This is a genomic window from Streptomyces sp. NPDC001194, assembly GCF_042896985.1.
Classification (GTDB): Bacteria; Actinomycetota; Actinomycetes; order Streptomycetales; family Streptomycetaceae; genus Streptomyces.
In genome coordinates, this window is record NZ_JBIAXU010000003.1 from 1 (window position 1) to 222369 (window position 222369).

Annotated in this window: 221 protein-coding genes, 2 tRNA genes and 6 pseudogenes (1 of these 229 only partly in view); 123 read left to right on the forward strand and 106 right to left on the reverse strand. The window is 72.1% G+C overall.

Annotation, left to right across the window (positions count from 1 at the left end):
* Window positions 1-673 precede the first annotated feature (673 nt).
* A complete protein-coding gene (gene trpS / locus ACFY1T_RS07895) occupies window positions 674-1672 on the forward strand; it encodes a tryptophan--tRNA ligase (protein ID WP_390787446.1) in 999 nt (332 codons plus the stop codon).
* Window positions 1673-1730: 58 nt separating this feature from the next.
* Here the strand turns inward: trpS and proC are convergent, their stop codons facing one another.
* The 5 genes from proC to ACFY1T_RS07920 form a co-directional block, all read right to left on the reverse strand.
* Window positions 1731-2540, reverse strand: a complete 810-nt coding sequence (gene proC / locus ACFY1T_RS07900; protein WP_390787447.1) for a pyrroline-5-carboxylate reductase — start codon at window positions 2538-2540, stop codon at window positions 1731-1733.
* A gap of 276 nt (window positions 2541-2816) precedes the next feature.
* Window positions 2817-3554 (reverse strand): ABC transporter permease, encoded by a 738-nt coding sequence (locus ACFY1T_RS07905; protein ID WP_390787448.1) that lies wholly within the window; start codon window positions 3552-3554, stop codon window positions 2817-2819.
* On the reverse strand, window positions 3551-4369 hold the full coding sequence (locus ACFY1T_RS07910; protein ID WP_390787449.1) for an ABC transporter ATP-binding protein: 819 nt from the start codon (window positions 4367-4369) through the stop codon (window positions 3551-3553). Before ACFY1T_RS07910 ends, ACFY1T_RS07905 begins: the two co-directional genes overlap by 4 nt.
* 56 nt (window positions 4370-4425) lie before the next feature.
* Window positions 4426-4971 carry a hypothetical protein gene (locus ACFY1T_RS07915; protein WP_030867828.1) on the reverse strand — a complete coding sequence of 182 codons (546 nt, stop codon included), beginning with the start codon at window positions 4969-4971 and terminating at the stop codon, window positions 4426-4428.
* Window positions 4972-5071: 100 nt separating this feature from the next.
* Window positions 5072-5374 (reverse strand): SH3 domain-containing protein, encoded by a 303-nt coding sequence (locus ACFY1T_RS07920; protein ID WP_030867830.1) that lies wholly within the window; start codon window positions 5372-5374, stop codon window positions 5072-5074.
* 108 nt (window positions 5375-5482) lie between these two features.
* Here ACFY1T_RS07920 and ACFY1T_RS07925 point away from each other — a divergent pair, with 108 nt between their 5' ends.
* The gene (locus ACFY1T_RS07925) at window positions 5483-7660 is read left to right on the forward strand and encodes a serine/threonine-protein kinase (protein ID WP_390787450.1); all 2178 of its coding nucleotides are present in this window, start codon (window positions 5483-5485) and stop codon (window positions 7658-7660) included.
* Between the two features lie 178 nt (window positions 7661-7838).
* On the opposite strand, the gene ilvD is transcribed toward ACFY1T_RS07925, so the two are convergent.
* From ilvD to ACFY1T_RS07945, 4 genes are all read right to left on the reverse strand, one after another.
* Complete coding sequence (ilvD, locus tag ACFY1T_RS07930) at window positions 7839-9692, reverse strand: dihydroxy-acid dehydratase (RefSeq protein WP_030867837.1); 1854 nt, start codon at window positions 9690-9692, stop codon at window positions 7839-7841.
* Window positions 9693-9828: 136 nt separating this feature from the next.
* Window positions 9829-10446 carry a TetR family transcriptional regulator gene (locus tag ACFY1T_RS07935; protein ID WP_390787451.1) on the reverse strand — a complete coding sequence of 206 codons (618 nt, stop codon included), beginning with the start codon at window positions 10444-10446 and terminating at the stop codon, window positions 9829-9831.
* Window positions 10443-11279 (reverse strand): sugar phosphate isomerase/epimerase family protein, encoded by an 837-nt coding sequence (locus ACFY1T_RS07940; RefSeq protein WP_390787452.1) that lies wholly within the window; start codon window positions 11277-11279, stop codon window positions 10443-10445. The genes ACFY1T_RS07935 and ACFY1T_RS07940 overlap by 4 nt, the downstream gene beginning before the upstream one ends.
* An 88-nt stretch (window positions 11280-11367) precedes the next feature.
* Window positions 11368-12297, reverse strand: coding sequence for a Ppx/GppA phosphatase family protein (locus ACFY1T_RS07945; RefSeq protein WP_030867846.1), 930 nt, complete (start codon window positions 12295-12297; stop codon window positions 11368-11370).
* 63 nt (window positions 12298-12360) lie between these two features.
* Between ACFY1T_RS07945 and ACFY1T_RS07950 the strand changes: the two genes are divergently transcribed.
* Window positions 12361-13212, forward strand: coding sequence for a hypothetical protein (locus ACFY1T_RS07950; protein WP_390787453.1), 852 nt, complete (start codon window positions 12361-12363; stop codon window positions 13210-13212).
* A gap of 77 nt (window positions 13213-13289) precedes the next feature.
* Here ACFY1T_RS07950 and ACFY1T_RS07955 read toward each other — a convergent pair whose 3' ends face one another.
* Window positions 13290-15116: a hypothetical protein gene (locus ACFY1T_RS07955; RefSeq protein WP_390787454.1), complete on the reverse strand. Its 1827-nt coding sequence runs from the start codon at window positions 15114-15116 to the stop codon at window positions 13290-13292.
* A 148-nt stretch (window positions 15117-15264) separates the two neighbouring features.
* On the opposite strand from ACFY1T_RS07955, the gene radA reads away from it, so the two are divergent.
* Both radA and disA read left to right on the forward strand, forming a co-directional pair.
* On the forward strand, window positions 15265-16668 hold the full coding sequence (gene radA, locus ACFY1T_RS07960; RefSeq protein ID WP_390787455.1) for a DNA repair protein RadA: 1404 nt from the start codon (window positions 15265-15267) through the stop codon (window positions 16666-16668).
* A 153-nt stretch (window positions 16669-16821) separates the two neighbouring features.
* Window positions 16822-17946 (forward strand): DNA integrity scanning diadenylate cyclase DisA, encoded by a 1125-nt coding sequence (gene disA, locus ACFY1T_RS07965; RefSeq protein WP_030158457.1) that lies wholly within the window; start codon window positions 16822-16824, stop codon window positions 17944-17946.
* A gap of 60 nt (window positions 17947-18006) precedes the next feature.
* Here the strand turns inward: disA and ACFY1T_RS07970 are convergent, their stop codons facing one another.
* Window positions 18007-18786, reverse strand: a complete 780-nt coding sequence (locus ACFY1T_RS07970; protein ID WP_390787891.1) for a hypothetical protein — start codon at window positions 18784-18786, stop codon at window positions 18007-18009.
* A 169-nt stretch (window positions 18787-18955) separates the two neighbouring features.
* Here ACFY1T_RS07970 and ACFY1T_RS07975 point away from each other — a divergent pair, with 169 nt between their 5' ends.
* The 7 genes from ACFY1T_RS07975 (at window position 18956) to ACFY1T_RS08005 (ending at window position 25336) form a co-directional block, all read left to right on the forward strand.
* Window positions 18956-19570: a phosphatase PAP2 family protein gene (locus tag ACFY1T_RS07975; RefSeq protein WP_390787456.1), complete on the forward strand. Its 615-nt coding sequence runs from the start codon at window positions 18956-18958 to the stop codon at window positions 19568-19570.
* Between the two features lie 21 nt (window positions 19571-19591).
* A complete protein-coding gene (locus ACFY1T_RS07980) occupies window positions 19592-20557 on the forward strand; it encodes an A/G-specific adenine glycosylase (protein WP_390787457.1) in 966 nt (321 codons plus the stop codon).
* 180 nt (window positions 20558-20737) lie between these two features.
* Window positions 20738-21310 carry a SigE family RNA polymerase sigma factor gene (locus ACFY1T_RS07985; protein WP_229337378.1) on the forward strand — a complete coding sequence of 191 codons (573 nt, stop codon included), beginning with the start codon at window positions 20738-20740 and terminating at the stop codon, window positions 21308-21310.
* A 38-nt stretch (window positions 21311-21348) separates the two neighbouring features.
* Window positions 21349-21987, forward strand: coding sequence for a hypothetical protein (locus ACFY1T_RS07990; protein ID WP_390787458.1), 639 nt, complete (start codon window positions 21349-21351; stop codon window positions 21985-21987).
* Between the two features lie 21 nt (window positions 21988-22008).
* Window positions 22009-22722: a two-component system response regulator CseB gene (gene cseB / locus ACFY1T_RS07995; RefSeq protein WP_390787459.1), complete on the forward strand. Its 714-nt coding sequence runs from the start codon at window positions 22009-22011 to the stop codon at window positions 22720-22722.
* Window positions 22719-24035, forward strand: a complete 1317-nt coding sequence (cseC, locus tag ACFY1T_RS08000; protein ID WP_390787460.1) for a two-component system sensor histidine kinase CseC — start codon at window positions 22719-22721, stop codon at window positions 24033-24035. The genes cseB and cseC overlap by 4 nt, the downstream gene beginning before the upstream one ends.
* 122 nt (window positions 24036-24157) lie before the next feature.
* Window positions 24158-25336: a LamG-like jellyroll fold domain-containing protein gene (locus tag ACFY1T_RS08005; protein ID WP_390787461.1), complete on the forward strand. Its 1179-nt coding sequence runs from the start codon at window positions 24158-24160 to the stop codon at window positions 25334-25336.
* Window positions 25337-25424: 88 nt separating this feature from the next.
* Here the strand turns inward: ACFY1T_RS08005 and ACFY1T_RS08010 are convergent, their stop codons facing one another.
* Window positions 25425-26054: a M23 family metallopeptidase gene (locus ACFY1T_RS08010; RefSeq protein ID WP_030867891.1), complete on the reverse strand. Its 630-nt coding sequence runs from the start codon at window positions 26052-26054 to the stop codon at window positions 25425-25427.
* A 369-nt stretch (window positions 26055-26423) separates the two neighbouring features.
* The gene (locus ACFY1T_RS08015; RefSeq protein WP_030867894.1) at window positions 26424-28949 is read right to left on the reverse strand and encodes an ATP-dependent Clp protease ATP-binding subunit; all 2526 of its coding nucleotides are present in this window, start codon (window positions 28947-28949) and stop codon (window positions 26424-26426) included.
* 450 nt (window positions 28950-29399) lie between these two features.
* Between ACFY1T_RS08015 and ACFY1T_RS08020 the strand changes: the two genes are divergently transcribed.
* Window positions 29400-30044 (forward strand): SCO3374 family protein, encoded by a 645-nt coding sequence (locus tag ACFY1T_RS08020; protein ID WP_390787462.1) that lies wholly within the window; start codon window positions 29400-29402, stop codon window positions 30042-30044.
* Here the strand turns inward: ACFY1T_RS08020 and ACFY1T_RS08025 are convergent.
* The 7 genes from ACFY1T_RS08025 to ACFY1T_RS08055 all read right to left on the reverse strand — a co-directional run bounded on the left by ACFY1T_RS08025 (window position 30023) and on the right by ACFY1T_RS08055 (window position 34046).
* On the reverse strand, window positions 30023-30361 hold the full coding sequence (locus tag ACFY1T_RS08025; protein WP_030867899.1) for an Lsr2 family protein: 339 nt from the start codon (window positions 30359-30361) through the stop codon (window positions 30023-30025). The two genes, ACFY1T_RS08020 and ACFY1T_RS08025, sit on opposite strands and share 22 nt — an antisense overlap.
* Before the next feature lie 165 nt (window positions 30362-30526).
* A complete protein-coding gene (locus tag ACFY1T_RS08030; RefSeq protein WP_030867901.1) occupies window positions 30527-31057 on the reverse strand; it encodes an amino-acid N-acetyltransferase in 531 nt (176 codons plus the stop codon).
* 9 nt (window positions 31058-31066) lie between these two features.
* A complete protein-coding gene (locus tag ACFY1T_RS08035; protein WP_390787463.1) occupies window positions 31067-31546 on the reverse strand; it encodes a BlaI/MecI/CopY family transcriptional regulator in 480 nt (159 codons plus the stop codon).
* Window positions 31547-31681: 135 nt separating this feature from the next.
* Complete coding sequence (locus ACFY1T_RS08040) at window positions 31682-31855, reverse strand: hypothetical protein (protein ID WP_384704566.1); 174 nt, start codon at window positions 31853-31855, stop codon at window positions 31682-31684.
* 13 nt (window positions 31856-31868) lie between these two features.
* Window positions 31869-32537, reverse strand: a complete 669-nt coding sequence (locus ACFY1T_RS08045; protein WP_390787464.1) for a hypothetical protein — start codon at window positions 32535-32537, stop codon at window positions 31869-31871.
* A gap of 65 nt (window positions 32538-32602) precedes the next feature.
* Window positions 32603-32788 carry a DUF397 domain-containing protein gene (locus ACFY1T_RS08050; RefSeq protein WP_030867911.1) on the reverse strand — a complete coding sequence of 62 codons (186 nt, stop codon included), beginning with the start codon at window positions 32786-32788 and terminating at the stop codon, window positions 32603-32605.
* A 142-nt stretch (window positions 32789-32930) separates the two neighbouring features.
* Window positions 32931-34046 carry a threonine aldolase family protein gene (locus ACFY1T_RS08055; RefSeq protein WP_390787465.1) on the reverse strand — a complete coding sequence of 372 codons (1116 nt, stop codon included), beginning with the start codon at window positions 34044-34046 and terminating at the stop codon, window positions 32931-32933.
* Between the two features lie 98 nt (window positions 34047-34144).
* Between ACFY1T_RS08055 and ACFY1T_RS08060 the strand changes: the two genes are divergently transcribed.
* The 6 genes from ACFY1T_RS08060 to ACFY1T_RS08085 all read left to right on the forward strand — a co-directional run bounded on the left by ACFY1T_RS08060 (window position 34145) and on the right by ACFY1T_RS08085 (window position 40528).
* The gene (locus ACFY1T_RS08060) at window positions 34145-35050 is read left to right on the forward strand and encodes a DUF2520 domain-containing protein (protein ID WP_351774803.1); all 906 of its coding nucleotides are present in this window, start codon (window positions 34145-34147) and stop codon (window positions 35048-35050) included.
* Window positions 35047-36048: a pantoate--beta-alanine ligase gene (gene panC, locus ACFY1T_RS08065; protein ID WP_390787466.1), complete on the forward strand. Its 1002-nt coding sequence runs from the start codon at window positions 35047-35049 to the stop codon at window positions 36046-36048. The genes ACFY1T_RS08060 and panC overlap by 4 nt, the downstream gene beginning before the upstream one ends.
* On the forward strand, window positions 36045-37778 hold the full coding sequence (locus ACFY1T_RS08070; RefSeq protein WP_390787467.1) for an L-aspartate oxidase: 1734 nt from the start codon (window positions 36045-36047) through the stop codon (window positions 37776-37778). The genes panC and ACFY1T_RS08070 overlap by 4 nt, the downstream gene beginning before the upstream one ends.
* Entirely contained in the window at window positions 37775-38773 is a 999-nt protein-coding gene (nadC, locus tag ACFY1T_RS08075) for a carboxylating nicotinate-nucleotide diphosphorylase (protein WP_390787468.1), read from the forward strand. Before ACFY1T_RS08070 ends, nadC begins: the two co-directional genes overlap by 4 nt.
* Entirely contained in the window at window positions 38773-39582 is an 810-nt protein-coding gene (locus tag ACFY1T_RS08080) for a type III pantothenate kinase (protein WP_229337411.1), read from the forward strand. The genes nadC and ACFY1T_RS08080 overlap by 1 nt, the downstream gene beginning before the upstream one ends.
* A 208-nt stretch (window positions 39583-39790) precedes the next feature.
* The gene (locus ACFY1T_RS08085) at window positions 39791-40528 is read left to right on the forward strand and encodes a GntR family transcriptional regulator (protein WP_030867930.1); all 738 of its coding nucleotides are present in this window, start codon (window positions 39791-39793) and stop codon (window positions 40526-40528) included.
* Window positions 40529-40561: 33 nt separating this feature from the next.
* Here ACFY1T_RS08085 and ACFY1T_RS08090 read toward each other — a convergent pair whose 3' ends face one another.
* Window positions 40562-40771, reverse strand: a complete 210-nt coding sequence (locus tag ACFY1T_RS08090) for a hypothetical protein (protein ID WP_390787469.1) — start codon at window positions 40769-40771, stop codon at window positions 40562-40564.
* Window positions 40772-40879: 108 nt separating this feature from the next.
* Between ACFY1T_RS08090 and ACFY1T_RS08095 the strand changes: the two genes are divergently transcribed.
* Window positions 40880-42001: a DUF5937 family protein gene (locus ACFY1T_RS08095; protein ID WP_030867934.1), complete on the forward strand. Its 1122-nt coding sequence runs from the start codon at window positions 40880-40882 to the stop codon at window positions 41999-42001.
* Window positions 42002-42159: 158 nt separating this feature from the next.
* A complete protein-coding gene (locus ACFY1T_RS08100) occupies window positions 42160-43713 on the forward strand; it encodes a M28 family metallopeptidase (protein WP_390787470.1) in 1554 nt (517 codons plus the stop codon).
* A gap of 57 nt (window positions 43714-43770) precedes the next feature.
* Here ACFY1T_RS08100 and ACFY1T_RS08105 read toward each other — a convergent pair whose 3' ends face one another.
* Window positions 43771-44694, reverse strand: a complete 924-nt coding sequence (locus tag ACFY1T_RS08105; RefSeq protein WP_390787471.1) for an SAM-dependent methyltransferase — start codon at window positions 44692-44694, stop codon at window positions 43771-43773.
* Window positions 44695-44873: 179 nt separating this feature from the next.
* Between ACFY1T_RS08105 and ACFY1T_RS08110 the strand changes: the two genes are divergently transcribed.
* On the forward strand, window positions 44874-46076 hold the full coding sequence (locus tag ACFY1T_RS08110; RefSeq protein WP_390787472.1) for a sensor histidine kinase: 1203 nt from the start codon (window positions 44874-44876) through the stop codon (window positions 46074-46076).
* Between the two features lie 17 nt (window positions 46077-46093).
* Window positions 46094-46762: a response regulator transcription factor gene (locus ACFY1T_RS08115; protein ID WP_030867945.1), complete on the forward strand. Its 669-nt coding sequence runs from the start codon at window positions 46094-46096 to the stop codon at window positions 46760-46762.
* Window positions 46763-46787: 25 nt separating this feature from the next.
* On the opposite strand, the gene ACFY1T_RS08120 is transcribed toward ACFY1T_RS08115, so the two are convergent.
* Window positions 46788-48110 carry a PH domain-containing protein gene (locus ACFY1T_RS08120; RefSeq protein WP_390787473.1) on the reverse strand — a complete coding sequence of 441 codons (1323 nt, stop codon included), beginning with the start codon at window positions 48108-48110 and terminating at the stop codon, window positions 46788-46790.
* On the reverse strand, window positions 48107-48598 hold the full coding sequence (locus ACFY1T_RS08125) for a PH domain-containing protein (protein ID WP_390787474.1): 492 nt from the start codon (window positions 48596-48598) through the stop codon (window positions 48107-48109). The genes ACFY1T_RS08120 and ACFY1T_RS08125 overlap by 4 nt, the downstream gene beginning before the upstream one ends.
* A 54-nt stretch (window positions 48599-48652) precedes the next feature.
* On the opposite strand from ACFY1T_RS08125, the gene ACFY1T_RS08130 reads away from it, so the two are divergent.
* From ACFY1T_RS08130 to ACFY1T_RS08140, 3 genes are read left to right on the forward strand one after another with little or no spacing between them, the layout of a single operon-like run.
* Window positions 48653-49795: an NADH-quinone oxidoreductase subunit D gene (locus ACFY1T_RS08130; RefSeq protein WP_030867950.1), complete on the forward strand. Its 1143-nt coding sequence runs from the start codon at window positions 48653-48655 to the stop codon at window positions 49793-49795.
* A 54-nt stretch (window positions 49796-49849) separates the two neighbouring features.
* Window positions 49850-50698, forward strand: a complete 849-nt coding sequence (locus ACFY1T_RS08135; RefSeq protein ID WP_390787475.1) for an arylamine N-acetyltransferase — start codon at window positions 49850-49852, stop codon at window positions 50696-50698.
* A 28-nt stretch (window positions 50699-50726) separates the two neighbouring features.
* Window positions 50727-50942 carry a hypothetical protein gene (locus ACFY1T_RS08140; RefSeq protein ID WP_030867954.1) on the forward strand — a complete coding sequence of 72 codons (216 nt, stop codon included), beginning with the start codon at window positions 50727-50729 and terminating at the stop codon, window positions 50940-50942.
* 64 nt (window positions 50943-51006) lie between these two features.
* Here the strand turns inward: ACFY1T_RS08140 and ACFY1T_RS08145 are convergent, their stop codons facing one another.
* From ACFY1T_RS08145 to ACFY1T_RS08160, 4 genes and pseudogenes are all read right to left on the reverse strand, one after another.
* Complete coding sequence (locus tag ACFY1T_RS08145; protein WP_390787476.1) at window positions 51007-52089, reverse strand: hypothetical protein; 1083 nt, start codon at window positions 52087-52089, stop codon at window positions 51007-51009.
* A gap of 101 nt (window positions 52090-52190) precedes the next feature.
* Window positions 52191-53183 (reverse strand): ABC transporter substrate-binding protein, encoded by a 993-nt coding sequence (locus ACFY1T_RS08150; RefSeq protein WP_390787892.1) that lies wholly within the window; start codon window positions 53181-53183, stop codon window positions 52191-52193.
* Window positions 53184-53246: 63 nt separating this feature from the next.
* Window positions 53247-53916 (reverse strand): annotated as a pseudogene (locus ACFY1T_RS08155) (ABC transporter permease); the annotation flags it as partial.
* Window positions 53917-53920: 4 nt separating this feature from the next.
* On the reverse strand, window positions 53921-54661 hold the full coding sequence (locus tag ACFY1T_RS08160; protein ID WP_390787477.1) for an ABC transporter permease: 741 nt from the start codon (window positions 54659-54661) through the stop codon (window positions 53921-53923).
* A gap of 153 nt (window positions 54662-54814) precedes the next feature.
* On the opposite strand from ACFY1T_RS08160, the gene ACFY1T_RS08165 reads away from it, so the two are divergent.
* Window positions 54815-55789 (forward strand): ABC transporter ATP-binding protein, encoded by a 975-nt coding sequence (locus tag ACFY1T_RS08165; protein WP_030867966.1) that lies wholly within the window; start codon window positions 54815-54817, stop codon window positions 55787-55789.
* Window positions 55790-55843: 54 nt separating this feature from the next.
* On the opposite strand, the gene ACFY1T_RS08170 is transcribed toward ACFY1T_RS08165, so the two are convergent.
* Window positions 55844-56953, reverse strand: coding sequence for an esterase family protein (locus ACFY1T_RS08170; RefSeq protein ID WP_030867968.1), 1110 nt, complete (start codon window positions 56951-56953; stop codon window positions 55844-55846).
* Window positions 56954-57105: 152 nt separating this feature from the next.
* Between ACFY1T_RS08170 and ACFY1T_RS08175 the strand changes: the two genes are divergently transcribed.
* From ACFY1T_RS08175 to ACFY1T_RS08200, 6 genes are all read left to right on the forward strand, one after another.
* Window positions 57106-58965, forward strand: a complete 1860-nt coding sequence (locus tag ACFY1T_RS08175) for a phosphatidylglycerol lysyltransferase domain-containing protein (protein ID WP_390787478.1) — start codon at window positions 57106-57108, stop codon at window positions 58963-58965.
* 176 nt (window positions 58966-59141) lie between these two features.
* Window positions 59142-60014, forward strand: a complete 873-nt coding sequence (gene folP, locus ACFY1T_RS08180; RefSeq protein ID WP_390787479.1) for a dihydropteroate synthase — start codon at window positions 59142-59144, stop codon at window positions 60012-60014.
* A gap of 22 nt (window positions 60015-60036) precedes the next feature.
* Entirely contained in the window at window positions 60037-60480 is a 444-nt protein-coding gene (locus ACFY1T_RS08185) for a nuclear transport factor 2 family protein (protein ID WP_030867975.1), read from the forward strand.
* Window positions 60481-60610: 130 nt separating this feature from the next.
* On the forward strand, window positions 60611-60970 hold the full coding sequence (gene folB / locus ACFY1T_RS08190; protein WP_030158540.1) for a dihydroneopterin aldolase: 360 nt from the start codon (window positions 60611-60613) through the stop codon (window positions 60968-60970).
* Window positions 60967-61575, forward strand: a complete 609-nt coding sequence (gene folK, locus ACFY1T_RS08195; RefSeq protein WP_390787480.1) for a 2-amino-4-hydroxy-6-hydroxymethyldihydropteridine diphosphokinase — start codon at window positions 60967-60969, stop codon at window positions 61573-61575. The genes folB and folK overlap by 4 nt, the downstream gene beginning before the upstream one ends.
* Window positions 61576-61643: 68 nt before the next feature.
* Window positions 61644-62132, forward strand: a complete 489-nt coding sequence (locus tag ACFY1T_RS08200; RefSeq protein WP_229337453.1) for a DUF3180 domain-containing protein — start codon at window positions 61644-61646, stop codon at window positions 62130-62132.
* 79 nt (window positions 62133-62211) lie between these two features.
* Here the strand turns inward: ACFY1T_RS08200 and folE are convergent, their stop codons facing one another.
* The 6 genes from folE to dacB form a co-directional block, all read right to left on the reverse strand.
* Window positions 62212-62820, reverse strand: a complete 609-nt coding sequence (folE, locus tag ACFY1T_RS08205) for a GTP cyclohydrolase I FolE (RefSeq protein ID WP_390787481.1) — start codon at window positions 62818-62820, stop codon at window positions 62212-62214.
* Window positions 62821-62932: 112 nt separating this feature from the next.
* On the reverse strand, window positions 62933-64954 hold the full coding sequence (gene ftsH / locus ACFY1T_RS08210; protein ID WP_030867985.1) for an ATP-dependent zinc metalloprotease FtsH: 2022 nt from the start codon (window positions 64952-64954) through the stop codon (window positions 62933-62935).
* Window positions 64955-65161: 207 nt separating this feature from the next.
* The gene (gene hpt / locus ACFY1T_RS08215) at window positions 65162-65722 is read right to left on the reverse strand and encodes a hypoxanthine phosphoribosyltransferase (RefSeq protein ID WP_030158549.1); all 561 of its coding nucleotides are present in this window, start codon (window positions 65720-65722) and stop codon (window positions 65162-65164) included.
* Window positions 65723-65787: 65 nt separating this feature from the next.
* Window positions 65788-66831 (reverse strand): tRNA lysidine(34) synthetase TilS, encoded by a 1044-nt coding sequence (tilS, locus tag ACFY1T_RS08220; protein ID WP_390787482.1) that lies wholly within the window; start codon window positions 66829-66831, stop codon window positions 65788-65790.
* A gap of 291 nt (window positions 66832-67122) precedes the next feature.
* A complete protein-coding gene (locus ACFY1T_RS08225; RefSeq protein WP_390787483.1) occupies window positions 67123-68250 on the reverse strand; it encodes a zinc-dependent metalloprotease in 1128 nt (375 codons plus the stop codon).
* 58 nt (window positions 68251-68308) lie between these two features.
* Window positions 68309-69787: a D-alanyl-D-alanine carboxypeptidase/D-alanyl-D-alanine-endopeptidase gene (dacB, locus tag ACFY1T_RS08230; RefSeq protein ID WP_390787484.1), complete on the reverse strand. Its 1479-nt coding sequence runs from the start codon at window positions 69785-69787 to the stop codon at window positions 68309-68311.
* Window positions 69788-69921: 134 nt separating this feature from the next.
* Between dacB and ACFY1T_RS08235 the strand changes: the two genes are divergently transcribed.
* Both ACFY1T_RS08235 and ACFY1T_RS08240 read left to right on the forward strand, forming a co-directional pair.
* On the forward strand, window positions 69922-70416 hold the full coding sequence (locus ACFY1T_RS08235; protein ID WP_007264878.1) for an inorganic diphosphatase: 495 nt from the start codon (window positions 69922-69924) through the stop codon (window positions 70414-70416).
* 137 nt (window positions 70417-70553) lie between these two features.
* The gene (locus ACFY1T_RS08240) at window positions 70554-72209 is read left to right on the forward strand and encodes a threonine/serine exporter ThrE family protein (RefSeq protein WP_390787485.1); all 1656 of its coding nucleotides are present in this window, start codon (window positions 70554-70556) and stop codon (window positions 72207-72209) included.
* A gap of 140 nt (window positions 72210-72349) precedes the next feature.
* Here the strand turns inward: ACFY1T_RS08240 and ACFY1T_RS08245 are convergent.
* The 6 genes and pseudogenes from ACFY1T_RS08245 to ACFY1T_RS08270 form a co-directional block, all read right to left on the reverse strand.
* Window positions 72350-73015 (reverse strand): annotated as a pseudogene (locus ACFY1T_RS08245) (DedA family protein); the annotation flags it as partial.
* 157 nt (window positions 73016-73172) lie between these two features.
* On the reverse strand, window positions 73173-73931 hold the full coding sequence (locus ACFY1T_RS08250) for a MerR family transcriptional regulator (protein WP_390787486.1): 759 nt from the start codon (window positions 73929-73931) through the stop codon (window positions 73173-73175).
* Window positions 73932-74025: 94 nt separating this feature from the next.
* Window positions 74026-74538, reverse strand: a complete 513-nt coding sequence (locus ACFY1T_RS08255) for a DinB family protein (RefSeq protein WP_390787487.1) — start codon at window positions 74536-74538, stop codon at window positions 74026-74028.
* A 95-nt stretch (window positions 74539-74633) separates the two neighbouring features.
* Window positions 74634-76715, reverse strand: a complete 2082-nt coding sequence (gene mrdA / locus ACFY1T_RS08260; protein ID WP_390787488.1) for a penicillin-binding protein 2 — start codon at window positions 76713-76715, stop codon at window positions 74634-74636.
* Between the two features lie 119 nt (window positions 76716-76834).
* On the reverse strand, window positions 76835-78292 hold the full coding sequence (locus tag ACFY1T_RS08265) for an aldehyde dehydrogenase family protein (protein ID WP_390787489.1): 1458 nt from the start codon (window positions 78290-78292) through the stop codon (window positions 76835-76837).
* A gap of 89 nt (window positions 78293-78381) precedes the next feature.
* Complete coding sequence (locus ACFY1T_RS08270) at window positions 78382-79260, reverse strand: helix-turn-helix transcriptional regulator (protein ID WP_051805887.1); 879 nt, start codon at window positions 79258-79260, stop codon at window positions 78382-78384.
* A gap of 367 nt (window positions 79261-79627) precedes the next feature.
* On the opposite strand from ACFY1T_RS08270, the gene ACFY1T_RS08275 reads away from it, so the two are divergent.
* Window positions 79628-80170, forward strand: a complete 543-nt coding sequence (locus tag ACFY1T_RS08275; protein ID WP_390787490.1) for an ATP-binding protein — start codon at window positions 79628-79630, stop codon at window positions 80168-80170.
* Window positions 80171-80358: 188 nt separating this feature from the next.
* On the opposite strand, the gene ACFY1T_RS08280 is transcribed toward ACFY1T_RS08275, so the two are convergent.
* Window positions 80359-80595, reverse strand: coding sequence for a DUF397 domain-containing protein (locus ACFY1T_RS08280; protein WP_030868010.1), 237 nt, complete (start codon window positions 80593-80595; stop codon window positions 80359-80361).
* Window positions 80596-80885: 290 nt separating this feature from the next.
* On the opposite strand from ACFY1T_RS08280, the gene tatA reads away from it, so the two are divergent.
* Window positions 80886-81059, forward strand: a complete 174-nt coding sequence (tatA, locus tag ACFY1T_RS08285; RefSeq protein ID WP_390787491.1) for a Sec-independent protein translocase subunit TatA — start codon at window positions 80886-80888, stop codon at window positions 81057-81059.
* Window positions 81060-81068: 9 nt separating this feature from the next.
* Here the strand turns inward: tatA and ACFY1T_RS08290 are convergent, their stop codons facing one another.
* Window positions 81069-82241 carry a DUF2786 domain-containing protein gene (locus ACFY1T_RS08290; protein WP_390787492.1) on the reverse strand — a complete coding sequence of 391 codons (1173 nt, stop codon included), beginning with the start codon at window positions 82239-82241 and terminating at the stop codon, window positions 81069-81071.
* An 86-nt stretch (window positions 82242-82327) separates the two neighbouring features.
* On the opposite strand from ACFY1T_RS08290, the gene ACFY1T_RS08295 reads away from it, so the two are divergent.
* Window positions 82328-84064, forward strand: coding sequence for a bifunctional 3'-5' exonuclease/DNA polymerase (locus tag ACFY1T_RS08295; RefSeq protein WP_390787493.1), 1737 nt, complete (start codon window positions 82328-82330; stop codon window positions 84062-84064).
* 7 nt (window positions 84065-84071) lie between these two features.
* On the opposite strand, the gene ACFY1T_RS08300 is transcribed toward ACFY1T_RS08295, so the two are convergent.
* From ACFY1T_RS08300 to bldG, 13 genes are all read right to left on the reverse strand, one after another.
* Entirely contained in the window at window positions 84072-84548 is a 477-nt protein-coding gene (locus ACFY1T_RS08300; protein ID WP_390787494.1) for a GNAT family N-acetyltransferase, read from the reverse strand.
* Between the two features lie 4 nt (window positions 84549-84552).
* Window positions 84553-85767 (reverse strand): serine hydrolase domain-containing protein, encoded by a 1215-nt coding sequence (locus tag ACFY1T_RS08305; protein ID WP_390787495.1) that lies wholly within the window; start codon window positions 85765-85767, stop codon window positions 84553-84555.
* A gap of 361 nt (window positions 85768-86128) precedes the next feature.
* Window positions 86129-86202: transfer RNA gene (locus ACFY1T_RS08310), tRNA-Thr, on the reverse strand.
* 136 nt (window positions 86203-86338) lie between these two features.
* Window positions 86339-87904: an alpha/beta hydrolase gene (locus ACFY1T_RS08315; RefSeq protein WP_390787496.1), complete on the reverse strand. Its 1566-nt coding sequence runs from the start codon at window positions 87902-87904 to the stop codon at window positions 86339-86341.
* Window positions 87905-88073: 169 nt separating this feature from the next.
* Window positions 88074-89285 carry a DNA polymerase III subunit delta' gene (locus tag ACFY1T_RS08320; RefSeq protein ID WP_390787497.1) on the reverse strand — a complete coding sequence of 404 codons (1212 nt, stop codon included), beginning with the start codon at window positions 89283-89285 and terminating at the stop codon, window positions 88074-88076.
* 102 nt (window positions 89286-89387) lie between these two features.
* Entirely contained in the window at window positions 89388-92648 is a 3261-nt protein-coding gene (gene tmk, locus ACFY1T_RS08325; RefSeq protein WP_390787498.1) for a dTMP kinase, read from the reverse strand.
* 124 nt (window positions 92649-92772) lie between these two features.
* Window positions 92773-95595 (reverse strand): type I DNA topoisomerase, encoded by a 2823-nt coding sequence (gene topA / locus ACFY1T_RS08330; RefSeq protein WP_390787499.1) that lies wholly within the window; start codon window positions 95593-95595, stop codon window positions 92773-92775.
* Window positions 95596-95910: 315 nt separating this feature from the next.
* The gene (locus tag ACFY1T_RS08335) at window positions 95911-96108 is read right to left on the reverse strand and encodes a hypothetical protein (RefSeq protein WP_030866112.1); all 198 of its coding nucleotides are present in this window, start codon (window positions 96106-96108) and stop codon (window positions 95911-95913) included.
* Window positions 96109-96422: 314 nt separating this feature from the next.
* Window positions 96423-97928, reverse strand: coding sequence for a methyltransferase (locus ACFY1T_RS08340; RefSeq protein WP_390787500.1), 1506 nt, complete (start codon window positions 97926-97928; stop codon window positions 96423-96425).
* Window positions 97929-98139: 211 nt separating this feature from the next.
* Window positions 98140-98706, reverse strand: a complete 567-nt coding sequence (locus ACFY1T_RS08345) for a small secreted protein (RefSeq protein WP_390787501.1) — start codon at window positions 98704-98706, stop codon at window positions 98140-98142.
* A gap of 172 nt (window positions 98707-98878) precedes the next feature.
* Window positions 98879-101287 carry a sodium-translocating pyrophosphatase gene (locus tag ACFY1T_RS08350; RefSeq protein ID WP_390787502.1) on the reverse strand — a complete coding sequence of 803 codons (2409 nt, stop codon included), beginning with the start codon at window positions 101285-101287 and terminating at the stop codon, window positions 98879-98881.
* Window positions 101288-101612: 325 nt separating this feature from the next.
* Complete coding sequence (locus ACFY1T_RS08355; RefSeq protein ID WP_030866121.1) at window positions 101613-102053, reverse strand: ATP-binding protein; 441 nt, start codon at window positions 102051-102053, stop codon at window positions 101613-101615.
* A gap of 120 nt (window positions 102054-102173) precedes the next feature.
* Window positions 102174-102515 carry an anti-sigma factor antagonist BldG gene (bldG, locus tag ACFY1T_RS08360; protein WP_030152678.1) on the reverse strand — a complete coding sequence of 114 codons (342 nt, stop codon included), beginning with the start codon at window positions 102513-102515 and terminating at the stop codon, window positions 102174-102176.
* A gap of 81 nt (window positions 102516-102596) precedes the next feature.
* Here bldG and ACFY1T_RS08365 point away from each other — a divergent pair, with 81 nt between their 5' ends.
* Entirely contained in the window at window positions 102597-105050 is a 2454-nt protein-coding gene (locus ACFY1T_RS08365; RefSeq protein WP_390787503.1) for a DEAD/DEAH box helicase, read from the forward strand.
* Window positions 105051-105197: 147 nt separating this feature from the next.
* Here ACFY1T_RS08365 and ACFY1T_RS08370 read toward each other — a convergent pair.
* The 6 genes and pseudogenes from ACFY1T_RS08370 to ACFY1T_RS08395 all read right to left on the reverse strand — a co-directional run.
* Window positions 105198-105410 (reverse strand): annotated as a pseudogene (locus ACFY1T_RS08370) (Rv3654c family TadE-like protein); the annotation flags it as partial.
* Between the two features lie 44 nt (window positions 105411-105454).
* Window positions 105455-105784, reverse strand: a complete 330-nt coding sequence (locus tag ACFY1T_RS08375; protein ID WP_390787504.1) for a TadE family type IV pilus minor pilin — start codon at window positions 105782-105784, stop codon at window positions 105455-105457.
* A 34-nt stretch (window positions 105785-105818) separates the two neighbouring features.
* Complete coding sequence (locus tag ACFY1T_RS08380) at window positions 105819-106016, reverse strand: DUF4244 domain-containing protein (RefSeq protein ID WP_390787505.1); 198 nt, start codon at window positions 106014-106016, stop codon at window positions 105819-105821.
* A 118-nt stretch (window positions 106017-106134) separates the two neighbouring features.
* Window positions 106135-106911, reverse strand: coding sequence for a type II secretion system F family protein (locus tag ACFY1T_RS08385; protein WP_390787506.1), 777 nt, complete (start codon window positions 106909-106911; stop codon window positions 106135-106137).
* Window positions 106911-107786, reverse strand: a complete 876-nt coding sequence (locus tag ACFY1T_RS08390; protein ID WP_390787507.1) for a type II secretion system F family protein — start codon at window positions 107784-107786, stop codon at window positions 106911-106913. The genes ACFY1T_RS08385 and ACFY1T_RS08390 overlap by 1 nt, the downstream gene beginning before the upstream one ends.
* Before the next feature lie 5 nt (window positions 107787-107791).
* Window positions 107792-108361 (reverse strand): annotated as a pseudogene (locus ACFY1T_RS08395) (ATPase, T2SS/T4P/T4SS family); the annotation flags it as partial.
* Between the two features lie 45 nt (window positions 108362-108406).
* Here ACFY1T_RS08395 and ACFY1T_RS08400 point away from each other — a divergent pair.
* Both ACFY1T_RS08400 and ACFY1T_RS08405 read left to right on the forward strand, forming a co-directional pair.
* Window positions 108407-108613, forward strand: coding sequence for a hypothetical protein (locus ACFY1T_RS08400; protein WP_390787508.1), 207 nt, complete (start codon window positions 108407-108409; stop codon window positions 108611-108613).
* Window positions 108613-110118, forward strand: a complete 1506-nt coding sequence (locus tag ACFY1T_RS08405; protein ID WP_390787509.1) for a recombinase family protein — start codon at window positions 108613-108615, stop codon at window positions 110116-110118. The genes ACFY1T_RS08400 and ACFY1T_RS08405 overlap by 1 nt, the downstream gene beginning before the upstream one ends.
* 222 nt (window positions 110119-110340) lie before the next feature.
* Here ACFY1T_RS08405 and ACFY1T_RS08410 read toward each other — a convergent pair whose 3' ends face one another.
* Window positions 110341-111051 carry a helix-turn-helix domain-containing protein gene (locus ACFY1T_RS08410; RefSeq protein ID WP_390787510.1) on the reverse strand — a complete coding sequence of 237 codons (711 nt, stop codon included), beginning with the start codon at window positions 111049-111051 and terminating at the stop codon, window positions 110341-110343.
* A 119-nt stretch (window positions 111052-111170) separates the two neighbouring features.
* On the opposite strand from ACFY1T_RS08410, the pseudogene ACFY1T_RS08415 reads away from it, so the two are divergent.
* The 22 genes and pseudogenes from ACFY1T_RS08415 to ACFY1T_RS08520 all read left to right on the forward strand — a co-directional run.
* Window positions 111171-111362: pseudogene (locus ACFY1T_RS08415) on the forward strand (helix-turn-helix domain-containing protein); the annotation flags it as partial.
* Window positions 111363-111481: 119 nt separating this feature from the next.
* Window positions 111482-112132, forward strand: a complete 651-nt coding sequence (locus ACFY1T_RS08420) for a hypothetical protein (protein ID WP_390787511.1) — start codon at window positions 111482-111484, stop codon at window positions 112130-112132.
* Complete coding sequence (locus ACFY1T_RS08425) at window positions 112129-112350, forward strand: hypothetical protein (protein ID WP_390787512.1); 222 nt, start codon at window positions 112129-112131, stop codon at window positions 112348-112350. Before ACFY1T_RS08420 ends, ACFY1T_RS08425 begins: the two co-directional genes overlap by 4 nt.
* 8 nt (window positions 112351-112358) lie before the next feature.
* A complete protein-coding gene (locus ACFY1T_RS08430) occupies window positions 112359-112535 on the forward strand; it encodes a hypothetical protein (RefSeq protein WP_390787513.1) in 177 nt (58 codons plus the stop codon).
* The gene (locus tag ACFY1T_RS08435) at window positions 112532-112798 is read left to right on the forward strand and encodes a hypothetical protein (RefSeq protein WP_390787514.1); all 267 of its coding nucleotides are present in this window, start codon (window positions 112532-112534) and stop codon (window positions 112796-112798) included. Before ACFY1T_RS08430 ends, ACFY1T_RS08435 begins: the two co-directional genes overlap by 4 nt.
* A 73-nt stretch (window positions 112799-112871) precedes the next feature.
* Complete coding sequence (locus ACFY1T_RS08440; RefSeq protein ID WP_390787515.1) at window positions 112872-113792, forward strand: bifunctional DNA primase/polymerase; 921 nt, start codon at window positions 112872-112874, stop codon at window positions 113790-113792.
* Window positions 113789-114958 (forward strand): DNA primase, encoded by a 1170-nt coding sequence (locus tag ACFY1T_RS08445; RefSeq protein ID WP_390787516.1) that lies wholly within the window; start codon window positions 113789-113791, stop codon window positions 114956-114958. The genes ACFY1T_RS08440 and ACFY1T_RS08445 overlap by 4 nt, the downstream gene beginning before the upstream one ends.
* 159 nt (window positions 114959-115117) lie before the next feature.
* On the forward strand, window positions 115118-115354 hold the full coding sequence (locus ACFY1T_RS08450) for a hypothetical protein (protein ID WP_390787517.1): 237 nt from the start codon (window positions 115118-115120) through the stop codon (window positions 115352-115354).
* Entirely contained in the window at window positions 115351-115533 is a 183-nt protein-coding gene (locus ACFY1T_RS08455; protein WP_390787518.1) for a hypothetical protein, read from the forward strand. Before ACFY1T_RS08450 ends, ACFY1T_RS08455 begins: the two co-directional genes overlap by 4 nt.
* Complete coding sequence (locus ACFY1T_RS08460; protein WP_390787519.1) at window positions 115530-115868, forward strand: hypothetical protein; 339 nt, start codon at window positions 115530-115532, stop codon at window positions 115866-115868. Before ACFY1T_RS08455 ends, ACFY1T_RS08460 begins: the two co-directional genes overlap by 4 nt.
* A 75-nt stretch (window positions 115869-115943) precedes the next feature.
* Window positions 115944-116252, forward strand: a complete 309-nt coding sequence (locus tag ACFY1T_RS08465; RefSeq protein ID WP_390787520.1) for a hypothetical protein — start codon at window positions 115944-115946, stop codon at window positions 116250-116252.
* 80 nt (window positions 116253-116332) lie between these two features.
* Window positions 116333-116830 carry a single-stranded DNA-binding protein gene (locus ACFY1T_RS08470; RefSeq protein ID WP_390787521.1) on the forward strand — a complete coding sequence of 166 codons (498 nt, stop codon included), beginning with the start codon at window positions 116333-116335 and terminating at the stop codon, window positions 116828-116830.
* 351 nt (window positions 116831-117181) lie between these two features.
* Window positions 117182-117406, forward strand: coding sequence for a hypothetical protein (locus ACFY1T_RS08475; protein ID WP_390787522.1), 225 nt, complete (start codon window positions 117182-117184; stop codon window positions 117404-117406).
* Entirely contained in the window at window positions 117403-117600 is a 198-nt protein-coding gene (locus tag ACFY1T_RS08480) for a hypothetical protein (RefSeq protein WP_390787523.1), read from the forward strand. Before ACFY1T_RS08475 ends, ACFY1T_RS08480 begins: the two co-directional genes overlap by 4 nt.
* On the forward strand, window positions 117597-118259 hold the full coding sequence (locus tag ACFY1T_RS08485) for a hypothetical protein (protein ID WP_390787524.1): 663 nt from the start codon (window positions 117597-117599) through the stop codon (window positions 118257-118259). The genes ACFY1T_RS08480 and ACFY1T_RS08485 overlap by 4 nt, the downstream gene beginning before the upstream one ends.
* Window positions 118241-118411: a hypothetical protein gene (locus tag ACFY1T_RS08490; protein ID WP_390787525.1), complete on the forward strand. Its 171-nt coding sequence runs from the start codon at window positions 118241-118243 to the stop codon at window positions 118409-118411. The genes ACFY1T_RS08485 and ACFY1T_RS08490 overlap by 19 nt, the downstream gene beginning before the upstream one ends.
* A 47-nt stretch (window positions 118412-118458) precedes the next feature.
* Window positions 118459-118692: a hypothetical protein gene (locus ACFY1T_RS08495; RefSeq protein WP_390787526.1), complete on the forward strand. Its 234-nt coding sequence runs from the start codon at window positions 118459-118461 to the stop codon at window positions 118690-118692.
* Window positions 118693-118955: 263 nt separating this feature from the next.
* The gene (locus ACFY1T_RS08500; protein ID WP_390787527.1) at window positions 118956-119234 is read left to right on the forward strand and encodes a hypothetical protein; all 279 of its coding nucleotides are present in this window, start codon (window positions 118956-118958) and stop codon (window positions 119232-119234) included.
* A gap of 20 nt (window positions 119235-119254) precedes the next feature.
* The gene (locus ACFY1T_RS08505; RefSeq protein WP_390787528.1) at window positions 119255-119593 is read left to right on the forward strand and encodes a DUF6907 domain-containing protein; all 339 of its coding nucleotides are present in this window, start codon (window positions 119255-119257) and stop codon (window positions 119591-119593) included.
* Window positions 119590-120594, forward strand: a complete 1005-nt coding sequence (locus ACFY1T_RS08510; protein WP_390787529.1) for a hypothetical protein — start codon at window positions 119590-119592, stop codon at window positions 120592-120594. The genes ACFY1T_RS08505 and ACFY1T_RS08510 overlap by 4 nt, the downstream gene beginning before the upstream one ends.
* Entirely contained in the window at window positions 120591-120755 is a 165-nt protein-coding gene (locus tag ACFY1T_RS08515; protein WP_390787530.1) for a hypothetical protein, read from the forward strand. Before ACFY1T_RS08510 ends, ACFY1T_RS08515 begins: the two co-directional genes overlap by 4 nt.
* Before the next feature lie 11 nt (window positions 120756-120766).
* The gene (locus ACFY1T_RS08520) at window positions 120767-121066 is read left to right on the forward strand and encodes a hypothetical protein (RefSeq protein WP_390787531.1); all 300 of its coding nucleotides are present in this window, start codon (window positions 120767-120769) and stop codon (window positions 121064-121066) included.
* A 49-nt stretch (window positions 121067-121115) separates the two neighbouring features.
* Here ACFY1T_RS08520 and ACFY1T_RS08525 read toward each other — a convergent pair whose 3' ends face one another.
* Entirely contained in the window at window positions 121116-121565 is a 450-nt protein-coding gene (locus ACFY1T_RS08525) for a hypothetical protein (RefSeq protein WP_390787532.1), read from the reverse strand.
* A gap of 517 nt (window positions 121566-122082) precedes the next feature.
* On the opposite strand from ACFY1T_RS08525, the gene ACFY1T_RS08530 reads away from it, so the two are divergent.
* The 31 genes from ACFY1T_RS08530 to ACFY1T_RS08680 all read left to right on the forward strand — a co-directional run bounded on the left by ACFY1T_RS08530 (window position 122083) and on the right by ACFY1T_RS08680 (window position 144311).
* Window positions 122083-122262, forward strand: a complete 180-nt coding sequence (locus tag ACFY1T_RS08530; protein ID WP_390787533.1) for a hypothetical protein — start codon at window positions 122083-122085, stop codon at window positions 122260-122262.
* A 184-nt stretch (window positions 122263-122446) separates the two neighbouring features.
* Entirely contained in the window at window positions 122447-122836 is a 390-nt protein-coding gene (locus ACFY1T_RS08535; RefSeq protein WP_390787534.1) for a hypothetical protein, read from the forward strand.
* 9 nt (window positions 122837-122845) lie between these two features.
* Window positions 122846-123871, forward strand: a complete 1026-nt coding sequence (locus tag ACFY1T_RS08540) for a hypothetical protein (protein WP_390787535.1) — start codon at window positions 122846-122848, stop codon at window positions 123869-123871.
* On the forward strand, window positions 123865-124164 hold the full coding sequence (locus tag ACFY1T_RS08545) for a hypothetical protein (protein WP_390787536.1): 300 nt from the start codon (window positions 123865-123867) through the stop codon (window positions 124162-124164). The genes ACFY1T_RS08540 and ACFY1T_RS08545 overlap by 7 nt, the downstream gene beginning before the upstream one ends.
* Window positions 124165-124249: 85 nt before the next feature.
* Window positions 124250-124831 carry a hypothetical protein gene (locus tag ACFY1T_RS08550; RefSeq protein ID WP_390787537.1) on the forward strand — a complete coding sequence of 194 codons (582 nt, stop codon included), beginning with the start codon at window positions 124250-124252 and terminating at the stop codon, window positions 124829-124831.
* Window positions 124740-125129, forward strand: a complete 390-nt coding sequence (locus ACFY1T_RS08555; protein ID WP_390787538.1) for an HNH endonuclease — start codon at window positions 124740-124742, stop codon at window positions 125127-125129. Before ACFY1T_RS08550 ends, ACFY1T_RS08555 begins: the two co-directional genes overlap by 92 nt.
* A gap of 1 nt (window position 125130) precedes the next feature.
* Entirely contained in the window at window positions 125131-125286 is a 156-nt protein-coding gene (locus ACFY1T_RS08560) for a hypothetical protein (protein ID WP_390787539.1), read from the forward strand.
* A gap of 13 nt (window positions 125287-125299) precedes the next feature.
* Complete coding sequence (locus ACFY1T_RS08565; RefSeq protein WP_390787540.1) at window positions 125300-125740, forward strand: hypothetical protein; 441 nt, start codon at window positions 125300-125302, stop codon at window positions 125738-125740.
* Window positions 125741-126021: 281 nt separating this feature from the next.
* Window positions 126022-126282, forward strand: a complete 261-nt coding sequence (locus tag ACFY1T_RS08570) for a hypothetical protein (RefSeq protein WP_390787541.1) — start codon at window positions 126022-126024, stop codon at window positions 126280-126282.
* Window positions 126233-127741 (forward strand): terminase, encoded by a 1509-nt coding sequence (locus ACFY1T_RS08575; protein WP_390787542.1) that lies wholly within the window; start codon window positions 126233-126235, stop codon window positions 127739-127741. The genes ACFY1T_RS08570 and ACFY1T_RS08575 overlap by 50 nt, the downstream gene beginning before the upstream one ends.
* Complete coding sequence (locus tag ACFY1T_RS08580; RefSeq protein ID WP_390787543.1) at window positions 127723-127920, forward strand: hypothetical protein; 198 nt, start codon at window positions 127723-127725, stop codon at window positions 127918-127920. The genes ACFY1T_RS08575 and ACFY1T_RS08580 overlap by 19 nt, the downstream gene beginning before the upstream one ends.
* Window positions 127917-129269 (forward strand): phage portal protein, encoded by a 1353-nt coding sequence (locus tag ACFY1T_RS08585; RefSeq protein WP_390787544.1) that lies wholly within the window; start codon window positions 127917-127919, stop codon window positions 129267-129269. Before ACFY1T_RS08580 ends, ACFY1T_RS08585 begins: the two co-directional genes overlap by 4 nt.
* Entirely contained in the window at window positions 129269-130270 is a 1002-nt protein-coding gene (locus tag ACFY1T_RS08590) for an HK97 family phage prohead protease (protein WP_390787545.1), read from the forward strand. The genes ACFY1T_RS08585 and ACFY1T_RS08590 overlap by 1 nt, the downstream gene beginning before the upstream one ends.
* A 3-nt stretch (window positions 130271-130273) precedes the next feature.
* Window positions 130274-131749: a phage major capsid protein gene (locus ACFY1T_RS08595; protein ID WP_390787546.1), complete on the forward strand. Its 1476-nt coding sequence runs from the start codon at window positions 130274-130276 to the stop codon at window positions 131747-131749.
* Between the two features lie 54 nt (window positions 131750-131803).
* A complete protein-coding gene (locus tag ACFY1T_RS08600) occupies window positions 131804-132214 on the forward strand; it encodes a hypothetical protein (RefSeq protein ID WP_390787547.1) in 411 nt (136 codons plus the stop codon).
* 48 nt (window positions 132215-132262) lie between these two features.
* A complete protein-coding gene (locus tag ACFY1T_RS08605) occupies window positions 132263-132619 on the forward strand; it encodes a hypothetical protein (protein ID WP_390787548.1) in 357 nt (118 codons plus the stop codon).
* Between the two features lie 9 nt (window positions 132620-132628).
* A complete protein-coding gene (locus ACFY1T_RS08610) occupies window positions 132629-133468 on the forward strand; it encodes a hypothetical protein (protein WP_390787549.1) in 840 nt (279 codons plus the stop codon).
* Window positions 133469-133933, forward strand: coding sequence for a hypothetical protein (locus ACFY1T_RS08615; protein ID WP_390787550.1), 465 nt, complete (start codon window positions 133469-133471; stop codon window positions 133931-133933). It abuts the gene before it with no gap.
* An 11-nt stretch (window positions 133934-133944) separates the two neighbouring features.
* Window positions 133945-134148, forward strand: coding sequence for a hypothetical protein (locus ACFY1T_RS08620; protein ID WP_390787551.1), 204 nt, complete (start codon window positions 133945-133947; stop codon window positions 134146-134148).
* Window positions 134148-135134: a phage tail tube protein gene (locus ACFY1T_RS08625; protein WP_390787552.1), complete on the forward strand. Its 987-nt coding sequence runs from the start codon at window positions 134148-134150 to the stop codon at window positions 135132-135134. The genes ACFY1T_RS08620 and ACFY1T_RS08625 overlap by 1 nt, the downstream gene beginning before the upstream one ends.
* Before the next feature lie 2 nt (window positions 135135-135136).
* Window positions 135137-135640: a hypothetical protein gene (locus tag ACFY1T_RS08630; RefSeq protein WP_390787553.1), complete on the forward strand. Its 504-nt coding sequence runs from the start codon at window positions 135137-135139 to the stop codon at window positions 135638-135640.
* A 12-nt stretch (window positions 135641-135652) separates the two neighbouring features.
* Window positions 135653-136078 carry a hypothetical protein gene (locus tag ACFY1T_RS08635; protein ID WP_390787554.1) on the forward strand — a complete coding sequence of 142 codons (426 nt, stop codon included), beginning with the start codon at window positions 135653-135655 and terminating at the stop codon, window positions 136076-136078.
* Window positions 136079-136207: 129 nt separating this feature from the next.
* A complete protein-coding gene (locus ACFY1T_RS08640) occupies window positions 136208-138631 on the forward strand; it encodes a hypothetical protein (RefSeq protein WP_390787555.1) in 2424 nt (807 codons plus the stop codon).
* The gene (locus ACFY1T_RS08645; protein WP_390787556.1) at window positions 138628-140937 is read left to right on the forward strand and encodes a carbohydrate binding domain-containing protein; all 2310 of its coding nucleotides are present in this window, start codon (window positions 138628-138630) and stop codon (window positions 140935-140937) included. Before ACFY1T_RS08640 ends, ACFY1T_RS08645 begins: the two co-directional genes overlap by 4 nt.
* A 10-nt stretch (window positions 140938-140947) precedes the next feature.
* Complete coding sequence (locus ACFY1T_RS08650) at window positions 140948-141445, forward strand: hypothetical protein (protein WP_390787557.1); 498 nt, start codon at window positions 140948-140950, stop codon at window positions 141443-141445.
* Window positions 141446-141448: 3 nt separating this feature from the next.
* The gene (locus tag ACFY1T_RS08655) at window positions 141449-141964 is read left to right on the forward strand and encodes a hypothetical protein (protein WP_390787558.1); all 516 of its coding nucleotides are present in this window, start codon (window positions 141449-141451) and stop codon (window positions 141962-141964) included.
* Window positions 141961-142191 (forward strand): hypothetical protein, encoded by a 231-nt coding sequence (locus ACFY1T_RS08660; protein ID WP_390787559.1) that lies wholly within the window; start codon window positions 141961-141963, stop codon window positions 142189-142191. Before ACFY1T_RS08655 ends, ACFY1T_RS08660 begins: the two co-directional genes overlap by 4 nt.
* Before the next feature lie 57 nt (window positions 142192-142248).
* Complete coding sequence (locus tag ACFY1T_RS08665; RefSeq protein WP_390787560.1) at window positions 142249-143226, forward strand: hypothetical protein; 978 nt, start codon at window positions 142249-142251, stop codon at window positions 143224-143226.
* Window positions 143226-143489 carry a hypothetical protein gene (locus tag ACFY1T_RS08670; RefSeq protein WP_390787561.1) on the forward strand — a complete coding sequence of 88 codons (264 nt, stop codon included), beginning with the start codon at window positions 143226-143228 and terminating at the stop codon, window positions 143487-143489. Before ACFY1T_RS08665 ends, ACFY1T_RS08670 begins: the two co-directional genes overlap by 1 nt.
* Window positions 143489-143977 (forward strand): hypothetical protein, encoded by a 489-nt coding sequence (locus ACFY1T_RS08675; protein ID WP_390787562.1) that lies wholly within the window; start codon window positions 143489-143491, stop codon window positions 143975-143977. Before ACFY1T_RS08670 ends, ACFY1T_RS08675 begins: the two co-directional genes overlap by 1 nt.
* Complete coding sequence (locus ACFY1T_RS08680; RefSeq protein ID WP_390787563.1) at window positions 143967-144311, forward strand: hypothetical protein; 345 nt, start codon at window positions 143967-143969, stop codon at window positions 144309-144311. The genes ACFY1T_RS08675 and ACFY1T_RS08680 overlap by 11 nt, the downstream gene beginning before the upstream one ends.
* 103 nt (window positions 144312-144414) lie before the next feature.
* Here the strand turns inward: ACFY1T_RS08680 and ACFY1T_RS08685 are convergent, their stop codons facing one another.
* On the reverse strand, window positions 144415-145758 hold the full coding sequence (locus ACFY1T_RS08685; protein ID WP_390787564.1) for a hypothetical protein: 1344 nt from the start codon (window positions 145756-145758) through the stop codon (window positions 144415-144417).
* Window positions 145759-145904: 146 nt separating this feature from the next.
* Between ACFY1T_RS08685 and ACFY1T_RS08690 the strand changes: the two genes are divergently transcribed.
* Both ACFY1T_RS08690 and ACFY1T_RS08695 read left to right on the forward strand, forming a co-directional pair.
* Window positions 145905-146132, forward strand: a complete 228-nt coding sequence (locus ACFY1T_RS08690) for a hypothetical protein (RefSeq protein WP_390787565.1) — start codon at window positions 145905-145907, stop codon at window positions 146130-146132.
* Window positions 146133-146367: 235 nt separating this feature from the next.
* Window positions 146368-146958, forward strand: a complete 591-nt coding sequence (locus ACFY1T_RS08695; RefSeq protein WP_390787566.1) for a glycine-rich domain-containing protein — start codon at window positions 146368-146370, stop codon at window positions 146956-146958.
* Between the two features lie 338 nt (window positions 146959-147296).
* Here the strand turns inward: ACFY1T_RS08695 and ACFY1T_RS08700 are convergent.
* Window positions 147297-147875 (reverse strand): annotated as a pseudogene (locus ACFY1T_RS08700) (ATPase, T2SS/T4P/T4SS family); the annotation flags it as partial.
* On the reverse strand, window positions 147872-149059 hold the full coding sequence (gene ssd / locus ACFY1T_RS08705) for a septum site-determining protein Ssd (protein ID WP_390787893.1): 1188 nt from the start codon (window positions 149057-149059) through the stop codon (window positions 147872-147874). The pseudogene ACFY1T_RS08700 and the gene ssd, both read right to left, overlap by 4 nt.
* A 528-nt stretch (window positions 149060-149587) precedes the next feature.
* Here ssd and ACFY1T_RS08710 point away from each other — a divergent pair.
* Window positions 149588-150424, forward strand: a complete 837-nt coding sequence (locus tag ACFY1T_RS08710) for an HAD-IB family hydrolase (protein ID WP_359174957.1) — start codon at window positions 149588-149590, stop codon at window positions 150422-150424.
* Between the two features lie 522 nt (window positions 150425-150946).
* On the opposite strand, the gene ACFY1T_RS08715 is transcribed toward ACFY1T_RS08710, so the two are convergent.
* Window positions 150947-151768, reverse strand: a complete 822-nt coding sequence (locus ACFY1T_RS08715; protein WP_390787567.1) for an oxidoreductase — start codon at window positions 151766-151768, stop codon at window positions 150947-150949.
* 109 nt (window positions 151769-151877) lie between these two features.
* On the opposite strand from ACFY1T_RS08715, the gene ACFY1T_RS08720 reads away from it, so the two are divergent.
* On the forward strand, window positions 151878-152897 hold the full coding sequence (locus tag ACFY1T_RS08720; RefSeq protein ID WP_390787568.1) for an ATP-binding protein: 1020 nt from the start codon (window positions 151878-151880) through the stop codon (window positions 152895-152897).
* Here ACFY1T_RS08720 and ACFY1T_RS08725 read toward each other — a convergent pair.
* Window positions 152851-154158: a hypothetical protein gene (locus ACFY1T_RS08725; RefSeq protein WP_390787569.1), complete on the reverse strand. Its 1308-nt coding sequence runs from the start codon at window positions 154156-154158 to the stop codon at window positions 152851-152853. The two genes, ACFY1T_RS08720 and ACFY1T_RS08725, sit on opposite strands and share 47 nt — an antisense overlap.
* A gap of 232 nt (window positions 154159-154390) precedes the next feature.
* On the opposite strand from ACFY1T_RS08725, the gene ACFY1T_RS08730 reads away from it, so the two are divergent.
* From ACFY1T_RS08730 to ACFY1T_RS08750, 5 genes are all read left to right on the forward strand, one after another.
* Window positions 154391-156898 (forward strand): SulP family inorganic anion transporter, encoded by a 2508-nt coding sequence (locus tag ACFY1T_RS08730; protein ID WP_390787570.1) that lies wholly within the window; start codon window positions 154391-154393, stop codon window positions 156896-156898.
* Between the two features lie 214 nt (window positions 156899-157112).
* Window positions 157113-159110, forward strand: a complete 1998-nt coding sequence (gene acs / locus ACFY1T_RS08735) for an acetate--CoA ligase (protein WP_390787571.1) — start codon at window positions 157113-157115, stop codon at window positions 159108-159110.
* 228 nt (window positions 159111-159338) lie between these two features.
* On the forward strand, window positions 159339-160772 hold the full coding sequence (nhaA, locus tag ACFY1T_RS08740) for a Na+/H+ antiporter NhaA (protein ID WP_390787572.1): 1434 nt from the start codon (window positions 159339-159341) through the stop codon (window positions 160770-160772).
* 86 nt (window positions 160773-160858) lie between these two features.
* Window positions 160859-161317 (forward strand): phage holin family protein, encoded by a 459-nt coding sequence (locus ACFY1T_RS08745; protein WP_390787573.1) that lies wholly within the window; start codon window positions 160859-160861, stop codon window positions 161315-161317.
* Window positions 161314-162273 carry an alpha/beta fold hydrolase gene (locus tag ACFY1T_RS08750; RefSeq protein WP_390787574.1) on the forward strand — a complete coding sequence of 320 codons (960 nt, stop codon included), beginning with the start codon at window positions 161314-161316 and terminating at the stop codon, window positions 162271-162273. Before ACFY1T_RS08745 ends, ACFY1T_RS08750 begins: the two co-directional genes overlap by 4 nt.
* A gap of 411 nt (window positions 162274-162684) precedes the next feature.
* On the opposite strand, the gene ACFY1T_RS08755 is transcribed toward ACFY1T_RS08750, so the two are convergent.
* From ACFY1T_RS08755 to nth, 3 genes are all read right to left on the reverse strand, one after another.
* Window positions 162685-163887, reverse strand: a complete 1203-nt coding sequence (locus tag ACFY1T_RS08755; protein ID WP_030866164.1) for a MarP family serine protease — start codon at window positions 163885-163887, stop codon at window positions 162685-162687.
* A 13-nt stretch (window positions 163888-163900) separates the two neighbouring features.
* Entirely contained in the window at window positions 163901-164659 is a 759-nt protein-coding gene (locus ACFY1T_RS08760) for an NUDIX hydrolase (protein WP_390787575.1), read from the reverse strand.
* Between the two features lie 146 nt (window positions 164660-164805).
* Window positions 164806-165693: an endonuclease III gene (gene nth, locus ACFY1T_RS08765; protein ID WP_390787576.1), complete on the reverse strand. Its 888-nt coding sequence runs from the start codon at window positions 165691-165693 to the stop codon at window positions 164806-164808.
* 256 nt (window positions 165694-165949) lie between these two features.
* Between nth and ACFY1T_RS08770 the strand changes: the two genes are divergently transcribed.
* Window positions 165950-166624, forward strand: a complete 675-nt coding sequence (locus ACFY1T_RS08770) for a Crp/Fnr family transcriptional regulator (protein ID WP_003981529.1) — start codon at window positions 165950-165952, stop codon at window positions 166622-166624.
* A 123-nt stretch (window positions 166625-166747) separates the two neighbouring features.
* Here the strand turns inward: ACFY1T_RS08770 and ACFY1T_RS08775 are convergent, their stop codons facing one another.
* The 5 genes from ACFY1T_RS08775 to ACFY1T_RS08795 form a co-directional block, all read right to left on the reverse strand.
* Window positions 166748-167038, reverse strand: coding sequence for a hypothetical protein (locus tag ACFY1T_RS08775; RefSeq protein ID WP_030866169.1), 291 nt, complete (start codon window positions 167036-167038; stop codon window positions 166748-166750).
* On the reverse strand, window positions 167035-167880 hold the full coding sequence (locus tag ACFY1T_RS08780) for an MBL fold metallo-hydrolase (RefSeq protein ID WP_390787577.1): 846 nt from the start codon (window positions 167878-167880) through the stop codon (window positions 167035-167037). Before ACFY1T_RS08780 ends, ACFY1T_RS08775 begins: the two co-directional genes overlap by 4 nt.
* On the reverse strand, window positions 167877-168776 hold the full coding sequence (locus ACFY1T_RS08785) for an NUDIX hydrolase (RefSeq protein ID WP_390787578.1): 900 nt from the start codon (window positions 168774-168776) through the stop codon (window positions 167877-167879). The genes ACFY1T_RS08780 and ACFY1T_RS08785 overlap by 4 nt, the downstream gene beginning before the upstream one ends.
* Before the next feature lie 280 nt (window positions 168777-169056).
* Entirely contained in the window at window positions 169057-169527 is a 471-nt protein-coding gene (locus ACFY1T_RS08790) for a RidA family protein (protein WP_030866174.1), read from the reverse strand.
* Complete coding sequence (locus ACFY1T_RS08795) at window positions 169524-169685, reverse strand: DUF4177 domain-containing protein (protein ID WP_007264966.1); 162 nt, start codon at window positions 169683-169685, stop codon at window positions 169524-169526. The genes ACFY1T_RS08790 and ACFY1T_RS08795 overlap by 4 nt, the downstream gene beginning before the upstream one ends.
* Before the next feature lie 72 nt (window positions 169686-169757).
* Between ACFY1T_RS08795 and ACFY1T_RS08800 the strand changes: the two genes are divergently transcribed.
* Window positions 169758-170738: an ArsA family ATPase gene (locus ACFY1T_RS08800; RefSeq protein WP_390787579.1), complete on the forward strand. Its 981-nt coding sequence runs from the start codon at window positions 169758-169760 to the stop codon at window positions 170736-170738.
* The gene (locus ACFY1T_RS08805; RefSeq protein WP_390787580.1) at window positions 170735-172075 is read left to right on the forward strand and encodes an ArsA family ATPase; all 1341 of its coding nucleotides are present in this window, start codon (window positions 170735-170737) and stop codon (window positions 172073-172075) included. Before ACFY1T_RS08800 ends, ACFY1T_RS08805 begins: the two co-directional genes overlap by 4 nt.
* A gap of 45 nt (window positions 172076-172120) precedes the next feature.
* On the opposite strand, the gene ACFY1T_RS08810 is transcribed toward ACFY1T_RS08805, so the two are convergent.
* Window positions 172121-172489, reverse strand: a complete 369-nt coding sequence (locus tag ACFY1T_RS08810) for a WhiB family transcriptional regulator (protein WP_030866184.1) — start codon at window positions 172487-172489, stop codon at window positions 172121-172123.
* 397 nt (window positions 172490-172886) lie between these two features.
* Here ACFY1T_RS08810 and ACFY1T_RS08815 point away from each other — a divergent pair, with 397 nt between their 5' ends.
* Complete coding sequence (locus tag ACFY1T_RS08815; RefSeq protein ID WP_390787581.1) at window positions 172887-175190, forward strand: transglycosylase domain-containing protein; 2304 nt, start codon at window positions 172887-172889, stop codon at window positions 175188-175190.
* Window positions 175191-175256: 66 nt separating this feature from the next.
* Here ACFY1T_RS08815 and ACFY1T_RS08820 read toward each other — a convergent pair whose 3' ends face one another.
* Window positions 175257-175718, reverse strand: a complete 462-nt coding sequence (locus ACFY1T_RS08820; RefSeq protein WP_053690981.1) for a GatB/YqeY domain-containing protein — start codon at window positions 175716-175718, stop codon at window positions 175257-175259.
* A 68-nt stretch (window positions 175719-175786) separates the two neighbouring features.
* On the opposite strand from ACFY1T_RS08820, the gene ACFY1T_RS08825 reads away from it, so the two are divergent.
* From ACFY1T_RS08825 to ACFY1T_RS08880, 12 genes are all read left to right on the forward strand, one after another.
* Entirely contained in the window at window positions 175787-176725 is a 939-nt protein-coding gene (locus ACFY1T_RS08825; RefSeq protein ID WP_053690980.1) for a metallophosphoesterase, read from the forward strand.
* Between the two features lie 103 nt (window positions 176726-176828).
* Window positions 176829-176902 (forward strand) — tRNA-Pro (locus tag ACFY1T_RS08830).
* Window positions 176903-177190: 288 nt separating this feature from the next.
* Window positions 177191-177787 carry a DUF4352 domain-containing protein gene (locus ACFY1T_RS08835; RefSeq protein WP_390787582.1) on the forward strand — a complete coding sequence of 199 codons (597 nt, stop codon included), beginning with the start codon at window positions 177191-177193 and terminating at the stop codon, window positions 177785-177787.
* A 382-nt stretch (window positions 177788-178169) separates the two neighbouring features.
* A complete protein-coding gene (gene asnB / locus ACFY1T_RS08840; RefSeq protein WP_390787583.1) occupies window positions 178170-180359 on the forward strand; it encodes an asparagine synthase (glutamine-hydrolyzing) in 2190 nt (729 codons plus the stop codon).
* Between the two features lie 19 nt (window positions 180360-180378).
* A complete protein-coding gene (locus ACFY1T_RS08845) occupies window positions 180379-181080 on the forward strand; it encodes a class I SAM-dependent methyltransferase (protein WP_390787584.1) in 702 nt (233 codons plus the stop codon).
* Window positions 181080-181934 (forward strand): isocitrate lyase/phosphoenolpyruvate mutase family protein, encoded by an 855-nt coding sequence (locus ACFY1T_RS08850; protein ID WP_390787585.1) that lies wholly within the window; start codon window positions 181080-181082, stop codon window positions 181932-181934. The genes ACFY1T_RS08845 and ACFY1T_RS08850 overlap by 1 nt, the downstream gene beginning before the upstream one ends.
* Window positions 181931-183043, forward strand: a complete 1113-nt coding sequence (gene aepY, locus ACFY1T_RS08855) for a phosphonopyruvate decarboxylase (protein WP_390787586.1) — start codon at window positions 181931-181933, stop codon at window positions 183041-183043. Before ACFY1T_RS08850 ends, aepY begins: the two co-directional genes overlap by 4 nt.
* Window positions 183040-183804 (forward strand): metallophosphoesterase, encoded by a 765-nt coding sequence (locus ACFY1T_RS08860; protein WP_390787587.1) that lies wholly within the window; start codon window positions 183040-183042, stop codon window positions 183802-183804. The genes aepY and ACFY1T_RS08860 overlap by 4 nt, the downstream gene beginning before the upstream one ends.
* Window positions 183805-183881: 77 nt before the next feature.
* Window positions 183882-185231 carry a biotin carboxylase N-terminal domain-containing protein gene (locus ACFY1T_RS08865; RefSeq protein ID WP_390787588.1) on the forward strand — a complete coding sequence of 450 codons (1350 nt, stop codon included), beginning with the start codon at window positions 183882-183884 and terminating at the stop codon, window positions 185229-185231.
* A gap of 6 nt (window positions 185232-185237) precedes the next feature.
* Window positions 185238-186161: a TauD/TfdA family dioxygenase gene (locus tag ACFY1T_RS08870; RefSeq protein ID WP_390787589.1), complete on the forward strand. Its 924-nt coding sequence runs from the start codon at window positions 185238-185240 to the stop codon at window positions 186159-186161.
* Window positions 186158-187207 (forward strand): methyltransferase domain-containing protein, encoded by a 1050-nt coding sequence (locus ACFY1T_RS08875; protein ID WP_390787590.1) that lies wholly within the window; start codon window positions 186158-186160, stop codon window positions 187205-187207. The genes ACFY1T_RS08870 and ACFY1T_RS08875 overlap by 4 nt, the downstream gene beginning before the upstream one ends.
* Window positions 187208-187259: 52 nt before the next feature.
* Entirely contained in the window at window positions 187260-188504 is a 1245-nt protein-coding gene (locus ACFY1T_RS08880; RefSeq protein WP_390787591.1) for a GNAT family N-acetyltransferase, read from the forward strand.
* A gap of 42 nt (window positions 188505-188546) precedes the next feature.
* On the opposite strand, the gene ACFY1T_RS08885 is transcribed toward ACFY1T_RS08880, so the two are convergent.
* The 16 genes from ACFY1T_RS08885 to ACFY1T_RS08960 form a co-directional block, all read right to left on the reverse strand.
* The gene (locus ACFY1T_RS08885) at window positions 188547-189776 is read right to left on the reverse strand and encodes an MFS transporter (protein WP_390787592.1); all 1230 of its coding nucleotides are present in this window, start codon (window positions 189774-189776) and stop codon (window positions 188547-188549) included.
* Entirely contained in the window at window positions 189776-190480 is a 705-nt protein-coding gene (locus ACFY1T_RS08890) for a thymidylate kinase (RefSeq protein ID WP_390787593.1), read from the reverse strand. The genes ACFY1T_RS08885 and ACFY1T_RS08890 overlap by 1 nt, the downstream gene beginning before the upstream one ends.
* Window positions 190481-190541: 61 nt before the next feature.
* On the reverse strand, window positions 190542-191978 hold the full coding sequence (locus ACFY1T_RS08895) for a lyase family protein (RefSeq protein ID WP_390787594.1): 1437 nt from the start codon (window positions 191976-191978) through the stop codon (window positions 190542-190544).
* Window positions 191978-193882 carry an FAD/NAD(P)-binding protein gene (locus ACFY1T_RS08900; protein WP_390787595.1) on the reverse strand — a complete coding sequence of 635 codons (1905 nt, stop codon included), beginning with the start codon at window positions 193880-193882 and terminating at the stop codon, window positions 191978-191980. Before ACFY1T_RS08900 ends, ACFY1T_RS08895 begins: the two co-directional genes overlap by 1 nt.
* A gap of 25 nt (window positions 193883-193907) precedes the next feature.
* The gene (locus ACFY1T_RS08905; RefSeq protein ID WP_390787596.1) at window positions 193908-195479 is read right to left on the reverse strand and encodes a glutamine synthetase family protein; all 1572 of its coding nucleotides are present in this window, start codon (window positions 195477-195479) and stop codon (window positions 193908-193910) included.
* Complete coding sequence (locus ACFY1T_RS08910; protein WP_390787597.1) at window positions 195476-196966, reverse strand: amidase; 1491 nt, start codon at window positions 196964-196966, stop codon at window positions 195476-195478. Before ACFY1T_RS08910 ends, ACFY1T_RS08905 begins: the two co-directional genes overlap by 4 nt.
* On the reverse strand, window positions 196956-198692 hold the full coding sequence (locus ACFY1T_RS08915) for a hypothetical protein (protein ID WP_390787598.1): 1737 nt from the start codon (window positions 198690-198692) through the stop codon (window positions 196956-196958). Before ACFY1T_RS08915 ends, ACFY1T_RS08910 begins: the two co-directional genes overlap by 11 nt.
* Window positions 198693-198770: 78 nt before the next feature.
* Window positions 198771-199175: a GNAT family N-acetyltransferase gene (locus ACFY1T_RS08920; RefSeq protein WP_030152790.1), complete on the reverse strand. Its 405-nt coding sequence runs from the start codon at window positions 199173-199175 to the stop codon at window positions 198771-198773.
* The gene (purB, locus tag ACFY1T_RS08925) at window positions 199162-200469 is read right to left on the reverse strand and encodes an adenylosuccinate lyase (RefSeq protein WP_390787599.1); all 1308 of its coding nucleotides are present in this window, start codon (window positions 200467-200469) and stop codon (window positions 199162-199164) included. Before purB ends, ACFY1T_RS08920 begins: the two co-directional genes overlap by 14 nt.
* A gap of 80 nt (window positions 200470-200549) precedes the next feature.
* Entirely contained in the window at window positions 200550-202553 is a 2004-nt protein-coding gene (locus tag ACFY1T_RS08930; protein WP_390787600.1) for a BTAD domain-containing putative transcriptional regulator, read from the reverse strand.
* A gap of 64 nt (window positions 202554-202617) precedes the next feature.
* A complete protein-coding gene (locus tag ACFY1T_RS08935; protein ID WP_390787601.1) occupies window positions 202618-202926 on the reverse strand; it encodes a PqqD family protein in 309 nt (102 codons plus the stop codon).
* Window positions 202926-203708 carry a hypothetical protein gene (locus ACFY1T_RS08940; RefSeq protein WP_390787602.1) on the reverse strand — a complete coding sequence of 261 codons (783 nt, stop codon included), beginning with the start codon at window positions 203706-203708 and terminating at the stop codon, window positions 202926-202928. The genes ACFY1T_RS08935 and ACFY1T_RS08940 overlap by 1 nt, the downstream gene beginning before the upstream one ends.
* Before the next feature lie 581 nt (window positions 203709-204289).
* Window positions 204290-204847 carry a DUF5956 family protein gene (locus tag ACFY1T_RS08945; RefSeq protein WP_390787603.1) on the reverse strand — a complete coding sequence of 186 codons (558 nt, stop codon included), beginning with the start codon at window positions 204845-204847 and terminating at the stop codon, window positions 204290-204292.
* A gap of 112 nt (window positions 204848-204959) precedes the next feature.
* Window positions 204960-206255 (reverse strand): cytosine deaminase, encoded by a 1296-nt coding sequence (gene codA, locus ACFY1T_RS08950; protein WP_390787604.1) that lies wholly within the window; start codon window positions 206253-206255, stop codon window positions 204960-204962.
* A gap of 75 nt (window positions 206256-206330) precedes the next feature.
* Complete coding sequence (locus ACFY1T_RS08955; protein ID WP_158734350.1) at window positions 206331-206498, reverse strand: hypothetical protein; 168 nt, start codon at window positions 206496-206498, stop codon at window positions 206331-206333.
* A 93-nt stretch (window positions 206499-206591) separates the two neighbouring features.
* Window positions 206592-206759 (reverse strand): hypothetical protein, encoded by a 168-nt coding sequence (locus ACFY1T_RS08960; RefSeq protein ID WP_158734351.1) that lies wholly within the window; start codon window positions 206757-206759, stop codon window positions 206592-206594.
* A 106-nt stretch (window positions 206760-206865) separates the two neighbouring features.
* Between ACFY1T_RS08960 and ACFY1T_RS08965 the strand changes: the two genes are divergently transcribed.
* Together ACFY1T_RS08965 and ACFY1T_RS08970 are read left to right on the forward strand one after the other, a co-directional pair.
* Window positions 206866-208659, forward strand: a complete 1794-nt coding sequence (locus ACFY1T_RS08965) for a prolyl oligopeptidase family serine peptidase (RefSeq protein WP_390787605.1) — start codon at window positions 206866-206868, stop codon at window positions 208657-208659.
* Window positions 208660-208714: 55 nt separating this feature from the next.
* Complete coding sequence (locus ACFY1T_RS08970; protein WP_390787606.1) at window positions 208715-209593, forward strand: SURF1 family protein; 879 nt, start codon at window positions 208715-208717, stop codon at window positions 209591-209593.
* On the opposite strand, the gene ACFY1T_RS08975 is transcribed toward ACFY1T_RS08970, so the two are convergent.
* From ACFY1T_RS08975 to ACFY1T_RS08990, 4 genes are all read right to left on the reverse strand, one after another.
* Window positions 209565-210650, reverse strand: coding sequence for a hypothetical protein (locus ACFY1T_RS08975; protein WP_390787607.1), 1086 nt, complete (start codon window positions 210648-210650; stop codon window positions 209565-209567). The genes ACFY1T_RS08970 and ACFY1T_RS08975 overlap by 29 nt on opposite strands.
* Complete coding sequence (locus tag ACFY1T_RS08980; protein WP_390787608.1) at window positions 210647-211423, reverse strand: SigE family RNA polymerase sigma factor; 777 nt, start codon at window positions 211421-211423, stop codon at window positions 210647-210649. The genes ACFY1T_RS08975 and ACFY1T_RS08980 overlap by 4 nt, the downstream gene beginning before the upstream one ends.
* 169 nt (window positions 211424-211592) lie before the next feature.
* A complete protein-coding gene (locus tag ACFY1T_RS08985) occupies window positions 211593-212669 on the reverse strand; it encodes an aspartate-semialdehyde dehydrogenase (RefSeq protein WP_390787609.1) in 1077 nt (358 codons plus the stop codon).
* Entirely contained in the window at window positions 212666-213940 is a 1275-nt protein-coding gene (locus tag ACFY1T_RS08990; protein ID WP_385467825.1) for an aspartate kinase, read from the reverse strand. The genes ACFY1T_RS08985 and ACFY1T_RS08990 overlap by 4 nt, the downstream gene beginning before the upstream one ends.
* A gap of 233 nt (window positions 213941-214173) precedes the next feature.
* On the opposite strand from ACFY1T_RS08990, the gene ACFY1T_RS08995 reads away from it, so the two are divergent.
* The gene (locus tag ACFY1T_RS08995; protein ID WP_390787610.1) at window positions 214174-215094 is read left to right on the forward strand and encodes a hypothetical protein; all 921 of its coding nucleotides are present in this window, start codon (window positions 214174-214176) and stop codon (window positions 215092-215094) included.
* A gap of 62 nt (window positions 215095-215156) precedes the next feature.
* On the opposite strand, the gene ACFY1T_RS09000 is transcribed toward ACFY1T_RS08995, so the two are convergent.
* The 3 genes from ACFY1T_RS09000 to ACFY1T_RS09010 are packed head-to-tail and all read right to left on the reverse strand — an operon-like array spanning window position 215157 to window position 216796.
* Entirely contained in the window at window positions 215157-215819 is a 663-nt protein-coding gene (locus ACFY1T_RS09000) for a DUF5063 domain-containing protein (RefSeq protein ID WP_390787611.1), read from the reverse strand.
* A complete protein-coding gene (gene recR, locus ACFY1T_RS09005) occupies window positions 215812-216411 on the reverse strand; it encodes a recombination mediator RecR (RefSeq protein ID WP_030152816.1) in 600 nt (199 codons plus the stop codon). The genes ACFY1T_RS09000 and recR overlap by 8 nt, the downstream gene beginning before the upstream one ends.
* Before the next feature lie 40 nt (window positions 216412-216451).
* The gene (locus ACFY1T_RS09010) at window positions 216452-216796 is read right to left on the reverse strand and encodes a YbaB/EbfC family nucleoid-associated protein (RefSeq protein WP_078621772.1); all 345 of its coding nucleotides are present in this window, start codon (window positions 216794-216796) and stop codon (window positions 216452-216454) included.
* Window positions 216797-217062: 266 nt separating this feature from the next.
* Here ACFY1T_RS09010 and ACFY1T_RS09015 point away from each other — a divergent pair, with 266 nt between their 5' ends.
* A complete protein-coding gene (locus tag ACFY1T_RS09015) occupies window positions 217063-217818 on the forward strand; it encodes an SLATT domain-containing protein (protein ID WP_351774983.1) in 756 nt (251 codons plus the stop codon).
* Window positions 217819-217869: 51 nt separating this feature from the next.
* Here ACFY1T_RS09015 and ACFY1T_RS09020 read toward each other — a convergent pair whose 3' ends face one another.
* The 4 genes from ACFY1T_RS09020 to ACFY1T_RS09035 all read right to left on the reverse strand — a co-directional run.
* Entirely contained in the window at window positions 217870-218520 is a 651-nt protein-coding gene (locus ACFY1T_RS09020) for a hypothetical protein (protein WP_030866298.1), read from the reverse strand.
* Between the two features lie 281 nt (window positions 218521-218801).
* Window positions 218802-219206: a DUF3703 domain-containing protein gene (locus tag ACFY1T_RS09025; RefSeq protein ID WP_390787612.1), complete on the reverse strand. Its 405-nt coding sequence runs from the start codon at window positions 219204-219206 to the stop codon at window positions 218802-218804.
* 47 nt (window positions 219207-219253) lie between these two features.
* Complete coding sequence (locus ACFY1T_RS09030) at window positions 219254-219970, reverse strand: helix-turn-helix domain-containing protein (RefSeq protein WP_390787613.1); 717 nt, start codon at window positions 219968-219970, stop codon at window positions 219254-219256.
* Between the two features lie 73 nt (window positions 219971-220043).
* Window positions 220044-222369 carry the 3' portion of a glycosyltransferase gene (locus ACFY1T_RS09035; protein ID WP_390787614.1) on the reverse strand. The gene runs 224 nt beyond the window's last position, so only the last 2326 of its 2550 coding nucleotides appear in the window; its start codon lies beyond the right edge, outside the window — the gene reads right to left on this strand; its stop codon occupies window positions 220044-220046.

Here is a 222369-nt window from a genome sequence, read left to right on the forward strand (position 1 = left end):
GAGTTCTCAAGGAACGGACGCTTCCTTTGTACTCACCCTCTCGGGCTTTCCTCCGGGCTTTCGTTCTTCGTTCTTGCGTTTCCGACTCTATCAGAGTCAGTTCCGCTTGCTTTCCGGGTTCTTCGCTTTCGCGTTTTCCCTTTCCGGCGATTCCGACTCTATCAGATCCTTTCGGGCCTGACTCCCAGTCAGCGGGTTTCGCTGCTCGGGCTGTTGGGCCCTTGCGGCGAGTGAGACAGTAGCGGATTCCTTGCCCCCGAACCTAATCGGCGGCCGCGTCCTCGGACACGGATTCCTCATTCGCAAATACGCATGAAAACGAGACGACACAGTGCGTCGTTCGTTCGAATGTGTAGTGCGGGATGGCTGTCCGGGGACCGACCGGGGTCGGCGCTCACGTCGGACAACTCGAAGAACCTTACGGACCTCGTCCAGGTGTGTCAACCCCGGGACAGGGGCCACCCGAAGGGCTAGCCTTGCCCCCATGACTACGCATGCGCTCACGTCCAGCCTTCGCTGGTGGGCCGCCTGACGGCGGCCGACCTTCCACGCGAGCACGCATGCGCTCACGGCCGCCGCTTACGGCGGCCGTTTTCTGTTTCTCCCCTCCCGGGAGTGGCTCGGTCGCCCGACGCGGCGGTCCCCACACCAGCCACGAACAGGGAGACAGGACATGACGAGGATCTTCAGCGGGATCAAGCCGACCGGGCACCTGACGCTGGGGAACTACCTGGGGGCCCTCCGGCAGTGGGTCGCCGCCGACCAGCATCCGGACGAAGCGCTGTTCTGCGTCGTGGACCTCCACGCACTGACCGTCGAGCACGATCCGGCACGGGTCCGCCGGCTCAGCAGGCAGGTGGCGACCCTGTTCCTCGCCTCCGGGCTGGACCCGGAGAAATGCACCCTGTTCATGCAGAGCCACGTCGACGAGCACACCCGGCTCTCGTACGTGCTGGAGTGCACCGCCACCGACGGCGAGATGCGCCGGATGATCCAGTACAAGGAGAAGTCCGCGCGGGCGCAGGCGTCCGGGGAGGGCGTACGGCTGTCGTTGCTGACGTACCCCGTGCTGATGGCCGCCGACATCCTGGCCTACGGGACCGAGGAGGTCCCGGTCGGTGAGGACCAGCGGCAGCACGTGGAGCTGGCCCGGGATCTGGCGGTGCGGTTCAACCAGCGGTACGGGCAGACGTTCACGGTGCCGAAGGCGACGCTGCCGGAGGTGGCCGCGCGGGTCATGGACCTGCAGGAGCCGACGTCGAAGATGGGGAAGTCCGGCGGGGCGGGCCCCGGGGTCGTGTTCATGCTGGACGAGCCCGGAGTGATCCGTAAGAAGGTCATGCGGGCCGTGACCGACAGCGGGGACGGCGGGGTCGTCTACGACCGGGAGGCACGGCCGGGCGTCGCGAACCTGCTGGACGTGCTGGCCGCCTGCACCGGCGGGGATCCGGCCGCCCTCGCGGAGGAGTACAGCGGGTACGGGGCGCTCAAGCGGGACGTCGCCGACGCGGTGGTGGAGCTGCTGCGGCCGGTGCAGGAGCGCCATGCCGAGCTCGCGGCCGACCCGGCGGCGGTGGAGAAGGTGCTCCGCGAGGGGGCCGGGCGGGCTCGGTCCCTGGCGCGGCCGATCGTGGACCGGGCGTACCGGGCCATCGGGCTGCTGGAGCCCTGACCGGGGAGAGGTACGGGCTCCCGCTCGCCGCGGGGCCCGTACCTTTGGGCCGGCCGTCTCAGCTGTTGCCGGAGGCGAGTTCGCGGCTGCGGTCGCGGGCCGCTTCGAGGGCCGCGATCAGGGCGGCGCGCACGCCGTGCCGTTCGAGCTCGACGATCGCGTTGATGGTGGTGCCGGCCGGGGAGGTGACGGCCTCGCGGAGCTTGACCGGGTGCTCGCCGCTGTCGCGGAGCATCACGGCGGCTCCGATGGCGGCCTGCACGATGAGGTCGTGCGCCTGGGCGCGGGGCAGCCCGAGGAGGATGCCGGCGTCGGTCATCGCCTCGACGAGGAAGTAGAAGTAGGCGGGGCCGGAGCCGGAGAGGGCGGTGGCGGCGTCCTGCTGCGACTCGGGGACGCGCAGGGTCTTGCCGACGCCGCCGAAGATCTCCTCGGTGTGCGCGAGGTGTTCGGCGGTGGCGTGGCTGCCGGCCGAGATGACGGACATGGCCTCGTCGACGAGGGCGGGGGTGTTCGTCATGACGCGGACCACGGGGGTGCCGGAGGCGAGCCGTTCCTCGAAGAAGGAGGTGGGGATGCCGGCGGCGCCGCTGATGACCAGGCGGTCGGCCGGGATGTGCGGGGCGAGCTCTTCGAGGAGCTTGCCCATGTCCTGCGGCTTGACGGTGAGGATGAGGGTGTCGGCGCGCTTGGCGGCCTCGGCGTTGCCGACGGCCTCGACCCCGTAGCGCGAGCGGAGCTCTTCGGCCCGTTCGGGACGGCGGGCGGTGACGAGGAGTTTGGAGGCGGGCCAGCCGCCGCGGATCATTCCGCTGAGCAGCGCCTCGCCGATCTTGCCGGTACCGAGGACCGCGACTGTCTGGGTCATGCCCGATTCACCTCGCCGAACTTTTCCGCACGCGTTTCACGCGTGATGCGTTTGCCTCCTCATCCTTTCACTCGTGGGACGGACGGCGAGGTGCTGTCCGCAGTGCGGTCAGGGGTGCCGGTGTAGAGGTGCCGGTGCAGTGGTGCCGGTGCAGTGGTGCCGGTGCAGTGGTGCCGGCGCAGGGCTGCCGGCGCAGGGCTGCCGGCGCAGGGCTGCCCGCGCAGGGCTGCCGGCGCAGGGCTGCCGGCGCAGGGCTGCCCGCGCAGGGCTGCCCGCTCAGGGAGTGCGGCGGCGGAGGGTGGCCGCGCCGAGGGCGAGGACGAGCAGGGCGCAGGCGGCGACGATCACGGCGTCGCGGACGAAGTCGGCCGTCATGTCCGTGTGGGTGAGGACCTGGGTCATGCCGTCGACGGCGTACGACATGGGCAGGACGTCCGAGAGTCCTTCGAGGACGGGCTGCATCGTGTCGCGCGCCGCGAACAGGCCGCACAGCAGGAGCTGCGGGAAGATCACGGCCGGCATGAACTGGACGGCCTGGAACTCGGACGCGGCGAAGGCGGACACGAACAGCCCGAGGGCGGTGCCGAGGAGCGCGTCCAGCAGGGCCACGAGCAGGAGCAGCCACGGCGAGCCGACGACGTCGAGGCCGAGGAGCCAGAGGGCGAGGCCGGTGGCGAGGAGGGACTGTACGACGGCGACGGCGCCGAAGGCGAGGGCGTAGCCGCCGATGAGGTCGCCCTTGCCCAGCGGCATGGCGAGGAGGCGTTCGAGGGTGCCGGAGGTGCGCTCGCGCAGGGTGGCGATCGAGGTCACCAGGAACATCGTGATGAGCGGGAAGATCCCGAGGAGGGACGCGCCGATGCTGTCGAACGTGCGCGGGTTCCCGTCGAAGACGAAGCGCAGCAGCGTCAGCATGAGTACGGGGACCAGGAGCATCAGCGCGATGGAGCGCGGGTCGTGGCGCAGCTGGCGCAGGACGCGGGCGGCGGTGGCGGCGGTGCGGGCGGTGCTCATCGGGCGACCTCGGGCTTCGCTTCGGCGTCGGCCTCGTCGACGAGGCGCAGGAAGCCCTCCTCGACGGTGGCGGAGTGCGTACGGGTGCGCAGTGCGTCGGGGGTGTCCTGGGCGAGGATGCGGCCCTCGCGCATGAGGAGCAGTTCGTGGCAGCGCTCGGCCTCGTCCATGACGTGGGAGGAGACGAGGATCGTGGCGCCGCGGGTGGCGGCGATGTCGTGGAAGAGGTTCCACAGGTCCCGGCGCAGGACGGGGTCGAGGCCGACGGTGGGCTCGTCGAGTACGAGGAGCTCGGGGGTGCCGAGGAGCGCGACGGCGAGGGAGACGCGGCTGCGCTGGCCGCCGGAGAGGTTCCCGGCGAGGGCACCGGCGCGGCTGGTGAGGTCCACGTCGGCGATGGCGCGGGTGACGGCGGCGCGGCGGCGGTCGGCGGCCGCGCGGCCGGGGGTGAGGACGGCGGCGAAGTAGTCGAGGTTCTGGCGGACGGTGAGGTCGTTGTAGACCGAGGGGGCCTGGGTGACATAGCCGATGCGGGAGCGGAGTTCGGGGTGGCCGGCGGGGCGGCCGAGGACTTCGAGGGTGCCGGTGACGTGGGCCTGGGTGCCGACGACGGAGCGCATGAGGGTGGACTTGCCGCAGCCGGAGGGTCCGAGGAGGCCGGTGATGCGGCCGCGGGGGACGTCGAAGGCGATGGAGTCGATGACGGTGCGGGGGGTGCGGCCGGTGCCGCGGCGGACGGTGAGCCCGCGGGCGTGCACGGCGGGCACGGCGGGCGAGGCGGGCTCGGTGAGACCCGTCTGCTGGTTATTCATCATGTGATGAATAATGCTCCTGGCGGTGCCGGGGCGTCAACAGGGCCGCTCGGGCCGGTCTACTTCTTGCGCTTGGGGCGGCGCGCGGCCGGATTGCCCGTACGGGTGCTGCGGCGGCGGGCGAACTCGGCGGTGGCGCGCTCGTACTCGGCGCGGCGCAGCTTCTCACCGGGGGCTTCGAAGAAGCAGCGCAGGAAGTACGCGATGAGGGAGCCGATGAAACCGATCGTCTTCAGGCCCTTGAGCGCGGCCTCGTCGGAGGACGGGGCGGGGCGGCGGCTGAAGGAGTCCCAGGTCTTCACGAAGGCGATGGAGCTGGCGATCGCGAAGAGGACGACGACGGAGATGCTGAGGAAGGGGCCGACGTTGCCGATCTCCAGGCCCTCGTAGGAGAGGCGGAGCAGAACGGCCGCCGCGATGGCGGTGATGAGCGAGCCGGCGCCGACGGCGACGCGGCGCAGGGCGTAGCCGCCGTCGTGGTTCACCCAGGTGGTCTCGAAGAACCGGATCGGCTCGGGCTCCGGACCGGCGGCGGCCGCAGGCGCCGCGGGGGCCTGCGCGGCCGGGTCGGCGGGGGTCTGGTCTCGCTGGTCGTCGTCGCTCACACCGGCGATTATCCCTCTCCGCGGCGACCCGGCCGGGGGTGTCTCACGTGGCAGACGGGCGGCCCGCCACGACGGCAGGCGGCCCCGCCTCGGCGGCCGGTCAGCCGCAGCTGTTGGCCACGTAACCGTCGCTGCCGGTCTTCACGTACGCGTCCGAGACGAAGCGGCCGTTGCCGATGCAGTCCCAGATGTCCGTCGTGCCGTACGGGCCCGAGACGGTCGTGCCGTCGCACTGGCAGCGGATCGTGACGCTCGCGCCGTAGGGCAGGGTGTCGATGACCGAGTAGTTCGTCCCCGGACCGCTGCGGACGTTCACCCGGTAGCCCGGAGCAACCGGAAACGTCTGGAATCCCGAGCCTGCGGCGAGGCTCTGGACTTGGCTGGAATCGTTCTCCACGGACATGTGAAATCTCCCCCCACGGGTGTTGCCGTGCGCAACTCGCGCAGGGTAGCAGGACCCTTGGAGATTCGTACGGCCCATCGACTAGGCTCCGGCGGGGGTGGTTGAGCGGTGCATTCGCTGCGCGCGGACTACGTGGGTTTTCCGGAGTACGCCGGCCAGTACCGGCTGGAATCGGTGCTCGGTTCCGGCGGGATGGGCGTCGTCCATCTGGCCACCTCCGGTTCGGGGCTGAAACTCGCCGTCAAGATCGTGCACGCCGAGCATGCGGTGGATCCGGAGTTCCGGGCCCGCTTCCGGCAGGAGGTCGCCGCCGCGCGGCGGGTGAGCGGGGCGTTCACCGCGCCCGTCGTGGACGCCGATCCGGATGCCGAACGGCCGTGGATGGCCACCTTGTTCATCGACGCCCCGACGCTGGCCGAGCGCGTACGGGAGCGGGTGCTGGACCCCGCCGAGCTGGCCCGGCTCGCCGCGGGGCTGGCGGAGGCGCTGCGGGACATCCACCGGGCGGGGGTCGTCCACCGGGATCTGAAGCCCAGCAACGTACTGATGGCCCCGGACGGGGTCCGGGTCATCGACTTCGGCATCTCACGGCCGGCGGACAGCGATCTGCGGACCGAGACGGGGAAGCTGATCGGGACTCCGCCGTACATGGCGCCGGAGCAGTTCCAGCGGCCGCGGGAGGTGGGGTCGGCCGCGGACGTGTTCGCGCTGGGAGCCGTACTCGTCCACGCGGCGACCGGGCACGGACCGTTCGACTCCGACAGCCACTACCTGGTGGCGTACCAGGTCGTGCATGCCGAACCCGATCTGAGCGGGCTGCCGGAGCAGCTCGTGCCGCTCGTGGCCCGGTGCCTGGCGAAGGAGCCGGCCGACCGGCCCACCGCGGCGGAGCTGATCGCGGAGATGCGGGCGGTGGCGTACCCGACCTCCGAGGACACGCAGGTGTTCGTGCCGCAGCCGCGGCAGCCGGTCGGGGCGGGGCCGGCCGCCGAGGCGGGCCCGGTCCCCGCGGCGGGACCGGCCGCCGAAGCCACGCACCGGCGGGAGCGGATCCCGGTCGGGGCCGGGCGCCCCGGCCGGCGGCGGCGCCGGGCGCGGACGGCGGGGGCCGCGGCGGTCGGGCTGCTGCTGGCGGGCGGGGCCGTGGGCGGCTACCTGCACTTCGGGGCGGGGGCCGGACCCCCGGAGCGGACCGGCGCGAAGGCGGATCCGGCGGCGGCCGCGGCTCCGGGGAAGCCGTTCGCACCGTGGGCGGTCGCGCTGGGCGAGGCGGGCGGGGGCGGCCGGACCGGCTCGTGCTCCTGGGGTGAGCCCGCGGCGCTGTACTGCGCGGGGCCGGGAGTGGCGGCGGCCCGGCTCGACCCGGCGGACGGGTCGGTGGTGTGGTCGCTGAAGGCGGCCGCCCCGCGGACGCGGACGGCGGCGGACGGCGCGCCGCTGCACGCGGGCGGGCTGGTGCTCGTGGCCGCGCCGGGCAGCGGGACGCTGCAGGCGCTGGACCCGGGTACGGGCGCCGAGCGCTGGCAGCGGAAACTGCCGGACGGTGCGCGGGCGGTGGCGGCGGGCGGGCAGGTGCTGCTCGTGCCGCCGAACGGGAGCGTGACGGCGCTCGACGCGGCGAGCGGCGCCGTGCGGTGGACGAAGCAGCTCGGCGGAGTGGGCTCCGTGTGGTGGGGCAGTGGCGGCCCGGAGGTGTACGTGTCGACTCCGGACGGCGGCGGCGGGAGCTCGCAGCTGGCGGAGGTGGATCCCGCGAGCGGTGCGGTGCGCTGGCAGCTGCGGACGGCGGGGCGGCTGCGTCCGGTCGGCGCCGCGCGGGGCGGGCTGTACCTGCTGGACGCGGACGCGGAAGGCAAGACGGGCGCGGTGGTCCGGGTGGACACGGCGACGCAGGCGGTGCGGCGGGTCCGGCTGTCGGTGCCCTTGTTCGACGCGGAGGCGGCGGTGGGCGCGGACGGCGTCGTCTACGCCGCCGGGGTCTCGGGCGCGCTGGTCGCGGTGGGCGCGGAGCGGGAGCAGTGGCGGCTGGAGACCGGCCTGGCCGTGGCGTCCCGCCCGGTGGCGGCCGACGGCCGGATCCACCTGACGGCGCCGGACGGGAGGCTGCTGGCGGTCGACGCCGCGACCGGCCGGCTGGTCGGGCAGACCCGCCCCCGCCCGGGCGACGGCCGCGCCGGGTTCACGGCCACCCTGCCGCCCCCGGTCCCCGCCGCCGGCCGCGTCTACGCCACGGCCCCGGACGGATCGGTCTTCGCGGTCGGCGCCGCCGACCCGGCCCGATGGTGACGCCGCCCGGCCGCCGCCTCGCCACCGGCGGGGCCGGGCGGGTTCGGGCGGACCCCGCGGGACGGAAACGCGGCGAACCCCGCCGGAGTGTTCCGGCGGGGTTCGCGGTGGCTCTCGTACGGTGCCGGCCGGACGGGCAGGACCGGCGGGGCCGGGGGTCCGGCCCGGGCGGCAGGGGTCAGACGCCCAGCTTCGACACGTCGCGGACCGCGCCCTTGTCGGCGCTCGTCGCCATCGCCGCGTACGCGCGCAGCGCCGCCGAGACCTTGCGCTCGCGGTTCTTCGGGGCGTAGACCCCGCCGAGGGCCGCGTGGCGCGCGGCCAGCGTGGCCTCGTCCACCAGCAGCTCGATCGAGCGGTTCGGGATGTCGATCCGGATGCGGTCGCCGTCCTCGACGACGGCGATGTCGCCGCCCGACGCCGCCTCCGGGGAGGCGTGGCCGATGGACAGGCCCGAGGTGCCGCCCGAGAAGCGGCCGTCCGTGACGAGCGCGCAGACCTTGCCGAGCCCGCGCCCCTTCAGGAACGACGTCGGGTAGAGCATCTCCTGCATGCCGGGGCCGCCGCGCGGGCCCTCGTACCGGATGACGACGACGTCGCCCGCCTTGATCTCCTTGCGGAGGATCTTGTCGACCGCCTCGTCCTGCGATTCGCAGACGACCGCCGGGCCCTCGAAGGTCCAGATCGACTCGTCGACGCCCGCGGTCTTCACGACGCAGCCGTCCACCGCGATGTTGCCGCGCAGGACCGCCAGCCCGCCGTCCTTGGAGTACGCGTGCTGCACCGAGCGGATGCAGCCGCCCTCCGCGTCCAGGTCGAGGGTGTCCCAGCGCTCGGACTGCGAGAAGGCGGTGGCGGAGCGCACGCAGCCCGGGGCCGCGTGCCACAGCTCCATGGCCGTCTCGCTCGCCGTGCCGCTGCGCGCGTCCCACTTCGCCAGCCAGTCCTCCAGGTTCTCGGAGTGGACCGTCGTGACGTCCTTGTTCAGGAGCCCGCCGCGGTGCAGCTCGCCGAGGATGGCGGGGATGCCGCCGGCCCGGTGGATGTCCTCCATGTAGTAGGTGCCGCCGGGCGCCACGTTCGGCGCGACCTTGGCCAGGCACGGGACCCGCCTCGACACCTCGTCGATGTCGGTGAGGTCGTACTCCAGGCCCGCCTCCTGCGCGGCGGCGAGCAGGTGCAGGATCGTGTTCGTCGATCCGCCCATGGCGATGTCGAGGGCCATGGCGTTCTCGAAGGCCTGGCGGGTGGCGATGGAGCGCGGCAGGACCGAGTGGTCGTCCTGCTCGTAGTACCGCTTGGTGATCTCGACGACCGTCCGGCCGGCGTCCTCGTACAGGGCGCGGCGGGCGGTGTGCGTGGCGAGGACAGAGCCGTTGCCGGGGAGCGCGAGCCCGATGGCCTCGGCGAGGCAGTTCATCGAGTTGGCGGTGAACATGCCGCTGCACGACCCGCAGGTCGGACAGGCGTTCTCCTCGATCCGCAGCACGTCCTCGTCGGAGACGTTCTCGTTGGAGGCGTCGACCATGGCGTCGATGAGGTCGAGCTTGCGGACGGTGCCGTCGACGAGGACGGCCTGCCCGGCCTCCATCGGGCCGCCGGAGACGAACACGACGGGGATGTTGAGGCGCATGGCGGCCATCAGCATGCCGGGCGTGATCTTGTCGCAGTTGGAGATGCAGATGAGCGCGTCGGCGCAGTGCGCCTCGACCATGTACTCCACGCTGTCCGCGATCAGGTCGCGGGAGGGCAGGGAGTACAGCATGCCGCCGTGGCCCATGGCGATGCCGTCGTCGACCGCGATGGTGTTGAACTCGCGCGGGATCGCGCCGGCGGCGCGGATGGCGTCGGAGACGATCCGGCCGACGGGGGCCAGGTGCGTGTGGCCGGGGACGAACTCCGTGAAGGAGTTGGCGACCGCGATGATCGGCTTCCCGATGTCCGCGCTCGCTACGCCCGACGCACGCATAAGGGCGCGTGCGCCCGCCATGTTGCGGCCGTGGGTGACGGTGCGGGACCTCAGCTCGGGCATCGGGTTCACTCCCCATGGGTGCGGTGGCGTTCGCACGACCGCCGCGACTGTGCATGACTGTGGATATGGCTCGGTTACGAGGCTACGCTCCCGGCCCGCGATGCGGACAGGTTGTCCGCATGGCGGGACGACAGGCTCATTCCTCGGTCAGGTATCGCTGAAGCGTGGGCGCGACCAGGGTGACGATGTCCTCCGGGTCCGCGGAGGCCAGGGGCTCCACCTGGACCACGTACCGCAGGAGCGCGATGCCGATCATGTGGGAGGCGGCGAGCTCGGCGCGGAAGGTGGGGTCGGGGACGTCGAGGTCGGCCGCGACCCGCTCCAGGACCCGGCGCAGGACCAGCCGGCGCAGCACCGCGGCCGCGGCCTCGTGGGTGAGGGCGGAGCGGATGACGGCGAGGAGCGGGGCCCGGCTGGCCGGGTTCTCCCAGATGCCCAGGAAATAGCGGGCCAGGCGCTCCCCGATGCCCTCGGGGCCCTCCCCCACGATCGCGGGGACGACGAGGGCCGGCTCCATCGTGACCTCGATGGCGGCGGCGAAGAGGTCGTCCTTGCTGCCGAAGTAGTGGTGGACCAGGGCCGGGTCCACGCCGGCGACCTTCGCGACGCCGCGTACGGACGTCTTGTCGTACCCGCGCTCGGCGAACACCTCGCGGGCGGCGAGCCGGATGCGCTCCTGGGTGCCGGGGCCTTCCTCGGCCTCGTCGTGGCGGGGCCGGCCGGGTCCGCGGCGCGGCTTGGCGGCTTCGGTCATGGGCGGGGGGTCCTGATCGGGGCGCCGGCGGGACGGGTCGCGAGGTGCAGGCGGGTGAAGGCCAGGGCCTCGGCGAGGTCGGCCTCGCGCTCGGCGGAGGACATCGCGCGGCGGGTGTTGACCTCGATGACGACGTGCCCGTCGAAGGAGGCCCGGGCGAGCCGCTCCAGCAGCTCGGCGCAGGGCTGGGTGCCGCGGCCGGGGACGAGGTGCTCGTCCTTCGCGGAGCCGTTCCCGTCGGCGAGGTGCACGTGCGCCAGCCGGTCCCCCATGCGGTCGATCATGGCGGTGGCGTCCGTACGGGCGGTGGCGGTGTGCGAGAGATCGACGGTGAAATGCCGGTAGTCGTCCTTGGTCACGTCCCACTCGGGGGCGTAGGCGAGCATCTCGCGGTCCCGGTACCGCCAGGGGTACATGTTCTCGACGGCGAACCGGACGTCGGTCTCGTCGGCCATCCGCCAGATTCCGGTGACGAAGTCCTTCGCGTACTGCCGCTGCCAGCGGAACGGCGGGTGCACGACGACGGTGGAGGCCCCCAGCCGCTCGGCGGCGGCCTGCGCCCGCTGGAGCTTGGTCCAGGGATCGGTGGACCACACGCGCTGCGTGATCAGCAGACAGGGGGCGTGCACGGCCAGGATCGGCACCTGATGGTGGTCGGACAGCCGCCGCAGGGCGTCGACGTCCTGGCTGACCGGATCCGTCCAGACCATCACCTCGACGCCGTCGTAGCCGAGGCGCGCGGCGATCTCGAAGGCGGTCGCCGTCGACTCCGGATAGACGGAGGCGGTGGAAAGGGCGACTTTCGCAGTCGGGATCCGAACGGGTTCTGCCACGGGGACAGGGTACGGGTCACGGCCGGGAAGGGCCGTGACGCCGACCACGCCGCCCGCCGACACCCGGAACCCGGTCGCCGCAACGCCCTCAGGACGGCAGGTGGTCCAGGCGGCGGAGGATCACGCCCTCGCGCAGGGCCCAGGGGCAGATTTCCAGTTCGTCCACGCCGAAGAGGTCCATCGCGCCCTCCGCGACCAGCGCTCCCGCCAGGAGCTGGGACGCGCGGCCCTCGGAGACGCCCGGGAGGGCGGAGCGCTGGGCCGTGGTCATCGCCGCCAGCCTCGGGACCCACTCCTCCAGGGACTTGCGGGTCAGGTCCCGCTGGACGTACAGGCCGTCCGCCGAGCGGGCCGCGCCCGCGATGCGGGCCAGCTGGCGGAACGTCTTCGACGTCGCCACCACGTGGTCCGGCGCCCCGAAGCGGCTGAACTCCCCGACCGTACGGGCGATCTGGGCCCGCGCGTGCCGGCGCAGGGCCCGTACGTCCGCCGGGTCCGGCGGGTCGCCCTGCAGCCAGCCCGTGGTGAGGCGGCCCGCGCCCAGCGGCAGCGAGACGGCCGCGTCGGGATCCTCGTCGATGCCGTACGCGATCTCCAGCGAGCCGCCGCCGATGTCGAGGACCAGCAGCTTGCCCGCGGACCAGCCGAACCAGCGCCGGGCGGCCAGGAACGTCAGCCGCGCCTCGTCCTCACCGCTCAGGATGGGCAGGTCGACTCCGGTCTCGGCCAGCACCCTGGCCAGGACCTCGTCCGCGTTCGTGGCTTCCCGCACGGCGCTGGTCGCGAAGGGGAGGACGTCCTCGCAGCCCTTGTCCTCGGCGGCCTGCGCCGCCTCGCCGATCACCGAGACGAGGCGTTCGACGCCCTCCGGGGTGACCGCTCCGCGCTCGTCGAGCAGCTCCGCCAGCCGCAATTCCACCTTGTGCGAGTGCGCCGGCTGCGGGCGCGCGCCGGGGTGCGCGTCCACCACCAGCAGATGGATCGTGTTCGAACCCACGTCAAGGACACCGAGTCTCATACGAGGAAACGCTACTGTGCGGCTGGAGTATGGGTGGAGTAAGGGGCCCTTAGGCTTGGGTTTGTGCCAAATACGAAGAAGGCCAACAAGTCCGCCAAGGCGAAGAAGGCCAAGGCCTCCACCAAGGCTTCCGCCACGGCCTCCACCGCCGCTCGTGACGACGAGAAGGGGCTCGACTTTCCCCGGGCCTGGGTGGAGTTCCCCGATCCCGCCGATGCCGAGCAGGTCTTCCGCTGCGACCTGACCTGGCTGACCTCCCGCTGGACGTGCATCTTCGGCAGCGGCTGCCAGGGCATCCAGGCCGGCCGGGCCGACGACGGCTGCTGCACCCTCGGCGCGCACTTCTCGGACGAGGACGACGAGAAGCGGGTCGCCGAGCACGTGGCGCGGCTGACCCCCGAGCTGTGGCAGTTCCACGACGTCGGCAGCGAGACCGGGTGGACGCAGCTCGACGACGACGGGGAGAAGCAGACCCGCCGCTGGGACGGTGCGTGCATCTTCCTCAACCGGCCCGGCTTCCCCGCCGGGGCGGGCTGCTCGCTGCACATCCTGGCGCTGCGGAGCGGCCAGGAGCCGCTGGAGACCAAGCCCGACGTGTGCTGGCAGCTGCCGATCCGCCGGACCTACGAGTGGATCGACCGGCCCGACGACACCCGCGTGCTCCAGGTGTCGATCGGCGAGTACGACCGGCGCGGCTGGGGTCCGGGCGGCCACGACCTGCACTGGTGGTGCACGTCGGCGACGTCCGCGCACGGCGCCGGCGATCCGGTGTACGTGTCGTACCGCGCCGAGCTGACCGAGCTGATGGGCAAGGAGGGGTACGAGGCGCTCGTGCGGCTGTGCGAGGCGCGGCTGTCCTCGCTGCTGCCGATGGCGCCGCACCCCGCGGACCCCGCCGCGCCCGCCTCCCCGTAAGGCCGCAATCCCCTCACCCCGTCACCCGTCCCTCACCCGTCACCCGTCCCTCACCCGTCACCCGTCACCCGTGAGCCTCAGGACGGCCCCGGCCCGCTCGGATCCGCCGACGGGCCAACCGTTCCTCCTGGCGCGCCGGGCGTCGCGGTGGGAGTCGGCGTCGGTGTGGGCGTGGGCGTCGGCGCCGGGGTCTCCGTCGGCTTCGGCGTGGGCGTCGGCGTCGGGCTCGGCGTCGGGTCCGCGGGCTCCGGCGGGGGCGTGGGCGCCGGGCGGCCGCGGCCCTGGATGGAGATCACCGCGCCGCCCGGCTCCACCCCGATCCGGGCGGACCAGGCGCCCACGGGCTGGGCCGCGGTGTCGACGGTGATCCACACGGTGAACGAGGCCCCTGGATCCAGCGTGCCCGCGGACCGGCTCGCCTTCAGCCACGGCGCGTCGGACCACAGCTGCCAGTCCACCGGCGCCCCGCCCGAAGCGGTGAGCGTGAGCATGGTGGTGCCCCCGTGCGAGGAGGCGGCGACGGAGAGCCGCCCGGGGTTCCCCGGCCGGCCGTCGGGTGCGGTGGACTCCCCGGTGCTGATCACCTCGACGGAGACGTCCGAGCCGTCCGGGCCGGCGCCGCCCTGGGCGAAGCCGGGCTCGCCGGTGGTGTGCGCGGTGTTGCCGGCGTTGTCGTACGCCCGCAGCGGGCGGCCGTCCCGGCCCGGGACCGGGAGCTCGGACTCGCTCGCGGAGATCCGGGTGCCGTCCGATCCGACGGGCTCGCCGGTCTCCGGGGCGCCGCGGTACGCCGCCCACAGCGCCAGGACGGGTGCCGCGACGACGGTGGCCACGACGGTGGTGGTCACGGCCCGGGCCCGCAGCCGGTCGCGGCGGGCCGCGCGGTCCCGGGGGTCCATCGGGAAGCCGGTGCGGTCGAAGCGCGGGCCGGGGCGGCGCCCGCGGCGGCCGCCGGAGCGGACCATGGCCGCGCGGACGGCGGTGCGCGGGGCGGGGACCAGCGGGAGGGCTGCGTCGATGCCGCCGGTGCCGGGCCAGGGGGCCGCGGCGTCGACGCGCTCGGCGACGCGGCGGCAGCGCGGGCAGTCGTCGACGTGGCGGACCAGCTCGGCGCGCAGGGTGGTGGACAGCAGCACCTGTCCGTCGCCGTCGCCGGTGAGCTGCGACACGGAGGGGCAGCCGCCGGTCTCGACGACGGCGAGGGCGGCGCGGGTCCGCTCGACCTCGCAGGCGGCGCCGGCCAGCAGCTCCCGGGCGAGGGCGGGGGGCGTGCCGAGCACGGCGGCGAGCTCGGGGAGGCCGAGGCGGTGGCGGACGGCGAGTTCGAGGGCCTCGCGCTGCGCGGGCGTGGTCCCGGCGGCCTCGGGCCAGGCGAGCCGGGCCAGTTCCGTGCGCCGGTACGCGCTCACGTCGAGGGTGCCGGAACGGTACGCCTCCTGCGCGTGCTCGGCATCCTTGCGCTCCGGCGTGCGCCGGGCGGAATGCGCTCCCAGCCGGGTCCGCCGGTGTTCGGCCAGCCGCCGCAGGCAGGCCCAGCGGGCGAGGGCGTACAGCCAGGCCCGCCGGTCGCCCTCGTCGGGACAGCGGCCGGGGTGGCGCTCGGCGACGGCGAGGACGTCGGCGAGGACGTCGGTGGCGGCGTCGTGGTCGCACAGGACCGACAGGCAGTAGGTGAACAGGCCGTCCAGATACGGCTCGTGGCGGAACGGGGGCGGCGCGGTCGGCTGTTCCCGTTCCGGGCTTCCGGAACGTACGGCACCTGCGGGACCTGCGAAGCCTTCGGCACCCGCGGGGTCTGCTCCGAGGCCCTCGGGACGTTCAGGGGGGCCCGCGGGGGGAGTGCGCCCGTGCGCCCGGTGTGCGCCGGTGCGCTGGGCGGGGCTTTCCTGATTGCTGCTGTTCACCCTGGCGAAGGTAGGCCGCGCGCCCGCGACGGCCGTGAAGCCTTCAGCTGTTTTAGCCCTTACGGGTGAACAGATCGAACGCGTGCTGACCGCGGCCCTGACGCCGGGGCCGCGGCCCGCTGTCACAGGCTCCGGATACCGTGGCCGCATGGCTGCCCGTACATCTCGTTCATCCGCCAAGGACCGGCCGTCCTACCGCTGCTCCGAGTGCGGGTACACGACCGCGAAATGGCTCGGGCGGTGCCCCGAGTGCCAGGCGTGGGGCACCGTCGAGGAGATGGGCGGCGCGCCCGCCGTACGGACCACCGCCGCCGGCCGGGTCTCCGCGCCCGCGCTCCCGATCGCGCAGGTCGACGGCCGGACGGCGACCGCCCGCAGCACCGGCGTGGACGAGCTGGACCGGGTCCTCGGCGGCGGGCTCGTACCCGGCGCCGTCGTCCTGCTGGCCGGCGAGCCGGGCGTCGGCAAGTCGACGCTGCTGCTCGACGTCGCGGCGAAGGCGGCGAGCGAAGCGCACCGCACCCTCTACGTCACGGGAGAGGAGTCGGCGAGCCAGGTCCGGCTGCGGGCCGACCGGATCAACGCGCTCAACGACCACCTCTTCCTCGCCGCCGAGACCGATCTGTCCGCCGTACTGGGCCACCTCGACGCCGTACAGCCCTCGCTGCTGATCCTGGACTCCGTACAGACCGTCGCCTCGCCCGAGATCGACGGCGCGCCCGGCGGCATGGCACAGGTCCGCGAGGTGGCCGGGGCCCTGATCCGCGCCTCCAAGGAGCGCGGCATGGCCACCCTGCTGGTCGGGCACGTCACCAAGGACGGGGCGATCGCCGGCCCCCGCCTCCTGGAGCACCTCGTCGACGTGGTCCTCAGCTTCGAGGGCGACCGGCACGCGCGGCTGCGCCTCGTGCGCGGGGTGAAGAACCGGTACGGCGCCACCGACGAGGTCGGCTGCTTCGAACTGCACGACGAGGGGATCACCGGGCTCGCCGACCCGAGCGGGCTGTTCCTGACCCGGCGCGCGGAGGCCGTCCCCGGGACCTGCCTGACGGTGACCCTGGAGGGCAAGCGCCCGCTGGTCGCCGAGGTGCAGGCGCTGACCGTGGACTCGCAGATCCCCTCGCCCCGGCGGACCACCTCGGGCCTGGAGACCTCGCGCGTCTCGATGATGCTGGCCGTGCTGGAACAGCGCGGCCGGATCACCGCGCTCGGCAAGCGCGACATCTACTCCGCGACCGTGGGCGGGGTGAAGCTGACCGAGCCGGCCGCCGACCTGGCGATCGCGCTCGCGCTGGCCTCGGCGGCGAGCGACGTCCCGCTGCCGAAGAACCTCGTGGCGATCGGCGAGGTCGGGCTCGCGGGCGAGGTGCGGCGGGTCACGGGCGTGCAGCGGCGGCTCGCGGAGGCGCACCGGCTCGGCTTCACGCACGCGCTGGTGCCGGGCGATCCGGGGAAGGTCCCGGCCGGGATGAAGGTGATCGAGGTCGCGGACATGGGCGACGCCCTGCGGGTGCTGCCGCGTGGGCGTTCGCGGGCGGCGGCCAAGGAGTAGCCGCTGGTGGCGGGGGGTATGAGGGGGCCCGTACGGGATCCCGCGGGGGCGCACCTGGCCAAGCCACGGCGGGCGCGCAGCGCACGCCGGTAGACTTTGTGCTGGTCCGCCCGGCCGTACGCAGGCGGCGCAACCCGCGACCGGAGGAGTGCAGTGGCAGCCAAGGACGGGGCAGCAGCACCCGGGAAGTCCGGCGCGAGCTCCAAGCACGACGCGCTGATGCGCGCCTCGCTGAGTGCGGTCGCCCCCGGTCAGCCCCTGCGCGACGGCTTGGAGCGGATCGTCCGGGGCAACACCGGAGGCCTGATCGTCCTCGGCATGGACAAGGCCGTCGAGGCGATGTGCACGGGCGGTTTCGTCCTGGACGTGGAGTTCACCGCGACCCGGCTGCGCGAGCTGTGCAAGCTCGACGGGGCCCTGATCCTGGACAAGGACCTCACCAAGATCCTGCGGGCCGGCGTCCAGCTGGTGCCGGACGCGTCGATCCCGACGGAGGAGACGGGCACCCGTCACCGCACCGCGGACCGCGTCTCGAAGCAGTGCGGGTTCCCCGTCGTCTCGGTGTCGCAGTCGATGCGGCTGATCGCGCTGTACGTGGACGGGGAGCGGCGCGTCCTGGAGGAGTCCGGGGCGATCCTGTCGCGGGCGAACCAGGCACTGGCCACGCTGGAGCGGTACAAGCTCCGCCTGGACGAGGTCGCCGGCACGCTGTCCGCGCTGGAGATCGAGGACCTGGTCACGGTGCGCGACGTGACGGCGGTCGCGCAGCGGCTGGAAATGGTGCGCCGCATCGCCACGGAAATCGCTGAATACGTGGTCGAGCTGGGCACGGACGGGCGACTGCTGTCACTCCAGCTGGACGAGCTGACGGTCGGGATCGAGCAGGAGCGGGAGCTGGTGATCCGGGACTACGTTCCGGAACCGACGGCGAAGCGCTCCCGCACGGTCGAGGAGGCGCTGCCGGCGCTGGACGCGCTGACGCATCCGGAGCTGCTGGAGCTGGCCATCGTGGCGCGGGCGCTGGGGTACACGGGCTCGCCCGAGACCCTGGACTCCGCGGTGTCCCCGCGCGGGTACCGGCTGCTGGCGAAGGTCCCGCGGCTGCCGGGGGCCATCATCGAGCGGCTGGTCGAGCACTTCGGCGGCCTGCAGAAGCTGCTGGCCGCGAGCGTCGACGACCTCCAGGCCGTGGACGGCGTCGGCGAAGCCCGTGCGCGCAGCGTCCGCGAGGGCCTCTCCCGCCTCGCGGAGTCCTCGATCCTCGAGCGCTACGTCTGACCCTCCCGCCGGTCGGTGGCGATCGCCACCGACCGTCCGACGCCGGGGCCCCGGCCGGGATCAGTCCTGCTTCAGGACGAACGAGGTCCGGGCGACGGGCATGCCCGGGGACTTGACCTCCACCACGTACGTGTCGGGAGCCGCGGCGCCCGCCGGAGGCGTCTGGCACTGGTCGGGGGCGCTGAACTTCCTGTCCCATTCCAGCGACTGCTTCGTCTCGCCCTGCGACGGTACGCGGAAGAACGCGTTGCCCGCGCCGGACGGGCAGTCCGCCGAGGACCAGACCGCCTTGCTGGTGCTGGCCTGAAGGATGGTCAGGACCGCCTGCTTCGGGCCGAGATCGACCTTGCAGGTCGTACCCGACACATTGCGCGCGACCAGTTCGAGGCGGGGCTTCTCGCTCGTCTCGTACTCGTTCTTCACGCTCTTGACCTCCCACTGCAGCCCGCCCGGGGCGCAGGTGGGGAGGGGGGAGTCCGCCGGGACCTGGGCCGGGCTCCCGGCCGTACCGCCGCTGCCGCCGGCACCGGAGACACCGCCCGAAGCGGAACCCGCCCCCGAAGTGCCGCCCGGCTCGCCGTTCTTGCCCGCGCCGCCGCCCGACTCCGCACGCCCGCCGGGTGCCTGACTGATCGCCGGGCCCGTCCCGGCCGGCCCCGGGGTGATCGACGTGACGGGCTTCGGCCCCTTGTCGCCGCCCTTGCCGTTCGTACTCGACCTGCCGCCACCGGAACTGACGGTCCATACGGCGAGCAGCGCGAGGAGCGCGACGACGGACGCCAGCACGGCCCTCCGTCGCCAGTAGATGGAGGAGGGGAGCGGCCCGACCGGATTGCGCATAGATCCCACGGACGGAACTTTACGAGAGTCCGCGGCCCGATCCGCGCCCCACATGCCGCGCAACCGGCTTGTTTTGCCGATGATCATCCTGCGGGCCGGTCCCCGACCGTCGAGAACCGGCCAAGAGTCCGACGCCGGACTTGATCGGCTTTGGGTACGGTCGGTGAGCATGGACTCCTCCGGCCTCTACCGCGACATCACCGGTTCCGCCCGTTCCGCACCCGGCTGGGTGCAGTCGGCGTTCGAGGTCTGGACGGAGTACGGGCTGCTGCTCTTCGGCCTGCTCTTCATAGCCGTGTGGTGGCGTGCGCGCACCCAGGCGGGCCCGAGGGCCGTCGACCTCGCCGTCGCCGCCCCGCTCGCCACCGCCCTCGCCTACGCCGCCTCCGAGCTCGTGAAGTCCTCCGTGGACGAGGAACGGCCCTGCCGGGCGGTCGCCGGGGCCGCCGCCTCCCTCGTCGCCTGCCCGGCCCCCGGCGACTGGTCGTTCCCCAGCAACCACTCCGCCATCGCCGGCGCCGCCGCCGTCGCGCTGGCCCTCGCCGTACGCCGCCTCGCCCTGCTCGCCGTCCCGCTCGCGGTGCTGATGGCCTTCTCCCGGGTCTTCGTCGGCGTCCACTACCCCCACGACGTCCTGGCCGGCCTGCTGCTCGGCGGGGCGCTCGCCGCGCTCGCCGTCCCCGTCCTGACCGGTCCGATCAGTACGATCACCACCGCCATGCGGGCGAGCGGAGGCCGCGCCGCTGTCTGGTTCACCGGCCCGGGCCCCGCACGGCGGCCCTGAACGTGCCAGGATGCCGTTGCCATGACTTCATCCACCAGCCCTTCCCCCGAGACCTCCCCCGTCGCGTCCCACGCGCTGCACTCCCCGGTCATCGCCTGGTTCGAGGAGCACGCCCGCGACCTGCCCTGGCGCCGCCCCGAGGCCGGCCCCTGGGGGGTCATGGTCAGCGAGTTCATGCTCCAGCAGACCCCGGTCAACCGGGTCCTGCCCGTGTACGAGCAGTGGCTCGCCCGCTGGCCCCGCCCGGCCGACCTGGCCGCCGAGGCCCCCGGCGAGGCCGTACGGGCCTGGGGGCGGCTCGGCTACCCGCGGCGGGCCCTGCGCCTGCACGGCGCGGCCGTCGCGATAACGGAGCGGCACGCCGGCGACGTACCGCGGGAGCACGCGCAGCTGCTCGCCCTGCCCGGGATCGGCGAGTACACGGCGGCGGCCGTCGCCTCCTTCGCGTACGGGCAGCGGCACGCCGTGCTCGACACCAACGTGCGGCGGGTCTTCGCCCGCACCACGACCGGGGTCGAGTACCCGCCGAACGCCACCACCGCGGCCGAGCGGCGCCTGGCCCGGGCCCTGCTGCCCGAGGACGAGGACACGGCGGCCCGCTGGGCGGCGGCATCGATGGAGCTCGGCGCCCTGGTGTGCACCGCCAAGTCCCCGGACTGCGCCCGCTGCCCGGTGGCCGGACTGTGCGCGTGGCGCCTCGCCGGGAAGCCGGCCCACGACGGCCCGCCGCGGCGCGGGCAGACGTACGCGGGGACCGACCGGCAGGTGCGCGGCAAGCTCCTCGCGGTGCTGCGGGACGCGGTCGGGGCCGTTCCGCAGGCCGTCCTCGACACGGTCTGGGACGAACCGGTGCAGCGGGCCCGGGCACTGGACGGACTGGTCTCCGACGGGCTGGTCGAGCCGCTCGCGGCGGGGCTGTACCGGCTGCCGCAGGGCACCCCCTCGGGCACCCCCACGAGCCCCTCCGCGAGCACCCCCGCAAGCTGAGCCAGAGATTCCGTTTATCTCGGCTAAACCCCAGCTCACGGCACTGTTACACAACCTATGGGTGTCCGTGCGCCCACCGAAGGCTGGCTCGCACAGGCCCGTGACAACCCCTCCGTACCTTCGGATCCGTAAGGCGAAGCGCAACGGACGAGCGGTTGCACGGGACGGAGGCGGTCTGAGATGGCGCACGGCGAGGTACTCGGATTCGAAGAGTACGTACGCACTCGGCAGGACGCGCTCCTGCGCAGTGCCCGTCGCCTGGTTCCGGACCCCACGGACGCGCAGGACCTCCTGCAGACCGCCCTGGTGCGCACGTACGGGCGCTGGGACGGCATCGCCGACAAGTCCCTGGCCGACGCCTACATGCGCCGCGTCATGATCAACACCCGTACCGAGTGGTGGCGCGCCCGCAAGCTGGAGGAAGTCCCCACCGAGCAGCTCCCGGACGCCTCGGTCGAGGACGGCACCGACCAGCGCGCCGACCGCGCCCTGCTGATGGACATCCTCAAGGTGCTCGCGCCCAAGCAGCGCAGCGTGGTGGTGCTGCGACACTGGGAGCAGATGAGCACCGAGGAGACCGCCGCCGCGCTCGGCATGTCTGCGGGTACTGTGAAGAGCACCCTGCACCGCGCACTGGCCCGTCTCCGACAGGAACTGGAGAGCCGGGATCTGGACATGCGCGCGCTGGAGCGCGGTGACCACCGCGGTGACCACACCATCCGGTACGAGGGGCGTGAGCGGTGCGCGGCCTGAACGGCCAATCCCTGAGGGGCACGAGTTCGCTGGTACTGATGTCGGCGGGGACGGTCGTCCTCGCCGGCACTGTGCTGTTCGCGGCCGGATGCAGCGCGGGCGGGACAGGCCTGCGCGACGGCGGGCCCGCCCACACCGACCCCGTGGCCAAGACCGGCTCGCCGGCGGCCACGCCGCCCGACCACGTCCCGGCCACGACCGGCGCCTCGGGCAAGCCCTCGAAGAAGGTCGACCCGGTCGCGCTGCTGAAGGCGGACCCGAAGGTCAGCGCCGACGTCAAGCGGGACCTCAAGCCCTGCACGGGCAAGGACTACCCGATCGACGTGAGCTACGGGAAGGTCACCGGGAACTCGGTCGTCGACATCGTGGTGAACGTGCTGTCCTGCGCCGACGCGCTGGGGCGGGGCTCGTACGTGTACCGGTCGGCGGGCGGGTCGTACGAGAATGTGTTCTCGGACGAGCAGCCGCCCGTCTACGCGGAGATCGACCGGGGCGACCTGGTGGTCACCAAGCCGGTGTACGGCAAGAGCGACGCGCTCGCGTACCCGTCCGGCGAGGACGTGATCACGTACCGCTGGGACGGGGAGAAGTTCACCGAGCAGGACCGGGTGCACACCGACTACAGCAACGTCGACGGCGGGGCCCAGCCCGCCCCCGCGGTCACCCAGAAGAACTAGCAGCGAGGCGAGGCTCCCCGCATGGCCGAGACCCATGTCCTGTTCGTGGAGGACGACGACGTCATCCGCGAGGCCACGACCCTGGCGCTGGAACGCGACGGGTTCGTGGTCACCGCCATGCCCGACGGCCTGTCCGGCCTGGAGTCCTTCCGGGCCAACCGCCCGGACATCGCCCTGCTCGACGTCATGGTGCCCGGCATGGACGGCGTGAGCCTGTGCCGCCGGATCCGCGACGAGTCCACCGTCCCGGTGATCATGCTGTCGGCGCGGGCCGACTCCATCGACGTGGTCCTGGGCCTGGAGGCGGGCGCCGACGACTACGTCACCAAGCCGTTCGACGGCTCGGTCCTCGTCGCCCGCATCCGCGCGGTGCTGCGCCGCTTCGGCCACGCCGGCGGCCCGCAGAACGGCCGGCCCGGAGTGCACGAGGAGGACGGCTCCGAGGAGCGCGGGGTCCTGCTCTTCGGCGACCTGGAGGTCGACACCGAGGGCATGGAGGTCCGCAAGGCCGGCGCCCCCGTGGCGCTGACGCCGACCGAGATGCGGCTGCTGCTGGAATTCTCCTCCGCGCCCGGCACCGTTCTCTCGCGCGACCGCCTGCTGGAGCGGGTGTGGGACTACGACTGGGGCGGCGACACCCGCGTCGTGGACGTCCACGTCCAGCGGCTGCGCACCAAGATCGGGCAGGACCGCATCGAAACGGTCCGGGGATTCGGATACAAGCTGAAGGCATGAGGCGCTTCACCCTCCGTACGGGGATCCGCTGGAAGATCACGCTCGCCATCGCCGCCGTCGGCGCGCTCGTCGCCGTGGCACTGAGCCTGGTCGTGCACAGTGCTGCCCGCGTGTCGATGCTCGAGAGCGCCCGCGAGGCCCAGCTCGCCAACGTCAACGTCATCGCCCGCTTCGTCGAGGCCGGGCGCAAGCCGGCCCTGGGGGCGAAGATCAACGACCCCGAGCTGCCCGTCGCGCTGCGCGAGAAGGCACGGTCGGGGCGGCGCGGGACGTACGTCCAGGAATCGCGCAGGGGTGTGCCCGAGGTGTGGGCCGCGGTGCCGCTCGGGAACGGGCAGGTGCTGTCGCTCCACAACGAGTTCAAGGAGAGCGCCAACATGGTGCGCGACCTGGACCGGGCCCTGGTCGTCGGGTCGATCTCCGTCGTGGTCGCGGGCGCCGCGCTCGGCGTGCTCATCGGCGGCCAGATCTCGCGCCGGCTGCGCAAGGCCGCGACCGCGGCGCAGCGGGTGGCGCACGGGGATCCCGACGTACGGGTGCGGGACGCCGTCGGGGGCGTCGTACGGGACGAGACCGACGACCTCGCGCGGGCCGTCGACGCCATGGCGGACGCCCTCCAGCAGCGGCTGGAGGCCGAGCGGCGGGTGACCGCGGACATCGCGCACGAGCTGCGCACCCCGGTGACGGGCCTGCTCACGGCGGCGGAACTGCTGCCTCCGGGGCGGCCGACGGAGCTGGTGCGGGACCGGGCGCAGGCGATGCGGGCGCTGGTCGAGGACGTACTGGAGGTGGCCCGGCTGGACAGCGCGTCCGAGCGGGCGGAGCTGCAGGACGTGGCGCTGGGCGAGTTCGTGAGCCGGCGGGTGACCGCGCTGATGCCGGAGGCGTCGGTACGGGTGGTGGCGGACGAGATCGTCAGCACCGACCCGCGGCGGCTGGAGCGGATCCTGGGCAACCTGCTGGCGAACGCCGCGCGGTACGGGCAGGCGCCGGTCCAGGTCGACATCGAGGGCCGGGTCGTACGGGTCCGGGACCACGGGCCGGGCTTCCCGGAGGCGCTGCTGCGCGAGGGGCCGAGCCGGTTCCGCACCGGGTCGACGGACCGGGCGGGCGTCGGGCACGGGCTCGGCCTGACCATCGCGGAGGGGCAGGCGCGGGTGCTGGGCGCCCGGCTGACCTTCCGCAACGTGGCGGCCCCGGGCGGGGTGGACCGCGAGGGCGCGGCGGCGGGGGCGGTGGCGGTGCTGTGGCTGCCGGAGCACGCGCCGACGGCGACGGGGAGCTTCCCGACCATCAAGCTGTCGGAGGCGTAGGGATGTTGGAGCGGTCCGGGGCGCGGCGGCCCGGCTGAGCCGGTCGCGGAGCGGAGTCGGGCCACGACCGGACCCGGACCGGGCCGTACGGATGTGCGGGCCGGTGTTTTAGCATCCCTGGCATGACCGACGGTACGAATCCCCCCAGCAACCCGCAGCCCCACCCCGCCCCCGGGGACGGAGGCTACGGGTTCCCGCCGGTCCCGCCGGCCCCCGCGGCCGGCTACGGCTACCCGCCCGGTGCTCCGGCACCGGGAGGCGGCGGTGGTGGTTTCGGCCCTGCCCCGCAGCAGTGGGCCCAGGGACTCCCTGACATGAGCGCGCCGACGCCCCCCGGCGCTCCGGGCGGTCCCGGGTTCCCCGGAGCCCCCGGGCCGTTCGCGCCGCAGTCGGACCAGCCGGACTGGGAGGCCATGGCGGACCGCTCGGCGGCCGAGAAGCGCAAGAAGCGGCTGTGGATGATCGGCGGCGCGGTGACCGTACTGGCGCTGCTCGCCGGCGGCGGAACGTTCCTGCTCATGGGCGGCGACGACAAGGGCAAGAACGAGGCGGTGGACGACAAGGAGTCCCCGACCGCATCGGCCTCGCCCTCCCCCAGCGGGTCGAAGAGCAAGGCGCCGGTCGACAACACCCCGACCGTCAAGGACGACCCGACGCAGATCCGGGACCGCAGCGGAAAGGCCCCGCTGAAGATGGGCCCCGACACCGGGGTCTTCCCGATCGACAAGCGCTTCGAGGTCCGCACGAAGGGCAACGAGAACTCGTACGCCGAGTCCGAGAAGCGCGTGGTGGACACGGCCAAGAGCTTCACCGTCTCGGCCCGCGTCTGGAACAGGTCGCCGAAGGGGCGCCAGATCGCCCTCAGCCAGGGCAACGAGAAGTCCTTCTCGTTCGAGCTGGGCCTGGACCAGGTGAACGGCAAGCCCGCATGGGTCTTCCGCGTCCAGACCGGCGACCAGGGGGCCGAGGCCACCGCCGTGACCGTCACCGGCGAGAGCCCGAAGATGGAGAAGACCTTCTCCACCCTGACCGGAACCTACGACGCGGAACGCAAGCAGATCGCGCTCTACGTCAACGGCAAGAAGACCGGCGAGGCCCCCGTCCCCGGGATCTTCCAGGCGCAGGGGCCGCTGGAGCTGGCCCGCTCCCGGCACGAGGACAAGTGGACCGCGCCGTGGAACGGGGCGATGGAGAGCGTGCAGACCTACGCCTCGGTGCTGTCGCCCGCCCAGATCGACACCCTCAAGGCCGGCCGGGTCGACGCGAAGACGAAGCCGACGGGCTCCTGGCTCCTGTACTGACCCCGGTCGGCGGGACCGGGGTCGGCGTGGCCCCGGTCAACGGGACACGGCACCCGGGTCAGCGGAACCCCTGAAGGGACCGGAGGGGTCAGACGGTGACGCCGGCGGTGCGCAGGAAGGCGACCGGGTTCACGGCCGAGCCGTAGTTCGGGGTGGTCCGGATCTCGAAGTGGAGGTGCGGGCCGCTGGAGTTGCCGGTGTTGCCGGACAGCGCGATCTGCGAGCCCTTGGCGACCTTCTGGCCGATCCGGACCTTGATCTTCGAGAGGTGCGCGTACTGCGAGTACGTGTTGTTCGCGTGCTTGATCACGATGGCGTTGCCGTACGCCGGGCCGTCGCCGCCGCCGTTCGGGCCGGCCTTCACGACGGTGCCGGCGGAGGCGGCCTTGACCGGGGTGCCGACGGGGCAGGCGAAGTCCTGGCCCGAGTGCTTGTGGGACCACATGGTGCCGCCCTTGCCGAAGGTGGCGGAGAGCGTGTAGGTCGACACCGGCTTCTGCCAGGCGACGACGGCCTTGGCGGCCGTGTTGGCGGCGGCCGCGGAGGCCTGGGACTTCGCCTGGGCCGCGACCAGCGCGGCGGTACCGGTCAGGGCGGTCTCGGGAGCCGTGTCGGCGAAGGCGGCGGTCGTCCCCGCCCCGAGAGCCAGGGCCGCACCGAGAGCGGTGGCGCCGATGGCGATACGGGTACGACGGGTGCTGTTGCGCTTCGCGGACATAAGGAGACCTCCGGGCCGGGGACAAGGGAGTGCTTCGGGCAAGAAGCCACCCGGCACGCTGGAGAGCGGATGCCGGGCTTGCCCACCCTTGGTAACCCGTGCCCCGCGGTATCCCCAAACCTCCTGATTACTACCGGGGCTCGTAGGGCCGGAGGGTGTGACGCAGCCGGTTGACCGCGCCCCTACTGGCCCGAGGCCCTGCCCGGACAGGGGCAAAACGGACATCCGATCTACGAGACGTCCTAGTAGGTCCGTTTTGCCCTGTGCGGCTTGTCACCGGCGCGGGACCTCCGCCGCCCCCGGCACGCCAAAGGGGCGGCCCCGGAACCTTTCGGTTCCGGGGCCGCCCCTCGGTACGGCCGACGCGCGTTACGCGCCCTTCGACAGGTCCGGGCCGGAGCCCGTGGCCTCGATCGGGGGGAGGTCCGGCAGGGCCGACTTCTCCTCGCCGCGGAAGGTGAACTTGGCCTCTTCGCCGTCACCCTCCTTGCCGACGACCACGATGTGACCGGGACGCAGCTCGCCGAAGAGGATCTTCTCCGACAGGACGTCCTCGATCTCGCGCTGGATGGTCCGGCGCAGCGGCCGGGCACCCAGGATCGGGTCGTAGCCGCGCTTGGCGAGCAGGAGCTTCGCGTCACCGCTCAGCTCGATGCCCATGTCGCGGTCCTTCAGGCGCTCGTCGACCTTGGCGATCATCAGGTCGACGATCTGGATGATGTCTTCCTCGGTGAGCTGGTGGAAGACGACCGTGTCGTCGACACGGTTCAGGAACTCGGGCCGGAAGTGCTGCTTGAGCTCTTCGTTGACCTTCGCCTTCATCCGCTCGTAGCCGGTCTTGGTGTCGCCGACAGCGGCGAAACCGAGGTTGAAGCCCTTCGAGATGTCCCGCGTACCCAGGTTGGTCGTCATGATGATGACCGTGTTCTTGAAGTCCACGACCCGGCCCTGGGAGTCGGTCAGGCGACCGTCCTCCAGGATCTGGAGAAGGGAATTGAAGATATCCGGGTGGGCCTTCTCGACCTCGTCGAAGAGGACGACGGAGAACGGCTTGCGGCGCACCTTCTCGGTGAGCTGCCCGCCCTCTTCGTAGCCCACGTAGCCGGGGGGCGAACCGAAGAGGCGCGAAACCGTGTGCTTCTCGCTGAACTCCGACATGTCGAGGGAGATCAGCGCGTCCTCGTCGCCGAAGAGGAATTCGGCGAGCGTCTTGGAGAGCTCGGTCTTACCGACACCGGACGGGCCGGCGAAGATGAACGAGCCACCCGGGCGCTTCGGGTCCTTCAGACCCGCACGGGTACGGCGGATCGCCTGGGAGAGCGCCTTGATGGCGTCCTTCTGGCCGATGACCCGACGGTGGAGCTCGTCTTCCATCCGGAGCAGTCGCGAGGACTCCTCCTCGGTGAGCTTGAAGACGGGAATGCCGGTCGCGGTCGCGAGGACCTCGGCGATGAGCTCGCCGTCGACCTCGGCGACGACGTCCATGTCGCCGGCCTTCCATTCCTTCTCGCGCTTGGCCTTCGCCGCCAGCAGCTGCTTCTCCTTGTCGCGGAGAGAAGCCGCCTTCTCGAAGTCCTGGGAGTCGATGGCCGACTCCTTGTCGCGGCGCACGCCCGCGATCTTCTCGTCGAACTCGCGGAGGTCCGGCGGCGCGGTCATCCGGCGGATGCGCATCCGGGAGCCGGCCTCGTCGATCAGGTCGATCGCCTTGTCCGGCAGGAAGCGGTCCGAGATGTACCGGTCGGCCAGCGTCGCCGCCTGGACGAGGGCCTCGTCCGTGATGGAGACGCGGTGGTGGGCCTCGTAGCGGTCGCGCAGCCCCTTGAGGATCTCGATCGTGTGGGGGAGGGAAGGCTCCGCCACCTGGATCGGCTGGAAGCGGCGCTCGAGGGCCGCGTCCTTCTCGAGGTGCTTGCGGTACTCGTCCAGCGTCGTGGCACCGATGGTCTGGAGCTCACCACGGGCCAGCATGGGCTTGAGGATGCTGGCGGCGTCGATCGCGCCCTCGGCGGCACCCGCACCCACGAGGGTGTGGAGCTCGTCGATGAACAGGATGATGTCGCCGCGGGTGCGGATCTCCTTGAGCACCTTCTTCAGGCGCTCCTCGAAGTCACCGCGGTAGCGGGAGCCCGCGACCAGGGCGCCGAGGTCCAGGGTGTAGAGGTGCTTGTCCTTGAGGGTCTCGGGCACCTCGCCCTTGACGATCGCCTGGGCCAGGCCCTCGACGACGGCGGTCTTGCCGACGCCGGGCTCGCCGATGAGGACCGGGTTGTTCTTGGTACGGCGGGACAGGACCTGCATGACCCGCTCGATCTCCTTCTCGCGCCCGATGACCGGGTCGAGCTTGGATTCGCGGGCGGCCTGCGTGAGATTGCGGCCGAACTGGTCCAGGACGAGGGAGGTCGAGGGGGTGCCCTCGGCCGGGCCGCCGGCCGTGGCCGACTCCTTGCCTCCGCCGGAGTAGCCGGAGAGCAGCTGGATGACCTGCTGCCGGACTCGGTTGAGATCGGCGCCCAGCTTCACCAGGACCTGGGCGGCGACGCCCTCGCCCTCGCGAATGAGGCCGAGCAGGATGTGCTCGGTGCCGATGTAGTTGTGGCCGAGCTGGAGGGCCTCTCGGAGCGAAAGCTCCAGGACCTTCTTCGCCCGCGGGGTGAAGGGGATGTGGCCGGACGGGGCCTGCTGCCCCTGACCGATGATCTCCTCAACCTGCTGGCGAACAGCCTCGAGCGAAATCCCGAGGCTCTCCAGGGCCTTAGCGGCGACACCCTCACCCTCGTGGATCAAGCCCAGGAGGATGTGCTCGGTGCCGATGTAGTTGTGGTTGAGCATCCGGGCTTCTTCCTGAGCCAGGACGACAACCCGCCGCGCGCGGTCGGTGAACCTCTCGAACATCGTTTATCGCTCCTCAGAGCGGTCGGGCAGTTCGGGGTCGGTCCCCGCCCTGTCCTTCCGCATGCTAGTCCCGCGGGGCGGGACAGCTCATTCCAACTGCCGACATCCGTCCGCGATCACCCCCACGTCAGTGGGGAAAACCGGCTTCAACAGCCGACAACTGCTCCAACCCGATGGTGCGAGACGATGTTCCCGCAGGCCAGGCAGATACCCGTCACACGTGTACGCCGATGGCGAACGGAAGCCGCCCAAATCAGCGTGTCGCCCCGATCCACTAGGAATGTCTTACCCGTAAGGACTGACACTCCATGCCGGTGGCGCCGGTTCCCTCCGCTACGGGCGAACACGATTGCGTCCCGAATGTGGGACGCCACCTCGGCGGATGTTTACGTTCCGCATTGAGGCCGCCGCGCAGCGTAACTCGAGCGTCCCTCCGGAGTTGCTCCGTTCATGGCCGCCACCGTTCCACCGCCGCGCGTCGCGCCCGAGGCTTCACCCGCGTACCCGCCCCGGGACGCGTACGCGTCCTGGTACGAGGAGGTGCTCGGCTGGCCCGTAGCCGCCGGACCGCCCGCCCGGCTGGTCACCGGGGTGCTGTTCGACGTGCTGGAGCTGCCGGCCGATGCCGGGGAGCGGCTGCTGCGCGGGCCGGTCGCCACGGGTCCGGTGGCGCTCTCGGGGCTCAGGATGCGCTTCCTGGTGGCCGCGGGGAGCGCGGACGAGCTGGAGGGGCTGCTCGACTGGCTGGAGTGGGGCGGGGTCGACCTGGACCTCGGCGTGCTGGGCGCCGGCGGCCGGATCTCGGCCCCGGTCCCGCCCGGACACCCCCAGGGAAGTCCCCGGGGGGCCGCCGTGTGGCTGCGACCCCCCGAGCAGGGGTGTGAGGCACTGCTGCCCTCCCTGCCCGGTCCGGGGCAGGGCGCCGGTCCCCGGCACGGTGGTGCCGGTCCCGATCTCGTACGCCTGGTCGCCGCGGCGGCGACGGAATGCCACCGGGCGCGCCTGTGGCGGCGTACGCCCCCGCGGGCCCCGTCCCCCGGCCCGCGGGCGCTGAGGGAACGAGAGGCCGAGGGTCAGCCCTTGGCGTTCTCGTAGGCCTCGCGGATCTCCTGCGGAACGCGCCCGCGGTCGTTGACGCTCATCCCCTGGGCCTTGGCCCACGCGCGGATCTCGGCGGTGTCCGGGTTGCCGGACGTCGCGGCCGTACGCGTCTTGGCGCGACCGCCCGAAGCGCGGCCACCGGTGCGGCGGGCGCCCTTGACGTAGTCGGCGAGCGCGGAGCGCAGCTTCTCCGCGTTGGCGGTGGTGAGGTCGATCTCGTAGGTCTTGCCATCCAGAGCGAACGTCACGGTCTCGTCCGCCTCGCCACCGTCGAGGTCGTCGACAAGAAGGACCTGAACCTTCTGTGCCACCGGGATTTCCTTTCATCGAAAAGCAGTACGCGGAAAGGAAACCGCTTTTCCCTGGAAAACACAAACCCCCGACGAGAGGTTCGAGACCGCAACGCGGCGGGAAACGTGCGCGATTCGGACATAGGCCACAGGTGCGCGGAGCACGGGAAAAGCCGCCGTGATCGTTCAGAGGTGCAGAAGCATCCGACTGTTGCCCAAGGTGTTCGGCTTCACTCGTTCGAGACCGAGGAACTCGGCGACGCCCTCGTCATAGGAACGCAGGAGCTCCATGTAGACATCCGTCTCGACCGGGGTCTCGCCGATCTCGACGAAGCCGTGCTTCGCGAAGAAGTCCACTTCGAAGGTCAGGCAGAAAACCTTGGCGACACCGAGGGCCCGCGCGGTGTCCAACAACTGCCGCAGCAGCTGATGGCCGACTCCGGCGCCCTTCAACTCCCGGTCCACCGCGAGAGTGCGAACTTCGGCCAGGTCTTCCCACATGACGTGGAGAGCGCCGCAGCCGACCACCTGGCCGTCCCGGTCGCGTTCCGCTACCCAGAACTCCTGGATGTCCTCGTAAAGAACCACCGGGGCTTTGTCGAGGAGGATCCGCTGCTGCACGTACTGGTCGAGGAGGCGTCGCAGCGCGGGAACATCGCCGGTGCGGGCACGGCGGATCGTCACTGTTTTTGCGTGTTCAGCGGAAAACTCACCCATGCCCGGACGCTATCGCCCGGGCTCGGTCCCGCGCCCGGCGGAGTCCCCTTCGGCGGGCGGGGGTTCCGAGGGCGTCCCGGCGGGGGGCGGGGCCGCGGACCCGGCGGGCGGCTCGGCGGCCGACCCGTCGTCGTACCCCACGATGCGGAAGGCGTCGCGCAGTGCGTCGCGCTGTTCCGCGGACATCATGCCGAAGAAGGCCACGAGGGCGGCCGCGGGGTTGTCGCTCGTCGACCAGGCTTCGTTCATCAGTGCGGCCGAGTAGGCGGCGCGGGTGGAGACCGCGGTATATCGATAGGCGCGGCCTTCAGCTTCCCGGCGGACCCAGCCCTTCTGATGGAGATTGTCCATAACGGTCATGACCGTGGTGTACGCGATGGACCGTTCCTGCTGGAGGTCTTCCAGAACTTCACGAACAGTGACCGGGCGGTTCCACTGCCACACCCGCGTCATGACCGCGTCTTCGAGTTCTCCCAAGGGGCGAGGCACAACAGCACGATAGTGCGGAATGTGCGGAATTGCCCGGCTATTCGGAAGGCAACGCGCCGCGAGAATGCGGTGGCACCGCGTTACGGCGGTGCCGCGCGGGAGAGGCGCTCGGGAAGTGGGGGAAGGCCGGAAGGGCTACTGGCCGGGCTGCGTCTGCTTGGCGGCCTCGGCGCGGGCGATCACGGCGTCGACGGCCGCGTCTTCCTTGGCCTTGTTGGCGCCGCCCTGGCTCTTCACGATCGTCACGACGAGCGCGATGAAGAATCCGGCCATCACTACGGGGGGCACGAGCGCGGAAACGTAGTCCATGCCCCCAGCGTAGCTACCCGGCCGCGAGCCCGGCCGCCGGGGGCGGGGTGGGCTTGCGGCGTGGCGGGAACACCTCACCGGGGGTCGGGATGGGCCGCTCGGACGGGCGCTCGGACGGGCGCTCGGGGCGCGGCGGCTCCTTGGGCGCCGGCGCGGGCCGGGCGGGCTCCTCCTTGCCGTCCTTGCCGTCCTTGCCGTCCTTGGCCGCCCTGGCCTCCCTGGTGTCCTTGCCCCCGGACAGCGCCAGCAGGCGGGTGCGCGGCTGCGGGGTCGTGGACAGCCGCCGGCGTACGGAGCGCTCCGCGATGCCCTGGCAGCGCTCCAGCAGCGCCGCCGCGACCGCGTTGGCCCGCAGTGCGCGCAGGGCGGCCAGATCGTCGGGCGCGGGCTCGTACCCCGCGGCCAGGGCGTCCTGGAGCAGCTCCAGGTAGCCGGAGAGACTGCCGGGCAGGGCGCCGCGGTAGCGGGCCAGGTCGGCGAGGAGGAACTCTCTGAGCCGCCCCGCCTCCTGGACCGCGTCGTCCACCGACTGCGCCAGGCGCAGGCAGTCCTGGACCTCGGGGGTCGTCAGGGGGGCGGGGGCCGTGGAGGACTGGAGGGCGTGGGCGAGCGTTCGCCTGAGCACGTGCAGCTCGGCGGCGCTGAACGCCATGCCGCCGCGGGATCCGTAGGGCGTGGGCATGGGCCGAAGATACGCGCTAATCGGACAAAATCCCCTGAGCGGCATGATTCCGGGCGCGCCGACGGCTACCCGTCCGCCTTGACGGCGTCAAGGAAGTCGGCCCAGGCGGACTGGGTCGTGGCGAGAACCAGGTGCGCCGGGTCGGCCCGGTCGGCGACGCGCACGAGGTGGCCGGGGGCCGCGGAGACGTACACGCAGTTGTCTCCTTCGCCGCAGTACGTGGACTTCTGCCAGTCGGGGTGAGCGGTCATGGTGTCTCCTCCGGGGGACGGCTCCGTTGCTTTCCCGTGCAGCGAAGGTAACCGGGAGGTGGCGCCGGACCGATGACTTCGGCGGAAATCGGTGCGCCGTCGTTGCAGCGACGGGACCATTCGCACATCTGCGGCGGCCCCTTCAGAGACGGTCCGCGAAGGCCCGGGCCGCCTCCCGGACCTCCTCGCGGGTCCAGCTCAGCCCCGGCGCGGTCACCGTCACTTCCGTCACCGACACGCCCGGGACCGGCGCCGCCGACCAGCGGCGGAAGAGCAGCGTGCCCGTTTCCTCCGCCAGCCGGACCCCCGCCTCCGTCAGCCGGTCCGCCCCGTACGGCAGCCAGACCTGGAACTGGTGCGTGTGCGGGGTCTCCGGGTTGATCCGGAACCAGGGGACCGGTCCGCCGGCCAGTGCCTCCGCCAGGGCCCCGGCCACCACGCGGGCCTGGGCCACGTACGAGGGCAGGCGCGGGAGCTCCCCGTCCAGGCCGGCCAGTGCGGAGAGGGCCTGCGGGAACTGCCGGAACACCTGGCCCCCGTACCGGTGGCGCCACACCCGCGCCTCCGCGACCAGGGAGGAGGAGCCCGCCAGGGCCGCCCCGCCGAGGCCGCCGAGCGACTTGTAGAACGAGACGTACACCGAGTCCGCGAGCCCCGCGATCTCCTCCAGCGGCCGCCCGAAGTGCACGGTCGACTCCCACAGCCGGGCCCCGTCGAAGTGGACCACCGCGTCCCGTTCGCGGGCCGCGCCGACCAGCGCCTCCAGCTCCTCCCAGGACGGCAGCAGGAACCCTGCGTCACGCAGCGGGAGCTCCAGCATCAGCGTGCCGAAGGGCTCCGCCAGGTCCGCGACCTCCTCCGCCGTCGGCTGGCGCGGGTCCGTCGTCGGGTGCACCGTCCGCAGGCCCGAGACCAGCGACAGCGCCCCGCCCTCCCACAGTTCCGGATGGCTCATCGGGTGCAGCGCGACCACCGGGTTCCCGGTCCGCCCCGCCCAGCAGCGCAGCGCGATCTGCTGGGCCATCGTCCCCGACGGGAAGAACGCCGCGTCCTGCGTGCCGAGCAGCTCCGCCACCCGCCGCTCCAGCCGGGCCACCACCCCGTCCCCGTACACGTCGGCCGGCTCGTCGGGATCCGGCGCGGCCAGCCCCGCCAGCAGCTCCCCGACCGTCGCCTCGCGAGCGCCCGGCGAGAGCGTCCGGTCCGCCGTACGCCCCGCCACCAGCAGCCGCTCCGTCAGATCATCGTCGTCCGTCATGCCCCCGATCATCGCCGACCGGCCAACACGCCCAGGGGCTAGCATGGCGACGTATCGTCCGGTACCCCCCGCGGACTGGAACGGAAGGCCTTCCCCGCGTGAACTCATCCCAGCAACCGCGCCCCGCCCGGCTCACCGTCGGTGTCGTCGGCGCAGGCCGGGTCGGCCCCGCGCTGGCCCGTGCGCTCCAGCAGGCCGGACACCGGCCGGTCGCCGTCTCCGGCGTCTCCGACGCCTCCCGCCGGCGCGCCGCGCGGATGCTGCCCGACGTGCCGCTCGTACCGCCCGCCCAGGTGCTGGAGCTGGCCGACCTGGTGCTTCTGACCGTGCCCGACGACGCGCTGCCGGCCCTCGTCGAGGGGCTCGCGGAGACCGGCGCGATCCGGCCCGGCCAGCTCCTCGTCCACACCTCCGGGCGGTACGGGACCGCCGTGCTGGATCCGGCCCGGCGCGCGGGCGCGCTCCCGCTGGCCCTGCACCCCGCGATGACCTTCACCGGCACCGAGGTCGACGTCCAGCGGCTCGCAGGCTGCTCGTTCGGCGTCACGGCCCCCGAGGAGCTGCGGCTGGCGGCCGAGGCCCTGGTCATCGAAATGGGCGGGGAACCCGAGTGGATCGCGGAGGAGAACCGTCCGCTCTACCACGCGGCCCTCGCCCTGGGCGCGAACCACCTGGTCACCCTGGTCGCCCAGGCCATGGAACTGCTGCACAAGGCCGGGGTCGAGCACCCCGACCGGATGCTCGGCCCGCTGCTCGGCGCGGCCCTCGACAACGCCCTGCGCTCGGGCGACGCCGCACTGACCGGACCCGTGGCCCGCGGCGACGCCGGTACGGTCGCCGCACACGTCGCCGAGCTGCGCAAGCACGCCCCGGCGTCGGTCTCCGGCTACCTGGCGATGGCCCGTACGACCGCCGACCGGGCCCTCGCGCACGGCCTCCTCAAGCCCGAACTCGCCGAGGACCTCCTCGGCGTGCTCGCCGATCCCGAGGGTGGGGACCAGTGACCGGCCTGCTGCTGATCGACACCGCCGAGGAGCTGCACAAGCTCCCGCGCACCGACGGCGGCCCCCGCGCCGTCGTCATGACCATGGGCGCCCTCCACGAGGGCCACGCCACCTTGATCCGTACGGCCCGCGAGCGGGCCGGGGACGCGGGCCAGGTCGTGGTCACCGTCTTCGTCAACCCCCTGCAGTTCGGGGCCAACGAGGACCTGGACCGCTACCCCCGCACCCTCGACGCCGACCTGGAGATCGCCCGCGCGGCCGGCGCCGACGCCGTGTTCGCCCCGGCCGTCGACGAGGTCTACCCCGGCGGCGACCCCCAGGTGCGGATCACCGCCGGCCCGATGGGCGAGCGCCTCGAAGGGGCCACCCGGCCCGGCCACTTCGACGGCATGCTCACCGTCGTCGCCAAGCTGCTCCACCTCACCCGCCCCGACCTGGCCCTCTTCGGCCAGAAGGACGCGCAGCAACTGGCCCTGATCCGGCGGATGGTGACCGACCTGAACTTCCCGGTCGAGGTGGTCGGCGTGACGACCGTGCGCGAGGAGGACGGGCTCGCGCTGTCCTCCCGCAACCGGTACCTCTCCGCCCAGGAGCGCCGCACCGCCCTGGCCCTGTCCCGCGCCCTGTTCGCCGGCCAGGACCGGCTCGCCGCCCAGGCCGCGCTGCGCGCCCGCGCCGAGGCCTCCCCCGCCAGCGACGAGCGGGCCACCGCCCTGGCCCGGCTCGGCGAGATCCGGTCCGCCGCCGACGCGCACGCCGTGTCCGCCGCGGGCACCGGGCTGCCGGACGCCGTACGGGCCGCCGCCCGGCACGTCCTGGAGGAGGCGGGCCGGCACGATCCGCCGCTGCAGCTGGACTACCTGGCGCTGGTGGACCCGCAGGACTTCACCGACGTCCGCCCCGACTTCACCGGGCAGGCGGTCCTGGCCGTCGCCGCCAAGGTGGGGACGACCCGGCTGATCGACAACATCCCATTGGAGTTCGGAGCACACACGTGAGCACCCCAGGCACCGGCACCGCAGGCACCGGCATACGGCTGCACGCCAACGCCCCCGGCTGGGCCGTCGACGCCGACGTCGTGGTCGTCGGCTCCGGCGTCGCCGGCCTGACCGCGGCACTGCGGTGCGCCGCCGCCGGCCGCCGTACGGTCGTGGTCACCAAGGCCCGGCTCGACGACGGCTCCACCCGCTGGGCGCAGGGCGGCATCGCCGCGGCCCTCGGCGACGGCGACACCCCCGAACAGCACCTGGACGACACGCTGGTGGCGGGCGCCGGGCTGTGCGACGAGGCCGCCGTACGGCTCCTGGTGACCGAGGGGCCGGACGCCGTGCGCCGGCTCATGGCCACCGGAGCGGTCTTCGACACCTCCGCCGAGACCGGCGAGATAGAGCTGACCCGCGAGGGCGGCCACCACCGCCGCCGGATCGCGCACGCGGGCGGCGACGCCACCGGCGCGGAGATCTCCCGCGCGCTGGTCGAAGCCGTCCAGCGCGCGGGCATCCGCACGGTCGAGAACGCGCTCGTACTGGACCTCCTGCAGGACGCCGAGGGCCGCACGGCCGGGGTCACCCTGCACGTCATGGGCGAGGGCCAGCACGACGGGGTCGGCGCCGTCCACGCGCCGGCCGTGATCCTGGCGACCGGCGGCATGGGCCAGGTCTTCTCGGCCACCACGAACCCGTCGGTGTCCACCGGCGACGGGGTCGCGCTCGCGCTGCGGGCCGGGGCCGAGGTCTCCGACCTGGAGTTCGTCCAGTTCCACCCGACCGTGCTCTTCCTCGGCCCGGACGCCGAGGGACAGCAGCCGCTGGTCTCGGAGGCCGTCCGCGGCGAGGGCGCGTACCTCGTCGACGCCGACGGGGTGCGCTTCATGCAGGGGCAGCACGAGCTCGCCGAACTGGCCCCGCGCGACATCGTGGCCAAGGGCATCATGCGCCGCATGCAGGAGCAGGGCGCGCAGCACATGTACCTCGACGCCCGGCACTTCGGCGCGCAGATGTGGGAGCAGCGCTTCCCGACCATCCTGGCCGCCTGCCGCTCCCACGGCATCGACCCGGTCACCGAGCCCATCCCGGTCGCGCCCGCCGCGCACTACGCCTCCGGCGGCGTACGGACCGACCTGCACGGCCGCACCACCGTCCCCGGCCTGTACGCGTGTGGCGAGGTCGCCTGCACCGGCGTGCACGGCGCGAACCGGCTCGCCTCCAACTCCCTCCTGGAGGGGCTGGTCTTCGCCGAGCGGATCGCCGACGACATCGCGGGCGGCGCGCCCGCCGGCAGCGGCCCCGGCATCCCGGTCCCCGCGACCGGACCGCTCCAGCCCGCCGAGGCCCGGTACGAGGTCCAGCGCATCATGACCGACGGCGCGGGCGTGCTCCGCTCCGCCGCCTCCCTGCGCACGGCGGCCGCCGCCCTGGAGGACCTCTACGCGACGGCCCTCACGGCGCTGGAGACGGACGGCAAGACCGCCGTGCCCGGTGTCGAGACCTGGGAGGCCACGAACCTGCTGTGCGTGGCCCGCGTCCTGGTCGCCGCCGCCCTGCGCCGCGAGGAGACCCGCGGCTGCCACTGGCGCGAGGACCACCCCGACCGGGACGACGCCGCGTGGCGCCGCCACCTCGTCGTCCGGCTGTCCGCCACCGAGAGGCGGGCCCTGGTCGTCACCCCCACCGACTCCGCGGGCTTTCCGTCCGTACAGCACCCCCTGAGCCAGGAGCAGTCATCGTGAGCACCCCCGAACAGCACGAGCACGACCACGAGCACGCGGAGCTGCCGCTCCTCGACCAGTCCGCGGGCGGCTGCGGCGACGACTGCGCGTGCGGCGACGGCGAGGAGAGCGGCCTGGACCCGGCGCTCGCCCAGCTGCTCGCCGATGCGGGCCTGGACCCCATCGAGGTCGAGGACATCGCCCACATGGCGATCTCCGAGGACCTGGACGGCGGCGAGGACGTGACCACCGTCGCCACCGTGCCCGAGGACGCCGTCGCCACCGCCGACTTCACGGCGCGCGAGGCGGGCACGGTCGCCGGCCTGCGGGTCGCCGAGGCCGTCCTGTCGGTCGTCTTCACCGACACCTTCCAGGTCGAGCGCCACGTCGAGGACGGCGCGCGCGTGCAGGCCGGCCAGGTGCTGCTGTCGGTCACGGCCCGCACCCGGGACCTGCTGACCGCCGAGCGCAGCGCGCTGAACCTGCTCTGCCTGATGTCCGGCATCGCGACGGCGACCCGCACGTGGGCCGACGAGCTGGAGGGCACCAAGGCGAAGGTCCGCGACACCCGCAAGACCACGCCGGGCCTGCGCTCCCTGGAGAAGTACGCGGTGCGCTGCGGCGGCGGCGTCAACCACCGCATGTCGCTCTCGGACGCCGCGCTGATCAAGGACAACCACGTGATCGCGGCGGGCGGCGTCGCGGAGGCGTTCAAGGCCGTCCGCGAGCAGTTCCCCGACCTGCCGATCGAGGTCGAGGTCGACACCCTCCAGCAGGTCCGCGAGGCCCTGGACGCGGGCGCGGACCTGATCCTGCTCGACAACTTCACGCCGATCGAGACCGAGGAGGCCGTCGCGCTGGTCCAGGGCCGCGCGGTGCTGGAGTCCTCGGGCCGGCTGACCATGGCCAACGCCCGTACGTACGCGGAGACGGGCGTCGACTACCTCGCGGTCGGCGGGCTCACGCACTCCTCCCCGATCCTGGACATCGGCCTGGACCTGCGCGAGGAGCGGTAATGCTGCTGACCATCGACGTCGGCAACACCCACACCGTGCTCGGCCTGTTCGACGGCGACGAGATCGTCGAGCACTGGCGCATCTCCACCGACCCCCGCCGGACGGCCGACGAGATGGCCGTCCTGATGCAGGGCCTGATGGGCATGCACCCGATGCTCGGCAGCGAGCTCGGCGACGGCATCCACGGCATCGCGATCTGCTCGACCGTCCCGTCGGTGCTGCACGAGCTGCGCGAGGTGACCCGCCGCTACTACGGCGACGTCCCCGCGGTGCTGGTGGAGCCCGGGATCAAGACGGGCGTGCCGATCCTGATGGACAACCCCAAGGAGGTCGGCGCGGACCGCATCATCAACGCGGTCGCCGCCGTCGAGCTCTACGGCGGCCCGGCGATCGTGGTCGACTTCGGTACGGCGACCACCTTCGACGCCGTGTCCGCGAAGGGCGAGTACGTGGGCGGGGTGATCTCCCCGGGCATCGAGATCTCGATGGAGGCCCTCGGCGTACGGGGCGCCCAGCTCCGCAAGATCGAGCTGGCGCGGCCGCGCAACGTCATCGGCAAGTCCACGGTCGAGGCGATGCAGTCGGGCGTGGTCTACGGCTTCGCCGGTCAGGTCGACGGGGTCGTCACGCGCATGGCCAAGGAGCTGGCCGGACCGCACGGCGACCCGAGCGACGTCCGGGTGATCGCCACCGGCGGCCTGGCGCCGATGGTCCTCGGCGAGTCCTCGGTCATCGACGACCACGAGCCGTGGCTGACGCTGATCGGGCTGCGCCTGGTCTACGAGCGCAACGCGCCGAACTTCGACTGAGGCCGCGCGCCCGACGTACGCCTGCCGCCGGCCCCGGCCCGCCCGGCCCGCCCCCGCCCGGCCGCCCCCGCCCGGCCGCCCGCGGCCGGCGTGCGGGCGGCCGGGCGGCGGTGTGGCGCTCGTCTCACTCCGCGCCGTTCCGAAGACCCGGGTTCGACCTGATGAATTAGCTTGAGCCCAACTCGTCGACAGGTACAGGACGGCTCAAATGGCCCGTGATACGGCGTACTTGAAGGTGGCCGACGCGCTGCGGGCGCGGATCCGGGCCGGGGAGTGGCCCGTCGGCGCCAAGCTGCCGTCGCGGTCCCGGTTCGCCCGGGAGTACGAGGTCGGGCAGAGCGTCACGCAGCGCGCGCTGGAGCTGCTGATCATCGAGGGGCTCCTGGAGGGCCGGGCGGGATCGGGCACCTACCTGAGCGCTCCGCGCGAGCGGCTGCGGATGGTCCGCTCCCGGCGGCGCCGCCGGGCCGGGCTCGGCGGTGGCGGCCTGACCTGGGAATCGCGTTCCACGGCCCGTACTCCGGCGCCGGAGCGGATCGCGGAGCGGCTCGCCGTCGCGCCGGGCGACCCGTGCGTGCACACCACGTACGAGTTCCTGGCCGAGGGCCGGCCGGTGGAGATCTGCGAGTCCTGGGAGCCGATGGCGGTCACGGACGGCACTCCGGTCGTCCTGCCGGAGGCGGGTCCGTTCAAGGGGGCCGGGGTCATCGAGCGGATGCGCTCGATCGGCGTGCTGGTCGCCTCGGCGACCGAGGTCCCCCGCCCGGCGCGCGCGAACCAGACGCAGGCCGGTCTGCTCGGGATCGGCGTCGGCGAGCTGATCACCGAGATCGAGCGGACGTACTACGCGGTGGACGGCCGGGCCGTGGAGACCGCGGACATCGTGGTCGCGGACCGGCGCTCGGAGATCGCGTACGAGATCGACTTCCACCCCGGGGACCGCTGACCGCTCCGCGTCACCGGCGCTTGCCGGGCCGCACTACCGGGCCCCGTGCGCGTGCGTCAGCCGGCGCAGGGCGGCCCACCAGGGGTGCCGGGCCTCCCCGCCGTCGATGACGGCCCGGAACTGGGCGTACGTACGGGCCGAGCGCAGGACGGCGACGTCGTCGCGGCCCGGCGGCGGGGGCATCGGCACACCCTGCTGCGATGCCCGCCAGGTGTCTATGAGGTACTGCTCGATCGCTGTCATTCCTCCACCCTGGACCCGCTCGGTCCACCTCGCACGACGATTGACGCTCCCCGTCAATCGAACCGTGTCCGTCCAGGTCACGGGCTCGGGACAGGTCAGAATGGCCCGATGAGCGTCACCATCGACATCGCCGGTCTCCCCGCGGAGCGCATCCGTTTCGCGCCCTCTCCGCTCTCCGAGCTCTGCATGACGCTGCACGCCCTCTCCCAGCCGGCCCACCACCCGGGCCTGGCCTCCTGGACCACGGCCACCGCGGCCGCGCTGGAGCCCTGCCTCGCGGACCGGCTGCTGGAGGGCGACTTCATGTGGCGCAGCTCCTTCTCCGACATCTTCATGGCCTTCGCGGGGATCCCCGGCGGCAGCGGCCTGCCCGCCGCGACCCTGGCCGAGGAGCTCGACGTACTCGACCGGATGGACGACGAGCGGTTCGTGATGGCCGCCCTGGAGCACTGCTGGCTGGCGCTCTACAACGAGGGCGGTGGGCCCTCCCCGCTGAAGAACCCGCAGGCCAGGACCAAGGCGCTGGAGACGGCCGCCGCGCGCGGCCCGCGCCAGCTGGAGTTCTCGCTGCGGCTGCTGGACGACACGGCCGCCGTACGGGTGTGGCTGCGGCGGCTCCTGGAGGACTGCGAGGAGGCGTTCTTCGCGGAGACCTGGCGGCGGCTGGAGCCGCAGCAGAGCGCGGACGCCCGGCACAAGACGGAGGTCCTGCGGCGCAAGGGGCTGGCGGCGACGCTGCACGAGGTATCGCCGGCGCTGAGCGTCGACGCGGCCGCCACCACCATCACCGTCGACAAGATGGTCCACGGCTCGGCCACGGCGACGGACCCGGAGATAGGCCCCGGCCTGGTCTTCATCCCGACGAACTTCGGCTGGCCTCACCTGCTGGTGCTCCACGCGCCCGGCTGGATGCCGGTGGTCCACTATCCGATCCGCTCCCCCGAACTGCCCGAGCCGGGTTCGGTCGAGCTGCTCCAGCGCCGGATGGAGGCACTGGCGCACCCGATGCGGATGATGCTGTGCCGGAGCCTGGCCCGGGCGCCGTACACGACGAGCGAGCTGGCGACCGTGCACGGGATCACGGCGCCCGAGGTCTCGCGGCACCTGTCGGCGCTGAAGAAGGCGGGTCTGCTGCACACCTGGCGCCAAGGGCGCTACGTCCAGCACCAGTTGGATCTGAAGGTCGTGGCCCGGATCGGCTCGGAGTTCATCGAGGGCATCCTGCGCTGAAGCCGGCGGCGGGCTTTCACCGATATGCGGAGGACGTCACCCGGAATCAGCGAAACCTCTGGCGAGATCGGCCGGACGGTCTATACCGTGCGTCCACCGCGCACCACCGACGCCCGATCATCCGTCTGTCTGCCCGTACTTGTCGTGGAAGGACCTTCATGCCCTCACGCCGTATAGCCGCAGCAACCGCCGCCCTGGCCGCCGCGGCCCTCGTCTCCCCGCTGATGCTCGCCGGGCCGGCCGGCGCCGCCGGAAGCCCGCAGAGCGATGCCGCGCGGGGTGACGCGCTGGCCCGGAAACTGGTCAAGGACTCGACCGGCAAGGGCGCCAACAACCACCTGAAGGTCTTCCAGGCCATCGCCGACTACAACAAGGGCACCCGCGTGGCCGGTTCCAAGGGCCACGTGCAGTCCGCCCAGTACGTCGAGGCCGTGATGCGGGCGGCCGGCTACAAGGTCTCGAAGAACGAGTTCGACTTCGTGTACGTCGAGACGATCGCCGAGACGCTGAAGGTCAACGGCGCGGGCGGGCGGGACGTCCCGATCAAGCTGATGACGTACACGGCGAGCGGCCCGGAGGCCGGCGTGACCGCGCGGATCGCCGTCGCACCGGTGGACGCGGACGGTTCGAACGGCTGCGAGCCCGGCGACTTCGCCGCGGGCGCCTTCACCGGGAAGATCGCGCTGATCAAGCGCGGCGGCTGCACCTTCGCGGTCAAGCAGGCCAACGCGGCGGCGGCCGGGGCGGTCGGCGCGGTCATCTACAACAACACCGCGGGCGCCCTCAACGGCACCCTGGGCGACGCGAACGCGGGCAAGGTCCCCACCGGCGGGCTCTCCCAGGCCGAGGGCGAGCGGCTGGCCGCCGAGGCGACGGCCGGGCCGGTCGAGGTGACCCTCGACATCCGCGAGTTCCGGGAGAACCGCAAGACCTACAACGTGATCGCGGAGACGCGGGGCGGCGACGAGAACAACACCGTCTTCCTCGGCGCGCACCTCGACTCGGTCGCGGCGGGTCCGGGCATCAACGACAACGGGTCGGGCTCCGCCGGCATCCTCCAGGTCGCCCAGCGCCTCGCGAGCAGCCAGACCAAGATCAAGAACAAGGTCAAGTTCGCGTGGTGGTCGGCGGAGGAGTTCGGCCTGCTGGGCTCCGAGGCGTACGTCGGCGGTCTGACGGACGCGCAGAAGAAGCAGATCCGGCTCTACCTGAACTTCGACATGATCGCCTCGCCGAACGCGGCGTACTTCGTCTACGACGGCGACGACTCGGACAAGGTCGGCTCGGGCCCGGGGCCGGAGGGCTCGGCGCAGCTGGAGAAGGGCATCACCGACTTCCTCGACGCGCAGAAGATCCCGCACGAGGGGTCCGACTTCACGGGCCGCTCGGACTACGGCCCGTTCATCGAGGCGGGCATCCCGTCCGGCGGTACGGACACGGGCGCCGAGGGCATCAAGACGGCGGCGCAGGCGGCGAAGTTCGGGGGCGAGGCCGGGGTCGCGTACGACGTGAACTACCACGGCAAGGGCGACGACATCACGAACATCGACCAGAAGGCGCTGGACATCAACGTGGACGTGATCGCGAACGCGGTCGGCCACTACGCCTTCGACCTGGCTCCGCTGTCGAAGCCGGTCCCCCCGGCCCCGACCACGGGCGGCAGCACCGGCGGGGGCCTGCGCCCGGGCCACGACCACGAGCTCGCGCAGTAGCGGCATCCGCCGCGGGCATCCGCCGCGCGGGGCCTTCCCCCCGCGCGGCGGAACCGGTCAGCCGGGCCAGGGAGCCACGCCGACCGGCTGGACCAGCCAGGCGAAGTCTCCGAGACCGCCGCGGGCGGTGAGTTCCGCCGCCTCGCCGGCGCGGGCCAGGGCGCGCACGTACGCCGCGGGGTCCGTCGACGCCAGGGCCAGCGGGGGGCGGGCCCCCGAGACCCCGAGGAGGGCCAGCGCCTCGCGCTGCGACACCAAGGCCGCACCCGCGCCCGCGCAGGCGTCCAGCGCGACGTGAGCCGTGACGTCACAGCTCCCGTCCGGCACGGGCGCCACCTCCCGGCCGGCCCGGAAGCCCGTCAGGGTGCCGTACGGGGGCCGCGCGTCCCGGGTGTGGGCGTAGTCCACCGCCACCGCGAGGCCGCGCGACACCGAGCGCACGGCGCCGGCCCAGGCCTCGTCCCGCCCCCGCCCGATCTCCGCGCGGCCGGGGCCCGGCCACCACCGCTCCAGCCACGCCCGGTCCGCCCCCGTCACCGCCGGCCCGCGGGTCTCCGCACCCTCGCGGTCGACCAGTACGTAGTGCCCGTCCTGCGCCACGTCCAGCGGCACGTTGTCCAGCCACTCGTTCGCGAACAGCAGCCCCGCCGTCTCCCGCGGCACCTCCGCGGCCCACCGGATCCGCCCGTCCAGGCCCGCCGGCCGCTCCGCCCGCTCCACGGCCACCGCGCGCACCCGCCCGGCGACCTCCGCGGGCAGCGCGCCCAGCACCCCGGTCAGCAGCTCCCCCCGCCCGGCCCCGACGTCGACCAGGTCCAGCTCCGGCGGATGCCCGAGCTGCGCGTCCACCCATCGCAGCAGCCGGGCCACGGCCCCCGCGTACAGCGGCGAGGCGTGCACGGACGTGCGGAAGTGCCCGGCCGGCCCCGGCCCGCCCGGCCGTACGTAGAAACCGTCCGGCCCGTACAGCGCGGCCTCCATCGCTTCCTTCCACCCGACCGGAAGATCATCCGGAACCGGATCGGGATCTGCGACTTCTCCCTCAGTCCTCATCCCCGAAAGGTTAAGCTCGGCCTCCACCTTGGGGAGTACGCCCCCGTCACACGGATCGCACCTGTGGTTGACTCCAGCACCTATCTCCTTTGCCTACTCTGGGTTACGTGCAGCGCCTCTACGACTTCCTCCGCAGACACCCGACGGGCGTCGACAGCTTCTGGGCTGTCCTCCTGGTCGGGTTCGGGCTGCTGCAAGTCGCCGAAGACAGTTTCAACAGCACCGCCGCCCGCCTGATCGCCGTCCCGTCCGTGCTCGCGATGGGCGTGGTGGTGGCCTTCCGGCGCAAGTGGACGGAGCAGATGTTCTGGCTCGCCGTCGGCACCGGCGTCTACAAGCTGGTCACCCACACCGAGTTGATCAACTCCGACCTCGCGATGCTGATCATCCTGTACACGGTGGCCGCCTCGGCCGAGATCCCCCGCTGGCTGTCCCGTACGGCCCTCGGCATCGGGCTGGCCGCCGCACCGGCGTACGTGCTGGCCTTCCGCGCGGACCGGCTCGACACCTCCGAGAACGTCCTGACCGCGATCTTCGCGATCGTCCCGTTCGCCCTCGCCTGGGTGCTCGGCGACTCCCTGCGCACCCGCCGGGCCTACTACGCCCAGCTCGTCGAGCGGAACCAGCGCCTGGAGAAGGAGCGCGAGGCCCAGGCCAAGGTGGCCGTCGCCGCCGAGCGCGCCCGGATCGCCCGCGAGCTGCACGACGTCGTCGCGCACAACGTCTCGGTGATGGTCGTCCAGGCCGACGGCGCCGCGTACGTGATGGACGTGGCCCCGGAGCAGGCCAAGGAGGCCCTCCAGACCATCTCCGGCACCGGCCGCCAGGCCCTCGCGGAAATGCGCCGGCTGCTCGGCGTGCTGCGCACCGGGGAGCCGCAGGAGTCCGAGGACTACGTGCCCCAGCCCGACGTGGAGCAGATCGAGGTCCTGGTCGAGCAGGTACGGGCGGCCGGGCTCACGGTGGACTTCCAGGTCGAGGGCGCGCCCCGCCGGCTGCCCACGGGCGTCGAGCTCACCGCGTACCGCATCGTGCAGGAGGCGCTGACGAACACCCGCAAGCACGGCGGCCCCGACGCCAAGGCCAGCGTCCGGCTGGTCTACTTCGACGACGGGCTGGGCCTGCTGGTCGAGGACGACGGCCGGGGCGCGGCCCACGAGCTGTACGAGGACGGCGGCGCCGACGGCGCCGGGCACGGGCTGATCGGCATGCGCGAGCGGATCGGCATGGTCGGAGGCACCCTGGACGCGGGCCCGCGTCCCGGCGGCGGCTTCCGGATCAGCGCACTGCTCCCGCTCAAGAAGAAATGACGAGGTCGAGGTAACTGATGTCCATCCGAGTGATGCTGGTCGACGACCAGGTACTGCTGCGCACGGGCTTCCGCATGGTGCTCGCGGCCCAGCCGGACATGGAGGTCGTCGCCGAGGCCGGCGACGGCCTGGAGGCGCTGGAGGTGCTGCGCTCCACGAAGGTGGACGTGGTGCTGATGGACGTCCGCATGCCGAAGCTCGACGGGGTCGAGGCCACGCGCCGGATCTGCGAGCGGGACGAGCACCCCGATGTGATCATCCTGACCACCTTCGACCTCGACGAGTACGCCTTCTCGGGGCTGAAGGCCGGCGCGAGCGGGTTCATGCTCAAGGACGTGCCGCCGGCCGAGCTGCTGGCCGCGATCCGCTCGGTGCACAGCGGCGACGCGGTGGTGGCCCCGTCCACGACCCGGCGCCTGCTGGACCGCTTCGCACCGATGCTCCCGACGAACACGCAGGAGCCGCAGAACAAGGAGATCGAGCGGCTGACGGAGCGCGAGCGCGAGGTCATGCTGCTCGTGGCCCAGGGCCTGTCGAACGGCGAGATCGCCGCCCGGCTGGTCCTCTCCGAGGCCACGGTCAAGACGCACGTGGGCCGCATCCTGACCAAGCTGAGCCTGCGCGACCGCGTCCAGGTGGTCGTCCTCGCGTACGAGACGGGACTGGTCCGCGCCGGCGGCGCGTAGCACCCGCCGGGCGGGTCGGGTCAGGTCAGGTCATCCAGCGGTCCGGGCGGGCGTCAGCGCGGGAAGTGCGGGAGCGGGCGGCCTGGGCGTCCAGCAGCCCGGCCGCCCCGGCCGCCGGGCGCAGCCGCGCCGTGACCGTTCCGTTGGCGCCGGTGTCCACATGGACGTCGGCGAGGCCCTGCACCCGCTCCCACGGGCCCTGGGTGAGCCGGACGCTCTGCACCTTGGCGTGCGGGACGATCTCCGTACGGCGGCACAGCAGCCCCTTGCGGACGGCGAACACGTCCGCGGAGACGGCCAGCGCATAGCCCCTCCACCACACCGGCACCACCCACCGCGACCCGGCCTTCGGGGACCGGCCGAAGGCGAGGCCGGCCAGGTCCACGCCGGGCAGCACCCGGGCGACGACCGCCTGGGCGGCCTCCCGCGAGGCCACCGGCACCAGGACGTCGTTCTTCGAGCCGGCCACCGCCAGCTCCACCCGTACCCAGCCGCGGCGCCGCCACAGCAGCGGCTCCACGATCCGTACGGTCTGCACCCGCCCCGGCGGCACCGTCTCGTGCGCCCGGTCCAGCAGCCCGTGGTCGAGGCGCAGCCCGTCGGGGGACTCGGCGACCCGCCAGTCGAACTCGTTCAGGAAGCGGCCGACCGTGCCCGACCAGAGCCCGCCCAGCATGGGCAGCATCGTCGCGATCGTCGCCCAGTGGTTCCCGCTGAACCACCACACGGCGACGGGCACGCCCAGGCCGGCGGCCAGCGCCCCCCACGCCGAGAGCGTGAGCAGCAGCGACACCACCAGGTCCCGGGGGCCGACGCGCAGCAGCTCCTGCTGCGGGGCCTCGCCGAGCACGACCGCCTCCGCGGGCGCGAAACCGGCCGCCCGGGCCAGCAGCTCGGCGCGCAGCGCCACGGCCTCGCGCTCGTCGAGGAAGGCGAGCTCGTCCTTGTCCTCGGTGCCGATCACGTCGAGCCGCAGCTTGGCGACGCCGGCGACCCGCGCCAGCAGCGGCCGGGTCACGTCGATCGCCTGGATGCGGTCGAGGCGGATGTGCGCGGTGCGCCGGAAGAGCAGACCGCTGCGGATGCGCAGCTCGGTGTCGGTCACCGCGTAATGGGTGAACCACCAGCTCAGGAACCCGTACACGCCGAACACCACGACCAGGGCGAGCAGTGCGAGGGCGCGCAGGGTCACGGAGAGCCCGCTCGACCACCGCCGGAGCTGGTCGGCCTGCTGGACGACGACGCCGACGGTCGCGGCGATCGGCACCCACGCCCGGCGCAGCGGCGTGAGCAGGTGCAGCCGGCGCTCGACGGCGGATTCGGCCGCGGCGGCCGATTCGGCGCTCACAGGCCCGCCGACCTTGCCTCGCCGAGCTCCGTCAGCCGGTCCCGCAGCCGCTGGGCCTCGGCCGGGACCAGTCCCGGAATCTTGGCGTCCGTGGCCGCGGCCGCCGTGTGCAGCTGTACGGAGGCCAGCCCGAAGCGCCGCTCCAGCGGCCCCGAGGTCACCTCGACCAGCTGCATGCGCCCGTACGGGACCACCGTCTGCGCCCGCCACAGCACGCCCCGGCTGATCAGCAGGTCGTCGGCGCGCTCCGCGTACCGCCAGGACCGCCAGTTGCGGCCGAGCACCACCCACCCCCAGACCAGGGCGACCAGCCAGACCGCCCCCGCGGCGGCCCACGCGGGACCGGCCGTCAGCCCGAGCAGCAGCGCGGTCCCGACGGCCAGCGGCACCGCCCAGATCACCAGCAGCAGCCGCCGCAGCCTGAGCAGCCCGCCCGGCAGCCCCACCCATCCGGGCCGGCTCGTCTCACCCGAAGTCCCCGTTTCCATGGGTTCAGACTAGGGGGGCGGCACGTCGGCCCCTGCGGCTGCGAGAATGCCGCCATGACGGAGACCACGGTCGGCATCGGCGGAGCGGCGGAGAGCACCGACATGGTGCTCAACATCGGACCGCAGCACCCTTCCACGCACGGCGTGCTGCGGCTGCGCCTCGTCCTGGACGGCGAGCGGATCGTCAGCGCCGAGCCGGTCGTCGGCTACATGCACCGCGGCGCCGAGAAGCTCTTCGAGGCGCGCGACTACCGGCAGATCGTGATGCTCGCGAACCGGCACGACTGGCTGTCCGCGTTCTCCAACGAGCTCGGCGTGGTCATGGCCGTCGAGCGGATGCTCGGCATGGAGGTCCCCGAGCGGGCCGTGTGGATGCGGACCCTGCTCGCCGAGCTGAACCGGGTGCTGAACCACCTGATGTTCCTCGGCTCGTACCCGCTCGAACTGGGCGGCATCACCCCGATCTTCCACGCGTTCCGCGAGCGCGAGGAGCTTCAGGCCGTCATGGAGGAGATCTCCGGCGGCCGCATGCACTACATGTTCAACCGGGTCGGCGGCCTCAAGGAGGACCTGCCGGCGGGCTGGCTCGGCCGGGCGCGCGCCGCGATCGCCGACGTCCGCACCCGCATGGACGTCTACGACAAGCTCGTCCACGGCAACGAGATCTTCCGCGGCCGCACGCGCGGGGTGGGCGTGCTGTCCGCCGAGGCGGTGCACGCGTACGGGGTCTCCGGCCCGATCGCCCGCGCCTCCGGCGTCGACTTCGACCTGCGCCGCGACGAGCCGTACCTGGCGTACGGGGAGCTCCAGGACGTCCTGAAGGTGATCACCCGCACCGAGGGCGACTGCCTGGCCCGCTTCGAATGCCTGCTGGACCAGACGCACAACGCGCTCGACCTGGCCGTGGCCTGCCTGGACCGGATGGCAGAGCTGCCGCCCGGGCCGATCAACCAGCGCCTCCCGAAGGTGCTGAAGGCGCCCGAGGGGGCCACGTACGCCTGGACCGAGAACCCCCTCGGCATCAACGGCTACTACCTGGTCTCCAAGGGCGAGAAGACCCCGTACCGGCTGAAGCTGCGCTCCGCCTCCTACAACAACATCCAGGCGCTGGCGGTGCTGCTCCCGGGACAGCTCGTCGCGGACATGGTGGCGATCCTGGGCTCGCTGTTCTTCGTCGTGGGAGACATCGACAAGTGATAAGACGCGGGAACTCCCGCGACTGCGCGGGCGTTTCCTGCTTAGGGTGCGGCCATGACCCCTGGCCTGTTCGACGGCTACCTGCGGCGGCTCGGCTTCGCGCGGCCGCCCCGGCCCACCGCCGAGGCGCTGTTCGCCCTCCAGCGCGCCCACGTCGAGCGCATCCCGTACGAGAACCTCGACATCCAGCTCGGCCGGCCGCCCGGCATCGACCCCGAGCTGTCCGCACGCCGCATCGCGGCCGGGCGCGGCGGGTACTGCTTCCACCTCAACGGCGCCTTCGCACTGCTCCTGGAACACCTCGGCTTCGCGGTGACCCGGCACCTGGCGGGCGTCCTCGTCGCGGCGGAGCGTGAGCGCCGCGACGTCAACGGCGACCACCTCGCGCTGACGGTCCGGGTCGGCGGCGAGGAGTACTTCGTCGACGCCGGGCTCGGCGACGGCCCCCACGAGCCGCTGCCGCTGCGCGCCGGAACGCACCGGCAGGGGAGGTTCACGTACGAGCTGGGCCCGCTGGGCGGGGACCTGCCGGGCTGGAGGTACGTCTACGAGGCGGGACCCTGCCCGGTGGTCAACATCCTCTCGGCGCCGGCGGCGATCCCGGCCGACTTCGAGGCCACGCACGTCCGGCTGTCGACGGCCCCCGACTCCGGTTTCGTACGGACCCTCGCGCTGCTGCGGCGCGACGCCCACGGCACCGACGCGCTGCGCGGCCGGGTGCTGAGCCGGACCGAACCGGCGAAGGGGACGACCGAGCGGGTCCTGGACACGCCGGGCGAGTTCTGGGCGGTGGTGGGCGGCCTCTTCGAGCGCAAGCTCGACGACCTGACCCCGGCGGACCGGACGGCGCTGTGGGGCCGGGTCTGCGCGGCCCACGAGACATGGCTGGCCGCCCGGCGCTGATGTCGGTACGGGGGTGCAGACTTGGGGCATGTCCCACTCCCCCCGACGGGCCTGCCCCGCCTGCGGACGCGACTGCGCCGTGACCGCCGGCCGGATCGCCCGCCACGACCCGCCCGCAGGCCGCGGCCGGGCGGACCTGATCTCCTGCCCCGGCTCCCGGGCCCGCGTGGTGCTCGGCGCCTCGGCCCCGACCCTGGACGGCTTCGCCCTCGCGCCGCTGCCGGGCCAGCTCCCGCTGTTCTGAGGCTGGGACCCGGGGGGTGTCTTGTCGGTCGGGCCGAGAGCCCGGCCCGACCGGCCGGACGTCCCTAGGAAATCGCGGTGCGCAGGCGGACCACGTCGATCGGCTCCGTCTCGTCGTGGGCCGTCAGGTCGATGACCTGGCCCACCGCGCGCTGTTCGGGGGTGGGCTGCTTGAAGCCCTGGTCCTTGACCGGCTGCTCGGAGGCGGTACGTTCCGCCTGGGCCGACTCCGCCTGGTGCACCGCGAGGGCCTCCGCGCCGACCACGTCGGCCAGGTCCTCGTTCTGGACCGATTCGATGACCGCCCGGGCCTGGGCCGCGGTCTTGGTGCCGAAGAAGTCGAAGCCGCCCTCGACCCGCGACGCCGAGCGGCGCGCGGCCGAGTAGGGGGCGACCGCGGCCGAGGGCCGGCGTGCGGGGACGGAGCCGGGGCGGGCGTGCCCGGCCTCCAGCGCCATCGGCTCGGCGGCCTTGGCCTGCAGCACCTTCGGCGGGGCCGGCTGCGCCTGCGCCGTGCCCTCGGCCGCGCTCTCGGCCTTGCCCTCGTTCTTCGCCGCCGCCTCCGCCTTGCGGACGAGGGCCGCCATGGCGGCATTGGCCCGGGCGTAGCCGACGCTGGTGGGCGCACCGCTCGACGTGCGCTCCTCGGTCACCGGCGGGAGCTCCTTCGGCGCCGAGGACTCCGGGGCGGCCGAGGCCTCGATGGCGAGCAGCCGGCGGCCCTCCAGGGCGCTGGCCCGCTCGGTCTCGGCGGTGGCGTAGCGCCGCAGCAGCGCCGCGTGCTCGCCGCGCAGCCCCGCGAGTTCGACCCGCTTGGCCCGCAGCTTCGCGTCCAGCTTGGCGCGCAGCGCCCTGGCCTCTTCGAGGTCGGACTCGAGCTCGGCTATCCGCTCCTCGGTCTTCCACTCGTCCTTGACCCGCTCGCGGGCGAGTTCGGCCACGCGGCGCCCGGCCGCACGGTCCCAGGCACGCATGAGGACCGCGCCGGACACACCCGCCGCCCCCGCGAGGGCCACGAGCAGGCGCAGGGGCAGGGGATCCGCGAGCAGCCAGGCCACGGCCGCACTGGCGACGGAGACTCCGGCCACGGTCGTCGGCGTGAGCAGCCGGTGCAGGGGTTCGGGATTGCGGTGGCGTCCACGGGGCATGGCCTGAAATTTACAGGGCGTGGGGGGCGCGTGGGGTAACTGCCCGGCAATCTGTGGCCGGGCAGTTACCCGTCATTTCTCCACCAAACCCGTAACTACTCCTACTTCGTGAGGCCCTTCGCCTTCAGATAGGCCTTCGCGGCATCCGCCGGCTTCTCGCGCTGAGCGTCCACCTGCTTGTTCAACTCGACGAGGTCGGCGGTCGTGAGGACCTTGGTCAGCTTGTCGAGCGCGGCCGCGATCTCCGGGGATCCCGCGTCCTTGGCGTTGACCACCGGCAGGACGTTGTCGGCGTTCTGGAGCTTCTTGTCGTCCTCCAGCAGGACGAGGCCGAAGGTGTCGAGCGTGGCGTCCGTGGTCGTGGTGAGCGCCAGCTGGTCCACGCCGTCCTTGACCGCCTGCTTGGCCTGCGGGGTGCCGACGCCCTTCGGGTCGATACCGGAAACGTCGATTCCGTACACCTTCTTCAACCCCGGTGCGCAGAAGGGCCGTACGGCGCATTCGTCGCCCGCCGCGATCTTCACCTTCAGCCCCGACTTGCCAAGATCGGAAAGCGTCTTCAGGTTGTTCTTCTGGGCGAATTCCTTCGACACCGCGAAAGCGTTCTGGTCCACCGCCGGGCCGGCCGGCAGCGCCTTGAGTCCGAGCGGGGCCGCGAGCTTCTCCAGCCCCGCGACCGTCGCCGCCACGTCGCTCGACGCGACCGGCTTCTCCTCCGGCGCCTTCGGGCCGTTCACCTTGGCGTTGAGGAACTCCGCGAGGGTGGCCGCGTACTCCGGGACGACGTCGATCTCGCCCTTCTCCAGCGAGGGCTCGTACAGCTCGCGGTTGCTCACCGTGGTGATCGACGGGCTGTAGCCCGCGTCCTTGAGCACCTGCGCGTACAGCTCCGCCAGCACGTTGGACTCCGTGAACCCGGCCGCGCCGATCACGACCTTGCCCTTCGCGGAACCGGAGCCGGAGTCCGAGGGGGCGGAGGCGCCCGACCCGGTGTCCTTGCTCTTCTCCAGGCTGTCGCCGCCGCATGCGGTGAGGGAGGCGGTCAGGGCCGCCGCCCCCAGTACGGCGCCGAGGACGCGCGTGGACTTGCTCATCTTGTGCTCCTCCAGGGGAGTGGGAACGACCAACGAACGGGGGAGGGCCCGGGGACGGGCGGACGCGTCAGCGCGCCGCCGGACGGGGGAAGAGCCGGTCCGCGGCCACCAGGGCGCCCTCGACCAGCAGGGCCAGCGCCGCCACCAGCAGCGCCCCCGCGAAGACCTGCGGAGTGTTGTACGTGTTGAAGCCGGCGGTGATGATCCGGCCGAGGCCGCCCTGCCCGACCATGGCCGCGATCGTGGCCGTGGCGATCACCTGGACGGCGCCCGAGCGCAGCCCGGTCATCACCAGCTCGCGCGCGAGCGGCAGTTCCACCCGCCAGAACAGCTGGCCGCCGGACATTCCCATGCCCCGGGCGGCCTCCACCACCGAGCGGTCCACCTCGCGCATGCCGACGTACGCGTTGGTCAGCAGGGGCGGCAGGGCGAAGAGCACGAGCGCGACGATGGTGGGCAGATAGCCCGCGCTGCGCAGCGGCGAGACCATGAACAGGGCCAGCACCGCGAAGACGGGGACGGCCCGTCCGACGTTGGAGATGTTGACGGCGAGCGCGCCGCCCTTGCCGATGTGGCCGAGCCACAGCCCGATCGGGAGGGCCACGGCGCAGGCGACGGCGAGGGAGATCCCGCTGACGTAGACGTGCTCCCCGAGCCGGTGCCACACCCCGTTCTCCCCGGACCAGTTGGCTCCGTTCGCCAGCCAGTCCCAGGCTCCTGCGAGCACGCCCATCTCCTCAGGCCCCCTTCGCGGTCGTCGGGGCCGGCGCCGCGGGCTCCGGCTTCCTCCGCCGGGCCGCCCGCGGCGCGCGCGTCGCCCGGGTCCACGGCGTGAGCAGCCGCTGTACGCCGAGCAGCAGCAGGTCCGCCACCAGGGCGAGCAGGACGCACAGGACGGAGGCCGTGAGCACCTGGGCCTTGAAGGAGCTGTTGACCGCGGGGGCGATCAGGTTGCCGAGGCCGCCCTTGCCGACGATGGAGCCGACGGTGGTCAGGGCCACCGTGGACACCGTGGCGATCCTCACCCCGGCGAGCAGCGCGGGCAGCGCCAGCGGCAGTTCGACCTGCCACAGCAGCCGGCCCGGCCCGTACCCCATCCCGCGCGCGGCCTCCCTTACCTCCTCGGGAACGGCTTCCAGGCCTGCCATCGCGTTGCGGACCAGGATGGTCAGCGAGTAGAGGACCAGCCCGGTCACCACGAGTGAGGCCGACAGCCCGAACAGCGGCAGCAGCAGGGAGAACATGGCGAGCGAGGGAACCGTGTAGAGCAGGGTGGTCAGGCCCAGCACGGGCGCGGCCCAGCGCCGGCCGCGGCGGGCCAGCAGGGCCAGCGGGAGGGACACGACGAGGCCGACAAGCACCGAAACGCCCGTGATCCAGACGTGTTGGACGGTGGCGTCGGTCAGCTCCTGGGAGCGGGACGTGACGTAGTCCCAGCAGATCCAGTCGTTCGCCACCAGGCAGTTCTGCCCGGCCATGCCCTCACCCCCTGCCGCCGTCACGTACACCCGTCCGAACGGGCACGGTCAAGAGCGACCATAACCCCCGGGGCGGACAATGGCCGGAAACCTTCGCACCGGGGTCATACTCCCGTCACAAACAACCCGCGGCGTGTGGGGGAGGATGGGCAGGTGATCCGATTCGAGCATGTGACCAAGCGCTACCCCGACGGGACCACGGCCGTCGAGGACCTGTCCTTCGAGGTGGCGGAGGGTGAGCTGGTCACGCTCGTGGGCCCGTCAGGCTGCGGCAAGACGACCACGATGAAGATGGTCAACCGGCTCATCGAGCCGACCTCGGGCCGGATCCTGCTCGGCGGCGAGGACATCGCGAGCGCCGATCCCGTGGAACTGCGCCGGCACATCGGGTACGTCATCCAGCAGGTCGGGCTGTTCCCGCACAAGACGGTGCTGGAGAACACCGCGACCGTCCCGCAGCTGATCGGCACCCCCAAGGCCAAGGCCCGCGCCCGCGCGGCCGAGCTCCTCGAACTGGTGGGGCTGGACCCGGCCGTGTACGGGGGCCGGTACCCGGAGCAGCTCTCCGGCGGGCAGCGCCAGCGCGTCGGCGTGGCGCGGGCGCTGGCGGCCGATCCGCCGGTGCTGCTGATGGACGAACCGTTCGGGGCGGTGGACCCGGTCGTCCGCGAGCGGCTCCAGAACGAGTTCCTGGAGCTCCAGCGGACCGTGCGCAAGACGATCCTGCTGGTCACGCACGACCTGGAGGAGGCGATCCGGCTCGGCGACCGCATCGCCGTCTACGGCACGGGCACCATCGAGCAGTTCGCGCGCCCGGCAGCGGTGCTGGCCGCGCCTGCCACCGAGTACGTGGCCTCCTTCGTCGGCGCGGACCGCGGGCTGAAGCGGCTCGCGGTCACCCCGGTGGAGCGGGCCGATCTGACGGAGGCGGGGGCGGGGGCGGACGGGAAAGCCCCCACCGCCGAAGTGGCGCTGGGGGCGAGTCTGCGCGAGGCGCTCGCGCTGCTGCTGCAGGAGGACTCCGGCCGGATCGGGGTCACGGACCCGGACTCCGGCGAGCTGGCCGGCGTACTGACCCCGGAGGGGGTCCACCGGGCGCTGCGCCGGGCCCGGCTGCAAGAGGCGTAGGGGCTCCGGGCCGCCCGGGCCCGGGCGGCCCGGCCTCGGGTCTCGGGCCGGGCGTCAGGCCTGGATGCGGTTGCTCATCCACACCAGCATCGGCGGGATCTCGCGGCGCCAGGTGTTGAAGTTGTGGCCGCCGCTGTCGAGGATGATCGAGGAGACCCGGTCCGGGCCCTTGACCAGCTTGATGAACTTCTTGGTGTCGTCGAGGTTGGGCTCGCCCGTCTCGCTGCTCGTGACCAGGAAGGACGTACCGCTCGGCTTCTTGTGCTCGATGCTGTGCAGGACGTCGGCGCGCTTCTTCAGCTTGTCGTCGCCCTGGAACAGGTTGCCGGTCGTCGCGTCGTTCGCCGCGTCGTAGTACGCGGACAGACCCGCGGCGGCGCCGAAGGTCTGCGGGTAGTGCGCGGCGATCTTCAGGGCGCAGTAGCCGCCCGTCGAGTTCCCGATGAAGCCCATGTTCTGCGGCTTGTCGCCGACCCGGAACGTGTTCTGGATGGCCTGCGGCAGGTCCTCGGCGAAGAAGGTCTCCGTCTGCGGCCCGCCCGGTATGTCCACGCACTCGGTGTCGCGCGGCGGCGCGATGGTCGGGCGCAGCATCACCAGGATCATCGGCTTCATCTTGCCCGCCTTGGCCTGCTTGAAGGCCGTCATCGGGTAGTTCAGCCCTTTGATCAGGTTCTCGGCGGTACCCGGGTACCCCGTCAGCACGATGGAGGCCGGAAAGTTCTGCTCCTTGTGCGCCGGCTGGAAGTACTCCGGCGGCAGCCACACGTACCCGGGGCTCGTTATTTTCGACTTCTGCCCGGTTATGGCAACCTTCAGGATCTGTCCGCCGACCTGGGGCTGGGCCCCGCCCGGCACGTCGAGCTTCTGCTTGTCGACGACCTTGATGTCCTTGCTGCTCATGGAGTGGTCCACGACCTTGCCGACAGACGTCTGCTGGCCGAACAGGTCCGCCCACGAGCCGTAGAAGGAGAAGGACTTGTTCGCCGCCAGGCCCACGGCCGAGAACAGCGCCAGCTGGGTCGCGAGCAGGAGGCCGACCCGGCCGAGCAGCGCACGCCAGGTGCGGCCCGAGAGCCGGGGCCAGAACCACACCGTGGCTGCGAACAGCAGCACACCGGCGATGATGGCCAGCGCCAGAACCGTATTACTGGTGAGACCCATGAGCAGTCAGTCGACTTTCTGATGGCAGGACTAGTTTTTCTCGGCGGAAGAGTGAACCCGCTCGACCCCGATGTCGTCCTAGTGGACGCACCACACTCCGGAGGCTGTAGCGGCCTTCGGCCACATGATCTCTCGCGGAGCAACGGGAAGCGATGTCTAGCAGGATAGATGGCGATAAGTCGGGACAGGTTCCGAAGCAGGTCCGCCGAATCTTCCGCGGCCCACGACCGGAGTCGGTGCCCGGGCTGGTAGGTACGGCCGTCATGATCGTCGGCCTTCTGGACATCGCGGCGGGAGTGTTCCCGCGGTTCCGGCACAGCCGGATCCACGCGGTCACCGAGGTCCTGCCCGGTTCTCTGGGCCCCTTCGCAGCCGCCCTCGCCATCAGCGCGGGCGTCCTGCTCCTCCTGCTCGCCCACGGCCTCAAGCGCCGCAAGCGCCGGGCCTGGCGGGCCGCCGTCGTCCTGCTCCCGGCCGGGGCCGCGGCGCAGTTCATGTACCGGCACTCCGTCATCAGCGTCGTCCTCGCGGCGGTGCTCCTGGCTCTCATCGTGCGCCACCAGGGTGAATTCAAGGCGCTGCCGGACCCGCGCAGCCGCTGGAAGGCGCTCGCCAACTTCGTGCTGATGAGCGCCGGCTCCATCGGCCTGGGCCTGGTCATCGTCAACTCCCACCCCGGCCGCGTCGTCGGCCATCCGGGTATCTACGAGCAGATCAGCCACGTCGTGTACGGGCTCTTCGGCATGGAGGGACCGGTCGACTACTCCGGCCGCGTCTCCTGGACCGTGGGCTACTCCCTCGGCGCCCTCGGCATGCTGACCGCGCTCACCACCATCTACCTGGCCTTCCGCCCCGAGCACCCGGCCGCCCGGCTCACCGCCGACGACGAGACCAAGCTGCGCGAGCTGCTCGCCAAGCACGGCGGCCGCGACTCGCTGGGCCACTTCGCGCTCCGCCGCGACAAGGCCGTCGTCTTCTCCCCCAGCGGCAAGGCCGCCGTCACCTACCGCGTCGTCTCCGGCGTGATGCTCGCCTCCGGCGACCCCATCGGCGACGTCGAGGCCTGGCCCGGCGCCATCGAGCGGTTCATGGAGGAGGCCAAGGCCCACTCCTGGACCCCGGCCGTCGTGGGCTGCAGCGAGACCGGCGGCGAGGTCTGGACCCGCGAGACCGGGCTGGACGCCCTCGAGCTCGGCGACGAGGCGATCGTCGACGTCAAAGACTTCTCGCTCACCGGCCGCCCCATGCGCAACGTCCGCCAGATGGTGAAGCGCATCGAGCGCAACGGCTACACCACCAAGGTCCGCCGCGTCAGCGAGCTGACCGAGGAGGAGCTGGAGCAGGTCCGCGGCGCGGCCGTCGCCTGGCGCGGCACCGACACCGAGCGCGGCTTCTCCATGGCCCTGGGCCGCGTCGGCGACGAGGGCGACGGCGACTGCTTCATCGCCACCGCCCACCGGGTCGAGGAGGGCGACACCAGCCCGTTCGGCGACCTCAAGGCCATCCAGCACTTCGTGCCGTGGGGCAAGGACGGCATGTCGCTGGAGATGATGCGCCGCGACCGCGCCGCCGACCCGGGCATGAACGAGCTGCTGATCGTCGCCTCCCTGCAGCAGGCCCCCGAGCTGGGCATCGAGAAGGTCTCCCTGAACTTCGCGATGTTCCGCGCGGCCCTGGCCCGCGGCGAGAAGATCGGCGCCGGCCCGGTCCTGCGCATGTGGCGCAGCCTGCTGGTCTTCCTGTCCCGCTGGTTCCAGATCGAGTCGCTGTACAAGTTCAACGAGAAGTTCCGCCCCCGCTGGGAGCCGCGCTTCATGGTCTACCGCAACAGCCGCGACCTGCCCCGCATCGGCTTCGCCGTGATGCAGGCCGAGGGCTTCGTCACGCTGGCCCTGCCCCGGCTGTTCGCCAGCCGCCGCCGTCCCAAGCCGGTCCGCACCTGCGCCCACACGCACCTGACCGCCCCGGTGCCGGCCCAGGCCAAGGCCGAGCGCGAGGTCCAGGTCGCGTAGAGCCCGCCCGGGGGCCCGCCCCCAGGCAAGAAGCCCGGTCCGCCGCATCCCCGGCGGACCGGGCTTCGGCGTATGCGCCCGGCGCGGCGGCGGGCGGCCGGGGCGCCCGGCCCGGCGGCGGGCGGCCAAGGCGGCCGCATACGGCCCGGCCAGGGCGGCGGCCCTACCCTGGAGCCATGAACATCAAGCGCGGGGCCACCGGCAGGGGCCGGGTCGCAGGCCTGCCGGAATGGGACCGCTGCGGGGTCATGGGCGTCGTCAACGTCACCCCCGACTCCTTCTCCGACGGCGGGCGCTGGTTCGACACCACCGCCGCCGTCAAGCGCGGCCTCGACCTCGTCGCCCAGGGCGCCGATCTCGTCGACGTCGGCGGGGAGTCCACCCGCCCCGGCGCCTCCCGCGTCGACGAGGAGGAGGAGCTGCGCCGCGTGGTCCCCGTGGTGCGCGGCCTGGCCTCCGAGGGGATCGCCGTCTCCGTGGACACCATGCGCGCCTCCGTCGCCGCCCAGGCCGTCGCGGCCGGCGCGATGCTGGTCAACGACGTGAGCGGCGGCCTCGCCGACCCCGGCATGATCCCGGCCGTCGCCGCCGCCGAGGTGCCGTTCGTGGTGATGCACTGGCGCGGCTTCAGCGACGGCATGAACAAGCTCGCCGTCTACGAGGACGTCGTCGCCGAGGTCACCGCCGAGCTCCGGGTCCGCATCGACGCCGTCGTGGCCGGCGGGATCGCCCCCGAGCGGCTCCTCGTCGACCCCGGCCTCGGCTTCGCGAAGATGGCCGAGCACGACCTGGCCCTGGTCGCCCACCTCCCCGAACTGCGCGCCCTCGGCTTCCCGCTGCTGGTCGCCGCCTCGCGCAAACGATTCCTCGGCCGGATCCTGGCCGGCGCGGCCGACGCCGCCCCGCCGCCCGCCCGCGAGCGCGACGCGGCCACCGCGGCCGTCTCCGCCATCGCGGCCCACCAGGGGGCCTGGGCCGTACGGGTCCACGAGGTACGGGCGACCGCCGACGCGGTTCGGGTGGCCCGTGCCGTGGAAGGAGCGCTGTGACCATCGAACGAGAAGGAGCACGGTGAGCAGAACCGACATCGAAGCGGTCGACGAGGTCAACACGGCCTTCTACGAGGCCATGGAGCGGGGGGACTTCGACGCACTGTCGGCGCTCTGGCTCGAGGACGAGATCTCCTGCGTGCATCCGGGCTGGCCGGTGCTCTCCGGCCGCGGCGAGGTGCTGCGCTCGTACGCGCTGATCATGTCCCACACCGACTACATCCAGTTCTTCCTCACCGACACGAAGGTCGCCGTCATAGGTGACACAGCGCTGGTGACCTGTACGGAGAACATCCTCAGCGGCGGGCCCGCCGAGGACGGCGGAGAGCTCGGCCCGCTCGTCGGCCAGCTGGTCGTCGCCACGAATGTGTTCCGACGCACATCGCAGGGTTGGCGGCTCTGGTCCCACCACGGTTCTCCGGTGCTGACGGACTCCGAGGAGGACGAGGAGGAAGACTCCGCCTGACCCCAACGGCGGGGGCCGAAGTCTTTCGCAGGTAAATTCGAAGACGGACGACGCCGACCGCACTCGGCGTAGGCCCATGGATCCGGGGAGTCCCGGACCGGAAGCACCTACGAAAGCAGGAGTGATTCGCGTGGATCGTGTCGCGCTGCGCGGCCTCAAGGCTCGCGGGCACCACGGCGTCTTCCCCCGGGAACGCGAGGAAGGCCAGACCTTCATCGTCGACCTCGTGCTGCACATCGACACCCGCCCCGCGGCGGCCGACGACGACCTGGCGAAGACCGTGCACTACGGGGTGGTCGCCGAAGAGGTCGTCGATGTGGTCCAGGGAGAGCCCGTCGACCTGATCGAGACCCTCGCCGAGCGGATCGCCCAGCAGTGCCTCAAGCACGAAGCGGTGGCACAGGTGGAGGTCGTCGTCCACAAACCGGACGCCCCCATCACCGTCCCCTTCGACGACGTGACCATCACGATCACCCGGAGCCGCGTGTGAACAACGGACTGAACGCCCCGAGCGACCCCACCGTCCAGCCGGTGCCCGCATCCGTCGTGGAGACGGTGGACGCCGCCGACACCACCCTCTCCAACCCCAAGTGGGCCGTCATCGCGCTCGGCGCGAACCTCGGCAACCGCCTGGAGACCCTCCAGGGCGCCATCGACGCCCTCGGGGACACCCCCGGCCTGCGGGTCAAGGCGGTCTCCCCCGTCTACGAGACCGAGCCGTGGGGCGTCGAGCCCGGCTCGCAGCCCTCGTACCTCAACGCGGTCGTCGCGCTGAAGACGACCCTGCCGCCGTCCTCCCTGCTGGAGCGCGGACACGCCATCGAAGAGGCCTTCGACCGCGTCCGCGAGGAGCGCTGGGGTCCGCGCACGATCGACGTCGACATCGTGTCGTACGCCGACGTGGTCTCGGACGACCCGGTCCTCACCCTCCCGCACCCGCGGGCCCACCAGCGGGCCTTCGTCCTGGCCCCGTGGAACGACGTCGACCCCGAGGCGCAGATCCCGGGCCGCGGCCCCGTCGCCGCGCTGCTGGCCGGAATCGGCCTGGCGGGCGTCACGCCGCGCCCGGACCTGGAACTCCGCCTGCCCGAGTAGTCGTTAACCTGTGGCTGGAGCCGAGGAACGCCGATGAGTCGGCGGCGCGGAAAGCGGGGAACGGGTACGTGAAGCAACTGAGGCCGGCGGTCCTGGCGGGGATCTTCGCCGTCGCCGGGGTGCTGTCCTGGGCGGGCGCCCGGCTGTGGAACGCGTACGGGACCCTGCCCGGCGTCCCGCTCGCCGCACCCATCGTGCTGGGAGCCATCGCGGTCGTCCTGCTGGCCACGGCCCTCTCGCTTCGCGCCCGCCTCAAGGCGCAGCGCGAGCGGCGGCCGGGCGCCAAGGGCGTGGAGCCGCTGATGGCGGCCCGCGCGGTCGTCTTCGGACAGGCCAGCGCGCTCGTGGCGGCCCTCGTGGCGGGCATGTACGGCGGCGTGGGCGTCTTCCTGCTGATGGACTCCCTCGACGTCCCCGCCCGCCGCGACCAGACCTGGTACGCCGGCTTCGCGGTCCTGGCGGGCGCGGCCGTCATCGCCGCCGCCCTCTTCCTGGAGCACGTCCTCAAGCTCCCCGAGGACGACGACACGGCCCCCCAGGCCCCCTCTCGCGCCTGACGGGCCCCACCCGGCCGCTGCGGGGCCGGTGGGGCGCCGCGCGCTCGCCCCGCGCCCTGGGGCGCCCCGGCCCCTGCGCTCAGCGCGCCATGATCAGGCTCATGGCCTCGTTGCGGGTCGCGGGGTCGCGGAGCTGGCCGCGGACCGCCGAGGTGATCGTCTTGGCGCCGGGCTTGCGGACCCCGCGCATGGTCATGCACATGTGCTCGCACTCGACGACGACGATGACCCCGCGCGGCTCCAGGATCTCCATCAGCGAGTCCGCTATCTGCGTGGTCAGCCGCTCCTGTACCTGAGGACGGCGGGCGAACACGTCCACGAGGCGGGCCAGCTTCGACAGCCCGGTGATCTTGCCGTCGACGGACGGGATGTAGCCGACGTGCGCCACGCCGTGGAAGGGCACCAGATGGTGCTCACAGTTGCTCATGACCTCGATGTCCTTCACCAGGACCATCTCGTCGTGCCCCAGGTCGAAGGTGGTCGTCAGGACCTCTTCGGGCTTCTGGTAGAGGCCGGCGAATATCTCCTTGTACGCACGGGCCACGCGGGCCGGGGTCTCGAGGAGGCCTTCGCGGTCCGGGTCCTCGCCGACCGCGATCAGGAGTTCGCGGACCGCAGCCTGGGCGCGCTTCTCGTCGAACTCGCCGATCGTGCCCTCGTCACCGGTCAGGGTCACTGGGTCGGTCATTTCTTCCTCGTTCCTGTGTGCACTGGCGCCTCACGGGCACGCAAAAGTGCCGCGCCCCCCAGGCTAGAACCTGGGGGGCGCGGCATCCATTCCGGGACGGTCCGGCCGAGGGCTACTCGGCGCGGTCCTCCGGCGCGGGGTCCTTCTCCACGGACACGGCCGGCGTGGCCGCCGAGGTGCCGTTCGCCGAGTTCGTCAGCTGGAGCTCCTTGGGAGAGAGCACCGGCGGACGGGTCGACGGGGTGCGGTGCGAGGATCCGGTCCACGCCGGGCGGGCCGGGCGCTTCACGATCGTCGAGAAGACCTCGGCGATCTCCTCCTTGCCCAGCGTCTCCTTCTCGAGGAGCGCGAGGACCAGGTTGTCGAGGACGTCGCGGTTCTCGACCAGGATCTCCCAGGCCTCGTTGTGCGCCGTCTCGATGAGCTTCTTGACCTCTTCGTCGACGAGCGCCGCGACCTCTTCCGAGTAGTCCCGCGGGTGCGACATCTCGCGGCCCAGGAACGGCTCGGTGTTGTCCCCGCCGAACTTGATCGCGCCGAGGCGCTCGGTCATGCCGTACTGGGTCACCATCGCGCGGGCCGTCGCCGTGGCCTTCTCGATGTCGTTCGCCGCGCCGGTCGTCGGGTCGTGGAAGACCAGCTCCTCGGCCGCGCGCCCGCCCAGCATGTACGCCAGCTGGTCGAGCATCTCGTTGCGCGTGGTCGAGTACTTGTCCTCGTCGGGCAGGACCATGGTGTAACCCAGGGCCCGGCCGCGGGACAGGATCGTGATCTTGTGGACCGGGTCGGAGTTCGGGGAGGCCGCCGCGACCAGGGCGTGGCCGCCCTCGTGGTACGCGGTGATCTTCTTTTCCCGGTCCGACATGATCCGGGTCCGCTTCTGCGGGCCCGCCACGACGCGGTCGATCGCCTCGTCCAGCATGTGGTTGTCGATCAGCTTGCGGTCCGAGCGGGCGGTGAGGAGCGCCGCCTCGTTCAGGACGTTGGACAGATCGGCACCGGTGAAGCCGGGGGTGCGGCGGGCGACGGCCGAGAGGTCGACGTCCGGAGCGACCGGCTTGCCCTTCTGGTGGACCTTGAGGATCTCCAGACGGCCCTGCATGTCCGGACGGTCGACCGCGATCTGCCGGTCGAAACGGCCCGGGCGCAGCAGCGCCGGGTCGAGGATGTCCGGACGGTTCGTGGCGGCGATCAGGATGACGCCGCCCTTCACGTCGAAGCCGTCCATCTCGACGAGCAGCTGGTTCAGGGTCTGCTCGCGCTCGTCGTGGCCGCCGCCGAGACCCGCACCGCGGTGCCGGCCGACGGCGTCGATCTCGTCGACGAAGACGATCGCCGGGGCGTTGGCCTTGGCCTGTTCGAACAGGTCGCGGACACGCGAAGCGCCGACACCGACGAACATCTCGACGAAGTCGGAACCGGAGATCGAGTAGAACGGGACGCCGGCCTCACCCGCGACGGCGCGGGCCAGCAGGGTCTTGCCGGTACCGGGCGGGCCGTACAGCAGCACGCCCTTGGGGATCTTGGCACCGACGGCCTGGAACTTGGCCGGCTCCTGCAGGAACTCCTTGATCTCGTGGAGTTCCTCGACGGCCTCGTCCGAGCCCGCGACGTCGGCGAACGTCGTCTTCGGGGTGTCCTTGGTGATGAGCTTGGCCTTGGACTTCCCGAAGTTCATCACCCGGGAGCCGCCGCCCTGCATCTGATTCATCAGGAACAGGAAGACGACGACGATGAGGACGAAGGGCAGCAGGGAGAGCAGCACGCTGAGGAACGGGCTGGTCTTGTCCGGAGAGACGGTGTATCCGTCCGGGATCTGACCGGCTTCGAACTTGGTCTGGAGGTTCTGGGCGAGCTGGACGCCCTGGTCTCCGATGTAGTTGGCCTGGAACTTGGTGCCGTCGTTGTCGCCGAGCTTCTGGTCCTTCTTCAGCTCGATCTTGATCATCTGGCTGTCACCGGTGGTGAGCTTGGCGCTCTCCACCTGGCCACTGTTGATCGCCTTGATGACCTCGCTGGTCTCCACCGACTTGTAGCCGCCGCCGGAGCCGACGACGTTCATCAACACGACCACGGCGAGGACGGCCAGCACGATCCACATGACCGGCCCACGGAAGTATCGCTTCACGTCCATCCATACGGGGCGCCAGGCGCCCCGTCCCTCCTGCCCGTAGGTAAATGCTGCTGTGAGTAAAGACTGTTCTTCGGAATGTACCCCTGTATTGTCACCCGCGGCCTCGTGGGACGGCTGACAGAACTGCTTTCCCCTGCTCCAACGGCAGGAATCGTTCCAGGGTTCCCCTGAGCGGGCCCCGACCGGGGCCCGCTCCCGTCGGGGGCGTCAGCCGCCGTAGACGTGCGGGGCGAGGGTGCCGACGAACGGCAGGTTGCGGTACTTCTCCGCGTAGTCGAGGCCGTAGCCGACGACGAACTCGTTCGGGATGTCGAAGCCGACCCACTTCACGTCGATCGCGACCTTCGCGGCGTCGGGCTTGCGCAGCAGCGTGACGACCTCGAGCGAGGCCGGCTGGCGGGAGCCCAGGTTCGACAGCAGCCAGGACAGGGTCAGGCCCGAGTCGATGATGTCCTCGACGATCAGGACGTGCTTGTCCTTGATGTCGGTGTCCAGGTCCTTGAGGATCCGGACCACACCGGAGGACTGGGTCCCGGCGCCGTACGAGGACACCGCCATCCAGTCCATGGTGAGCGGGGTGGACAAGGCACGCGCCAGGTCCGCCATCACCATCACCGCGCCCTTGAGGACGCCGACGATGAGCAGGTCCTTGCCCGCGTACTCCGCGTCGATCTTCGCGGCCAGCTCGGCCAGCTTCGCGTCGATCTCTTCCTTGGTGATGAGCACCGACTGGAGGTCGCTGCCCATGTCCTTCTCGTCCACCCGCATCACTTTCGTTTGCGGCCGCGGCTCCGGGGGTGCCCCCGGAGGACTCAGCCGTGTTTCAGCACCAATCAGCCCTGCCGGATGACAAGTCTGCCACCCTGCCGCTGGGCCTCGACCCGGCCGGGCAGGTTGATGGCACCCTGGCCCCGCCATCCGGTGATGAGCCGGTCCACTTCCTCGATGTGACGGGCGAAGAGGGAACCCGCCGGGGAACCGGCCGCGACCACGGCCCTGCGCAGCACACGGCGGCGGACGGCCGGGGGCAGGGCGTACAGCTTGGCGCACTCCAGCCGGCCGTCCTCGTCCCGTACGCCGTTCTCGGCCTCGGCGGCCCAGGAGTCGAGAGCGTCGGCGTCGTCGCGGGACAGCTGGGCGGTGCGGGCCAGCGCCTCGACCACTCCCTTGCCCAGCGCCTTCTCGAGGGCGGGCAGTCCCTCGTGGCGGAGCCGGGAGCGGGTGTAGGCGGGGTCGATGTTGTGCGGGTCGTCCCAGACCGGCAGGGACTGGACCATGCAGGCCTTGCGGGCGGTCTGCCGGTCGATCTGGAGGAAGGGGCGGCGGTAGCGGTGGCTGCGGCCCGGTCCGCCCGACACCTCGGCCATGCCGGACAGCGAGCGGATCCCGGAGCCGCGGGCGAGGCCCAGCAGGACGGTTTCGGCTTGATCGTCCCGAGTGTGGCCGAGCAGTACGGCGGCGGCGCCCAGGCGGTCGGCGGCCTCGTCCAGGGCGGCGTAGCGGGCGTCCCGGGCGGCGGCCTCGGGTCCGCCGTCGCGGCCGACGCGCACGGCGACGGACTCCACCGGGTCGAGGCGGAGCGCGGTCATGCGGGTGACGACCTCGGCGGCGCGCAGGTCGGAGCCGGCCTGGAGGCCGTGGTCGACGGTGATGCCGCCGGCCCGGATGCCCAGCTTGGGCGCCTCGAAGGCCAGGGCGGAGGCGAGGGCCATCGAGTCGGCGCCGCCGGAGCAGGCGACGAGCACGAGTGGCGGGGTGCCGCCGGCCACGGCGGGCCCGTGGTGGTCGGCGGGACGGTCGGTGAGGTCGGTGAGGACGTCGTGGAGTACGCGGCGGACCGCCAGGCGTATCGCCGCGACCGCAGGATGGGGACCCATGTCCGGTGCCCTTCGGTGGAGTTCGGATGCCTCGAAGGCTGGGGGTGTGGTGCTGGAACGGCTGCTGTTCGGTGCTGTTCGACGCTGCCCGGTGCCCCGGCTCCCGTGAGGAGCCCCCCGCGGGGAGCCCCCGCGGGATGAGGGTTGTCACTCAGAGTGCGTCGATGGTGACAGAGCCGAGCCGTTCCCTGAGCATCGCACGCCCTTCCACGCCCCACGGTCCCTCGGACGGGTGACGCTTCTTCCCCCAGTGGGACATGTTTACGCCCCCTGAGTCACTCCCCTTCGCTCCTATTCGCCCTTGCGGTGCACCCGCGCGACCCAGTCCGCGGGCTTGGCGATCTCCGCCTTCGTCGGCAGTGTGTTCGGGGAGGTCCAGACCCGGTTGAAGCCGTCCATGCCGACCTGTCCGACGACGGCCCGTACGAACCGCTCGCCGTCGCGGTACTGGCGCAGCTTGGCGTCGAGCCCCAGCAGCTTGCGCAGCGCGGCGTCGAGGCGTCCCGCCCCACTGGCCCTGCGCTGCTGGAACTTCTCCCGGATCTCGGCGACCGAGGGCACCACGGAGGGGCCGACGCCGTCCATGACGTAGTCGGCGTGGCCCTCCAGCAGGGACATGACGGCGGTCAGGCGGCCGAGCACCTCGCGCTGCTCGGGGGTCTGGACGAGCTCGACCAGGGAGCGGCCCTCGTCGCCCTGCTCGGAGTCGGGGCGGGCGCCGGCGAAGGACTGGGCGGCCTCGCGCAGCCGCTCCAGGACGGTCGCCGGGTCGACCTCGGTGGCGCCCAGGAACGTCTGGATCTCGCCCTCCAGGTGGTCGCGCAGCCAGGGGACGGCCGAGAACTGCGTACGGTGCGTCTCCTCGTGCAGGCAGACCCACAGCCGGAAGTCGTGCGGGCGCACGTCCAGCTCGCGCTCGACGTGGACGATGTTCGGGGCGACGAGCAGCAGCCGGCCGCCGCCCGCGGCCGAGCCCGGCAGGTCGCGCCCGGCCGGGGCGAAGGTCTCGTACTGTCCGAGCACGCGGGAGGCCAGGAAGCTGAGCAGCATGCCCAGCTCGACGCCGGTGACCTTGCCGCCGACCGCGCCGAGGACGGCGCCGGCCGGGGCGCCGGCGCGGCGGTCCTGCATCTTGCCGAGCAGCGGGGCGAGGAGCTCGCGGAAGCCGGCCACGTTGGCCCGGACCCAGCCGGCCCGGTCGACGACGAGGACGGGGGTGTCGGGGACGACGGCCCCTTCGGGGATCATCCGGGTGAACTCGCGGACGTGTCGTTCGGAGGTCTTCGCGTGCCCGCGCAGCTCCGCCACCACGGCGCGGGCCTCGTCGCGGCTGACCTCGGGACCGGGCCGGACCAGCCGGGTCGCGGTCGCCACCGCGAGATTCCAGTCGACCATCTCGGCACCACCGATGCTCGTCATGCGTCAACGGTACGTGGACCGGCGCCGCGGCGGATCCCCCCGGAGGCGCCGGGAGGTGCTACGAAGCGCGGGCCACGGCCGCGGCGAGCTTGTCGAGGCCCTTCTCCGCGGCCCCGGAGTCGGGTGTGTTCGCGGTCAGGAACGCGAAGGCGAGCAGTCGCCCGGAGGAGTCGACGACGGTCCCGGCGAGGGAGTTCACGCCGGTCAGGGTGCCCGTCTTGGCCCGGACCAGGCCGGCCGCCGGTGAGGTGCCGGTGTTGCGGCTGCGCAGGGTGCCGGTGAAGCCGGCGACGGGCAGTCCGGTGAGCACGGGCCGCAGCTCCGGCCGTTGGGGGTCGGCGGCCTTGGCGAGGAGTGCGGCGAGCAGCCCGGTGCTGATCTTGTCGGCGCGGTTGAGGCCGCTGCCGTCGGCGAAGCGGGAGCCGGACGTGTCGACGCCGAGGGCGGTGAGCCGGCCGGTGACGGCCTTCTCGGCGCCCTCGAAGCTGGCGGGCTGCCCGGAGGCGAGGGCGGTCTGGCGGGCGAGGACCTCGGCGATGTCGTTGTCGCTGTTGGTCAGCATCCGCTCGACGAGCCCGGCGAGCGGGGTGGAGAGGGTGGTGGCGAGCGGCTGGACCCCGGCGGGCGCCGTGGCCCTGGCCGGGTCGGCGGTGACCTTGATGCCGCGGTCCTTCAGCAGGGCCGCGAAGGAGCGGGCCGTCTCCTTGGCGGGGTCCGCCACCCGGTCGACCGGGCCGGAGGTGGAGTCGTCGGTGCGGCCCTCGTCGGCCGCCAGCGCGGTGACCGGCGCGATGTTGGGGTTCTCGCCGATCGGGTGGCGGAGGGGGCCGGTGAAGAGGGTGTCGTCGTAGCCGAGGCGCACGGAGTCGGTGCCGGCGGCCTTGAGGGCCTGGGCGGTGTCGGCGGCGAGGGCGACGAGGCTGCCACCGGACCCGGCGGGGCTCTTCTTCCTGGCGGTGAGGGAGGGGTCGCCGCCGCCGACCAGGACGATCTCCCCGGGACCCGCCCCGGGGGCCACGGTGGTCCGGATCCGGTGCTCGGGGCCGAGCGCGGCGAGGGCCGCCGCCGCGGTGGCGATCTTGGTGGTGGAGGCGGGGGTCATGGCCTCGCGCGGTCCGGACTCGAAGAGCACCTGCCCGGTGGCGGTGTCCACCACCGAGGCCGTACGGACGCTCCCGAGCGCGGGGTCGGCCAGCAGCGGCCGCAGCACCTCGGCGAACCGCCCCGTATCGGCGGCCGCGACCCCGCTGCCGGCCGTGCGCACGGCCCCCGGGCCGATCCCCGGGAGCACCCCGGGGGCGCTGGGCGCGGCCTGCGGGAGCGGCCCGCCGGCGCGGCCGCCGCCGTGATCTGCGCCACCCGTAAGGCCCCGGGAGGCGGCCCTGTCCCGCTCGGCCTTACGCTGGCCGGAGTCCCAAGGACCGGCGGCGGCCACCGCGGCCACCGACAGGGCGAGGCCGGAGACGGCCGACACCGCGATGAGCTGCCACGTCTTGACCAATGGCACCTCGGACCAGCCCCTTTCGCGATCACACATATGCGTGAGGGACACTTAACCACTGCGTCTTGCCGCGAGCATGGCACCCCACCCTGCAGGGCCGGGGACGACCCGCGAGCAGATGAATCAATGCAGTCCCGAAGCAAATGAAGCTGATCATGGAGGAGCAGGACGTGGAGTTCGACGTCACCATCGAGATCCCCAAGGGTTCGCGGAACAAGTACGAGGTGGACCACGAGACCGGCCGGATCCGTCTGGACCGTCGCCTCTTCACCTCCACCAGCTACCCGGCGGACTACGGCTTCGTCGAGAACACCCTCGGTGAGGACGGCGACCCGCTGGACGCCCTCGTCATCCTGGACGAGCCCACCTTCCCGGGCTGCCTGATCAAGTGCCGCGCGATCGGCATGTTCAACATGACCGACGAGGCGGGCGGCGACGCCAAGCTGCTCTGCGTGCCGGCCTCGGACCCGCGCGTGGAGCACCTGCGCGACATCCACCACGTGTCGGAGTTCGACCGCCTCGAGATCCAGCACTTCTTCGAGGTCTACAAGGACCTGGAGCCGGGCAAGTCGGTCGAGGGCGCGAACTGGGTCGGCCGCGCCGAGGCCGAGGCCGAGATCGAGGCCTCCTTCAAGCGCCTCGAGGCGCAGGGCGGCCACCACTGAGTCCGCTCAGCCCCTGAATGACAAGAACGGGCGGTACCCCTTCACCGAGGGGGTACCGCCCGTTCGTCGTCTGGTTTCGCCGAGGACGAAGCGGTTCCGCATACTGATACCCGGGCTGGTCGGGGACTGGAGGACGTGTGGCGGAGGGCGAGGGATCCGGGGGCACGGAGGACCGGAAGCCGAAATCCGACGAGGCGCGCAGCGCCTTCGCTCCCCCCGCCGGAATCGAGCCCGAGCCGGTCGACGACGACCAGCCGACCTCCGAGTTCGCCGTGCCGGAAGGGGTTCCCGAGCCGGCCGCCGGGCCCGGCCCCGAGGGCTCCGCCTTCGCGCCGCCGGCCACGTACAGTGCCCAGCACTCCCCTCCCGCCTACACCCCCGGCGCGGGGTTCCCCGTCTCCCTGATGAAGGAATCCCCCTGGCAGGACCGCATGCGCACCATGCTGCGCATGCCGGTCGACGTCCGGCCCGTCCCGGAGGCCGTGCAGAAGCACACCGAGTCCGGACCCGCCGTGGGCCGCGTGCTCGACCTCACCCTGCGCATCGGCGAGCTGCTGCTCGCGGGCGGCGAGGGCGCCGAGGACGTGGAGGCCGCGATGTTCGCGGTGGCCCGCTCCTACGGGCTGGACCGCTGCGAGCCGACGGTCACCTTCACGCTCCTGTCGATCACCCACCAGCCCTCGCTCGTCGACGACCCGGTCTCGGCGAGCCGGACCGTGCGCCGCCGCGGCACCGACTACACCCGGCTGGCCGCGGTCTACCAGCTGGTGGACGACATCAGCGCGCACGAGTTCGAGCTCTCGCTGGAGGAGGCCTACCGGCGCCTCGCCGAGATCCGCCGCAACCGGCACCCGTACCCCTCCTGGGTCCTGACGGCCGCCGCCGGGCTGCTCGCCGGGGCCGCCTCCACCCTGGTCGGCGGCGGGGTGCTCGTGTTCTTCGCCGCCGCGATCGGTGCGATGCTCGGCGACCGGCTGGCCTGGCTGTGCGCCGGGCGCGGGCTGCCGGAGTTCTACCAGTTCGTCGTGGCCGCGATGCCGCCGGCCGCGATAGGCGTGGCCCTGAAACTGGGCGAGATCGACGTGCGCGCCTCCGCGGTGATCACCGGCGGGCTGTTCGCGCTGCTGCCCGGGCGGGCCCTGGTCGCGGCGGTGCAGGACGGCCTGACCGGTTTCTACATCACCGCCTCCGCCCGGCTGCTGGAGGTCATGTACCTCTTCATCGGCATCATCATGGGCGTGCTGGTCGTGCTGTACCTCGGGCTCCAGCTGGGCTCCTCGCCGAAGCCGGAGGAGGTCCTCCAGATCACCCAGCGACCGCTGATCCAGATCGCGGCATCGATGGTGCTGGTGTTCACGTTCGCGATCCTGCTCCAGCAGGAACGTTCCACCGTGTGGATCGTGACGCTGAACGGCGGGGTCGCCTGGGTGACCTTCGGGGCCCTACACTACGCGGGCGAGATCCCGCCCGTGCCCTCCACCGCCATCGCCGCCGGACTGGTCGGCCTCTTCGGCCAGCTCTTCTCCCGCTACCGGTTCGCCTCGGCCCTGCCGTACACGACGGCGGCCATCGGCCCGCTGCTGCCCGGCTCGGCGACGTACTACGGGCTGCTGCTGATCGCCGAGAACCGGCTGAACGAGGGCCTCGGCTCGCTGGTCAACGCCGCCGCCATCGCGCTGGCCATCGCGATCGGGGTCAACCTGGGGTCGGAGACCTCGCGGCTGTTCATGCGGATCCCGGGGGCCGCGAGCGCGGCCAAGCGGCGCGCGGCCAAGCGGACCCGCGGCTTCTAGGACGGTCCCGGAGCGGCCCCGGCGGCCCCCGCGGCCCCCGCACATGCGAAAGCCCCGGCCGACCTCTCGGGTCGCCGGGGCCTTCGGACGGGCCTGTACGGGGCTCAGCGCTTGGCGTGGCGGCCACCGCGCCGGCCCGGGGCCTGCGGGTCCTCCTCGGCCGCGGGCAGCCCGCCGGAGGCGGCCGCCGCCTTCTTCTCCTTGCGGGCCTTCACCACCTCGAAGATCACCGGGATGACGGAGATCAGGACGATGACGATGAAGATCGGCTCGACGTTCTTCTTGATGATCTCGAACTGGCCGAGCTGGTAGCCCAGGATCGTGACGCCCGCGCCCCACAGGATGCCGCCGATGATGTTGAACGTCAGGAAGGTGCGGTACTTCATCGCCGTCGCGCCCGCGACCATCGGCGCGAAGGTGCGGATGATCGGCACGAACCGCGCGAGCACGATGGCCTTGGGGCCGTGCTTCTCCATGAAGTCGTGTGCCGAGTCGAGGTTCTCGCGCTTGAAGAGCTTGGAGTTCGGCCGGTTGAAGATCTTCGGGCCGAAGACCTTGCCGATCATGTATCCGACCTGGTCACCGATGATGGCGGAGGCCGAGATCAGGGTGCAGACCAGCCACAGCGGCTGAGTGATCGTCCCGCTCGCGGTGAAAAGGCCCGCCGTGAACAGCAGCGAGTCCCCGGGCAGGAACGCGAAGAGGCCGGACTCGGCGAAAACGATGACCAGGATGCCGATCAGACCGAATTGCCCGATCAGATACTCCGGGGACAGCCACTCAGGGCCGAGCGCAAGCGTGTACACGAGTTCCGGGCTCTCCTGGATCTGGGGGTGTCGCGGCGGGCGTCCGCGGGTGCGCCGGACAAGACGGCGGTTTCAATTATCAACGCACAGGACCCCCTCCCGGTTCCAGGTACCGGGAGGGGGCCATGTGGGGAACACGAGGCTGCCCGGACGGGCCCTACACGCTGCGGACGGCGTTCGCGAGGATCGCGTCCCGCACGTACACCGCCAGGCCGGTCCGGATCTTGTCGTAGTAGGCCGTGAAGCGCTCGTCCGCGACGTACATCTCCCCCAGGCACGTGTGCATCTCGTGCGAGCAGGTGTAGCAGTTGCGGTCGATCCAGCCGCGGTGCTCCTCGGCCACGTCCATGGCCTCCTCGCAGTCCGCGGCCGCGCCGGAGTCCAGCAACGCGGCGAACCGCCGGTTGATCTCGTCCGCCTCGTCCTGGAAGCGCTTCCAGTCCTCCTTCGTGAAGCCGGCCGCCCGGCGGGCGGACTCCTTGTACGCGTCCGTGTTCCCCCAGCGCCGGTGCGCCTCGTCCGCGTACCGGTCGGGGTCGAAGTCCCCGAAGACCTCGAACTTCTCCTCGGGCGTGAGGTTGATGCCCATCTTCTGCGCCTCCATGGCGTGCTCAACGGCCTCGGCCATCTGCTGGAGCCGGGCGATCCGGTCGGACAGGAGGGCGTGCTGCCGGCGCAGGTGCTCCCTCGGGTTCGACTCCGGATCGTCCAGCAGGACCGTGACCTCTTCGAGCGGGAAGCCGAGCTCCCGGTAGAACAGGATCCGCTGCAGCCGGTCGAGGTCGGCGTCGTCGTAGCGCCGGTGACCCGCACTGCTGCGGCTGCCCGGGGAGAGCAGGCCGATCTCGTCGTAGTGGTGCAGGGTGCGCACCGTCACTCCGGCGAATCCGGCGACCTGTCCCACGGAGTAGCTCATGGTTTCCGCTCCTTCGGTCGGTACGCCCTTCACTCTGGGTCCTCACGCCGCGTGAGGTGCAAGTCCGCCCCGAAGGTCCCCGCCGGAGCCGCCGCTATCCCATCGCCTTGGTGCCGTCGAGGGACTCGCGGATGACGTCCGCGTGGCCCGCGTGCCGGGCGAACTCCTCCACCAGGTGCAGCAGCATCCAGCGCATCGAGACCTTGGCGTTCTCGGGGAACCAGGGCGCCGGCGGCAGCGGGAAGGTCTCGTCCAGGCTGGGGAGGTCCCGTACGAAGGCGACCAGCTCGGCCGTGACCCCGTCCCAGAAGGCCTGGACGGACTCGAGGGTCTCGTCCCCGACGAGCCGGAAGGCATCGGCCCAGGACTCGGGGCTCTGCTCGGTCTCGTCCGCCCGCCCCTGCGCCATCCGCAGCCAGGTCAGCTCGACCCCGGCCACGTGCTTGACCAGCCCGGACAGCGACAGCTCGCTGGCGCTGGGGCGGCTCGCCGCCTGCTCCGCGGTCAGTCCGGCCAGCGTTTCGCGGATCGCCGTGCGCTGGGATTCGACGAAGAGCAGGAGCGTGCCGCGCTCGTCGCCCGGGACCTCTTCGGAGATGTGAGCCATGACCAACCGCCTCTTTCGTGGGTCTTCCCGCTGACAAGGAACACGTTACGAAGGGTCGCGGTCAGGTTCTGTCCTCAATCCCGCCGGTGTCGGGCCTAGTTTCCGGCACCCTCCGGGCGGATGGCAGGGAGCTCGGTCTGCGGCTTGGGGAGGAGCGCCTTGGACAGGTCCTGGGCGCCCTTCTCGTCGAGCCCGTACATCGCCTCGTAGATCTTGCGGACCGCCGGCCCGGAAGCCCCGGAGCCCGTACCGCCCTGGGAGATCGTCATGACGATCGCGTAGTCCTCGGTGTACGAGGCGAACCACGAGGTGGTCTGCTTGCCCTGGACCTCGGCCGTACCGGTCTTCGCGTGCATCGGGATCTGCTTCTGCGGCCAGCCGCCGAAGCGCCAGGCCGCGCTGCCGGTCGTGGCCACCGAGGCGAGCGCGCCGTCGATGTCGTCGCGCAGTTCCTCGTCCATCGGCAGCCGGCCCTGCTCCTTCGGCGCGATCTCCTTGACCGAGGTCCCGTCGGCGCTGACGACCGCCTTGCCGATGCTCGGCTGGTGCATCATGCCGCCGTTGGCGATGCCCGCGTAGATCGACGCCATCTGGATCGGGGTGACGAGGGTGTCGCCCTGGCCGATCGAGTAGTTGATCGCGTCGCCCTCGCGCAGCTGGTTGCCCTGGCGGCAGTTCTCGTACGCGATCTTCTCCGCGTACGAGCCGTCCTTCTTGCCGTCCCGGCACCAGGCGGCCTTGTTCGCCTCGAAGAAGTCCTTCTTCCACTGGCGGTCGGGGACCCGGCCGTTCACCTCGTTCGGCAGGTCGACGCCGGTCGCCTTGCCCAGCCCGAACTCGTGGGCCGTCTTGTAGAACCAGTCGCTCGGGTCCTTCTTGGGGTTGATCCCGCCGTCCTTCTTCCACTCCTTGTCCGCGATGCCGTAGTAGACGGTGTCGCAGGAGACTTCGAGGGCCCGGCCGATGGTGATGTCGCCGTAGCCCTGTGATTCGAAGTTGGTGAAGGTCTGGCTGCCGACCGAGTACGAGCTGGGGCAGCCGTACCGGCCGTTGAAGGGGTACCCGGCGTTCACCGCGGCGGTCGAGGAGACCACCTTGAAGATCGAGCCGGGGGCCGCCTGGCCCTGGATCGCCCGGTTGAGCAGCGGGTAGTTGGATTCCTTGTCGGTGAGGGACGCGTAGTCCTTGGCGGAGATGCCGCCCACCCACGCGTTCGGGTCGTACGTCGGGTTCGAGGCCATGGCCACGATCCGGCCGGTCTTGGCCTCCATGACGACGACCGCACCCGAGTCGGCCTCGTAGTTCTTGTGCGTGATCTTGTCGTACGTCTTGCGCGCTTCGACCATCGCGCCGTTCAGCTCGCGCTCGGCGACCGCCTGCACGCGCGAGTCGATCGAGGTGACGATGTTGGAGCCGGGCGTCGGCTTGTCGGCCTGCGCCTGCCCGATGACGCGCCCGAGGTTGTCCACCTCGTAGCGGGTGACGCCCGCCTTCCCGCGCAGCTCCTTGTCGTACGTGCGCTCCAGGCCGGAACGGCCCACCTGGTCGGAGCGCAGGTACGGGGAGTCGGTCTTCTTGGCCTTGGTGATCTCCGCATCGGTGACGGGCGAGAGGTAGCCGAGCACCTGCGAGGTGTTGGCCCCGTCGGGTCCGGCGTAGCGGCGCAGGGCGGTCGGCTCGGCGGTGATGCCGGGGAACTGCTCGGCGTGCTCCCTTATCTCCAGCACCTGGTCCGTCGTCGCCTCGTCGGTGACGGGGATCGGCTGGTACGGGGAGCCGTTCCAGCACGGCTTGGGGGTCTTGGCGTCGCACAGCCGGACACTGTTGACCACCTCGTCCGGGTTGAGGCCCAGGACGCCGGCGAGCCGGGTCAGGACGTCCTTGCCCTTGTCCTTCATCTTGGTGAGGTCGGTACGGCTGGCGGAGACGACCATGCGCGTCTCGTTGTCGGCGAGGGGCACCCCGCGGGAGTCCAGGATCGAGCCGCGCACGGCGGGCTGGACGACCTGCTGGGTGTGGTTGTTCTTGGCCTCGTCCGTGTACTCCTGGCCGTTGCGGACCTGGAGGTACCACAGGCGTCCGCCCAGCGTGAGCAGCAGGGAGAAGACGACCACCTGGATGACGACCAGGCGGTTCTGGACCCGGGGCGTGCGCCCCGTCTCCGGAATGTTGCTCAACTCAGGACTCCCCCGGAACGCTGCCCGCCACTGACTCGCACGAGTCTAGAGCGACCCCGGAAGGAGAGACGAGGCCGGAAGTGGATCAGGGGCCGGAAGGGCGCCGGTGTCAGCCGGTGTCAGAAGGGGAAAGTGCTGCGGCCGTGCTGCACCGAGATCCACTTCTGGGTGGTGAAGGCCTCGATCGTGGCCTCGCCGTTCAGCCGGCCCAGACCCGAGGCCTTCTCCCCGCCGAACGCGGCGAGCGGCTCGTCCCCGATGGTCGAGTCGTTGACGTGGATCATCCCGGTCTCGATCCGCTGCGCGAACCGCACGCCGCGCTCCACGTCCCGCGTGTGCACGGCGCCGCTCAGCCCGTACGGGGTCGCGTTGGTCAGCCGTACCGCGTCGTCCTCGCCGTCGAAGACCACCAGCAGCGCCACCGGGCCGAAGATCTCCTGCCCGAGCAGCGGGGAGTCCTCGGGCAGGCCGGCCAGGACGGTCGGCTCGACCAGGTTGCCGCGCGTAGACCCGCGTACGAGGGCCTGGGCGCCGGATTCGACGGCCTGGTCCACCAGCGCGGTCAGCGCGTCGGCCTGGAAGGAGTTGATCAGCGGGCCGATGTGGGTGTCGGCCTCGTGGGGGTCGCCGGTCTTCAGGCTCCGCACGCGGGTGGTGAACTTCTCGGTGAACTCCTCGGCGATCGAGGCGTCCACGAGGATCCGGTTGGCGGCCATGCAGACCTGGCCCTGGTAGACGAAGCGGCTGAAGACGGCCGCGTCCACCGCGTAGTCGAGGTCGGCGTCGTCGAGGACGACGAGCGCGCTGTTGCCGCTGAGCTCCAGGACGGTCCGCTTGAAGTGGCGGGCGGCGACGGAGCCCACGTGCCGGCCGACGCGGTCGGAGCCGGCGAAGGAGATGACCTTCGGGACGGGGTGGGTCAGGAGCGCGTCGCCTATCTCGGCGATGTCCGTGACCAGCACGTTGAGGAGTCCGGCGGGCAGGCCCGCGTCCTCGAAGATCTTGGCGATGACCCCGCCGCCGACCACGGGTGCGTTCTGGTTCGGCTTGATCACCACCGCGTTGCCCAGGGCCAGGGCCGGGGCGACCGACTTCAGGGTGACCAGGAAGGGGAAGTTGAACGGGCTGATCACGGTGACGACGCCGACCGGGAGGCGCTGGACCCGGTTCTCCTTGCCGTCGACCGGGGAGGCGAGGATGCGGCCCTCGGGACGGATCGCCAGCTGGATCGCCTCGCGGATGAACTCCTTGGCGAGGTGCACCTCGTACTCGGCCTTGGGACGGGTCCCGCCGAGCTCGTCGATCATCGCCTCGATGATCTCCTTCTCGCGCTCCTCGGTGATGCGCAGGGCGCGTTCCAGGACGGCGCGTCTGGCGTAGGGGCTGGTGGCGGCCCACTCTCTCTGGGCACGCTCGGCACCGCGGTAGGCCCGGTCCACCTGCTCGACGGTGGCCACGGTGATGGCCGCGAGCTTCTCCCCGTTGTACGGGTTGACGTCGATGATGTCCCACGAACCGGTGCCGGCCAGCCATTCGCCGTCGATGTACTGGTGAGCCAGGTCGTCGAATATGGACATGCCATCCCTTACTGCGAGCGCGCACCCGTGCGCTGCACCGGAGACCGATCGGTCATCATGCACTGATCAGACGTCATACTACGTGCGAATCAAGACAGTTGGAGCAGTCCGCGGAGAAGATCCCGCGTCCGGTCGGCATCGGGGCAGTCGGCCTGGAGCCTCTCCATCGCCCTTTCGTACTGCGCGACTTCCTCGTCTTTGTCCAGGTAGAGGGCGCTGGTGAGCTGCTCCAGGTAGACGATGTCCTGGAGGTCGGACTCCGGGAAGCGCAGCAGGGTGAAGGCTCCGCTCTCGCCCGCGTGGCCGCCGAAGGAGAACGGCATCACCTGGAGCTGCACGTTGGGCCGCTGGGAGACCTCGATGAGGTGCTCCAACTGGCCGCGCATGACGTCGCGGTCGCCGTACGGGCGGCGCAGGGCGGCCTCGTCGAGGACGGCGTGGAAGACCGGGGCGTTCTCGGAGACGAGCACCTTCTGGCGTTCCAGGCGCAGCGCGACGCGGCGGTCGATCTCGGCCTTGGTGGCGCCGGGCATGCCGCGGCTGACGACGGCCTGGGCGTACGCCTCGGTCTGCAACAGGCCGTGGACGAACTGGACTTCGTAGATCCGGATGAGCGAGGCCGCGCCCTCCAGGCCGATGTACGTCTGGAACCACCCGGGCAGCACGTCGCCGTAGCTGTGCCACCAGCCGGCCGCGTTGGCCTCGCGGACGAGCCCCAGCAGGGACTCCCGCTCCGCGCCGTCCGTGACTCCGTAGAGCGTGAGGAGGTCCTCCACGTCCCTTGCCTTGAAGCTCACCCTTCCCAACTCCAAGCGGCTGATCTTCGATTCGGATGCGCGGATCGAGTAGCCGGCCGCCTCACGGGTGATGCCGCGGGATTCTCGGAGTCGCCTGAGCTGAGAGCCCAGGAGGATGCGGCGCACCACAGAACCGCTTGCTTCTGCGGTCACTAGTCCTGCCCTCCCCATCGCCATGTGTACGCGTGGTCTGCGCGTGATGTGCGTCGCCGGGGCCCCCGCACCCCAGGCCCCGCAGTCTGCCACCAAAACGCATCGGTCCGTACTCGTTCTGTAACGGAATCCCGGCTCCCGGAAAAGAAGTCCGTAAGTATGCGTAGGAAGAAATGAGCAAGAACCATCACGGGAGTGGACAGGTCCGGCGCGTGCACGTGCATCTGCCCTTGCATCCAGCTTCTGCATTCGGAACGATGGTGCCGCGCACCTGCGTGCTCTTTCGCGCCGGCGCCGGACCCACCCCGCAGTTCTTTCTGGACGGAGCGCGCCGCTCCGCCCGCGAATCCCGGGAGTGCCTCGCATGGGGACGAATGGATCGACCATGCTCGAGCCGTTACGGCAGGGGCTGCCCCCGGTCGACCCCACGGCTGTCTCCGGGTCCGCCTCCTGCGCTCTGCCCGCCCGCTTCGAGGCGGTGCGGGGCGCCCGTTCGTTCACCCGGTCGACCTTGTCGCAGTGGGGTCTCGACGAGCGCTTCGACGACGTGGCCCTGGTGGTCTCCGAACTCGTCACGAACGCGCTGCGCCACGCCCTGCCCGACGACGCCGGGGTCGGCGCCGGTTCGGGCCCGGCCTCGGGGCACGGGTCCGGGACGGGTTCGGGCCTGGGCCCGGGCGAGCCGGAGCCGACGGTGCGGCTGCACCTGATGCGGTGGAGCACCCGCCTGGTGTGCGCGGTGCGCGACCCCAGCGAGGACCGGCCGGGCGGATCGTTCGCGCCGGAACGCACGCAGGAGAACTGCGACCTGGAGTCGGGGCGCGGACTGTTCCTCGTGGACGCCTACAGCGACAGCTGGGGCTGGCATCCGCTCGCGGGCCGGCTGACCGGCAAGGTCGTCTGGGCGCTGTTCATGCTGCCCGAGTAGGGCGGCGGGGCGCGGGGCACCAGGCGCGGGGCCGGTGCTCGGGGCCGGTGCTCGGGGCCGGGGGCTCGGGGCCGCAAAAGGGACTTGGCGATGGAGACTGGCCGGGGTTGATCATTGCGATCAGTCCCGGCCAGTGCACGTGCATGGCTTGATCAGCGCGCCGTTCCTCCGGCCGTCCCTCCGGCCGCTCAGGCGATGAGGTGGTCGAACTCGCCGTCCTTGACGCCCAGCAGCAGCGCCTCTATCTCGGCCGGCGTGTAGACGAGCGCCGGCCCGTCCGGGAAGCGCGAGTTGCGCATGGCGACAGCGCCACCCGGCAGCTTGGCGAACTCGACACAGGAACCTTGCGAGTTGCTGTGTCTGCTCTTCTGCCAGGTCACTCCGTCGAGTTCTGCAGCTGCCATCCCGTTGTACGCGTGGTCCACAGGAAGCCCCCGATAGTGCAGATGTCAACTGCACCGGATCATAGCTGTGTTCATAAGCGCATGCATGGGCAGATGCACGTGCACGCGGAGGGTGCTGCCCCGATCACTGTCAGGGAAGAACTCGGGTGGATCAGGGGCGAATCAGACCCTTATAAAGCCTGGATCAAGCTCCGGTCGGCGGCGGGGGCCGTCCGCCCTTCAGGCCTTCTTCAGATTTGTCCGTACGCGGGCGGCGCTGTTCGATGGTCGGGACCGCACCGGAATTCCCATCACCCGTAAGGGGACCGCGCATGCTCCGCAACGCCCTTGAGCCCTGGCACCTGATCCTGCTCCTCGTGGTCTGCGTACTGGTCTTCGGCTCGAAGAAGCTGCCCGACATGGCCCGCTCGGTGGGCCGGTCGATGCGCATCCTGAAGTCGGAGACGCAGGCCCTGCGGGGCGAGGGCGACGGACGGCGGCACTGAGCGGCAGCACTAACAACGCGGGAGCGGTGGCCTCCCGGTCGCCATGTGGGCCCGGTCGGCGGCTGCGGTGCCGTCCTCCCAGCCCGCGTGGTCGGTGGCACCGCGCAGCCGGGTGGTGGTGGTCCGGGGGAACATCTCGTCCGCCCGGGAGGTGACGGCGACGTCGCGGGCCACCAGGGCGGGCAGGTTGCCGGGGGCCTCGGCCACGGTGTGCTCGGCGGTCTCGGCGAGGCGCTGGCCGAGCCGGCTGGCGTACGCGAGCAGGAAAGACTGCCGGAAGGTCTTGGTCCGCTTCCGCCCGCCGGAGCGCTGCGCGGCCTCGGCACGTGTCATGGCGGCGGTGCCCTGCACGAGCAGGGACGTGTAGAGCAGCTCGACGGCTTCCAGATCGCTCTCGAACCCCACCACGGTGGAGAACTCGAAGGCGCTGTTCCACACCGCCCGACACCGGTTGGCGGTGGCCACGGCGTCGAGCAGCACCGCCTTCGCCTCCTCGTAGGGGGCCTCGACCCCGATGCGGCAGGCAGCGGGCAGCTGTGCGGGCCCCTTGCCGCTCGCCGCGAGCACGGCCTCGTCGACGGTGTGCCGGGCCATCAGCTCCTGCGCCTTGGCACTGAGCGCCTCGGCCTCCTCCGGGAAGTTGGTCGCCTCGGCCTTGGCGAGCAGCGCCCGGATGCGCGAGAGCATGCGGGGCTCGATGTGCGCGTGCTCCAGGGCGTCGCCGACGGGGTCCCCGGGCAGTGGCCCGACCGCCTCGATGGAGGGCAACCGGATCAACAGCCGGAACACCTCGAGCACGGCGGTGGCCAGGCTGAACCGATCGCTCTTCTCCCGCCGCACGAGGGCTTCCCCGTACGCGCGGTCGTCTCCCCACCACACCTCGGCGTCGGTCCACCGCTCGGGCAGCCGGGCGTACCGGCGCGCCTCGGCGGCGATCAGGTCGCCGGTGATCCGCAGGTGCCGGTCGCCGAGGTCCCGCCCCACGAGCCGGAGCACATCGGCGGGCTGCCACCCCCGCTCCCAGGCCTGGCGTACGTACGCCTCCCCGCGCGCCAGCAGCTCCCGCCCGACCTCACCCCACTGCCCGCCGTCCCCGACGAGCACCGAGGCACCGGCGTCCAACCCGGCATCGTCCTGGCTGTAGAGCGCGGCCTGACAAGCCCGATCGACAATCTCTCTCACCACCCCAGCTTGTCACGCCCCGCCCACCCCGCCCCCGGCGCGCCGACCAGGCCGGACTGTCAGCCCCCGGTGGGACACTCGCACCCATGAGCGACCCCATCCCCCACTGGGCCCTGGCCGAAGCCCCCGACGGCCTCTGGCACGCGATGCCGCTCACCCCCGCGCCCGCCACCCCCGGCACGCCCACCGCCCCCGCCGCCGCGGTCGCCGGCGCAGACCACCTCACCTTCGAAGACCCCGCGGAGGCGATCCGCTCCGCCCCGGCTCCCACCCGCTGGATCTGGCGCAGCACCACCGCCGTCTACCCCCGTCTGCTGGCCGCGGGCGCCCGCGTCGACCGCTGCCACGACATCGAGGACGCCGAGCTCCTCCTCCTCGCCCACGAAGGCCGCTCCGGCGAACCCCGCTCGGCCGCGGCCGCCTGGGCCCGCCTCACCGGCGCCCCCGTGCCCCCCGATCCCCCCGCCAGATCGGCCGCCCCCACCGCCCAGACCCAGGCCCAGGACTCCCTCTTCGACCCCCGTCCCGCCTTCGTCCCCCTCCCCCTCGAGGCCCTCGTCGCCGTCTACCGCGACCAGGCGAAGCGCACGGCCGCCACCGCCCACCCCGACCGCATGCGCCTGCTCACCGCCTCCGAGTCGGCGGCCTTCCTCATCGCCGCCGAAATGCAGCGCGCCGGCCTCCCCTGGCGCGCCGACGTCCACCGCGCCCTGCTCACCGAGCTCCTCGGCGAGCGGTACGCCGGCGGCGGCGAGCCCCGCCGCCTCGCCGAGCTGGCCGAGGAGGTCTCCGCCGCGTTCGGCCGCCGCGTGCGCCCCGACCTGCCGGCCGATGTCATCAAGGCCTTCGCCGAGGCCGGGATCCGGCTCAAGTCCACCCGCCGCTGGGAGATCCAGGAGCTCGACCACCCCGCCGTCGAGCCGCTCCTCGCGTACAAGAAGCTGTACCGGATCTACACCGCCCACGGCTGGTCCTGGCTCCAGGACTGGGTCCGCGACGGCCGCTTCCGCCCCGAGTTCGTCCCCGGCGGCACCCTGACCGGCCGCTGGGTCACCAACGGCGGCGGCGCCCTGCAGATCCCGAAGGTGATCCGCAGGGCCGTCGTCGCCGACCCCGGCTGGCGGCTCGTCGTCGCCGACGCCGACCAGATGGAGCCGCGCGTCCTGGCCGCGATCTCCCGCGACCCCGCGTTCATGGAGGTGGCCGGGCGCCCCGAGGACCTCTACACGGCCGTCTCCCGCCAGGGCTTCTCCGGCGACCGTGACAAGGCCAAACTGGCCGTCCTCGGCGCCGTGTACGGACAGACCTCCGGCGACGGCCTGAAGAACCTCGCCGCCCTGCGCCGCCGTTTCCCGCAGGCCGTGGCGTACGTGGACGACGCCGCCAAGGCCGGCGAGGAGGGCCGCCTCGTACGGACCTGGCTGGGCCGGACCTGCCCGCCTCCGGTCGGCGCCGACGAGGACGGCGAAGCCGGCATCCCGCAGGACCGGGAGGAGGGCTGGACCCCGAGCTACGCCTCCACCAACACCCGGGCCCGCGGCCGGTTCACCCGCAACTTCGTCGTCCAGGGCAGCGCCGCCGACTGGGCCCTGCTGCTCCTCGCGGCCCTCCGCCAGGCCATCGCGGGCGCCGGGTTGCGGGCCGAGCTGGTGTTCTTCCAGCACGACGAGGTGATCGTGCACTGCCCGGCCGAGGAGGCCGAGGCGGTGGCCGCGGCGATCCGCACCGCCGGCGACCGCGCCGGCCGCATCGCCTTCGGCGACACCCCGGTCCGCTTCCCGTTCACGACGGCGGTCGTGCGGTGCTACGCGGACGCCAAATAGCGGGCCCTCACCCCGCCGCGCGGACCTCCGGTCCGTGGAAGTAGACGTGGAACTCCTCGCGTTCGAAGCCCTCCGCCTCGTACAGCGCCTGCGCGACGTGGTTGTCGTACGCCGTCTCCAGCTGCACCCCGGACGCCCCGGCCTCCCGCGCCCGGCGCAGCACCTCGCGCAGCAGCGCCCGCCCGGCGCCGGTGCGGCGGCCGGACGGTTCGACGTACAGGTCGCTCAGGATCCACATCGGCCGCAGGGCGAGGGAGGAGAAGGTCCGGTAGACCTGCGCGAAACCGACCGTGCCGGCCTCCGGCACGTCGGCGAGCAGGACCAGCGACTCGCCGGCCCGGATCCGCTCGGCGAGGAAGGTCCGGGGTGCGTCCGGGTCCTCGAGCTTCACCTCGTAGAAGTCGAGGTAGCCGCGGAACAGCGCACCCGCGACGTCGAGATCGTCCTGACCGGCAACGCGCAGCACCACACTCTGATCGCTCATTCCCTCAGTGTGCGGTAACGGACTGGGCGGGCAGCGAGAAGACGTGGTCCGGGGTGACGACCTTGGTGATCGCCTCGCCGAACAGGGTGCTGGGCTCGGAGCCCTGGTAGGAGATGTCGGTGTTCAGCAGCACCACCAGCGTGGCCTTGGCCTGCGGCAGGTAGACGGTCAGCGACTGGTAGCCGGGCAGGGAGCCGTTGTGGCCGATCCAGCCCTGGACGTTGAAGATGCCCAGGCCGTACCCGGTGCCCGGCAGCGCCTGGACCACCTTCAGCCGCTCCGCCTGGGTGGCGGGCTTCAGCAGCGTGCCCGTGGCCACGACCTTCGCCCAGGTCTTCAGGTCGTCGAGGTCGGAGATCATGGCTCCGGCGGCCCAGCCCCAGGAGGGGTTCCAGTCGGCCGAGTCCTCGGTCTTCCCGGTGGCGGTCTGGTCGGTGTAGCCCTGGGAGTGCGGGGTGGGGAACTCCGCCCCGACGGGGAACAGGGTGTGGCGCAGCCCGGCGGGGGCGACGACCTTCTGGTTGATGTAGTCGTTGAGCCTCTGCCCGGTCTGCTTCTCGACCACCAGCCCCAGCAGGATCAGGTTGGTGTTGCAGTAGTAGAACTTGGCGTTGGGCTCGAACAGCACCGGGTGCTTGAAGGAGTACCCGAGCAACTCCTGCGGGGTGAAGGGCCGTCGGGGATTGCTCGTCAGGGCTTTGAAGAAGTCCTCGTCCTCGGAGTAGTTGTACAGCCCGCTCCGCATCCCGGCGAGCTCGCGCAGCGTGATCCGGTCCCCGTTGGGCACCCCGGACACGTACTTGCCGATGGGGTCGTCCAGCTTGACCTTCCCCTGGTCGACGAGCTGGAGCAGGGCGGTCACGGTGAAGGTCTTGGTCTCGCTGCCGATGCGCATGTACATGTCCGTGGCGATCGGCCGGCCGGTGGCCTTGTCGGCGACCCCGAAGGCCCGCACGTACGAGCCCTTGCCGGGGGCCGAGAGCGAGACCATCACCCCGGGTATCTTCGCCTGGCTCATCACCTTGAGGACGGCATCGTCCAACTGCCGCGCGACTGCGGGTGTGAGCTGCGGGAACTCCTCATCGGCCGCGACCGGGGCCGATGCCCGGACGACGCTCGCCGCCGGCGGGGACTCCAACGCGTACCCCACCCCGAGCGGCACCACCACCAGCCCCACGGCGACCACCCCCACCGCCGCTCTACGCACCCGTGTAGACATGCCGACCTCCTACCACGCGTAGCCCAGGTCCAGCCTTCCCAAAGTAGCCCCACCCCCACCCCCCAGCGACCGGGCCCCGGCCGCCCCACTCGCAAGCACCGGCCGATCACAAGGGGTAGTGGACGGCGATCGGCGCGGCGGGGGTGTCGGCTTCGCCTTCGGAGGCGGCACGCGCATCCGGAGCGAGTCCCGGGCGGAGCCGCCAACTCCGGCCCGGCGCAAGGGGCCCGGCAGATCAACCACGCGACGGGCACGCGATGGGCACGCAGAACGGCGCGCCACACATCAGGTCCTTGCCCCGGCCTGGGGGGAAATAGCAAAAGCCCCAGGTCACGGCGAGTGAGTCCTGGGGCTTCCACAGAGCCGCCTTCGGGATTCGAACCCGAGACCTACGCATTACGAGTGCGTTGCTCTGGCCAACTGAGCTAAGGCGGCACCGCTGGTTAGACAAGTGTTCCCTTGGAGAGGAGCTCTCATCAGCAGCGGCGCCAAGTCTACAGGCTCGAACGGGGTGCCCTGAACCGCATTGCGCGGGGTGGGACGTGTGTCACATACCGGGTGTATCCGGGCGTCACGCGCACTTCTTGCCGTCCTTGGGCGCGGTCCCCTGCAGGAGGTACGCGTTGATCGCCGTGTCGATGCAGGTGCTGCCGCGGCCGTACGCGGTGTGGCCGTCGCCGTCGTACGTGAGCAGGACTCCCGAGTCGAGCTGCTGCGCGAGTGCCTGGGCCCACTTGTACGGGGTCGCCGGGTCGCGGACCGTGCCCACCACCACGATCGGCGGGGCGCCCTTCGCGGTCAGGGCGCGCGCCTCGCCGGTGGCCTTCACCGGCCAGTACGCGCAGTTCAGCGAGGCCCAGGCGAGGCCGGCCCCGAACACCGGGGAGGCCTTCTCGAAGGAGGGCAGGGCCGCGTCCACCGCCGCCGGGCCGGCGAAGGCGGGCGGCTGGTCGAGGCAGTTCACCGCGGCGTTCGCGAACATCAGGTTCGCGTACTTCCCGTCCGGCTCGCGCTCGTAGTAGCTGTCCGCGAGGCCGAGCAGCCCGGACCCGTCGCCGTTCATCGCCGCCGTCAGCGCCTCGCGCAGCTGCGGCCACGCGCTCTCGTCGTACAGCGCCGCGATCACCCCGGTCGTCGCGAGGGACTCGCCCAGCGGGCGGGCCGGATCGCCGCTGGGCACGGGCTGGGCGTCGACCTTGCGGAAGAACTCCTGCAGCCGCTGCGCCACCGCCTCCGGGCCGCCCTGGCCGAGCGGGCAGTCGGACTGCTTCGCGCAGTCCTTGGCGAAGGAGCGCAGCGCGGTCTCGAAGCCCCCTGTCTGGTCCCGGTTCATTTCGAGCGCCGGGCGGGAGGGGTCCATCGCGCCGTCCAGGACGAGGCGGCCGACCCGGCCCGGGAAGAGGTCCGCGTACGTCGCCCCGAGGAGGGTTCCGTACGAGGCTCCGACGTACGTCAGCTTCTCGTCGCCCAGCGCCGCGCGCAGCATGTCCATGTCGCGGGCCGCCTCGACGGTGGAGACGTGCGGCAGGACCCGCTGGGAGCGGGCCTTGCAGCCGTCCGCGAACTCCTTGAAGGCGGTCACCAGCTCGGCCCGCTCCGCGGCGTTGTCCGGCGTCTGGTCCACCTGCGTGAACTTGTCCATCTGCGGCCCGGTCAGGCACTCCACCGGACTGCTGCGGTCCACCCCGCGCGGGTCGAAGGAGACCATGTCGTACTGGGCGCGGACCGATGCCGGGTAGCCGATGCCCGCGTACGCCTGGAGGTACCCGATGCCGGAGCCGCCCGGTCCGCCCGGATTGACCACGAGCGAGCCCAGCCGCTTGCCCGGGCCGGTGGCCGGGCGGCGGGCCACGGCGATGTCCACGTCCTGCCCGGATTCGGGGTGCGCGTAGTCCAGCGGGGCCTTCATCGTGGCGCACTGGAACCCGGGGACACCGCAGTCGCGCCACTTCAGCTGCTGCTCGTAGTACGGGCGCAGCGCCGGCGGGACCGCCGGCGGAGCCGCCTGCGCGGCGGGCCCGGACGGGGAGGCTGCCGCCTGCAGGCCCCCCGAACCGTTCGAGGTGCACCCGGAGAGCAGCAGCCCGGCGGCTGCGATCACGGTTCCGGTGGTACGCAGCAGGCGACTGGTGTCCATCCTCGGAGCCTACGGCCTGCCGGGCGACCCGGCCGGGCGAGCGCACGCCGACCGGCCGACGGCCGCCCGGGGCCCGCCGCAGGCCCGCCCGGAGCCCGCACCGCGCGGCCCGACCTCGCCGGATCGCTCATACGGGTGAAGCGGTCAACGCGGCCGCCGCCGCGGGCGGTCAGCCCGCGCGCAGCGACATCGTCATCGCCTCGACCGCGAGGAGCGGGGCCACGTTGCGGTCCAGGGCCGTGCGGCAGGCGATGATCGCCTCGATCCGGCGCAGGGTGCGCTCCGGTCCGGACGCCCGGGCGATCCGGTCGAGGTCGGCCCGCAGCTCCTCGTTCGCGATCGCCAGCGAGGAGCCGAGCTGGAGGGCCAGCACGTCCCGGTAGAAGCCGGTGAGGTCGCTCAACGCCAGGTCGAGGGTGTCGCGCTGGGTACGGGTACGGCGGCGCTTCTGCCGGTCTTCGAGCTCCTTCATCACGCCCGCCGTGCCGCGCGGCATGCGGCCGCCCGTGCCCGCCCCGGCGCCGAGCGCGGCCCTCAGGTCCTCGGTCTCCTTCGCGTCGACCTCCTCCGCGACCTGCTTGGCGTCCTCGGCGGCGGCGTCGACCAGCTCCTGGGCGGCCTTGAGGCAGCCGCCCACGTCGTCGATGCGGAGCGGGAGCTTCAGGACGGCGGCCCTGCGGGTCCGGGCGGACTCGTCGGTGGCGAGCCGGCGGGCCCGGCCGATGTGCCCCTGCGTCGCGCGCGCGGCGGCCGCGGCGACGGCGGGCTCGATGCCGTCCCGCCGGACCAGCACATCGGCGACGGCCGCGACCGGCGGGGTCCGCAGGGTCAGATGGCGGCAGCGGGAGCGGATGGTGGGCAGCACGTCCTCCAGGGAGGGCGCGCACAGCAGCCACACGGTCCGCGGAGCGGGCTCCTCCACGGCCTTGAGGAGCACGTTGCCCGCTCCCTCGGTCAGCCGGTCGGCGTCCTCCAGGACGATGACCTGCCAGCGGCCCACGGCCGGGGAGAGCTGGGCCCGGCGCACCAGGTCGCGGGTCTCCTTCACACCGATGGAGAGCAGGTCCGTACGGACGATCTCCACATCGGCGTGCGTGCCGATCAGGGTGGTGTGGCAGCCGTCGCAGAACCCGCAGCCCGGCTCGCCCCCGAGGGCGCGGTCGGGGCTGGTGCACTGGAGCGCGGCCGCGAAGGCGCGGGCGGCGGTGGCCCGCCCGGAGCCGGGCGGGCCGGTGAACAGCCAGGCGTGGGTCATCTTGGACGCGGCGGGCGGCGCGGTCCCGGCCTCGACGGCGGTGACCAGGGCGTCGGCGTCACGGGCGGCGGCGGCCAGCTGCGCCTGCACCCGCTCCTGTCCCACCAGGTCGTCCCATACGGGCATCCCGCCCACCGCCTTTCACCGGCCGTCGTCGCCTCGGCCGTCCGTACCGCTCGTCCTGCTCCTGCCCGCCCCCAGTGTGGCGGGCGCCGCTGACACACCCCGTCAGCGCCGGCGCGGACCGCCCTCTTCGCCCTCGTCGTCCCGGCGCGGGCCGAGCAGCTCGTCCGCCAGCGTCGGCAGGTCGTCGAGCGGGGTCTCCTCGGCCCAGGCGGGCCGCGGCCGGCCCGGCCGCGCCGACTCGTCCTGTCGGTCCTGCCCGCCCGGGAGCCCGTCGGATCCGAAGACCGGGAGCTCGCGCGTGGCGTCCTCGGCGTCCCGGAAGATGCCCGGGGGCACCCGGTCGGCCGGGCTCTCCTCCGGACGCCGTGCCGTCGGCCGCTTGGCGGACCGGGCCGGGCCGGACGGGGCCTGACCGGCCGCGGGGCTCGTACGGGACGGGCGTACGGGCGGCAGGACCGCCGTCTCGTCGGTGGGGCCGGCCGGCGATACGGGCGGCAGGACCGCGGTCTCGTCCGCGGGGCCGGCCGGCGGAACGGCCGGCAGCACCGAGGTCTCCGCCGCCGGGTCGATCTTCGGCACCGGGACGGTCTGCGTCACGTCGTCCGGCTGGACGACCCGCTTGACCATCGGGGTCTCCACGGTCACGGCGTCGTCCGGCAGCGGATCCTTGGTCATCGCCACCTTGGGCGCCGGAGCCGCCGGAGCCGCCGGAGCCGGAGCAGGGGCCGCAGCCGGAGCCGAAGCCGCCGCTGCCGCCGCGGCCTGCGCAGCCGCCGCTGCCGCCGAGGCCTCCGCCAGCCGGCGCGCCTCCTCGGCCCTCAGCAGGGCCTCCTCCGCCCGCCGCTGCTTCTCCAGCCGCCGTTCCTCGGCCTCGGCGCGCAGCCGGGCCTCCTCCTCGGCCTGCCTGCGCAGCCGCTCCGCCTCCGCGGCGCGTGCCTTCTCCTCGGCCTCCGCGCGCAGCCTCTCGGCCTCGGCCCGGGCCCGGGCCTCCTCCTCGGCGCGCAGCCGCTCCTCCTCCGCCTTGCGGGCGGCCTCGGCCTCGGCCTTGATCCGGGCGGCTTCCGCCTCGGCCTTCAGCCGGGCTTCCTCCTCGGCGCGCAGCCGCTCCTCCTCCGCCTTGCGCGCCGCCTCTTCCGCGGCCCTGCGCCGGGCGTCCTCCTCGGCCTTGCGCCGGGCCTCGGCCTGGGCGGCCACCTCGGCCTCCGAGAGCGGAAGCATCCGGTCCAGGCGGTGGCGCACGACGGTGGTCACGGACTCGGGGTCCTGCCCGGCGTCGACCACCAGGTAGCGCCCGGGGTCGGCCGCGGCCAGCGTCAGGAACCCGGCCCGGACGCGCTGGTGGAACTCGGCCGGCTCCGACTCGAGCCGGTCCGGCGCCTCCGTGAACCGCTCGCGGGCCGTCTCCGGCGATACGTCGAGCAGCACGGTCAGGTTCGGGACGAGCCCGTCGGTGGCCCAGCGCGAGATCCGGGCGATCTCGGTCGGGGACAGGTCGCGCCCGGCGCCCTGGTACGCGACCGAGGAGTCGATGTAGCGGTCGGAGATGACGACCGCCCCGCGCTCCAGGGCGGGCCGGACGACGGTGTCCACGTGCTCCGCGCGGTCCGCGGCGTACAGCAGGGCCTCGGCGCGGTTCGACAGCCCGGCCGAGGAGACGTCGAGCAGGATCGCGCGCAGCCGCTTGCCGACCGGGGTGGCCCCCGGCTCGCGGGTCACGACGACCTCGTGGCCCTTGCCCCGTATCCAGTCGGCCAGCGCCTCGACCTGGGTGGACTTGCCGGCGCCGTCCCCGCCCTCCAGGGCGATGAAGAACCCGGCGTCGGAGGCGGCCTGCACCGGCTCCCCGCCGCGCAGCGCCTCGCGCAGGTCACGGCGCAGCGGTACGCCGCTGCGGTCGTCGGCCTTGGCGAGCACGACGACGGCGACCGGCAGCAGCAGGGCGCCGACGAGCATCAGGGTGAAGGCGGCCCCGCCGTGTTCGAAGACGACGTCCCCGGAGGCCAGCCGGTGCGGGCCGATGGCCGCGGCCAGGGCCGGGGCGAGGACGGCTCCGGTGCCCACGGCGACCCGTACGACGGCCTGCAGGTGCTCGGTGACCCGGGCCCGGCGGAACTCCTCGGTCTCCTGGTCGAGCAGGGTGTGCCCGGTGTTGGCGGCCACGCCCGCGGCGGTGCCGGCGAGCAGCGACAGGAACAGGACGGTCGCGGTGTCCGTGACCAGCCCGGTCAGCAGCAGCGCGAGCCCGGCCACGGCGATGGCGAGGGCCAGCAGCCGGCGCCGGGACAGCGCGGGCAGCACCTTGCCGGCCTGGGTGGCGCGGATGCCGACGGCGGTGCCGCCGAGCAGGGCCAGGACGAGCAGGGAGAAGGTGGCGGGGCCGCCGCCCAGGTCGAAGGCGTGCAGGACGGCGACGGCCGCCGCACCGGCCACGGCTCCGGCGACGGCGGCGCAGGCCAGGACGAGCAGCGGAATGGCCCCCGTACGCCCCTTCTCCGGGCGGTCCCCCGTCCTGGGGGCCCGCAGGCCCTCCAGCGGGGACCGCGGGCGCGGGGTCTTCGCCGCGGGCAGCACGAGCGGGAGCAGCAGCGACACGGACGCCGCGAAGAGGCCGGAGGCCACGTACGAGCCGAGGGCGGCCTGGTTCTCGGCGAACCAGTCCACGCCGAGGCCGAGGGCCTTGCCGACCAGGGTCGCGGCGAGCAGGACGGCGGCGGCGACGGGCAGCGCGGCGAAGGACGTGCGCAGGTTCAGCCGGCGCAGCGCGTCGAGGTGGTCGGGCAGCGGCCGTACGGTCGCCCCCTCGGGCGGCGGCGAGGGCAGCAGGGCGGGGGCCGCGCTGTCCTTGGACAGGGTCCACAGCCGCTCGGCGACGCCGGAGACGAAGACGGTGGCCAGCAGCGCGGTCAGCGCCTGGGCCGGGATCCAGTCGAGCCAGAGCGGGGCGACGACGAACAGGCCGAGCCGGACGCCGTCGGCTCCGATCATCGTCCAGCGGCGGTCCAGCTTGCCGCCGGCCTCCTTCGGAGCGAGGAGCTTGGCCAGCGGACCGAGCAGGACGGCGCCGAAGATCAGGGTGGCGAGGATCCGGACGGCGAACACGGCGGCGATCGTGAGGGCCCAGCCCTGGTAGCCGCTGCCGAAGGTCTCTTCGGAGACGGCCGTCTGGAAGGCCAGCAGCACCAGCACCAACAGGGCGAGGGCATCGCCGATGCCGCTCACCAGCTGGGCGCTCCACAGCCGGCGCAGCCTGGGGGTGCGCAGCAGGGCGCGCACCGCACGCTCGCGGGAATCCGCGGCGAGGGCTTCGTCGTAGGTGGGGTTCGCGGGGGCGGTCACGACCGTTGGCTGCTCGGCTCGCGTCATCCGCCCAGCCTATCCGCTGCGCTTGGCGGCTGCGGAGCCTGTGGATGACCATCCGGTGTGACCCCGGCCCCACCGCGGCGCGAAGACCCCGGGCCCGTGCGATCCGCACGGGCCCGGGGGCCGGTCAGTCGTCCGACGCGGGGGCGGCGGCCGCCGCCTTCTTGGCGACCGTCTTCTTCGCCGTCGTCGTCTTCTTGGCGGCGGTCTTCTTCGCCGTCGTCGTCTTCTTCGCCGCGGCGGTCTTGGTCGCCGTGGCCTTCTTCGCGGGCGCCTTCTTGGCCGGGGCCTTCTTCGCCGTCTTCTTGGCCGGGCCCTTGGCGCGCTTCTCCGCCAGCAGCTCGTAGCCGCGCTCCGGCGTGATCGTCTCGACGTCGTCGTCCCGCCGCAGCGTCGCGTTCGTCTCGCCGTCCGTCACGTACGGCCCGAAGCGGCCGTCCTTGACCACCACCGGCTTCTCGCTGACCGGGTCCGTGCCCAGCTCCTTCAGCGGCGGCTTGGCCGCGGCCCGGCCCCGCTGCTTCGGCTGGGCGTAGATGGCGAGGGCCTCGTCCAGGGTGATCGAGAACAGCTGGTCCTCGGTCTCCAGCGACCGCGAGTCCGTGCCCTTCTTCAGGTACGGGCCGTAGCGGCCGTTCTGGGCCGTGATCTCCACGCCCTCGGCGTCCGCGCCCACGACCCGGGGAAGGGACATCAGCTTCAGCGCTTCGTCCAGCGTGACCGTGTCCAGGCTCATCGACTTGAAGAGCGAGGCCGTCCGCGGCTTGACCGCGTTCTTGCCGGTCTTCGGGGTGCCCTCGGGCAGGATCTCCGTCACGTACGGCCCGTAGCGACCGTCCTTCGCGACGATTTCGTTCCCGCTGACCGGGTCCTTGCCCAGCTCGAACTCGCCGCTCGGCTTCGCGAACAGCTCCTCCGCGAACCCGACCGTCAGCTCGTCGGGCGCCAGGTCCTCCGGCACGTCGGCCCGCTGGTGGCCCTCCGCGTCCTTCTCGCCGCGCTCGACGTACGGCCCGTAGCGGCCGACGCGCAGCACGATGTTCTCGCCGACCGGGAAGGAGGAGATCTCCCGGGCGTCGATCGCGCCGAGGTCGGTCACCAGCTCCTTCAGGCCGCCGAGGTGGTCGCCGTCGGCCGGTACGACCTCGGTCGCGTCCTCGGAGCCGAAGTAGAACCGCTTCAGCCACGGCACGGACTGGGCCTCGCCCCGCGCGATGCGGTCGAGGTCGTCCTCCATCTTCGCGGTGAAGTCGTAGTCGACGAGCCGCCCGAAGTGCGTCTCCAGCAGGTTGACCACGGCGAACGACAGGAAGGACGGCACGAGCGCCGTGCCCTTCTTGAAGACGTACCCGCGGTCCAGGATCGTGCCGATGATCGACGCGTACGTCGACGGGCGGCCGATCTCGCGCTCTTCGAGCTCCTTGACCAGCGAGGCCTCGGTGTAGCGGGCCGGCGGCTTGGTCGAGTGGCCGTCCGCCGTGATCTCCTCGGCCGACAGCGCGTCGCCCTCCGCGACCTGCGGCAGCCGCTTCTCGCGGTCGTCGAGCTCGGCGTTCGGGTCGTCCGCGCCCTCGACGTACGCCTTCATGAAGCCGTGGAAGGTGATCGTCTTGCCGGAGGCGCTGAACTCGGCGTCCCGGCCGTCCGAGGCACGGCCGCCGATCTTGACGGTGACCGAGTTGCCGACCGCGTCCTTCATCTGGGAGGCGACGGTCCGCTTCCAGATCAGCTCGTACAGGCGGAACTGGTCACCGGTCAGACCCGTCTCGGCCGGGGTGCGGAAACGATCACCCGAGGGGCGGATCGCCTCGTGCGCCTCCTGCGCGTTCTTGACCTTGCCCGCGTAGACGCGCGGCTTCTCCGGCAGGTAGTCGGCTCCGTAGAGCTGCGTGACCTGCGCCCGCGCCGCCGACACCGCGGTGTCGGAGAGCGTGGTGGAGTCCGTACGCATGTAGGTGATGAAGCCGTTCTCGTACAGCTTCTGCGCCACCTGCATCGTCGCCTTCGCGCCGAAGCCCAGCTTGCGCGAGGCCTCCTGCTGGAGCGTCGTCGTGCGGAACGGGGCGTACGGGGAGCGGCGGTACGGCTTGGACTCGACCGAGCGGACGGCGAACGAGGTGTCCGCCAGCGCGGCGGCCAGCGCCCGCGCGTTCGCCTCGTCGAGGTGCAGCACCTCGCTCTTGAGCTGCCCGTTCGAGCCGAAGTCGCGGCCCTGCGCGATCCGCTTGCCGTCCACCGTGTTCAGACGGGCGACCAGGGTCGAGGGGTCGGAGGCGTCGCCGGCGCGGCCGGTGGCGAAGGTTGCGGTCAGGTCCCAGTACTCGGCGGAGCGGAAGGCGATGCGCTCGCGCTCCCGCTCGACGACGAGGCGGGTGGCCACCGACTGGACGCGGCCCGCCGACAGCTTCGGCATGACCTTCTTCCACAGGACCGGCGAGACCTCGTAGCCGTAGAGGCGGTCGAGGATGCGGCGGGTCTCCTGGGCGTCGACCATGCGCTGGTTCAGCTCGCGCGGGTTGGCGACGGCGTCGCGGATCGCGTCCTTGGTGATCTCGTGGAAGACCATCCGGTGGACGGGGACCTTGGGCTTGAGGACTTCCTGCAGGTGCCACGCGATGGCTTCGCCCTCGCGGTCCTCATCGGTGGCGAGGAAGAGTTCGTCGGACTCGGCCAGCAGCTCCTTGAGCTTCCTGACCTGGGCCTTCTTATCGGCATTGACGACGTAGATCGGCGCGAAGTCGTGTTCGACGTCGACGCCGAGACGGCGGACCTCGCCGGTGTACTTGTCGGGAACCTCGGCCGCGCCGCTCGGGAGGTCGCGGATGTGCCCGACGCTCGCCTCGACGACGTATCCCGGGCCGAGGTAGCCCTTGATCGTCTTCGCCTTGGCAGGGGACTCGACGATGACGAGTCGGCGGCCGCCCTTTGCGGTCTCGCTAGTCGGGGACAACTTGGCTCTTCTCTCCGGTCGGCACTCGGTCGCGGTACGGCGACGCTGCGGAGTGTGACGGTACAACCCGCCCCCGTGTCAAACGGCAGAAGCCCGCAACGGCCACTCGAACGGTAACCCGACAAGTGCCATTTCTGCCGCCCGGATACCGCGCCCGACCCGTAGCGATCACCGGGCCGGGTGGCCAGAGGGCCGTCTGGCCCCGCCCCCGCACGCCCTCTGACGTCCTTGTTCACGAAGCGCGGCCGCGCGGGTCGGCGCGTCGGTGGCGGGCCGGCGATCAGGCTCGGATCCGGCCCGCGGGCAGGCCCCCGGTCACAGTCGTACGAGGCACCAGACGCCGAGCGCCAGGGAGGTCCCGGCGGCAAGCAGCGCCAGCGGAACGGCCACGGCGGGGCGCACACCCTCGGCCACCGGCGCCCGGCGCGCCGCGCACGCCCCCGTCCAGCCCAGCAGGGCGGTTCCGAACAGCAGGAACACGGTCGCCGCGAAGATCGCCGGACCGCTCTCCATGCCGTTCCCCCCTTACTGCCGCCTGCTCCCCGGCCGCTCCGCGGGCCCCGGACGGATCCCCCCGGATCCCCCGCGGCCGGTCCGCGCGGGCCCCCCGGGAACGAGGCTGCCAGACGCTGCGTAACGGCGTGCGAACCCGGGGTTACATGAAGGTTTCGGCCACGGCCGGACGCCCTGCCGGACGCCCCGGAAGAGACCGCGGCGGTACGGGCGCGGGAGCCGTCTCGGAAGCGGCGGGGAGCGGCGCGGGCATCGGCCGAAGGCCCGGTCGGACGCCGGCCGAGGACCCGGTCAGCGGTCGGCCGAAGGCCCGGTCAGCCGCCGGCCGGCTCCAGGAACCCCTGCTCCACCAGCACCCGGATCGCCTCCGGAGTCCGGTCCCGCAGCACGACGGGATCCTCCTGCACCAGGTGCGCGATCGCGTCCAGGATCCGGCCCGCCGTGAGTGAGCCGTCACACACTCCCGCGAAGCCCGCCCCGACCGTGTCGACCTTGGTCGCCCGGCGCATCCCGCGGTTCTGCCGCAGCACCACGTGCTCCGGGTCCTCCGCGCCGGGCGCGCCGACCTGCTCCTGCACGACCTCCGCCGCCAGCACGAAGCGGGCCTCCAGCAGGGCCGCGTCGTCGTGGTCCCGCAGGTAGTCCTGCCGGGCGAAGTGGGCCACGACGGCGTCGCCGAGCGGCTGCTCCACCGAGTGCGGCCACTCCTCCACCACGATCGAGGGCTCCGCCGCGTCGCTGCGCCGCAGGGTGATCCAACCGAAGCCGACGGCCTTGGTCTTGCGCGCCTCGAACTCGTCCAGCCAGTCCTCGTACCGCCGCGCGTACTCGGCGGGGTCGGTGCGGTGGTCGCCCGCGTCGCGCAGCCACAGCTCCGCGTACTGCGTGACGTCCTGCACGTCACGCTGCACGATCCACGCGTCGCAGCCGCGCGGCACCCAGGCGCGGACCCGGTCGTGCCAGTCCTCGCCCTCCACGTGCTGCCAGTTGCCGAGGAACTGCGCGTACCCGCCCGGGTTGAGGTGCGCGCCGGCCTCCTGGACGAGGGTCCGGCACAGGTCGTCGCCGCCCATCCCGCCGTCGCGGTACGTCAGTCGGGCGCCCGGGGAGATCACGAACGGCGGGTTCGACACGATCAGGTCGTACGTGGCCTCGCCGACCGGCTCGAACAGCGACCCCTGCAGCAGCTCGGCCTCCTGGGCGCCGGACAGCGCCAGGGTCAGCCGGGTGAAGTCCAGGGCCCGGGGGTTGACGTCGGTGGCGGTGACCCGGGTGGCGTGCTGGGCGGCGTGCAGGGCCTGGATGCCGGATCCGGTGCCGAGGTCGAGGGCGCTGCCGACCGGGGTGCGGACGGTGATCCCGGCCAGGGTGGTGGAGGCCCCGCCGACGCCGAGGACGACACCCTCCTCGCGGCTGCCGATCCCGCCGGCCCCGCCGACGGCGCAGCCGAGGTCGGAGACGATGAACCAGTCCTCGCCGTCGGGACCGCCGTACGGGCGCACGTCGACGGTGGCGTGCAGCTCATCGCCCTCGCGGCGCAGCCAGCCGTCCGCCAGCGCGGCCTCGACGGGCAGCGCCCGGGCGGCGTTCACGTACGGCTCCGGCTGCTGCAGCAGGAACAGCCGGACCAGGCTCGCGAGCGGGCCGTCACCGCGGCCGCGCGTGGCGCGCAGGGCGGGGACCGTCTCGCTGCGGGCCAGCGCGGCGTAGGCGGGGGCGCCGAGCAGGTCGAGCAGGCCGTCGGCGGTGAAGCCGGCGGCGAGCAGGGCCGTGCGGAGCTCGGCGGCGCGGTCGGGCGAGGGAAGGCTGGTGGTACTCACCGGTCCATTGTGTCGGCTGCCGCCCCCGATGCGTATGCCGCGCGGCCGCTGACGGCGCCGATGCGCCCTCCGGCGCGTGGCCGGTGGCCGCCTTCCACGGGTGCCGCCGACGGCCCGGCGTGCGCCGGGGCGGCCGGGTTCCTCGCGGCCCCGGCCGACCCGGTCCGCGTACGCATGCCGCGGCCGCCCTGGGCGGCGGCCGCGGGCCACGTCACTTCGGCGAGGCCGACGGCGCCGCCACCTGGCAGCCCTTCTGGCCGTTCATCGCCTTGTCCAGGCCGCCGGCCTTGAGCGTGCTGAGCGCGTTCTTGCCGCCCTTGGTGGCCTCCTCCAGTCCGCCGGCCACGTCCTTGAGGCCCTCGGCGAACTTCGTCTGGTCCTTCGGGTCCAGCGCGTCCATCTTCGTCTTCAGGTCGGCGTAGCCCTTGGACGATTCCTCGAAGCCCTTGATCGCCGTCGCCTGCGTCGTCTGGCCGTCCTTGACCGGCGGAACTCCCGCGCCCTGCAGGGCCGTCCCCATCGCCTTGTACGAGGTGGACATGGTGCCGAACGCCGCCGAGTCGGTCGTCTGGACCTCTTCGGGCTTGCTGCTCTCGGTCGCCACCCGCTTGATGTCCGCGTTGGCGGTCTCGATCTTCTTCAGCTCGGGCTGCCACTTGTCGCAGACCTTCTTGGCCCAGGCGTTGGCCTTCTCGTCCCCGTCGTCGCCGCCGCAACCGGACAGCACGATCATCAGTACCGCACCGCCGGACACCGCGGCCGCAAACTTCTTGTTCACCGGATTGGTCCCTTCGAAGGCTCTCGGCCCGGAAGATACACGTCCGCCATCCGGGCACGCAGAACGGCGGACAGACGGCGCGTCAGTCCGCGCCGCCCGTCCGCCGTTCGGGCGTACCTTCGAGTCCTCGGGCCGGGCGGCCCGCAGACCCCTGGGGAGGTCACCCCTCGGGTCAGGAAACCACCGCGGGATCGGCCTGCTGCGCCACGCGCTCGGCGGGCGAGCCCTCGCCCTCGGAGTCGTCCCCGACCGCGATGCCGCGGCGCTTGGAGATGTAGACCGCGCCGATGATGACGCCGATGGCCAGGACCGCGACGATCGCGCGCACGGTCGCGCTGGTGTCGGGGCCGTAACTGAACTGCACGACCGCGGGGGCGATCAGCAGCGCCACCAGGTTCATGACCTTGAGCAGCGGGTTGATCGCGGGACCCGCGGTGTCCTTGAACGGGTCGCCGACCGTGTCGCCGATGACGGTCGCGGCGTGGGCCTCGCTGCCCTTGCCTCCGTGGTGGCCGTCCTCGACGAGCTTCTTCGCGTTGTCCCACGCGCCACCGGAGTTGGCGAGGAAGACCGCCATCAGGGTGCCGGTGCCGATGGCACCCGCGAGGAACGAGCCGAGCGCGCCGACGCCGAGCGAGAACCCGACGGCGATCGGGGTGAGGACCGCGAGCAGGCCGGGCGTGGCGAGCTCGCGCAGGGCGTCCTTGGTGCAGATGTCCACGACGCGCCCGTACTCGGGCTTCTCCGTGTAGTCCATGATCCCGGGGTGCTCGCGGAACTGGCGGCGCACCTCGTAGACGACGGCGCCCGCGGAGCGGGAGACCGCGTTGATGGCGAGGCCGGAGAACAGGAACACGACGGCCGCGCCCAGGATCAGGCCGACCAGGTTGTTGGGCTGGGCGATGTCCAGGCTGAGGTTCATCTCCCCCGCCTTGGCGCCGACCTCCTTGACCGCGTTCGCGATGGCGTCGTTGTACGAGCCGAACAGCGCGGCCGCGGCGAGCACGGCGGTGGCGATCGCGATGCCCTTGGTGATGGCCTTGGTGGTGTTGCCGACGGCGTCCAGGTCGGTCAGGACCTGCGCACCGGCGCCCTCGACGTCGCCGGACATCTCCGCGATGCCCTGGGCGTTGTCGGAGACGGGCCCGAAGGTGTCCATGGCGACGATGACGCCGACGGTGGTGAGCAGGCCGGTGCCGGCCAGGGCCACCGCGAAGAGCGCGAGCATGATCGACGTACCGCCGAGCAGGAACGCCCCGTACACGCCGAGGCCGATGAGCAGCGCCGTGTAGACGGCCGACTCCAGGCCGACGGAGATGCCGGCGAGGACGACGGTGGCCGCGCCGGTCAGGGAGGACTTGCCGATGTCCCGGACGGGACGGCGGTTGGTCTCGGTGAAGTAGCCGGTCAGCTGCTGGATCAGGGCCGCGAGCAGGATGCCGATCGCCACGGCGACGAGGGCCAGGATGCGCGGGTCGCCGGAGTGGTTGGTGATCGTGGCGTTCTCGACGCCGATGAGGTCCTTGTAGCTGGACGGCAGGTAGACGAAGACGGCGATCGCGACCAGGACCAGCGAAATCACGGCGGAGATGAAGAAGCCGCGGTTGATGGCGGTCATCCCGCTCCGGTCGGAGCGGCGCGGGGAGACCGCGAAGATGCCGATCATGGCGGTGACGACGCCGATCGCGGGCACGATCAGCGGGAAGGCCAGGCCGAGGTCGCCGAAGGCGGCCTTGCCGAGGATGAGCGCGGCCACGAGGGTGACGGCGTACGACTCGAAGAGGTCGGCCGCCATACCGGCGCAGTCGCCGACGTTGTCGCCCACATTGTCGGCGATGGTCGCGGCATTGCGCGGGTCGTCCTCCGGAATGCCCTGCTCGACCTTGCCGACCAGGTCGGCGCCGACGTCGGCGGCCTTGGTGAAGATGCCGCCGCCGACGCGCATGAACATCGCGATCAGGGCGGCCCCGAGGCCGAAGCCCTCCAGGACCTTGGGGGCGTCGGCGGCGTAGACCAGGACGACGCAGGAGGCGCCGAGCAGGCCGAGGCCGACGGTGAACATGCCGACGACGCCACCGGTGCGGAAGGCGATCCGCATGGCCTTGTGCGAGACGTCGGTGAGGTCCTTGGCGGGCTCGCCCTCGGCGGGGGTGGCCTCGCGCGCCGCGGCGGCGACGCGCACGTTGGCGCGGACCGCGAGGCGCATGCCGATGTAGCCGGTGGCCGCCGAGAAGATGGCGCCCACGAGGAAGAAGGCGGAACGCCCTGCCCGCTGCGTCCAGTCGTCGGCGGGGAGCAGGAAGAGCAGGAAGAACACGACGACGGCGAAGATCCCGAGGGTGCGCAGCTGTCGGCCGAGGTAGGCGTTGGCGCCTTCCTGGACGGCGGCGGCGATTTTCTTCATGCTGTCGGTTCCCTCGTCGGCGGCGAGTACCTGGCGGACCAGGATCTGCGCGACGACGAGTGCGGCAAGTGCCACGGCCGCGATCACCATGACGATGAGCCGATTGTCATCGGTGAGTACGGCGGCTGCCAGATCGGAGTTGCCGATCGGCGCGTTGGGGGTGAAGAGCCCCGTCATTCGTCCTCCTTGACGTGATGAGCTCAAGATGTGGACGGATTGTAGGGAGCTCTTCCCGATCAAAACAGTGCGCAGGAAACGGAATTGGCCTGCTCTTGCTCCTCAGCAATAGATCGCGTCACTCCATTACCCTCGAAAGAGGTAATGGGGCAAAGGCATTGACGCTTGATCATCGATCTAGGAATTGCCCCGGGGTATGAAAAAAGGCCCTGCTCGGCAGGGCCTTGATGAAGATCGGAAGAATCTCCGAACCGTGGGACTTGTGATACCGGCGGGACTGGCCGGACGTGCGAAACCCGACGGGACGTGCGAAGCCCGACGTGGCTTACGGGAGATCGGACGCGCCGGACACGGGCCAGCTCATCCGGATGGTCCCGCCCGCTTCCCCGCTCGTCACCTCGACGTCGTCGACGAGCCCGCTGATCACCGCGAGACCCATCTCGTCCTCGGTCTCGGTGTCCGGGTCCAGGGCGGCGTCGATGCCGGACACGGCGCCCTCCGGGCCGCCGGGCGGTCCGGGCACCTCGTCGCCGACCTCGATGGAGAACAGCTTCTCCTCCTCGGTCAGGACCACCCGGACGGGCGCGGTCAGCCCGTTGCTGAGATGCAGACCGACGGCGCGCGAGCAGGCCTCGCCCACGGCGAGGCGGACCTCGTCGAGCACGGCTTCGTCCACGCCGGCCCGCCGCGCCACGGCGGCCGCGACGAGGCGGGCCGTCCTGACGTGCTCGGGCTGGGCGCTGAAGCGCAGTTCAACGGTGGCCATGCGCGTCCCCCTCGGACTACGGGCGTGCCTTACAGAGGCCCGGGCCGCTGTCGGCCCGCGCCCCCGCTCCTCTTCGGCTCCCCTCCGCGGCGCCTCGCGGCGCCGCGGAAGGCGAAACCGTCAGTCGGTGGCTGCGACGGCGTCTTCCACGGTCGTGTGGATCGGGAACACCTTCGTCAGGCCGGTGATGCGGAAAATCTTCAGGATGCGCTCCTGGTTGCACACCAGACGCAGCGAGCCCTCATGAGCACGGACGCGCTTGAGACCTCCCACGAGCACACCAAGGCCGGTGGAGTCGAGGAAGTCCACTCGCTCCATGTCGACAACCAGGTGGTAGCTGCCGTCGTTCACCAACTCGACCAACTGCTCGCGCAGCTTGGGCGCGGTATACACATCAATCTCGCCACCGACCTCCACGACCGTGCGGTCGCCGACAGTGCGAGTCGACAGGGACAGGTCCACGGATCCTCCAGCACCTTGCTATCGAGCGGCGCCCCCCAGGGGCCTCCCCACCCGTAGGCAGGGGAGGGATTGGCTGCCGCGATGGCATTCAATCACTTACCGGCAGGCGCGCACGACGCCTTCCGACCATTGTCCCGCACGCCGGTGACACACTCGGTTCCAATGGCCAATACTCACCGTCCCGGTCGGCCCACGGCACCCGAGGACCCTCGACCCACTCCCGGCACGGTCCTGGACCGGCTCTCACGGGGGCCTTCTCGAGCTGCGCGCATCACCCATACGGAGCACTTGCCCCCTCGGGAGGGTCGTCATGCAGTCTGGCCCGACCGCATCCGAACGGATGTCGTAGCCGCGATCCGGGCCGCGGGCATCGACCATCCGTGGGAACACCAGGCCGCGGCCGCCGAGCACGCCCTGGACGGCGAGTCGGTGGTCGTCGCCACGGGCACCGCCTCGGGCAAGTCGCTGGCCTACCTCGCGCCCGTGCTCTCCGCCCTGGCGGACGGGGCGCAGGCCCCGAACGGGCGCGGCGCGACCGCCCTCTACCTGGCCCCGACCAAGGCCCTGGCGGCCGATCAGCGGCGCGCCGTACGAGAGCTGGCCGCTCCCCTCGGCAACGCGGTCCGGCCCGCGGTCTACGACGGCGACACGCCGGTCGAGGAACGCGAATGGGTGCGCCAGTACGCGAACTACGTGCTCACCAACCCCGACATGCTGCACCGGGGGATCCTTCCCGCCCATCCCCGCTGGTCCTCCTTCCTGCGCGCGCTGCGCTACGTGGTCATCGACGAGTGCCACACCTACCGGGGCGTCTTCGGCTCCCACGTGGCCCAGGTGCTGCGCCGTCTGCGGCGGCTGTGCGCCCGCTACGGCGCCGATCCGGTCTTCCTGCTGGCCTCGGCCACCGCGAGCGATCCGGCGGCCGCAGCGTCCCGCCTGACGGGCGTACCGGTGCTGGAGGTCGCCGACGACGCGTCCCCGCGCGGCGAGGTCGTCTTCGCCCTGTGGGAGCCGCCGCTGACCGAGCTGCGGGGCGAGAAGGGCGCCCCGGTGCGCCGCACCGCCACGGCCGAGACCGCCGACCTGCTGACCGACCTGGTCGTCCAGGGGGTCCGTACGGTCGCCTTCGTCCGCTCCCGGCGCGGCGCGGAGCTGATCTCGGTGATCGCCCAGGAGCGGCTGGCCGAGGTGGACCGGTCCCTGCCCCGGCGGGTCGCGGCCTACCGCGGCGGCTACCTGCCCGAGGAGCGCCGCGCCCTGGAGCGGGCCCTGCACTCCGGCGAGCTGCTCGGGCTGGCCGCCACCACGGCCCTGGAGCTGGGCGTGGACGTCTCGGGCCTGGACGCCGTCCTGATCACCGGCTACCCGGGCACCCGGGCCTCCCTGTGGCAGCAGGCGGGCCGGGCCGGGCGCTCGGGCCAGGGCGCCCTGGCCGTGCTGATCGCCCGGGACGACCCCCTGGACACGTACCTGGTCCACCATCCGGAGGCCCTGTTCCGCCAACCGGTGGAAGCCACGGTCCTGGACCCGGACAACCCGTACGTCCTGGCCCCGCACCTGTGCGCGGCCGCCGCCGAGCTCCCGCTGACGGAGCCGGACCTCGCCCTGTTCGGCCCGGCGGCCGCGGAGCTGATCCCGCAGCTGGAGGCGGCCAAGCTGCTGCGCCGCCGGGCGACCGCCTGGCACTGGACCCGCCGGGAGCGGGCCTCGGACCAGACCGACATCCGCGGCGAGGGCGGCCGCCCGGTGCAGATCGTCGAGGCGGCCACCGGGCGGCTGCTGGGCACGGTCGACGAGTCGGCGGCCCACACCGCCGTCCACGAGGGGGCCGTCCACCTCCACCAGGGCCGCACCTATCTGGTGAAGCAGCTGGACCTGGAGGACTCGGTGGCGCTGGTCGAGGAGTCCAGCCCGCCGTTCTCGACCACCGCGCGCGACACCACCGCCATCTCCGTCCTGGAGACCGAGACCGAGATCCCCTGGGGCCCGGCCCGGCTCTGCTTCGGCTCGGTCGAGGTGACCAACCAGGTCGTCTCGTACCTGCGCCGCAAACTGATCACCGGCGAGGTGCTCGGCGAGGCCAAGCTGGACCTGCCGCCCCGCACCCTGCGCACCCGGGCCGTGTGGTGGACCGTGACCGAGGACCAGCTCGACGAGGCACGGATCAACCCGGAGATCCTCGGCGGCGCCCTGCACGCCGCCGAGCACGCCTCCATCGGCCTGCTCCCGCTCTTCGCCACCTGCGACCGCTGGGACATCGGCGGGGTCTCCGTCCCGCTGCATCCCGACACCCTCCTCCCGACCGTGTTCGTCTACGACGGCCACCCCGGCGGAGCCGGCTTCGCCGAGCGGGCCTTCCACACGGCCCGCGCCTGGCTGACGGCGACCCGCGACGCGATCGCCGCCTGCGAGTGCGAGGCCGGATGCCCGTCCTGCATCCAGTCCCCCAAGTGCGGCAACGGCAACGACCCGCTCCACAAACGCGGCGCGATCCGCCTCCTCACCCGCCTCCTGTCCGAGGCCCCGCCCGCCTGAGGGCCGCCGTACGAGTCCCATCGCCCGGTCCGCACCGGCCGGACGGCCCCGTACGCGGACCCCGGACCCGTCGGCGGCCGGCCCGGGCGGGCCGGCCCGGGCGGTGATCGTCGGGGCGAAGGAGCCCTTCGCGGGGCGGGCCGCCACCTCGGCGACCTCACCGCGGACGGTGCAGGAGGCCACCGCCGCGCCCTGGGCCCCGGCGACGCGGCGGGCCGCGGCGCAGGCGGCCTCGGGGCCGTGGGTCCAGGTCGCGGCGGCCGCCAGGGCCGCCAGGTCGGCGGCCGCCGCCGCGCGGTGCCGGGCCACGACGGCCTGGCCGAGCAGCAGCACCCCGCCGAACACCGCCCCCAGCGCCATCGCGACCAGGGCCGCCCACACCGTCGCCGAGCCGCGGTCCCGGCTCACGGCGGCGGCCCCACGCTGTCCTCGGCCAGGGCCACCGCCTGCGCCCCGAGCCGCACCGGCAGCCCGCCCGGGCCCGGCGCCGGCGCGGAGACCCGGACCCGCCACAGGTCCCCCTCCCGCTCCAGCCCCACCCGCGCCCCCGGCGGGGCGGCCGCCCGGGCCGCCGCCTCCGCCACGCCCGGCGGCTCGGAGCGGGCCGCCGCCCGGGCACCGGCCCGGGCCGCGTCCACACACCGGATCTGCGCGGCCGCCGCCATCAGCGCCCACACCAGCAGCGCCGCGAAGAGCACCAGCGCGGGAATCACCAGGGCGGCCTCCGCCGTCACATATCCCCGGTCGTCCGACCTCCGTTCCCTTTCCTCAGAACGGCACATCGAGTGCCTTCCCGATGGTCGACTGAAGTGCCGTGGAGACCACGTCACTCGTCACCACCTTGTACAGAACGGCTGCGAATGCACACGCCGCGATCGTGCCCATGGCGTATTCGGAAGTGGACATGCCCGCGTCGTTCGCACGACCGCCCATCACCGACCGCAGACGAAACCAGATGATCCTCATGACAACCTCCTGTTGATTCGGTTCCTGACGTGATCTCAGCGATGGTCCGAGTGGCTTTTCCGGGCGCCGAGTTGAGGGGCGCCATGACAGACGAGTTACCGAAGTTCCTGATGTGACTTCAGGTGGCGGAGAGAAGGCCTGAGGCCATTCCGATCACCACCGGGGCCACTCCGACCGCGAGAAACGCGGGGAGGAAACACAGCCCCACCGGAGCGGTCACGAGCACCGCCGCCCGCTGCGCCCGAGCGCCGGCCTGCCGGGCCCGGTCCTCGCGCAGGGCCGTCGCCAGGCGGGAGACCGGCTCCGCGGCCGGGGCCCCCGTCCGGGCGGCCCGCTCCAGGCACTCCGCGAGCGCCCGGGCGCCCGGTATCCGCGCCAACCTCCCCCACGCGGCGCCCGGTTCCCCTCCGAGCCGCAGCTCTGCCCCGGCCAGCGCCAGCCGCTCTCCCACGGGACCGCCCAGCGACTCACCCACCACCTCGGCGGCCTCCACCGGCGCCGCCCCGGCCGCGAGGCACGCGGCCAGCAGATCGGCCGCGAAGGGGAGCTGGCGCTGCACCTCCCGCGGATCCACCCCGGCCGGCGGCCGGGCCCTCCGCAGCCAGCGCCACACCCCGATCGCCGCACCACAGCCGGCCAGCACCCCCGGCACCCCGCCGACCAGCACCCATGCCGCGAGCAACGCCCCCGCCGGGCCCGCCCACGCCGTCACCACCGCCCGTATCGCGGACCCGAACACCGGCGCCCGCCGCGCGGGTGCCGCCGACAGCAGCGCGGCGATCCTGCGCCGGGCCGTCCGCGCCCGGAACCGGGACGCCACCGCCGAAGCCGCCCACACCACCGCCACCGCGAGGCACAGCGCCGTCCCCAGCCTGTGGATCGATACGTCACCCATCACCGCTCCCCCGCCCTCACGATCCGCCGGCACCACAACAGCCCCAGCGCCTCCAGCACCCCGCCGGCCAGCAGGCAGCCCCACCCGACCGGGGTGTGCAGCAACACGCGCAGCGGGTCCGCACCGAGCCCGGTGCCGATCAGCAGGCCGACCAGCGGCAGCAGGGCCAGCACCGCCGTCGTCGACCTGGCCCCCGCCAACAGGGCCCGCAGGGACTCCTGCCGGTCCCGCTCGGCCCGCAACGCCCCCTCCAGCCGGTCCAGTCCGGCCGCGAGCCCCGCGCCCCCGTCCACCGAGATCGACCAGCACGCGGCCATCCCGGCCAGCCCTTGCGCCCCGGGCTCCCGCGACGCCTGCCGCAACGCCGCGGGCACGTCTCCGCCGAACGCCGCGGCGGCCAGCACCCCCGCCTCCGCCGGGCCCGGACCGCCCGGGCCCGCGACCGTGCGCCGTATCGCCGCCGTCAGCGCCTGACCCGGCTGGGCCCCCGCCCTCAGCTCGCCCACCGCCGCCCCGCACAGCTCGATCACCCCGGCGGCCCGGGCGCCCCGCTCCCGCTCCCGCTGCCGGACCCGCAGCCACCGCCGCACCAGCGGCACCGCCGCCGCGCCCGCCGCCAGCGGGATCACGGACCCGCCGAGCAACGCGACCACGAGCCCGACCCCGAGGCAGGACCACTCCCGCCACCGCACGGCCCTTACCCGGACCGCGATCAGCAGCCGCTCACGGCGCACCGGCCCCGGGGGCACCACGGGCCCGCCCCCGGCCAGCACCACCCGGGCCCGCCGGGACACCCGGTCTCCCCCGGCCAGCGCCCAGGCTGCCGTCCCCGCGCAGAGCACCCCGGCGAACAGCGGCACCGGCACCGCTGCCACGCCGCTCACCGCGCACCCCGCAGCAGCGGACGCAGCCGCTCCCAGCCCCGCTCCCGCGCGAAGCCCCGGGCCGACCAGCGCAGCGCCGGTACGGTGACCACCAGCCCGGCGGCGTCCCGCTCCAGCACGTGCACCTCGGCCACCCGGCGCCGCCCGGCCCGGTCCCGCACCAGATGGACCACCAGGGTCAGCGCGGCCGCCAACTGGCTGTGCAGGGCCGCCCGGTCGAGCCCGGCGGAGGTCCCGAGGGCCTCGAGCCGGGCCGGCACGTGCGCGGCGGCATTCGCGTGCACCGTGCCGCAGCCTCCTTCGTGACCCGTGTTCAAGGCCGCGAGGAGATCGGCCACTTCCGCGCCCCGGACCTCGCCGACGACCAGCCGGTCCGGGCGCATCCGCAGCGCCTGCCGGACCAGATCCGCCAGGGTGACCAGGCCGGCGCCCTCCTGGTTGGCCGGCCGGGTCTCCAGCCGCACCACATGCGGGTGGTCGGGGCGCAGCTCGGCCGAATCCTCGGCGAGGACGATCCGCTCGCCGGGGCCGGCCAGCCCCAACAGGGCGCTGAGCAGCGTGGTCTTCACGAACCACAGACTGTGACACCCCTGATGGTGCACACTCGGGTCATGGACGAAGAACGCAACGACGAAGCGACCTACCACCGCCGCCGGCCTTCAGCTGATGCGGCCGCCCCTTCGGCTGAGGCGCAAGGCGTCATCATGCGTGCCGAACTCGCCGCCCAGGGCCATGAAGCCGCACCCCCTCAGCCGATTCCAGACGACGTCAAGAAGACCGCCCTGAAGCACGACGACGCCGAAGAGGGCGAAGACTAATGAGCCCAGGGCTCCGCAGTGCCATCGGCGTCGCTGCCGGTATCCGGACCCGTGCCGTCATCTACGTCCGCATCTCGCAGGACCGCACCGGCGCCCACCTCGGCGTCGACCGGCAGCGTGAGGACTGTGAAGCGCTCGCGGAGCGGTACGGCTGGGAAGTCGTCGAGGTCTACGTCGACAACGACATCTCCGCCTACTCCGGCAAGAAGCGCCCCGACTATCGCCGGATGCTCGCCGACCTCGAGCAGGGCCTGGCCACCGTTGTCATCTCCTGGCACACCGACCGGCTCCACCGCTCCCCCACCGAGCTCGAGGAGTACATCGACCTCAGCCAGCGCCGCGGCATCGACACCCACACAGTGCAGGCCGGCGACCTCGACCTGTCGACCTCCTCCGGCCGAATGACCGCCCGGATCCATGGCGCTGTCGCCCGCCACGAGTCCGAGCACAAGGCCGAGCGCGTCGCCCGCGCCCGCCTGCAGAAGGCGCAGGCCGGAAAGTGGGGCGGGGGCATTAGGCCATTCGGGTGGGGAGTGCCCACCGGAGAGACCCGAAAGAAGGTCGACCGGAAGACCGGCGAGGAAGTCGAGGTGCCTGTCCTCGACATGAACCAGCTGGTCCCCGAGGAAGCCGCCGCGATCGAGGTAGGCATCGACATGATCCTGTCGGGCGGCACGATCAAGGGCTGGTGCCGGTGGCTGGCCGACAAGGGCTTGACGACCACCCGCGGAAATCCGATCGGCCACACCGAGGGGCGCGACATGCTGATGCGGGCCAGGAACGCCGGCATTGCCGTCTACCGCGGCGAAGAGATCGGCCCCGGCGGCTGGGCAGCGATCGTGCCCGAGGAGAAGCACAGGGCTGTCGTGGCCGTGCTCATGGACCCGAACCGGCGGACCACCCCGGGCGCTCAGCCGAAGTGGCTCGGGTCCCTGCTGTACCGGTGCGGCCGGGACGACTGCCCGACCACCGTGTACGTCACCCAGTCAGGCGGCGCCCGCTACCCCAGCTACCGCTGCCGGACGGCGCACGGCGGCGGCCGACGGGCGGATCGCGTCGACGAGTACGTGCAGGACACCGTGATCGCGCGACTGTCACGGCCGGACGCTGCTGACCTCCTGCTGCCCGGCCCGTCAGACGTGAACGTCGCCGCCCTACAGGTGGAGAGCGAGCAGATCCGCCGACGCCTCACTGATCTGGCCGCGTTGTTCGGGTCGGGGCAGATCGACATGCAGCAGTTCACCGAGGGCTCGGACGTAGCGCGCGCCCAGCTGGAGGGCGTGCAGCAGCAGATGTCGCGGGCTGCGGTGAAGGACCCGCTGGTAAAGCTCGTTGGCGCAAAGGACGTCGGCAAGGCGTGGCACGCCTTGCCCTTGGAGGAGAAGCGCGGCGTCCTGCGCACACTCGTCACCGTGACGCTGACGCGACCGCGGCTAGGCCCGCTGCCCGATGGGGGACGTTTCGATTATGAAGCCATAAAGTTTACATGGCTTAGAGGAAGCTAAGACCGGGACACAAAAGACCTCTGCGATGGAAGGGCAAGTAAACACGAACTGCTTCACACAGGTAGGTGACACGCCTCGCACTTTCGAAACAAACACAAGGCCCCACCTCTCACACCTAGAAGCCCTACATATAGGGCTACCCCCGCCGCGATGTCGCGCCCTACTCAGAATGCACTTGCAGTATTTGATCCGAGACCCAGCATTCCCCCCTTTCGGCACCCCCTAGGGCTTCGACCGCCCACCTTCAGCCTCCTGAGCGGGAGCAACGTCAGCTTCGAGCGCCTCGAGGTGCGCAGCGAGGCCACCGAACATGACGTCCTTCAGCCCTACCCGCTCAGCTTCCTTAAACATTTGCCCATGAGACATCCCCAGCTTCTTCCAGTGAGCAACCAGAGGCTGCCCATTCGTGAGAAGGCTCGTGCGCGCACCTTTCGCCCCTAGATATGAGGACAAGTTCTCTAGGGCCGTCTGAACCTTTGCCCTCAGGACGACGAGTTCCCTTTGCTCGACGCGATCGCTCACCAGCTCTGCGAAGTGCGGGACAGCCCCGGGATAGGCAGACAGGATCGCGATGATGTCCATGTAGGCCACTCGCGCGTCAAGATCTTTACGCCAAACCGTCATCTCCTTCTCCAGCCAGCTGTCGATATAGCTGGAAACAAGCGCCTCCGGGTACTCGGTGGTGGGGGGGCGTAGCAGATCATGCACGCCCTTACCGAAGACTTTGGCGAAGGCGATCAACTCATCCACGGTGATCTTGCGCCGAGGCTCGCCGCTCTCGATGCGCCACACCGCGGACTGACTAATCGGGCAGCCGGCTTCAGTGACGTACCTGGCCAGCTCGGCAGTACTCCAACCCCGCAGCCCGCGCTCGAAGCGCACATGGGCCGCCACGTTGTCTTCACCGTCGCCGGGCTGAGGATCCTGCGTCACACCCAACGCCTCCCAACGCAATTCATCATGAATCAGAGGCTAGACCGGATTGACTCACGGTGTCCACCGCTGCTCTACTAATGCATGTCGGATCACCGGCCAATCCGGAAGGGATTGCCATGGACGGCGCTGCCCAGACGCAGCCACTCGAACGGTTCTTCACTACGGACGACGTCGCCGAGCGGTACCGCACGGCTCCTGGGACGGTCCGCTACTGGCGTCACATCGGCTACGGACCGGGGAGCACGAAGGTCGGACGCCGCCACCTCTACCCAGAGGCGGAGATCCGTCGTTTCGACGCAGAGCTCATCGCTAGAGCGGTCGCCACCGTAGGCGGCAAGAACAGCGAAGCCGCTGGGGGTCCAGCCCCAACGGCTTCGAGCGAGCACGTCACCCAGACCGCCTGAGAGCAGAGATAGGGACACGCTCAATGACCATCATCGCAGACCAGCCGCAGGCCACCAAGGCGGAGCCCGGCCAGGTGGGCGGCCCGCTTCTGGCCACCGTCCGGCAGGCCCTCGCCGAGACCGGCGCCCGCCAGGCCGTCATCGACGAAGCCGTCCTGGCCGTCGCGAGCGGCCAGGTCCACCAGGCCGCCGCGACGGCGGTGAAGGAGCAGGGCACGCACGCCGTCCGCCCCTTCTTCGACTGCCTCGACCTCGTCATCAACCACATCGTCACCGGCGCTCCGCTGACGGCCGCCCGCGAAGCTGCCGAAGCTCTCGCCGCCACACCGCCCGCACAGGCGGGCCACCACCCGTGGTGCCTGCCCGAGCGGTGCATCCCTCACCGCTACGACGACGGCGCCGTACTCACCGAGCACCTCGGCCCTGCGTACACGACCGAGCTCGCCGACGGGCACGAGGCGCTGCGCCTGCGCGCCGAACTCGGCAGCGACGAGAACCTCCTCGACTACAAGGCCAGCGTGTTCGTCTGGGCCGGCGACAACGACGGACTCTCCTTCGACCAGGACGGCCTCGGCCGCGCCATCGACAACCTCGACACGTTCCTCGATGGACTCCGGCACCTGCATCGCGTCATGGGCCAGCCCCGCGCACCGAAGACGGAGGGGCAGGCGTGACCGCGACCGACTGCACGCTCAGCATCCAAGCCCAGCCGGCTCTGACCCCCAAGGTCATCCGCGCGCTGGTGAACATCGCCGAGGCCAAGCAGGACGCCGAGCCGGCCGTAGCCCGCTTCCTCGACGGCCTCGCGCACCTGGTCGTCCAGAACGGCGACCCGGACACCGTCTTCGACTTCGCCCTCGCCGTCCTCGACCGCGACGAGGTCGGACAGTGACCGGCGCTATGACGGTCCCGGCCGTCATGGACCGCCCGGTCCGGGATCCGGACCCGGACCGCAACGCCGCCTATTGGGCGCGCATCGACGCCATCGTCGCAGCCGCCCCCGAGCTCAGCACCGCACAGCGGATCAAGCTGCGCGGCATCTTCCAGCAGGCCGACCGCCAGGAGGCAGCAGCATGACGACGCACCCGGGCGATTGGCCCGTCAGCAACCCCGTCGACCTCGACCAGCTGCAGGACGGCTACACCGCCGACGAGATCGAACAGCGCCACCGCCTGAACGCCGAGCGCGCCCGATTCGAGATCACCCTCAACTCGGTACGCGCCGACCTCGAAGAGCAGCCCAGCCCGGCCTGCGTTCGCGCGGCCGCCCGCCGCTGGCACGACGCCATCACCGCCATGACCGACGACGTCAGCGCCACGCTCCTGCGGAAGAGCGCCTGACGGCACGGGCGGGCGTACCCGGTGCGCCCGCCCTTCACGGACCCCAACCCAGCTCGAAGAGAAGAGCACGTTCGTGAACGTCGGCATCAAGATCCCCCCGGCTCCGCTGGATGCCGCCCTGGCCTACGCCTCCATCGGCGTCAAGGTCTTCCGTGTCCGGCGCGACAAGGCGCCCTACGCCAACTGCAACTCCTGCGACAAGCGGCACCCCTCCTACATCAAGCACCGACCCGAGGACTGCCGGTGCGGCGTGCCCACATGCCACGGCTTCTGGGCAGCCACCACCGACGCAAACCTGATCCGCCACTGGTGGACCGAGGAACCGGACGCCAACATCGGCGCCCCCTGCAAGCTCAACGGCTGGGCCGTGCTCGACGTCGACCCCCGCAACGGAGGCTACGCCTCGCTCTGCGCCCTGGAGCAGCGGGTGGGAGTCCTTCCCGGCACCACCATGCAGATCACCGGAGGCGACGGTCTGCACATGCTGTACCGATCCCCCGGTTTCGACCTGCCCGGCGAGCCCTTCCCCGGCATCGACTTCAAGCACAACGGCTACATCCTCCTCGCCCCGTCCGTGCACTCCTCCGGCAACCGATACCGCTGGGCCGGCAGCGGCCGATATCACCCTGCGGTCGCTGCCTGGCCCGAAGCGCTCCTCCCCCGGAAGGAGAAGCGGCCCATCCCGGGGCCGCGTCCTGCCCGCAGCACCTTCCCGCCCGCGTCACACAAGGGACGGCCTGGAGGCGGAAAGATGTGGACTGTCGCTGACCTCGTCCAGCACGTCATGGACTCGGACAACGGCGCTCGCAACAACCGGCACTACTTCGCCGCCTGCCGCGCCCACGAGCTCGCCGCCCAGAACCTCATCGACCTCTGTGAGGCGCAGCAGGCTCTCCTGTCCGCCGCCTCCGCCATCGGCCTCACCGACTCCGAAGCCCGGAACTCCTTCGACAGCGCCGCCACCCGCCCTGCGGACAAGAGGTGGGCCGCGTGACGACAGAGATCAACGCGGCCATGGACGCCTACTTCGGTCCAGATGATGAGCCGCCGCCCTACGACTGGGAGGAGGCCTCGGCCGCGCCGCAACAACCGCGGGAACCCGTACCCCGCACCTGGGGAGCGCAAGACCTGCGGAGCGTCCTCGACGGCACGTACAAGCCGCCACAGCCGACCGTCGGGAACCGGGACGACGGTGCGGGCCTGTTCTACCCCGGCAGGATGAACAGCATCGCCAGCGAGTCCGAGGCGGGTAAGACGTGGTTCGCGCTGATCGCCTGCCTGCAGGAGATCAACAAGGGCAACCACGTCATGTACCTCGACTTCGAGGACGATGCGGGCGGAGTCGTCGGCCGCCTCCTGGCCCTCGGCGCCGTGCCCGCGGACGTCCTTGAGCGGTTCCACTACGTTCGCCCGGAGAACAAGCCGAGCGACGTCGACCTTGTCGACCTCACCGCCGTCCTCGCGTACTCGCCGACCCTGGCGATCGTCGACGGCGTCACCGAAGGCATGTCCCTGTACGGGCTGGAGATCAAGGACAACACCGACATCGCTGCTTTCGGCCGCCAGCTTCTGCGCCCGATCATGAACAGCGGGGCGGCGGTCGTCACCCTCGACCACGTCGTCAAGTCCAGCGAGAACCGCGGCAGATACAGCATCGGCGGCGTACACAAGCTCAACGGCCTCAACGGTGTCATGTACGTCATGGAGAACCGGCGCCCCTTCGGCGTGGGCGTGGTCGGCAAGTCCACCATCCGCATCGCCAAGGACCGGCCGGCTCAACTCCGTAAGAACGGCCTGCCGCACTCCAGCGGCATGCACTGGTACGCCGACCTTGTGATCAAGTCCGAGACCGTCGAGTTCGCCGAGGCGCATCTGTACGCGCCCGTCCAGCGCGACGAGCAGGAGCGCCAGGAGGACGAGGAGCAGAAGCGCCTGGGCGCCCTCAAACGCAAGGTGCTGGACGCCCTCGCGAAGGCCAAGGCGCCGCTCACCGGCAAGGGCATCGAGGACCGCGTCACCGGCAAGGCTGCCGACGTCCGCCGCGCGGTCGCCGAGCTCATTGATAGCGGGCAGATCGAGGCCTGTCCCGGCCCCCGGAACGCCACCCACCACTCACTCCCGACCACCCCCAAAGCCGAGTCCGAAGATCAAGCTGCCTGACCTCGTCCCCACCTCGTCCTCACCTCGTCGGGACGAGGTGAGTGAGACCTCGTCCCTCGTCCCACTTCTTTAGGTGGGACGAGGACGAGGTCACACAGGAACACCGTCTGCAGGTGCTCGGGACGAGGACGAGGTCACGACTGACCCAGGAGAACCACCGTGAACCTGCCCACCCCTGTCACCGGCCTCGCTACCGCTCAACCCGGCTGGACTGCCAACGTCAATGACCTGCAGACCGGTGATCCGGTCAACTGCCCGATTGTCGCCTGGGCATCCGTCATGGACGCACCCGGCGAGACGACCCTCTGCCCGGTGTTTGTAGCGCACGGCCAGCTCTGGACCAGCTTCGACTATCCGGTCGGAACCCGTCCCGCGATCCGGCCGCCCCAGCCGTGAACGTCGACGACGTCATCGCCGAGCGCATCGCGGCCGCCCGGGCCCGCGCCGAGCGGGCCAAGAAGCAGCGCGCCGCCCGAGCCGCCGCCCGCAAGCGTGGCATTGCCATCCGAAACGCCGCCAAGCTCCGCCAGCGCAACTACCGCCAGCACGCTGGCCCCGACAAGGAGAGCCCGTGAGCACGAAGCAGCCGCGCCTGGTCCTCGCCAGCGACCCGACGGACCCCCTGACCGCTAAGGCCCACCGGCGCCTCCTCGACCGTGCGGCGGAGGCCTACGGCATCGCCCACCACTACGCCCTGCAGGAAGCGTCCGACGCGGAGTCCGCACACCAGGAAGCACTGGCGGCAGCACTGGCCGCCGTCGGACCCGGCTACGGCGCCGCCGCCATTCACGGCGTCAGCGAACGACTCGCGGCCGACCTACCCGAGACGACCTTGCGCACCCTCGGCGACTGGGCCGCCGAGATCGACCTCGAGGTAGTCGAGGACATCACCGGGGCCAACGGCACCTGACCGTCTCGGCAACCGTGGGGCTCTGCCCCATGGCTGCCCAAGAGCAGCCTCGCCAACGAACCCAAGGAGCTCTTCATGAACGCCGTCACCGTCATCCCGCTCGGCGACAACCGCGCCACCACGTTCACCGTGCAGACCCTGCCTGTCACCACTGGATCGTGCGCCGATGGGCACGGCAGCTGCGGGAAGCCCGGTGTGGTCGCCATCCGCAACACACTATCCCAGGAGGAGCCGGCCGAGACCAGCACTCACCGAGTCACCTTCTGCGCCGAACACCAGGACGCCGCCCCCAGGATGCACGCGGTCTGGGTGGATAGCGCACGCGAACTGCAGGACCCCGTCAAAAACGCGGCCTTCCTCGCCAGCGCCGGCATCACCGACTGACCCGCCTGACGACCGGCCCGCAGGAACCGGGCTGGCCTCCCCCCGGCATCCCGCGAACACTCAACCTGAAGGAGTCCGCCATGGCAGGCGAGACCGTGATCACCATTGTCGGCAACCTCGTCGACGACCCCGAGCTCCGCTTCACCCCCGCTGGCGCCGCCGTCTGTAAGTTCCGCGTCGCCTCGACCCCTCGCGTGTTCAACAAGACGACGAACGAGTGGGAGGACGGCGACAGCCTGTTCCTCACCTGCTCCGTCTGGCGCCAGGCCGCCGAGAACGCCGCCGCCACCCTCGCCCGCGGCATGCGCGTCATCGTCCAGGGCCGCCTCAAGCAGCGCTCCTACGAGGACCGCGAGCAGGTGAAGCGGACCGTGTACGAGCTCGACGTCGACGAGGTCGGTCCGTCGCTCCTCCGCGCCAGCGCCGTGGTCACCAAGAACCCGGCCGGCAGTCAGGCCGCAAGCGCCCCTGCGCAGCACCCCGCCCCCGCTGCACAGGCCAGCGGATGGGGCAGCCAGTCGGCGGCCCCCGCGGCAGCTCCGGCGGCCGCTGGCTACTCCGACGAGCCCCCCTTCTAAGCCGATGGACCACGACCGTCCGACCCCGCTTAGCTCAGACGGCAACGCAGGTCTGCATGGGTCAGAGGCTCGCGCAGGTGCGGGGCAGCGCCCCGCACCTGCGGGCGTACCCACACGGCTGCAGCACCCCCATCGCGCCGCTACCGCCGACCCACTGCGCGATCGCACCGACAGGCTGTACCGCGCTCTCGACCGGGCGCACGCCCTGACCGAGCAGTGGGCCGACGACCAGACCTTGATCACCCGATCCGCTGCGGCCGACCTATTCGCCTCGCTGATCGATCTCAACGGATGGGAGCAGTCCGACCCGCCCACGCAAGCCCTCCGCCTCGTAACCGACGGGAGTCAGCAGTGACCGCCTCACCACCCTTCAACGCCGCCCTCTTCAAGTCCGTCACCGCCAGCCTCGGCGTCGATAGCCGGCCGGTAACCGACGCCTTCGGACGACCCGACTTCACCATCGACCGGGCGGGCATGGAGCAGCTCCGTGACGGGGCGCGCGCCGTCGGCGAGAACGACTTCGCCGACCGCATCCAGCAGCTGCTCGACGTCGGCGGACGGAGGGACCTGTCATGACCTCCGACGAGATCGCCTGGCTCGCCACGGGCATGGAGCTCGGCGTCGTGCTTTGTTTGCTCGCGTCGTCCATCAGCACCGTGCGAGAGGCTCGTCGCACCGAGGCCTACGCCGAGGCGACCGCCACCCAGGCGCGGAAGTACAGGGCGACCGACGGGTGGCGCGCCGTGCTCGTCGACGGGGAGACGCCGTGAGCGTCTGCCTGCTGTGCAACCAGCCCGACGAGACCGGCGGCCACCTCTGCCCTTGCTGCACGAAAGCCACCGTCGGCCGGCTGGCCGCCCTACCCGGCCTGTATGACGAGCTGCTGCCGTTCCTCACTCCGGGGAGCGGCAGCAGCCCCGCCCGACGGGCGGCGGCAGTGTCGGCGCCGATGCCGGTGTCCGAGATCGTGCTCAGCCTGCGCGGCCCGGGCGGCATGACCGGGATCGTTGAGGACTGGGTCGCCGCTGTCCGTGCGGCCCGGGACATGGGGCCGGCCTCCGCGGTCGGCTCCGTGTCGGCACGACTGAGCGCCGCGGTCCGCGAGCTGGTCAACCACATGCCTTGGGTCTCCGTGTCCTGGCCCGACGCGGGCACCTTCGCTGAGGAGATCCGAGACCTCGTGCGCGATGTCGTCTCCATCGTCGACCCGCGCGACCGCAGCGACCGAGGTACCCGCCTCGGCGCCTGCCCCTCCGTGGACACGAGCGGCGTGATCTGCGGGGCGATCCTCCGCCACTACTCCGGCGCCAAGGCCGTGGCGTGCGACTGGTGCGGCTGCACCTACCCGCCGGCGACCTGGCCCGGCCTGAAGGCCTGGATGGACCACGACGAGCAGAAGGAGGCAGGGCAATGGCAGAGCGCATCGTGACGTGCCGGATGACCGACCGTTGGGGTAACCGCTGCACCGGCGAGGCCATCGACCCCGATGGTGAGGCCCTGATCTGCATCAGACACTACGCCGCGGCGGTCCGGACGATAGAGGCCGCGAAGGCCAACCTCGCTCGAGTACAGCCGAGTTGAACACCACATCCTTGCAATCCAACCCAGGGTTGGATACGCTTCAGGAGATGGAAGCGAAGTCCTGGCGGGACCGCGTCCTACAGGAAGACGAGCTGGTGGAACAGCTCCAACTCCAGGTGTCGCAAGCCGCCAAACGCAGAGCAGGAGCCCTGCTCGAAGGCGTCGCCGAACTCGGATCCGTAGCCGAAGTAGCTCGGGTTCTGGGGAAGAGCTGGAACGCCATCGACAAGGCGATCAAGAAGAACGGGCCCGGCGAACCGGGCCCCGACACAACCGAATAGAGCGGGAGCCGGACGACAGCTCTTCCAGGTGGTGGAACACCCGGAAGGCGCGCGCGTCGCCCGACTCCCTGACCCAGTACTTCCTGACCTAACCAGGAGGACTCGGCTATGCCGAAGCTTACGGCGCGTGCGCACGAACACGCCCCTGCCCCCTTGTCCAGCAGGCGCTTGGCCGCCGCTGGCACCCACCACCCGGGCGACAGCGACCCGAACCCCGACGAGGCCCTCCGCCGCGTCCGCGCCACCCGCCCCGGCGGTGCACGATGACCGAGATCACCAGCCACCCCACCGAGATCTGCCGCACCCTCCTGCAGTGCATCGCCGACACGCTCATCGTCGTCGACCCGCAGGACCCCATGGACGAGGCTACACGCGTCACCGAAGCACACCGGTACGCCGGCCTCTTGCACACGGCCGATTGCTCCGCCGCCATCGCCACCGAGCGCGAGATCCTCGCCCTCGCCCCGGCTGTCCGGCCCGGCACCACTCGCGACGAGTACGCCGCCCAGCTGCGCCTCGCAGCCCAGGGGGTGACCGCATGAACGCGCCGCGCACCGTCACTGTGCCAACCGTCGACCACGGGCTGATCACCCTCACCTGCCCGGCCTGGTGCACCCAGCACGACATCCGGCTGCCCCAGTACAAGGCCGACCTCAGCCACACGGGGCCGGAGCACATCTTCCGCTTCGACGGCGACGAGCTGTTCAGGGCGATGCTCACGCAGTATCCCTTCGGAAGCGGCAGCCGCGAGACCGGCCTGTACATCGAAGAGGGCGGCTTCGCCCGCACCCTCGACCCCGCCGGCCTCCGGCAGCTCGCCGCCACCCTCACCGTCCACGCCGTGCACCTGCGGACCCTCGCAGGCCAGCTCGACGGCATCGTGAGTGGGGGTGACCGGTGAACCCCAGCTCACGCTTCGTCAGCATGGCCGGGGCCATCACCGCGTGGCGGCTCGCCCGCTCCGTGGTGTCCCTCGCCGCCCTGCTGACGGCCGGATGGAGTCTGTACGCCGTCGGCCGCCACTACGACGCGCCCGAGGTCGTCGCCGCAGCAGCCGTCGCCGTGTTCGACGGCATCGCCTACGCCTGCCAGCACCTCGCCTCCGAGGCATCCAAGGAAGGCCGCTCCGCCGTCGGCGCCCGCCTAGCCACCCTCGCCATGGCTGGCACCAGCGTCTACCTGAACGACTTCCACGCCGACCTGATCGACGGCGGCCCCGCTGCCAGCGTGCTGTTCTCGGTCCCCACCCTCGCCCTCCTCGCAGTGTCCGAGCTCGCCTGGGCCGGTCCACGGGCTGCCGCCCGAGCCAGCCGTGGCGAACAGCCCTACCGGCCACCCGCGTTCGGCGGCTGGGCATGGCTCCTCGCACCCGGCAAAGCCGGCCAAGCCATGAAGAGCCGCGCCCTCGACCACATCGAGGCAGCAGGCCGGGCGCCCACCCCGCCCCCGAAGGACCGGACCGCGACCGCGGTGCTCCGCGAGAGGTTCGCCGAAATGGACCCGGGTGATGCGATCCGCATCGCTCATGGTGCGCAGCCTGATATGCCACCCGCCGAGCTGGCCGCGCTTCTCATCACCTACGGCGTGATCGTCGACGCCGTCCAGGTCGCCCTCATCCTCGGCCGCACCCCGGCCAGCATCACCCTTGAACGTGACGATGCACCTGATGCGCCGCATGATGCGCCCCAGGTCACCAGCCCCCTGGCCGTCGACAAGGCCCAGGCCATCCGTGACGCGGCCGCCGCGCTCGGCGCCAAGCCGAAGGCCGCCGAGATCGTCGACCGCGTACAGCGCATCAACCGCATCACCGTCGATGAGCCCTACGTCCGCACCGTCCTGTCCCGGGACCGGCGCAAGCCCAAGCCCCAGAGCGACCGCGAGCGGACGGGGTTCTACCCGTGATCACCTACCACGGGCTCGGCTACTGGGGACTCCTCACCATCCTCGCCGCGCTCATCCTCCTGCGCCTCCTGCCCGCCGGTAGCCGCGCACACAAACTCCTCGCCCGGGCCGTCCTCGGAGCCCTCGCCCTCATCGCGGCCATCGTCGCCCTCTCGTACTGAAGGACCCACACGTGAAGACCAGTCTGCTCGCCGCCATCGATACCGCCAGCGCCCACACCATGGCCGCACCCAACGCTCCCACCGGACAGGGCGGCTCCGTCCCCATCTCCGTCCTGCTCGTCATCGTCCTCGCCGGCTGGGCCTGGCAGATGCACAAGCACGGCAAGGACACCAAGAAACTCCACCTCCTCCCCGGCTTCGTCTGCCTCGGCCTCGGCCTGTCCCTGTCCGGCACCCAGGTCGGCGCGCTCATCGGCGGCCTCTTCGGCAGCGTCGGCGGCATGCTCGCCACCTTCGTCGGCAACGCCTGACGTGATCGGCCCCGAGGACGACACCCTCGACCTCACGGACGACCTCGCGTCACTCCGTGAGGCGCCCGGACCGCCGTGCCAGTGCTGGTTCCATCGGCGGGCCGACCACGCGCAGCAGCTCACCGATGGCGGCCGGGCCCTTGCCCGAGAGCTCGGCCGCCGCCTGGCAGGCGACACCATCGGCAGCCTCGCTCTCCGTTACGGGGTGGCGGCTTACGCCCTCGGCCACGTCGGCCAGGCGCTCCCGGAAGTCCCCTTCGCCGGACCGGCCGCCGCGGCGGCCCTGGCCGTCGCCGCCTGGCGCGCAGGGCGGCCCGTCCCGCCGAGCCTCGAACAGCTCCAAGGCGACTTCCTCGACGGCCTGCTCGGCCTCATCGGCGACCGGCCCGGCATTCACCTCCGCGAGCTGTACGACGCCCTTCAGGGCCACCCTGCCGGCCAGCACCTCGACGATGCCCGGATCCGCGCGCTCCTCGTCGCCTGCCAGCTCCCAATCCACAAGAGCCTCCGTATCGGGGCCGTCACCGGCCTGTCCGGCATCAAGGCCGCCGACATCGAAGCTCTACTCCCCCGCGAACCCCTTCCCGCCCCTTCCGGCGATGTAGACGCAGGTCAAAGTCCTCCGGAAGAGGCGGTAGACCGCCCGTAGACCGGGCCGTAGACCACCAGGACAAGCCCATGCGACGCCACGTCCACGCCCTCATCCACAGGCTGTGCGCGAACCCCACCTACTGCACTAACTGCGGGTGGTGGACCAAGCCCGGCTGCGGCTGCCCGTAGCGGACACCCCGAGAAAAGTTGGGGTCCGCGCCCTGTCCGCACCGCCGTGATTGAAGTAAGGGACGGATACTCAATTGGAGGAATCATGATCACTCAACCCTGCGGCTGCGGCGGCACCATCAGCTTCGACGCCCGGCGAGCCGCCCAAGAACGTCCTGCACCGCGACCCGCACGGCGCCCTCGCCCGCTGCCCTCTCAGCCGCGACCCCGGCCGGCAGTAGCGGCACACTGGAGTCATGCCCGAGCCGCTCCTCGTCGACCTCTACGCCGCCCACGCCGCCACCGGAGCCAGACCCGGCACCATCCGCGTCTGGCTCCACCGTGGACACCTCACCCACCACGGCCACGACAAGGCCGGCCGAACCCTCGTCGACCTCAACGAACTCCAAGCCCGACTAACGCCACAGGCCGCTTGACTGGCATTAGTCGCAGGTGTAACAGTGAGGGCACGCCCGGCATGCCCGGACACGAACCTCAGAGAGCCCCGCCACCGTGCGGGGCTCTCGCACGTCACAGACGGATCACAGGCACCTCAGCGGGGACAACCGCCCGGGTCGAGGGCCCCGGGCGCCACCCCGCCGATCACCACCGGGAGGACCCGTGGCCAGCGCGCTCTACCCCGCCTTCAAGCAGCTGCTCCTCGGCGGCGGCATCAACCTCAGCAGCGCCGACATCCGCGCGATCATCATCGACAGCGCCGACTACGCGTACAGCGCAGCCCACGACTTCCTGGACGACGTCCCCGCGCCCGCTCGCGTCGCCGTGTCCGCCGCACTCGGCTCCAAGACGATCACCAGTGGCGTGTTCGACGCCGCGGACGTCACCCTCTCCTCGGTCACCGGCGACAGCGTCGAAGCGGTCATCCTCTACCACCACACCGGCAGCGACGCGACCGCCGAGCTGATCGCCTACGTCGACGGCATCACCGTGACCCCCAACGGCGGCAACATCACCATCCAGTGGAACGCCTCCGGCATCTTCGCTCTGTGAGGTAGCGCCATGGCCGTAGGTCAACTCGCCCACCTCGCCGACACCGTCACCCTCTCCTCCGGCAACTCGGCCTCGGCCACCGTCCCCAACGACGGGTCAGTCGCCGTCGGTGACCTCCTCCTCGCCGCCTGCGTCATGCCGTCCGGCAGCCGGACGTTCTCCATCTCCGGCGGCGCCGGCGCCTGGACCAGCCTCGGCACCGCCATGCAGTCCGGGCATATGTCCCAGCTGTGGTGGCGCATCGCCGAGGCCGGCGACCTCGGCGCGAGCATCACAGTCACCCCGAACACGGGGGCCATCCGCCAGGTGCTCCTCCTCGGCCGCGTCCGCGGCGCGCTCGCATCCAACCCGATCGCCTCCGCGTCCAACACGTCCGTGGCCGCCACCACCAAGACGACCCCGTCCCTGGGCTCAGTGGGCGCGGCCAGCCGCGAGATCGGCATCGTCTGGGACTCCCGCGGCGCCGCGACACCGCAGACGGCGGCCTGGACCGCGCCCGCGGGGCACACCCGCCGCGCGCAGGCCTTCACCACCTCCGGCAGCGGCGCTTGCTCCGGCGCGTGGGGCGACTCCGACGCCACCGTGTCCGGGACGATCGGCTCCCGCGTCTGGACGGCCGACCAGTCCGCCCTCGGCTCCGCCTGGACTCTCGCCATCGCCCCGGGGGACCAGGTCGTCTCCCCCGCACTCCTCGCGTCCACCGCCACGCTGTACGCGGCCACCCTGGCCCCGGGCGCCGCTACCTTGGCGCCCGCGCGCATCGAGTCCACCTCGACGCTGTACGCGGCCGCCGCGGCCCCCGGTGCCGTCACAACCACGCCCGCGCGCATCGAGTCCACCGGCGCCCTGTACGCGCCCGCGCTCACCACCGGGCCGGTCACCGCGACGCCGGGACGGATCGAGTCCACCGCGGCCGTGTATGCCCCGAGCGTCGGCCTGTTCGACCCGGACATCACCCTGACCGTCGGTGCCCCGGCCGCGCGCTGGGCCGTCGCCGCCCCTACGCCAGGCTGGGAGGTTCGAGCACCGTGGTGATCCCCGCCAGCAGCCTGGAGTACGTCAGCGTCGCCGTGACGACCGCGCCCGCCGGCATCGACCTCACCGGCACCGCGCCGCAGTTCGCGTTCCTCCCCGCGGCGAACCGGGCGAACCCCAGCTCTGGCCAGTGGGTCAACGGCCAGTGGGACGGCAGCAGCACCGCACGCGTTCTCGTCGGGCCCGACGGCGCCGCCACACTCACCCGCGGTGACTGGCACGTCTGGATCAAGATCGACCCGCCCAACGACGAGCTGATCGTTCGCCGCGCCGGAACACTCACCGTGACCTGACGCGTCACGAAACGGCAACTCGGCCACGGCCGACGCCCGGCCCCGCGCATGATGCTCCCTCACCACCACCGCACTGGGGGACCACATGCACGCCCGCGCCACAGCCGCCTGCACCACGGCACTCCTGCTCGCCCTCACCGCCTGCAGCAGCACCCAGGACGACAAGCCCGCCGTCAGCCCCTCGCCGAGCACCGCGCAGTCCTCAGCCTCCGCGAGCGCCTCACCCAGTGCCACCCGCGCCGCACCGCTCGCCTTCGGCCAGACGGTGACCACCAGCGCCGCGCAAGACGGCTCCGTCGCCACAGCCACGGTCATCGGATACCAGCAGGGCGTCAGGGCGCAGCAGAGCGCCGACGAGGAGAACGGCACCGACGGCTACGTGTGGGCAGCTCTGGAGCTCAAGGTCTGCAGCACCAAGGGCACCGTCAGCACGTCGCGGTTCCCCTGGGTCCTCTCCTACACCGACGGCACACGCATCGAGCCCAGCGGCACTACGTTCGGTGACTTCCCCAAGCCGGAATACCCGTGGGAGGCCACTGTCAAGGAAGGTGACTGCGTCCGCGGCAAGACCGTGTATGCCGTGCCCTCCGCCCAGCGGCCGGCCAAGGCCCTGTACACCACCAAGCTCCTCCCCGAGCCTGCAGAGTGGACCGTACCGGCAACATGACGAGGTGGCGGCCGTGGCCGGTAACCCCCGCAACGGGCGCCCGTACCGGACGCTGTGCGCCCGACAACGGTCCCTCGGCTTGCCCTGCTGGATCTGCGGCCAGGACATCCCGTATGAGATCACCGGCCCCGAAGCCGGCCGCCACCCGGCCGCGTTCACCCTCGACCACCTCGTCCCCCTGTCCAAGGGCGGCGACCTCCTCGATCCGGCCAATGCCCGCAGTGCGCACCGGCGGTGCAACTCCCGCCGCGGCAACCGGCTAACCGTCCGTACACCCGGGACGTCAAGGAGGTGGTGACGTGCTCACCGTGGATGAGGCCATCGGCAACGCCGCCCGACTGCTGCAACAAGCGGAGCTGGAGACCAATCTCGCGCTGATGGAGAGGCTCGACCAGCTCGCCTGCTCCTGGCTGTCCACCGCCAACCTGCTGATGGAGCGCGAACGCCAGGCGTGAGGAGGCGGGCTGCATGCTGTACGTCGTGACCGGCCCTCCGGCTGCGGGCAAGAGCAGTTGGATCGCCGCCCGCGCGCAGGCCACCGACATCGTCATCGACCTCGACCGCATCACCCTCGCTCTCTCCGGGCCGGGTGCCCCCAACTGGAACCAGGACGAGATCCTCCGGAAGGTCTCCCTCCGGGCGCGCTTCGCCGCGATCGATGAGGCGGTCAAACACCGTGAGGCCACCGACGTCTACCTGATCCACACCATGCCCAGCGCCAAGGCCACCGCCCGGTACACGCGACTCGGCGCGAAGATCATCGTGGTCGACCCCGGCCGGGACATCGTCATGCAGCGCGTCCGCGACATGCGCCACACAGGCATGGAGGCGGTGGCCACCCGGTGGTACAGCCGGCGGGGTAGGACCGTGGGCGAGCGCACCGGTACGCAGGCCTCCCGCCCCTGGTAGCCCGAGCGGCAGCCGCTCCCCCACCCCACCGCCTGCCCCGGCCCGCTGGGCCGCGCGGCGCCGAACCATGATCGAAAGCTCATCACGGATCGCGACACTGCGACCCCCCGACCCCCCGGGGGGAGGGGCCTATGGCCGTCGAGGATTTCAAGGCGCCGGGCGACCCAAACCGCACTTGTCGCCCGGTTTTTTGCGCAGGCCGATTTCAAGATCTACTTCGGGAATGGCAGCGTTCCTGATTTAGCGACTCTCCGTAACCGTCACACACTGTCACGGGGGAGGTGGCCAAGATCGATAACGAGCAGGCCACCCGGGAGGAGATCCTCGCGCTCGGCGTCGCGCACCTCGCGCCCGGGCTCTGCGCTCTCGCGATCACCCTTGCCCAGCACCTCGATGACGCGGAGGCCCCGACCAGCGCGGCAGTGGTCGGCCGAGAACTGCGGGCCACTCTCGACAAGCTCCGCGCGGTCGCGCCCGGCAAGGCGGAGGGGGATGAGCTCGATGACCTCGCTGCTCGACGCGCCGCACGCCGTGGCGCCTGACCCCCGCGGCGCCCAGCGGCCCCGGCTCCACATCGCGCCGCCCTTCCTCTCTTCCTCCGGCCAAGAGGCCGTCGAGCTCGCTGCCCTCGCCGGGCTGCAGCTCGACCCCTGGCAGCAGCACATCCTCGACCTCGGCCTCGGCGAGCGCGCAGACGGCCGCTGGTCCGCGTTCGAGGTCGCGGTCAACGTCCCTCGCCAGAACGGCAAGGGCGCCATCATCGAGGCCCGGGAGCTGGCCGGCCTGTTCCTCCTCGGCGAGGAGCTCATCCTGCACAGCGCTCACGAGTTCAAGACGGCGATCGAGGCGTTCCGGCGGGTCACGGCGCTGGTGACGAACAGTGACTACCTGCGGAGGCGGGTGGCGAGGGTCCGACGGACCACCGGCGAGGAGTCGATCGAGCTGCTCTCGGGCCAGCGGCTCCGGTTCCTCGCCCGGTCCGGCGGCTCGGGCAGAGGCTTCTCCGGGGACACCAACATCCTCGACGAGGCGATGCACCTCGGCGACGAGGCGATGGGCGCGCTGATGCCCACCATGTCGGCCCGGCCGAACCCGCAGATCTGGTACCTGGGTTCGTCAGGCATCGGAGGGCCGTCCGTGCAGCTCGGCAGGCTCCGGGAACGGGCCCTGCGGGCTTTGGAGGGCGAACCCGACCCCTCTTTGGCCTACTTCGAGTGGTCTATCGACCCCCACCTCGTCGAGTGCCCAGCCAGCTGCACCGAGCACGACGACCAGGGCGATGCGGCGGCATGGGCCAAGGCGAACCCGGCGCTCGGCTTCCGCATCACGTCCGAGCACATCGAGCGCGAGCGGCTGAGCATGTCGCCAGCCGTGTTTGCCCGGGAGCGGCTCGGCGTCGGCGACTACCCGTCCGACCGGACTGACACCTGGTCCGTCATCGGTCAGGATGCCTGGCGGGCCCTCGCCGACAGCGACTCGACACCGTCCGACCCGGTGGCGTTCGCAATCGACATGACTCCAGAGCGGTCACACGCTGCGATCGCCGTTGCCGGGGTGTCTGGCAACGCGGTGCACGTCGAGGTCGTCGACCACCGGCCCGGCGTCGGCTGGATCCTAGAGAGGGCACTTGACCTGCAAGAACGCTGGAACCCGTGCGCTTGGGTCATCGACGGCGGCGGCCCGGCAGGCGCACTGATCGCCGACCTGGAGCGGGCGGGACTCACCGTGACCGTGCCCCGGGTCAGGGAAGTGGCCCAGGCCTGCGGTCAGTTCTACGACGCGGTCACGGAGCAGACCCTCGTGCACCTCGACCAGGCGCCGCTCGCCGCGTCCCTCGCCGGAGCCCGGAAGCGTGAGCTGGGCGAGGCATGGGCCTGGGCCCGCCGCGGGGTCTCGGTCGACATCAGCCCACTCGTCGCCGTGACCCTCGCCGCCTGGGGCCTGCGGACCAGGGACGACACACCAGAGGAGGAGCCGGAGCCGTGGGCCGTCTTTCTGTGAGCCGCGCCGGCCTGGCGCGGGCCGGTACCGTCCTGGGCGGGGCCCTCGTCGCTGCCGGGACCGGCCTCGGCCTCGGCCTGGCCCTCGGCCTGGTCGTAGGCGGGGTGCTGCTGGCCGCGTACTGCCTGCTGGTGGCCGACGTGGACCCGCCGCGACGTGATGGGAGGGGTAGCGGATGACGACCCTGTGGCGGGCGTCCAGAGGGCGCCGGGCTCCGGCCGAGGAGCGGCAGATCGCCTCGTTGGAGGACTACGTCAATGCCGTGGGCGGGGCGTACAACCCTCTGGGGGTGCAGCTGACGTTGCCGGGGCAGGCCGCTGAGCCCGTCCCGAACGACTTCCGGACGTATGCGGTCCGCGCGGCTACGAACGGGGTGCTGTCGAGCTGCATGGACGTCAGGAAGGACGTCTTCTCCTCCGTCCGGTTCACCTGGCAGCGCCTCCACAAGGGCCGGCCGTCCGAGATGTTCGGGACGGCCGACCTCGCCCTGCTGGAGCACCCCTGGCCCGGCGGCACGACCCAGGATCTCCTGGCCCGTGTCATCCAGGACGCCGACCTCGCAGGCAACGCTTACTGGGCACGGGACGGCGACGAGCTCGTCAGGATGCGCCCGGACTGGGTGCAGATCGTCCTCGAGCCCCGGAAGTTCCGTAGCGGGGTGCTGGGCTGGCGCCGGCTGGGCTACCTGTACACCGAGGGTGGCATCCACTCCGGCGCCGAGCCGGTAGCACTCCTGGTCGACGAGGTCGCGCACTTCGCCCCGAAGCCCGACCCGCTGGCCACGTACCGGGGCATGTCATGGATGACTCCGATCCTCCGGGAGACCAGCACGGACGGGCTGATGTCGGCCCACAAGGCGCGCTTCTTCGAGAACGCGGCCACCCCGAACCTTGTGGTCAGCATGCCGCGAGAGATCACCCCGGACGCCTTCGAGAAGTTCGCCGCGAAGATGGACGCGGGCCACAAGGGCGCCCACAACGCCTACAAGACCTTGTACCTGGGCGGCGGCGCCGATGTGACGGTCGTCGGCAACTCCTTCTCTCAGATGGATTTCTCCCGGGTTCAGGGAGCCGGTGAGACCCGCATCGCGGCGGCGGCCGGCGTGCCGCCCGTCATCGTCGGCCTGTCCGAGGGCCTGGCCGCGGCGACGTACTCCAACTACGCGCAGGCCCGCCGCCGCTTCGCCGACGGAACGGTCCACCCGCTGTGGGCCAACGTCGCCGGGAGCTTTGCGCACCTCATCGGGCCTATCGGAGGTTCCTCGCGGCTCTGGTACGACCCCCGTGACGTGCCGTTCCTCCGGGAGGACCGCAAGGACGCCGCCGAGATCGTGTGGCGGCGCTCGCAGACGATCCGCGCCCTGACCGACTCCGGGTACACCCCGGAGTCCGTCGTCGCCGCGGTCGACTCCGAGGACTTGAGCCTGCTGGTCCACACCGGCCTGTTCTCCGTGATGCTCCAGCCGCCGGGGACCCCCGGCATGCCGACCGCCGAGCCGGCGTCACCGACCGACGAGGAGGGCCCGTGATGGGCACAGTCCATGCCGTCGCGCGCGACCTGGTGAGGTCCGCGCCGTTCCGCGCCGAGGCGCCAGCCGGCGGGGAGGCCGACGACGGCCGCACCCTCGCCGGGTACGCCGCAGTCTTCGGCGAGAGCACCGAGATCGACTCCTGGGAGGGCACCTTCACAGAGACGGTCCGCAAGGGAGCCTTCCGGAAGACCATCCGGGAGTCGACGCCGGTCATGCAGTTCGACCACGGCCGGCACCCGCTCATCGGCTCGATTCCGATCGGCGCGATCACCGATCTCCGCGAGGACGACCACGGCCTGTACGTCGAGGGCCGCATCTCCGACAACTGGCTGATGCAGCCCATCCGCGACGCGATCGCCGAGAAGACCGTGAACGGCATGTCCTTCCGGTTCGAGGTGGTGCGCGAGGAGTGGCGCGACGCCGCCGGAAAGCTCGTACCGATCGAACAGGTCGGCGAGCTGCTGTGGATGCCCGGAGACCGAGGTCCGCTCCAGCGGGAAATCATCGAGGTACGGTGCCGCGAGCTCGGCCCCGTAGTGTTCCCGGCCTACGGCGGGACTGAGGTGTCGGTGCGGGCCCGCGGCATGGCCGACGAGCTGGTCCACGACGGCCATGCCGCACGGCAAATCCGCCAGTCCCTCGCTCGGGACGCCGCAGCGCCGGTGGTGCCCGAAGACCCCAACCTGCGCCGCGAGGTGGCCACCTCGCTGCTCTTCGGCCGCCCCGGGCAACCGCGGCGCGGCGACCACCTCGTCGTCGACATCAGCGGCGACATCGACCCGGACCGGATGGCAGTCGCCGTCCGCGACTCGCTCCGACAGATCCAAGGCGCGCCGCTCGCTCCAGAGCACCCGCCTGCACTCAGCACGACCGACGCGCCGCCCGCCGATGGGCACCCGTCCCCTTCCCTGGCCAGTGAGCGTCTGCGGGCGTACATCACCGAGGCCCGGGACCGCATGCGCCAGACGCTGGCGCTCATCGACGCGAAGGACGCGTGAATCATGGAGCTTTCCTACCCCCAGGCGAAGATCCGCCTGAAGGACATTGAGGCCGAGCTGGAGCGCCTCGGCGCCAAGGCTGAGCTGACCGCCGAGGACGAGCAGCAGTTCGACGAGCTCACCCGGGAGTTCGGTGAGGTCGACCAGCACCGCCGGCAGCTGGAGCGGCTGGCAGCGCTGGAGCGGGTCCGCTCCGCCTCGGCGGTCAGCGACCGCCGCCCCTCCGCCACGGCCGTCCGTGCTGCGGCCGGGACGTCGTATGGCTCCGACGGGTACGACCTCGACCCCATCCACAACCCCGATTCCGTAGAAGACCGCCGGTTCCGCAATCCCTGGGACCTCTCCGAGGTGCGCACCTTCTCTCGGTCCAAGGAGGCGGTGGCGCACGAGCTTCGGGCCCGCGCGCTGTCCGCGATCGAGAAGATGGCCGGCGCCAACGACCGCGTCCGGGCCGCTGGCACGAGCATCATCGAAGAGTTCGATGACAGTGACTCCCGGATCGCCAAGCTATGCCTGGCCACGTCTGGCCCGGAGTATCTGCGTGCCTGGTCGAAGGTCGCACGTGGCCGCGGGCACCTGATCTCGCCGGAGGAGCAGGGGGCCCTGGAGCGGGCCATGTCGCTCACCGACAGCGCCGGTGGCTACCTGGTGCCGTTCCAGCTCGACCCGACCGTGATCATCACCGCCAACGGCAGTCGCAACCAGATCCGCGAGGTGGCCCGGCAGGTCGTAGCCACCGGCGATGTCTGGAACGGCGTGAGCAGCGGTGCCGTGTCCTGGAGCTGGGACGCGGAGGGCGCCGAGGTGTCCGATGACACCACGACCTTCGCGCAGCCCAGCGTCCCGATCTACAAGGCGTCCGGCTTCGTCCCGATCTCGATCGAGGCCCTCGAGGACGAAGCCAACGTCACCATGGAGGTGGCCCGCCTACTGGCGTTCGGCCGCGACGTCCTGGAGAGCGCGGCGTTTGCTACCGGCACCGGCTCCGGGCAGCCGACCGGCATCATCACCGCTCTGACCGGCACCAGCTCGATCGTCACCTCGACGACCACCGATACCTTCGCCGCGGCGGACATCTACAAGGTCGACAACGCGCTGCCGGCTCGGTACCGGGCCAACGCCGCGTGGCTGGCGAACAGGGCCGTCTACAACCTGATCCGCCAGTTCGACTCCGGTGGCGGGGCACAGATGTGGGAGCGCATTGGTGCCGACGTACCCGGTCAGCTCCTCGGCCGTACCGCCCTGGAGTCCGAGGACATGGATGGGACCGTGACGGCCGCGGCGGAGAACTACCTCGCGGTGTACGGCGACTGGTCGAACTACGTGATCGCTGACCGGGTCGGCGTCACCGTCGAGTTCATCCCGCACCTGGTCGGCTCCAACCGGCGGCCTACCGGTCAGCGCGGCTGGTACGCGTACTACCGCGTCGGCGCCGACTCGGTGAACGACGGCGCGTTCCGGATGCTCAACGTCACCTAACCCTGCAGTGCCCCCGCCGTGCCGGCGGGGGCCCGCCTTCCGGAAGGAGAACTGATGCGCAACAGCCTGTACGGCCTCGCGCGGGCCAAGGTCACGTTGACCGTCGCAACCCGCACGAACGGAACGGTCAACGGCACCACTGTGGATCTGAACGAGAACAAGGACGCCTGCCGGTCGGCAATGCTCATCGTCCACACCGGGACGATGACCGACGGCTCGCACGCCGTGATCCTCCAGGAGTCCGACGACAACAGCGCCTGGGGCACCGTGGCGGCCGCCGACCTTCAGGGCTCGGCACCGACGCTGGTGGCGGCCGACGACGACGTGCTCTACGAGCTGGGCTACATCGGCTCCAAGCGCTACCTGCGCGCGTCGGTGACCACGTCCGGCGCCACGTCGGGCGGTACGTTCGGCGCGACGATCGTGCGCGCCTTCCCCCGGCGCCGGCCGATCTCACACAGCTAGGGACCCTCCATGCCGATCAAGCGATGCAAGGCAGCGTTCACCATCTGGATGAATGGATCTCCGCGGGTGTATTCGGGGGGCCAGCTCGTCGACGAGAAGGATCCGGTGCTGCGCACCCATGGTCATCTCTTCGAGGACGCCGACACCCATGTTGCGGCGCGCACAGCGCGGGCCGCCGAGATGGCCACGGCTGTCCCCGGTGAGGCTCGCACGCTGGGCGCCCCGCCGCCGCCTCTGCGGTACGACCCGGGCGCCGACAATGTGAAGGATGTCCTGGCCCGGCTGGCCGGTGTCGCGGACCTCGACGAGCGCCGCCGGATCCTCGACGCCGAAGCCGAGGGGCAGGCGCGCGCCGGCATCCTCAAGCACCGCGGTGACCTCCTCGGCGAGGTCGACCCGGAGTAGGAGCGAGTCGTGCCGTTCGATCTCGGGGACGCGGTCCGCCTGCGCGCCGACTGCTGCGACGCGGGTGGCACGCTCACCAACGCCAGCACCGTTACCCTCACCATCACCCTGCCCGACGGGACTACCACGTCCCCGGCGGTCACGAACCCGCCCAGCGGCACGGGCGAGTATGCCGTCGACTACACCACCGTCCAGGCTGGCCGCCACGCGGTCCGCTGGACATTCACCACCCCGGCCGCGGCATACACCGACGTGTTCGACGTCCGGGCTGCCGAGCCGCTGCTGATCCTGTCCCTGGCGGACGCTCGCCAGCACCTCTCTCTCCCCTCTGACGACACCAGTCACGACGAGGAGATCCGGCCCTGGCTGGAGTCGGTCACCGAGCTCGTCGAGGCGCTGTGCGGGCCGTGCGTCCGCCGGACCGTCATCGAGGATCACACAGTGTCGGCCTGGGGCGTGGCCGCGCTGGCGCTGCGCCGGACCCCGGTGCTGTCGGTGACGTCCGCCGCGGGGGTCCTGGCCGGTGGCGAGACGTATGCCGGTGCCGAGCTGCACGCCGACTCGAACGGCATCCTGCGGCGTCTCGACGGCGGCCTGCTGTTCGGGCCGCTGCTGCGGGTCATCTACGTGGCCGGCCGGACCGTTGTCCCGTCCAACCTCAGCGCGGCAGCGCGGATCATCCTCCAGCACCTGTGGCGCACCAAGTACGGGGCGAGCCGCGCACTGTCCGGGCTCGGCGGTGGCGAGGACTTCTCGGTGACCGAGCCGGTCGCCGGGTTCGGGTACGCCATCCCGAACCGGGCCATGCAGCTCATGGAGCCGCACCGGCTCCCGCCGGGGGTGGCGTAGATGGCGACCTCCGCCGTCCCGGCCGCGGTCGCCGGGCTGCTCACCATCCTGCGGTCCGCGCCCGGGCTGCATGGCGTGACCGTCGTGGACGGTCCCCCGACGAACAACCTGACCGGAGGGGACTGGCTGTACGTCGGGCACCAGCCGGGGGCGGACGCCGCTGTGAGTCTGAGCCAGGCGTTCGCGTCGGCCGGAGCCCGGACCCGGGACGAGGACATCGAGATCGCCTGCTACGCCGAGTCCCGAGCCGGCGGCACCGACATGGCCGCCCGCCGGGCCCGGGCGTTCGAGCTCCTGGCCGAGGCCGAGAACGCGCTGCGCGCCACCGACGCGGCCCCCGAGGCTCCCACCCTTGGCGGCGCCGTGCTGTGGGCGCACCTCGTCACCGGCGACCTGTACCAGCTCCAGTCAGACGGCGTGCTGGCTGGCATCGCATTCACGGTCCGATGCCGGGCCCGCATCTAAGGAGAAGGCCCATGGCCAAGGTCCGCTACGTCGGTGACGTCCCGGTGACCGTGCCCGAGCTCGGCGGGCGCACCGTCCAGCCCGACGAGGTCGTCGAGGTCCCCGATGACCGCTACGACGGGTACGTCTGCCAGCCCCCCAACTGGGAGGGCGTCGAGGAGCCGAAGACCGCGTCGAAGAAGGCCGCGGCGAAGAGCGAGAAGGGTGACGTCTGATGGCGATCGGATCCGGCCTCGGCGGCCAGCTCGGCATCGTCGCCGAGTCCACCTACGGCACGTTCGTGGCACCGACCAAGTTCCTGGAGTTCTCCAAGGAGTCCCTGGTCCTGAAGAAGACCACGGCCCAGTCAGCGGGCATCGCCGCGGGCCGGCTGCTGCCTCTGTCCAACCGGCGCGTGCTGACCCAGCTTGAGGCCACCGGGTCGATCGACATGGAGGTCACCAACAGCGGGATGGGGCTGCTGCTGCAGGCCCTCATGGGTACCACGGTCACCCCGGTGCAGCAGGGAGTCACGACCGCCTACCTGCAGACCCACACCCTCGCCGACTCCTTCGGCAAGTCGCTCACGATTCAGAAGGGCGTGCCGCTCACGACCGGCACGGTGACCGACAAGAGTTTCACCGGCTGCAAGGTGACCGGCGCGGAGTTCTCCTGCGAGGTCGGCGACATGCTGACGTCGTCGTGGGAGATCGACGGCAAGACGTGCGACGAGACGCAGACCCTGGCCACCGCCAGCTACCCGGCCCGGAGCCCGTTCCACTTCGGGCAGCTCACCGTCAAGACCGGCACGTTCGCGTCGGAGACGGCGCACGACGGCGTCCGCAAGGTGAGCGTGAAGATCGAGAGGCCGATGGCCACCGACCGGTTCTATGCCGGGCAGTCGGGGCTGAAGAAGGAACCGATCGCCAACGACCTGGTGAAGATCACCGGGACGATCGAGATGGACTACGTGTCCACCACCCTCGATGACCTGCACACCTCGGATGCGGCGACGTCGCTGGTCCTGGAGTGGGTCGGCGCCAACATCGCCTCGACGTACTACGAGACGTTCCGGATCACACTGCCCGCCATCAAGATCGATGACGCGCCGCCGAACATCGACGGCTTCGAAGTCGTCAAGCCCAGCTACGGCTTCACCGCGCTGTACGACGGCACGAACCAGCCGTCGATCGTCTACATCTCCACCGACACCACGGTGTAGCCGTGACCCGGGACATCCGGATCATCAACACCGGGACCCTGCTCGAACTGTCCCGGCGGCTGCACGCTACGGCCGGCGCCCCGGTCCGTGCCTCCATGCAGCGGCGGATCCGGCGGGCCGCCGAGCCGCTGCGAAACGACCTGCAGCGCACCGTCCGCTCGCTGCCGATCCGCAGCGCGGGCGGCGCCGGCCGCAGCGGCCCGTCACCGACCACCCGGCCATTGCGGGCCACGATCGCCGCGGCGATCCGCATCTCGGTCCGGGGCACCGCCAACCCGGGGGCCCGGGTCTGGATCGACCGGGCCGCGCTGCCCCCCGACCTGCGCAACATGCCCACGGTCTTGAACTCGGGCCGGATCCGGCACCCGGTGTTCGGCAACCGGCGCCGCTGGGCGACCCAGACGACCACCCCGCTGTGGTGGGAGTCCACGATCCGCCGGCACCGGCCCCGCATGGAGCGCGAGGTCGAGCGGATCCTGCACGACGTCCGCCAGCGCCTCGAATGAAGGAGAGCTCCCTTGATCATCGTGTACCGCCCTGCCGACGGCGAGGAGCAGCACTTCGACGCCCGGTCTGTACGGACGTCGGAGGCACAGATCGTCGAGCGGACCACGGACATGAAGTGGGCCGACCTCAAGATCGGCTTGCGCGACGACGACCCGACGGCGCTCCGCGGAATCGTCTGGGTCCTGATGAAGCGGTCTCAGCCGACTCTGCGTTGGGCCGACTTCGACCCCACCGTCGACGAGCTGTACAGCCGCTTCGATGCGCGCGAGGTCGCCGCGTTCGCCGCGGACATCGCCAGCCTTCCCGAGGAGCGGCAGCCGCAGGCAATCGCTGACCTGCGGCACTACGCCGCGGACCCGGACAGCGTTGACGAGGCGCTTGCCGCCGCGGCCGCGCCCCCAAAAGAGACGGCGGCGGACTCGCCGAGCGACGGCTGAGGTACCTCGGGCTGTTCGCTCACCTTCTGCACCTCGGGCCTCGTGACGTCGACGAGCTGACCGTCGACGAGTTCGACGTGCTGTGCGACTGGATCGACCGCCACCAGACCGATGCAGCGAGGGGGTCCAGTGGCTGAGCGCATGGCCTTCATCCTCGACGGCGACGACAACCTCAGCCCGGTGTTCCGCCGGATCGGCGAGAGCGCCGAGCGCTTCCACCGCCGGCTGAACGATGCGGTGGACGAGTCAGGGGGCGAGCTCCGCGCCTTCACCCGCGCGGCGGGCGGCGGCCTGCAGGAGCTCGGCCGAGACCTCGGCGACGCGGGCCACGCCGCGACCGAGATGGGCGACGGCGCCCGCCACGCCGCGCCCGCAGTCCGCGAGCTGGGCGACGCGGCGCACCATGCGAACGTCCAGGTGGAGCAGTTCACTCGCGATTCCGCAGGCCGGGTCCGTGACCTGCGCGGCCGGTTCGTCACAGCTGCGCAGAGCGCGGATCTACTCGCCCGGGAGGCGGCCGGTACAGCCGTCGAGGTCCGGGAGGTGGGCGACGCATCGGAGCACAGCTCTGTGCGGGTTCGCCACCTCGGCGACGGTGCCGACCGTGCCCGCCCCTCCCTGACCCGGCTCGGTTCGTCCGCCGGCGCAGCGGGTGCTGAGCTCGGCAGCAGTGGCGGCGGTTTGGGCGGAGCCATGGGGGCCGTGGCCGGGATCGCGGCGCTGTCTCTGCTGCCTGCACTCGGCGCCCTGGTCCCCATGATCGCGGGGCTCGGTATCGCCGCGATCACCATGAAGCTCGGGTTCGACGGGGTCGGCGAGGCCGTCGAGGCTGCGGGCAAGGGGAAGAAGGAGTACGCGGCAGCACTCAAGGGCCTGACTCCCGAGGCGCGCGCCTTCACCAAGGAACTCGTCGCGACGAAGAAGGAGTTCTCCGGGCTCGGCGACGAGGTCCAGAAGGCCATGTTGCCCGGTTTCACCCAGGCGCTGAAGGAGTCCGGGCCGCTGCTCAAGATCGTCGGTAACGCGGCGACCATCATGGGCAAGGGGTTCGGTGACGCGGCGGCCGGGGTCGGCCGGCTGCTGAAGGACTCCGGGTTCCAGCAGGATCTGTTTCACGTCCTGCAGCTCGGCGACAGGTTTGTACGCGAACTGAGCAGCGGACTCGGCGGCCTGACCACGGGGTTCTTCCGCTTCGGCGCAGCGAGCGAGCCCACCCTGAAGTCATTGTCCGGCGGGCTGCGCAGCCTGCTCGGCGAGGGGCTGCCCTCCATGTTCCAGGGGCTGCAGACCGGAGTCGACGGCTCCAGCCGCTTCCTGTCCGGCCTGTTCACCATGCTGACCACCACCCTCGGCGCCCTGGGCAAGTTCGCTGGCGAGGTCGCGCGGACCTTCGGCCCGTCCCTGGGTGAGGGCTTCATCCTCACCGGCAACCTGCTGAAGCTGGCGCTGGAGGGGCTCGGTGCCGCCGTGCGGTTCGCCTATCCCTTCTTCCATGACCTGGAGTACGGGATCAAGTCCGTGTGGCTGCTGCTCGAGCCGTTCGCCGTGGCGGCGAAGTCGGCCGGCCGCGCGATGCTCGACGCGTTCCTCCCCGCCGGCTCCTCCGTCGAGAACATCCGCGGCCCGCTGCAGCGTCTGCACGAGTCGATCGAGCGGAACAAGCTTGGGATCATGGAATACGCGAGGATGTTCGGCAGCGCCCTGATGGCCATGGCCGAGGGTGCCTTGCGGACCCTGCCCTACATCGTGTCCGCTTTCAATGGATTCGCCACCATGGCCGTCGACAGCGTCGGCATGGTCGTCGACGCAGCGACTGCGTCTTTCGGGTGGATCCCCGGGCTCGGCGACAAGCTGCGTAACGCGAGCGCTGAGTTCAACACGTTCCGCAACAACTTCGTCGGTGGCCTGAACGCCGCCGAGGAGAAGACGCGCAGTTTCACTCAGGAGGTCGCGCCGCGGCTGGCCGAGAACCGGCTGAAGATGAACATCTCCAGCTGGGAGCAGCAGATCGCGGTGGCCAAGGGCGAGTTGTCGTCGGTGCCCGCCTCGAAGCGGTCCCAGCTGCTGGCGCACATCTCCGACCTGGAGGCCAAGGCAGCCAAGGCGCGGGCCGAGCTCGCCTCGATCCACTCCAAGACCGTGACCGTGACGGTCGTGTCCCGGAACCTGATCGACTCCTCGCTGAACAGGTCCCGGATCGTCAACGGCGTACTCACGCGCGCCGGCGGCGGCATCGTCCGGGGCCCGGGCACCAGCACCTCCGACAGCGTCCCCGCCTGGCTGTCAGACGGCGAGTACGTCCTGAAGGCGTCCGCGGTGTCCCGGCTCGGACAGCCGTTCCTCGACACCCTGAACGCGGGCCGCATGCCGACCCCGGTGGGGGCCCCGGCTGCGGCCGGTGTTCTGCCTGCCGCGCGCAGCGGGGTGGTGTTCGCTCCGCAGATCACCGTGCAGGGTGCGCTCGATCCGCTCGCGGTGGCCCGGCAGATCCGCGAGCTGATGCTCAAGCTGCAACGCGACTTCGGCCTACCGACTGGGGTGATCATGCAATGACGGTGAGGATCGCGCTGCGCGTCGCGTTCGGGTTCGCGCCGCTGGCCACCTCGGTGACCTGGACCGACATCAGCCAGTGGGCCGACCTCGCCTCACAGATCCGCCTGACCCGGGGCGCCTCCGACGAGCTGGCCCAGACGCAGCCCAGCACCATGAGCCTGACCCTCGACAACACCGACGGCAGGTTCACCGCTGAGCTGGCCAGCTCGCCGTACTACCCGTGGGTCCGCCCCGACTGCCCGATCCAGCTCGGCGTCATCACCCTGTCGGGGAAGAACTACGTCCGGAACCCGGGCTTCGAGAACGCGAGCATGGACCAGTGGGCCAGCAGCACCACCTCCCCCGTGTTCGCGGTCATCCCCGACAACGGCAAGGCGCACAGCGGCACGTACTCCCTGGCGGTGGGCTGGAACAACACCAGTACCGGCGGGGTGATCGAGCAGACCGTGTACGGCCTGGACGTCGGGGTGACGTACACACTGTCCGGCTGGGTGTGGGTGCCGGTCGGCTCGCCCTCGGTGCGCTGGCTGATCGACGGGGGCAGCCCGGGTACAGCCTCGGCCGTCACCGGCGCCTGGACGCAGATCACCAAGACGTTCACCGCGACGAGCACCAGCCACACCGTGCAGCTCACTACGACGCTCACCTCGCCGAGCATCGGGAACTCCGTCTGGCTGGACGACGTGCAGGTCGAGGTCGGGTCGTCCGCGACCTCACTCGACAGCGTCGGGGCGCGGGTGCACTGGCGGTTCTACGGCGTCGTCAACCAGTGGAACCTCGGCTGGAAGGGGCTGCAGCCCGTCGTCGACCTGACCGCCACCGACTTCTTCAAGATCCTGTCGAAGCTGCCGCAGCTCGACACGCTCCTGGCGGAGGAGATCAAGGAGCTGCTGCCGGTCATCTACTACCCGTTGACCGAACCCTCGACGTCCGTGTCCGCCGGCGACATCGCAGGCACCGGCGCGGGCAGCCTCGTCCAGGCGCAGGTCGGCACCGGCGGCACCGTCACGTTCTTCGAGACGGCAGGCCCCGCGGCCACCGGGGTGAACGTCCTGAAGTTCGCGCCGGCCGGGGCCGCAAACGGGATCCGCCTCGACGCCTACATGGGCGCCTACGCCGAGGAGCAGACCACCCTCACGAACATCACGTTCGAGTGCTGGTTCCAGACGTCGACCGCGGGCCGCTACTTCATGGCCGCCCGGTCCAACACGTTCCAGCACGAGATCGTGTTCGGGCTGACCGGCTCCGGCTATCTGATCATCGAGCACACCGGGAGCGGTGGCACCCGGACCGTGAGCACCGTCAACGCGACGAACCTCGCTGACGGGACCTGGCACCACGTCGTGTACGACGAGCTCAACCAGGACGTGTACATCGACGGCGGCGCGCCGATCTCGGTCACGGTCACCAGCATGCTGGCCCTGCGGTACCTGTCCATCGGCGGCTACCCGGACCAGCTATGGGACGGCTCCGTCGCCCACGCCGCGATTTACACCGGGAACGCCACGCCGACCCTGATCGCCGACCACTACGACGCGGGCACGACCGGGTACGCCGGTGAGGACGCCGACGCCCGGATCCTCCGGCTCTCGGGGTACGCAGGCATCGCCGCGATCGACCCCGTCGGCGACTTCTCGGCCGTCGCCTCCCAGGGCGCCGGCGGGTCCAGTGCCCTAGAGATGATGCGAGCCGTCGAGTCCACCGAGGGCGGCCGGCTCGCCTCCCACCGTGACGGCCATGCACTGCTGTTCCAGAGCAGGACGATCCGCTACAACGCGGCCCCTGCCCTGAGCATCGACTACGGCGAGCTGGAGACCGCAGACGTCTCCCTCGCCGACGACGACCAGAAGCTGGTCAACCAGTACAAGGTCGTCCGGCCTGGCGGCGCCACCCAACGTGTCGTCGCCGCCGAGTCGGTCGCCGCGTTCGGCCCTGCCCCCAAGGAAGACACGATCCTGAAGATCACCGACGGTGAGGTCCTGGACGCGGCGAACTGGCGGGTGTCCCGGTACGCGGTGCCCAGGCCGGAACTGCGCGAGCTGCCAATCCAGGCATACGCGCAGTCGGTGGCCACCTACCGGATCCTCCTGGACGCGGACATCTCCACCGTCCTCCAGGTCACCGGCTTTCCGGCGTCGGCACCCGCCTCGACGGCGACCGCGGTCGTCGAGGGCTACGTCGAGGAGATCGGCCAGGAGCGGCACCGGATCCAGTTCCACACCTCACGCGCCCAGACGGACGCGGTGTGGACCCTCGACGACACCACGTACAGCGTGCTCGGTACGTCCACCAGGCTCGGCTACTAGGGAGGCGCCCGTGAAACAGCAGACGCCCGTCCGCCGGACGGAGTCCTTCTATCTGCCACCGCCGAGCCTGCCGGCCAACGCGTGGGACTTCGTCCCGCCGGCCGAGCGGGTGTGGCGCTGGTACGAGCACACGACGCAGCGCCGGGTCGTACCGCCCGCGGGCATGCTGATCGGAGCGACGGTTCAGGCCCGCATCAACCACGGCCGGTGGGTCGCCGACTGCCTGTGCGGCAGTGCGCAGGTGGTCACCCCTGGCGACCCGCGTTTTGCCTGCCCGGAGTGCGGCTGGGGGTGGGCTCGCATCGTCTTCCCCGAGAGGGTTGCCGAGGCAGAGGCGGCCGTCACCGCCCGCGCCCCCCATGAGCAGAACTGGTGGGCGGCCGACGACGATTCGTGGGACCGGCCGCGGCCGACACCGCCGGCCCGGGACAAGCCCGGACCGCCTACGCGCGGTGGGCCCGGCGGCCAGCCTCCGACGGACGACACCCGGCCGACGAGGGTGAGGTAGCCGATGGCGACACCGCGCACCTGGGTCGTCGGCGAGGTCGTGACCGCGGCCCTCATGAACCAGGAGATCCGCGACCAGATCACCCTGCTGCTCAACCCGCCGATGGCCGTCCTGAAACAGACCGTCACGCAGAACGTCGCGAACGGAACCTGGCAGACCCTCACGTTCGACAGCGAGGTCATCGACTCGTACAACGGCCACTCGACCGTGACGAACACCTCGAGGTACACGTGCCAGCTCGCGGGCTGGTACCGGGTCACCGGCCGCGCCGCGTTCGCGATCAACGGCACCGGCTCCCGAGGGGCACGTGTCCACATCAACGCGGCGTTCATCCAGGGCGGCGCGTCGCTGTACGGCGCCGGCACCCTGATGGGCATCCCCGAAGCCACCCACGTTCTGCAGCTGGCCGTCGGGGACTACATCGAAATCGCCGGCGGCCAGAACAGCGGCGGCACCCTGGCCACCGCGTTCGTGAACGAGGGAGCCAGCATGATGTACGTCGATTGGATCCACGCATGATCACCTGCGCCTGCGGAGCCCCGCCTGTGGTGCAGTGGCAGCGCCGCGCCCGGCCCGACGAGGGCGGCCCCGACGACACCGTGCCCGTCTACGCCTGCGCCGACCACGCGCTCGACCCGGACGCCAGCACCCTCCTGCACCAGGCCTCGTGCACCGCCGGAGAGACCGGGCCTGTCTGCACCTGCACGCCGGAACCGATCGGCGACCCCATGGCCGCCCGGGCCTGACCCCGCTCACAGCCCCGTGCCGTTCGGCCGGGGCTTTCCTCATGCCCTGGAGGCCTCATGTCCGCAGGCGCGCAGTTCTACCCCGGGGCCTCGACCGCATACCGGTACGACGGCCGTTACCCCGGGCTGATGCAGGAGATCAACTGCTGCGTCACCCACACCACCGAGGGCACCACGCTGCCGGACTACGACGGCGGCGCCATGGCACCCAACACCACGATCCTCCCGGACATCCCGAACAAGCGGATCAAGGTCTACTGCCACTTTCCGGCGGACATGTCCGCCCGGGCGCTGGTCGATGACTCCGCCACCGAGGTACGGACCAACCGCAACAACGCGCATCAGGTCGAGCTCGTCGGGTCCTGCGATCCGAAGCGGCGCACCAGCTGGGGCAATCTCCGCGCTGGCGTGGACTACATCTACTGGCCGGAGGCACCGGACTGGCTGCTCCAGGCCTACGCCCGCTACATCGCCTGGCTGAACACCGAGCACGGCGTGCCCCTCGTCTCGACGCCCCGCCCATGGCTGCCGTACCCGGACAGCTACGGCAACAGCCGCGGGCAGCGCATGCCGCTCGCGGAGTGGGCCAACTTTCGCGGCCACTGCGGCCACATGCACGTCCCCGATGGCAACGACCACGGCGACCCCGGCGCAACGCGCATGGACCTCGTCATCACCTACGCGCAGCGGCTCGTGTCCGGCGCCGACCCGTCCGAGGAGGACGACATGCCCACCCCGCAGGAGTACGCCGAGGCCGTCTGGCGCCACACCGAGACGAACGCGGCCACCGGCAAGCCGGTCGACATGGGCGCGGTCATGGCGTGGATGGACAAGGTCCACAACACCCAGACCGAGACGATCACGCGCCAGAACGCCGCCACGAACGCCGCGATCACCGCGCTCGCCACCCAGCTCGGCCAGCGCGAGGACGTCAACACCGCCACGGTCGTGGCCGCCGTCCAGCAGGCCATCGCCGATGCCGTCGTTCACGTCGACGTCGACGTGACCGGAACCCCTACCCCCAAGGAGTCCTGATGACCAACCCGTTCCCCTCCTCCGACGTCATCCTCAAGACCGGAAAGATGTACGCCAAGGACCTCACCGAGCGCGTCCTCTGGACCGGTGCTGTCGCGGTCGGCGGCGTGCTCGTCGCGTCCGGCCCGGCCGACATGTTGCACGGCTCCTTCTGGCAGTCCGTCGGCACTGCCGGGATCATCGCGGCCGGCACCCTGGTGAAGGGGTTGGCAGCCAGACTCTTCGGCGACCCGAACTCGGCGTCGACTGCCAAGGGGATCTGATGCGCGGCGCCTGGCAGAAAGCCGGGCGCCGCCTCGGTTACCGCGGCGCCGCGCTCCTCATCGCCGGGGTTGCCTGGATCAACTACGGCGTGGGCCTGCTGAATGACCCGCGTTTCGGCACTGCCCGCGGCGCGACCGCGCTCACCTCCTGGGCCCCGCTGTCGGTGTGGGCGTGGGTGTGGGTCTGCACGGGCGTCGCTTCGTGCGCAGCCGCCGTCCTCCGGTCTGGGCAGGACTGGTGGGGGTGGCTGAGCGCGGCCGCGATGCCCGCAATCTGGGCCGTCGCCTATACCGGGGCCCGGATGCTCGGCGAGTTTCCGCAGGGCTGGTACTCGGGGATCACGTGGGCCGCGTTTCCCGGACTCCTCGCCGTGCTGGCCGCAGCGACCCGTCGGCTGGTCACCATGCACCGCGAGCTCGCCAAGCTCCGCAGCACGGCCGCCGACTGTACGAGGGGGCGAATACAAGGGGGGGCCGATGCTCACTGAATCCACCACCGGACTGATCGCGATCCTCGTCGGGGGTGGGGTGTCCATCGCAGTCGCCTGGATCTCCCGACCTCACCCGGCGCCGGCCGCAAGACCGGAGGACGGTCCGGACCTGACTACGATCGCGGGTATCGCCGCGGTCGTGGCCCAGCAGGGCGACCAGCTGCGTGACGCCGGGGACCGCATCGATGATCTCGAAGCCGCCCGAGAAGCAGACGGCCGAGTGATCCGCGCGCTCCGCCGTTACGTGGCCCAGCTGCAAGAGGCGTTCCGCCAGCTGGGGACCGAGGTACCCGAACCTGCACCGGACGACGCCCCGCTGATCAAGGGATGACCAACGCCCCCTCTCGCCTTCGGGCGGGAGGGGGCGCCTTCGTGCGTTCGGGGTCTACGCTGGTTTCGTGGGCCGCCAGCTCCCGACAGTCGGCGGCCCATCCTCACCCCTTCAGGGCGCCGACCGCTTGCGCGCGTTCTCGCAGCTCCCGAGCAGCGCGCACCGTCGCGTAGGGCTTGAGCCTCAGCATCATCACCTCGAAGTGCTCGTCGCCCCGCGCGGACGACAGAGCCTCGTAGTCATCGAGGAACCGATCCCACGAGTCGCACGCCGCCTCCACGTGACCGATGGCCAGCTGCCGCTGCGCGAGCACGCCGTAGGCGTGAAGACGGCCCTGCCTCTCGTTGGCCGGCTGGATGCGGATCGACTCGCGCAGGGTGCGCACCGAGCCTGGGACGTCCTTCGACTCGTTCTGCACGTGCGCGACATGGAACAGGTAGGCGGTGCGGTCGTACCCGCCGATGCTCTCCCTGCGATCGTCCGCGCGCGCCAGCGCTTCCTCCGCCTCCCGCAGCCGGGCGAACGCCTGCCGCTTGTCGCCGACCATGGCGGCCCCGTGAGCCTGCTGCCCGCGCAGGAACGCTACGAGCCGGGGCCCGGCGACAGGGGCAGCCTCAGCCGCGGAGTCGGCCAGCTCCAGAGCGCGCCGCCCGTAGCCGAGGTTCGACGCCTGGAGCGACATGCCGCGCAGCGTGCGGCAGTACGTGACGTGGTCCTCCGCTTCCCCAGCCAGTCGGAGCGCGGACACGTAGTAGTCCTGGCCGAGGCGGTGCTGCCGCTCGTACATGGCCATCCACCCGGTCAGATAGACCAGGTCGGACGCCGCGGCAAGGAGGCTTCGCCGCACCGGGGCCGCGGCTTCGGCTTTCAGCCACGGGCCGACGGTGTTGACGAGGAAGGCAGCCGCCATCGGGCGAGCGTGCCCGGCGCCGAGCTCGTCGAGGATGTCGGCGATCCGGTCGGTCATCGTCTGGACTGCGGCCACCTGTCCCTGGCCTACCCGGGTCGTGCCCTTGCCTGGCCCTATCGGGTCAGGGCTGTCGGCTAGCGCGAGCGTGGGAAACAAGGGCAGCGAGAGGGCCGCGGAGAAGACTCCGGCAGCGATCACGCGGCGTCGGGATGGATCCATGTCTGCCCTTCCGAGGTCGACCAGGTCTCGGACAGTGTCCGGCTCCTCGCCGCCTGGCGGTGGCGTGAGTCCCGCCTCGGCGTAGGTGACTGGCCGGGCGAGCTTGCGCTCGAACGCCTCGACAATCAGAGCCCTGACCTGCGGGCGCGGTTGATGCCCTGCGATCCACTGCGATACGGCAGGCTGCCCGTACTTGAGCGTGAGACCAGCCTCTGCTCCGATCCGGTTGACGATCGAGGCGAACTGTTGCCGTGACCATCTGGCCTGCTCAAGCAGGACGGGTAGGCCGGTGTTGGGCGTGCGTGAGTGGTGCGCCATGAGCAGCTCCCGACCGATGCATGGCTTGCATACTTCTCCGACCCTCCAACGGTACTCGCGGGCTGGGGTGGTGGGGTTACCTCTTCGTACCGAGCACTGGCTGTGCGGGAGTTCTCCTCCCGCCGACGACGGTAGGGAGCCGCGGCATGAGAGTCCGGGAGAGCGGTCCGGACACGGCGTTCAACCACGTTGCGCACAGGCTGCTGCGTAAGAAAGTCCGCGACCGGCAGTCGCAGCGCGAAGGCGAGCTCATGGCTGTCGTGGCCGAACCCGTCAGGGTCAATGGGCTGTCCTGCTTCACCGAGGTCGCGTACATCCGTGGCGCTGACGGACGCGAGTTCACCGCTGACCCGACAAAGCTGGAGCAGCTGTGAACACCGCGGTGGGTCAGACCTGCGCCCGCTGCCACCGTCAGATCCAGGCCGGCGGCCAGAAGGTCATCCGAGATTCGACCCCCGGCGCGCAGCCGAACGTCTGGGCCCACGACATTCGCGACCCGTCCTGCCGGCCCCCGGCCGGCGCTCGCTGACTCCCGCCCGCTGCCTGCAGTCCCTCAGCGGGCCCGGGCGGGTCCATCGCACCATCGGAATCTCACCGAGGAGCAATGCCATGAGTTCTCCTGCCTGCGGCAACCGCCCCACGCCTCCCCCGCCGCCCTGCGACGCCAAGGGGCCCGTCGCTCCCCCCGGAGCCACCCTCACCGCGATCCGGCCCCTGACCGCCCGGGACCTGCTGACCGAGCAGGCGTTCACCGGCCTGGTGGCCACCGTCCGGGACAACAACCCGGGCATGGAGCAGCCGCTGGCCGAGCGGATCGTCGTCGAGGGGGTCGCGTTCATCGCCACCTGCGCCGCCAACCCGGGGAAGCGCCTCGCCCCGTCCCCGGTCGTCGACGAAGGCTGGCACGCGGCCATCCTCCACACCAAGCTGTACGCCGAGCTGTGCGCGCGGCTGGGTGGGTTCGTTCACCACTTCCCCGAGCGGCCGAACAACCCGACCGGGTTCCGCCCCGACGTCATCGAGTACACCCTCGACACCATGCGCGCGACCGGGTACGAGCCCGACGTCGAGCTGTGGGCCGGACCGACGGAGACCACGGTCACCGTCGGCGGGCAGACCTGGCACACCCCGATGCCCGGCGGCTGCGGCCCGATCAACCCGGGTGGCTGCGCCACCCACGGCGGCGGCGAGGAGGAGTAGTTTCGGCGCACGCCGACGAGAGGGTGAGGGCATGACTAGCAGTGAGGCTTACGAGCTGCACGCCGCCATGAGGCAGTACGGGATCCCTGGGGTTGTGGCCCCGGTGAATCCGCACCGCCACGATGGCAGGTGGATGGTGGTCGACGAGGATGGTCAGGTTGTGACGGCTTCGGTCCAGGCCCGGGTGGCGGCGGCACGCTCGAGGCGCCCTGCGCGGGGGTTCATTCTCTCGCGGTGACCCGAACAGGTAGCCCCGGCCGGATGCGTCTGGCCGGGGCTTCGTCGTGGCTACGCTGCGCAATGTATCGCTTGAGGCGTCACAGCTCAGATTCCGGGTTGCCGGTGCCGGTTCCTCCGGAGACGAGGAACGACAGCCGGGCCTCGACCATGTCCGCGAGCAGCCGCTGCCCGCCGGGCGGCAGCGTGCCCGCTTCGACCAGCTCGTCCAGCGTGAACGCCCTCGGCCGCACCACCCGCAGGGACAGGCAGGCCGAGCCGACCGCCACGGGCGGCAGCACGGCGTGCAGCCGGGTGCCGTCCGGCATCCGGGCGTCCACCCAGGGCCGGGCGTCGTCCAGGCGCCGGCCGGCGACGGCGGCCAGCCGCTGGGCGAGCCTGCGCACGGCATCGGCGTCGGCGAAGGTCACCCCGGTCAGCTCGAGCCCGCCCCCGCGGTCCACCCACACCCGGTCCGGGGCGGCCACCAGGACGTCGGTGACCTCCGGGTCGGCGAGCAGGGCCTCCAGCGGCCCGGCGCCGACCAGCTCGGACCGCAACTCGGCCGCCACCCCGAGCACTTCCGCGTCTCCGAGCAGCCGGCCCTGTGCCCGCAGGGCCGCCGCCACCCGGGCCGGGGTCGGCTCCGCCCCGCTCTCGGCCAGCCGCCGGCGCACCGCGTCCAGGAGCACGGCGCTCATGCCGTCACCCCCTGGGCGGGGCCGAGCGCCCGCCGCCAGAAGCCGTCGCAGAACCGGGCCAGCGCTCCCCGGCCCTGCCCGCCCGGCGGTTCCCCCTCGGCGACCCGCCCCGGGAGCCCCACCTCGACCGGCACCTCCCCGGCGAGCGGCACCCCCAGCAGCCCGGCCACCGCCTCCGCGTCGAGCCCGCCCGGACAGCGGCCCCGTACGACCACGCGGACGTCCCGGGCCACCATCCGCACCCCGGCCGCGACCCGGCCCGCCGCGGCCACCGCCCGCAGCTCGCCCGGCACCACCATCAGCACCAGATCCAGCTGGGCCAGCGCCTCGGCCACGGCTTCGTCCACGCGCCGGGGCAGGTCGACCACCACCACCCCGCCCCGGCGGCGTGCGGCGGCCAGCACCGAGCGCATCGCCGCGGGCGGCACCACCACCCGGTCCCCGCGGTCCCAGCTGAGGACCCTCAGGGCGTGCAGCTCCGGCAGGGACTCCTCCAGCGCTCCGGCGCCCACCCGGCCCCGCGAGCCCGCGAAGTCCGGCCAGCGCAGTCCCTCGGCGTTCTCGCCCCCGAGCAGGACGTCCATACCGCCGCCGAGCGGATCCCCGTCGACGAGGATGGTCCGCTCCCCGGCGCGGGCCGCCCGGAGGGCGAGGGCGCACGCGAGGGTGGAGGCTCCGGCCCCGCCGCTGCCGCCGATCACTCCGACGGCGAGGGCCGGTTTGCCGGCGCCCTCCACCACATCGGCGATGCGGTCGACGAGCCGGCTCTCGGCGTCGGGGAGCCGGAGCACCTCCTCGGCGCCGATCTCCACCGCCCGCCGCCACACGAGGGGATCGTCCGGATCCCGGCCGACGAGCAGCACCCCGCCCCGACGCGGAGCGCCCCGCACCCGGCGGGCGGCGTCATCCCCGACGAGCACGAGAGGCGCGGACTCCCATCCGACGTCCCCGCCCGCCTCCAGGGCTGCTACGGAACCGCTTTCGCCCCTCCCGGCACCCCCGTCGCCACCGCCTCCGCTTTGCTCGGGCACCGCATGGTGCACATGCGGCTCGGCGCCCGCGGCCGCGCACAGCCGCAGCAGATCGTCGAGCAGCAGCGGGTCCTCGGTGACGATCAGCGGCCGCCCGCCACCGGGCACAGCCCCGTCCGGAGCACCCGATGGCCTGATTCCGCCTGCCTCCACGCGCTCCGGCAGTTCACACGACTTCGATCCAGCCACGATCTCCGCCCCCTTCTCACTGCAAATCCCGGCACCGCGGACTTCGCGGCCGGAATCACCGTGAGGCCATCCGGAAAAAGAAGTGGATCTTGCCCGAAAACTGTGGACAACAGGAGCCCTGTGAATAACTCCATCACCCCAACAGGTGAGTTCACAGCGCGGCGGAACCACTACGCAGCGTCACGAGTCTGGAAGGGTGAGGGCCTTCGCCGCGCAGGGCCCACCGAGGAAGGGGGGCCGCGGGAATGGTCACTTGGGGCCGAAGGCAGGGACGCGAACCGCGTCCGGACATGCGACGACCCCCGCCGGGGGGGAGAGCGGGGGTCGTCCCCACGGTCCGACTCGGGGGGGGGAGGAGCCAGACCGGGTTAGCACGGTCGCGAACGATCCGTGACTTCCATGGTGTACCCGAGAGCCTTCTCAGGCAAACCCACGCGCCACACCTTACGCCGAATGGTGGGCGCATATGCTCGGTGCGTGGAAATCCAGCCCTTGCCGCACTCGTCGCCCCGCACCGCAGCCTTCTTCGACCTGGACAAGACGGTCATTGCGAAGTCAAGCACTCTGACGTTCAGCAAGTCCTTCTACCAGGGCGGCCTGATCAACCGCCGCGCCGTGCTGCGCACCGCCTACACCCAGTTCATCTACCTGGTCGGCGGCGCCGACCACGACCAGATGGAACGGATGCGTGAGTACCTGTCCTCGCTCTGCAAGGGGTGGAACGTCCAGCAGGTGCGGGAGATCGTCGCCGAGACCCTGCACGACCTGATCGACCCGCTGATCTACGACGAGGCCGCCTCCCTGATCGAGGCCCACCACACGGCCGGCCGCGACGTGGTGATCGTCTCGACGTCCGGCGCCGAAGTCGTCGAGCCCATCGGCGAGATGCTCGGCGCCGACCGGGTCGTCGCGACGCGCATGGTCATCGGCGAGGACGGCTGCTTCACCGGCGAGATCGGGTACTACGCGTACGGGCCGACCAAGGCCGAGGCGGTGCGGGAGCTCGCGGAGTCCGAGGGGTACGACCTCGCGCGGTGCTACGCGTACAGCGACTCCGTGACGGACATCCCGATGCTGGAGGCGGTCGGGCACCCGCACGCCGTCAACCCCGACCGGGCGCTGCGGCGGGAGGCGGTGGCCCGGGAGTGGCCGGTGCTCGTGTTCAACCGGCCGGTGCGGTTGAAGCAGCGGCTGCCGGGGCTGTCCATGCCGACGCGGCCGGCACTGGTGGCCGCGGCGGCCGTGGGCGCGGCAGCCGCCACCGCGGGGCTGGTGTGGTACGCCAGTCGGCGACGGGCCAGCGCACTGGCCGCTGCCGCCTCCGCGTGACCGCCTCCGCCTGACGGCCTCCGCCTGACCGGCTCGCGGCGGGCGGGACCGCCTCCGCCTGACCGACTCGCGGCGGCGCCGTCCGGCGCCGCCGCCCGGTGCCCCGGCGGGATGGCACCGCCCCTGAGCTGCACGAACAATCCCTGTCCGGTTCGCCCCACGGTGTCCTGGAAAGTAAAAAAAGCAGGCAGGGGTTCCGCTTGTCAGCGAAGCGGAGTACAAAGGAGTCAACGGCCCGCGAGACCAAAGAACATCCGAGAGGATCATCTTTAAAACGCAGTAAGGCCCACGGACCGAAGCATGAACGCCGAGCACCCACGCGACGTCGACCCGTCGATTACGGGCCAGCCGCACCAGGTGACGGGCAAAGTTCCCGACCTGATGGGCAACCATCGAGGACGCTTGGTAACTGGGCGTGAATGCCAGCGGCGACACCAAAGCAAGACGGTGTCGCCGCAACCCTGTGCCGGGACGGAACACCGGGCGACAGAGCGCCCGGGCGCGACGCCACGGCGGAACCGGTTACGCCGCGCCGCGCTGCAGGGCCTCACAGACCGCCGTCGACTCGCGGACACCCAGCTCGATCGCCCGGCCGCAGTGCGCGATCCACGCCGCCATCCCCTCCGCGGTCCCCGAGACGTAGCCCTCGAAGGCCGCCAGGTAAGCGTCCCGCCCCTGCTCCGCGTGGCCGACCTCCGCAGGGCAGATCGCCTTCGGGTCCAGACCGCTGTTGATCAGTACGATCCGCTCCGCGGCCCGCGCGACCAGCCCGTTGTACGAGCCGAACGGCCGCAGCGCCAGCAGCTCGCCGTGCACCACCGCCGAGGTGATCAGCGCCGGGGCCGAGCCGCCCGCGATGATCAGCCGGGACAGGCCGTCCAGCCGGCCCGCCACCTCCTGCGCACTCGGCAGCGGCGCGGTGACGAACGGTTCGTCCACCGGCTCGCCCGCCAGTCGCGGGCGGCCCACCACGTCGCCCTCGGCGGTCGACCCCGATGCCACCAGGTGCAGACGCGCCAGCACCCGCAGCGGCGACTGCCGCCAGATGCTCAGCAGTTGCCCGGCCTCCGCCGTCAGGCGCAGCGCCGCGCCCACCGTGCGCGCCTCCGCTTCCGCCCCGAAGTCGGTGCGGCGGCGCACCTCCTCCAGAGCCCAGTCCGCCCCGGACAGCGCCGCGCTGCCGCGCGCGCCGCGCAGTGCGGCCTCCGAGGTGATCTCCCCGCTGCGCCGGCGCATGACCCGGTGGCCGTAGACCCGGTCCACGGCCTTGCGTACGGAATCCACGGATTCGGCGACGCCCGGGAGCGAACCGAAGGCGGCCAGCGGGTCAGAAGCGCTACTCATAAGTAAGGAGCCTACGCACTGCGGGTCCGTAGCACCGACCCCTCCTTGGAGTGGTCTTCTTCACTTACAAGCACCACGCAAAGCGACAAGGCCGCTACTCTTGGTGAACATGAAGATCGCTTTCGTGGGAAAGGGCGGCAGCGGCAAGACGACCCTGTCCTCCCTCTTCATCCGCCACCTCGCAGCCAATGAAGCCCCCGTCGTCGCGGTGGACGCCGACATCAACCAGCACCTGGGCGCCGCCCTCGGACTCGACGAGGACGAGGCCGCCGCGCTGCCCGCCCTGGGCGCGCACCTGCCCCTGATCAAGGAGTACCTGCGGGGATCCAACCCGCGCATCGCCTCCGCCGACACGATGATCAAGACCACCCCGCCGGGGACCGGCTCGCGCCTGCTGCGGATCACCGAGGACAACCCGGTGTACGAGGCCTGCGCGCGGACGCTGATGTTCGACGGGGAGCCCGTACGGCTGATGGCCACCGGCCCGTTCACCGAGTCGGACCTCGGGGTGGCCTGCTACCACTCCAAGGTCGGGGCGGTGGAGCTCTGCCTCAACCACCTGGTCGACGGCCCGGACGAGTACGTCGTCGTCGACATGACCGCGGGCTCCGACTCCTTCGCCTCGGGCATGTTCACCCGCTTCGACATGACCTTCCTGGTCGCGGAGCCGACGCGCAAGGGCATCTCCGTCTACCGCCAGTACAAGGAGTACGCGCGGGACTTCGGGATCGCGCTCAAGGTCGTCGGCAACAAGGTGCAGGGCACGGACGACATCGAGTTCCTCCAGGACGAGGTCGGCGAGGACCTGCTCGTCACCGTCGGGCACTCCGACTGGGTGCGGGCGATGGAGAAGGGCCGCCCCGCGGCTTTCGAGCTGCTCGAAGCGAGCAACCGGCTCGCCCTCCAGGCCCTCCAGGACGCGGCGGACGACTCGTACGCCGACCGCGACTGGGAGCGGTACACCGCGCAGATGGTCCACTTCCACCTGCGGAACGCGGAGAGCTGGGGCAACGCCAAGACCGGGGCCGACCTGGCTGCCCAGATCGACCCCGGTTTCGTCCTGCGGGAGAGCCCGGAGTTCCCTACTCCTCGCCCGACTCCTCTTCGGCCGGCTCCGCAGCCGGCTTGACCGCGGGGGCGGCCGGCTTGGCCGGCGGCCCCGCCGTCAGGAACTTCGTCCAGCCCTCCTTGGGCGCCTCGCCGACGTCGAGGCCGCGCATCCACTCCAGGGTCTTCGGGTCCTGGGCGTCCAGCCAGTCCACCAGCTCGCGGAACGGCACGCAGCGGACCTCCTTCTGCGTGCACATCGACTCGATCGAGTCCTCGACGGCCTTCATGTACGTGCCGCCGTTCCAGGACTCGAAGTGGTTGCCGATGATCAGCGGGGCCCGGTTGCCGGTGTAGACCCGGTCGAAGGCCTGCTGGAGGCCCTCGCGCATCTGCTCACCCCAGTACGCGTGCTGCGAGGGGTCGCCCTGCGTGGTCGTACCGGACTGGTTGACCAGGTAGTTGTAGTCCATGCTCAGCGTGTCGAAGGCACGGCCGGGCATGGGCACGAGCTGCAGCGGGACGTCCCAGAGCCCGTCCGTCTTCTTCGGCCAGATCTGCTTGCTGATGCCGCTGGAGTCGTAGCGGAAGCCCATGTCCTTGGCCGCCAGCATGAAGTTCTTCTGGCCTTCGAGGCAGGGGGTGCGGGCGCCGATGAGCTCCTTGTCGTAGTCGAAGGGGAGCGGCTCCATGCCCTTGAGGTCCGGCGTGTTCGTCTTCCAGCTCTTGACGAACGACTTGGCCTGGTTGATCTCGCTCTTCCACTCCGGCACGGACCAGGTGCCGACGCCGCCGTCGGGGCCGCAGAAGTGGCCGTTGAAGTGCGTGCCGATCTCGTTGCCTTCGAGCCAGGCCCCGCGGACCTGCTCGGCCGTGTCCTTGATGCCCTGGACATCGCCGAAGCCGATGTCGGAGCGGCCGGACTCGTGCTGCGGGGCCGTATAGAGGGAACGTTTCTCCTCCGGGAGCATGTACACGCCGCTCAGGAAGTACGTCATCCGGGCGTTGTACTTCTTGCCGACCTCGCGGAAGTGCGAGAAGAGCTTCTGGCTGTCCTCGCCGGCCCCGTCCCACGAGAACACCACGAACTGCGGCGGCTTCTCGCCGGGCTTCAGCTTCTGCGGCTTCCGTACGTTCGGCTGCGCGCCCGTGTACGCCGTCGAGCCGTCGCCGATGGGCCGGTTGACGCTCCCGGGGGCGGCCTCCGGTGCCGCCGCGCCCTTCTTGCCGTTCGGGCTGCCGGGGGACGGCTTGGCGGGTCCCGAGGTGCTGCACCCGGCGACGCCCAGCACCAGCGCCGTGGCGACCAGGCCGCCGGCGATCTTCTTCGTGGCGGCGATCATCCGTCCACCTCTCCTCGCAGTTCCATCGCGGGTCTTCCGTGCCGCAACGTCCCATGCGGTCCGCCGTGAAGATGATGTGACAAGCCGTACAAAATGCTTAATCACCCCTGGGCGCTAATTTCTAGGCCATTTGCCCCCATTCCCTATCGCGATCCTTTACTCTCCATTACCTTTCATTTACTGAGTGTTGAGACTCCCGCCGCTTCATCCCTCCGCAGAGGAGACGGGACCTATGACAGCCACCTCCCCCAAGGCCGAAGGCGCGCCGCACAAGGGCCATCGCGCCGATCTCCACGCCGACCTGTCCGCATCCCTGACCGTCTTCCTGATCGCCCTGCCGCTCTCCCTCGGCATCGCGCTCGCCACCGGCGCCCCGCTCCAGGCGGGGCTGGTGGCCGCGGCCGTCGGCGGGATCGTGGCCGGGCGCCTGGGCGGCACACCGCTGCTGGTGAGCGGACCCGCGACGGGACTCACCGTCGTCACCGCCGAGTTGATCCAGCGCTACGGATGGCGCACCACCTGCGCCATCACCGTGCTCGCCGGCTGCTGCCAGCTCGGGCTCGCCGCGCTGCGCACCGCCCGCTCCGCGCTCATGGTCAGTCCGGCCATCGTGCACGGCATGCTCGCGGGCGTCGGCGTCACGATCGCGCTGGCCCAGCTGCACATCGTCCTCGGCGGCACCCCCCAGAGCTCCGCCCTCGCCAACGTCCTGGGTCTGCCGGGCCAGTTGGCGAACCTGCAGCCGGCGGCGGTCGGCATCAGCGCCCTGACCCTGGTCGTCCTGCTCGGCTGGCCGCGGGTGCCCGGCCGGATCGGGCTCGCGCTGCGCAAGGTGCCGGCCGCGCTCGCCGCCGTGGCCACGGCCACCGCGTTCGCCGCGCTGTCCGGGCTGACCCTGCCCCGGGTGGACCTGCCGTCCTGGCGCAGCCACGCCCTGCCCGAGCTGCCCGAGGGCCCGGTGCTCGGCATCCTCGCGGCCGTCCTGACGGTCACCCTGGTCGGCAGTGTGGAATCCCTGCTGTCCGCGGTCGCCACCGACAAGCTGATCGCCTCGCAGCGGCGTACGGGCCAGCGCCCGCCGCGCGCCGACCTCGACCGGGAACTGCGCGGTCAGGGCGCGGCGAACGTGCTGTCCGGGCTGCTGGGCGGGCTGCCCGTCGCGGGCGGGGCCGTCCGCAGCGTGGCCAACGTCAAGTCCGGGGCCGTGAGCCGCCGGTCGGTCATGCTGCACGGGCTCTGGATCCTGCTCGCGGCCGCCCTCCTCGTCCCGGTCCTCGACCTGATCCCGCTCGCCGCGCTGGCCGCCCTGGTGATGGCGCTCGGCGTGCAGATGGTGAACGCCACGCATCTGCGGACGGTCACCCGGCACCGCGAGATCGCCGTGTACGTGACGACGATCGCGGCCGTGGTGCTCGGCGGGGTCCTGGAAGGGGTCGCCGTCGGCATCGCGGTGGCCGTCGCGATCGCCCTGCACCGGCTGGCCCGGACCCGGATCACGGTCGAGGTGCAGGACGGTGTCCACCGGGTCTGGGCGCGCGGACAGTTGACCTTCCTCGCGGTACCGCGGCTGAGCCGGGTGCTGAACCAGATCCCGCCCGGCGGGCGGGTGGTGGTGGAGCTGGACGGCTCCTTCATGGACCACGCGGCGTACGAGACGCTCCAGGACTGGCAGCACGCCCACCTGGTGCACGGGGGCTCGCTGGAGGTCACCGGCCGCTCCACCACCCGGATGACCGGGGCGGACCGCGCCGACCGGGCCCACCAGGGACATCAGGCGCACCAGCCGCACCGCGGCGATCAGCGCTCCCACCACCGAGGGGCCCATCGCGGCGGCCACCAGTGCTGCCGCCCCTGGACCCCGTGGATGAACCACTGCGACCACCGGCCGGCGGCCGAGCCCACGATCCCCGGCGCTGCGGCGGCCCCCGACGCGCTGGAGGCCATGGAGGCCCCCGCTCCGGCCCCGGCCCCGGCCCCGCGCCGACGGGGCGCCGGCCAACTGGCCAGCGGGATCAGCGCCTTCCAGCGGGACACCGCACCGCACGTCCGCGAGGAGCTGGCCCGGCTGGCCCGGGAGGGGCAGCGGCCCTCCCAGCTCTTCCTGACCTGCGCGGACTCCCGCCTGGTGACCAGCATGATCACGGCCAGCGGCCCCGGCGACCTGTTCACGGTGCGCAACGTCGGCAACCTGGTCCCCCTGCCGGGCGCCGAGGCCACGGACGACTCGGTCGCGGCGGCCATCGAGTACGCGGTGGACGTGCTCAAGGTGGACAGCATCACGGTGTGCGGGCACTCGGGCTGCGGGGCCATGCAGGCGCTGCTGAACTCCACGCCCGGGGGCCCGATGACCCCGCTGCGCCGCTGGCTGCGGCACGGGCTGCCCAGCCTGGAGCGGATGGCCAGCCGCCACCACGCCTGGGCCCGGATCGCGGGCCGGCTCCCGGCGGACGCGGTGGAGCAGCTGTGCCTGACCAACGTGGTGCAGCAGCTGGAGCACCTGCGGGCGCACGAATCGGTGGCCCGGCGGCTCGCGGAGGGCACGCTGGAGCTGCACGGGATGTACTTCCACGTGGGCGAAGCGCAGGCCTACCTGCTGTCGGAGGGCGAGGACTTCTTCGACTGCCGGGTCTTCGACAGCGTCGGGCACCAGGCCGGGGAGCACGCCGAACCGCATGGCGTACCGCAGGCCGGCCGGAACCTGGGGCAGCACGCCGGACAGCACGTCGGGCAGCACGCCTGAAAGAGATGACCGGATGATGACCGAATCGCCGTGACCGGCGGATCCTGATCATGGACGCGAACGAACCGGTAACCTCCGGTATCCGTGTCACAGAGTGGCCCCTTCCCGCACCCTGCAGCGGGAAGGGGCCACTCTGCACGTCCGCCCGGCCGTGATATAGGTCTAAACCAATTTTCGGCTACCCCTTGTCACCAGGGCCGCTGACTGATGAGCTATGCCCGGGGACACAACGGACACCCTGGGAAAGGGAGATGTCGTGAGCAACGAAAGCCTGGCCAACCTGTTGAAGGAGGAGCGCCGATTCGCTCCTCCCGCCGACCTGGCCGCCGCCGCGAACGTGACGGGGGCTGCGTACGCACAGGCCGACGCGGACCGGCTGGGCTTCTGGGCCGAGCAGGCCCGCCGCCTGACCTGGGACACCGAGCCGACCGAGACGCTCGACTGGACCAACCCGCCCTTCGCCAAGTGGTTCGCGGACGGCAAGCTGAACGTCGCGTACAACTGCGTGGACCGGCACGTCGAGGCCGGCAACGGCGACCGCGTCGCCATCCACTTCGAGGGTGAGCCCGGCGACAGCCGCTCGATCACCTACGCCGAGCTCAAGGACGAGGTCTCCCGGGCCGCCAACGCCCTGACCGAGCTGGGCGTCCAGGCCGGCGACCGGGTCGCGGTCTACCTGCCGATGATCCCCGAGGCCGTCGTCGCGATGCTCGCGTGCGCCCGCGTCGGCGCCGCCCACTCGGTGGTCTTCGGCGGCTTCTCCGCCGACGCCGTGGCCTCCCGCATCCAGGACGCCGACGCCAAGCTGGTCATCACCGCCGACGGCGGCTACCGCCGCGGCAAGCCCAGCGCCCTCAAGCCGGCCATCGACGAGGCCGTCGCCAAGTGCCCGCAGGTCGAGCACGTGCTCGTCGTCCGGCGCACCGGCCAGGACACCGCGTTCACCGAGGGCCGCGACGTCTGGTGGGACGAGATCGTCGGCCGCCAGTCCGCCGAGCACGCCCCGCAGGCCTTCGACGCCGAGCACCCGCTGTTCATCCTGTACACCTCGGGAACCACGGGCAAGCCCAAGGGCATCCTGCACACCTCCGGCGGCTACCTCACGCAGGCCTCGTACACCCACCACGCCGTCTTCGACCTCAAGCCGGAGAGCGACGTCTACTGGTGCACCGCCGACATCGGCTGGGTGACCGGGCACTCGTACATCGTCTACGGACCGCTCGCCAACGGCGCCACCCAGGTGATGTACGAGGGCACGCCGGACACCCCGCACCAGGGCCGGTTCTGGGAGGTCGTGCAGAAGTACGGCGTCACCATCCTCTACACCGCGCCCACGGCGATCCGTACGTTCATGAAGTGGGGCGACGACATCCCCGCGAAGTTCGACCTGTCGAGCCTGCGCGTGCTGGGCTCGGTCGGCGAGCCGATCAACCCCGAGGCCTGGATCTGGTACCGCAAGCACATCGGCGGCGACCGCTGCCCGATCGTGGACACGTGGTGGCAGACCGAGACCGGCGCCATGATGATCTCCCCGCTGCCGGGCGTCACGGAGACCAAGCCGGGCTCCGCCCAGCGCGCCCTGCCCGGCATCGGCGCCACCGTCGTGGACGACGAGGGCCACGAGGTCCCGAACGGCGGAGGCGGCTACCTGGTCCTCACCGAGCCGTGGCCGTCGATGCTGCGCACCATCTGGGGTGACGACCAGCGCTTCGTCGACACCTACTGGTCCCGCTTCGAGGGCAAGTACTTCGCGGGCGACGGCGCCAAGAAGGACGACGACGGCGACATCTGGCTGCTGGGCCGCGTCGACGACGTGATGCTGGTGTCCGGCCACAACATCTCGACCACCGAGGTGGAGTCGGCCCTCGTCTCGCACCCGTCGGTCGCCGAGGCGGCCGTGGTCGGCGCCAAGGACGAGACCACCGGCCAGGCCATCGTCGCCTTCGTGATCCTGCGCGGCAGCGCCTCCGAGACCGACACCCTGGTCGGCGAGCTGCGCAACCACGTCGGCGCCACGCTGGGCCCGATCGCCAAGCCGAAGCGGATCGTCCCGGTCCAGGAACTGCCGAAGACCCGCTCGGGCAAGATCATGCGGCGCCTGCTGCGCGATGTCGCCGAGGACCGCGCGGTCGGCGACGTCACGACCCTGGCCGACTCCTCGGTCATGGACCTGATCCAGAGCAGGCTGCCGTCCGCCTCCAGCGAGGACTGAGAACGACCCTCCCGGGACGGACCCGAGCTGCACCGACCGAGTGAAAGGGGCATCCGGCGCGTCGCGCCGGATGCCCCTTTCGCACATAAAGTGAAGATCGCCGGATACGTCCCCGCGCAACCCTGTAAAATATGCGAAGCGTAAAAATGCAAGTCCACAGGGTGCGCCGGGAAGTCTGGTCGGCAACGAGTTCCACCATGCCGTCCAACCCACCCGGAGGTGTCCCCCGTGGCCGCGCCCAGCCCCACCGACCGCCACAGCCGCAGGTTCCTCGGCAGGCTCTCCCTGCCCGAACGGCGCTTCGTGGCCGACGCCCTGCGCGCCGAGACCGTCGGCGGCGTGCTCCTGCTCGTGGCCGCCATCGCCGCCCTGCTGTGGGCGAACATCCCCGCCCTCTCCGGCAGCTACGCCGCCGTCAGCGACTTCCACATAGGCCCCGCCTCCCTCGGCCTGGACCTGTCGATCCAGCACTGGGCGGCCGACGGGCTGCTGGCCATCTTCTTCTTCGTCGCCGGCATCGAGCTCAAGCGCGAGCTCGTCGCGGGCGATCTGCGCGACCCCAAGGCGGCCGCCCTCCCGGTGATCGCCGCCGTCTGCGGCATGGCGATGCCCGCGCTGGTCTACGTACTGGTCAACACGGCGGGCGGCGGCTCGATGAGCGGCTGGGCCGTCCCGACCGCGACCGACATCGCCTTCGCCCTCGCCGTCCTGGCCGTCATCGGCACCTCACTGCCGTCCGCGCTGCGCGCCTTCCTGCTGACCCTCGCCGTCGTCGACGACCTCTTCGCCATCATGATCATCGCGGTGTTCTTCACCAGCGAGATCGACTTCCTGGCCCTCGGCGGCGCGGTCCTGGGCCTGGTCGTCTTCTGGTTCCTGCTCCGCAAGGGCGTCCGCGGCTGGTACGTGTACGTCCCGCTCGCCCTGGTCATCTGGGGCCTGATGTACAACAGCGGCGTCCACGCCACCATCGCCGGCGTGGCCATGGGCCTGATGCTCCGCTGCTCCCGCAGGGAAGGCGAGGAGACCTCCCCCGGCGAGCACATCGAGCACCTCGTGCGGCCCGTCTCGGCCGGCCTGGCCGTCCCGCTCTTCGCGCTGTTCTCCGCCGGGGTCTCGCTCTCCGACGACGCCATCGCCCAGGTCTTCACCCGGCCCGAGACCCTCGGCGTCGTCCTCGGCCTGGTCGTCGGCAAGGCCGTGGGCATCTTCGGCGGCACCTGGCTGGCCGCCCGCTTCACCAGGGCCGAACTCAACGAGGACCTGGCCTGGCCCGACGTGCTCGCCGTGGCCTCCCTCGCCGGCATCGGCTTCACCGTCTCGCTCCTCATCGGCGAGCTCGCCTTCACCGGCGACGAGACCCTCACCGACGAGGTGAAGGCCGCCGTCCTGTTCGGCTCCCTCATCGCCGCCGTCGTCGCGAGCGTCATGCTCAAGCTCCGCAACCGCACCTACCGGGCCCTCACCGAGGACGAGGAGCGCGACGAGGACCTCGACGGCATCCCGGACATCTACGAGCAGGACAAGCCCGAGTACCACCTGCGGATGGCGAAGATCTACGAGGCGAAGGCCGCGGAGCACCGGCGCAGGGCCGAGGCGGCCACGGCCGCCGCGCTCGAAGCGGCCACCGGGTCCAGCGCCGAGCGCGACCGTCCGGCATGATCTGAACTGACGCCGTGCCGGGCGAAGGACAGCCGCCGCGCAGGGCGTCGACAGCAGACGACGGCAGATGACAGAGGGAGAGAGCGATGAGCGCAGTGGACCAAGGGGCGCAAGGAGCCGAGCGCACACTCGGCCAGCTGGTCGCCTCGGCCACCGCCGAGATGTCCGCCCTGGTGCACGACGAGATCGCCCTCGCCAAGGCGGAGATCCGCCAGGACGTCAAGCGCGTGGGCATCGGCGGCACCGCCATCGGGATCGCAGGGGTGTTCGCCCTGTTCGCCCTCCCCGTGCTGAGCTTCGCCGCGGCGTACGGGATCCACAACCTCGGGCTCGGGCTGGCCTGGTCGTTCCTCATCGTCGGCGTGGCGTTCCTGCTGCTCGCGGGCTTGCTGGCGCTGATCGCCGTATCGAAGTTCAAGAAGGTCAAGCCGCCGGAGAAGACCATCGCCTCCGTCAAGCAGACCGCGGCGGTCGTCGGGACGCTCAAGCCCCACTCGCGGTCGGTGAGTGACCAGGCCGTGGGTGTGGCACGCTCGTCCTCATGACAGCGCCCTCACCGGACTCCAGCACTCCGCCCACCGCCGCGACGGCGGTCCGGATCGATGTGCCCGGCGGGAGGGCGGTGACCCACCGGGACGTCGCGGCCAACGGGGCCCGGTTCCACGTGGCCGAGATGGGCGACGGACCGCTGGTCCTGCTGCTGCACGGCTTCCCGCAGTTCTGGTGGACGTGGCGGCACCAGCTGACCGCGCTCGCCGACGCCGGGTACCGGGCGGTCGCGATGGACCTGCGCGGGGTGGGCGGCAGCGACCGCACCCCGCGCGGCTACGACCCCGCGAACCTGGCGCTGGACATCACCGGGGTCGTACGGTCCCTCGGCGAGCCGGACGCCGCCCTCGTCGGGCACGACCTGGGCGGCTACCTCGCCTGGACCGCGGCCGTGATGCGGCCCAAGCTGGTGCGCAGGCTCGTGGTCTCCTCGATGCCGCACCCGCGGCGCTGGCGCTCGGCGATGCTCTCCGACTTCGGCCAGACCCGGGCCAGTTCGCACATCTGGGGCTTCCAGCGGCCGTTCATCCCGGAGCGGCAGCTCGTCGCCGACGACGGGGCGCTCGTGGGCGAGCTGATCCGGGAGTGGTCCGGTCCTCTGCCGCCCGCGGAAGAGGACCTCGAGGTGTACCGGCGCGCGATGTGCATCCCGTCCACCGCGCACTGCTCGATCGAGCCGTACCGCTGGATGATGCGGTCCATGGCCCGGCCGGACGGGCTCCAGTTCAACCGCCGGATGAAGCGGCCGGTGCGCGTGCCGACGCTGCACCTGCACGGCTCGCTCGACCCGGTGATGCGGACCCGGAGCGCGGCCGGCTCCGGGGAGTACGTCGAAGCCCCGTACCGGTGGCGGCTGTTCGACGGCCTCGGGCACTTCCCCCACGAGGAGGATCCCGCGGCCTTCTCGACCGAGCTGGTGAACTGGCTGAAGGACTCCGAGCCGGACCGCTGAGCCGACGGGATCTCAGCTGACCAACCATCAGTACGACTGTCTTACGAACATTCAATTGCCTGGCGCATAGGCCAATTGGCCGCCCCGGACGGGGTTACCGACCTTGGGGCCCGGGCACAGCTCGTTGTATGGGCTGGACGCACGACTACGGTGACACCGCACGCGAACGCCGCCCGGCAGCGACGCCGGGCACGCACGGGAGGACGGGCCGGGACGGCCACGACCCCCGACTCGGGATTCCACGCATCCTGCGCCGCCGGGCCCGCTGGGTCTCGGCACGCCTGCGGCATCCACGGACGTAGACAGGGCCGTGGACACGGACGTGGCGCCGGCCGCGCCCCGTCCCGTACGGGCCCGCGCGGGCCCGTACGGATCACGCGGGCCCGTACGGATCACGCGGGCCCGTACGGATCAGAGGGCGCAGCCCTGGCTGTCGGCCCGCCGGTCGGAGACCTTCCCGATCCGGATGTCGTCGCGGACCTCGTCCGCCGTCAGCGCGTACCCGGTGTTCGGGTCGTCGAGCGACTTCGCGAAGACGACCCCGTACACCTTGCCGTCGGGCGTCAGCAGCGGCCCGCCGGAGTTGCCCTGGCGGACGGTCGCGTACAGCGAGTAGACATCGCGGCGGACGGTGCCCCGGTGGTAGATGTCCGGACCGTTGGCGTTGATCCGGCCGCGGACGCGCGCCGCGCGGACGTCGTACGCGCCGTTCTCCGGGAATCCGGCGACGATCGCGTCGCTGCCGCTCGTCGCGTCCTTGTCGGTGAACTCCAGCGCGGGCGCCTTCAGCTTGGGCACGTCCAGTACGGCGATGTCGCGCTCCCAGTCGTAGAGCACGACCTTGCCGTCGTAGAGCTTGCCCTCGCCGCCGATCTGCACGGTCGGCTCGCCGACCCCGCCGACGACGTGCGCGTTGGTCATGACCTTGCCGGGCGCGAAGACGAAGCCGGTGCCCTCCAGGACCTTGCTGCAGCTCGGCGCGGTACCGACGACCTTCACGATCGAGCGCTTGGCCGCCTCGGCGACGGGGCTGCGGGCGAGCGCCGGATCGGGCGCCTTCACCTCGGTGATCGGCTCGTTCGAGAACGGGCTGAAGACCTGCGGGAAGCCGCTGCGCGCGAGGGTGGAGCTGAAGTCGGAGAACCAGGTGTTGGCCTGGGCGGGCAGCACCCGCGAGACGCCCAGCAGCACCTTGGAGTTGCGTACTTCCTTGCCCAGCGTGGGAAGTGACGTCCCGGCGAGGGCGGAGCCGATCAGCCACGCCACGAGCAGCATCGCGACGACGTTGACCAGGGCCCCGCCGGTCGCGTCGAGGGCGCGCGCCGGCGACCACGTGATGTGGCGGCGCAGGCGGTTGCCCAGATGGGTGGTGAAGGCCTGCCCGATCGAGGCACAGACGATGATCACGACGACGGCGATGACCACGACCGTGGTGGACACCTGGGTGCCGTTGTCGGTCACCCGGTCCCAGACCAGCGGGAGCAGGGACACGGCGATGAGACCACCGCCGAGGAAGCCGATCACCGACAGGATGCCGACGACGAACCCCTGGCGGTAGCCGACGATCGCGAACCACACGGCGGCGAGCAGCAACAGGATGTCCAGCACGTTCACGAGGGTCACCGTCTCATGCGCGCCAGTCGAGCGGGACCTGCCTCGATCGGTCCCACGGCAGCTCCCATCCGGCGAAATGCAGGATCCGGTCGATCACTCCGGCGGTAAAACCCCAGACCAGAGCCGATTCGACGGTGAAAGCGGGCCCCAGGTGGCCGCTCGGGTGGACGGCCGTGACCCGGTGATCGGGATCCGTGAGATCGGCCACGGGAACCGTGAAGACGCGGGCGGTCTCGGCCGGGTCCACGGCGCCGACGGGGCTGGGGTCGCGCCACCAGCCGAGCACCGGGGTCACGACGAACTCGCTGACCGGGATGTACAGGCGCGGCAGGACGCCGAAGAGCTGGACGCCCGCGGGATCGAGCCCGGTCTCCTCCTCGGCCTCGCGCAGGGCGGCCCGCAGCGGGCCGGTGGTGTGCGGATCGCCGTCCTCCGGGTCGAGGGCGCCGCCGGGGAACGAGGGCTGGCCGGCGTGCGAGCGCAGGGTTCCGGCGCGCTCCATGAGCAGCAGCTCGGGGCCGCGGGGGCCTTCGCCGAAGAGGATCAGCACGGCGGACTGGCGTCCCCGGCCGTCCTCGGGCGGCAGGAACCGGCTGAGCTGGGTCGGCCGGACCGTCCGCACCGCCTCGACGACGGGACCGAGCCACCCGGGCAGGCCCTGGGTGCTGACGCGCAGGGCGCCCTGGTCCTCGTACGGGTCCTGAGCCCCGCCCCGCCGCGGCGGCGCGGCCGCCTGGGTCACACCGCTCTCGTCCCGCGCTCCGCGCGTCATAGGCACCCCTGCTCCCTGCCGTCGCCGACACCGTCGCCGTCCCGATACGGGGACAACGCGGCCCCGGGCCGGATTGGTTCCTCCGCGGGCCGCCGTGCGGCGGCCCGCGGCCGTGCTGCGTGCTTCTGCCGTCCCGCGTTCCGGTCTCAGGGGCCGGCCGGTGCCGCCTCGGCGGCCTCGGCGCCCCGGCCCGCGCCCAGCGGCGTGGCCGGGAGGCCCGGGTAGTCCGGCGGCGGGCTCAGCCGCTGTCCGGGCTGGCCGCCCTTCTCGTACTTGAGCAGCTTCAGTGCCTTCTCCGGGTCCGTCTCGCCCTCCCCGTACGCCGGACAGAGCGGGGCGATCGGGCAGGCTCCGCAGGCGGGCTTGCGGGAGTGGCAGATCCGGCGGCCGTGGAAGACGACGCGGTGCGAGAGCATCGTCCACTCGCTCTTCGGGAAGATCGCGCAGATCTCCGCCTCGACCTTCTCCGGGTCCTCCTGCTCCGTCCACTTCCAGCGGCGCACCAGCCGGCCGAAGTGGGTGTCCACGGTGATCCCCGGGACTCCGAACGCATTGCCGAGGACCACGTTGGCCGTCTTGCGGCCGACTCCCGGGAGCTTCACCAGGTCCTCGATCCGGCCCGGCACGTTCCCGCCGAAGTCGTCCCGCAGGGCCTGCGAGAGGCCGAGGAGGGAGCGCGCCTTCGCCCGGAAGAACCCGGTCGGCCGGATGATCTCCTCCAGATCCTCGGGCACGGCCGCGGCCATGTCCTCGGGGGTCGGGTAGGCGGCGAACAGGGCCGGGGTCGTCTGGTTCACGCGCAGGTCGGTGGTCTGCGCGGAGAGGACCGTGGCGACCAGCAGCTCGAAGGGGTTCCGGAAGTCGAGCTCGGGGTGGGCGTACGGATAGATCTCGGCGAGCTCGCGGTTGATGCGGCGGGCCCGGCGCACCATCGCCAGATGCGATTCCGGTTTCTTGGCCGAACCTTTGCCCTGGGAGCTCGGCGGGGCCGTCCGGCGCTTCCCGGGCGTCTTCTCGGGGGCTTGTTCGCCCACAGCTGAATTGGGCCCGCCCGTCACTCCTGCGGACCCCTTGGCCTGTGCTCTCACCGGCTTGTTGGACACCCGGCCAGCCTAAGGCCGGGCGCCGACACCCGCCTGGACCTCAGGTAACACCACTCTGATTGGCCTCTCACCGCACAGCACGGGCGTACGTCCGGCATCCTTGGTAGTGATTGATCGCACTGTTTGAGCCGTCCGGCAAAATGGGGGACCAGGTCCCCCTGAGCCGGTCGACATAGGAGAGACACTCGTGGACGACGTTCTGCGGCGCGCCCCGCTCTTCGCGGCGCTCGATGATGAGCAGGCCGCGGAGCTCCGCGCCTCCATGGGCGAGGTGACCCTCGCACGCGGTGACGCCCTGTTCCACGAGGGCGACCCCGGCGACCGGCTGTATGTCGTGACCGAGGGCAAGGTGAAGCTGCACCGCACCTCCCCCGACGGTCGCGAGAACATGCTGGCCGTCCTCGGCCCCGGTGAGCTGATCGGCGAGCTCTCGCTGTTCGACCCCGGCCCGCGTACCGCCACCGCCACCGCCCTGACCGAGGTCAAGCTGCTCGGCCTCGGCCACGGCGACCTGCAGCCCTGGCTCAACGCCCGGCCCGAGGTCGCGACCGCGCTGCTGCGCGCGGTGGCACGGCGCCTGCGCAAGACCAACGACCAGATGTCCGACCTGGTCTTCTCCGACGTCCCGGGCCGCGTCGCCCGCGCCCTCCTGGACCTGTCGCGCCGCTTCGGCGTGCAGTCCGAGGAAGGCATCCACGTCGTGCACGACCTGACGCAGGAAGAGCTGGCCCAGCTGGTCGGCGCCTCCCGCGAGACGGTCAACAAGGCCCTCGCGGACTTCGCGGGCCGCGGCTGGCTCCGCCTGGAGGCCCGCGCGGTCATCCTGCTGGACGTGGAGCGGCTGGCGAAGCGGTCGCGCTGACCGCGCTCCGGATGTGCGTGGAGGGGTCCTGCCCGGTCGGGCGGGGCCCCTCTGGCGTCTCCGGGCAGGGGCGTCGGAGCCGTCGCCGCGCAAGGGCGTCCGAGCCGTCGCGGCTTGAGGCCGTCAGACCTCGGTCAGCGCCTCGACCGCCTGCTTCGCCTCCAGCAGACCGGCCCCGGTGATCCGCCGGTAGACCTTGATGGCCTCCACGGTGCGGCCGTCGCGCACGAGCGCCCGTACCTCGTCCAGCCCCGCCGGCTCCGGCTCCTCGATGCCGAAGTGGTCCAGGAGCAGGCCCAGCCGGCGCTCCAGCCGCTCCGAGCGGCGCTCCAGGGCCTTCATGCGCAGGGTCACCGAAGAAGTGATCCACGCGGCCGTGGCGATCAGCGCGAGCAGCAGGAAAAGCGTGTTCATTCGGGTCCCCCCGGGATCAGTCCGTGATCTTGAAGGTACTCCAGCTGCGCCCGTACGGACCATTCCGCGGCCGGCCACAGCGAGCGGTCCACGTCCGCGTAGACGTGGGCGACCACCGCCGCCGGGGTCGTGTACCCGTCCTCCACGGCGGTCTCGACCTGCGCGAGCCGGTGCGCGCGGTGGGCCAGGTAGAACTCCACCGCTCCCTGCGCGTCGTCCAGGACCGGCCCGTGGCCCGGGAGCACCGTGTGCACGCCGTCGTCGACCGTCAGCGAGCGCAGCCGGCGCAGCGAGTCCAGGTAGTCGCCGAGGCGGCCGTCGGGGTGGGCCACGACGGTGGTGCCGCGGCCGAGGATCGTGTCCCCGGTCAGGACGGCGCGGTCGGCGGGCAGGTGGAAGCAGAGCGAGTCGGCGGTGTGGCCGGGGGTCGCGACCACGCGCAGCTCCAGGCCGCCGGTGCGGATCACGTCCCCGGCGCCGAGCCCTTCGTCGCCGAGGCGCAGGGCCGGGTCCAGCGCGCGGACCTTCGTACGGGTCAGCTCGGCGAACCGGCCCGCGCCCTCGGCGTGGTCGGGGTGGCCGTGGGTGAGGAGGGTCAGCGCGATCCGCTTGCCGGCCTGCTCGGCGGCCGCCACGACGGCCCGCAGGTGGGCCTCGTCCAGCGGGCCGGGGTCGATGACGACGGCCTCCGCGGAGCCGGGCTCCGAGACGAGCCAGGTGTTGGTGCCGTCCAGGGTCATCGCGGAGGCGTTGGGCGCCAGGACGTTGACCGCGCGGGCGGTGGCGGGCCCCGAAGTGACGATTCCTCGGGGCTGTCCGGGCAGAGCGGCGGCGTTCGTCACGGGGTGCCTCCGAGTCGGACGTGCTTGGTGAACTCGTCGTGGCCGGGCCAGCTGAGCACCAGCTCGCCGTTCTCCAGCGTGGCCTCGGCCAGTACGGGGGTCAGGTCCTGGGCGGTGGCCGCGGTGAGGGCGTCCACCGCGCTCCCGTACGGCTCCAGGGAGCGCAGCGTGGAGATGGTGGGCGGCATCATCAGCAGCTCGCCCTCGTCGTACCCGGCGGCGGCGTCCGCGGGGCGGATCCAGACGGTCCGGTCGGCCTCGGTGGAGGCGTTGCGGGTGCGCTGCCCCTCCGGGAGGGCGGCGACGAAGAACCAGGTGTCGTAGCGGCGGGGCTCGAACTCCGGGGTGATCCAGCGGGCCCAGGCGCCGAGCAGGTCGGAGCGCAGGAGCAGGCCCCGGCGGTCGAGGAAATCGGCGAAGCTGAGCTCGCGGGCGACGAGGGCCGCGCGATCGGCCTCCCAGTCGTCGCCGGTCGTGTCGCCCACGACGGTGTCGGGGGACTCGCCGGCGAGCAGGACGCCGGCCTCCTCGAAGGTCTCGCGCACGGCGCCGCACACGATCGCCTGGGCGGTGCGGGGGTCGGTGGCGAGGCGGGCGGCCCATTCCTCCCGGCCAGGACCGGCCCAGCCGACGAGGTGGTCCTCGTCGCGGGGGTCGACCCCGCCGCCGGGGTAGGCGTACGCGCCGCCCGCGAAGGCCATGGAGGCCTTGCGGCGCAGCATGTGCACGGCGGGTCCGGCGGGGGTGTCGCGGAGCAGCATGACGGTGGCGGCCCGGCGGGGTTCCACCGGGACGAGGGAACCGTCCATGAGCGCGCGGATGCGGTCGGGCCACTCCGGCGGGTACCACTGGCCTCCGGCGGGGGGCTGCTGCTGACCGTGCTGACCATTCGGCATGTCGGGATGCTACGGGTATCCGGCCCGATGTTCGAGAGCCCCCCGGGGCGGGCCCGGACGGGTGTCGGACCGGGTGGAGGGGGACTCCGGGTCGCGGGAGCCGGACGCGAACGGCCCCGGCGGACCGCCGGACGGAGTCCGGCGCGGCGGCACGGAGCCGGCGGGGCCCGCCAGGGCCGAAGTGCGCGCGTGGCGCGTCAAGCGGGGGTACGGCGCACCGAGAAGGGGCGCGGCGCGTCAGGAAGGGCCCGTCGCGTCGGGACGGGACGGGCGCATCCGGTCAGGAAGCGGAAACCTCGACCTGGAGCTCGACCTCGACCGGGGCGTCCAGCGGCAGGACCGCCACGCCGACCGCGCTGCGGGCGTGGACGCCCTTCTCGCCGAGCACCTCGCCCAGCAGCTCGCTCGCACCGTTCAGCACGCCCGGCTGGCCCGTGAAGTCCGGGGCCGAGGCGACGAAGCCGACGACCTTCACGATGCGCTCGATCTTGTCGAGGTCACCGATCACGGACTTCACCGCGGCCAGGGCGTTCAGCGCGCAGACCGCGGCCAGTTCCTTGGCCTGCTCCGGCGAGACCTCGGCGCCGACCTTGCCGGTCACCGGCAGGCTGCCCCGGACCATCGGGAGCTGCCCCGCGGTGAAGACGTACGAGCCCGACCGCACGGCCGGCTGGTACGCGGCCAGCGGCGGGACGACGTCCGGCAGGGTCAGGCCGAGCTCTGCCAGCTTCGCCTCGACAGCGCCGCTCATGCCTTCTCCCGCTTGAGGTAGGCCACGAGCTGCTCGGGGTTGTTGGGGCCCGGCACGACCTGGACGAGCTCCCAGCCGTCCTCGCCCCAGGTGTCCAGGATCTGCTTGGTGGCGTGGACCAGCAGGGGGACCGTCGCGTATTCGAACTTCTTGGTCATGGGGGCGAGCGTAACGCGTGAGACAGAGGGCTCATGCGCAGCCCGAGGGGCGAGTGGTTAGGCTCAGACGCTGTGAGCAGGCTCCAGGTGGTCAGCGGCAAGGGCGGAACCGGAAAGACCACGGTCGCCGCGGCACTCGCGCTCGCCCTCGCGCGCGAGGGCAGACGGACGCTGCTGGTCGAGGTCGAGGGCAGGCAGGGGATCGCGCAGCTCTTCGGGGCCGAGGCGCTCCCGTACGAGGAGCGGAAGATCGCCGTCGCCTCGGGCGGCGGGGAGGTCTTCGCCCTGGCCATCGACGCCGAGCGGGCGCTCCTCGACTACCTCCAGATGTTCTACAAGCTGGGATCCGCCGGCCGCGCCCTCAAGAAGCTCGGCGCCATCGACTTCGCGACGACCATCGCGCCCGGACTGCGGGACGTCCTGCTGACCGGCAAGGCGTGCGAGGCGGTCCGGCGCAAGGACAAGACCGGGCGGTACGTCTACGACCACGTGATCATGGACGCGCCGCCGACCGGGCGGATCACCCGCTTCCTGAACGTCAACGACGAGGTGGCGGGGCTGGCCCGGTTCGGGCCGATCCACAACCAGGCGCAGGCCGTCATGAAGGTGCTCAAGTCGCCGGAGACGGCCGTCCACCTGGTCACGCTGCTGGAGGAGATGCCCGTCCAGGAGACCGCCGACGGGATCGCCGAGCTGGAGCAGGCCGGACTGCCCGTGGGGCGGGTCGTCGTCAACATGGTGCGGCCGCACCACCTGGACGAGGACGCCCTGCGCGCCGCCGCCGGCGAGCGCCGGGCCGACGTGGCGAAGGCGCTGTCCCGGGCGGGCCTGGGCGGCGCGCGGCGCGGCGGGCTCGCGGAGCGGCTGGTGGACCCGCTGCTCGCGCAGGCCGCCGAGCACGCGAGCCGGGTGGAGCTGGAGCGCGCGCAGCGCACCGTACTGGAGCAGCTGGACGTGGCGACGTACGAACTCCCGCTGCTCGGCGCGGGAATGGATCTGGCCGGGCTCTACGAGCTGGCCTCGGAGCTGCGGAAGCAGGCGGGCGACGAATGACCGAGGCCACGACCGGAACGAAGGCCGGCGCCCGCATGGACGCGGCCCCGCGGCTGCCCGTGGACCGGCTGCTCGACGACCCCGGGACGCGGATCATCGTCTGCTGCGGCGCGGGCGGGGTCGGCAAGACCACGACCGCCGCGGCCCTCGGCGTACGGGCGGCGGAGCGCGGGCGGAAGGTGGTCGTGCTGACCATCGACCCGGCGCGGCGGCTCGCGCAGTCGATGGGGATCGACTCGCTGGACAACACCCCCCGCCGGGTGAAGGGGGTCGAAGGAGCGGACGGCGGCGAACTGCACGCCATGATGCTGGACATGAAGCGGACCTTCGACGAGATCGTCGAGGGGCACGCGGACGCCGAGCGGGCGGAGGCCATCCTCGCCAACCCCTTCTACCAGTCGCTGTCGGCCGGCTTCGCCGGCACGCAGGAGTACATGGCGATGGAGAAGCTGGGCCAGCTGCGGGCCCGCGACGACTGGGACCTGATCGTCGTGGACACCCCGCCGAGCCGGTCCGCGCTGGACTTCCTCGACGCGCCGAAGCGGCTGGGGTCCTTCCTGGACGGGAAGTTCATCCGGGTGCTGATGGCTCCGGCGAAGGTGGGCGGCCGGGCAGGGATGAAGTTCCTCAACGTCGGCATGTCCCTGATGACCGGCACGCTGAGCAAGCTGATGGGCGCCTCGCTGCTGAAGGACGTACAGACGTTCGTGGCGGCGATGGACACGATGTTCGGGGGCTTCCGCACCCGCGCGGACGCGACCTTCCGGCTGCTCCAGGCTCCGGGTACGGCCTTCCTCGTGGTCGCGGCGCCCGAGCCCGACGCGCTGCGGGAGGCGGCGTACTTCGTGCAGCGGCTGGCCGCGGAGAACATGCCGCTGGCCGGTCTCGTACTGAACCGGGTGCACGGCAGCGGCGCCGACCAGCTGTCCGCCGAGCGGGCGTTGGCAGCCGCAGAGAATCTTGAAGAAGGCGGCATTGTCGATCAGAGGTCCGGGAATGCTGGACTTCGTGACTCGGCCGCGGAAGCCGACGGGGCAGGGGCCGACGCGGCGGACGCCGGTGCCGACCGCTCCGTGGACGCCGACGCTGACCTGGACACCGACCTCGACGCCGACCTGGACGCCGATGTGGACGAGATCACCGCGGGACTGCTGCGTCTGCATGCCGAGCGGATGCAGGTGATCGCGCGTGAACAGCGCACACGCGATCGTTTCACCTCGCTGCACCCCGAGGTCGCGGTGGCCGAGGTGGCCGCCCTGCCCGGCGATGTGCACGACCTCGCCGGGCTGCGGGCCATCGGAGAGCGACTCGCGGCCGGGGTGCCGGCCGGAGCGTAGGCGTTCGCAGGCCCGCCCGTTCGCAGGCCCGGCCGTCCGTACGGCCTACCCGGCTGCCGCGTACGTCTCGTACGCGACGTCCATGTCCGCCAGGTCCGCCATGTCCGCATCGACATCCACGGTGAGGATGCCCGTACTGCGCTCGTACTCCGTGCGTGCGGTTTCGAGCAGCCGTCGCCACGAGGTGACGGTGGGACGCCGGCGCAGCAGTGCGCGGCGCTCCCGCTCGGTCATTCCGCCCCATACTCCGAACTCGACACGATTGTCGAGCGCGTCGGCCAGGCACTCGGTCCGCACCGGACATCCGGTGCACACCGCCTTGGCCCTGTTCTGTGCCGCTCCTTGAACGAACAGTTCATCCGGATCGGTAGTGCGGCAGGCTGCCTGCGCACTCCAGTCGGTAACCCAGCCCATCCCGGCGCCGTCCTCTCCCGAATCGAGGCTCCCCCACGGCGGTAGCGGCATATTCACCGCTGCCAGTTGAGGACGTTACGGAAGGCGAGCACAGTGCAACACCCCCGACGGGCCCAATCTTGAATGGTCCGAACGGACTATGGGTAAGCGGCAGATCACCCGACGGAGTGATCCGGCGACATGCCCGACCATTCCGGCAATTCGGGTGGAATCGGCGGACCATGGACGAGCGACCGTCAGAGTGAGGGGCGAGATTCGGACATACGTCCACCCCATTCGGGAAGGGTGAAAATCAAGCCGAGGGGTTGATGTCGCACCGCACTGCTGTGACAGTTGAGGACAGCTTAGGCCAAGGCATTCGCGCGTGTCCGGCGAATGAGAACGTAGGCTGCCCTCCATGGGAAAGAAGCGCTCGGGCGCCGGGCTCACGGGGCCGCAGCAGGCGGCCAAGTTCCTCGGGGTGTCCGTTCTCTCCGGAGTTGTGCTGGCCGGCATCGCGATCCCGGGCGCAGGCGCCCTCGGGCTCGCCGCCAAGGGAACGGTCGAGGGATTCGACGAGATCCCGGCCAATCTCAAGACACCGCCGCTGAGTCAGCGCACGACGATTCTGGACGCCGAGGGTGGCCTGATCGCCACGGTCTATTCGCGAGACCGGCAGGTGGTGCCGCTGACGGCGATCTCCCCGTACATGCAGAAGGCGATCGTCGCGATCGAGGACTCGCGTTTCTACGAGCACGGCGCGGTCGACGCGAAGGGCATCCTGCGCGCGGTCAACCGCAACGCGCAGGAGGGCGGAGCCGCACAGGGCGCCTCCACGCTCACGCAGCAGTACGTGAAGAACGTGTTCGTCGAAGAGGCCGGCGATGACGAGACCAAGGTGCGCGAGGCCCAGGAGAAGAGCCTCGGCCGCAAGGTCCGCGAGCTGAAGTACGCGATCCAGGTCGAAGAGGAACTCGGGAAGAAGAAGATCCTCGAGAACTACCTCAACATCACGTACTTCGGCCAGCAGGCATACGGAATCGAATCCGCCGCTCAGCGCTACTTCAGCAAGCCGGCCAAGGACCTGACCCTGGACGAGTCGGCGCTGCTGGCGGGCGTGGTGCAGTCGCCGAGCCGGTTCGACCCGGTGAACGACGCGCAGGAGGCGATGAAGCGCCGCAACGTCGTCCTCCAGCGGATGGCCGACATGAAGGACATCTCGCAGACCGAGGCGGACGAGGCGAAGAAGAAGCCGGTGACGCTGAAGGTGACGCGGCCGAAGAACGGCTGCATCACCGCGGTCAAGGGCGCGGGCTTCTTCTGCGACTACGTGCGCAACACCTTCCTGACCGACCCCGTCTTCGGCAAGACCCGCGAGGAGCGGGCCAAGCTCTGGAACCAGGGCGGCCTGACGGTGCGCACGACGCTGGACCCGCAGTCCCAGGAGTCCGTCAACGAGTCGATCAAGGACCACGTCAACCAGGACGACAAGGTCGCCACGGCCGTCACCCTGGTGCAGCCGGGTACGGGCCGGGTGCTCGGGATGGGCCAGTCCAAGCCGTACGGCTTCGGGAAGAACGAGACGCAGATCAACTTCTCGGTCGACAAGCGGATGGGCGGATCGAACTTCGGCTTCCCGACCGGTTCGACCTTCAAGCCCTTCGTCGCGGCCGCGGCCCTGGAGCGGGGCGTGGCGCCGGGCAAGACGTACCAGTCCCCGCACGACATGGAGTACCCGAGCCCGGTGCAGACCTGCGGCGACAAGCCGTGGGTGAACACCTCGCACGACCGGGTGGAGAACGAGTCGGAGTCCGAGGTCGGCCCGTACGCGATGAAGGACGCGATGGCCAAGTCGGTCAACACGTACTTCGTGGAGATGATCTCCGAGAACGGGCTCTGCCCCGTGACCGAGATGACCACCAAGCTCGGTGTGATCCCGGCCGACGGGACGAAGCTGCCGGAGGTCCCGGCGATCGCGCTCGGCACCGAGGGCATGTCCCCGCTGACCATGGCGAACGCGTACGCGACCTTCGCCAACCGCGGCGTGTACTGCACCCCCGTCGCCCTGGAGTCCATCACCGACGCGCACGGCAAGGCGCTGGCCGTGCCGAAGTCGAAGTGCGACCGCGTGATGAGCGAGAAGACCGCCGACACCGTCAACACGCTGCTGCTCGGCGTGATCGACTCCGGTACGGGTACGGCGGCGGGTCTGACCGACCGGCAGAGCGCCGGCAAGACCGGCACCACCGACAGCCGCTACAACGCCTGGTTCGTCGGGTACACGCCGAACATGGCGGGTGCGACGTGGGTCGGCTCGGGCGGCGCGAAGCAGGTCTCGATGGAGAACATCACCATCGGCGGCCAGTACTACGACAAGGTCTACGGTGGCGGGCTGCCCGGCCCGATCTGGAAGCAGGCGGTCTCGGGCGCGCTGGACGGCCGGGAGTCGGCGAGCTTCGTCACGGTCGGCCTCGGGCCGGAGACCGGTGCACCGGCGGGCGGCGGCCGGCCCACCACCCCGAATCCGAACCCGAACAAGCCGGGCAAGCCCGGTAAGCCGGGTGGCGACAACAAGCCCGGCGGCCGCCCCGGCGGCCAGACGGCGGGAGCCACCGGCGGCGCGGCAGCCGGTGCGACGGGTGGCGCCACGGGCGGTGCCACGGGAGGCAACAATCCGACCGACCCGTTCCCGGGCGGCGTGATCGGCGGCCTCGAGGACTAGCGGGCAGCACGGAAAGACGGAGGGCCCCGGCCGCGCACCGCGCGGCCGGGGCCCTTTGTCTCGCTGTCAGGACAGGTGCTTCTTGACGGCGGCGGCGACGCGGCCGCCCTCCGCCAGGCCGGCCACCTTCGGGTTCACGATCTTCATGACGGCACCCATGGCCCGCGGCCCCTCGGCACCCGCGGCCTTGGCCTCCTCGACGGCCTGCGCCACGATCGCACCCAGCTCCTCGTCGCTGAGCTGCTTGGGCAGGTAGGTGTCGAGGAACTCGCCCTCCGCCGTCTCCCGCGCGGACTGCTCGGGACGACCGCCCTGCGCGAAGGCCTCCGCGGCCTCGCGGCGCTTCTTCGCCTCCTTGGCGATCACCTTGAGGACCTCGTCGTCGGAGAGCACACGCGCCTCCTTGCCCGCGACCTCCTCCTTGGTGATGGCGGCGAGGGTCAGGCGCAGCGTGGACGAGTGCAGCTCGTCGCGCGCCCTGATGGCGGTGGTGAGGTCTTCCTGGAGCTTGGCCTTGAGCGTGGTCATGACCCTGAGTCTGCCAGGTGGAGGGGCGGTGGCGCCCGCCGGTTTTCCGCGTCTGCGACGATGGGGCCATGCGTGCGCGTTACGGAGTACCCCTGAAGGTCACGGCGTCGATCGCGGCGGTGGGGGCCGCCGGTGTGGCTTATGCCGCCGGTTTCGAGGCGCGGTCGTTCCGGCTGCGCCGGATCACCGTCCCGGTGCTCCCGGCCGGGATGCGCCCGCTGCGCGTCCTCCAGGTCTCCGACATCCACATGGTCGGCGGGCAGCACAAGAAGCGCGCCTGGCTGCAGTCGCTGGCCGGCCTGCGGCCGGACTTCGTGGTGAACACGGGCGACAACCTCTCCGACACGGAGGGCGTTCCGGAGGTACTGGACGCCCTGGGCCCCCTGATGTCCTTCCCCGGGGTGTACGTCTTCGGGTCGAACGACTACTACGGGCCGCGGCTGCGCAACCCCGGGCGCTACCTGATCGAGAAGGTCCAGGGGCGGCACGGGCTGAACGGCAACAAGCCGGTCGTCGGCGCCGTGCACAACCCGTGGGAGGAGATGCGGGACGCCTTCGACGCGGCGGGCTGGGTGAACCTCACCAACACCCGCGGCCGCCTGAAACTGCCCGGGCTGGAGCTCGCCTTCACCGGGCTCGACGACCCGCACATCAAGCGCGACCGGTACGAGCGGGTCGCGGGCGGGCCGGAGGCGGACGCCGACTTCTCGATGGCCGTCGTGCACGCCCCGTACCTGCGGGTCCTGGAGTCGTTCACCGCCGACCGGTACCCGCTGATCCTGGCGGGGCACACGCACGGCGGGCAGCTGTGCATCCCCTTCTACGGGGCGCTCGTCACCAACTGCGACCTGGACACGAAGCGCGTGAAGGGGCTCTCGACGCACGAGGCCAACGGGCACCGCGCGTACCTCCACGTCTCGGCGGGCTGCGGCACGAACCGCTACACCCCGGTCCGCTTCGCCTGCCCCCCGGAAGCCACCCTCCTGACGCTGACCCCGAAGGCGTAGCACCCCCTGCGGCCCCCTCGCGAAAACCGGATTTCGTCTCCGGCCGAGGGTCCGCTAAAGTAATCGATGTCGCCAGGACAGCAGCAGCTGCCAAGGCGGCGATCGGGGTGTAGCGCAGCTTGGCAGCGCGCTTCGTTCGGGACGAAGAGGTCGTGGGTTCAAATCCCGCCACCCCGACAGAGCAAGACCAGTCGAGAGCCGGTGCAGAGCAATCTGCACCGGCTCTCTCTGTATATGGGTGGCCGACCGGGCGACTACGGGGCGGAGTGGCCCTGGAGATTGCGCCCATGGCCGTCGCCCCTGCCTTGATCACGGGCCCGATCCGCTTTCTCCTCCCTGGCGGGATCGCAGGGGAGCGCAACCGGTGGCCGAACCTTCGATCGTCACGGTTTGGGTACTACCGCACACGAGGAGTCATGTCCCCATACGGTGACCGGATTCGCACCAGTCACCGTGGGGGTTTCCATGTCTCAGCAGTTCCCGCCGCCCGGCCAGACGCAGCCCGGCCACGGCTACCCGCCCCCGGCGCCGAAGAAGTCCAGCGCGGGGAAGATCGTCGGCTTCTCGTGTCTGGGCATCGTGGGGTTCGTCGTACTCCTCGGCGTCATCGGGGCGGTCCTCGGCGGCGAGAGCAGCGACAAGACGGCGAAGGAGTCCGCGCCGTCGACCGCTGCGACGTCCGCTCCGGCGAAGGCGCCCGACTCCAAGCCGTCCTCTGCCGCGCCGGAGAAGAAGGCCGCGGTCGACGTCGTCGCGAAGAAGGCGGAGTTCAAGAAGAGCATCATCGCGCAGGGCGAGGACTACACCAGCGTGTCCGTCACGATCACGAACAACAGCAGCAAGCCGATCAACGTGAACCCCCTGTACTTCGCGATCACCGACACGAACGGGACCAAGCACACGGCAGAACTCGGAGCCGACGAGGACCAGATCGCCACGATGGAACTCGCCCCGGGCGAGAACGCGACCGGGGCGATCACCGGCAAGGGCGCCTTCACCGCGAAGACGGTGACGTACACGGACGGATTGATCGGCAAGGCGGTTCGCGCCGACGTGTCCTGACGCCCGTGGTTGTGCCGCCCTATCCCCCGCCTCGGGGGGTAGGGCAATTCTCTTTTCTGGCGCACCTGTTGAGGATGGCGGACCTGGACGACAGTCCCACACGTTCCTGGAGGTGATTCCCCCGGGGCGCGGGGCGCCCGGGCGCCACTGGGGGGCCACCGGGGGGACACCGGGGGTGGGGATGCTGTTCGGCAGTAGGTGACCGCTGACGCCGAGCGGAGGTGAATCAGATGAAGGTTTACGTCAAGCCGGAGGCCAAGAAGGTCGACCAGGGCACCATCGTCGCCGCTGTCCGCTAGCAGCGACCCCCATGCCACGCCTCCCGTCCGGGGGGCGTGGCATGTCCGCTCCAGTCACCAGTCACAGGGGAATCGGAAGGCTTATGTGCGGAATTGCTGGATTCGCCCACACGGACGGAAGCGCTCTCGCCGGGTCCGCCGATGCGATCCTCCGGGACATGGCCCATGCGCTGCGGCCGCGCGGGCCGGATGACATGCAGTTCCACCACACCGGGCCGGCGTGCATGTCCTTCACGCGGCTCGCGCTGATCGACCCCGAGGGCGGGCGGCAGCCGTTCATCAGCGAGGACGGGAACGTCATCCTCGCCGCGAACGGGGAGATCTACAACTACCGGGAGCTCAAGAAGGGGTTCGAGGGGCGGGTCCGGTTCCGGAGCGAGTCCGACTGCGAAGTGCTGCTCCACCTGTACATGGAGAAGGGGCTCTCCTTCCTCGACGACGTGCGGGGGATGTTCGGCATCGCCGTCATCGACCTGCGGGAGCAGCGGCTGCTGCTCGCCCGCGACCGGCTCGGCATCAAGCCGCTGTTCATCCACCGCAACCGCGACGCCGTGCTCTTCGGCTCCGAGGTCAAGGCGCTCTTCGCACACCCCGACTGCCCGCGTGAGCTGGACTGGGCGCGCGCCCTCGCCGACCAGGGGCTCAGCTCCGCGCCCGTCATGAGCCACGACGAGGCCATGACCTGGTTCGTCGGCGTCGATCAGGTTCCCCCCGGGGCCATCGTCGACATCAGCCTGCGCGGTGGGGACACCCGCGTGCACCGGTACTGGGAGCTGCCCGCACCGGCCGAGGCCGGCGGGCTGCCCGAGAGCTTCTTCGTGCGGAGCGCGGGCGATCTGCTCGCCTCCTCCGTACGGGAGTGCCTCATCGCCGACGCCGAGATCGGGGTCTTCCTCAGCGGGGGCCTGGACTCCGCCGCCATCACCTCCCTCGCCGCCCACACCGGGCTGCACACCTTCTCCGCGCTCACCGGCGCCACCGTCGTCAACAAGGACGCGCAGTACGCCCGCGAGACCGCCGACCTGCTGGGACTGCCCAACCACCAGGTCGCCTTCGGGGCCGACCGGATCCCCTCCCCCGACGAGTGGCGGCGGCTGCTCTGGCTGATGGAGACGCCGCTGTGCGGCCCCGAGCAGTTCTACAAGAGCGAGATGTACCGCTTCGCGCGCGCCGAGCGCCCCGAGCTCAAGGCGATCCTGCTCGGCTCCGGCGCCGACGAGTTCAGCGGCGGCTACAGCGTCGCCCTCTCCGGCGGCGGCGACTGGGAGGACTTCGAGGGCAACCTGCGCACCATGGCCCGCCGCAAGGCCCTCGGCTCGCAGTCCGCCCTCTCCGTCTGGTGGGAGGGCACCGACCTGCCGCTGCTCAGCGACGACGCCGTCGGCGCGTACGCCCCCGGCGCGGTGGACGACCCGTACGGCTCCTACCTGGCCTGGAAGTTCCGGGACATGCAGCAGTACAACTTCTGGGTGGAGGACCGCACCGCCTCCGGCAACGGCGTCGAAGCGCGCGTCCCCTTCCTCGACCACCGCATCATCGAGCTGCTCGCGACCGTGCCGCGCGCCTACCGCAAGCGGCTGTTCTGGGACAAGCGGGTGATCCGCGAGGCGGTACGGGACATCCTGCCCGCCGAGGTGATCAGCCGGCCCAAGCTGGCCTTCTACGAGGGCGAGGGCGTGCGGCACACGCACCGCACCTTCACCCGCATGCTCGCGCAGAGCGGCGACGAGCTCGTCGAGCAGGCCCTCTCCTCCCCGCGCGCCGCCCAGTACCTCGACGGCGCGAACATGCACCGCGCCCTGCGCCGGCTGGAGCGGGACCAGGGCTCCGGGCACGTCGAACTGCTCCTGCGCGTGGTCAACCTGGGCATCCTCGACCTGATGGCCGTCGACGTCCCGGGCAGCCGCGCGCCGAACGGGCCCGCCCCGTACGAACTGCGCGTCACGGACTTCGAGGGCGCCGAGGTGCAGGAGCTCTTCCCGAGGCAACGGATCGAGGAGGCCTCGGTGTTCCGCCTCGCCGAGGGCGTCCTCGTACTCGACGACGTACCGGGTGCCAACACCTCGTACGTCGTGGTCGACGGCGGCATCCGCTTCGTCATCGACCACCTCACCCACGCGGACTGGCTGCGGCTGCTGCGTGGATTCGACGGGCGCCGGCCGCTGTCGGAGGCGCTCGACGCCACCGGCTGCGCACTCGACGCGATGCGGCCGCTGCTGGACGAATCGCTCGAAGCCGGCCTCCTGGAGTCCGTCGACGCCCCTGAAAAGTAATCACGAGTGAGGTCATCCGATGACAGCCCATCTCTACTGGGACGAGGTCTGGCGCACCGACAGCGGGCGCACAGGCGACTGGTCGCGGCCGCACCCGTGGGTCGTGGACGAGGCCGCGCGACTGCGCAAGCTCGGCGCACAGGACGTACTGGACCTCGGCTGCGGCGTGGGCCGGCACGCCCTCTGGTTCGCGGAGGCCGGGTTCACCAGCTCGGGCACCGACGCGAGCGAGGCCGCGATACGCGCGGCCCGCGAGGAGAGCGAGAAGCGCGGGGTGCGGGTCGCCCTCGACATCGGCGACTTCGGCCGGCTCCCGTACGCGGACGACAGCTTCGACTACGTCCTCGCCTTCAACGTGGTCTACCACAACGACGAGGCCGGGCTCGGCCGCGTGCTCGACGAGGTCCGGCGCGTCCTGCGCCCCGGCGGTGTCTACCAGTCCACGATGCTCTCCAAGCGCAACGGCGAGTACGGGCGCGGCACCGAGGTCAGCCCCAACACCTTCCGCCAGCCCGGTGCCGCCGACGACAAGGTGCACCCGCACCTGTACGTGGACGCCGCCGACCTGCTGCGCCTGCACCCCGGGTTCCGCCTGCTCGGCGCCACCGACGCCGAGCACGCCGCGCCCGGCTCCTTCCACTGGCACTGCGTGTTCGAGTCGGCGGGGGAGGACGTGGCGGGTACGCACCACGGCCGTTTCGCGCAGAGGGCCGGGGAATAGTGTCGAAGGCGACGCGACTGCGCGAACTGCTGGAGCGCAGGGCACTGGCCCGGATCGTCGGATCCCGGGACGCGCTGACCGCCCTGCTCGTCGAGGAGGCCGGGTTCGACGGCCTGTGGGCTTCGAGCTTCGAGATCTCCGCCTCCCGGGCCCTGCCCGACCTCGGCCTGCTGACCATGTCCGAACTGCTCGAAGCCTGCTCGCACGTGAACCAGGCGACCCGGCTGCCGCTGCTCGCGGACTGCGACACCGGCTTCGGCGGCAACATCAACGTCGTCCGTACGGTCCGCCAGTTCGAGGCGGCCGACATCGGCGGCATCTGCCTGGAGGACAAGGTGTTCCCCAAGCGGAACAGCTTCCTCGGCGGCGGCCAGAACCTGGAGGACGCCGCCGAGTTCGCCGGCCGGATCCAGGCCGCCGTACGGGCCCGGACCACCGCCGACTTCACCGTCATCGCCCGCGTCGAGGCGCTCATCGCCGGGGCCGGGCTCGCCGAGGCGCTGCGCCGCGCGCACCTGTACGCGGACGCCGGGGCCGACGCGATACTCATGCACTCCAAGAAGTCCACGCCGATCGAGATCCTGGAGTTCCTCCAGGCCTGGCAGCGCCGCACGCCCGTGGTCGTCGTACCGACCACCTATCCGCACTGGGACCTCGCCGAGGCCGAGGCGGCGGGCGTCTCGATGGTGATCTACGCGAACCACGCGCTGCGCGCCTCGGTCTCCGCGATGCGCGACGTCCTCGGCGAGATCCGGCTCCAGGGCGGCACCGGCGGGGTCGAGGACACCATCGCCCCGATGAAGGAGCTGTTCGGCCTCACGCAGGTGAACCGGTGGGAGGAGTGGAGCGCATGATCAGCGCCGAGTTCTTCTGCGCGGAGCTGGACCGCCGCGGGTACGGGTTCTTCAGCGGGGTGCCGTGCTCCTTCCTCAAGGGTCCCTTCGCGGTGCTGGAGCGGCGGGAGAGCTACGTGCCGGCGCCCAACGAGGGCATCGCGCTCTCCATGGCCGCCGGCGCCGAGCTGGGCGGGACCCGGGCCGTGGTGCTGGCCCAGAACTCGGGGCTCGGCAACCTCCTCGACCCGCTGACCTCGCTCACCATGGCGTACGGGATCCCGTTGCTGCTCTTCGTCAGCCTGCGCGGCTGGCCGCGCGCCGAGGACGACGAACCGCACCACGCGGCCATGGGCGCCGGGACCATCGGCGTACTGGAGGCCCTCGGGGTCGCCCACGGCATCCTCGGTCCCGCGGAGGAGAGCCTGGGCGGGCTCCTCGACCGGGCGGAGGCGGCCCGGCGCGAGAACCGTTCCTTCGTCGTCCTCGTGCCCGCGAAGACCGTCGGCGCCCACCCGGCGGAGGCGCCCGCCCCGGACGCCCTGATGGACCGCCGCGACGCGGTGTCCCTCATCGCCGGGCACCTGGGCGACGCGCTGGTCTACAGCACCACCGGCATGATCAGCCGGGAGCTGTTCGGTGTCGTCGACGACCCGCGCAACTTCTACATGCAGGGGTCGATGGGGCACGCCATCGGCCTGGGCCTCGGCACCGCGCTGAACCGCCCCGACCAGGACGTCGTGGTCATCGACGGCGACGGCGCGGCGCTCATGCACCTCGGCGGGCTCGCGCTCGCCGGCGAGCGGCGGCCGCCGAACCTGACCCACTTCGTGCTCGACAACGGCGCGTACGACTCCACCGGCGGCCAGCGCACCCGCACCACGGCCGTGCGCTGGGACCAGTTGGCGCTCGCGGCCGGCTACCGCACGGGCGCGGTCTGCCGTACGCCCGAGGAAGTCACCGCCCGTCTGGGGGAGATCAAGGGCCGGCCCGGCCCGCATCTGGTGGCGCTGCACATCGCCAGGGGTGGGCCCACGCCCCCGCGGGTAACTTCGGCGCACACCAACGCCGAGGTCAGGGCCCGTTTCCAGGCCGCGGCGACCCGAGCCCGGAAGGAAGACCTGCCGTGACGACCACCGTCATCGCCCATGTCAGCGATCTGCACCTGGACCTCTCGGAGCGCGCCACGCAGCGCGCGCTGACGGTCGTGAACCACCTGCGCGACATGCCCGGACCCATCGACGCCGTACTGGTCACCGGTGACATCGCCGACCACGCGACGGCGGACGAGTACGCGCAGGCCCGCAAGCTGTTCGACCTGCCGTACCCGGTGCTGGTGCTGCCCGGCAACCACGACCGGCGGGGCCCGTTCCGCGCGGGGCTGCTCGACGCGGCGCCCGGGGACGAGGAGCTGAACCAGGTGGTCCGCACGCCCGGAGCCGTCTTCCTGCTGTGCGATTCGACGATCCCGGGCAGCGACGAGGGCCTGCTCGCCGACCCGACGCTGCGGTGGCTGGACGAGACGCTGACCGCCGAGGGCGCTGAGCTGCCCGTCTTCGTCTGCTTCCACCACCCGCCGGTCGACCTGCACACCCCGTACGTGGACCGGGTGCGGCAGTTCGGCGAGGAGCGCCTCGCCGCGGTGCTGGAACGGCATCCGCAGGTCGTGGCCCTGCTGTGCGGTCACGCGCACGTCGCCGCGGCCACGACGTTCGCGGGGCGTCCGCTGCTCGTGGCGCCCGGGGTGGCCTCGACCGTCCCGCTGCCCTTCGAGGGGCTGCCCGCCGTGGACTACGAGCTGGCCCCGGCGCTGGCCTTCCACGTACTCGACGACCGGCGGCGGCTGGTCACGCACTACCGGGCCCTCGGGCAGCCGCACCCCGAGAGCTGAAGCCACCGAGAACCGCCGCGAACCGGTGAGGACCGCCGCGGGCCACCGATTGCCACGAGAGGTGCTGGGAGAAGGCCATGAGAAGAGTCCTGATCGCCAACCGCGGTGCGATCGCGGCCCGGGCCGCCGACACCTTCCGCACGCTGGGCTGGTCGCCGATCGCCGTCGTCGCCTCGTCGGACCCCCAGCGCCTCCACGCGCTCGCCGCGGACGGGTGCGAGTACCTCGAAGGCGAAGGGCTCGCGCAGACCTACGACCACCCGGGCCGGATCGTCGAGGCGGCCCGGCGGTGCGGCGCCGAAGCCGTCTATCCGGGCTACGGGGCGCTGGCCGAGGACCCGGAGCTGCCCGGGCTGCTGGCCGCGGCGGGCATCGCCTTCGTCGGGCCGACGGCGGAGGTGCTCGCGGCGGCCCGCGACAAGGACCACGCGGTCGCCACCGCCGACCGGCTGGGCCTGCCCGTGCTGCCGCACGCGACCGGGCACGAGCGGATCGCCAAGCTGGTGGCGGACATCGGCCTGCCGGTCATCCTCAAGCCGGTCACCGGGTGCGGGGGCCTGGGCGTGCGCATCGTGCGGACGGAGTCCGAGGCGGAGCAGGCGCTCGCGCTGATCGGCGCGGACGGGGGCGACGGGGCCGAGGGCGGCGAGGGCGACGGCTGGTACGCCGAGCGGTACGTGGAGCACGGGGCGGTGGTCGGGGTCACCGTCGCCGTGGACGCGGCCGCGACCGTGCACCCGCTCGGCGAGCGGGAGAGCCTGCTGGTCGACGGCAGCATGAAGCTGCTGGAGGCCTCGCCCGTCCGGGGCGTGGCCCCGGAGCTGATCGAGCGGATGCGTGCGGACACGGCCCGGCTCGTCACCGGGATGGGCTTGCGCGGCGTGGCGACGGTCGAGTTCATCGTCGGATCGGGATCGGGATCGGGTGCGGGATCGGCTGCGGGCGACGGCGGCCGGCGCCACTGGTTCCTCGAGGTCAACGGGCGGCTGCCGCTGGCCTACCGGATGTGCGAGGCGCAGACCGGCCTGGACGTGGTGGCCCTCCAGATGGAGCTGGCCAGGGGTGTACTGCCCGCCCCCGGCCGCATCCGCGTCGACCGGGACGCGCACTGCATGGAGGCCCGCCTGTTCATCGAGCCGGCGGCGGGCGCGGCGTCCGGCCGGATCACCGCCCTGGAGCTGGCGCCCGAGCCGGGGGTGACGTACAACTGCGCGCTGGACGTGCGCAGTCCGGTCGTCCTCGACAACATCGTCACGCAGGTCCTGGCCCTGGGCGGGAGCCGCGGGGCGGCCGCCGGGGCGGTGCTGCGGGCCGTCGAGGGCAGCGGGGTGTCGGGGGTCGGAACGTGCGCGGAAGAGATAGCCGTGTGGCTGCGGGGTTCGGGGCTGGTCCCGGAACGCCTCGGCAGCCAGGCCTTGGGAGTCTGATCTGAGATGAACAGCAACGATCCGTTCTCGACCGTCCGCCACCCCGTCGACCCCGCGCTCGCGACGGCCGTCGCCGAGGGCGGGGAGGAGGACGTACGCGCGGACTGGTACCGGGAGTTCGGGGAGTCCGTCGCGGACCACGTACGGCGCCACCTCGACGCCCGGCCCGGCTACTTCGTGCTGAGCGGCCTGGACCACCTGAGCGAGGAGCAGGCCCGCCGGTTCACGGTCGCCGCCTCCCGGCTGGCCGGGGAGCTGCTGCCGCAGGACGGCGCGGGAGCGCTGCTGCGGGACGTACGGGACCGGGGGGTGCGGCTCGGCGAGGGCGCGACCGGCCGCTACTCGGACAGCAGGCAGGGCGGGAGCCTGCACACGGACGCGGCGCACCGGCCGGGGCGGCTTCCGGACATTTTCACGCTGTTCTGCGTCCGGCAGGCCTCCAGCGGCGGGGCGCTCGTCACGGTGCACGTCAGCGATCTGCTGGAGATCCTCCGGGGCCACCCCGAGGAGCTCGCGGCGCTTCGGCTGCCGGTCCACTTCGACACCCGGGACGACACGCCGGGGGTGCCGCTCACGACCGAGCGGCCCGTACTGGAGTTCAAGGACGGCCGGGAGCGCATGTACTACCTGCGGGACTACATCGAGATCGGGCACCGGCACGCGCACGTGCCGCCGCTGACGCCCGAGCAGGTCAAGGCACTGGACCTGCTGGACTCGCTGCTGGAGCGGCGCGATCTGCAGACGCACGGGCGGCTGGCGCCCGGCGAGATGATCTTCATCGACAACCGGTCGATCGTGCACGGCCGGACCGCGTTCGACGAGGAGGGGCCGGCGGACGGCGGGCGGCTGATGCTCCGCACCTGGATCGGACTCCCGGCACGGGGCGGGGCCGGGGCGGCCGCCGGGGCCGACGCCGGGGCCGTCCGGTGACCGGGGTCGTCGCCGAGCTCGAACGGCTCGGCCTGGCCGAGTTCCTGGCCGACTTCCCCGGGGACTCGGTGGACCGCCGCCAGTGGGCCGCCGGCGCCCGCGGCCTCGACGGGGAGCTGCGCGCCCTCGCCGGGTTCCTGCTGCTCGGGGAGCCCGCGGCGGCCGACCGGCTGCCGCCCGCCCTCGCCGGGGCGCTGCCGGCCCTGGTCGGGAGCGGGGTCGCGCACCGGCGCGGGGACGAGGTCCGGCTGCTCGACGTCAGCCTGTTCCGCTCCACCGGGGTGTGGCTGTTCGCGGAGCCGCCGAGCCCCTTCCCCGTGCGCCACTACTTCGGCCGGGACTCCGTCGCGCTGGCCCGGCGGACCGGATTCCGGGCGGGGGCGCGGGTGCTCGACCTGTGCTCCGGGCCGGGGTTCCAGGGGCTGGTGGCCGCCCGCGGCGGCGCCCGGGCCACGCTGGTGGAGCTGCTGCCCGAGACCGCCGAAGTGGCCCGGCTCAACGCGGAGATCAACGGGGTGGCCGACCGGATCGAGGTCCTCGTGGGCGACCTGTACGAGCCGCTCCCGGCCGGAGCGCGGCCGTACGACCACGTCATCGCGAACATCCCCTTCCTGCCCACCCTCGCGGCCCCGGGCGAGGAGGCCGCCCACGACGGCGGCGAGGACGGGTTCGGCGTCGGGCGCCGGGTCCTCGCCGGACTCCCCCGGCACCTGGCCGCGGACGGCACGGCCCATCTGACCGCGCTCCTCCTCCAGGCGGGCGAACAGCTCGTCACCGACGGCGAACTGCGATCCTGGGCCGCGGAGAACGGCTACGGCCTCACGGTCACGCTGACCGAGCGGATGGCGGTGGACGCCGACTCCGATCTCGTCCAGACCACGGTCTCGGACCACCTGGAGACCGACCCGCAGGCCGACCCCGAGGAGCTCACCGCGGCCGCCGTCGGCATGTACGCGAGCCGGGGTGCGACGGCCGCCCGGCTGGCCTATCTGCGGATCGACGCCGGGTTGGCCGACTTTCGTGTCCTCGACCGCACGGGCGGGTGAAGGTGGCTACCGTGACCGGCGCACTCGATCACGATCGGGAAGGACGCACAGCGTGACGACGGCAGGGACGGCAGGGACGCCAGGGACGGACGGCGCGGGCAACGGCGGGACCCGGGGCACGGGCGGCGACGGGAACGGCTCGCGCAGCCCCGAGCTCGTCGAGCTCGCCTCGATACGGGACGCGGAAGCCGACCGGTGGAACGCCCTCGCGGGTGACGCCGCCCTCTACTCGACCCACCGCTGGCTGCTCTACGGCGAGGAGCTGGCCGACGCCGGCTCCCGCCACCTGGTCGCCGCCTCCGGCGGCACGTACGCGGTCGGGCTCCCCACCCACCGCTTCACCGGGAAGGTCCCGCACTTCTACGATCCCGCCGTCCTGTTCCCCGGCGCCGCCGAGCCGGCGACGCCGGAGCGCCCGCTGCTCCTCGGCGGCACCCGCCTCGGCTACACCAGCGAGGTGCTCGTCGCCCCCGGAACCGCCGCACCGCTCGCCGCGGCGGGCGTACGGACCGTACTGGAACGGTTCCGCGCGCTCGGCGCCGAAGACGGCGGCCTCGCGGCGCTGCTCTACCTCACCGACGAGTCGGTGGAACGGCTCCTGCCGCACCTGGGCCCCCGGGACCGGGTGGTGATGATGGACGCGACCGCCGTCCTGCCCGTCGACCCCGACGGCCTGGAGGGCTACCGCAGGCGGTTCACCTCGCACCAGTTCACCTCCATCCGCCGGGAGATGCGCCGCTACAGCGACGCCGGCTGCCGCACCGAGGTCAAGCGGCTCTCCGAATGCCACCACCTGCTCGGCCCGCTCTCCGCGCAGGTGCTCATCCGGTACGGGCACCCCGTCACCGACGCGAGCGAGTCGGAGCGCTTCGCCCAGCAGGCCGCGCTGTTCGACGACAACTGCCGGATCCTGGGCGCCTACCAGGGCGACCGGATGGTGGGCTTCACCCAGTACTTCTTCTGGGGGAACACCATGTACGCCCGCTCGCACGGGCTCGACGACTCCATCGCCCGCGAGGCCAAGCTCTACTTCAACCTCACCTACTACGAGGCCGTGAAGTACGCGGCGGCCCACGGCTACCACTGCGTGGACCTGAGCTGCGACGCCTTCCAGGCCAAGGTGTCCCGGGCCGCCCGGCTCCAGCCCCTGTGGGGGGTCGTCCTCGACGCCCCGTGGAGCGGACCGGTCCTGGACCGCGTACGCGCCGAGGAGAAGGCGCGGCGCGCGGAGTTCGCCTCCCACGACCCGGGGATCGAGTCGCGGGTGGCGCACCTGGTGGACGCGCGCGGCCGGTAGCCCCGCCGCGCCCCGAAGACGGGCCCAGACCGGCCGCGACGCTCACCCGGCCGGTCTGGGCTCCCGCTCCCTCTCCCGTTCCCGCTGGTCACGGCCGCGCTCCGCGATCGCCGCCACCGGTGGCACCGCCGCCCCGGCCGCGACCATGAGCGTGACGAGCACCGCCCACCCCAGCGGGCCCGCGCTCAGGCACAGCGCGTTCAGCACGGTCGGCGCCACGGCGCCGCCGATCCCGACCCCGACGGAGAACACGCCCTGGTACTCGCCCTGCGCGTGCTCGGGGGCCAGCCCGAACGACAGCGCGTACTCCCCCGCCGTGAACAGCATCTCCCCGAAGGTCAGTGCCGCCGTGCCGATCAGGATGAGCCCCATCGCGGCGTACATCGGCACGTGCGCGGCGGCGAAGACGATCCCCATCGCCAGCGCGATGACGGGCCCGCTGCGCCGCATGGCCAGTGCCCCGTCGCGCGGGGTCTCGACCCCCTTGGCGACGTTGGTCTGGAGCAGGACCACCAGGGCGCAGCTCAGCGCGAAGACCAGCGACACCGTCCAGCGGGGGGCCTTCGTGTACTCGGCGATCCACACCGGCATCAGCACCGTCATGAAGACGTCGAACATGACGAGGGTGCCCGCGAGCACGCTGACCGCGAGGAACGGGCGGTCGGTGAGCGCGTAGTGCCGCCCGCTCCCCGGCTCCTTGGGGATCGGCGGCAGATGCGGCAGCCGGGCCACCAGCACCGCCGCGACGAGGTACGACACGACGTCGGCGCAGATCGCGATCACGTACGCGGTCCGGGTGTCGGCCTGCAGCGCGAGGCCGCCGAGGAGCGAACCGGAGACCATCGCGAGGTTCTGCAGGGAGTAGATCCGCGCCCGGTAGGCGACCCGGTCCTCCCCGCCGACGTACGCGATCAGCGCCCCGCTGATCGCGGGGAAGGCGCCGCGCCCCAGGGCGATCAGGGTGATCACCACGAGGAACCCGGTCATGCCCTCCACCAGCAGCAGCGCGCCAGCGGCGGCCGCCTGGGCGACCAGTCCGGCGATGCCCACCTCGCGCGGCCCGAACCGGTCGGCGAGCCGGCCGACGACCGGCCCGGCGACCAGGCCCGCGAGGCCGGCCGCCGTCAGCCCCAGGACCACGTTCCCCGTGGACAGGCCCACGGACCGGACGAAGAACAGGACTTGGAGAGGGGCCCAGCTGCCCGCCCCGAGGTACCGGACGAACAGTGCGGCCGCCAGGCCGCGTCTCAGGCTCCGTCCGTCGCGCAGCATCAGTGGCCCGCCGGGGCGTCGACGACGGCGGTGCGCGGGTCGGCCGCCGTGGGGCGCGGGTCGGCCGCCGTGGGGCGGGGGTTGACCTCGACGCCCAGCTTGGGCGCCAGCAGTTTGCGCAGCTGCTGCGCCGCCGCCTCGGCGGTGTTCGCCCGTACGACGTCCCAGCCGCGCCGGGCCGCCCAGTCGAGCATGACGTCCCGGACGGCGGCCTGGTGCTTCAGGAAGCTCTCCGGCCGGCACTGCGGGTCCCGCCCGCATTCGTACGGGGTGATGTCCCCCTTCTTGCGGCGCAGTGCCTCCTCGGGGGTGACGTCGAAGAAGACGACGCTGTCCACCGGGGCCATGGCGTGGACGATCGCGTCCACCAGCTCCTCGGGACAGCCCGCGAGCAGTTCGGTGGCCGCGTGCTTGACCCAGTAGCCGTCGAGGACGACGAGGTCCGCCTCGGCGGCGCGGGCCCGCTCGGCGGCCAGGGTGTTCATCCAGCCGAGGAAGAGCATCCGGGCCGGGTTCGGCATCTCGGCGATGCAGACCCGCAGTTCGTCGAGGGTGGTGCCGCGCAGGAAGCGGGCCTGCGGCACCTGGGACTCCTCGAACACCTGCCACTTGCCGACGACGCGGAACGACAGGCCCTGACCCTCGGCCCAGCTCTGCACCCGCTTGACCTGCGTGCTCTTGCCCGCGCCGTCGGGTCCGTCCATCGCAACGATCACTGTTCGCATCCCTTCGGAAGATCCGCCACGGGCCATCGCCGCGCGGAAGTCATGCGGTGGTGCCGGTACTGGCGCGGTGGTACGCGAGAGCCCGCTCGATCAGCGCCTCGGCGGCGCCCGTGTACCCGGCCGGGTCGAGCAGCCGCTCCAGCCGCGCGGCGGTGAACTCCTCGGCCGGTTCGGGCGCCTGCGCGAGGAGCCGGTCCACGAGGGGCTCCGCACTGTCCGCGGCCGCCACGGCCACCCGGCCGACCAGCGCCTTCGCTTCCGCCTTGCCGAGTACGGGGGCCAGTGCGGCGGCCAGCCGCTCCGTGACCACGGCCCCGCCGGTGAGCCGCAGGTTGGCCGCCATCCGCGCCGGGTGCACCTCCAGCCCCTCGGCCAGCTCCGCCGCCGTGCACGCGGCCCCTCCCACCAGCCGCAGCGCCTCGCGCAGCGGCTGCCATTCGCCGTGCCAGGCCCCGGCGGGCCTCTCGTCCTCGGCGGCCGCCGCGCAGTGGGTCAGCGTGAGCACCAGCGAGGGCACCTGGAGGGCGGCGGAGCGGATCATCGCGGCGAGCACCGGGTTGCGCTTCTGCGGCATGGCGGAGGAGACCCCGCGGCCGGCCCCGGCGGGTTCGGCCACCTCGGCGAGCTCGGTGCGGGCCAGGGTCTGCACATCGGTGGCGAACTTACCGAGCGCCGCCGCGGCATGCCCGAGGACGGCGCCCGTGTCGCCGATCGGCGTGCGCAGGGTGTGCCAGGGCAGAACGGGCTCCGCGAGCCCCGTCTCGGCGGCGAAGAGGGCGATCAGCTCCCCGGCGTACGCGCCCCCGTCCCGGTCCGCCGCTCGGGCGGGCGACGTCCGCGCGTACTCCAGATAGCCGGCGAGCGTGCCCGCCGCCCCGCCGAGCTGGACCGGCAGCCCCCCGTCGAGCAGCGCCCCGACCCGGCGCCGTACGTCGACCACCGCGACGAGCCAGCCCGCCGCCTTGAGGCCGAACGTGGTGGGGACGGCGTGCTGGCCGAGGGTGCGGGCCACCGCCGGCGTGCCCCGGTGCGCGTCGGCCAGCCGGGCCAGCGCCGCGGCCGTCCGGTCGAGTTCGGCCCGTACGAGGCTCAGCGCGCGGGCCGTCACCAGCATCGCGCCGGTGTCGAGGATGTCCTGGCTGGTGGAGCCGCGGTGCACGTACTCCGCCGCCGCGGGGTCCTCGGCCGCGACCACGGCCGTGAACTCCTCGACCAGGGCGACGACCGGGTTGCCGGCGCCGCGCGCCCGCACGGCCAGCGCGGGCAGGTCGATCGCCGCGGCCCGGGCGCACGCCGTGATCGTCTCGGCGGCCCCGGCGGGCACCGTGCCCAGCCGGGACTGGGCCCGGGCCAGGGCGGCTTCGGCGTCGAGCATCGCCTGGGCCCAGGCCGTGTCGGTGAGGGCCTCCTCGGTGGCGGCGGCGGCCCGCACCGGTGAGAGGAGAGCGGTGTCGGGGGTCGTGCCGGGGCGGTCCATCAGGTGGCGCTCCTCGTCAGCGTGTCGTGGCGGCGGCCGGCCCCGCGGGCGAGGCCGAGGACGGCGCGGGCCATCGCGTCGGAGTCCCCGAGGATCACCGAGTCGACGCCCGGCCGGATCCCGGCGGCCGTCACCCAGTGCACGCCCTCGGTCGGCACGCCGTACGCGAAGCGCCGCTCGTGCGCGGCGCCGGCCGCGTCGACGAGGCGGTACGGGCGCTCGGTGACGGCGATGCCGCCGGTCCGGTACGGGCCCCGCCGGTCGTCGATCACGTACGGGACGCACTGGCCGGTGGCGTACAGGTACCCCAGCAACGGGTCCTCGGTGCGCGCCACATCGGGCTCGGGCAGGCGCGCCTCGATGAACGCCCGCGCGTGCACCGCGCCCCCGCCGACGCGGGGCGAGCGGGCGGTGAAGCGGCCCGCGGTCTCGTCCGCGCCGAACTCCGCTCCCGGGCCGAGGACGGTCAGCACACCGGCCTCGATCAGCGCGATCGCCTCCCGGATCCGGCGCGGCGGCGGTCCGATCGACAGGTACGCGTTCAACGGCCCGTAACGGGCGCTCAGTTCGTCGCGGTAGTCCGCGCCGGATATCCCGCCGTGGTCGACCAGCAGCCGCACCTCGTTGCGCAGGTCGCGCAGTACGTCGAGGGCCGCCTTGTACGGGCCGTCGACGTTCCCCGCGTCCGCCTCGGCGGCGTCCCGCCGCAGGTGCTCCAGCAGCCGGCCGGTGAACGCGGCGCGGTCGGCGAAGACGCCCTCCCCGCAGGGCCGGGCGACGCGCTCCCAGTCCCAGCGCCGCCCGGCCGGCACGCCCAGCGCGTCGAGCAGACGGTCCCGGGCGTACGGGGTCCAGGGCCCGGCCGCGCTCCGTTCGAGCAGCCGCGCCGCGGCCTCGGGGCGGCCGTCGGCCCGCAGCAGGGCCGCGTAGTAGACGGTCTCGACCTCCTGGGAGACCAGCGGCCAGATGTCGCGCCGGAAACGGGGCCGCCGCGGGCCCCGGCGCAGCCGGGCCAACGTCGCCGGGGTGAGGAGGAGCGGGAGGTGGCGGCCGGTCGCGCCCTTCTGGTTCTCCCCCCGGGCCTGGTGGGGCACGCCCCGGCGGGATCCGGCGTACAGCACGGGCTCGCGTCCGGAGCGGTGGTAGACCAGCCCGGCGTCCTTGGCCTCGTACGCCCCGCCGCGCCCTTCGGTCAGCAGGGCCATGTGGTCGAAGAAGTTGAGTCCGAGGCCGCGCAGCAGGACCGGCTCCCCGGGGGCGATCCCGTCGAGCTGGGCGTCCGCCGGGTTCCCCGGGGGCAGGTAGCAGAGCCCGCGGCGGGCCGCGAACCGCGCGAGGGCGGCCTCGGCGGGGGTCGGGGAGACCGGCAGGTGCCCTTGGGCCAGGACCACCGCGTCGAGCCCGGACAGCACCGTGCCGTCGTCCAGGGTCACCCGGTCGCGGCCCGCCGCGGTGGTGTCCGCGTCGAGCCGGACGGCTCGCGCGGGGTGCGTACGGATGTCCGCCGCGCTCCGCCGGACCACCGTGCGCAGCACCCACTCCAGGTAGCGCCCGTACAGGGCCCGGGTCGGATAGCCGTCGGGGCCCGGCACTTCCTCCCCGGCCGGGAAGGCACCGCCGTGCAGGGCGGGGTCGGCGGCCCAGGCGGCCAGGTCGGGGCCGGGCCGCACCGGGCCGTCCATCGTGACGCTGTCGTCGGTGAACAGGGTCACCTGGGAGGCGACCGTGTTCATGAGCAGGTGCCGCGACTGGTCGGAGCGCCACACCCGGCCGCTGCCCGGGCGCGGGTCGACGAGGTGGACCCGCAGCCGCACCCCGGCCGGCAGCAGTTCGTCCGCGTTGGCCGCCAGCCGCTCCAGGACGGACAGCCCCCGCGGGCCCGACCCGATGACGCAGACCGTCAACCAGTCCTCCCCGTGGCGGTGTCCGTCAGTACGCGGCGAAGTACTCACGGTGCTCCCATGCGGTGGTCTCCCCCGGGTCGGCGGGGCCGGCGACGGCCAGCCACTCCCCGAACCGGGCCACCTCGCTCCGCTTGAGCTGCGCCAGGCAGTCCTGGAGCGGCTTGCCCAGCAGGTCCCGGGCCAGGGCGCTGCCCTCCATCGCCGCCACCGCCTCCGCGAGGTCCCGCGGCAGCGCGGCCGCCGTCGGGGCGTGCGGGTCCTCGGCGAGGGCGCCCGGCCGCAGCCCGCGCTCGATCCCGTCCAGACCGGCGGCGAGCTGTGCGGCGAGGTAGAGGTACGGGTTGGCGCAGGGCTCGCCGATCCGGTTCTCCACGTGCGTGGACTCCTCGCCCGGGCCGCCGAGCACGCGGACCAGCGCGCCCCTGTTCTCGGCGCTCCACACGATCCGGTCCGGGGAGAGCGAGAACCGCGTGTCGAGCCGCCGGTACCCGTTGACGGTCGGAATGCAGAACAGGGCGGTGTCCGCGGCGTGTTCGAGCAGACCGGCGACGTAGCCGAGGCCCTCCGGCGACAGCAGCGCGCCGTCCCCGGGCGACGCCGGCACGAAGGCGTTGCGGTCGGCCGCCGCGTCGAACAGCGACTGGTGCAGGTGCCAGCCGCTCGGGTCGAAGCGTTCCAGCCGGGGCAGTGACATGAAGGAGGCGTGGTGGCCGAGGCGGGCGCAGATCTGCTTGGCGACCGTACGGAAGAGCAGCATGGCGTCGGCGGCGTCGAGGCCGTTCATCGGGCTGAAGGTGAACTCCAGCTGGCCGGGGCCCGATTCGTGCTCGACGGTGCGCAGCGGCAGCCCGAGCTCGCGCAGGGCGCGCGCGAGCGGGGTGACGAGGTGCATCAGGCCGTCGGTGAGGGTGTCGAGGTTGAACTGGTAGCCGCCGTTGACCGGTTCGACGGCGGGCGGCTCGCCCTGGACGCCGAATCCGCCGACGGTCGCCGCGGCCCGCGCGGCGGCTCCCGGGCCTTGGTCCGCGCCGGTCAGCCGGGTCACGTACCACTCCACCTCCAGGCCGACCACGTACCGCAGGCCGCGCTCCGCGGCCCGGTCGCACTGGCGGCGCAGGACGGCGCGGCTGGACAGCGGGTGGGCGCTGCCGTCGCGCAGGTACTCGTCGGCGACGACCCAGCCGGTGGCCGCCTCGGTGTACGGCAGCACCCTGAAGGTGAGCGGGTCGGGAACGATCAGGAAGTCCCCGGCTCCGGTCAGCTCGGGTATGCCGATGCCGCCGCCGGGGGCGAAGAAGTCGACGCCCACGGCGTGCCCGGTGTCGAAGACGAAGGGGCCCGGGCTCATGTCGATGCCGTTGCGCAGCGCCGTGCGGAAGGCCTCGACCGTCAGGGTCTTGGAGCGCATCAGCCCGTGCGGATCGCCGAATCCGACCCGTACGAACTCCAGACCGGCAAGGGTGCCCGCCAGGGCCTGCGCCGCGGCCCTCTGCTCCGCGCTCCACAGGCCGTGGCGCTCGACGAAGCCGACGCTGCCGGTGGCGAAGCGGGCGTAGCGGCGCTCGTCGGCTTCGCGGGCGGTGATGGCCTCGGTCATGTCGATTCCCTTTCCGGTTCCGGCTGCGGCGATCGGGCGGAGAGCGCCGCGTAGTGGTGGTGCCAGGGGCGGGCCTGCTCCAGCTGGTACGCGGCGGCCAGGACCCGCAGGTCCTCGCCCCGCCCGCCGACCAGTTGCAGGCCGACGGGCAGGCCCTCGGGCGAGAGCCCCGCCGGGACGGACACGGCGGGCTGGCCGGTCAGGTTGAAGGTGTAGGCCTCGGGGGCCCAGGCCAGCCAGGACAGGGCGCCCTTGGGGACCGGGTCGGGCGGCTCGTGCCGGTCGGCGGCGAACGGGGCGATGGCCACGGTCGGCATGGCCAGCAGGTCGTACCGCTCCATCAGGGCCGTGCTGCGGGCCCGCAGCACGGCGCGCGCCTCGTACGCCCGGGCCAGCCGGGCGGCGCTGAGCGTGCGCCCGTACCGGATGACGCGGAGCCGGCCCGGGTCGAGGCGGTCCGCGACCTCGTCGAGGTCCCGGGGGTGGGCGGCCGCCTCCCAGCCGGCCAGGATCGTCTCCAGGGCCGCGTACGGGTCCTCGAAGGGCGGCGGGATCTCCTCGACCTCGTGCCCCCGGGCCGCCAGCGCCTCCACGGCCTGCCGGGCGACGGCCGCGATGCCGGGCCGCGGCGCGGGTTCGCCGAGCGAGGGGATCCAGCCGATGCGCAGGCGGGGCATCCGCGCGGCCGCCCCCTCGGGATCCCCGGCCGGCGCGCCGGACACGCCGTAGGACAGCGGGTCGGCGGGGTCGTGGCCGGACATCACCTGGGTGAGCAGGGCCGCGTCGGCCACGCTCCGGGTCAGCGGCCCCAGATGGGACAGCTCGTCCGGGCTCTGGGGCACGTACGGGATCCGGCCCAGCGTGGGTTTGAACCCGACGACCCCGCAGAAGGAGGCGGGGATGCGGATCGACCCGGCGCCGTCGGTGCCGGTGGCGCCGACCCCGATGCCCACGGCCACCGAGGCGGCCGCGCCGGCGCTGGAGCCGCCGGGGGTCAGGGCCGGGTCCCACGGATTGCGGGTCGGGCCCTGCAGCCGGTTCAGGCCGGCCGCGCTCCACCCGCCCTCGGAGGTGTTGGTCTTGCCGATGACGATCGCGCCCGCCGCCCGCAGCCGGGCCACGGCCGGGGCGTCCCGGCCGGGCACGGCGTCCGCGTGCAGCAGGGAGCCGCGGGTGGTCCGGATGCCCTCCGTCGGGGTCAGGTCCTTGACGGAGACGGGCATGCCGAGCAGCGGCCGGTCCCGCCAGACGGCGCTCCCGTACCGGTGGAGGAGCCGGTCCGCGGCCCCGGCCTCGGCGGTGGCGCGCTCGCGGGCGAGCGTGAGGAAGGCGCCGATCCGGGGCTCCCACCGGTCGAGCAGGCGGAAGGTGGCGGCCAGGTGCTCCGAGGGCAACAGGCTGCCGTCCCCGTAGGCCGTGCGGAGCGCGCGGACGCCGGCGTACCGCGGTCCGGACGGGGCGGGTGCCGCGGGCAGGTCAGGCGCCATGGAAATCCCGGTACCAGCCGTTGTCGAAATCGCGGACCTCCAGGCCCCGGTCGGCGGCCGCCTGGTGCAGCAGTGCCTGGATCCGCCCGGCCACCATGGCCGCCCGCAGGTCGGCCCGCTCGAACTCGGCGCCCGAGGTGCGCAGCAGCCGCAGGTCGTAGAGGCCGGGGCGGTACGCGCCCTCCAGCACGATGCCGAGCGGGATGCGCAGTGCGTGGCGGACACCGAAGGTGACGTGCCCGGTGTGGTGCTGGTCGGACCAGTTGGTGATGTCGGCCGTCATCGGCGCGAAGAACCAGTCCTCGCGTCCCGGGGTCTCCTCGGTCCACGACATGCTGTGCGGCAGGTAGTGCCAGGTGTTGTAGCGCATCCGCGCGCTGTAGGCGGAGAGGGTGCGGGCGAGGGCGGCCCGGTCCTCGGCGAACTTGCGGACGAACGCGGCTCCCGGTGCGACGCAGCAGTAGAAGTCGCGGGTGGCCAGGGCGATCCGGTCCTCGGCCGGGTGGCCGCTGTGCAGGACGGCGACGCTCTTGGGGCCGCGGCCCATCACGACGTCGCAGTCCAGGGCCGCGGCCAGCGTCTCGAAGAACCGGTGCAGGAACCCCTCGTACGCGCTGGTGAACCCAGCGGGCGGGGCGAGCCGTACGACGCGCTCGACGACCTCCTCGGCATACGCCCGGACCGTCGCGGGCGCCGCCGCCACGGGAAAGGGGCGGCCGGCGGCGCCGGAGAGCAGGCCCGCGACCGGCGCCGGCAGCTCCTCCCAGCCGAGGGGCTCGGCCATGATCCGCTCGCGTTTGTGCAGCGAGGCGCCGTTGATCTCGCGGTAGAACACGGCGCCGCCGCGTAAACGCTCTGCGCGGGCGGCGGCGCAGGCCGCGGCCAGGGCGTCGAGGGCGGCGCCCGTCGGCAGGCCGGCGAGATCCGGGACCGGGGCCCCGTACGTCCCGATGCGTTCCCGGAGGAAGCCCGCGAGCAGGTCGGGGGTGAGCTGTACGCCGTTGAACTCCTCGGCCCGGACCGGGGAGCCCGAGCTGATGAGTGCGTGCAGGCAGACGACGAAGGTGGCGTCCTCGGGGGCCCACCGCGCGGCCGGGGCCTCCCGGAGCCCGGTGAGCACGGAGCGCTCGGCCCCGGCGGCCAGCGAACGGCCGGGCAGATTGCTGAACTTGCCGAGGTTGCTGTAGAAGCGGTCGCCGACGTAGAGCAGTACGGGGGCCATGTGGAGCAGGGCGTGGCCGACGGCGTCGATCCTCGCCCGGACGTGATCGGGGTCCTGCTGCGCGAGCCAGCGGTGGACCTCCTCGAACTGGATCCGCTGGACGTCCTGCGCCAGCGCCCACAGCCGGCCCAGGGACTCCGGCCGGTTCTGCCATTTGAGGGTGCCGAGCGGCTCGGCCTCCTCGGGGCCGGCGGGCCGGGTGCCGGCCGGGACGACGCGCAGCCGCCCCGTCCCGGTCAGTACCAGCAGGTCCCCGCCGCCCTCGTCGGGCGTGGTTCCGGGGCCGCCGGTCGGGGCGAAGCCCGCGACCTGGGACTCGGCTATCTCCGTGTACACGCGCTCGCCGAGCCCCATGGCCGCTCGGCCGATCCGTTCGGGGACCATCCCGTCGAGGGTGGCCGCTATCCGTATCGCGTCGGCGGCCAGGCCGCAGGCACGGGCCCGCTCGGCGGCCGCCTTGACCTGGGCATCGAATCCGGGCGTCTTCAGCTGCATTGTCGTCACCTACGGAAGGTCATTCGACGGCGGTTCGGGATCGGGGCGGGGTGGCCGGCGGACCGCCCCGCCCCGCGGGGCCCGGGTTCAGCCGAGCGCATCGAGGGTCCATGCGGACTCGTGGCGGCTGAACCCGAGGTGGGGGTAGTACGCGACGGCGGCCGGTGCCGAGAGCAGCACGAGCTTGGCCTGCGGCGCGGCCTCCCGGGTGGCCCTGATCAGGTCCCGGCCCACGCCGCGGCGCTGGAACTCGGCGTCGACGGCGATGTCGCTCAGGTACGTGACGTACGAGCCGTCGGTGATCGAGCGCGCGATGCCGATCAGCCGCCCGTCGAGGCGGGCCGTGATCACGAGATTGGCGCCGGCCAGCATCCGGGTGAACCGCTCGACGTCTTCGACGGGACGGCGCTCGCCGAGGGTGGACGCGCGGTACAGGGCGGTGACTTCGGCTACGTCGAGGCTGGCACCGACGACGGGCTCACACTTCCACATGCTGCTGCAGCTCCTTGCTCAGTTCGTCCAGTCGGGATTTGAGGTGCTCGCGGTTTCCGAGGAAGCGCCGCGGGTCCATGTGATCGGCGGTGACGTCCACACCGCGGGAGGCGAGGCCGTCGGCCAGTCCGGTGCCGCGCTCCCAGGCCTCGGTGGCGGCGGCCTGGACCAGCCGGTAGGCCTCCTCGCGGTCCCGGCCCCCGTCGACGAGGTCCAGGAAGACCTCCGAGCTGTAGACGAGGCCCCGGGTGGCGTCGATGTTGCGCGCCATGCGCTCGGGGAACACCCGCAGCCCGCGCAGCAGTCCGGCCGCGGAGACCAGCTGGTAGTGGGCCACGGTCAGGCTGTCGGGCAGGATGACCCGCTCCACCGAGGAGTGCGCCAGGTCCCGCTCGTGCCACAGGGCGACGTTCTCGTACGCCGCCCCGGCGTTGGAGCGCAGGATCCGGGCGAGACCGCACAGCCGCTCGCTGGTCGTCGGGTTCCGCTTGTGCGGCATCGCGCTCGACCCCTGGTAGGCGCTGGTGCGCGGCTCGTCGACCTCCCCGACCTCGGTGCGCTGCAGCATGCGCATCTCCAGGGCGAACTGCTCGACGACGGCCCCCGTCACCGCGAGCGCGGAGAGCAGCTCGGCGTGCCGGTCGCGCGCCACGACCTGGGTGGGCATCGGCTCGACGCCGAGGCCGAGCTGCCCGCAGACCCACTCCTCCACGTACGGGGAGATGTGCGCGTACGTGCCCACGGGACCGGAGAGGGTGCCGACGGCCACGGCGGCGCGGGCGGCGGTCAGCCGGGCGGTGCAGCGGTGGAGGGCGAAGGCGTGCACGGCGAGTTTCTGGCCGAAGGTGGTGGGCTCGGCGTGGATGCCGTGGGTGCGGGCGATGCACACCGTGTCCCAGTGCTCCAGGGCGCGTTCCACGAGCAGTCCGGCGAACGTGCGGGCGGCGTTCAGCACGTGGTCGCACGAGCGGGCCAGCAGGTGTCCGAGGGCGGTGTCGACGAGGTCGTAGCTGGTCATCCCGTGGTGCACCCACCGGGCGGACGCGGACGGCATCGGCTCCGTGTAGGCCGCGAGGAAGGCGAGGATCTCGTGGTCGCGGGTGAGTTCCAGCTCGCGGACCCGGGCGACGGAGGGGACGGGGGCGCGGCGGATGTCGGCCAGGCTGTCCCGGTCCACGACGCCGAGTTCGGCCTGGGCCGTCGTCGCCAGTACCTCGACGCGCGTCCAGGTGGCGTACTTGTGCTCCTCGGTCCAGAGCTCGGCCAGCTCCGGAGTGGAATAGCGTTCGATCAAGGTCGGTTCTCCTCGGATCTCCCCGCCCGGCGGCATGGCGGGGGACGGGACGTGGGGGGTGGGGCTCGTGAGGCGTACGGTCAGGCGGTGAAGCCGAGCTCCGGTGGCAACAGGCCGGCCCTGGCCGCGGCGACGACTTCGGCGCGGGCCGCCGGGCCGCCCGCGGACGGGGTGGCCCGCAGCGGGAGGAGCGCTCCGGCCGGTCTCGCGTACCAGGCGGCCAGCGCGTTCTGCACCGCCCCGTGCCGGCTCCGCATCGGGTCCACGTCGAAGGTGAGCTCCCGCGCGTACAGCCGGACCAGCGGGTGGTACGAGAAGCGCACCCCGCTGCCCTTGACGAAGTCGGCGTCCAGCAGGTGCTGCGCGGTCAGCCGCTCCAGGGTCTCCTCCGTACGGTCGTCCGGCAGGCCGAGCGCGGCCGCGGCCACCCGCACCGGGAACGAGGCCATCTCCAACAGGCTGAGCAGCCGGAACGCCCTGCGCTCGGGGGCGTCCAGCGCCGCGTAGCCGACCGCCAGGCTGTCGCGCACGCCGAGGTCGCCGACCGCCAGCTCGTCGAGCCTCCTGCGCTCCGACTCCAGCCGCCGGGCGAGCGTCTCGAGCCGCCAGTGCGGCCGCTCCAGCAGACGCGCGCCGACGATCCGGATGGCCAGCGGCAGCCGGCCGCAGTACCGCACCAGGTCCTGCGCGGCCCCCTCCTCGGCCGCCACCCGCTCGCGGCCGATGATCCGGGCCAGGATCTCCCGGGACTCCTCCGCGGTCAGCAGCCCGAGGCGCACGTGCCGGGTGCCGCCCAGGGTGGACAGCATCTCCAGGCTGGTCACGACGGCCGCGCAGGTGGGCGAGGCCGGCAGCAGCGGCCGTACCTGCGCCTCGTCACGCGCCCCGTCCAGCACGACCAGCACGCGCCGGTGGGAGAGCAGCCCCCGGTACAGGGCCACCCGCTCGCCGGAGTCGGCGGGCACCGCGCCCGGGTCGACTCCCAGGGCCCGCAGCAACTCGCCGAGCACGTCCGCCGGTTCGCGGAAGGCGTCGCCGCGCTGGAGCTCGACGTACAGCTGGCCGTCGGGGAAGGCGGGGCTGACGGCGTGGGCGACGCGGACCGCCATGGTGGTCTTGCCGACGCCCGCGGCCCCGTACAGGTCGAGGGTCTGCGGGACGGTGCGCTCCGCGCCCTCCCGGGAGACGTCGCGCAGCCGCCGGATCAGGTCCGCCTCGATGCCGGGCCGGGCGAACTCCGCGAGGCGCGGCGGGAGGGTGTACGGGCATCCCGGGCGGGCGGGGGCTTCGGCGGGGCCGCCCGGCCGGGGGGCGGCGGGGCCGGGCCGGGCCGCCGGGTCCGGGGCGGACCGGGTGGGCCCGGCGAGTATCCGCCGGTGCGCGGCGCGGAGTTCCTCGCCGGGCTCCACTCCGAGCTCCTGCGCCAGCAGCCGCCGGGCCTCCTGGTACGCGGCGAGGGCCTCGCCCTGGCGGCCCGCCCGGTACAGGGCCGTCATGAGCCGGCCCCACGCGCTTTCCCTGAACGGGTGTTCCGATACCAGCGCCCTGAGCCGGGGCAGCACGTCGGCGTGACGACCCACGGCCATTTCCGCGTCGGCCCAGCTTTCCGTGGCATTCAGCCAGCGTTCAAGCAGAGCGGCCCCGTCGCCCTGCTGGAGGTATTCCGAGGGGATGTCGACGAGCGGGGTCCCGTTGCCCTGCTCCATCGCCGACCGGAACAGCCGGGCGCGTTCGGCCGGTTCGGTGGTGAGTTCCGCCTTCTGGAGGAAGGTATTGAAGCGGTCGAGGTCGAGCCGTTCGGCTCCGATTGCGATCGCGTAGCCGGAGGCCCGGCTGACGACCGCTTCGGCGCCCAGGAGTTTGCGCAGGCGGGCGATGTACCCCTGCAGGGTCTTGCGCGCGGTCAGCGGGGGTTCCCCGCCCCACAGCTGCTGGATGAGCTCCTCCGCGGTGAGCGTGCGGGGGGCGTGCAGCAGCAGGGCCGCGAGAACGACGCGGTGCTTGGCCCGCGGAATTTCCAATAACTCTCCGTTCCGCCGTACGGTCAGCGGACCGAATACATCGAACTGGAGATCGTCCAGCATGTGATGGCCCCCGTAATGTCTCGCCCACGGGAAAATGCGGAGGGGTGGTGGCCCCTGAGGGAATTCAGGCCCGGGATTCACCCTGGGCGATGTTCACGACATCGTGCCGCGCGAGTTCCGTGAAGAGCTCGACGATGTCCTGCACCACGGATTCCTGATCGATGTCGTATTCCTGGGCGATCAGCGCGGCGATATCGCTCACGGTGCGCTTCCCGTCGATCTGCCGCCAGATGTGGGCGGCGGAGGCGGTCAGCTCGAAGAAGTGCTCGTACCCGCCGACCACCGTCGTGCCGCGATGGTTGCGGATCTTCACGTTCAACGGGAGCGAGGCCACCGAACCGGGGCCCACCTGCACGTTCTCATCGAGCGACATCAGACCGACACCTCCATGGAGATCCGCTGGCAGACCGCGATGGTCTCCTCGACCCACTTGCGCGGGTGGTCCGGATCGAAGGAGCGCATCGTCTCGACGGCCCAGTACGCCTCGAACGGCAGCAGGGCCGGATCGAGGATCTCCATCCGCCGGGCCCGCCACTTCGGCCACAGACTGCCGAACTGGCCCAGGCTGGCCTGGAGCGCGTCCACGGAGTGGTTGAAGGCGTTCTTCGTCGCGAGGACCGCGCTGTACAGATCGCCCCGGGCGATCTGGCCGGCCGCGTCCTCCGTGTAGCTGTCGGCCTGCCGGAGCGAGTTCACGATCAGCACCGAGCGGTGGGCCGAGGCGGCGAGCCGCTCGCGGGTCCCCGCCAGCCAGGCCCCGTCGTCGGCGGCCGCCGCGTACGGGAGCCGCTCCAGCATGGCGATCTCGTGGTAGCTCAGGGTGCGCCAGGTGCCCTGGCCGTCGGCGAACTGCTCCCGGGAGACCTTCGAGAGGACCTGCTCGATCTGGGACGCGGTCCAGTATTCGACGTCCCAGCGGCGGCCGTCGACGAACGTGCCCTCGTACTGGAGCGTGTTCGGTTCGAGCGCCACGTGGTTGGTCTCGTCGATCGTGCTGGTCCAGAGGTCGCGGGTGACGACGTGGACGTCGAGATCGCTGGTGGGGTTGCCCCAGCCCCTGATCAGGGAACCGCTCGCGAACACCGTCTCGTACGCGTCCGGGAGCAGATTGCGGCTCTTGAGCTCGGCTATTACCCCGGAGGTGTCATACGTCATGAGGCACGGCCCTTCCCCGTCTCGGGCCGCCGCGACCGAGATCATCGGATGACGGCGCGCTCTGGTTCTCCTTGGATCGCCGCCACGGCGTCGGAACGGGCGGCACGCCCCGGAAGGTGATCTCCGACCCCGGGGACAATTTCCGGCTCACCCGAAGAATCGGCTGGCCATGCAGAAGTGCTGAACTTCGGCACGGTCCAGCATATTGACAAACCTTCAGTTGAGTCCAGAACAATCTGGTGGCGTGAATTGGCCTTTACATGAAGGGGCTTACTGTCCGTAAAGGCGGCATCAGGATGCGTGTACGGCCCAGTTGAGCCATGGGATTCGACGTCGCGCGGAGCAGCCGTCCGCGGCGGCGGGACGGCGCTCCCGCGCGCGGCAGCGCTCGGAGGGCACGTCCGGGGCGGGGACAAACCACCGATTCTCGCCATACGCGACCCCTTCGCGGACCGGTGGCGGACAAGAAATATTTGCCTTCCCGGGGTCGCGGCTGCAATCTCGCCGACCGCGAGCCCGAGGTGGAGCCGGTTCTTCACCGGCGCAGGGGCGTGAACCGGCGTGTCGCCCTCGCGTGTCGCTCACCCCTCGGTATCGGACTCGGAGCCCGACCCGGACCCGGTGGCCGGCGAGGCGAGTTCGGCGCGGACCAGAGCGAGGAAGGCGGCCGAAGGCCGGACCTCCACACCGCGCTCCCGGGCCAGCGCCCGGAGGTGGTCGAGGACCGCGCCGAGCGTGGGGTGGGAACCGGGCGGGCGCAGCAGCCACAGCCGGCCCGGCGGCCGGCGCGGGAGCCCGAGGGCCGCCAGCGCCTCCTCGGCCTCCCGGTCGAGGTCGTGCAGATCGGGATCGGCGAGCGGGGCCGCCTCCACGCCGGTGATGTGCCCGTGGCCGTCCAGCCGGGTCTCCACGGCCCAGTGGGTGGACCGGTCCGGGATCCAGGTCCGGTCCGCGGGGGGCCACACGTACGGGAGGAACACCCACAGCGTGTCCTCGGGCGCGGGCTCCCAGCCGAGCACCTCCAGCTCCCGGACCTCGGGCAGCCGGTCCGGCTCCTGCTCACTGCGGCCGGTGCGGCGCAGCGCGAGCGGGTGCGGTGTTCCGTCCTCGTCCCACGAGTCCCACGAGTCCCTCGGCATGCGCGCAGGCTACCGCCGGCCGAACGGCCCGCCCTTGACCGCCGCCCCGCGCCGCGCCGCGTAGCCCCGCCCCGCACCCCTCGCGGCAGGGGCCGCCGCCCGGGCCGGGTCCCTACGACCGGCGGAAGTCCACCTCCGCCGGCGGCTCCCCCGGCCAGTTCAGCCGGGTCGGCGCGGGCGGGGTCTCGGCGAGCACGGCCCCCCGCGCGACCACGTACCGCGGCCGGACCTGGCGCCGCACCGCCTCGGCGGGCGTCTCGGCCGGCAGCAGCACGAAAGAGGCCGGGGCGCCCTCGGAGATCCCGTACTCCGCCCCCGTCAGGCCCAGCACCCGCGCCGCGCGCTCCGTCACCATCTCGAACGCCACCGGGATCTCGTCCGCCCCCGTGAGCTGGGCGGCGTACAGCCCGACGAGGGCGGTCTGCAGGGGGCTCGCGGTGCCGAGCGCGTTCCACGGGTCCATCACGTCGTCGTGGCCGAAGGCCACGTTGACCCCCGCCGCCAGCATCTCCTTGACCTGCGTGAGGCCGCGCCGCTTGGGGTAGCCGTCGAAGCGGCCCTGGAGGTTGAGGTTCGCGAAGGGGTTGGAGACCAGGTTGATCCCGGAACGGGACAGCAGCCGCTGGAGTTTGAAGCTGTACGCGCCGCCGTAGGAGCCCATCGCCGTCGTGTGCGAGGCCGTCGCCCGCTCCCGCAGCCCCGAGCGCAGCGCGAGCGCGGCCAGCACCTCCACGAACCGGGACTGCTCGTCGTCGATCTCGTCGCAGTGGGCGTCCACGCGCAGCCCGTGCTCCTCGGCCACCGCGAAGGCGACGCCCAGCGACGCGACGCCGTCCTCTCGGGTGTCCTCGAAGTGCGGGATGGCCCCGACGACGTCGGCGCCCCGGGCCACCGCCTCGCGCAGCAGCGCCTCGCCGCCGGGGAAGGAGACGATGCCCTCCTGCGGGAACGCGACGATCTGCAGGGTCATGAAGTCCCGGACCCGGTCGCGGACCTCCAGCAGCGCGTCCAGCGCGGTGAGCGCGGGGTCGGTGACGTCGCAGTGCGTCCGCACGTGCAGCACGCCCTGGGCCGCCTGCCAGCGCAGCACCCGCGTGGCCCGCTCGACGACGTCCTCGCGGGTGAGGGTGCGCTTGCGCTCGCTCCAGCAGGCGATCCCCTCCCACAGCGTCCCGGAGGCGTTCGGACGGGGCTCCCCGGCGGTCAGTGCCGTGTCCAGGTGGATGTGCGGCTCGACGAAGGGGGCGCTGAGCAGCCCGCCGTGCGCCTCGATCAGCACGCCGGTGGCCGGCGGCTCCTTCTGGTCGTCGTACGGGACCACCCGCGCGATCCGCCCGTCCTCGGCGACCTCCACGTCGGACAGGCCATCGGTATGGAGCAGCCGGGCACCCCGCACGATCATCCGCATACGGCCACCCTACGACCGTGGCCCGCGGTTTCCGGGGAAACCGCGGGCCACGACGTCCTGCACCGCATGCCTGGCTCAGCCGCGCTTGGCCTGGGCCTTCTGCTGCATGCCCCGCGTCTTCGCGGAGACGGACTGCACGTCTCTGACCGCGGCCTTCGCGCGTGCCTCGGCCGCCGTGTTCTTCGCCCGCTCCCGCTCGCGCTCCGCGGCCTGTGAGGTGCCGGCACGAGCCTTCTTGGCCATGATCACTCCTCCTCGGGACACATAGGGACGCACCGGAGGGCGTACGTCCTCCACTGTCCCTCCGTTCGGAGGAGGCGGCATCCGGAGCCAGGGTCAGCCGCGCCCGCCCTTGCGGCGCTGCTGCTCGCGCATCCGGTCTTCCTGCATGGCCATCTTCTGCGCCTCGCGCACGTCCTCGACCAGCATCGCCGGCTTGTTCGGCATCCCGGATTCGGACGACCGACGGTCCTCGTGAGTCTGTTCCTTGCGCTGCTTCGCCATGATCACTCCTCACTGGATCTGGAATTCGCTGGGTGGGACCCCGCCCACGCTGCCCCCTCCCGCCCGCCACGACCATTCGACAGCGCCAATCGGGTTACATGGGGGTATGACTGACAACACGGCCGTGCCCGATTGGGAGAAGCGCTTCCGGGCGCCGCGCGTCGGGCTGCCCGACTGGGCCGAGGACGCTCCGGACCGCTCGCTCTTCGTCTCGAACGCCACCGGGACGTACGAGCTCTACGCCTGGGACCGGGCCACCGGCAGCCAGCGGCAGGCCACCGACCGGCCCAACGGGACCACCGACGGGACCCTCTCCCCCGACGGGGAGTGGATCTGGTGGTTCTCCGACACCGACGGCGACGAGTTCGGCACCTGGGTGCGCCAGCCCTTCGCGGGCGGCCCCGACGAGCCGGCCACCCCCGGGCTGGAGCCCTCGTACCCCGCAGGACTCGCCATCGGCCGGGACGGGACCTCCGTCGTCGGCCGGTCCACCGACGAGGACGGCACCACCATCCACGTCGTCCGGCCGGACGACGTGGAGCCCGTGGTGATCTACCGGCACCGGGAGTCGGCCGGCGTCGGCGACCTCTCCCACGACGGCACCCTGATCGCGATCGAGCACACCGAGCACGGGGACGCCATGCACTCGGCGCTGCGCGTGGTCGGCCTCGACGGGGCCACCGTCGCCGAGCTCGACGACTCCCGCGGCGGGACGGTGGAGCTGGGCCTGGAGGTGCTCGGCTTCGCGCCGGTCGCCGGGGACACCCGGCTGCTCGTCGGCCACCAGCGGCGCGGCCGCTGGGAACCGATGGTGTGGGACGTGGCCACCGGGGCCGAGCAGGACCTGGCGATCGAGCTGCCGGGCGACGTCAGCGCCGAGTGGTACCCGGACGGTTCCGCGCTGCTGATCGCGCACGGCTTCGAGGCGCGCAGCGAGCTCTGGCGCTACGACCTGGCCGCGCGGGAGCTCGTCAGGGTGCAGACCCCGCCCGGCACGGTCTCGGGCGCGACGGCCCGGCCGGACGGCACGGTGGAGTACCAGTGGTCCTCGGCGGCCGAGCCCTCGGCCGTACGGTCCACCGCGGGCGGGACCGTCCTGGACCCGCCCGGGTTCCGGCCGCCCGGCTCCGTGCCGGTGGAGGACGTGTGGGTGGAGGGCCCCGGCGGACGGATCCACGCGCTGGCGCAGCGGCCCGCGGGCCACGGCGACGGCCCCTTCCCGACGATCTTCGAGGTGCACGGCGGCCCGACCTGGCACGACAGCGACGCCTTCGCGGCGACCCCGGCGGCCTGGCTGGACCACGGGTTCGCGGTGGTCCGGGTCAACTACCGGGGCTCGACCGGGTACGGCCGCGAGTGGACCGACGCCCTCAAGCACCGTGTCGGCCTGATCGAGCTGGAGGACATCGCGGCCGTCCGCGAGTGGGCGGTGGCCTCCGGCCTCGCCGACCCGGCGCGCCTCGTGCTCTCCGGCGGCTCCTGGGGCGGGTACCTGGCCCTGCTGGGCCTCGGCACGCAGCCCGAGGCCTGGGCCGTGGGCCTGGCCGCCGTACCCGTCGCGGACTACGTGACGGCGTACCACGACGAGATGGAGGCGCTGAAGTCGCTGGACCGCACCCTCTTCGGCGGTACGCCGGAGGAGGTCCCGGACCGCTTCGCGGCGTCCTCCCCGCTCACGTACGTGGACGCGGTGAAGGCCCCCGTCCACATCGCGGCCGGCCTCAACGACCCGCGCTGCCCGATCCGGCAGATCGAGAACTACGTGGAGCGGCTGGCGGCGCGCGGGGCGGTGCACGAGGTGTACCGGTACGACGCCGGGCACGGCTCGCTCGTCGTGGAGGAGCGGATCAAGCAGGTCCGCATGGAGCTGGAGTTCGTGCAGAAGCACCTGCCGCGGTAGGCCCGTCGGCCGCCCCGGCCCCGGTGATCCGGTGCGCCCCCCGTACGGTGGTGGGGTGCACCGGTTTCTCCTGACCCCGCGCTGGTGGGGGATCAACGTCTTCGTCGCGCTCGCCGTCCCCGTCTGCCTGTTCATGGGGACCTGGCAGCTCGGCCGGTTCGAGGACCGCGTCGACAGCCACAAGGAGGCGACCGCCGGACGGCCCGCCGCCGAGGCCGCCGCGCCGCTGGAGTCGCTGCTCCCGGTGGACAAGGAGACCTCCGGACGCCTCGCCTCCGCCTCCGGCGAGTACGCCGAGCAGCTGCTCGTCCCCGGGCGGCGGCTCGAAGGCAGGACCGGCTTCTACGTCCTGACCCTGCTCAGGACCGACTCCGGCAAGGCCGTCCCCGTGGTCCGGGGCTGGCTGCCGGGCACCGCCGACGCGGCGAAGGCCCCGGCGGCCCCGACCGGGCGGGTCGAGGTGACGGGCGCGCTCCAGGCATCGGAGAGCGCCACCAGCAAGGGCGTGTACGCCGAGGGCGGGCTGCCGGCCGGGCAGCTCGGGGTGATCGGGGCGGCCTCGCTGGTCAATCTCGTGCCGTACGAGTTCTACGACGCCTGGCTGACGGTGCAGGCCCCGGCGGACGGGCTGACCCCGGTGCCCGCGCAGGCGCCGAGCAACACCGGGCTGGACCTGAAGGCCTTCCAGAACCTCGGCTACACCGGCGAGTGGTTCGTCTTCGCCGCGTTCGTGCTGTTCATGTGGTTCCGGCTCTACCGCCGCGAGGTGGAGACCCTGCGCGACGCCGAGGCGGGGCTGCTGCCGCAGGCCGCCGACCGGTCGCCGGAGCCCGCCGCGGGCTCGGCCCCGGGCACCGACCCGGCCCCGGGATCGGCCTCGGCCTCCGCCCCGGCCACCTCCTCCGCTACGGCTTCGGCGCGTCCAGCGGAATGACGCCCGTCCGGTAGACCGTTCCCCCGCAGGCCGCGGGGATCGTCGTCTGCGTCGTCGGCGCACCCGGCGGCACCGTGTGCGGGGTGTGCGTCACCTCCACCCCGGCCGGCTCCGGGGCCTTGGCGCCCGTCTCCGGCTCCTGGCCCGTGGCGTGGGCCGCCGCGCCCTGCCCGCCGTCCGGGACGCTCACCGGGGGCTTGGTCACGGGATCGGGCGTGGCCGCCGGGCAGGACTGCGCGGAGGGCACCCACGCGAAGCGCACCTCGTACGCCGTGTGCGGCTGGAGCAGCAGCAGAGGCGTCTCCGCCGAGGGGTCGGGGAGCCCGGCCGCCGGGTCCCCCGCCGTGTGGCCGACCACGGTGACCCCCGAGGCCTGGCCGGGCGCCGACACCGAGGCCGCCGTCACGGTGTCCGGGCCGACGACCGTGCAGCCGCGCCCCGAGACGTTGGTGACCTTGAAACTGCCGTACACCTTGCCGTCGGCCTCCGGGGCCTTGGCGCTGCCCTGCACCCCGAGCTGCTCCGCACTGCACCCGGGCACGCCCGGCGCAGCGCCCACCGGGGGCTGCGGGCCGGTGCCGGCCGAGGCGCCCGCCGTGGCGCCCGCGGTGTCGGGGCCGGCCGTGCCGCCGCCGGTCGGGGCCCCGCCGTCCTGCGGGTCGGGCCGCGCGCCGCCACCGGTCTCCGCCTCCTTGCCGGCGGCCTTGCCGGGCTGGGGCCGCGCACCCGCGCCGTCCTGGTGCGGATCGGAGGTTCCGCCTCCGGCCGCCGTCCCGGGCTGCTCGTGCCCGGCCATCGCGGAGTGGTCCGCGGCGGAGCCCTCGCCGCCGGTGATGTGCAGGTGCAGGGCCGCCGGGACGGCCGTCCCGGCGAGCAGCACGGCCGCGACCGCCCCGATGACGGCCTGCCGCTTGCGGGTCCGGCGTACCGGGACCGCGTACCGCAGCCGCTCCAGCGCCCCCTCGGAGGGCTCCAGGCCCTCGACGGCCCCGCGCAGCAGGCTCCGCAGCGCCTGTTCCTCGCCCGCCCCGTCCGGCGGGGTGTGGTCGTCCCTCATGACTGCGCAGCCTCCATCGCCACCCGCAGCGCGGCAATGCCCCGCGATCCGTACGCCTTGACCGAGCCGAGCGAGACGCCGAGCGTCTCGGCCACCTGGGCCTCCGTCATGTCCGCGAAGTACCGCAGCACCAGCACCTCGCGCTGACGCCGCTGGAGCCCGCGCATCGCCTTGATGAGATCGTCCCGTTCCAGCTGGTCGTACGCGCCCTCTTCGGCACTGGCCATGTCCGGCATCGGCTTGGAGAGCAGCTTGAGGCCGAGGATGCGGCGGCGCAGCGCGGAGCGCGAGAGGTTGACGACGGTCTGGCGCAGATACGCCAGTGTCTTGTCCCGATCGCGAACCCGGTTGCGCGCCGAGTGGACCCGTATGAACGCCTCCTGGACGACGTCCTCGCAGGAGGCGGTGTCGTCGAGGAGCAGCGCCGCCAGGCCGAGCAGCGAGCGGTAGTGGGCCTGGTAGGTCTCGGTGAGGTGGTCGACGGTGGTGCCGGCGACGACGACCGGCTCGGCGGCAGCTGCGGCGGACGCGGCACCGGTGGCCTGGGCGGTCGCCTCCTCCCCGTTCCCCGCGGCCTCCGCGCTATCGCGGGGCGCGGGCACGCGGCCGCCCCGGTTCGGTACGGCCGGGGGCACGGTGATCGGCGCTGCGCCCGCCGGAACGGGAACGATCACGGGGAACCCGCCGACCGCGGGCGTGCGGGAAGGCCGGCGCGGCACACCGAGTGTGCTGCGCGCCGGAACGACGGCGAAGTCGAGAAGTGCCTCTGCCACGCCAGTTGGACACGCGTCCCCCCACCAGGGTTGTACGCGTGAGGCCGCCTCACCAGCAAAATCCCCATAGCCCTCATGCGTACCCGCTCTTCCTGATTGCCCCGCCCGTCCAGGCGGCAGTCAGGCCATCACCTTGATCAAGGGATCAGCTCTGATCCTACAAAGTGAATTACGCGAATTCACCAGCGATCAGTTCCGCGATCCGAGTGGCGTTCAGGGCGGCCCCGTTGCGGAGATTGTCGGCGCACACGAAGAACTCCAGCGAGCGCGGATCGTCGAGCGAGGCCCGCAGCCGCCCCACCCACGCCGGATCCGTCCCCGCGGCGTCCACCGGAGTCGGGAACTCCCCGGCCGCCGGGTCGTCCACCACGACCACGCCCGGCGCCGCCTCCAGGACCTCCCGGGCGCGCGGGGCGTCCACCTCGGCCTCGAACCGCGCCCGCACGCTCAGCGAATGCCCGGTCAGGACGGGCACCTGTACGCAGGTCACCGCCACCGGGAGCGCGTCCAGGTGCAGGACCCGGCGGGTCTGCGCCCGTACGGCCAGCTCGTGCGAGGACCAGCCGCCTTCGCGCAGTTCGCCGGACCACGGCACCACGTTGAGGGCGAGCGGGGCCGCGAAGGGGCCGGCGTCCTCGCCGACGGCGCGGCGCACGTCCCCGGTCTGCTCGCCCAGCGAGGACCCGGCGACCAGCGCCAGCTGGCGGCGCAGCGCGTCCGAGCCGGCCCGCCCGGCCGCGCTCGCGGCCTGGTACGAGGAGACGGTCAGGTCGGCCAGTGCGTACTCGGCGTGCAGCGCGCCCAGGGTCGCGATCATCGCGGCGGTGACGCAGTCCGGGCCGGCGACGATCCCGCGCGGCCGCGTCCGTACGGCCTGGGCGTTGACCTCGGGCACCACCAGCGGCACCTCGGGGTCCTCGCGGAAGGCCGCGGACTGGTCGACGGCGACGGCCCCGCGCGTGACGACGACCGGAGCCCAGCGGGCCGACACCTCGGCCGGGGTCAGGAACAGCACCACGTCGCCCTGCCCGATGCCCTCGAAGGCGTCCTCGGTGAGGGCGAGCACCTCGCTCTCCTGCCCGCGCACGGCCAGCACGCGGCCGGCCGAGCGCGCGGAGGCGATCAGGCGTATGTCGCCCCAGACGTCCGCACGCTGGGACAGGATCTGGAGCACGACGGAGCCGACTGCTCCGGTCGCCCCGACCACGGCGAGCGCCGGAGCCGGGGTCGACCGGGTCTCGGTCATCGTCCGGTGCCTCCGTAGACGACGGCCTCGTCGCTGTCGGAGTCGAGGCCGAAGGCGGTGTGCACGGCGCGGACGGCCTCGTTGACGTCGTCCTGGCGGGTCACGACCGAGATGCGGATCTCGGAGGTCGAGATCAGCTCGATGTTGACGCCCGCGTCGGACAGCGCCTGGAAGAAGGAGGCGGTCACGCCCGGGTTCGTCTTCATGCCCGCGCCGACCAGGGAGATCTTGCCGATCTGGTCGTCGTAGCGCAGGGAGTCGAAGCCGATGGCGCCCTTGGCCTTCTCCAGCGCGTCGATGGCCTTGTGGCCCTCGGTCTTGGGGAGGGTGAAGGAGATGTCCGTCAGGCCCGTGGACGCGGCGGACACGTTCTGCACGATCATGTCGATGTTGATCTCGGCGTCCGCGATGGCGCGGAAGATCGCCGCGGCCTCGCCCGGCTTGTCCGGTACGCCGACGACCGTGATCTTGGCTTCGGAGACGTCGTGAGCGACTCCGGAGATGATGGCGTGCTCCACCTGCGCGTCCCCTTGCGGATTCTCGTTGCTGACCCAGGTGCCCGGCAGTCCCGAGAAGGACGAGCGGACGTGGATCGGGATGTTGTATCGGCGTGCGTACTCGACACAGCGGTGCAGCAGCACCTTGGAACCGGAGGCGGCGAGCTCCAGCATGTCCTCGGAGGAGATCCAGTCGATCTTCCGGGCCTTCTTCACGACGCGGGGGTCCGCGGTGAAGACGCCGTCGACATCGGTGTAGATCTCGCAGACCTCGGCGTCCAGCGCCGCGGCGAGCGCGACGGCGGTCGTGTCCGAGCCGCCGCGGCCGAGGGTGGTGATGTCCTTGCTGTCCGCCGACACGCCCTGGAAGCCGGCGACGATGGCGATGTTGCCCTCGTCCAGCGCGGTGCGGATGCGGCCCGGCGTGACATCGATGATGCGCGCTTTGTTGTGGACCGAGTCGGTGATGACGCCTGCCTGGCTGCCGGTGAACGACTGGGCCTCGTGGCCCAGGTTTTTGATCGCCATGGCCAGCAGGGCCATGGAGATCCGCTCTCCGGCGGTCAGCAGCATGTCGAATTCACGCCCGGCAGGCATCGGGGATACCTGTTCGGCGAGATCGATCAGCTCGTCCGTCGTGTCGCCCATCGCGGAAACCACGACGACCACCTGGTGGCCGTTCTTCTTGGCATCCACGATCCGCTTGGCGACGCGCTTGATGCCCTCGGCATCGGCTACGGAGGAGCCTCCGTACTTCTGCACGACAAGGCCCACGTGCGCTCCTCGCTCAATCCAGTACTGCGGTCGCGGGCCAGTCTAACGAGCGCCCGCGATGCGACCGACGCGTACCACATCATGAGACATTCGGTTCACCCCGTGATCATGCCGGGGCCGTCGCCGCATGGCCGGCCGGCCCGTCCGGCGTAAAATGATCTGCGGCATGCCACGCAAGGTTCTCCTGCCCGTCCACCCTGTCTCGGTTCGCTTTCCGACAGGAGGAAAGAACGATGAACCGCACGCGTCGCATCACACTCCTGGCCACCCTGCTGGCCTCTTCCGTGGCCCTCGCCCCGGCCGCGGCCGCCCTGGGGACCACCACGGGAACGGCCGCCGCGCCCACGGGCGGCCAGTGCACCCTCCAGAAGAGCGGGGGCAAGTCCGACCACAACGCCCGCTACACGCTCACGGGCTCCGGGTTCAACGGGACCGGCAAGGTCACCGTCACCTCCGACACCGGCCAGAGCAGGACGGTCGGGGTGTCCAAGTCCGGGAACTTCCGGGCCAAGAACCTGCCGTACGGCCAGTACAGCGCCACCCCCGGCCAGGGCGGGGCGGTGAAGTGCACCTCACCGGCCAAGCCGGGTGAGAAGCCGGGTGAGAAGCCGGGGGAGACCGACAAGACCAAGACGCCCGAGGAGCAGTACGCCGCGGGCCGCAAGGCCGGATTCGACTCGACGAAGGCCAGCTGCGAGACCAAGCCGAAGGCACCCGGCCTGGCCGCGGTCGACCCGAACTTCGAGAAGGGCTACAACGACGGCTCGGCGGAGGCGCTCAAGGCCTTCTGCGGGACGGGGACGAAGCCTCAGGAGCCCAACACCTCGGCCGCACAGGTCACCACGGTGACCGCCACGGCCGCCCCGGCCAGTGGCACGGTGCCGTGCACCCCCTCGGCGGTGATCACCTTCAGTGCGGCCATCACGTCCACGAGCGCCGGACAGGTCATCTACCGCTGGACCCGGGACGACGGCGGAGTCGGGCAGTCCGAGGTCATCACCTTCGACGCCCCGGGGACCAAGACGGTCACCGCCACGTGGACCAGGGGAGGCGCCGCCGGCACCAAGCTGACGGGCTGGGAGAAGGTCGAGATCATGAAGCCCAACGTCGGCAAGGAGTCCAACAAGGCGATGTTCGACCTGACGTGCTCCTGATCCCGAAGCACACCTGAGCGGTCCGCCCGCCGCATCGGCCGGGCGGACCGCTCAACCCGTCACTACGGCCGGCGGGCCGTGGCGCGGCCGATGGTGCCGAGCTCCTCGGCCATCACCCGCCCGGCCTGCTCGGCCAGCTCCTCCTCGGCCAGGTCCTCGTCGGTGTCCAGGCCGTCCAGGGCCTCCAGCGGCTGGTCCAGCCGTACGTGGGCCACCAGTGACTGCAGGGCGCGCAGGGTCGCCGAGGCCGTCGGACCCCAGTTGGTGAAGTACGAGAACTGCCACCACCACAGCGCCTCGGTGGTCCGGCCCTCCCGGTAGTGGGCCAGCCCGTGCCGCAGGTCCGCCACCACGTCGGCCAGGTCGTCGGAGATCCGGTGCGCGACCGGGGCCTTGCGCGGCTCGTAGGGGTCGAAGACCTCCGAGTACACGTCGACCGGCTCCAGCATGTACGCGAACCGCTCGCGCAGCTCGTCCACGTCCGGCTCCGGGCCGAGGTCGGGCTCGTAGCGCTCGTCGGGCAGGACGTCCTGGTACGCGCCCAGCCGGCCGCCCGCCAGCAGCAGCTGGGACACCTCCAGGAGGAGGAAGGGCACCGCGCTGTCCGGGTCCTCGCCCTTGGCCACCTCGGTGACCGCGACGATGAAGGACTCGATCTGGTCCGCGATCTGGACGGCGAAGTCGTCCGGATCCTGGCCCAAGGCGTGCAGCGTTGCGTCAGACATCGAGAAGTCGCCTTCCTTCAAAGGCCCGCCCGAGCGTGACCTCGTCCGCGTACTCCAGATCTCCCCCGACGGGGAGCCCGCTGGCCAGGCGGGTGACCTTCAGGCCCATGGGCTTGATCATGCGGGCGAGGTACGTGGCGGTCGCCTCGCCCTCCAGGTTCGGGTCGGTGGCGAGGATCAGCTCGGTCACCTCGCCGTCCGCGAGGCGCGCCAGCAGTTCGCGGATGCGCAGGTCGTCCGGGCCGACGCCCTCGATCGGGCTGATGGCGCCGCCGAGGACGTGGTACCGGCCCCGGAACTCGCGGGTCCGCTCGATCGCGACGACGTCCTTCGGCTCCTCCACGACACAGATGACCGTGGTGTCGCGGCGCGGGTCGCGGCAGATGTTGCACCGCTCCTCCTGCGCCACGTTCCCGCACACCGCGCAGAACCGGACCTTGTCCTTGACCTCCAGCAGCGCGTGCGCGAGGCGGCGGACGTCGGTGGGCTCGGCCTGCAGGATGTGGAAGGCGATCCGCTGCGCGCTCTTGGGCCCGACGCCGGGCAGCCTGCCCAGTTCGTCGATCAGGTCCTGGACCACGCCTTCGTACACGGACTGCCTTCTTTCGATCGTGGATGTGGGAGCTGGGGGGTCAGAACGGGAGGCCGGGGATGCCGCTGCCGCCGCCCAGCCCCTGGGCGAGCGGGCCGAGCTTCTCCTGCTGGAGCGCCTGGGCGTTCTCGTTGGCGGCCTGGACCGCCGCGACGACCAGGTCGGCGAGGGTTTCGGTGTCCGCCGGGTCCACCGCCTTCGGGTCGATCACCAGCGCACGCAGCTCGCCGGAACCGGTGACGGTCGCCTTCACGAGGCCGCCGCCGGCCTGGCCCTCGACCTCGGCCTGCGCGAGCGCCTCCTGGGCCGCGGCGAGGTCCTGCTGCATCTTCTGGGCCTGCTGGAGCAGCTGCTGCATGTTGGGCTGGCCACCACCGGGAATCACAGGTCACTCACTCCGTCGCGTCGGTCCAAGACTGGGCAGCTTGGTCAATCCGAGCCTACGTGCTCCCCGCGCGGCGCGCTCTACGCCGTCAGGACCAACTCTTTCGAGTGAGAGACGGGGCGTGCGCGTACCTGATGGAGACCTCCTTGCGGGCGGAAAACCGGGGATTCTTCGCCCATCGGCCGCCATTCGAAGGTAGGAAGGGCATGCGCATCATTGCGCACACGCGCACCACCACACGTCAGCGCAGGCAGAGGGAGTGCCGGGTGAGCCAGCCGGAGATGCAGCCCGAGGGGCCACCCCGGGATCCCCGGGAACCCCGGGAGGAGGGCAGCGGACCGATGGCGGCGGGCGATCTGACCGGCGGACCGTTCCCCCTCGGGGACTGGGGCGAGCCGGCCGAGCGGCTGGACGAGCTCTACCGGCGGGTCGAGGCCGATGCGCTGCGCACCGCGGAGTGGTACCTGTCCGACCGGGCGTGGAAGCGCCGGGGTGCGCGGGTGCTGCGGGTCGGCGCGGCGGCGGGGGCGGTGGCCGGGGCCGCGATCCCGCTGCTGGAGCTGACGGGATCGGCGCCCGGCGTGGCCTCGTACGGCTACCTCTCGCTGCTGCTGGCCGCGGCCTGCCTGGCCTGCGACCGGTTCTTCGGGCTGACCTCGGGCTGGATGCGGGACGTGGCGACGGCACAGGCGGTGCAGCGCCGTCTGCAGACCCTGCAGTTCGACTGGGCCTCGGAGAACGTGCGGGAGGTCCTGGGGCCCACGGAGGGCACGGCGAGCGAGGCGGCCGACCGCTGCCTGACCGTGCTGCGCCGCTTCTCGGAGGACGTGACGGAGCTGGTGCGGTCCGAGACCGCGGAGTGGATGGTGGAGTTCTCCTCGGGACCGGCGCCGCTGGTGATGCAGTCGCTCGGCGCCCCGTCCTCCCGGGCCGAGGCGGGCCTGCCCCCGGCCCGTTTCCCCCTCCCCCCGGGAACCCGCCCCAACATGCCCCGCCAGCGCCCGCCGGAGCAGCCCCGCTGAGGCCCCGCCGGTGTGCGGGGGGTCGGGGGCGAGCCCCCGACCCGGCACCGGTCAGCTGAAGATGATCATCGATCCCTGGCCGAGGCTCCGCGTCGCCGCCGCGTGCAGCCCCAGCCACACGTGCCGCTCCCGCGCGAAGGGGCTCTCGTCGTACGGAATCGGCCCGGCCGGCTCCTCCAGGGACGTGGGCCGCCCCGGCGCCAGCGGCGCCAGCGGCGGATTCCCCGGGTCTATCCCGATCGCCGGCGCCACCACCGTCAGCTCGCGCAGCAGCCCCTGCGCCGACCCCAGCGGGCCGCCCCCGGCCAGCAGCTCCTCGTTGGCCAGCGGTGCCGCGAAGTCCACCGGGACGTACGCCCCGGCGTGGTCGTAGTGCCACACCAGGTGCGACTGCTGCGCCGTCGGCTCGAACATCTCCAGCAGCTGCTCGTAGTCGCCGCCCAGCTCGTCCACCGGTGTCACCGGCAGCCCGCAGATCTGCAGCAGGTACGCCCGCCGCAGGAAGTGCAGGGCGTCGTAGTCGAAGCCGGCGACGGGGGCCACGTCCCCGCTCAGGCCCGGCATGTACGCGAACACGGGCACCGACGGGAGGCCCGCCTCGCCCAGCGCCTTGTCGTACGAGGCGATCTCTTCCGCGAACGGGTTGTCGGGGCTGTGGCACAGCACGTCGACAAGGGGGACCAGCCACAGGTCACAGGCCAACGCGGGCTCCGATCAGTCGATGCCGCCGATGCGGTCAGCGTAGTGCGCCGAACACCCTCCGCGAAGGGCTGCGCAGAACCTGGGGCGGAACCCTTGGCGCACCGGGGGCCGAACCCGCGGCCGAACCGGGTCTCCACCAGGCGGAACCCGCGCCGGAGCCGCCGGCCGGGTGCCCGGTCCCCGGTCCGGCCCGACCGGCGGGACACCGCCCCGGGGCGCGTCCGCAAAGTCCCGCCTGCCCCGCGACGCCCGGCACGGGACCGCCCTCCGGGCGGACGGCTCTACGTCGCGGACACGCCCCGGGCGCGGCCCAGCAGCACCCGCAGGTCCTCCGGCAGGGGCATCGGCGTGAACAGCCCCGCCGCCGTGCGGCCCGTGTTGCCGTACGGCACGCGCCCGGTCGCCGACCCGGCCCCCGCGACCAGGATCCGCACCACCTGCCCCACCGTCTCCTCCCGGTCCCGGCAGCGCACTGCCAGCCGGAACATGTGCCAGTGGGCGCGGGTGTGGGGCCAGGCCCAGGCCTGGGAGATGATGTGCGCCCGCTCCAGGGCGTCCCACATGGCGGCGGTGTCGGGCGCGCAGTCGCGGGCCCGCAGCAGCTCGGCCTCGAAGGCCGCGCGCACGGCGGCCGGCATCGTCTTCGGTGTGCATGCGGTGATGCAGGTCTTCAGTGCGTTTCGCATGCGTCAACGGTGCGGCCGAAGGCCCCGCCTGCGCTTGAACGAACCTGCTACATCCACTGGATGGTGCGGGTGAAGTCCGACGGCGGGATGCCGAACATCCGCCGCCACACCCGGCTGAAGTGCGCCCCGTCGGCGAAGCCCGCGCCGTGCGCCGCGTCCGTCAGGGAGTGCCCGCGCGAGGCGAGTTCGGCGGCCCGCATCAGCCGCAGCCACAGCACGTACGGGCGGAACGGCAGCCCCAGCTCCGCCCGGAACAAGTGCGCGAGGCGGCTCTCCGACAGGCACGCCACCTCGGCCGCCTGGGACAGCCGTACGCCCTCCCGCCCGGGCAGCCAGGCCAGCACCCGTGCCAGCCCCGGATGCGCCGCCGCCTCCGGCAGCGGACCACCGGGGAGCAGGGAGTCCAGCGCGCAGGCGGCCTCGAAGGGGTCGGCGGGCAGGAAGCCGGCGGCCGGTACGAGGTCCCCCGCGTCCCCCGCCGACGACGCGAGCAGGCGCCCGGCCGAAGAGAGCGGGTCGTAGTGCAGCACCATCCCGCGCGCGGTGCCGGCCAGTACGGAATGCCGCACCCCGGCCGGGACCACGTACGCCCGGCACCGCACGGGGGCGCCGTCCGGCCCGGCCATCAGCAGCCCGCCCCCGTCCAGCGCGGCGATGACCTGCACGGAGTGGTGCGCGTGCGCGGTGGCGGACCCGACGGCGCCCCCGTACAGCAGGCCGCCGGGCCGCAGCCGGGCCCGCCCGGCCCACCCGGTCACGGACATGACGGAGCGCCCCCGCCCGGGAACCCGGAAGACCGGGTGTCGCTCCCCATGCCGCTGATCCGGAGGAAACGTCCTAGACCTGCCCCGGACCCACCCTCCAGACCCAGACGTCCGCGACCTTCTCCGGCTGGCGCCCGAGCAGCTCGCTGATCATGTCCCGCAGCTCCGCTTCCCGGTCCTGGAACGGCAGCACGACCGCGCCCGCCTTCCAGAACTCCAGGTCCCGCCGCGCCTGCTCCCGCCACTGCGGGGTGATCTCCGGGGGCTGCTGCCCGTACCGGACGTCCCGCAGGAGGTTCGAGAGGTGGCGCGGGGTGGCCCCGTAGATGCCGATCCGGTCGGGTCCCCAGGGTCCGTTGAAGTAGCCCCCGGCCAGCCGGAAGCCGAAGTCGGCCTCGACCTGCCAGTGCAGCGCGTCCGCCTGCCCCGGGTCCGGCAGCGGTACCGGAACGAGTGCTTCGCCGTCCTTGACGTAGCCCTTCCAGGCCCCCGAGGTGATGAACGCCGGCACCGGCGCCCGCTCCCGCACGGCCAGCGGCAGCGGCAGCACCGGAACCAGCGCCGCCGCCACCGCGAGGAGGCCGAGCGTGCGCAGCTCGCGCGTGCGCATCCGTACGATCCGGTCCAGCGCGAGCGCGAGCAGCACGCCCAGCACGGGGGCGCACACCATCGCCACGCGCCCCTCGATCACCGACTCGAACAGCGGCAGCTTCACCATCAGCCGCCAGGGACCGGGCAGCACGACGTCCGTGCGCGGGACGGGCACCCAGGGGCCGAGGGACAGCGCCAGCGCCACGGCGCCGGTGATCGCGAGTGCGCGGACGACCCTGCGGCGCCACATCCACACGCACACGGCCACGCCGAGCGCGAGCAGCGGCCAGCCGTAGAAGGCGTTCTGCTCTGTGGTGTTCAGGGAGAGCCGCCCGGCCGTCTCGGCGTCGCCGAAGAGCGAGCGGGCCGCGTACTCGACCAGGGCGCGCGGGCTGTTGCCCGCGTTGTCCCCGTGGAGCACCGAGTGGTAGCTCTGCGGGCCGAAGAACTGCCAGTACAGCGGGAAGACCAGCAGCGGTACGCAGACGGCCGCGGCGATGACCAGGCCGAGGCCCAGCGGCCGTGCGGCCGCGAGCGCACGCTCCCGGTCGACCAGCAGGTACGCCAGCGAGAAGATCAGCATGCCGAGCGCGGCGATGAGCAGCGGCTCCTCGCCGAGGAAGATCTGGTACGTGGCGAACAGGCCGAGCAGGACCCCGTCGCGGACCACGTTCCGGCCCTCGCACAGGCGCAGGGCCCGGTCGATGATCAGCGGGAGCATGAAGAGGACGACGAAGTTCGGGTGGCCGTTGGCGTGCGAGACCATCGGCGGCGCGAACGCGGCGAGCGCGCCGCCCGCGGCGGCGGCCCAGCGGCTCCGCACGAGGCGGCGGCGGATCAGCCAGTACCAGGTCCAGGCGCTGGCGGCCATGCCGAGCGTGAGGACCAGCGCGAAGGTGACCGTCTCGCCGAACAGGAGCGTGACCGGGATCAGCGGGACGGTCAGGCCGAGCATGGTGGCGTTGGCCATCAGGTTCACGCCGTCGGGCATGCCCTGGGCCAGGGTGAAGAGCGGATTGCGCAGGTGGGTGATGTTGTCGGTGGCGACGCCGACGAACCACTCCCACTGGTTCTGGTCCTGGAGCGCGTCCTTGAGGTAACGGCCGTCGAGGTCCGCCCACAGGCCGTGGAAGACGTACACGGAGAGGGCGATGAAGGCGGCGGCGACGGCCAGGCCGCCGGAGTTCAGCCGGAAGAGCTCCTTCAGCGCGCGGCGCCGGTCGCCTGTGGCCGTGGTGGCGGCCGTCGGGGCGGCTGCGGTCCGGCGGACGGGTACCTCGGCCACCTGCCAGCCCTGGCGGCGCACCCAGCGCAGCACCTCGGCGTCGATGGCCGGGCCGTCGAGGACGGAGGCGCCGAAGGCGGCGCGCGCCCGGTCCCCGTCGAAGAGGGCGAAGCCGCAGGTGTCGGCGCGGAAGCCCGGTATCCCCGGGATGCCCAGGGCGCGGACCAGGCGGTTTCCCGTCCGGCCGAGGACGGCGGCCGGGGCCGGGTCCTCGTGGTTGCCGTGGCTGTCTTGGTTGCCGTGGCCCTCGCGGTTCTCCGCACCGAGTGCCTGCTCCAGGCGGTCCAGCTCGGCCGGCGGGGTGCCGAGCCCGGCGTCGGCCAGCAGCACCCGCTCTCCGGCGGAGGCGAGGACTCCGGCGCGCAGCGCGGCGCCCCGGCCGCGGTGCTCCTCGGAGCGGATCAGCCTGATCCGGGGCTCGTCGGCGGCCGCGGCCTCGACGAGGGCGGCGGTGGCGTCGGTGGAGGCGTCGTCCACGACGACCAGCTCCCAGTCGCCGGGGCCACTGCCGAAGCGGGCGTCC

What these genes read in the sequence shown, in the direction of transcription:
- trpS (WP_390787446.1), top strand. Translation starts at nt 674, where the DNA reads ATGACGAGGATCTTCAGCGGGATCAAGCCGACCGGGCACCTGACGCTG.
- proC (WP_390787447.1), bottom strand. Translation starts at nt 2,540, where the DNA reads ATGACCCAGACAGTCGCGGTCCTCGGTACCGGCAAGATCGGCGAGGCG.
- ACFY1T_RS07905 (WP_390787448.1), bottom strand. Translation starts at nt 3,554, where the DNA reads ATGAGCACCGCCCGCACCGCCGCCACCGCCGCCCGCGTCCTGCGCCAG.
- ACFY1T_RS07910 (WP_390787449.1), bottom strand. Translation starts at nt 4,369, where the DNA reads ATGATGAATAACCAGCAGACGGGTCTCACCGAGCCCGCCTCGCCCGCC.
- ACFY1T_RS07920 (WP_030867830.1), bottom strand. Translation starts at nt 5,374, where the DNA reads ATGTCCGTGGAGAACGATTCCAGCCAAGTCCAGAGCCTCGCCGCAGGC.
- ilvD (WP_030867837.1), bottom strand. Translation starts at nt 9,692, where the DNA reads ATGCCCGAGCTGAGGTCCCGCACCGTCACCCACGGCCGCAACATGGCG.
- ACFY1T_RS07935 (WP_390787451.1), bottom strand. Translation starts at nt 10,446, where the DNA reads ATGACCGAAGCCGCCAAGCCGCGCCGCGGACCCGGCCGGCCCCGCCAC.
- ACFY1T_RS07945 (WP_030867846.1), bottom strand. Translation starts at nt 12,297, where the DNA reads ATGAGACTCGGTGTCCTTGACGTGGGTTCGAACACGATCCATCTGCTG.
- radA (WP_390787455.1), top strand. Translation starts at nt 15,265, where the DNA reads ATGGCTGCCCGTACATCTCGTTCATCCGCCAAGGACCGGCCGTCCTAC.
- ACFY1T_RS07970 (WP_390787891.1), bottom strand. Translation starts at nt 18,786, where the DNA reads ATGCGCAATCCGGTCGGGCCGCTCCCCTCCTCCATCTACTGGCGACGG.
- ACFY1T_RS07975 (WP_390787456.1), top strand. Translation starts at nt 18,956, where the DNA reads ATGGACTCCTCCGGCCTCTACCGCGACATCACCGGTTCCGCCCGTTCC.
- ACFY1T_RS07980 (WP_390787457.1), top strand. Translation starts at nt 19,592, where the DNA reads ATGACTTCATCCACCAGCCCTTCCCCCGAGACCTCCCCCGTCGCGTCC.
- ACFY1T_RS07985 (WP_229337378.1), top strand. Translation starts at nt 20,738, where the DNA reads ATGGCGCACGGCGAGGTACTCGGATTCGAAGAGTACGTACGCACTCGG.
- ACFY1T_RS07990 (WP_390787458.1), top strand. Translation starts at nt 21,349, where the DNA reads ATGTCGGCGGGGACGGTCGTCCTCGCCGGCACTGTGCTGTTCGCGGCC.
- cseB (WP_390787459.1), top strand. Translation starts at nt 22,009, where the DNA reads ATGGCCGAGACCCATGTCCTGTTCGTGGAGGACGACGACGTCATCCGC.
- cseC (WP_390787460.1), top strand. Translation starts at nt 22,719, where the DNA reads ATGAGGCGCTTCACCCTCCGTACGGGGATCCGCTGGAAGATCACGCTC.
- ACFY1T_RS08005 (WP_390787461.1), top strand. Translation starts at nt 24,158, where the DNA reads ATGACCGACGGTACGAATCCCCCCAGCAACCCGCAGCCCCACCCCGCC.
- ACFY1T_RS08010 (WP_030867891.1), bottom strand. Translation starts at nt 26,054, where the DNA reads ATGTCCGCGAAGCGCAACAGCACCCGTCGTACCCGTATCGCCATCGGC.
- ACFY1T_RS08015 (WP_030867894.1), bottom strand. Translation starts at nt 28,949, where the DNA reads ATGTTCGAGAGGTTCACCGACCGCGCGCGGCGGGTTGTCGTCCTGGCT.
- ACFY1T_RS08020 (WP_390787462.1), top strand. Translation starts at nt 29,400, where the DNA reads ATGGCCGCCACCGTTCCACCGCCGCGCGTCGCGCCCGAGGCTTCACCC.
- ACFY1T_RS08030 (WP_030867901.1), bottom strand. Translation starts at nt 31,057, where the DNA reads ATGGGTGAGTTTTCCGCTGAACACGCAAAAACAGTGACGATCCGCCGT.
- ACFY1T_RS08040 (WP_384704566.1), bottom strand. Translation starts at nt 31,855, where the DNA reads ATGGACTACGTTTCCGCGCTCGTGCCCCCCGTAGTGATGGCCGGATTC.
- ACFY1T_RS08045 (WP_390787464.1), bottom strand. Translation starts at nt 32,537, where the DNA reads ATGCCCACGCCCTACGGATCCCGCGGCGGCATGGCGTTCAGCGCCGCC.
- ACFY1T_RS08050 (WP_030867911.1), bottom strand. Translation starts at nt 32,788, where the DNA reads ATGACCGCTCACCCCGACTGGCAGAAGTCCACGTACTGCGGCGAAGGA.
- ACFY1T_RS08055 (WP_390787465.1), bottom strand. Translation starts at nt 34,046, where the DNA reads ATGACGGACGACGATGATCTGACGGAGCGGCTGCTGGTGGCGGGGCGT.
- ACFY1T_RS08080 (WP_229337411.1), top strand. Translation starts at nt 38,773, where the DNA reads ATGCTGCTGACCATCGACGTCGGCAACACCCACACCGTGCTCGGCCTG.
- ACFY1T_RS08085 (WP_030867930.1), top strand. Translation starts at nt 39,791, where the DNA reads ATGGCCCGTGATACGGCGTACTTGAAGGTGGCCGACGCGCTGCGGGCG.
- ACFY1T_RS08090 (WP_390787469.1), bottom strand. Translation starts at nt 40,771, where the DNA reads ATGACAGCGATCGAGCAGTACCTCATAGACACCTGGCGGGCATCGCAG.
- ACFY1T_RS08095 (WP_030867934.1), top strand. Translation starts at nt 40,880, where the DNA reads ATGAGCGTCACCATCGACATCGCCGGTCTCCCCGCGGAGCGCATCCGT.
- ACFY1T_RS08100 (WP_390787470.1), top strand. Translation starts at nt 42,160, where the DNA reads ATGCCCTCACGCCGTATAGCCGCAGCAACCGCCGCCCTGGCCGCCGCG.
- ACFY1T_RS08105 (WP_390787471.1), bottom strand. Translation starts at nt 44,694, where the DNA reads ATGGAGGCCGCGCTGTACGGGCCGGACGGTTTCTACGTACGGCCGGGC.
- ACFY1T_RS08115 (WP_030867945.1), top strand. Translation starts at nt 46,094, where the DNA reads ATGTCCATCCGAGTGATGCTGGTCGACGACCAGGTACTGCTGCGCACG.
- ACFY1T_RS08125 (WP_390787474.1), bottom strand. Translation starts at nt 48,598, where the DNA reads ATGGAAACGGGGACTTCGGGTGAGACGAGCCGGCCCGGATGGGTGGGG.
- ACFY1T_RS08130 (WP_030867950.1), top strand. Translation starts at nt 48,653, where the DNA reads ATGACGGAGACCACGGTCGGCATCGGCGGAGCGGCGGAGAGCACCGAC.
- ACFY1T_RS08135 (WP_390787475.1), top strand. Translation starts at nt 49,850, where the DNA reads ATGACCCCTGGCCTGTTCGACGGCTACCTGCGGCGGCTCGGCTTCGCG.
- ACFY1T_RS08140 (WP_030867954.1), top strand. Translation starts at nt 50,727, where the DNA reads ATGTCCCACTCCCCCCGACGGGCCTGCCCCGCCTGCGGACGCGACTGC.
- ACFY1T_RS08145 (WP_390787476.1), bottom strand. Translation starts at nt 52,089, where the DNA reads ATGCCCCGTGGACGCCACCGCAATCCCGAACCCCTGCACCGGCTGCTC.
- ACFY1T_RS08150 (WP_390787892.1), bottom strand. Translation starts at nt 53,183, where the DNA reads ATGAGCAAGTCCACGCGCGTCCTCGGCGCCGTACTGGGGGCGGCGGCC.
- ACFY1T_RS08160 (WP_390787477.1), bottom strand. Translation starts at nt 54,661, where the DNA reads ATGGCCGGGCAGAACTGCCTGGTGGCGAACGACTGGATCTGCTGGGAC.
- ACFY1T_RS08170 (WP_030867968.1), bottom strand. Translation starts at nt 56,953, where the DNA reads ATGGGTCTCACCAGTAATACGGTTCTGGCGCTGGCCATCATCGCCGGT.
- ACFY1T_RS08175 (WP_390787478.1), top strand. Translation starts at nt 57,106, where the DNA reads ATGTCTAGCAGGATAGATGGCGATAAGTCGGGACAGGTTCCGAAGCAG.
- folP (WP_390787479.1), top strand. Translation starts at nt 59,142, where the DNA reads ATGAACATCAAGCGCGGGGCCACCGGCAGGGGCCGGGTCGCAGGCCTG.
- folE (WP_390787481.1), bottom strand. Translation starts at nt 62,820, where the DNA reads ATGACCGACCCAGTGACCCTGACCGGTGACGAGGGCACGATCGGCGAG.
- ftsH (WP_030867985.1), bottom strand. Translation starts at nt 64,954, where the DNA reads ATGGACGTGAAGCGATACTTCCGTGGGCCGGTCATGTGGATCGTGCTG.
- hpt (WP_030158549.1), bottom strand. Translation starts at nt 65,722, where the DNA reads ATGCGGGTGGACGAGAAGGACATGGGCAGCGACCTCCAGTCGGTGCTC.
- tilS (WP_390787482.1), bottom strand. Translation starts at nt 66,831, where the DNA reads ATGGGTCCCCATCCTGCGGTCGCGGCGATACGCCTGGCGGTCCGCCGC.
- ACFY1T_RS08225 (WP_390787483.1), bottom strand. Translation starts at nt 68,250, where the DNA reads ATGACGAGCATCGGTGGTGCCGAGATGGTCGACTGGAATCTCGCGGTG.
- dacB (WP_390787484.1), bottom strand. Translation starts at nt 69,787, where the DNA reads ATGTGTGATCGCGAAAGGGGCTGGTCCGAGGTGCCATTGGTCAAGACG.
- ACFY1T_RS08250 (WP_390787486.1), bottom strand. Translation starts at nt 73,931, where the DNA reads ATGAGCTACTCCGTGGGACAGGTCGCCGGATTCGCCGGAGTGACGGTG.
- ACFY1T_RS08255 (WP_390787487.1), bottom strand. Translation starts at nt 74,538, where the DNA reads ATGGCTCACATCTCCGAAGAGGTCCCGGGCGACGAGCGCGGCACGCTC.
- ACFY1T_RS08265 (WP_390787489.1), bottom strand. Translation starts at nt 78,292, where the DNA reads ATGTCCATATTCGACGACCTGGCTCACCAGTACATCGACGGCGAATGG.
- ACFY1T_RS08270 (WP_051805887.1), bottom strand. Translation starts at nt 79,260, where the DNA reads ATGGGGAGGGCAGGACTAGTGACCGCAGAAGCAAGCGGTTCTGTGGTG.
- ACFY1T_RS08275 (WP_390787490.1), top strand. Translation starts at nt 79,628, where the DNA reads ATGCTCGAGCCGTTACGGCAGGGGCTGCCCCCGGTCGACCCCACGGCT.
- tatA (WP_390787491.1), top strand. Translation starts at nt 80,886, where the DNA reads ATGCTCCGCAACGCCCTTGAGCCCTGGCACCTGATCCTGCTCCTCGTG.
- ACFY1T_RS08295 (WP_390787493.1), top strand. Translation starts at nt 82,328, where the DNA reads ATGAGCGACCCCATCCCCCACTGGGCCCTGGCCGAAGCCCCCGACGGC.
- ACFY1T_RS08300 (WP_390787494.1), bottom strand. Translation starts at nt 84,548, where the DNA reads ATGAGCGATCAGAGTGTGGTGCTGCGCGTTGCCGGTCAGGACGATCTC.
- ACFY1T_RS08305 (WP_390787495.1), bottom strand. Translation starts at nt 85,767, where the DNA reads ATGTCTACACGGGTGCGTAGAGCGGCGGTGGGGGTGGTCGCCGTGGGG.
- ACFY1T_RS08315 (WP_390787496.1), bottom strand. Translation starts at nt 87,904, where the DNA reads ATGGACACCAGTCGCCTGCTGCGTACCACCGGAACCGTGATCGCAGCC.
- ACFY1T_RS08320 (WP_390787497.1), bottom strand. Translation starts at nt 89,285, where the DNA reads ATGCCCGTATGGGACGACCTGGTGGGACAGGAGCGGGTGCAGGCGCAG.
- tmk (WP_390787498.1), bottom strand. Translation starts at nt 92,648, where the DNA reads ATGACGCGAGCCGAGCAGCCAACGGTCGTGACCGCCCCCGCGAACCCC.
- ACFY1T_RS08335 (WP_030866112.1), bottom strand. Translation starts at nt 96,108, where the DNA reads ATGGAGAGCGGTCCGGCGATCTTCGCGGCGACCGTGTTCCTGCTGTTC.
- ACFY1T_RS08350 (WP_390787502.1), bottom strand. Translation starts at nt 101,287, where the DNA reads ATGACGGGGCTCTTCACCCCCAACGCGCCGATCGGCAACTCCGATCTG.
- ACFY1T_RS08355 (WP_030866121.1), bottom strand. Translation starts at nt 102,053, where the DNA reads ATGGCCACCGTTGAACTGCGCTTCAGCGCCCAGCCCGAGCACGTCAGG.
- ACFY1T_RS08365 (WP_390787503.1), top strand. Translation starts at nt 102,597, where the DNA reads ATGGCATTCAATCACTTACCGGCAGGCGCGCACGACGCCTTCCGACCA.
- ACFY1T_RS08380 (WP_390787505.1), bottom strand. Translation starts at nt 106,016, where the DNA reads ATGAGGATCATCTGGTTTCGTCTGCGGTCGGTGATGGGCGGTCGTGCG.
- ACFY1T_RS08385 (WP_390787506.1), bottom strand. Translation starts at nt 106,911, where the DNA reads ATGGGTGACGTATCGATCCACAGGCTGGGGACGGCGCTGTGCCTCGCG.
- ACFY1T_RS08400 (WP_390787508.1), top strand. Translation starts at nt 108,407, where the DNA reads ATGGACGAAGAACGCAACGACGAAGCGACCTACCACCGCCGCCGGCCT.
- ACFY1T_RS08405 (WP_390787509.1), top strand. Translation starts at nt 108,613, where the DNA reads ATGAGCCCAGGGCTCCGCAGTGCCATCGGCGTCGCTGCCGGTATCCGG.
- ACFY1T_RS08420 (WP_390787511.1), top strand. Translation starts at nt 111,482, where the DNA reads ATGACCATCATCGCAGACCAGCCGCAGGCCACCAAGGCGGAGCCCGGC.
- ACFY1T_RS08430 (WP_390787513.1), top strand. Translation starts at nt 112,359, where the DNA reads ATGACGGTCCCGGCCGTCATGGACCGCCCGGTCCGGGATCCGGACCCG.
- ACFY1T_RS08435 (WP_390787514.1), top strand. Translation starts at nt 112,532, where the DNA reads ATGACGACGCACCCGGGCGATTGGCCCGTCAGCAACCCCGTCGACCTC.
- ACFY1T_RS08465 (WP_390787520.1), top strand. Translation starts at nt 115,944, where the DNA reads ATGAACGCCGTCACCGTCATCCCGCTCGGCGACAACCGCGCCACCACG.
- ACFY1T_RS08470 (WP_390787521.1), top strand. Translation starts at nt 116,333, where the DNA reads ATGGCAGGCGAGACCGTGATCACCATTGTCGGCAACCTCGTCGACGAC.
- ACFY1T_RS08480 (WP_390787523.1), top strand. Translation starts at nt 117,403, where the DNA reads ATGACCTCCGACGAGATCGCCTGGCTCGCCACGGGCATGGAGCTCGGC.
- ACFY1T_RS08490 (WP_390787525.1), top strand. Translation starts at nt 118,241, where the DNA reads ATGGCAGAGCGCATCGTGACGTGCCGGATGACCGACCGTTGGGGTAAC.
- ACFY1T_RS08495 (WP_390787526.1), top strand. Translation starts at nt 118,459, where the DNA reads ATGGAAGCGAAGTCCTGGCGGGACCGCGTCCTACAGGAAGACGAGCTG.
- ACFY1T_RS08500 (WP_390787527.1), top strand. Translation starts at nt 118,956, where the DNA reads ATGACCGAGATCACCAGCCACCCCACCGAGATCTGCCGCACCCTCCTG.
- ACFY1T_RS08530 (WP_390787533.1), top strand. Translation starts at nt 122,083, where the DNA reads ATGCCCGAGCCGCTCCTCGTCGACCTCTACGCCGCCCACGCCGCCACC.
- ACFY1T_RS08540 (WP_390787535.1), top strand. Translation starts at nt 122,846, where the DNA reads ATGGCCGTAGGTCAACTCGCCCACCTCGCCGACACCGTCACCCTCTCC.
- ACFY1T_RS08550 (WP_390787537.1), top strand. Translation starts at nt 124,250, where the DNA reads ATGCACGCCCGCGCCACAGCCGCCTGCACCACGGCACTCCTGCTCGCC.
- ACFY1T_RS08555 (WP_390787538.1), top strand. Translation starts at nt 124,740, where the DNA reads ATGCCGTGCCCTCCGCCCAGCGGCCGGCCAAGGCCCTGTACACCACCA.
- ACFY1T_RS08565 (WP_390787540.1), top strand. Translation starts at nt 125,300, where the DNA reads ATGCTGTACGTCGTGACCGGCCCTCCGGCTGCGGGCAAGAGCAGTTGG.
- ACFY1T_RS08575 (WP_390787542.1), top strand. Translation starts at nt 126,233, where the DNA reads ATGAGCTCGATGACCTCGCTGCTCGACGCGCCGCACGCCGTGGCGCCT.
- ACFY1T_RS08585 (WP_390787544.1), top strand. Translation starts at nt 127,917, where the DNA reads ATGACGACCCTGTGGCGGGCGTCCAGAGGGCGCCGGGCTCCGGCCGAG.
- ACFY1T_RS08590 (WP_390787545.1), top strand. Translation starts at nt 129,269, where the DNA reads ATGGGCACAGTCCATGCCGTCGCGCGCGACCTGGTGAGGTCCGCGCCG.
- ACFY1T_RS08595 (WP_390787546.1), top strand. Translation starts at nt 130,274, where the DNA reads ATGGAGCTTTCCTACCCCCAGGCGAAGATCCGCCTGAAGGACATTGAG.
- ACFY1T_RS08600 (WP_390787547.1), top strand. Translation starts at nt 131,804, where the DNA reads ATGCGCAACAGCCTGTACGGCCTCGCGCGGGCCAAGGTCACGTTGACC.
- ACFY1T_RS08605 (WP_390787548.1), top strand. Translation starts at nt 132,263, where the DNA reads ATGAATGGATCTCCGCGGGTGTATTCGGGGGGCCAGCTCGTCGACGAG.
- ACFY1T_RS08615 (WP_390787550.1), top strand. Translation starts at nt 133,469, where the DNA reads ATGGCGACCTCCGCCGTCCCGGCCGCGGTCGCCGGGCTGCTCACCATC.
- ACFY1T_RS08620 (WP_390787551.1), top strand. Translation starts at nt 133,945, where the DNA reads ATGGCCAAGGTCCGCTACGTCGGTGACGTCCCGGTGACCGTGCCCGAG.
- ACFY1T_RS08625 (WP_390787552.1), top strand. Translation starts at nt 134,148, where the DNA reads ATGGCGATCGGATCCGGCCTCGGCGGCCAGCTCGGCATCGTCGCCGAG.
- ACFY1T_RS08645 (WP_390787556.1), top strand. Translation starts at nt 138,628, where the DNA reads ATGACGGTGAGGATCGCGCTGCGCGTCGCGTTCGGGTTCGCGCCGCTG.
- ACFY1T_RS08655 (WP_390787558.1), top strand. Translation starts at nt 141,449, where the DNA reads ATGGCGACACCGCGCACCTGGGTCGTCGGCGAGGTCGTGACCGCGGCC.
- ACFY1T_RS08660 (WP_390787559.1), top strand. Translation starts at nt 141,961, where the DNA reads ATGATCACCTGCGCCTGCGGAGCCCCGCCTGTGGTGCAGTGGCAGCGC.
- ACFY1T_RS08665 (WP_390787560.1), top strand. Translation starts at nt 142,249, where the DNA reads ATGTCCGCAGGCGCGCAGTTCTACCCCGGGGCCTCGACCGCATACCGG.
- ACFY1T_RS08670 (WP_390787561.1), top strand. Translation starts at nt 143,226, where the DNA reads ATGACCAACCCGTTCCCCTCCTCCGACGTCATCCTCAAGACCGGAAAG.
- ACFY1T_RS08675 (WP_390787562.1), top strand. Translation starts at nt 143,489, where the DNA reads ATGCGCGGCGCCTGGCAGAAAGCCGGGCGCCGCCTCGGTTACCGCGGC.
- ACFY1T_RS08680 (WP_390787563.1), top strand. Translation starts at nt 143,967, where the DNA reads ATGCTCACTGAATCCACCACCGGACTGATCGCGATCCTCGTCGGGGGT.
- ACFY1T_RS08685 (WP_390787564.1), bottom strand. Translation starts at nt 145,758, where the DNA reads ATGGCGCACCACTCACGCACGCCCAACACCGGCCTACCCGTCCTGCTT.
- ACFY1T_RS08690 (WP_390787565.1), top strand. Translation starts at nt 145,905, where the DNA reads ATGAGAGTCCGGGAGAGCGGTCCGGACACGGCGTTCAACCACGTTGCG.
- ACFY1T_RS08695 (WP_390787566.1), top strand. Translation starts at nt 146,368, where the DNA reads ATGAGTTCTCCTGCCTGCGGCAACCGCCCCACGCCTCCCCCGCCGCCC.
- ACFY1T_RS08715 (WP_390787567.1), bottom strand. Translation starts at nt 151,768, where the DNA reads ATGAGTAGCGCTTCTGACCCGCTGGCCGCCTTCGGTTCGCTCCCGGGC.
- ACFY1T_RS08720 (WP_390787568.1), top strand. Translation starts at nt 151,878, where the DNA reads ATGAAGATCGCTTTCGTGGGAAAGGGCGGCAGCGGCAAGACGACCCTG.
- ACFY1T_RS08725 (WP_390787569.1), bottom strand. Translation starts at nt 154,158, where the DNA reads ATGATCGCCGCCACGAAGAAGATCGCCGGCGGCCTGGTCGCCACGGCG.
- ACFY1T_RS08730 (WP_390787570.1), top strand. Translation starts at nt 154,391, where the DNA reads ATGACAGCCACCTCCCCCAAGGCCGAAGGCGCGCCGCACAAGGGCCAT.
- acs (WP_390787571.1), top strand. Translation starts at nt 157,113, where the DNA reads ATGCCCGGGGACACAACGGACACCCTGGGAAAGGGAGATGTCGTGAGC.
- ACFY1T_RS08745 (WP_390787573.1), top strand. Translation starts at nt 160,859, where the DNA reads ATGAGCGCAGTGGACCAAGGGGCGCAAGGAGCCGAGCGCACACTCGGC.
- ACFY1T_RS08750 (WP_390787574.1), top strand. Translation starts at nt 161,314, where the DNA reads ATGACAGCGCCCTCACCGGACTCCAGCACTCCGCCCACCGCCGCGACG.
- ACFY1T_RS08760 (WP_390787575.1), bottom strand. Translation starts at nt 164,659, where the DNA reads ATGACGCGCGGAGCGCGGGACGAGAGCGGTGTGACCCAGGCGGCCGCG.
- ACFY1T_RS08775 (WP_030866169.1), bottom strand. Translation starts at nt 167,038, where the DNA reads ATGAACACGCTTTTCCTGCTGCTCGCGCTGATCGCCACGGCCGCGTGG.
- ACFY1T_RS08785 (WP_390787578.1), bottom strand. Translation starts at nt 168,776, where the DNA reads ATGCCGAATGGTCAGCACGGTCAGCAGCAGCCCCCCGCCGGAGGCCAG.
- ACFY1T_RS08790 (WP_030866174.1), bottom strand. Translation starts at nt 169,527, where the DNA reads ATGAGCGGCGCTGTCGAGGCGAAGCTGGCAGAGCTCGGCCTGACCCTG.
- ACFY1T_RS08795 (WP_007264966.1), bottom strand. Translation starts at nt 169,685, where the DNA reads ATGACCAAGAAGTTCGAATACGCGACGGTCCCCCTGCTGGTCCACGCC.
- ACFY1T_RS08805 (WP_390787580.1), top strand. Translation starts at nt 170,735, where the DNA reads ATGACCGAGGCCACGACCGGAACGAAGGCCGGCGCCCGCATGGACGCG.
- ACFY1T_RS08810 (WP_030866184.1), bottom strand. Translation starts at nt 172,489, where the DNA reads ATGGGCTGGGTTACCGACTGGAGTGCGCAGGCAGCCTGCCGCACTACC.
- ACFY1T_RS08815 (WP_390787581.1), top strand. Translation starts at nt 172,887, where the DNA reads ATGGGAAAGAAGCGCTCGGGCGCCGGGCTCACGGGGCCGCAGCAGGCG.
- ACFY1T_RS08820 (WP_053690981.1), bottom strand. Translation starts at nt 175,718, where the DNA reads ATGACCACGCTCAAGGCCAAGCTCCAGGAAGACCTCACCACCGCCATC.
- ACFY1T_RS08825 (WP_053690980.1), top strand. Translation starts at nt 175,787, where the DNA reads ATGCGTGCGCGTTACGGAGTACCCCTGAAGGTCACGGCGTCGATCGCG.
- ACFY1T_RS08835 (WP_390787582.1), top strand. Translation starts at nt 177,191, where the DNA reads ATGTCTCAGCAGTTCCCGCCGCCCGGCCAGACGCAGCCCGGCCACGGC.
- asnB (WP_390787583.1), top strand. Translation starts at nt 178,170, where the DNA reads ATGTGCGGAATTGCTGGATTCGCCCACACGGACGGAAGCGCTCTCGCC.
- ACFY1T_RS08845 (WP_390787584.1), top strand. Translation starts at nt 180,379, where the DNA reads ATGACAGCCCATCTCTACTGGGACGAGGTCTGGCGCACCGACAGCGGG.
- aepY (WP_390787586.1), top strand. Translation starts at nt 181,931, where the DNA reads ATGATCAGCGCCGAGTTCTTCTGCGCGGAGCTGGACCGCCGCGGGTAC.
- ACFY1T_RS08865 (WP_390787588.1), top strand. Translation starts at nt 183,882, where the DNA reads ATGAGAAGAGTCCTGATCGCCAACCGCGGTGCGATCGCGGCCCGGGCC.
- ACFY1T_RS08870 (WP_390787589.1), top strand. Translation starts at nt 185,238, where the DNA reads ATGAACAGCAACGATCCGTTCTCGACCGTCCGCCACCCCGTCGACCCC.
- ACFY1T_RS08885 (WP_390787592.1), bottom strand. Translation starts at nt 189,776, where the DNA reads ATGCTGCGCGACGGACGGAGCCTGAGACGCGGCCTGGCGGCCGCACTG.
- ACFY1T_RS08890 (WP_390787593.1), bottom strand. Translation starts at nt 190,480, where the DNA reads ATGGACGGACCCGACGGCGCGGGCAAGAGCACGCAGGTCAAGCGGGTG.
- ACFY1T_RS08895 (WP_390787594.1), bottom strand. Translation starts at nt 191,978, where the DNA reads ATGGACCGCCCCGGCACGACCCCCGACACCGCTCTCCTCTCACCGGTG.
- ACFY1T_RS08905 (WP_390787596.1), bottom strand. Translation starts at nt 195,479, where the DNA reads ATGACCGAGGCCATCACCGCCCGCGAAGCCGACGAGCGCCGCTACGCC.
- ACFY1T_RS08910 (WP_390787597.1), bottom strand. Translation starts at nt 196,966, where the DNA reads ATGGCGCCTGACCTGCCCGCGGCACCCGCCCCGTCCGGACCGCGGTAC.
- ACFY1T_RS08920 (WP_030152790.1), bottom strand. Translation starts at nt 199,175, where the DNA reads ATGTGGAAGTGTGAGCCCGTCGTCGGTGCCAGCCTCGACGTAGCCGAA.
- ACFY1T_RS08930 (WP_390787600.1), bottom strand. Translation starts at nt 202,553, where the DNA reads ATGCTGGACGATCTCCAGTTCGATGTATTCGGTCCGCTGACCGTACGG.
- ACFY1T_RS08935 (WP_390787601.1), bottom strand. Translation starts at nt 202,926, where the DNA reads ATGTCGCTCGATGAGAACGTGCAGGTGGGCCCCGGTTCGGTGGCCTCG.
- ACFY1T_RS08940 (WP_390787602.1), bottom strand. Translation starts at nt 203,708, where the DNA reads ATGACGTATGACACCTCCGGGGTAATAGCCGAGCTCAAGAGCCGCAAT.
- ACFY1T_RS08945 (WP_390787603.1), bottom strand. Translation starts at nt 204,847, where the DNA reads ATGCCGAGGGACTCGTGGGACTCGTGGGACGAGGACGGAACACCGCAC.
- codA (WP_390787604.1), bottom strand. Translation starts at nt 206,255, where the DNA reads ATGCGGATGATCGTGCGGGGTGCCCGGCTGCTCCATACCGATGGCCTG.
- ACFY1T_RS08955 (WP_158734350.1), bottom strand. Translation starts at nt 206,498, where the DNA reads ATGGCCAAGAAGGCTCGTGCCGGCACCTCACAGGCCGCGGAGCGCGAG.
- ACFY1T_RS08960 (WP_158734351.1), bottom strand. Translation starts at nt 206,759, where the DNA reads ATGGCGAAGCAGCGCAAGGAACAGACTCACGAGGACCGTCGGTCGTCC.
- ACFY1T_RS08965 (WP_390787605.1), top strand. Translation starts at nt 206,866, where the DNA reads ATGACTGACAACACGGCCGTGCCCGATTGGGAGAAGCGCTTCCGGGCG.
- ACFY1T_RS08975 (WP_390787607.1), bottom strand. Translation starts at nt 210,650, where the DNA reads ATGAGGGACGACCACACCCCGCCGGACGGGGCGGGCGAGGAACAGGCG.
- ACFY1T_RS08985 (WP_390787609.1), bottom strand. Translation starts at nt 212,669, where the DNA reads ATGACCGAGACCCGGTCGACCCCGGCTCCGGCGCTCGCCGTGGTCGGG.
- ACFY1T_RS08995 (WP_390787610.1), top strand. Translation starts at nt 214,174, where the DNA reads ATGAACCGCACGCGTCGCATCACACTCCTGGCCACCCTGCTGGCCTCT.
- ACFY1T_RS09000 (WP_390787611.1), bottom strand. Translation starts at nt 215,819, where the DNA reads ATGTCTGACGCAACGCTGCACGCCTTGGGCCAGGATCCGGACGACTTC.
- ACFY1T_RS09025 (WP_390787612.1), bottom strand. Translation starts at nt 219,206, where the DNA reads ATGCGAAACGCACTGAAGACCTGCATCACCGCATGCACACCGAAGACG.
- ACFY1T_RS09030 (WP_390787613.1), bottom strand. Translation starts at nt 219,970, where the DNA reads ATGTCCGTGACCGGGTGGGCCGGGCGGGCCCGGCTGCGGCCCGGCGGC.